Annotated in this window: 188 protein-coding genes, 7 tRNA genes, 3 rRNA genes, 8 pseudogenes and 1 riboswitch (2 of these 207 cut by a window edge); of the genes and pseudogenes, 129 read left to right on the top strand and 77 right to left on the bottom strand. The window is 37.9% G+C overall.

Annotation, left to right across the window (positions count from 1 at the left end; translation table 11 throughout):
* On the bottom strand, nucleotides 1-2,865 hold the 5' portion of the coding sequence (mfd, locus tag DBO93_RS13755; protein ID WP_108456845.1) for a transcription-repair coupling factor. Its footprint begins 645 nt before the window's first position; the window shows 2,865 of its 3,510 coding nt (coding positions 1-2,865); its start codon is at nucleotides 2,863-2,865; its stop codon lies off the left edge, out of view.
* A gap of 332 nt (nucleotides 2,866-3,197) precedes the next feature.
* Between mfd and DBO93_RS13750 the strand changes: the two are divergent.
* From DBO93_RS13750 to DBO93_RS13740, 3 genes and pseudogenes are all read left to right on the top strand, one after another.
* A pseudogene (locus tag DBO93_RS13750) lies at nucleotides 3,198-3,644 on the top strand (DUF1456 family protein); the annotation flags it as partial.
* 293 nt (nucleotides 3,645-3,937) lie between these two features.
* Nucleotides 3,938-4,387, top strand: coding sequence for a hypothetical protein (locus tag DBO93_RS13745; protein ID WP_239058997.1), 450 nt, complete (start codon nucleotides 3,938-3,940; stop codon nucleotides 4,385-4,387).
* Between the two features lie 174 nt (nucleotides 4,388-4,561).
* The gene (locus DBO93_RS13740) at nucleotides 4,562-5,548 is read left to right on the top strand and encodes a putative sulfate exporter family transporter (RefSeq protein ID WP_108456843.1); all 987 of its coding nucleotides are present in this window, start codon (nucleotides 4,562-4,564) and stop codon (nucleotides 5,546-5,548) included.
* 82 nt (nucleotides 5,549-5,630) lie between these two features.
* Here DBO93_RS13740 and DBO93_RS13735 read toward each other — a convergent pair whose 3' ends face one another.
* Nucleotides 5,631-6,497, bottom strand: coding sequence for a PA4780 family RIO1-like protein kinase (locus DBO93_RS13735; protein ID WP_108456842.1), 867 nt, complete (start codon nucleotides 6,495-6,497; stop codon nucleotides 5,631-5,633).
* 142 nt (nucleotides 6,498-6,639) lie between these two features.
* On the opposite strand from DBO93_RS13735, the gene DBO93_RS13730 reads away from it, so the two are divergent.
* Nucleotides 6,640-7,575, top strand: a complete 936-nt coding sequence (locus tag DBO93_RS13730; RefSeq protein WP_108456841.1) for a glyoxylate/hydroxypyruvate reductase A — start codon at nucleotides 6,640-6,642, stop codon at nucleotides 7,573-7,575.
* An 87-nt stretch (nucleotides 7,576-7,662) separates the two neighbouring features.
* On the opposite strand, the gene DBO93_RS13725 is transcribed toward DBO93_RS13730, so the two are convergent.
* The 4 genes from DBO93_RS13725 to DBO93_RS13710 form a co-directional block, all read right to left on the bottom strand.
* The gene (locus DBO93_RS13725) at nucleotides 7,663-8,298 is read right to left on the bottom strand and encodes a class GN sortase (RefSeq protein WP_108456840.1); all 636 of its coding nucleotides are present in this window, start codon (nucleotides 8,296-8,298) and stop codon (nucleotides 7,663-7,665) included.
* Between the two features lies 1 nt (nucleotide 8,299).
* Entirely contained in the window at nucleotides 8,300-10,435 is a 2,136-nt protein-coding gene (locus DBO93_RS13720; protein ID WP_108456839.1) for a marine proteobacterial sortase target protein, read from the bottom strand.
* A gap of 271 nt (nucleotides 10,436-10,706) precedes the next feature.
* A complete protein-coding gene (locus tag DBO93_RS13715) occupies nucleotides 10,707-11,891 on the bottom strand; it encodes a serine hydrolase domain-containing protein (protein WP_108456838.1) in 1,185 nt (394 codons plus the stop codon).
* Nucleotides 11,892-12,036: 145 nt separating this feature from the next.
* Nucleotides 12,037-12,852 (bottom strand): mechanosensitive ion channel family protein, encoded by an 816-nt coding sequence (locus DBO93_RS13710; RefSeq protein ID WP_108456837.1) that lies wholly within the window; start codon nucleotides 12,850-12,852, stop codon nucleotides 12,037-12,039.
* 408 nt (nucleotides 12,853-13,260) lie between these two features.
* On the opposite strand from DBO93_RS13710, the gene DBO93_RS13705 reads away from it, so the two are divergent.
* Both DBO93_RS13705 and DBO93_RS13700 read left to right on the top strand, forming a co-directional pair.
* Nucleotides 13,261-13,977, top strand: a complete 717-nt coding sequence (locus tag DBO93_RS13705; RefSeq protein ID WP_108456836.1) for an SIMPL domain-containing protein — start codon at nucleotides 13,261-13,263, stop codon at nucleotides 13,975-13,977.
* A 197-nt stretch (nucleotides 13,978-14,174) separates the two neighbouring features.
* On the top strand, nucleotides 14,175-14,957 hold the full coding sequence (locus tag DBO93_RS13700; RefSeq protein WP_108456835.1) for a 3-hydroxybutyrate dehydrogenase: 783 nt from the start codon (nucleotides 14,175-14,177) through the stop codon (nucleotides 14,955-14,957).
* Between the two features lie 126 nt (nucleotides 14,958-15,083).
* Here the strand turns inward: DBO93_RS13700 and DBO93_RS13695 are convergent, their stop codons facing one another.
* The gene (locus DBO93_RS13695; RefSeq protein ID WP_108456834.1) at nucleotides 15,084-16,049 is read right to left on the bottom strand and encodes an alpha/beta hydrolase; all 966 of its coding nucleotides are present in this window, start codon (nucleotides 16,047-16,049) and stop codon (nucleotides 15,084-15,086) included.
* Between the two features lies 1 nt (nucleotide 16,050).
* Entirely contained in the window at nucleotides 16,051-17,232 is a 1,182-nt protein-coding gene (locus tag DBO93_RS13690) for an MFS transporter (protein WP_108456833.1), read from the bottom strand.
* A 163-nt stretch (nucleotides 17,233-17,395) separates the two neighbouring features.
* On the opposite strand from DBO93_RS13690, the gene DBO93_RS13685 reads away from it, so the two are divergent.
* Both DBO93_RS13685 and DBO93_RS13680 read left to right on the top strand, forming a co-directional pair.
* A complete protein-coding gene (locus DBO93_RS13685) occupies nucleotides 17,396-20,884 on the top strand; it encodes a PAS domain-containing hybrid sensor histidine kinase/response regulator (protein WP_108456832.1) in 3,489 nt (1,162 codons plus the stop codon).
* A 184-nt stretch (nucleotides 20,885-21,068) separates the two neighbouring features.
* Nucleotides 21,069-22,352, top strand: a complete 1,284-nt coding sequence (locus DBO93_RS13680) for a diguanylate cyclase (RefSeq protein ID WP_162533793.1) — start codon at nucleotides 21,069-21,071, stop codon at nucleotides 22,350-22,352.
* A 255-nt stretch (nucleotides 22,353-22,607) separates the two neighbouring features.
* On the opposite strand, the gene DBO93_RS13675 is transcribed toward DBO93_RS13680, so the two are convergent.
* The 3 genes from DBO93_RS13675 to DBO93_RS13665 all read right to left on the bottom strand — a co-directional run bounded on the left by DBO93_RS13675 (nucleotide 22,608) and on the right by DBO93_RS13665 (nucleotide 26,842).
* Nucleotides 22,608-23,276, bottom strand: a complete 669-nt coding sequence (locus tag DBO93_RS13675) for a response regulator transcription factor (protein WP_108456830.1) — start codon at nucleotides 23,274-23,276, stop codon at nucleotides 22,608-22,610.
* Nucleotides 23,277-23,431: 155 nt separating this feature from the next.
* Nucleotides 23,432-25,705, bottom strand: a complete 2,274-nt coding sequence (locus tag DBO93_RS13670; RefSeq protein ID WP_108456829.1) for a TonB-dependent receptor — start codon at nucleotides 25,703-25,705, stop codon at nucleotides 23,432-23,434.
* 216 nt (nucleotides 25,706-25,921) lie between these two features.
* Entirely contained in the window at nucleotides 25,922-26,842 is a 921-nt protein-coding gene (locus tag DBO93_RS13665; protein ID WP_108456828.1) for a PHB depolymerase family esterase, read from the bottom strand.
* Between the two features lie 250 nt (nucleotides 26,843-27,092).
* Here DBO93_RS13665 and DBO93_RS13660 point away from each other — a divergent pair, with 250 nt between their 5' ends.
* The 8 genes from DBO93_RS13660 to DBO93_RS13630 all read left to right on the top strand — a co-directional run bounded on the left by DBO93_RS13660 (nucleotide 27,093) and on the right by DBO93_RS13630 (nucleotide 33,984).
* Nucleotides 27,093-27,437, top strand: a complete 345-nt coding sequence (locus DBO93_RS13660) for a hypothetical protein (RefSeq protein WP_108456827.1) — start codon at nucleotides 27,093-27,095, stop codon at nucleotides 27,435-27,437.
* Nucleotides 27,438-27,740: 303 nt separating this feature from the next.
* Nucleotides 27,741-28,271 carry a sigma-70 family RNA polymerase sigma factor gene (locus tag DBO93_RS13655; RefSeq protein WP_108456826.1) on the top strand — a complete coding sequence of 177 codons (531 nt, stop codon included), beginning with the start codon at nucleotides 27,741-27,743 and terminating at the stop codon, nucleotides 28,269-28,271.
* The gene (locus DBO93_RS13650; RefSeq protein ID WP_239058996.1) at nucleotides 28,268-28,846 is read left to right on the top strand and encodes an anti-sigma factor; all 579 of its coding nucleotides are present in this window, start codon (nucleotides 28,268-28,270) and stop codon (nucleotides 28,844-28,846) included. Before DBO93_RS13655 ends, DBO93_RS13650 begins: the two co-directional genes overlap by 4 nt.
* Nucleotides 28,830-28,982 carry a hypothetical protein gene (locus tag DBO93_RS19010; protein ID WP_239058995.1) on the top strand — a complete coding sequence of 51 codons (153 nt, stop codon included), beginning with the start codon at nucleotides 28,830-28,832 and terminating at the stop codon, nucleotides 28,980-28,982. The genes DBO93_RS13650 and DBO93_RS19010 overlap by 17 nt, the downstream gene beginning before the upstream one ends.
* Before the next feature lie 483 nt (nucleotides 28,983-29,465).
* Nucleotides 29,466-31,058 (top strand): DUF4331 domain-containing protein, encoded by a 1,593-nt coding sequence (locus tag DBO93_RS13645; protein WP_108456825.1) that lies wholly within the window; start codon nucleotides 29,466-29,468, stop codon nucleotides 31,056-31,058.
* 8 nt (nucleotides 31,059-31,066) lie between these two features.
* Complete coding sequence (locus DBO93_RS13640; protein ID WP_310733281.1) at nucleotides 31,067-31,612, top strand: Ig-like domain-containing protein; 546 nt, start codon at nucleotides 31,067-31,069, stop codon at nucleotides 31,610-31,612.
* A 36-nt stretch (nucleotides 31,613-31,648) separates the two neighbouring features.
* Nucleotides 31,649-32,818, top strand: coding sequence for a tetratricopeptide repeat protein (locus DBO93_RS13635; protein WP_239058994.1), 1,170 nt, complete (start codon nucleotides 31,649-31,651; stop codon nucleotides 32,816-32,818).
* 56 nt (nucleotides 32,819-32,874) lie between these two features.
* Nucleotides 32,875-33,984, top strand: a complete 1,110-nt coding sequence (locus tag DBO93_RS13630) for a HupE/UreJ family protein (protein ID WP_204100624.1) — start codon at nucleotides 32,875-32,877, stop codon at nucleotides 33,982-33,984.
* Nucleotides 33,985-34,183: 199 nt separating this feature from the next.
* On the opposite strand, the gene fur is transcribed toward DBO93_RS13630, so the two are convergent.
* Nucleotides 34,184-34,627 (bottom strand): ferric iron uptake transcriptional regulator, encoded by a 444-nt coding sequence (gene fur / locus DBO93_RS13625; RefSeq protein WP_108456822.1) that lies wholly within the window; start codon nucleotides 34,625-34,627, stop codon nucleotides 34,184-34,186.
* A gap of 211 nt (nucleotides 34,628-34,838) precedes the next feature.
* On the opposite strand from fur, the gene DBO93_RS13620 reads away from it, so the two are divergent.
* On the top strand, nucleotides 34,839-35,297 hold the full coding sequence (locus tag DBO93_RS13620) for a DUF4442 domain-containing protein (RefSeq protein ID WP_108456821.1): 459 nt from the start codon (nucleotides 34,839-34,841) through the stop codon (nucleotides 35,295-35,297).
* A 146-nt stretch (nucleotides 35,298-35,443) separates the two neighbouring features.
* Here the strand turns inward: DBO93_RS13620 and hflX are convergent, their stop codons facing one another.
* The 8 genes from hflX to DBO93_RS13580 all read right to left on the bottom strand — a co-directional run bounded on the left by hflX (nucleotide 35,444) and on the right by DBO93_RS13580 (nucleotide 42,667).
* Nucleotides 35,444-36,832, bottom strand: a complete 1,389-nt coding sequence (gene hflX, locus DBO93_RS13615) for a GTPase HflX (RefSeq protein ID WP_108456820.1) — start codon at nucleotides 36,830-36,832, stop codon at nucleotides 35,444-35,446.
* Between the two features lie 488 nt (nucleotides 36,833-37,320).
* Nucleotides 37,321-38,151, bottom strand: a complete 831-nt coding sequence (locus DBO93_RS13610; RefSeq protein WP_108456819.1) for a transporter substrate-binding domain-containing protein — start codon at nucleotides 38,149-38,151, stop codon at nucleotides 37,321-37,323.
* A 403-nt stretch (nucleotides 38,152-38,554) separates the two neighbouring features.
* Nucleotides 38,555-39,355, bottom strand: coding sequence for a hypothetical protein (locus DBO93_RS13605; RefSeq protein WP_162533792.1), 801 nt, complete (start codon nucleotides 39,353-39,355; stop codon nucleotides 38,555-38,557).
* Nucleotides 39,356-39,544: 189 nt separating this feature from the next.
* Nucleotides 39,545-40,309, bottom strand: a complete 765-nt coding sequence (locus DBO93_RS13600) for a transporter substrate-binding domain-containing protein (RefSeq protein WP_108456817.1) — start codon at nucleotides 40,307-40,309, stop codon at nucleotides 39,545-39,547.
* Between the two features lie 332 nt (nucleotides 40,310-40,641).
* On the bottom strand, nucleotides 40,642-41,169 hold the full coding sequence (gene fldA, locus DBO93_RS13595; protein ID WP_108456816.1) for a flavodoxin FldA: 528 nt from the start codon (nucleotides 41,167-41,169) through the stop codon (nucleotides 40,642-40,644).
* Between the two features lie 21 nt (nucleotides 41,170-41,190).
* Complete coding sequence (ybfE, locus tag DBO93_RS13590; protein ID WP_108456815.1) at nucleotides 41,191-41,478, bottom strand: LexA regulated protein; 288 nt, start codon at nucleotides 41,476-41,478, stop codon at nucleotides 41,191-41,193.
* Nucleotides 41,479-41,490: 12 nt separating this feature from the next.
* Nucleotides 41,491-41,712 carry a DUF2788 domain-containing protein gene (locus tag DBO93_RS13585; RefSeq protein ID WP_108456814.1) on the bottom strand — a complete coding sequence of 74 codons (222 nt, stop codon included), beginning with the start codon at nucleotides 41,710-41,712 and terminating at the stop codon, nucleotides 41,491-41,493.
* Between the two features lie 187 nt (nucleotides 41,713-41,899).
* A complete protein-coding gene (locus DBO93_RS13580) occupies nucleotides 41,900-42,667 on the bottom strand; it encodes an alpha/beta fold hydrolase (protein WP_108456813.1) in 768 nt (255 codons plus the stop codon).
* A 264-nt stretch (nucleotides 42,668-42,931) separates the two neighbouring features.
* Here DBO93_RS13580 and seqA point away from each other — a divergent pair, with 264 nt between their 5' ends.
* From seqA to DBO93_RS13565, 3 genes are all read left to right on the top strand, one after another.
* On the top strand, nucleotides 42,932-43,483 hold the full coding sequence (gene seqA / locus DBO93_RS13575; RefSeq protein WP_108456812.1) for a replication initiation negative regulator SeqA: 552 nt from the start codon (nucleotides 42,932-42,934) through the stop codon (nucleotides 43,481-43,483).
* Nucleotides 43,484-43,604: 121 nt separating this feature from the next.
* Nucleotides 43,605-45,251: a phosphoglucomutase (alpha-D-glucose-1,6-bisphosphate-dependent) gene (pgm, locus tag DBO93_RS13570; protein WP_108456811.1), complete on the top strand. Its 1,647-nt coding sequence runs from the start codon at nucleotides 43,605-43,607 to the stop codon at nucleotides 45,249-45,251.
* A 168-nt stretch (nucleotides 45,252-45,419) separates the two neighbouring features.
* Nucleotides 45,420-45,929, top strand: a complete 510-nt coding sequence (locus tag DBO93_RS13565) for a regulatory protein RecX (RefSeq protein ID WP_239058993.1) — start codon at nucleotides 45,420-45,422, stop codon at nucleotides 45,927-45,929.
* A 96-nt stretch (nucleotides 45,930-46,025) separates the two neighbouring features.
* On the opposite strand, the gene DBO93_RS13560 is transcribed toward DBO93_RS13565, so the two are convergent.
* A complete protein-coding gene (locus tag DBO93_RS13560; RefSeq protein WP_108456810.1) occupies nucleotides 46,026-46,928 on the bottom strand; it encodes a LysR substrate-binding domain-containing protein in 903 nt (300 codons plus the stop codon).
* 114 nt (nucleotides 46,929-47,042) lie between these two features.
* On the opposite strand from DBO93_RS13560, the gene DBO93_RS13555 reads away from it, so the two are divergent.
* The 7 genes and pseudogenes from DBO93_RS13555 (at nucleotide 47,043) to DBO93_RS13525 (ending at nucleotide 56,406) form a co-directional block, all read left to right on the top strand.
* The gene (locus tag DBO93_RS13555; protein WP_108456809.1) at nucleotides 47,043-48,296 is read left to right on the top strand and encodes a D-amino acid dehydrogenase; all 1,254 of its coding nucleotides are present in this window, start codon (nucleotides 47,043-47,045) and stop codon (nucleotides 48,294-48,296) included.
* Between the two features lie 233 nt (nucleotides 48,297-48,529).
* A complete protein-coding gene (gene astE / locus DBO93_RS13550; RefSeq protein WP_275403652.1) occupies nucleotides 48,530-49,639 on the top strand; it encodes a succinylglutamate desuccinylase in 1,110 nt (369 codons plus the stop codon).
* A gap of 395 nt (nucleotides 49,640-50,034) precedes the next feature.
* Nucleotides 50,035-51,219 (top strand): thiamine pyrophosphate-dependent dehydrogenase E1 component subunit alpha, encoded by a 1,185-nt coding sequence (locus tag DBO93_RS13545; protein ID WP_108456808.1) that lies wholly within the window; start codon nucleotides 50,035-50,037, stop codon nucleotides 51,217-51,219.
* A complete protein-coding gene (locus DBO93_RS13540) occupies nucleotides 51,219-52,196 on the top strand; it encodes a transketolase C-terminal domain-containing protein (protein WP_108456807.1) in 978 nt (325 codons plus the stop codon). The genes DBO93_RS13545 and DBO93_RS13540 overlap by 1 nt, the downstream gene beginning before the upstream one ends.
* 11 nt (nucleotides 52,197-52,207) lie before the next feature.
* Nucleotides 52,208-53,785 (top strand): dihydrolipoyllysine-residue acetyltransferase, encoded by a 1,578-nt coding sequence (locus tag DBO93_RS13535; RefSeq protein WP_108456806.1) that lies wholly within the window; start codon nucleotides 52,208-52,210, stop codon nucleotides 53,783-53,785.
* 410 nt (nucleotides 53,786-54,195) lie between these two features.
* Nucleotides 54,196-56,036: pseudogene (locus DBO93_RS13530) on the top strand (protein kinase).
* The gene (locus DBO93_RS13525; RefSeq protein ID WP_108456805.1) at nucleotides 56,029-56,406 is read left to right on the top strand and encodes a VOC family protein; all 378 of its coding nucleotides are present in this window, start codon (nucleotides 56,029-56,031) and stop codon (nucleotides 56,404-56,406) included. The pseudogene DBO93_RS13530 and the gene DBO93_RS13525 overlap by 8 nt, the downstream one beginning before the upstream one ends.
* Before the next feature lie 70 nt (nucleotides 56,407-56,476).
* On the opposite strand, the gene DBO93_RS13520 is transcribed toward DBO93_RS13525, so the two are convergent.
* From DBO93_RS13520 to cmoA, 7 genes and pseudogenes are all read right to left on the bottom strand, one after another.
* Entirely contained in the window at nucleotides 56,477-56,878 is a 402-nt protein-coding gene (locus DBO93_RS13520; RefSeq protein ID WP_108456804.1) for a hemerythrin family protein, read from the bottom strand.
* A 59-nt stretch (nucleotides 56,879-56,937) separates the two neighbouring features.
* Nucleotides 56,938-57,987, bottom strand: a complete 1,050-nt coding sequence (locus DBO93_RS13515; protein WP_108456803.1) for a hypothetical protein — start codon at nucleotides 57,985-57,987, stop codon at nucleotides 56,938-56,940.
* Nucleotides 57,988-58,024: 37 nt separating this feature from the next.
* Nucleotides 58,025-59,005 (bottom strand): hypothetical protein, encoded by a 981-nt coding sequence (locus DBO93_RS13510; protein WP_108456802.1) that lies wholly within the window; start codon nucleotides 59,003-59,005, stop codon nucleotides 58,025-58,027.
* A gap of 79 nt (nucleotides 59,006-59,084) precedes the next feature.
* Nucleotides 59,085-59,192, bottom strand: a pseudogene (locus DBO93_RS18715) (patatin-like phospholipase family protein); the annotation flags it as partial.
* Nucleotides 59,193-59,265: 73 nt separating this feature from the next.
* Nucleotides 59,266-60,612: an anti-phage deoxyguanosine triphosphatase gene (locus DBO93_RS13505; RefSeq protein WP_108456801.1), complete on the bottom strand. Its 1,347-nt coding sequence runs from the start codon at nucleotides 60,610-60,612 to the stop codon at nucleotides 59,266-59,268.
* Nucleotides 60,613-60,907: 295 nt separating this feature from the next.
* Nucleotides 60,908-61,873 (bottom strand): tRNA 5-methoxyuridine(34)/uridine 5-oxyacetic acid(34) synthase CmoB, encoded by a 966-nt coding sequence (gene cmoB / locus DBO93_RS13500; RefSeq protein ID WP_108456800.1) that lies wholly within the window; start codon nucleotides 61,871-61,873, stop codon nucleotides 60,908-60,910.
* 4 nt (nucleotides 61,874-61,877) lie between these two features.
* Complete coding sequence (cmoA, locus tag DBO93_RS13495) at nucleotides 61,878-62,612, bottom strand: carboxy-S-adenosyl-L-methionine synthase CmoA (RefSeq protein ID WP_108456799.1); 735 nt, start codon at nucleotides 62,610-62,612, stop codon at nucleotides 61,878-61,880.
* Between the two features lie 217 nt (nucleotides 62,613-62,829).
* On the opposite strand from cmoA, the gene DBO93_RS13490 reads away from it, so the two are divergent.
* The 23 genes and pseudogenes from DBO93_RS13490 (at nucleotide 62,830) to DBO93_RS13380 (ending at nucleotide 86,057) form a co-directional block, all read left to right on the top strand.
* The gene (locus tag DBO93_RS13490) at nucleotides 62,830-65,616 is read left to right on the top strand and encodes a transporter substrate-binding domain-containing protein (protein WP_108456798.1); all 2,787 of its coding nucleotides are present in this window, start codon (nucleotides 62,830-62,832) and stop codon (nucleotides 65,614-65,616) included.
* A gap of 198 nt (nucleotides 65,617-65,814) precedes the next feature.
* Nucleotides 65,815-67,599 carry an aspartate--tRNA ligase gene (aspS, locus tag DBO93_RS13485; protein ID WP_108456797.1) on the top strand — a complete coding sequence of 595 codons (1,785 nt, stop codon included), beginning with the start codon at nucleotides 65,815-65,817 and terminating at the stop codon, nucleotides 67,597-67,599.
* 137 nt (nucleotides 67,600-67,736) lie between these two features.
* A pseudogene (gene ruvC, locus DBO93_RS13480) lies at nucleotides 67,737-68,263 on the top strand (crossover junction endodeoxyribonuclease RuvC).
* Nucleotides 68,264-68,385: 122 nt separating this feature from the next.
* A complete protein-coding gene (gene ruvA, locus DBO93_RS13475; protein ID WP_108456796.1) occupies nucleotides 68,386-69,003 on the top strand; it encodes a Holliday junction branch migration protein RuvA in 618 nt (205 codons plus the stop codon).
* A gap of 83 nt (nucleotides 69,004-69,086) precedes the next feature.
* A complete protein-coding gene (gene ruvB / locus DBO93_RS13470; RefSeq protein ID WP_108456795.1) occupies nucleotides 69,087-70,091 on the top strand; it encodes a Holliday junction branch migration DNA helicase RuvB in 1,005 nt (334 codons plus the stop codon).
* 613 nt (nucleotides 70,092-70,704) lie between these two features.
* Complete coding sequence (gene ybgC / locus DBO93_RS13465; RefSeq protein WP_108456794.1) at nucleotides 70,705-71,115, top strand: tol-pal system-associated acyl-CoA thioesterase; 411 nt, start codon at nucleotides 70,705-70,707, stop codon at nucleotides 71,113-71,115.
* A complete protein-coding gene (gene tolQ, locus DBO93_RS13460; protein ID WP_108456793.1) occupies nucleotides 71,105-71,788 on the top strand; it encodes a protein TolQ in 684 nt (227 codons plus the stop codon). The genes ybgC and tolQ overlap by 11 nt, the downstream gene beginning before the upstream one ends.
* A 14-nt stretch (nucleotides 71,789-71,802) precedes the next feature.
* Nucleotides 71,803-72,231, top strand: coding sequence for a protein TolR (gene tolR, locus DBO93_RS13455; protein WP_108456792.1), 429 nt, complete (start codon nucleotides 71,803-71,805; stop codon nucleotides 72,229-72,231).
* Nucleotides 72,231-73,127, top strand: coding sequence for a cell envelope integrity protein TolA (tolA, locus tag DBO93_RS13450; protein ID WP_108456791.1), 897 nt, complete (start codon nucleotides 72,231-72,233; stop codon nucleotides 73,125-73,127). The genes tolR and tolA overlap by 1 nt, the downstream gene beginning before the upstream one ends.
* A gap of 33 nt (nucleotides 73,128-73,160) precedes the next feature.
* Complete coding sequence (tolB, locus tag DBO93_RS13445; protein ID WP_108456790.1) at nucleotides 73,161-74,507, top strand: Tol-Pal system beta propeller repeat protein TolB; 1,347 nt, start codon at nucleotides 73,161-73,163, stop codon at nucleotides 74,505-74,507.
* 44 nt (nucleotides 74,508-74,551) lie between these two features.
* Entirely contained in the window at nucleotides 74,552-75,106 is a 555-nt protein-coding gene (pal, locus tag DBO93_RS13440) for a peptidoglycan-associated lipoprotein Pal (protein WP_108456789.1), read from the top strand.
* Between the two features lie 12 nt (nucleotides 75,107-75,118).
* Nucleotides 75,119-75,907 (top strand): tol-pal system protein YbgF, encoded by a 789-nt coding sequence (gene ybgF / locus DBO93_RS13435; protein ID WP_108456788.1) that lies wholly within the window; start codon nucleotides 75,119-75,121, stop codon nucleotides 75,905-75,907.
* A 147-nt stretch (nucleotides 75,908-76,054) separates the two neighbouring features.
* Nucleotides 76,055-76,130, top strand: a tRNA-Lys gene (locus tag DBO93_RS13430).
* A 45-nt stretch (nucleotides 76,131-76,175) separates the two neighbouring features.
* Nucleotides 76,176-76,251 (top strand) — tRNA-Lys (locus tag DBO93_RS13425).
* 82 nt (nucleotides 76,252-76,333) lie between these two features.
* Nucleotides 76,334-76,409, top strand: a tRNA-Lys gene (locus tag DBO93_RS13420).
* 201 nt (nucleotides 76,410-76,610) lie between these two features.
* Nucleotides 76,611-77,657, top strand: coding sequence for a quinolinate synthase NadA (gene nadA, locus DBO93_RS13415; protein WP_108456787.1), 1,047 nt, complete (start codon nucleotides 76,611-76,613; stop codon nucleotides 77,655-77,657).
* 330 nt (nucleotides 77,658-77,987) lie between these two features.
* A tRNA-Ser gene (locus tag DBO93_RS13410) sits at nucleotides 77,988-78,075 on the top strand.
* A gap of 764 nt (nucleotides 78,076-78,839) precedes the next feature.
* A 16S ribosomal RNA gene (locus DBO93_RS13405) occupies nucleotides 78,840-80,383 on the top strand.
* Nucleotides 80,384-80,486: 103 nt separating this feature from the next.
* Nucleotides 80,487-80,562: transfer RNA gene (locus tag DBO93_RS13400), tRNA-Ala, on the top strand.
* 33 nt (nucleotides 80,563-80,595) lie between these two features.
* Nucleotides 80,596-80,672 (top strand) — tRNA-Ile (locus DBO93_RS13395).
* Nucleotides 80,673-81,080: 408 nt separating this feature from the next.
* A 23S ribosomal RNA gene (locus DBO93_RS13390) occupies nucleotides 81,081-83,973 on the top strand.
* Between the two features lie 205 nt (nucleotides 83,974-84,178).
* Nucleotides 84,179-84,293: ribosomal RNA gene (gene rrf / locus DBO93_RS13385) — 5S ribosomal RNA — on the top strand.
* The 16S, 23S and 5S rRNA genes sit together here with 2 tRNA genes alongside, the layout of an rRNA operon.
* Before the next feature lie 762 nt (nucleotides 84,294-85,055).
* Nucleotides 85,056-86,057, top strand: coding sequence for a GGDEF domain-containing protein (locus DBO93_RS13380; protein WP_108456786.1), 1,002 nt, complete (start codon nucleotides 85,056-85,058; stop codon nucleotides 86,055-86,057).
* 403 nt (nucleotides 86,058-86,460) lie between these two features.
* On the opposite strand, the gene DBO93_RS13375 is transcribed toward DBO93_RS13380, so the two are convergent.
* On the bottom strand, nucleotides 86,461-86,850 hold the full coding sequence (locus DBO93_RS13375) for a ribosome recycling factor family protein (protein WP_108456785.1): 390 nt from the start codon (nucleotides 86,848-86,850) through the stop codon (nucleotides 86,461-86,463).
* A 55-nt stretch (nucleotides 86,851-86,905) separates the two neighbouring features.
* Nucleotides 86,906-87,670, bottom strand: coding sequence for a hypothetical protein (locus tag DBO93_RS13370; RefSeq protein ID WP_108456784.1), 765 nt, complete (start codon nucleotides 87,668-87,670; stop codon nucleotides 86,906-86,908).
* Nucleotides 87,671-87,933: 263 nt separating this feature from the next.
* Here DBO93_RS13370 and cysB point away from each other — a divergent pair, with 263 nt between their 5' ends.
* Entirely contained in the window at nucleotides 87,934-88,908 is a 975-nt protein-coding gene (gene cysB / locus DBO93_RS13365) for an HTH-type transcriptional regulator CysB (RefSeq protein ID WP_108457850.1), read from the top strand.
* A 161-nt stretch (nucleotides 88,909-89,069) separates the two neighbouring features.
* Here cysB and DBO93_RS13360 read toward each other — a convergent pair whose 3' ends face one another.
* The 3 genes from DBO93_RS13360 to pabB all read right to left on the bottom strand — a co-directional run bounded on the left by DBO93_RS13360 (nucleotide 89,070) and on the right by pabB (nucleotide 92,789).
* Nucleotides 89,070-90,446, bottom strand: coding sequence for an L-serine ammonia-lyase (locus DBO93_RS13360; RefSeq protein WP_108456783.1), 1,377 nt, complete (start codon nucleotides 90,444-90,446; stop codon nucleotides 89,070-89,072).
* Nucleotides 90,447-90,619: 173 nt separating this feature from the next.
* A complete protein-coding gene (locus tag DBO93_RS13355) occupies nucleotides 90,620-91,198 on the bottom strand; it encodes a CoA pyrophosphatase (RefSeq protein WP_108456782.1) in 579 nt (192 codons plus the stop codon).
* Between the two features lie 97 nt (nucleotides 91,199-91,295).
* A complete protein-coding gene (gene pabB / locus DBO93_RS13350; RefSeq protein ID WP_108457849.1) occupies nucleotides 91,296-92,789 on the bottom strand; it encodes an aminodeoxychorismate synthase component I in 1,494 nt (497 codons plus the stop codon).
* A gap of 174 nt (nucleotides 92,790-92,963) precedes the next feature.
* Here pabB and DBO93_RS13345 point away from each other — a divergent pair, with 174 nt between their 5' ends.
* The 3 genes from DBO93_RS13345 (at nucleotide 92,964) to DBO93_RS13335 (ending at nucleotide 97,447) form a co-directional block, all read left to right on the top strand.
* Nucleotides 92,964-94,490 carry a fumarate hydratase gene (locus tag DBO93_RS13345; protein ID WP_108456781.1) on the top strand — a complete coding sequence of 509 codons (1,527 nt, stop codon included), beginning with the start codon at nucleotides 92,964-92,966 and terminating at the stop codon, nucleotides 94,488-94,490.
* A gap of 194 nt (nucleotides 94,491-94,684) precedes the next feature.
* Nucleotides 94,685-96,133, top strand: coding sequence for a DNA recombination protein RmuC (locus DBO93_RS13340; RefSeq protein WP_108456780.1), 1,449 nt, complete (start codon nucleotides 94,685-94,687; stop codon nucleotides 96,131-96,133).
* 123 nt (nucleotides 96,134-96,256) lie between these two features.
* On the top strand, nucleotides 96,257-97,447 hold the full coding sequence (locus DBO93_RS13335; RefSeq protein ID WP_239058992.1) for a GGDEF domain-containing protein: 1,191 nt from the start codon (nucleotides 96,257-96,259) through the stop codon (nucleotides 97,445-97,447).
* A gap of 264 nt (nucleotides 97,448-97,711) precedes the next feature.
* On the opposite strand, the gene DBO93_RS13330 is transcribed toward DBO93_RS13335, so the two are convergent.
* From DBO93_RS13330 to DBO93_RS13320, 3 genes are all read right to left on the bottom strand, one after another.
* A complete protein-coding gene (locus DBO93_RS13330) occupies nucleotides 97,712-99,049 on the bottom strand; it encodes a sodium-dependent transporter (RefSeq protein ID WP_108456778.1) in 1,338 nt (445 codons plus the stop codon).
* Between the two features lie 347 nt (nucleotides 99,050-99,396).
* Nucleotides 99,397-100,665: a glutamate-5-semialdehyde dehydrogenase gene (locus DBO93_RS13325; protein WP_239058991.1), complete on the bottom strand. Its 1,269-nt coding sequence runs from the start codon at nucleotides 100,663-100,665 to the stop codon at nucleotides 99,397-99,399.
* A gap of 244 nt (nucleotides 100,666-100,909) precedes the next feature.
* Complete coding sequence (locus tag DBO93_RS13320; protein WP_108456777.1) at nucleotides 100,910-101,689, bottom strand: pyrroline-5-carboxylate reductase; 780 nt, start codon at nucleotides 101,687-101,689, stop codon at nucleotides 100,910-100,912.
* A 389-nt stretch (nucleotides 101,690-102,078) separates the two neighbouring features.
* On the opposite strand from DBO93_RS13320, the gene proB reads away from it, so the two are divergent.
* Nucleotides 102,079-103,254, top strand: coding sequence for a glutamate 5-kinase (proB, locus tag DBO93_RS13315; protein ID WP_108456776.1), 1,176 nt, complete (start codon nucleotides 102,079-102,081; stop codon nucleotides 103,252-103,254).
* Between the two features lie 200 nt (nucleotides 103,255-103,454).
* On the opposite strand, the gene DBO93_RS13310 is transcribed toward proB, so the two are convergent.
* Nucleotides 103,455-104,384, bottom strand: a complete 930-nt coding sequence (locus DBO93_RS13310; protein WP_108456775.1) for a LysR family transcriptional regulator — start codon at nucleotides 104,382-104,384, stop codon at nucleotides 103,455-103,457.
* A 109-nt stretch (nucleotides 104,385-104,493) separates the two neighbouring features.
* Here DBO93_RS13310 and DBO93_RS13305 point away from each other — a divergent pair, with 109 nt between their 5' ends.
* The 7 genes from DBO93_RS13305 to DBO93_RS13275 all read left to right on the top strand — a co-directional run bounded on the left by DBO93_RS13305 (nucleotide 104,494) and on the right by DBO93_RS13275 (nucleotide 112,913).
* Entirely contained in the window at nucleotides 104,494-105,966 is a 1,473-nt protein-coding gene (locus DBO93_RS13305) for an NAD-dependent succinate-semialdehyde dehydrogenase (RefSeq protein ID WP_108456774.1), read from the top strand.
* Between the two features lie 66 nt (nucleotides 105,967-106,032).
* Nucleotides 106,033-107,316, top strand: coding sequence for a 4-aminobutyrate--2-oxoglutarate transaminase (gabT, locus tag DBO93_RS13300; protein WP_108456773.1), 1,284 nt, complete (start codon nucleotides 106,033-106,035; stop codon nucleotides 107,314-107,316).
* A 514-nt stretch (nucleotides 107,317-107,830) separates the two neighbouring features.
* Entirely contained in the window at nucleotides 107,831-108,646 is an 816-nt protein-coding gene (locus DBO93_RS13295) for a gamma-glutamyl-gamma-aminobutyrate hydrolase family protein (protein WP_108456772.1), read from the top strand.
* The gene (locus DBO93_RS13290; RefSeq protein WP_108456771.1) at nucleotides 108,646-110,004 is read left to right on the top strand and encodes a glutamine synthetase family protein; all 1,359 of its coding nucleotides are present in this window, start codon (nucleotides 108,646-108,648) and stop codon (nucleotides 110,002-110,004) included. The genes DBO93_RS13295 and DBO93_RS13290 overlap by 1 nt, the downstream gene beginning before the upstream one ends.
* 11 nt (nucleotides 110,005-110,015) lie before the next feature.
* Nucleotides 110,016-111,371: an aspartate aminotransferase family protein gene (locus DBO93_RS13285; RefSeq protein ID WP_108456770.1), complete on the top strand. Its 1,356-nt coding sequence runs from the start codon at nucleotides 110,016-110,018 to the stop codon at nucleotides 111,369-111,371.
* Nucleotides 111,372-111,469: 98 nt separating this feature from the next.
* Nucleotides 111,470-112,318, top strand: coding sequence for a hypothetical protein (locus tag DBO93_RS13280; RefSeq protein ID WP_162533791.1), 849 nt, complete (start codon nucleotides 111,470-111,472; stop codon nucleotides 112,316-112,318).
* 175 nt (nucleotides 112,319-112,493) lie between these two features.
* A complete protein-coding gene (locus DBO93_RS13275; RefSeq protein WP_108456768.1) occupies nucleotides 112,494-112,913 on the top strand; it encodes a thioesterase family protein in 420 nt (139 codons plus the stop codon).
* A 16-nt stretch (nucleotides 112,914-112,929) separates the two neighbouring features.
* On the opposite strand, the gene DBO93_RS13270 is transcribed toward DBO93_RS13275, so the two are convergent.
* Entirely contained in the window at nucleotides 112,930-113,847 is a 918-nt protein-coding gene (locus DBO93_RS13270; RefSeq protein WP_108456767.1) for a LysR family transcriptional regulator, read from the bottom strand.
* A 149-nt stretch (nucleotides 113,848-113,996) separates the two neighbouring features.
* On the opposite strand from DBO93_RS13270, the gene DBO93_RS19200 reads away from it, so the two are divergent.
* The 6 genes from DBO93_RS19200 (at nucleotide 113,997) to DBO93_RS13245 (ending at nucleotide 120,722) form a co-directional block, all read left to right on the top strand.
* The gene (locus tag DBO93_RS19200) at nucleotides 113,997-114,620 is read left to right on the top strand and encodes an aminotransferase class III-fold pyridoxal phosphate-dependent enzyme (protein ID WP_343215932.1); all 624 of its coding nucleotides are present in this window, start codon (nucleotides 113,997-113,999) and stop codon (nucleotides 114,618-114,620) included.
* Nucleotides 114,566-115,354, top strand: coding sequence for an aminotransferase class III-fold pyridoxal phosphate-dependent enzyme (locus tag DBO93_RS19195; protein WP_343215931.1), 789 nt, complete (start codon nucleotides 114,566-114,568; stop codon nucleotides 115,352-115,354). Before DBO93_RS19200 ends, DBO93_RS19195 begins: the two co-directional genes overlap by 55 nt.
* Nucleotides 115,355-115,485: 131 nt before the next feature.
* Nucleotides 115,486-116,976 (top strand): CoA-acylating methylmalonate-semialdehyde dehydrogenase, encoded by a 1,491-nt coding sequence (locus DBO93_RS13260; protein ID WP_108456766.1) that lies wholly within the window; start codon nucleotides 115,486-115,488, stop codon nucleotides 116,974-116,976.
* Between the two features lie 30 nt (nucleotides 116,977-117,006).
* Nucleotides 117,007-117,699 carry a hypothetical protein gene (locus DBO93_RS13255; protein ID WP_108456765.1) on the top strand — a complete coding sequence of 231 codons (693 nt, stop codon included), beginning with the start codon at nucleotides 117,007-117,009 and terminating at the stop codon, nucleotides 117,697-117,699.
* A gap of 2 nt (nucleotides 117,700-117,701) precedes the next feature.
* Nucleotides 117,702-119,258: an aldehyde dehydrogenase family protein gene (locus tag DBO93_RS13250; protein ID WP_239058990.1), complete on the top strand. Its 1,557-nt coding sequence runs from the start codon at nucleotides 117,702-117,704 to the stop codon at nucleotides 119,256-119,258.
* Nucleotides 119,259-119,315: 57 nt separating this feature from the next.
* Nucleotides 119,316-120,722: an FAD-dependent oxidoreductase gene (locus tag DBO93_RS13245; RefSeq protein ID WP_239058989.1), complete on the top strand. Its 1,407-nt coding sequence runs from the start codon at nucleotides 119,316-119,318 to the stop codon at nucleotides 120,720-120,722.
* A gap of 217 nt (nucleotides 120,723-120,939) precedes the next feature.
* Here DBO93_RS13245 and DBO93_RS13240 read toward each other — a convergent pair whose 3' ends face one another.
* A complete protein-coding gene (locus DBO93_RS13240) occupies nucleotides 120,940-122,232 on the bottom strand; it encodes an FAD-binding oxidoreductase (protein ID WP_108456763.1) in 1,293 nt (430 codons plus the stop codon).
* Nucleotides 122,233-122,513: 281 nt separating this feature from the next.
* Here DBO93_RS13240 and DBO93_RS13235 point away from each other — a divergent pair, with 281 nt between their 5' ends.
* The 11 genes from DBO93_RS13235 to DBO93_RS13185 all read left to right on the top strand — a co-directional run bounded on the left by DBO93_RS13235 (nucleotide 122,514) and on the right by DBO93_RS13185 (nucleotide 132,856).
* On the top strand, nucleotides 122,514-122,927 hold the full coding sequence (locus DBO93_RS13235; protein ID WP_108456762.1) for a hypothetical protein: 414 nt from the start codon (nucleotides 122,514-122,516) through the stop codon (nucleotides 122,925-122,927).
* Between the two features lie 204 nt (nucleotides 122,928-123,131).
* Nucleotides 123,132-124,319, top strand: coding sequence for a porin (locus DBO93_RS13230; protein ID WP_108456761.1), 1,188 nt, complete (start codon nucleotides 123,132-123,134; stop codon nucleotides 124,317-124,319).
* Between the two features lie 11 nt (nucleotides 124,320-124,330).
* A complete protein-coding gene (locus tag DBO93_RS13225) occupies nucleotides 124,331-124,879 on the top strand; it encodes a cytochrome c (protein WP_108456760.1) in 549 nt (182 codons plus the stop codon).
* Between the two features lie 333 nt (nucleotides 124,880-125,212).
* The gene (locus DBO93_RS13220; protein WP_108456759.1) at nucleotides 125,213-125,455 is read left to right on the top strand and encodes a cation transporter; all 243 of its coding nucleotides are present in this window, start codon (nucleotides 125,213-125,215) and stop codon (nucleotides 125,453-125,455) included.
* Between the two features lie 69 nt (nucleotides 125,456-125,524).
* Nucleotides 125,525-125,896 carry a hypothetical protein gene (locus tag DBO93_RS13215; protein ID WP_108456758.1) on the top strand — a complete coding sequence of 124 codons (372 nt, stop codon included), beginning with the start codon at nucleotides 125,525-125,527 and terminating at the stop codon, nucleotides 125,894-125,896.
* Between the two features lie 35 nt (nucleotides 125,897-125,931).
* On the top strand, nucleotides 125,932-126,282 hold the full coding sequence (locus DBO93_RS13210) for a hypothetical protein (protein ID WP_081152361.1): 351 nt from the start codon (nucleotides 125,932-125,934) through the stop codon (nucleotides 126,280-126,282).
* 77 nt (nucleotides 126,283-126,359) lie between these two features.
* A complete protein-coding gene (locus DBO93_RS13205; RefSeq protein WP_081154515.1) occupies nucleotides 126,360-126,656 on the top strand; it encodes a YHS domain-containing protein in 297 nt (98 codons plus the stop codon).
* A complete protein-coding gene (locus tag DBO93_RS13200) occupies nucleotides 126,646-126,906 on the top strand; it encodes a DUF5676 family membrane protein (RefSeq protein ID WP_081152362.1) in 261 nt (86 codons plus the stop codon). The genes DBO93_RS13205 and DBO93_RS13200 overlap by 11 nt, the downstream gene beginning before the upstream one ends.
* A 121-nt stretch (nucleotides 126,907-127,027) precedes the next feature.
* On the top strand, nucleotides 127,028-128,338 hold the full coding sequence (locus DBO93_RS13195) for a TolC family protein (RefSeq protein WP_108456757.1): 1,311 nt from the start codon (nucleotides 127,028-127,030) through the stop codon (nucleotides 128,336-128,338).
* Nucleotides 128,331-129,680, top strand: a complete 1,350-nt coding sequence (locus DBO93_RS13190) for an efflux RND transporter periplasmic adaptor subunit (protein WP_108456756.1) — start codon at nucleotides 128,331-128,333, stop codon at nucleotides 129,678-129,680. The genes DBO93_RS13195 and DBO93_RS13190 overlap by 8 nt, the downstream gene beginning before the upstream one ends.
* Before the next feature lie 2 nt (nucleotides 129,681-129,682).
* Entirely contained in the window at nucleotides 129,683-132,856 is a 3,174-nt protein-coding gene (locus tag DBO93_RS13185; protein WP_108456755.1) for a CusA/CzcA family heavy metal efflux RND transporter, read from the top strand.
* Nucleotides 132,857-133,294: 438 nt separating this feature from the next.
* Here DBO93_RS13185 and DBO93_RS13180 read toward each other — a convergent pair whose 3' ends face one another.
* Nucleotides 133,295-133,843, bottom strand: coding sequence for a helix-turn-helix domain-containing protein (locus tag DBO93_RS13180; protein ID WP_108456754.1), 549 nt, complete (start codon nucleotides 133,841-133,843; stop codon nucleotides 133,295-133,297).
* 171 nt (nucleotides 133,844-134,014) lie between these two features.
* On the opposite strand from DBO93_RS13180, the gene DBO93_RS13175 reads away from it, so the two are divergent.
* Nucleotides 134,015-135,307 carry an FAD-binding oxidoreductase gene (locus DBO93_RS13175; protein WP_108456753.1) on the top strand — a complete coding sequence of 431 codons (1,293 nt, stop codon included), beginning with the start codon at nucleotides 134,015-134,017 and terminating at the stop codon, nucleotides 135,305-135,307.
* A 178-nt stretch (nucleotides 135,308-135,485) separates the two neighbouring features.
* Here DBO93_RS13175 and DBO93_RS13170 read toward each other — a convergent pair whose 3' ends face one another.
* Complete coding sequence (locus tag DBO93_RS13170; protein WP_108456752.1) at nucleotides 135,486-136,280, bottom strand: ion transporter; 795 nt, start codon at nucleotides 136,278-136,280, stop codon at nucleotides 135,486-135,488.
* A 326-nt stretch (nucleotides 136,281-136,606) separates the two neighbouring features.
* Here DBO93_RS13170 and DBO93_RS13165 point away from each other — a divergent pair, with 326 nt between their 5' ends.
* Both DBO93_RS13165 and DBO93_RS13160 read left to right on the top strand, forming a co-directional pair.
* Entirely contained in the window at nucleotides 136,607-139,483 is a 2,877-nt protein-coding gene (locus tag DBO93_RS13165) for a response regulator (RefSeq protein ID WP_162533790.1), read from the top strand.
* Nucleotides 139,484-139,809: 326 nt separating this feature from the next.
* Nucleotides 139,810-142,668 carry a response regulator gene (locus DBO93_RS13160; protein WP_108456750.1) on the top strand — a complete coding sequence of 953 codons (2,859 nt, stop codon included), beginning with the start codon at nucleotides 139,810-139,812 and terminating at the stop codon, nucleotides 142,666-142,668.
* 206 nt (nucleotides 142,669-142,874) lie between these two features.
* Here DBO93_RS13160 and DBO93_RS13155 read toward each other — a convergent pair whose 3' ends face one another.
* The 3 genes from DBO93_RS13155 to DBO93_RS13145 all read right to left on the bottom strand — a co-directional run bounded on the left by DBO93_RS13155 (nucleotide 142,875) and on the right by DBO93_RS13145 (nucleotide 144,468).
* Nucleotides 142,875-143,435, bottom strand: coding sequence for a DUF1697 domain-containing protein (locus tag DBO93_RS13155; protein ID WP_162533789.1), 561 nt, complete (start codon nucleotides 143,433-143,435; stop codon nucleotides 142,875-142,877).
* A gap of 70 nt (nucleotides 143,436-143,505) precedes the next feature.
* Nucleotides 143,506-143,823, bottom strand: coding sequence for a DUF962 domain-containing protein (locus tag DBO93_RS13150; protein WP_108456748.1), 318 nt, complete (start codon nucleotides 143,821-143,823; stop codon nucleotides 143,506-143,508).
* 9 nt (nucleotides 143,824-143,832) lie between these two features.
* Nucleotides 143,833-144,468, bottom strand: a complete 636-nt coding sequence (locus DBO93_RS13145) for a LysE family translocator (RefSeq protein WP_108456747.1) — start codon at nucleotides 144,466-144,468, stop codon at nucleotides 143,833-143,835.
* A 322-nt stretch (nucleotides 144,469-144,790) separates the two neighbouring features.
* Here DBO93_RS13145 and DBO93_RS13140 point away from each other — a divergent pair, with 322 nt between their 5' ends.
* The 4 genes from DBO93_RS13140 to DBO93_RS18790 all read left to right on the top strand — a co-directional run bounded on the left by DBO93_RS13140 (nucleotide 144,791) and on the right by DBO93_RS18790 (nucleotide 146,641).
* On the top strand, nucleotides 144,791-144,982 hold the full coding sequence (locus DBO93_RS13140) for a DUF3185 family protein (RefSeq protein WP_108456746.1): 192 nt from the start codon (nucleotides 144,791-144,793) through the stop codon (nucleotides 144,980-144,982).
* A 43-nt stretch (nucleotides 144,983-145,025) separates the two neighbouring features.
* Nucleotides 145,026-145,379, top strand: coding sequence for a hypothetical protein (locus DBO93_RS13135; RefSeq protein WP_108456745.1), 354 nt, complete (start codon nucleotides 145,026-145,028; stop codon nucleotides 145,377-145,379).
* 208 nt (nucleotides 145,380-145,587) lie between these two features.
* A complete protein-coding gene (gene rhlP, locus DBO93_RS13130) occupies nucleotides 145,588-146,430 on the top strand; it encodes a rhombotarget lipoprotein (RefSeq protein ID WP_108456744.1) in 843 nt (280 codons plus the stop codon).
* Nucleotides 146,431-146,464: 34 nt separating this feature from the next.
* On the top strand, nucleotides 146,465-146,641 hold the full coding sequence (locus tag DBO93_RS18790) for a hypothetical protein (protein WP_182254210.1): 177 nt from the start codon (nucleotides 146,465-146,467) through the stop codon (nucleotides 146,639-146,641).
* Nucleotides 146,642-146,948: 307 nt separating this feature from the next.
* Here DBO93_RS18790 and secF (DBO93_RS13125) read toward each other — a convergent pair.
* The 3 genes and pseudogenes from secF (DBO93_RS13125) to DBO93_RS13115 form a co-directional block, all read right to left on the bottom strand.
* Nucleotides 146,949-147,868, bottom strand: a pseudogene (gene secF, locus DBO93_RS13125) (protein translocase subunit SecF).
* Nucleotides 147,865-149,790, bottom strand: coding sequence for a protein translocase subunit SecD (gene secD / locus DBO93_RS13120; protein WP_108456743.1), 1,926 nt, complete (start codon nucleotides 149,788-149,790; stop codon nucleotides 147,865-147,867). Before secD (DBO93_RS13120) ends, secF (DBO93_RS13125) begins: the two are co-directional and overlap by 4 nt.
* A 238-nt stretch (nucleotides 149,791-150,028) precedes the next feature.
* A complete protein-coding gene (locus DBO93_RS13115) occupies nucleotides 150,029-150,421 on the bottom strand; it encodes a hypothetical protein (RefSeq protein WP_162533788.1) in 393 nt (130 codons plus the stop codon).
* A gap of 266 nt (nucleotides 150,422-150,687) precedes the next feature.
* Here DBO93_RS13115 and DBO93_RS13110 point away from each other — a divergent pair, with 266 nt between their 5' ends.
* From DBO93_RS13110 to metH, 3 genes and pseudogenes are all read left to right on the top strand, one after another.
* The gene (locus DBO93_RS13110; protein ID WP_108456741.1) at nucleotides 150,688-151,281 is read left to right on the top strand and encodes an HD domain-containing protein; all 594 of its coding nucleotides are present in this window, start codon (nucleotides 150,688-150,690) and stop codon (nucleotides 151,279-151,281) included.
* Between the two features lie 579 nt (nucleotides 151,282-151,860).
* A pseudogene (metA, locus tag DBO93_RS13105) lies at nucleotides 151,861-152,812 on the top strand (homoserine O-succinyltransferase).
* 31 nt (nucleotides 152,813-152,843) lie between these two features.
* The gene (metH, locus tag DBO93_RS13100; protein WP_239059211.1) at nucleotides 152,844-156,533 is read left to right on the top strand and encodes a methionine synthase; all 3,690 of its coding nucleotides are present in this window, start codon (nucleotides 152,844-152,846) and stop codon (nucleotides 156,531-156,533) included.
* A gap of 99 nt (nucleotides 156,534-156,632) precedes the next feature.
* Here metH and radA read toward each other — a convergent pair.
* Nucleotides 156,633-158,020: pseudogene (radA, locus tag DBO93_RS13095) on the bottom strand (DNA repair protein RadA).
* 361 nt (nucleotides 158,021-158,381) lie between these two features.
* Here radA and DBO93_RS13090 point away from each other — a divergent pair.
* The 3 genes from DBO93_RS13090 (at nucleotide 158,382) to DBO93_RS13080 (ending at nucleotide 163,623) form a co-directional block, all read left to right on the top strand.
* On the top strand, nucleotides 158,382-160,829 hold the full coding sequence (locus DBO93_RS13090; RefSeq protein WP_108456739.1) for a PilZ domain-containing protein: 2,448 nt from the start codon (nucleotides 158,382-158,384) through the stop codon (nucleotides 160,827-160,829).
* Between the two features lie 317 nt (nucleotides 160,830-161,146).
* A complete protein-coding gene (locus DBO93_RS13085; protein ID WP_108456738.1) occupies nucleotides 161,147-161,521 on the top strand; it encodes a hypothetical protein in 375 nt (124 codons plus the stop codon).
* Nucleotides 161,522-161,619: 98 nt separating this feature from the next.
* Entirely contained in the window at nucleotides 161,620-163,623 is a 2,004-nt protein-coding gene (locus DBO93_RS13080; RefSeq protein ID WP_108456737.1) for a TonB-dependent receptor, read from the top strand.
* Nucleotides 163,624-163,795: 172 nt separating this feature from the next.
* Here DBO93_RS13080 and serB read toward each other — a convergent pair whose 3' ends face one another.
* On the bottom strand, nucleotides 163,796-164,830 hold the full coding sequence (gene serB, locus DBO93_RS13075; RefSeq protein ID WP_239058987.1) for a phosphoserine phosphatase SerB: 1,035 nt from the start codon (nucleotides 164,828-164,830) through the stop codon (nucleotides 163,796-163,798).
* A gap of 107 nt (nucleotides 164,831-164,937) precedes the next feature.
* Between serB and DBO93_RS13070 the strand changes: the two genes are divergently transcribed.
* Nucleotides 164,938-165,540: an AhpA/YtjB family protein gene (locus DBO93_RS13070; RefSeq protein WP_108456736.1), complete on the top strand. Its 603-nt coding sequence runs from the start codon at nucleotides 164,938-164,940 to the stop codon at nucleotides 165,538-165,540.
* 28 nt (nucleotides 165,541-165,568) lie between these two features.
* Here the strand turns inward: DBO93_RS13070 and DBO93_RS13065 are convergent, their stop codons facing one another.
* From DBO93_RS13065 to prfC, 4 genes are all read right to left on the bottom strand, one after another.
* Nucleotides 165,569-166,375: a TatD family hydrolase gene (locus tag DBO93_RS13065; protein ID WP_239058986.1), complete on the bottom strand. Its 807-nt coding sequence runs from the start codon at nucleotides 166,373-166,375 to the stop codon at nucleotides 165,569-165,571.
* 52 nt (nucleotides 166,376-166,427) lie between these two features.
* Nucleotides 166,428-167,543 carry an HDOD domain-containing protein gene (locus tag DBO93_RS13060; RefSeq protein ID WP_108456735.1) on the bottom strand — a complete coding sequence of 372 codons (1,116 nt, stop codon included), beginning with the start codon at nucleotides 167,541-167,543 and terminating at the stop codon, nucleotides 166,428-166,430.
* 26 nt (nucleotides 167,544-167,569) lie between these two features.
* Nucleotides 167,570-169,309 carry an arginine--tRNA ligase gene (gene argS / locus DBO93_RS13055; protein ID WP_108456734.1) on the bottom strand — a complete coding sequence of 580 codons (1,740 nt, stop codon included), beginning with the start codon at nucleotides 169,307-169,309 and terminating at the stop codon, nucleotides 167,570-167,572.
* A gap of 144 nt (nucleotides 169,310-169,453) precedes the next feature.
* Nucleotides 169,454-171,034, bottom strand: coding sequence for a peptide chain release factor 3 (gene prfC / locus DBO93_RS13050; RefSeq protein WP_108456733.1), 1,581 nt, complete (start codon nucleotides 171,032-171,034; stop codon nucleotides 169,454-169,456).
* 499 nt (nucleotides 171,035-171,533) lie between these two features.
* Between prfC and napF the strand changes: the two genes are divergently transcribed.
* The 6 genes from napF to DBO93_RS13020 are packed head-to-tail and all read left to right on the top strand — an operon-like array spanning nucleotide 171,534 to nucleotide 176,121.
* Entirely contained in the window at nucleotides 171,534-172,037 is a 504-nt protein-coding gene (gene napF, locus DBO93_RS13045; RefSeq protein WP_108456732.1) for a ferredoxin-type protein NapF, read from the top strand.
* Entirely contained in the window at nucleotides 172,030-172,203 is a 174-nt protein-coding gene (locus DBO93_RS13040) for a TIGR02808 family protein (protein ID WP_108456731.1), read from the top strand. The genes napF and DBO93_RS13040 overlap by 8 nt, the downstream gene beginning before the upstream one ends.
* 12 nt (nucleotides 172,204-172,215) lie before the next feature.
* The gene (locus DBO93_RS13035; RefSeq protein WP_108456730.1) at nucleotides 172,216-172,518 is read left to right on the top strand and encodes a chaperone NapD; all 303 of its coding nucleotides are present in this window, start codon (nucleotides 172,216-172,218) and stop codon (nucleotides 172,516-172,518) included.
* Entirely contained in the window at nucleotides 172,515-175,004 is a 2,490-nt protein-coding gene (gene napA, locus DBO93_RS13030; RefSeq protein WP_108456729.1) for a nitrate reductase catalytic subunit NapA, read from the top strand. The genes DBO93_RS13035 and napA overlap by 4 nt, the downstream gene beginning before the upstream one ends.
* Nucleotides 175,005-175,060: 56 nt before the next feature.
* Nucleotides 175,061-175,519 (top strand): nitrate reductase cytochrome c-type subunit, encoded by a 459-nt coding sequence (locus DBO93_RS13025; RefSeq protein ID WP_108456728.1) that lies wholly within the window; start codon nucleotides 175,061-175,063, stop codon nucleotides 175,517-175,519.
* A gap of 26 nt (nucleotides 175,520-175,545) precedes the next feature.
* Nucleotides 175,546-176,121, top strand: coding sequence for a cytochrome c3 family protein (locus tag DBO93_RS13020; RefSeq protein WP_108456727.1), 576 nt, complete (start codon nucleotides 175,546-175,548; stop codon nucleotides 176,119-176,121).
* 108 nt (nucleotides 176,122-176,229) lie between these two features.
* Here DBO93_RS13020 and rimI read toward each other — a convergent pair whose 3' ends face one another.
* The 4 genes from rimI to aceK all read right to left on the bottom strand — a co-directional run bounded on the left by rimI (nucleotide 176,230) and on the right by aceK (nucleotide 179,241).
* Nucleotides 176,230-176,691, bottom strand: coding sequence for a ribosomal protein S18-alanine N-acetyltransferase (gene rimI, locus DBO93_RS13015; protein WP_108456726.1), 462 nt, complete (start codon nucleotides 176,689-176,691; stop codon nucleotides 176,230-176,232).
* Entirely contained in the window at nucleotides 176,688-177,158 is a 471-nt protein-coding gene (locus DBO93_RS13010) for a hypothetical protein (RefSeq protein ID WP_108456725.1), read from the bottom strand. The genes rimI and DBO93_RS13010 overlap by 4 nt, the downstream gene beginning before the upstream one ends.
* A 147-nt stretch (nucleotides 177,159-177,305) precedes the next feature.
* A tRNA-Trp gene (locus DBO93_RS13005) sits at nucleotides 177,306-177,382 on the bottom strand.
* A 128-nt stretch (nucleotides 177,383-177,510) separates the two neighbouring features.
* Nucleotides 177,511-179,241, bottom strand: coding sequence for a bifunctional isocitrate dehydrogenase kinase/phosphatase (aceK, locus tag DBO93_RS13000; RefSeq protein ID WP_310733245.1), 1,731 nt, complete (start codon nucleotides 179,239-179,241; stop codon nucleotides 177,511-177,513).
* A gap of 223 nt (nucleotides 179,242-179,464) precedes the next feature.
* On the opposite strand from aceK, the gene queA reads away from it, so the two are divergent.
* The 5 genes from queA (at nucleotide 179,465) to secF (DBO93_RS12975) (ending at nucleotide 185,146) form a co-directional block, all read left to right on the top strand.
* Complete coding sequence (queA, locus tag DBO93_RS12995) at nucleotides 179,465-180,523, top strand: tRNA preQ1(34) S-adenosylmethionine ribosyltransferase-isomerase QueA (protein WP_108456723.1); 1,059 nt, start codon at nucleotides 179,465-179,467, stop codon at nucleotides 180,521-180,523.
* 111 nt (nucleotides 180,524-180,634) lie between these two features.
* Nucleotides 180,635-181,777 (top strand): tRNA guanosine(34) transglycosylase Tgt, encoded by a 1,143-nt coding sequence (gene tgt / locus DBO93_RS12990; protein WP_108457844.1) that lies wholly within the window; start codon nucleotides 180,635-180,637, stop codon nucleotides 181,775-181,777.
* A gap of 55 nt (nucleotides 181,778-181,832) precedes the next feature.
* Nucleotides 181,833-182,168 carry a preprotein translocase subunit YajC gene (gene yajC / locus DBO93_RS12985; protein WP_108456722.1) on the top strand — a complete coding sequence of 112 codons (336 nt, stop codon included), beginning with the start codon at nucleotides 181,833-181,835 and terminating at the stop codon, nucleotides 182,166-182,168.
* 170 nt (nucleotides 182,169-182,338) lie between these two features.
* On the top strand, nucleotides 182,339-184,186 hold the full coding sequence (gene secD, locus DBO93_RS12980; protein WP_108456721.1) for a protein translocase subunit SecD: 1,848 nt from the start codon (nucleotides 182,339-182,341) through the stop codon (nucleotides 184,184-184,186).
* 12 nt (nucleotides 184,187-184,198) lie between these two features.
* Complete coding sequence (secF, locus tag DBO93_RS12975; protein WP_108456720.1) at nucleotides 184,199-185,146, top strand: protein translocase subunit SecF; 948 nt, start codon at nucleotides 184,199-184,201, stop codon at nucleotides 185,144-185,146.
* A 77-nt stretch (nucleotides 185,147-185,223) separates the two neighbouring features.
* On the opposite strand, the gene bfr (DBO93_RS12970) is transcribed toward secF (DBO93_RS12975), so the two are convergent.
* The 3 genes from bfr (DBO93_RS12970) to DBO93_RS12960 all read right to left on the bottom strand — a co-directional run bounded on the left by bfr (DBO93_RS12970) (nucleotide 185,224) and on the right by DBO93_RS12960 (nucleotide 186,537).
* Entirely contained in the window at nucleotides 185,224-185,691 is a 468-nt protein-coding gene (gene bfr / locus DBO93_RS12970) for a bacterioferritin (protein ID WP_108456719.1), read from the bottom strand.
* A gap of 36 nt (nucleotides 185,692-185,727) precedes the next feature.
* On the bottom strand, nucleotides 185,728-186,192 hold the full coding sequence (gene bfr / locus DBO93_RS12965; protein ID WP_108456718.1) for a bacterioferritin: 465 nt from the start codon (nucleotides 186,190-186,192) through the stop codon (nucleotides 185,728-185,730).
* A 150-nt stretch (nucleotides 186,193-186,342) separates the two neighbouring features.
* Nucleotides 186,343-186,537, bottom strand: a complete 195-nt coding sequence (locus DBO93_RS12960) for a bacterioferritin-associated ferredoxin (RefSeq protein ID WP_081154530.1) — start codon at nucleotides 186,535-186,537, stop codon at nucleotides 186,343-186,345.
* A gap of 270 nt (nucleotides 186,538-186,807) precedes the next feature.
* Between DBO93_RS12960 and DBO93_RS12955 the strand changes: the two genes are divergently transcribed.
* The 3 genes from DBO93_RS12955 (at nucleotide 186,808) to arsJ (ending at nucleotide 189,521) form a co-directional block, all read left to right on the top strand.
* Nucleotides 186,808-187,158 carry a metalloregulator ArsR/SmtB family transcription factor gene (locus DBO93_RS12955; RefSeq protein WP_108456717.1) on the top strand — a complete coding sequence of 117 codons (351 nt, stop codon included), beginning with the start codon at nucleotides 186,808-186,810 and terminating at the stop codon, nucleotides 187,156-187,158.
* A 79-nt stretch (nucleotides 187,159-187,237) separates the two neighbouring features.
* Nucleotides 187,238-188,245 (top strand): ArsJ-associated glyceraldehyde-3-phosphate dehydrogenase, encoded by a 1,008-nt coding sequence (locus tag DBO93_RS12950; RefSeq protein ID WP_108456716.1) that lies wholly within the window; start codon nucleotides 187,238-187,240, stop codon nucleotides 188,243-188,245.
* A 55-nt stretch (nucleotides 188,246-188,300) separates the two neighbouring features.
* Nucleotides 188,301-189,521 carry an organoarsenical effux MFS transporter ArsJ gene (gene arsJ / locus DBO93_RS12945; protein WP_108456715.1) on the top strand — a complete coding sequence of 407 codons (1,221 nt, stop codon included), beginning with the start codon at nucleotides 188,301-188,303 and terminating at the stop codon, nucleotides 189,519-189,521.
* Between the two features lie 35 nt (nucleotides 189,522-189,556).
* On the opposite strand, the gene DBO93_RS12940 is transcribed toward arsJ, so the two are convergent.
* From DBO93_RS12940 to DBO93_RS12930, 3 genes are all read right to left on the bottom strand, one after another.
* Entirely contained in the window at nucleotides 189,557-190,198 is a 642-nt protein-coding gene (locus tag DBO93_RS12940; RefSeq protein WP_108456714.1) for a sulfotransferase, read from the bottom strand.
* A 150-nt stretch (nucleotides 190,199-190,348) separates the two neighbouring features.
* Complete coding sequence (can, locus tag DBO93_RS12935) at nucleotides 190,349-190,951, bottom strand: carbonate dehydratase (RefSeq protein ID WP_108456713.1); 603 nt, start codon at nucleotides 190,949-190,951, stop codon at nucleotides 190,349-190,351.
* A 452-nt stretch (nucleotides 190,952-191,403) separates the two neighbouring features.
* Complete coding sequence (locus DBO93_RS12930) at nucleotides 191,404-191,571, bottom strand: DUF2897 family protein (protein WP_108456712.1); 168 nt, start codon at nucleotides 191,569-191,571, stop codon at nucleotides 191,404-191,406.
* Nucleotides 191,572-191,774: 203 nt separating this feature from the next.
* On the opposite strand from DBO93_RS12930, the gene DBO93_RS19125 reads away from it, so the two are divergent.
* Nucleotides 191,775-192,938, top strand: a complete 1,164-nt coding sequence (locus DBO93_RS19125; protein ID WP_108456711.1) for a methyl-accepting chemotaxis protein — start codon at nucleotides 191,775-191,777, stop codon at nucleotides 192,936-192,938.
* Between the two features lie 188 nt (nucleotides 192,939-193,126).
* Here the strand turns inward: DBO93_RS19125 and DBO93_RS12920 are convergent, their stop codons facing one another.
* The 5 genes from DBO93_RS12920 to DBO93_RS12900 form a co-directional block, all read right to left on the bottom strand.
* The gene (locus tag DBO93_RS12920) at nucleotides 193,127-194,035 is read right to left on the bottom strand and encodes a cobalamin-binding protein (protein WP_108456710.1); all 909 of its coding nucleotides are present in this window, start codon (nucleotides 194,033-194,035) and stop codon (nucleotides 193,127-193,129) included.
* Nucleotides 194,036-194,068: 33 nt separating this feature from the next.
* The gene (gene cobO / locus DBO93_RS12915) at nucleotides 194,069-194,674 is read right to left on the bottom strand and encodes a cob(I)yrinic acid a,c-diamide adenosyltransferase (RefSeq protein ID WP_108456709.1); all 606 of its coding nucleotides are present in this window, start codon (nucleotides 194,672-194,674) and stop codon (nucleotides 194,069-194,071) included.
* Between the two features lie 5 nt (nucleotides 194,675-194,679).
* Nucleotides 194,680-195,681, bottom strand: a complete 1,002-nt coding sequence (locus tag DBO93_RS12910) for an iron ABC transporter permease (RefSeq protein WP_239059209.1) — start codon at nucleotides 195,679-195,681, stop codon at nucleotides 194,680-194,682.
* Nucleotides 195,682-195,683: 2 nt separating this feature from the next.
* Complete coding sequence (locus tag DBO93_RS12905) at nucleotides 195,684-196,526, bottom strand: ABC transporter ATP-binding protein (RefSeq protein ID WP_108456708.1); 843 nt, start codon at nucleotides 196,524-196,526, stop codon at nucleotides 195,684-195,686.
* Nucleotides 196,527-196,733: 207 nt separating this feature from the next.
* Nucleotides 196,734-196,876, bottom strand: a riboswitch (cobalamin riboswitch).
* Nucleotides 196,877-197,011: 135 nt separating this feature from the next.
* On the bottom strand, nucleotides 197,012-199,078 hold the full coding sequence (locus DBO93_RS12900) for a M13-type metalloendopeptidase (protein ID WP_108456707.1): 2,067 nt from the start codon (nucleotides 199,076-199,078) through the stop codon (nucleotides 197,012-197,014).
* Between the two features lie 393 nt (nucleotides 199,079-199,471).
* Here DBO93_RS12900 and DBO93_RS12895 point away from each other — a divergent pair, with 393 nt between their 5' ends.
* The 3 genes from DBO93_RS12895 to lolE are packed head-to-tail and all read left to right on the top strand — an operon-like array spanning nucleotide 199,472 to nucleotide 202,757.
* Complete coding sequence (locus DBO93_RS12895; RefSeq protein WP_108457842.1) at nucleotides 199,472-200,692, top strand: lipoprotein-releasing ABC transporter permease subunit; 1,221 nt, start codon at nucleotides 199,472-199,474, stop codon at nucleotides 200,690-200,692.
* Nucleotides 200,685-201,491 carry a lipoprotein-releasing ABC transporter ATP-binding protein LolD gene (gene lolD, locus DBO93_RS12890; protein WP_239058985.1) on the top strand — a complete coding sequence of 269 codons (807 nt, stop codon included), beginning with the start codon at nucleotides 200,685-200,687 and terminating at the stop codon, nucleotides 201,489-201,491. The genes DBO93_RS12895 and lolD overlap by 8 nt, the downstream gene beginning before the upstream one ends.
* Complete coding sequence (gene lolE, locus DBO93_RS12885; RefSeq protein ID WP_108456706.1) at nucleotides 201,492-202,757, top strand: lipoprotein-releasing ABC transporter permease subunit LolE; 1,266 nt, start codon at nucleotides 201,492-201,494, stop codon at nucleotides 202,755-202,757.
* A gap of 128 nt (nucleotides 202,758-202,885) precedes the next feature.
* Here the strand turns inward: lolE and DBO93_RS12880 are convergent, their stop codons facing one another.
* Complete coding sequence (locus tag DBO93_RS12880) at nucleotides 202,886-203,401, bottom strand: DUF2062 domain-containing protein (protein ID WP_108456705.1); 516 nt, start codon at nucleotides 203,399-203,401, stop codon at nucleotides 202,886-202,888.
* Nucleotides 203,402-203,420: 19 nt separating this feature from the next.
* Here DBO93_RS12880 and DBO93_RS12875 point away from each other — a divergent pair, with 19 nt between their 5' ends.
* From DBO93_RS12875 to DBO93_RS12840, 8 genes are all read left to right on the top strand, one after another.
* Nucleotides 203,421-205,913 carry a DNA internalization-related competence protein ComEC/Rec2 gene (locus DBO93_RS12875; protein WP_108456704.1) on the top strand — a complete coding sequence of 831 codons (2,493 nt, stop codon included), beginning with the start codon at nucleotides 203,421-203,423 and terminating at the stop codon, nucleotides 205,911-205,913.
* Between the two features lie 166 nt (nucleotides 205,914-206,079).
* Nucleotides 206,080-207,843, top strand: coding sequence for a lipid A export permease/ATP-binding protein MsbA (gene msbA / locus DBO93_RS12870; RefSeq protein WP_108456703.1), 1,764 nt, complete (start codon nucleotides 206,080-206,082; stop codon nucleotides 207,841-207,843).
* Between the two features lie 38 nt (nucleotides 207,844-207,881).
* Entirely contained in the window at nucleotides 207,882-208,934 is a 1,053-nt protein-coding gene (gene lpxK / locus DBO93_RS12865) for a tetraacyldisaccharide 4'-kinase (protein WP_108456702.1), read from the top strand.
* Between the two features lie 133 nt (nucleotides 208,935-209,067).
* On the top strand, nucleotides 209,068-209,250 hold the full coding sequence (locus DBO93_RS12860; protein WP_108456701.1) for a Trm112 family protein: 183 nt from the start codon (nucleotides 209,068-209,070) through the stop codon (nucleotides 209,248-209,250).
* A gap of 56 nt (nucleotides 209,251-209,306) precedes the next feature.
* Entirely contained in the window at nucleotides 209,307-210,077 is a 771-nt protein-coding gene (gene kdsB / locus DBO93_RS12855; RefSeq protein ID WP_108456700.1) for a 3-deoxy-manno-octulosonate cytidylyltransferase, read from the top strand.
* 151 nt (nucleotides 210,078-210,228) lie between these two features.
* Nucleotides 210,229-211,014: an AzlC family ABC transporter permease gene (locus tag DBO93_RS12850; protein WP_239058984.1), complete on the top strand. Its 786-nt coding sequence runs from the start codon at nucleotides 210,229-210,231 to the stop codon at nucleotides 211,012-211,014.
* Complete coding sequence (locus tag DBO93_RS12845; RefSeq protein WP_108456699.1) at nucleotides 211,011-211,328, top strand: AzlD domain-containing protein; 318 nt, start codon at nucleotides 211,011-211,013, stop codon at nucleotides 211,326-211,328. The genes DBO93_RS12850 and DBO93_RS12845 overlap by 4 nt, the downstream gene beginning before the upstream one ends.
* 81 nt (nucleotides 211,329-211,409) lie before the next feature.
* Nucleotides 211,410-212,918, top strand: coding sequence for a hypothetical protein (locus tag DBO93_RS12840; protein WP_204100623.1), 1,509 nt, complete (start codon nucleotides 211,410-211,412; stop codon nucleotides 212,916-212,918).
* Between the two features lie 132 nt (nucleotides 212,919-213,050).
* Here the strand turns inward: DBO93_RS12840 and DBO93_RS12835 are convergent, their stop codons facing one another.
* A complete protein-coding gene (locus DBO93_RS12835; RefSeq protein WP_108456698.1) occupies nucleotides 213,051-214,154 on the bottom strand; it encodes a 1-acyl-sn-glycerol-3-phosphate acyltransferase in 1,104 nt (367 codons plus the stop codon).
* Between the two features lie 432 nt (nucleotides 214,155-214,586).
* On the opposite strand from DBO93_RS12835, the gene raiA reads away from it, so the two are divergent.
* The 3 genes from raiA to nudC all read left to right on the top strand — a co-directional run bounded on the left by raiA (nucleotide 214,587) and on the right by nudC (nucleotide 216,638).
* Nucleotides 214,587-214,943: a ribosome-associated translation inhibitor RaiA gene (gene raiA / locus DBO93_RS12830; RefSeq protein ID WP_108456697.1), complete on the top strand. Its 357-nt coding sequence runs from the start codon at nucleotides 214,587-214,589 to the stop codon at nucleotides 214,941-214,943.
* 154 nt (nucleotides 214,944-215,097) lie between these two features.
* Entirely contained in the window at nucleotides 215,098-215,511 is a 414-nt protein-coding gene (gene arfB / locus DBO93_RS12825; RefSeq protein ID WP_108456696.1) for an alternative ribosome rescue aminoacyl-tRNA hydrolase ArfB, read from the top strand.
* 116 nt (nucleotides 215,512-215,627) lie between these two features.
* A complete protein-coding gene (gene nudC, locus DBO93_RS12820; RefSeq protein ID WP_108456695.1) occupies nucleotides 215,628-216,638 on the top strand; it encodes an NAD(+) diphosphatase in 1,011 nt (336 codons plus the stop codon).
* Between the two features lie 144 nt (nucleotides 216,639-216,782).
* Here the strand turns inward: nudC and DBO93_RS12815 are convergent, their stop codons facing one another.
* The 3 genes from DBO93_RS12815 to DBO93_RS12805 all read right to left on the bottom strand — a co-directional run bounded on the left by DBO93_RS12815 (nucleotide 216,783) and on the right by DBO93_RS12805 (nucleotide 219,207).
* The gene (locus DBO93_RS12815) at nucleotides 216,783-217,568 is read right to left on the bottom strand and encodes a peptidylprolyl isomerase (RefSeq protein ID WP_108456694.1); all 786 of its coding nucleotides are present in this window, start codon (nucleotides 217,566-217,568) and stop codon (nucleotides 216,783-216,785) included.
* 213 nt (nucleotides 217,569-217,781) lie between these two features.
* A complete protein-coding gene (lepB, locus tag DBO93_RS12810; protein ID WP_108456693.1) occupies nucleotides 217,782-218,459 on the bottom strand; it encodes a signal peptidase I in 678 nt (225 codons plus the stop codon).
* A 202-nt stretch (nucleotides 218,460-218,661) separates the two neighbouring features.
* On the bottom strand, nucleotides 218,662-219,207 hold the full coding sequence (locus DBO93_RS12805) for a hypothetical protein (protein ID WP_108457838.1): 546 nt from the start codon (nucleotides 219,205-219,207) through the stop codon (nucleotides 218,662-218,664).
* A 258-nt stretch (nucleotides 219,208-219,465) separates the two neighbouring features.
* Between DBO93_RS12805 and DBO93_RS12800 the strand changes: the two genes are divergently transcribed.
* The 6 genes from DBO93_RS12800 to DBO93_RS12775 all read left to right on the top strand — a co-directional run bounded on the left by DBO93_RS12800 (nucleotide 219,466) and on the right by DBO93_RS12775 (nucleotide 224,222).
* Nucleotides 219,466-219,981: an RNA methyltransferase gene (locus DBO93_RS12800; protein ID WP_108456692.1), complete on the top strand. Its 516-nt coding sequence runs from the start codon at nucleotides 219,466-219,468 to the stop codon at nucleotides 219,979-219,981.
* A gap of 255 nt (nucleotides 219,982-220,236) precedes the next feature.
* Complete coding sequence (locus DBO93_RS12795) at nucleotides 220,237-220,446, top strand: cold-shock protein (protein WP_077287100.1); 210 nt, start codon at nucleotides 220,237-220,239, stop codon at nucleotides 220,444-220,446.
* A gap of 101 nt (nucleotides 220,447-220,547) precedes the next feature.
* Entirely contained in the window at nucleotides 220,548-221,720 is a 1,173-nt protein-coding gene (gene zapE / locus DBO93_RS12790) for a cell division protein ZapE (RefSeq protein ID WP_108456691.1), read from the top strand.
* Between the two features lie 208 nt (nucleotides 221,721-221,928).
* The gene (locus DBO93_RS12785) at nucleotides 221,929-222,732 is read left to right on the top strand and encodes a DUF2884 family protein (RefSeq protein WP_108456690.1); all 804 of its coding nucleotides are present in this window, start codon (nucleotides 221,929-221,931) and stop codon (nucleotides 222,730-222,732) included.
* Nucleotides 222,733-222,913: 181 nt separating this feature from the next.
* Complete coding sequence (locus DBO93_RS12780; protein WP_108456689.1) at nucleotides 222,914-223,684, top strand: tRNA-uridine aminocarboxypropyltransferase; 771 nt, start codon at nucleotides 222,914-222,916, stop codon at nucleotides 223,682-223,684.
* 100 nt (nucleotides 223,685-223,784) lie between these two features.
* A complete protein-coding gene (locus tag DBO93_RS12775) occupies nucleotides 223,785-224,222 on the top strand; it encodes a DUF3010 family protein (RefSeq protein ID WP_108456688.1) in 438 nt (145 codons plus the stop codon).
* An 81-nt stretch (nucleotides 224,223-224,303) separates the two neighbouring features.
* On the opposite strand, the gene DBO93_RS12770 is transcribed toward DBO93_RS12775, so the two are convergent.
* A complete protein-coding gene (locus tag DBO93_RS12770) occupies nucleotides 224,304-226,451 on the bottom strand; it encodes a M3 family metallopeptidase (RefSeq protein ID WP_108456687.1) in 2,148 nt (715 codons plus the stop codon).
* Nucleotides 226,452-226,780: 329 nt separating this feature from the next.
* Between DBO93_RS12770 and DBO93_RS12765 the strand changes: the two genes are divergently transcribed.
* The gene (locus DBO93_RS12765; RefSeq protein WP_162533787.1) at nucleotides 226,781-227,935 is read left to right on the top strand and encodes a hypothetical protein; all 1,155 of its coding nucleotides are present in this window, start codon (nucleotides 226,781-226,783) and stop codon (nucleotides 227,933-227,935) included.
* Between the two features lie 67 nt (nucleotides 227,936-228,002).
* Here the strand turns inward: DBO93_RS12765 and DBO93_RS12760 are convergent, their stop codons facing one another.
* The 3 genes and pseudogenes from DBO93_RS12760 to DBO93_RS12750 all read right to left on the bottom strand — a co-directional run.
* Nucleotides 228,003-228,473, bottom strand: coding sequence for a TlpA disulfide reductase family protein (locus DBO93_RS12760; protein WP_108456685.1), 471 nt, complete (start codon nucleotides 228,471-228,473; stop codon nucleotides 228,003-228,005).
* Between the two features lie 164 nt (nucleotides 228,474-228,637).
* On the bottom strand, nucleotides 228,638-230,239 hold the full coding sequence (locus DBO93_RS12755; RefSeq protein WP_108456684.1) for a choline dehydrogenase: 1,602 nt from the start codon (nucleotides 230,237-230,239) through the stop codon (nucleotides 228,638-228,640).
* 174 nt (nucleotides 230,240-230,413) lie between these two features.
* A pseudogene (locus DBO93_RS12750) lies at nucleotides 230,414-230,686 on the bottom strand (Zn-dependent hydrolase); it runs 1,385 nt beyond the window's last position.

The raw sequence follows: 230,686 nt of genomic DNA, 5'->3' as shown, positions 1-230,686 counted from the left end.
TGCGATAGCTTCAAGGCGTTTTTTCGCATCTTTAGTCATGCTTTTTTCATGTGGCGTTAATAAATAAGCATAAGCTTGATGGTGTGAGCGACCAACGCGTCCGCGTAATTGATGCAATTGTGCTAAACCGAGATGATCAGCACGATCCATAATGATCGTGTTAGCACTCGGAATATCAATACCGGTTTCTATAATCGTGGTACAAACTAAAACGTTATATCGTTGGTGGTAAAAGTCGCTCATGACACGTTCAAGTTCGCGTTCGCGCATTTGTCCATGGGCGGTTATTATTTTTGCTTCGGGTAGCAGTATTTGTATGTCGGCAGCTGTTTTATCTATAGTGTCGACATTGTTATGTAAGAAATAAACCTGTCCACCACGTAAAACTTCACGCAGTATTGACTCGCGAATTAAGGCGTCGTCGCGTTGTCGAACAAAGGTTTTTACCGCTAAGCGTTTGGCTGGTGGTGTCGCTATAATGGATAAGTCGCGCATACCGCCCATTGCCATGTTTAACGTACGCGGAATAGGTGTTGCGGTTAAGGTTAAAATATCGACGTTTGCACGCAGTTGTTTTATCTTTTCTTTTTGTTTAACCCCAAATCTATGTTCTTCATCAACAACTAGTAAGCCTAAGTCTTTATATTTGATGCTGTTTTGCAAAAGTTTATGGGTGCCAATTAAGATATCGATTTGGCCAGATTCAACGTCTTTGATCACCACATTTTGTTCTTTGGTGGTTTTAAAGCGCGATAACACTTCTATGCTAATTGGCCAATTAGCGAACCGATCACGGAAACTTTCGTAATGTTGCTGAGCGAGCAGGGTAGTTGGCACTAATATCGCCACTTGTTTACCGTCATTTACGGCAACAAATGCTGCGCGCATTGCCACTTCGGTTTTACCAAAGCCCACATCACCACAAACTAATCTGTCCATTGCTTTTGGCGATAACATGTCGCTGATCACAGCATTGATGGCTTGTTCTTGATCAAAGGTTTCTTCAAAGCCAAAACTATCAGCAAAGGCGCGATAATCATCTTTATCACGTTTGAAGCTGTAGCCATGATTACTAGCGCGTTTAGCGTAAATATCTAACAATTCAGCGGCAACATCACGTACTTTTTCAGCCGCTTTTTGTTTGGCTTTGCTCCAAGTGTCGTTACCCAATTTATGCAAAGGTGCGTGTTCGGCGTCTGCGCCCGAGTAGCGACTAATTAAATGCAGTGAAGCAACAGGGACATATAATTTGGCTTCTTTGGCGTAACTTAGTACTAAAAATTCTGTAGTAATGCCGCTATTTTCTATGGTTTGTAATCCCATATAGCGGCCAATACCGTGGTCAATATGAACCACCGGTTGCCCAATACTAAGCTCAGCCAAGTTTTTAAATATGGCGTCGTTTTGAATTTCTTGTTGTTTGTTTCGACGACGAGTTTGGCGTACACGATCGCCAAGTAACTCAGCTTCTGTGATTAAAGCGATGGTATTTTTTTTCGCACTGCCTTTAGCTTGAAAAATAAAACCAGCACTTAAAGCGTTCACAGTTATACCCAATGGCGCATCACTGTTAACAAATTCTTCAATCGTACTAAAGATATTTGGCTTTATTTTATTTCGCTCTAGTAACTCTAAAACACTTTCACGTCGACCTTGGCTTTCCGCGACAAATAGCAGTTTATTCGGGGTTTCTTTGCTGGCGATAAAGCCATTAAGCAGTTCAAAAGGCTGTTTTAATTTATGATCTATGGTTAAGTCAGGTAGTGAATGAACATCAAACTGTATTTGAGATGCTTTTACTTCTTCTTCATTAATCTCAGGCTTTAAGTTGATGCGATCAAAGGGTTTTAAAGCACTGTAGAGTTCTTCACTGTTTAAAAAGAGCTGTTCAGGCGGCAATAATGGTCGGGTTGGATCATAACGGCGATCTTCATAACGATAATTAATATCGGTCCAATAATGGCTCAGAGATTTGTCAATATCGCCACTGATAATAACCAAGGTGTTTTCGGCGAGATAATCACATAAGGTGTTGGTTTGCTCAAAAAATAACGGTAAATAATATTCGATGCCCGCTGGCATAATACCATTACTAACTTGATGATAAATAGATTCTTTATCTATGGTACTGGTAAATTGTTCGCGATATTGGCTGCGAAACAAATTAGTACCATCCGTGTCGGTTGGAAATTCATGTGCGGGTAATAAGTTTATACCATCAACTTTATCGCTAGATCGCTGGTTTTCTGGGTCGAATAAACGAATTTCGTCAATTTCGTCATCAAAAAAATCTAACCTGAATGGCGTGTTACTGCCCATCGGAAATATATCGAGAATAGCGCCACGGGCAGAGAACTCACCGTGCTCCATTACTTGTTCAACGCATCGGTAACCACTAGCTTCTAAGCTTTGCCTTAGCTGATGTAAATCTTTTTTATCACCTTTTTTGATGATTAAACTATTCGCTTCAATATATTGCTTGGGCGCTAATCGTTGTATTAAGGTGGAAATAGGCACAATAACAATACCTTTATCCATGCGTGATAATTGATATAAAGTCGCTAAACGTTGAGAAATAATATCTTGATGCGGTGAAAAAGTATCATAGGGTAATGTCTCCCAGTCAGGAAATAAGCATATAGGTAGCTTGGCTTGTCGATTTAAACTGGCAAGTTCTTGCTCTAAACGCAGTGCAGAAGGAGTGTCATGAGTTAATAGAAGTATAGGTTGCTGTGTTGATAAAGCGCCATGAAATATAGCAACAGTGGCACTACTACCCGGTAGATTTTGCCAAACTTTTTTATCGGCACTTTTTCCACGACTTTTAGCTAATACTGGATTGAAAAGACTAACATTTTTACTCATAACTGCTCGTAATTTAATTGCGTTGAAAATGATGGAATAGGAAACATATATCTAAACGATGATTTTAACTAAAACATTATTGCTGGGCATTTAAAATGTGTTTTAGACTAAAGTTCTTCATATCTTAACATGAGTTTTAGGTGAACTTTAACCGCTAAATTTAATGCTTTAACGCTTTTACTTGAAATTGCGCATGCAGGTAAAGATCTGGTTATTTAAAGCGTGTATAATAGCGCGTAATTGAATCACTATATGTTACTGACCGTTAATAAATTTATTACGTGAAGCAGTAACAACTACCAGCGAAACTCGTTGGAATTTGGAGAATTTTTTTGACTAATAACGATGTTTTACGCCGTCTCAGGTACACCTTTAATTTTAACGATCAAAAGGTTATGGCTATTTTTGCTGCCGGCGACTTAACCGTAACGCGCGAGCAAATCAGTAACTGGTTAAAAAAAGAAGAAGATCCGGCTTATGTCAATTGTCCGGACACTACATTTGCTGCATTTTTAAATGGTTTTATTAATGAACGTCGCGGTAAAAAAGAAGGCGAACCTGCAAAAGCTGAAAAGCGCTTAAACAATAATATTATTCTCACCAAGCTTAAAATTGCTTTCAACCTTAAAGCAGAAGACATTATTGATATTTTGGCGTTAGCAAACTATCGGTTAAATAAGCCAGAGTTAAGTGCCTTTTCTCGCAAGCCAGATCATAAAAATTACCGTGAATGTAAAGACCAAGTTTTACGTAACCTTATGCAAGGCATCGATAAAAAGTTTCATGTGCAACGCCGTGCTAAAGAGCAAGTAAGTAAGCCAGTTGTTGAAGAGATTAAAGATAAACTGGAAACAGTTTTAGCCGATAAAAACTACAATTCAGCTAAAGCAAATGCCAGTAAAATTTATGTTAACCCTAATAAAACACAAGTTGAGCGTAAGCCTAGCGAGCGTAAAGTATTAAAGCTTAAGCCGAAAGATATATGGGGTGAATAGAAAGAGTTAATACTAACTTCTTACTAAAAGCAGACAATTAATAGATTCTAAATTACTATAAAAATAAGGAACTAAATATGTCAGATAACTCACAGATTTCAGAAAAACCCCCGTTACCTCATTGGTTTAAAGTGGCGGCTATTTTAGCATTAGTTTGGAACTTACTCGGTGTGATGGCTTTTGTGGGTCATATAATGATGACACCAGAAATGATCGCTGAGTTACCCATGGCAGAACAAGCACTTTATAGCTCAGTACCATTATGGGCAACCATTGCTTTTACTATTGCGGTTTTTGCTGGTGCTTTAGGTAGTGTCGCTTTATTAATGAAAAAGCGCATATGCTATCACTTGTTTATGGTTTCATTAATTGCGGTGATTGTGCAAATGTATCATTCATTTTTCATGAGTAATTCTTTTGAAGTGTATGGAGCTGGCGGTACTGTCATGCCTATTATGGTCATTGTTATTGCCTTGCTTTTAGTACGTTTTTCGGCAAAAGGTAAAGACAATAACTGGTTTACTTAACCTTGTTGTTACTTTTAATATCGATATAGTGTTGATATAAAAGCCTGCATTTGCAGGCTTTTTAGTTTCAATTGCTTTTAGTCACTTTTAGTCTTCGTAAATAGTTAATATAACCATCGTTGGTGATACACTTTAGCTATTGTTTTACAAAAAAATTCACCGGTTAAATGAACAATGCTAATCAATATTAAAGCTAAAATACTAGGTGTCGCTTTATGCTCAATTATCGCTATTATCGCCACTATTATTGCCACGCGTTATCAAGCACCGATTATACTTTTTGCGTTGCTACTGGGCTTGAGCCTACATTCATTTTATAACCATTCAACTATCCAAGCCGGTGTTAACTTTTGCTCACGAGAACTGCTGCGTTTGTGTGTGGGTTTACTCGGCGTTCGCATTGCTTTTGCTGATATTGTTTCACTGGGTATTACACCGCCATTGATTGTGATGGTGAGTATGGTGTTGACGATAATTTTTGGCGTTTTATTTGCCCGTATCTTAGGTTTATCGAAAGTATTTGGCGTGTTGTCTGGCGGCGCCGTTGCTGTTTGCGGTGTATCGGCGGCAGCGGCTATTTCTACGGTCTTGCCAAACGATAAATCACAAGAGAAGTACTTTGCCTTTACCGTGATAGGTATTACCACCTTTAGTACATTATCTATGATTTTTTATCCTATTGTGGCAAGTTACTTGGGATTTTCAGATGAGTTGGCTGGGGTTTTTATTGGCGGCGCTATTCATGATGTAGCGCAAGTTGTTGGTGCAGGCTACAGTATTTCACCTGAAGCAGGCGATGTAGCAACTTATATAAAATTGCTGAGAGTCGCATTATTAATGCCGATTGTGATGATGGTGTTTTTTGTTTTTAAAGAAAAAAACAGTAAAATGTCAGGTGGTGTTAGTGCCTTTATTCCTGGCTTTTTGATTATGTTTTTCGTACTGGCATTTTTAAAAAATGTTGACGTATTACCACCATGGTTAATTGATATTATTCGAAGCCTATCGAGTTACTTATTAGTTATTGCTATTGCAGCAATTGGTGTTAAAACATCTTTAAAACAAGTGCTGTCTGTTGGGTGGCGGCCGGTCGCATTAATGGCGAGCGAAACCCTCTTTTTGGCTGGTTTGATTATTATGGGAATTATGTTTTTTTACTAGCAAGCCTTACTTAAAAAGATAAGTAATGTGCATATGAGCAGTGGCGTCATATGCACAAAACTATAGAGCAGGGTGTACTTATTTAATATTCACTATCAACCGCATTTGCATCACTAATGCGTTCTATTCTTGCTTCTTCTTCTTCAAATGCCGCTTTAATTTCTTCTAAAACCGTATCAACATCGGCTGCATCAGTATCTTCTTCAAAAAAGCCTGTTAGGTTTGTTTCTGGTGTTAGTTCGCCGGATTCAAATAATGCCCACATTTCTTGGCCATATTTACTTTGTTTTAAGGCGGGACTAAATTGACCGTAATAGTTGGTCATATTCGTAACATCACGCATTAACATGGCTTTAGCATTATTATTGGCAGAGGCGTCAACAGCTTGTGGCAGATCAATAATTACTGGACCGTAATCATCAACCAAAACATTAAACTCTGATAAATCACCATGGATGATACCTGCACAAAGCATTAACTTAACGTAATGCATAACAAGGGTGTGATCTTCCTCTGCTTGCTCTGCTGGCATAACTACGTCATTTAAGCGTGGAGCTACATCGCCGTCGTCAGTCGTAACAAGTTCCATCAATAATACGCCATCGAAACAACCAAAAGGTTGTGGCACGCGAACACCGGCTTCTGCTAGTTGGTATAGCGCGTCAACCTCAGCATTTTGCCAAGCTGACTCTTGTTGGTCTCGACCGTACTTAGATCCTTTCTCCATCGCTCTAGCACGACGGCTATTACGACTTTTTCTACCTTCTTGATATTGCGCTGCTTTTTTAAAACTGCGCTTAATGGCTTCTTTGTAAACTTTCGCGCAGCGAATGTCATCGCCGCAACGCACCATATAAACAGTGGCTTCTTTTCCACTCATTAATTGGCTTATTACTTCGTCTATTAGGCCATCATTAACAAGTGGCTGTATTCGTTTAGGTACTTTCATAGCGCCGTTATACCTTAGTTGGGCGTGGGAAGATAGAACAAAATTATAACTTTTTACTTATCAATAGATTAAAACATTGTCTGGTTTAAGTATTATCTTACGGTAGTATAATAAAATCTATTTTACATGAACGCAAAGCCATATGATCCCATTTATAAATCAATTACCCAAACATGAAGAAATTATCTGGCTAGCGGCACTTAATCAGCGACTACCTAACGAGCATGTTGTGGCGTTTTCTGAGATTAAGCCGGTAGAAAAAAAACAGGTAAAGCTAGCTATTGTTGCTAATCCTAAACCAGAGCTACTGGCAGAATTTGAAAACTTAACGTGGGTGCACAGTGTTTGGGCTGGCGTTGAACATTTAATGAAGTCATTAACAGATTCACCGATTGAAGTAGTGCGATTAATTGATCCTATGCTAAGCAGTGCCATGTCTGAAGCCGTATTAGCGTGGAGTTTATATTTGCACCGAGACATGCCGCGTTATGCTAAGCAACAAAAAGATAAGCACTGGCTACAGCATGCTCTTATACCTGCAAGTGAACGACGTATTGGTATTCTTGGTTTAGGAGAATTAGGTCAAGCATGTGCAAAGCAGCTGAAAATAAATGGTTTTAAGGTTATGGGTTGGAGCCGAACAGCTAAAAATATAGCCAATGTTAGCTGTTATAGTGGAGAGAGTGGATTAGTAGAAATGGCAGCGCAAAGTGATATTTTAGTGTGCTTATTACCGTTAACCCCCGCAACAAAATGGATTGTTAATAAAGATTTATTAGCTAAGTTACCTCAAGGCAGTGCGATTATTAACTTTGCCCGTGGTGGTATTATTAATACCGACGATTTACTCGATGCTTTAAGCTCTGGCCATATTAACCATGCGGTACTTGATGTTTTTGAACATGAGCCACTCAACGCTGATAGCGCACTTTGGCAACACCCAGACATCACCATTTTACCACACATATCTGCGCCAACAAATCTCAATAGTGCTTGTGATATTGTCGCTCAAAATATTATCAGTTTTCGCGAAACTGGGCAGGTGCCTAAAGCAGTGAGTAAAGTTAATGGTTATTGAATTTGAAAAACTGTTAAATGCTTAGAGGTCATCTACCCGTAAAATATAGCGATCAAATGTTAAAGTTTTTACTTACTTCAATTGCTATCACAAAGGGGGTGCGGTAATTACATAACGTTCATCGGCGCTATTAGTAATACCTTTGAAAGGGTAGCATGTGATCAACACTAAACTTCTCTCATCAGCAACTAATGGAAATTGGCCGATAGTAGCATCAACTATATCAATACTTTCTACTTGATAGTGTTGCATTTTTCCTCGGGCATCGACCAAAGAAACTATATCTTTTATGGCAATATCCTCTAAAAATGCAAAGTGACTATCTCGGTGACCTGCAACAACAAAAGGCTTTATGGCCGCAGGCTGATTAAACGGCGCAACAGCGCCAGCCGAAAACGCTAACGTGGTAGGGTCACCGCCATTTAATACCACAATACTCTTATCTATACGCTGAAAAACCAGTTCGGCAATTGGAAATGTATCAGCCCAAGGCCAAGGTTTAATGGCTATTGGCTTACTTAGGCTATGTGGGTTGGTATTATCTTGTCCACGTATTTTCTGTTGTGCCATTATTGATATTGATTGCTGCCAACTATGTTTAATTAATTGTTGTGACAACCACGCTTTAGCTGGCAACCAACTCGCTTGTACACACAAAAAACCACCTACAATTAATAAAGCTGCAGCCGCTAATTTTCTAACGGTTTTAGTGAGGTTAGCCATGCTATTTAGACCACATGCGCAGTATCAATGGTGCTAACAGCATTAATAACAAACCGAACAGTAGTTGTTGATGCCAACCCAGTGCTGTTCTAGGCATTGCTACCATTAAATTTTCATGTGCTTTTGCTAACGAATTCATTTGTCGTTTGGCATTGTTTTCGTTATTTTTAGCGGTTAATGGCAACAACTCTGCTGGTTTCTCAACCGCAATAAAGCTGGTATAAGGTGATAATGTCTGGTGAGCAATTGAGGTTGAAATTACCTGTGATTTCACTTGGTGTTTATCAGCTCCAGTGACTAAGCTATCTAGCAAACTTTCAATTTTTCTCCGCGCCCAGAGTGTTGATATACCTCGCGATGAATGACTATCATCAATAATTACTTGCTGATACCAAGGGCTTTCAGCACTATCTCCCATGACTTGTATTCTCGTAATAGGCAGCTTTGATTTTATTGCTATTTGCAACGGCTCTCCTATGTATAAATCAGCAATTCTTTTAGGGTAAACATCCACTGCTTGGTGAACTTGGTTATCAAACATTAAGTCAATATTGGTGATCGCCGGATGGTTGATTTTGCTCATCAGAGCAGACATTTGCGATTGAACTTCATTATTATTTTTAATAAAGACATAACTGCCTCGGCCGAACTGCGCCGCTTTTTTCATAAAATAGCCATTGGGTGCAGCGCCAATTCCAACGGTAAATAAACGAAAGTTCCGTTGAGCACCATCAAGTAACTGCATCAATTCAAACTCATTAGCCACAGCGCCATCAGTAATAAAAATGACTTGTCGAATGGCCTTTACTGTTTGCTGCTGAGCTTTTGCCATGACGAGTGCTTGACTAAGAGGGCGATACATTTCAGTGCCACCATCTGCTTGCAAATTGTTGATAAATTGCTGTGCTTGGCCAATATTGCGTGGTGAAGCCATATTTGTGTCTGGAAATAATAATTTAACGCTGTCGTCGAAAGCGATAATGTTGAAGCTATCTTTGGTATTTAATTTTAAAATTGCTTCTTGCAAGCTAGCCTTAGCTTGCACCATAGAGCTTCCTTGCATAGAGCCTGAGGTATCAATAATAAAAATAATGTCACGGGCTAAGGTTGTTGTTTGATCAACTGGCGGTGGGAAAAAGGTTAATAACGTAAAGTATTCACTACCAACCTGTTCAGTAAAGCTAATGACTTGTGGTTTTTGATTTGGTTGAAGCTGCCAATTGAGTTCAAAGTCGCTATTTGCGATGGCTTGTTCCTCAGTTAGAGTGATCAGGTGTGAAGCTTGATCGCCAGTTAACGCTTTAGTTTTTATGTTATGGCTATTACTGGTTATTGTTGCAACGCTAGCACCGGCATTAAGTACTATATTTATTGATGCTTTGCTGTTCGCGAGTACTCTCGCCTGTGAAGGTATAAATTCTGTGTGTTGTTGCGCAGGAGACTTTTGGTAGTTCTCGCTCTGATAACGAGCGGTCATGGCAAACGGTAGTTTCAAGCTTAACTGGTTTAGGTTAAAGGTTACCGGCATGATGAAATCTAATGTTACCACCACCGTTGATTGTGCAGGAATATTAGCTATGTTGTTGGTAAATAAGTTGGGTCGTTGTTGTTGCACCAAACTCGCTTTTTTTCCGCGTTTCTTCGCTCGTTCATAAACGGCTTTAGCTGCTTTTTTCTCCATTATTTGACCAATAATTTCTTTATCAGCCACTTTTACTTTTAAGTGTTTAATCGCGGCATTTTCCGGTAACGGAAATTGATATTTACCCTCTAACTCAATGTTATAAGGGTTTATAAATACTTGCTTTATTTGTGCATAAGCGACCAAACCATTAACTTCAATATTAAGCGTAATATCTAAGGGCAAGGCTATATGCTTACTGTTGTCGGGATGAGTGAATATTAATTGCGGCCCTTGAATTAAGCTGCTTTCACTTGATGAGGTTGATTGGGAGTTAAGTTCTGCATCAAAAGTATTAGCGCGTGTTAATGGCACAATAGCCACAATAAGTGTTGCTAAAAATGCAAATAATAAAAGGTACTTAAACCACTTCCTGCGCTGTTTTTTACGCTTTTGCTGATAAAAATATGAATCTTGATAATCGACAAATATTAATTTTTTATTTGAGTTAAACATGCGTTGCTCCAAAGTGCTGTTGATATAAGCTATTTCAACAAAACAAAAGGTGCAGTGGGCGTTAACAATAAGACAATGTGGTGAGCAATTGTGGCAACATTATGGCGATTTTTGTGCAGTATGATTAAGCAACATACTAGTTTTTATTCACGATGAGTAAAAGCCTTATGTTACTGAAAATATAGTTAGATTAAAGTAGCAGCAATGAGCTACTTATTTAAAGCACCATAGTTGCTCACAATAGTTGCTGACATTAAGCCAATAAATAAAATTAGCTTTTATTATTGCTAAGGTATAACTCATGAGCTTGTATCCAAAATTGGCTGGATATTTTATTGATAACGTTTGATTCTGCGTTGATTAAAATGGCAAAACCTATATCCAGTGTTGGTGAGTAACCTATGTCAGCACGATAACCAGCAACCCAACCTGAGTGGTAAATGATTGGGTGACCTTCAAACTGATAAATACGCCAGCCATAACCGTAGTGGGCATCGCTCAGGTGTTCACGCCAATATCGACGACGTAAATCTTTTTTGGTTCTAATACGGGGTATAGTGAGTTCTGTGAGCAGCGCAGGCGAAAGCACTTCGGGGTTATTACCTAAATTGGCGATTAGCCATTTAGCTAAATCAGTAATACTTGCGTTTACACCTGCTGCTGGCGCAACCTTGTAGTAGTCAGGCTCAACATCTACCGTACGCCATATATAGCGTCTAATGTCTTTTCCCGCGCGTGTTTTCTGCCCAGTTTTTACCCTTTTTCTTAAAATATGAGGTTTAGCGGTATTGTTCTGCGTTAAAAATACGTCTATGCCTACAGAAGCATTGTCCATTTTTAAAGGGGAAAAAATTCGTTCTTGCAACAAGCTAGCATAACTTTTTTTGGTCACTGCCTCTATTGCAGGTTGTAAAAAGCCGTAAGCAATATTTTGATAACCGTAACACTTAGCAGGTCGACAAATAGGGGTGACGCGGTCAAAACGGCTAATTATTTTTGCCATATTCCAGTTTTCATGCAATAAGTTATCGTAAGCATTAGGCATTAAACCGCTGGAATGGCTGAGCAAGTGTTTTAATTGAATTTTGTCTGCGGCACCTTTAGTAGCCAAAGCAAAATTAGGCAAAAACTTTGTGATGGGATCAGACAAATTGAGTTTTTTTTCTTGCGCTAACATAATGGCAATTGTTGCAGCAAAAGGTTTTGATACAGAGGCTAGGCGAAAAACGGTGTTGTTATCCACCTTGCTTTTATTAGTCTTGTCGGTATAACCAAAATTTTCCATCACAATGATTTTGTTGTTTCTAACAACGGTATAAGCCGCCCCTGGAATACTTTGTTTTATTAACTCATTAGCAATGCTTTTTGATAACTTTTCATTAAAGCTATCAAGTTGAGCGGCATTAACAGTGAATGTAGATAAGATAGAAAAAAGCGTGATAAAGCGAAAAAGCATGTAAACAACCGATTTTGAAAAACGCTTAAGTCTAACCAGTTAATTTGTAAATAAAAAGTAAAATCAACGTTTATGTAGGGTTTAACTTGCTTTAAACCCTAAAGTAGCAGGTTTAAAGCTTGATATTTAATAGCGCTAAATTTGTTTATTTATGTTGCTTAGCACTAAACCAAAAATTCATAAAGTCAGCGGTGAGTTTGTTTTCAATTTCCATTACTCGCTCGGTTGGGCAAAAAATGGTGAAAATAATTTGAGTGTCACCAAGATCAGATGTAGCAACTTCAATATGTGGCTCTGGCCCTGCAATCTTTATATCTAATCTATGCTCAATAACTTGGTTATATCGTTCAGCAACATCACTAAAATCTGCACAATAGCCGTTGGCTTTAACCTTCATAGCATCAATAAAATCAAACGGATTTACGCTGCCATCTCGGGTCAGGGTGAAGTGATGCACAGCATAACGTTTAAGGAAGTTTAAGTTTTTAATCGGGGTGGTTATCAATTGATTATTCGGTAAATAAAGAGTTTTACCGGTAAACTGATAATTACTGATATTGACTTCTAGTAACGTTAAATTAATCCAGTCAATTGAGTTTACCTCACCACAATAGTTGCCCACTTGGATCCAATCACCAACCCGAAATGGACGATTAGAAACCACATAAATAAAACCGATAAAACATTGAATAAATTCCCTTGTTGCTAATACGATAGCAACAACAAAAGCAGCAATTGAAAAGGCAAACTTTTGAATTTCAACCGACCAAATATTAAATAAGACAACAATTAGCGCAAAGTTAAAAATATTATTTAAAAAATTGACGGTAAAACGTTTGTCTATTTTCTTCTTTTTAGCACGACTTTTTATAAAGCGAGTAACGACTAATTTGACGGTGATAATTACGATAGCTAATACAAGGGTAACTAAGGATTTGTTTTCTAAAAGAGTTTGGAGCATGAGTTGCCTATAAATTACTACAATAACGACTTTATTTGGCGCTAAAAAGGGGCACGATAATGGATTTAAAGCGACAAATCGAGGGAAATATTATTTTAATTTCAGATTGCTTATATTCACTTGTAAAATCAATATTACATTCGTTCAGCTACTATTCAGTTAACGTGTATTAAGCTGTGTTCTCGTTACAATTATTAACTAATAATTTAATCACCTAGCCGTTAAATTTGTGACATAGTACTTAAGCTCAGCTATGGAGCTATAGCTGGCTGTGGTGATTGAAATAACACAAATATCGCAGATTTTAATAGCATTGTTATGCTGTTACTCACTTTAATGGTTCACTAGTGGAGCCATTAACCTGTTGTATAAAGATGTAATATAAATTGATTTTAAAAAGGACATTATATGAAATTATTTACTTGTATTTTATTGCTTAGCTTTTCCGCTTTTACTTTTGCCAATAATAGTTTGCCGACTCATCGTCATATTTCGGTAACAGGCTCGGCTGAATTAATGGCAATGCCAGATATTGCCGTTATACATTTAAATGTTGAAAGCGAACAAATAACCAGTTTGGATGCAAAAAAAGAAGTAGATCAGCGGGTGAATAACTTACTGGATGGTTTAGCTGATTTTGGTGTTGATGAAGACAGCGTCTCGGCTTCAAATATTTCAACGGAAATACGTCGAACCTATAGCCGTGGTGAACAAGATAAAATTGAGGGTTATATTGCACGCAGAACATTAAAAGTAACATTAAACGATATTGATAAACTGAATGCCTTTATGGATTTTGCTTTATCAGTAAAAATTAATGCGATTAGAAGTATTGAATTAAAATCCTCTGATGAAAAGAAATTACAACAAGAAGTAAATGCACTTGCTGTTAATAGTGCAAAAAGCAAAGGTAAATCGTTAGCGAACGCTTTTGATGCTGAGTTAGGTGCAATATATAGTATTAATGCTAGTTCAAATCAAAGTCATCATAGATATGGTGCTAATAACGAAGCTTATAAAATGAGATCGAGTATGGCAGATAGCGCGGCAAAACCTGGGCGTTATTTACAAGAAAATATTGTTTTTTCAGCAACAATTGATGTGGTTTTTGATTTAGAACTTTAGAGTAGAGATTTGCAGTAATAAAGCTAAATCAAGACCTATCAAACCATTCCTATCAATCATTCCTGTCAAACCATAATAAGCGCGCGTTAATATTTTCCCTTTGTCATGCATGGTACTAAGGGACCAATTATTAACGCGCTAAAGTAAGGTAACCTTGAGCATAAATTTATATAACTGATATATAATAAGGAAACCTTATGCTTAACCAAAAAGTAGCCCTAATTACGGGCTCAACAAGCGGTATTGGCCTAGCAACAGCCCATGTACTTGCCGCGCAGGGAATTAACCTTGTTTTACACGGATTAATGCCAACCCATGAAGGCGAAGAACTAGCGAGTGAATTTTCCGTTCAATATGGTATCAATGCCATTTTTGACAATGCTGATTTAATGAATGTTCAGAGCATCGAACGTTTAATAAAAAACGCTATTGAGCAAATGGGCAGTGTTGATATTTTAATTAATAATGCCGGTATACAGCATACCGAATCAGCTGAAAATTTTCCGTTAGAAAAATGGAATGCTATTCTTGCGATTAACTTATCTGCGGCATTTCATGCCATTCAATACTCACTGCCAAAAATGAAACAAAACGGCTGGGGCAGAATTATTAATGTTGCTTCTGTGCATGGTTTAGTTGGGTCAGTAAATAAGTCTGCGTATTGTGCTGCGAAACATGGCTTAGTGGGCTTAACAAAAGTGCTCGCTTTAGAGTGCGCAGAGCAAGGCATTACCGTCAATGCTATTTGCCCTGGCTGGGTTGATACCCCGCTAATTAACGATCAAATTTCAGCGATCGCCAAAAAGCAAAATATTCCCTTTGATGATGCTAAATACCAACTTGTTACGGCTAAGCAACCCTTGCCAGAAATGATGGCACCAGAGCAAATCGGTGAGTTTATTTTGTTTTTGTGTAGTGACAGTGCCAGAAGTATCACAGGCTCTGCCTTGCCTATGGATGGTGCGTGGACAGCGCAGTAATTATTTTATCAAGCTAAAATTTAAAATAAAAAAAAGGGCTACCTTGCATAACAAGGAGCCCATAGGAAGTTAGTTAATTATTTACTAGTCGTAGCTTCTGTTTAGTTAATTCATTCAAACAAAAGGTTACTCAGCCTTAATAAATTTTTCAATCATCATATAGGTTTGATGGTATTGCTCAGGCACTAGTTTTGACAACAACATATAAGCATGTATTAATTCGTCAAATTGGTAATGTTCAACACAGACACCTGCTTGTTGTGCTTTTTCGGCATACAAGGCCCCTTCATCTCGCAACGGATCACAACCTGCCGTTATCACTAAGGTTTTAGGCATTTTAATATCAAAATCACCTAGTAAAGGCGATGCTTGTTTGATTAAGGCGGCTGTGGCTTCGTTGGTGTTTACATCGATATTGTCGATATTGAAATACTGCTGAAAATACCAACGTATTTTATCGGATTCAAGTAAAAAACCTTCGCCATTTTCAACAATTGATGGGCTACTCATGGAGTAATCAACACTTGGGTACATTAGTATTTGTTTATCAATATTAATATCAGGATTATTTATATTGTTAGTGACCAAGCTGGTGCAAATTGCGCCACCCGCACTATCACCTGCAATATAAAGTGTAGCGCTAAATCGATAATCTTTTAATAAGTTTTGGTAGTTTTCCAATAGATACTGACAGTCTTCTATACCAGCAGGATAAGGGTGCTCAGGTGCTAAACGATAATCTATACAAATAACTATCGCATTAGCGGCAATAGCAAGTTCTCGGCTAATGGGGTCGTATAAATCAATGCTACCGCACATGTGACCACCGCCATGAAAATGCAATAAAACAGGTAAAGGTTGCTCTGGATTAGGATGATAAATGCGTACTGCAACTTGATGTTCAGCGACCATAATAAATGTATTTTTTATCAAGGAGATTTCAGGGCCTGGGATCATATAAGCGCTTAAGTTCTCCAAGTTCTGCCTGATAATACTAGGCTCAAAAGCGGCACCCGATGCTTTTGCTTGCTCAAGACCTTCGTTAACCTGCTTGAGTAATGGAGCTAAATTTTTTGATACAGTACCTCGCATATTAACTTCCTACTTTTATATTTTTTTGTTGGCCAGATTCTGGTAAAAAATAGCTACCAATAAACAAGGTAGAACTGAGTGCAGTGATTAAAATAAACGACCAAGTAAAATCACCTTGGTTAACATCAACTAAACTGCCGAATATCCATAAAATAAGTGTCGAAATTATATAGCTAATTGAGTAAAACATACTAAATACGATGGTGATACGCGGCGAAGTCATTTTGGGTAATTCGTGTGGAATAGACACTAATGCAGTCACGGGTAAGAAGATAAAAAAACCTAATACCATGGCTGCAAAGGTTTGTAGCCAATAAATGTCACTAAATGAAAATATGCCGGTACTGATAATAACAACAAAACCAGACCAACGAATAACTGGGATGCGTAAAGGTATTTTCTTGGCATAAATAATACCAAATATAGTCCCAATAATACCAAAACCAATGACCCATTTACTTTGCACTATGCCCGCCTTAGGGTAAAAAGTGAACAAGCAAATGTAGAACGCTAGAATACCAGAGTACGCTAAGCCATAAATCCAATTGAAGCGGTCTTTCAAACCTTCTTTGTAGCTGTAAACTGCGGGTAAATCATTGATATTTTGAGTTGATGTATCTGGTTCTTCAAATTTAACTAAAAGCCAAAGCAGGGCAACAATTAAGCTGATAACTGAGAACAAGGCTAAGCTGTTTTGCCATCCCCCGGTTAGATCATTAATCGTACCCATTTGCCACAATATAACTGCGGTACCAATATTAAAGGCTACGGCGTTAATACCATTAATAGTAGAGCGTTCTTCCGCTTTAAAAAATTGTAAAACGATAGGGTTAAAATATACCACCATAAATGCGCCACCAAGGCCCATCAAAAAGCGGCTTAATAACAATAATTCGTAATTTGGTGCATATGGCGTGAGTAGACCTATCGTGATGAGTAAGCTGGAAACAAAAAACGCATATTTAATGCCTAGTTTTATCGCTATCCAAGCCGCAATGAAAGTGCCAACAATCTTAGCTAGGGTCACTGCACCACTGATAAAGCTTGCTGAAGCTAGGCTATGTACGTCAAGCGAAAGCATAATACTTTGCATACTCGCGGTGCCGCCAACCCAAGCCATGGCAAATAATACATAACTAAAGAAAACAATAGCTTCGACTAAATATTTGTTAGTAATTTTCATCTATGATAACTTTTATACAAAACAACAATGAATAGCTAGGTTACCTGAGGATGTTGGGGAAATAAGTACTACCTTAGTGCACTATAACTCAATAGCACAAATGATATGCTAGCACTACATGCCTCTATGCTAGGTATAGCATCTTTAAAACAAAGGAATAAATTTGTTAGCTTGGCTTTCTATTGATACATGGTTAATCACCGTTCTTTCTATTGGTTATTTATGCCTACTTTTTTTGGTGGCTTATAAAGGTCAGAATCAATCATCTGAACAATGGCGCTGTAAACCCTGGGTTTATAGTTTTTCATTAGCGGTAAGTTGTACATCGTGGGCTTTTTACGGCACGGTAGGGCAAGCAGCTACCACAGGTGCTTGGCTTGCACCTTTGTATATTGGCACTATCATGTGTTTGGTATTTGCATGGCCAATGTTGATGAAAATGCTGAACATTATCAAGCGACAAAACTTAACCTCAATTGCTGATTTTATTGCCTTTCGATACGACCGTTCGCCAAAAATCGCCATTACCGTTGCCTTGATCGCTTTGATTGGTACTGTGCCCTATATTGCGTTGCAATTACGCGCCATTAGTACCAGCTTTGATTTACTCACTGGCACGTTTCAATCCGGTATTAGTACCGCATTTGTCGTTACTATTGTTTTAATTGTTTTTAGTATTTTTTTTGGTACTCGACAAATTGCTGCAAGTAAGCAGAATCAAGGCTTAGTATTAGCGATTGCTTTTAGTTCTGTGGTTAAATTGTTGGCGCTAACGGCCGTGGGAATTTTTGCGACGTTTTTTGTTTTTGATGGTTTTGCCGATCTCGCTGCCCAGCAACAAACTAAGCAACTATTTACTGAGACAAACTCTGTTTATTTGAGTGTTGCTCATGCACTTCTGGGCGCCATTACTATTTTCGTTCTGCCGCAGCAATTTCATATGATGATGATTGAAAACCATCATCCACAAGAGTTAAAAACGGCTCGCTGGTTATTTCCATTGTATTTTATTTTAATTAATATTTTTGTTTTACCCATTGCCATTGCCGGCTTGATTACTTTTCCTGGCGGCAGTGTAGACGCCGATACCTATGTATTAACGCTGCCATTGTTTTTTCAACAAGCGTGGTTAGGTGTTGTGGTATATATTGGCGGATTAGCGGCAGCAACGAGTATGGTCATTGTGTCGGCTATTGTTTTGAGCACAATGATTTCAACCGAAGTAATAACACCCTTAACGTTGAAATTTAAATATTTTAGCAAGGAAGGCGCACCGCAGTTTTCAGGCTTATTATTAAAACAACGCCGCCTTACTATTACCGCAATTTTGTTATTCGCTTTTGCTTTTGAACGTAGCATTAATCAGCAAAGTCATTTAGCCAGTATTGGCTTGCTCTCCTTCGTTTTACTTTCGCAATTTGCCCCCGCAATTATCGGCGCTTTATATTGGCGAAAAGCCAATGGTAAAGGGGCATTGACAGGATTAATTGTTGGTAGTGTTATGTGGCTTTTTACCTTATTACTACCGATTATTGCGCCCAACTTATCTTGGGTACAAAATGGCGTGTTTGGTATCAGTTGGTTAAAGCCTACTGCATTGTTTGGTGTCGACTTTTTAGACTTAACCAGCCATGGAGTTTTCTATAGTTTAATCAGTAATATTGTCTGCTTTGTGGTTGTTTCACTGCTAACACATCGCAGTGTTGGTGAAAAACTACAAGCCGATATTTTTATCTCTAAAAGTCAGCGAAAATATGAACGAAACTTAAGCACGGAAGATCTCTACAGCTTATTAATGCGCTTTATTGATAAAAGCTCAGCAGATGAGTTTTTGAAAATTGCAAAGTCAAATCAAAGCAATCAAAACAGTCTTGATGTTGAACCCATCAATTTAATTGAATATACGCGGCTGCAGCTTTCAGGTGTTTTAGGCTCGGCCTCTACAAGAATGGTAATGAAGGCGGCGTCAACCTCCGAGAGAATGCCGCTTGAAGACGTGGTTAGTATTGTCGATGAAGCGAATGAAATGTTTCGTTTTAATCGTGAGCTTTTACAGTCAGGTGTTGAAAATATTGAGCAGGGTATCAGTGTTGTCGATGCAGATATGAGGTTAGTGGCATGGAATCAGCGGTATATTCAATTACTTGATTACCCAGATGGCTTTGTTCAAGCCGGTTTACCTGTTGAAACTTTATTGAGACATAACATTGCAAGAGGTATTATTTCTGGAGCTAATAATATTGATCAGATGATAACTAAGCGAATCGCCCATATGAAAAACGGCGATAGTCATCTTTTTCAACGTAAAATGCCTAACGGTATTGTCTTAGAAATTAGAGGGCAGTCGATGCCTGCCGGTGGCTTCGTCAGTACCTTTTCTGATATTACTGCTCATATTGAAGCCGAGAAAGCCTTACAAAAAGCTAACGAAAACCTCGAAAAACGTGTTGAAAGTCGTACCCAAGAACTGCAAAAAGCGAAGTCTGAAGCCGAAGCGGCTTATAGTAGTAAAAGTCGATTTTTAGCCGCGGCGAGCCACGATTTAATGCAGCCTTTTAATGCCTTGTCTTTATTTACTTCAATGTTAAAAAATAAAGTACAAGGTGAAGAATTAACCGCACTTGCTGAGCACATTGATGACTCCCTTAATGTTGTTGAAGCCTTATTGTCAGACTTAGTTGAAATTTCTCGATTAGACAGCAGTTCTGAAAAAATTGATAAAAGCCATTTCGCTTTAGATGACTTACTCAGCCCATTAAAGAATGAATTTACAGCATTATCAGAGCAAGCCAACATTAGGTTTTCTTATCAATTTAGTCAATGTGTTGTGCACTCAGATAAACGCATGTTAAGAAGGGTGATACAAAACTTTTTATCCAATGCGGTACATTACTGTAATGACAAACAAGGGATAAAGTCGGGCATCAGTAACCGAATTTTACTCGGCATTCGAAGAACAAAAACCATGATACGTGTAGAGGTATGGGATAACGGGCCGGGTATTGCATTGGCGCAACAAAAAGCTATATTTCGTGAGTTTGAGCGTTTAGAACAAAACCGAGAAATACCAGGGCTAGGATTAGGTTTAGCCATTTCAGAACGTATAGCTAATTTACTTGGATTAAAAATTTCAGTCAAATCTCAACTTGGCAAAGGTACATGTTTTAGTATTGAAATCCCTAGAGCCAATGCAAATGAAGCAGCGTTAGTAAACGCCAACGCCAGTAAAAAAAGCAATAAAAACCTCGACACTATTTCTGAAGCATCAGCACAAAAACCATTTAATAACATTGTTGTGTTATTGGTAGATAATGACCAATTAATGTTAACGGCTATGGCCAAACAACTTATCGATTGGGGCTGCAGTGTATTAACGGCTTTTGATGAGGAGTCATGCCAACAAAAGTTAGCTAATGGTGAGATAAAGCCCGATATTATTATTGCCGATTATCATCTGGATCATGGTAATAATGGCGTTGAATTAGTACGAAAAATGCTACAAACACAAGAATGGCAATTGCCAGTGATCATTTGTTCTGCTGATCCGTCAGAAATTGTTAGACAACACACAAGCGATGCTGAGTGCTTATTTTTACGTAAACCGGTTAAATCTTTAGCGCTAAAACGTATGATGAAGCAACTTCTTAACTAGTCCAATAACTTGCATATACAAAGCAACTCACTTAATCTTTTAATAATAGAGTCTATTTTTAAAAAATATACAGCGTTTTTCCCTAGCATGGTAAATGTTTTACCATTTAAAAGTGTTGAGAGATTTACTGATAACCTTTAATTGAGATCGAATTTTCGCTTATGCTAATAAAGGATATATGTTGATGGGTGCTTCCCATATATTGCAACTTTCTTACATGCTAACTGAAGCGTTATTTGTTGGTATAATCATTGTTACTCTGTTTAGCATGCGCCATAAATTTGGTATTGCGCTTCTGTATATAACGTTAGGCACATTCCAATACCTACAAGCGGTACTTGCATCGTTTCTATATTTCGAAATTTTTCCTGGTTTATTTGTCAGCCCAGGTTCCGCAGTACTTTTTAATGCCAGCTTATTCGCCGTGCTTTTGATCTACATTAGAGAAGATGTTGCTGAAGCTCGAAAACTAATATACGGACTAGTTTTTGCGAATATCACTTTAACAATATTTTTGCTGATAATTGGTAGCCATATACAAGGGTTGCCAAGTGAGCAAGTATCCCATATTCCATTACAAGTTTTTAATTTTACACCTCGAATACTCATCGCTGGAACGCTAACATTAACAGCAGATGTTTTATTGATCATTATCATTTACGAGCTATTTTCAAGACATATCAGCAATTTATTTTTAAGAATTTACAGTGCTATGGCAGTAGTGCTAATTTTTGATACGCTCGTTTTTACCACTGGCTCAGGTATTATTTCTCAACAAGATCAATATCTAACGTTTTTGATTTCAGCAATGATTGGTAAGTTACTTTTTGGACTTTTTTATTCGATAATGTTGATCTTTTATCTAAAATACTTTGGCAAAAGAGAATATGTTTCTCATGGTAAAGACTCCGAAATTAAAGATATTTTTACCTTTCTAACTTATCGTCAAAAATACGAATTGTTATGTAAAGAAATTCATAAAGATCACCTCACCGGGCTTTATAACAGAGGTTTTTTAAATGAAAGCTTACCGCGAGAGTTAGATAAAGCAAAAGCTAATGGTGATAAAACCGCTTTGCTGATGATAGATGTCGATAATTTCAAATCAATTAATGATGTTTTTGGTCACCAAGAAGGCGATAGAATACTCGTATTTTTGGCGACGGTTATTACTCAGTCTATTAGAGAAATGGATTTAGCGTGTCGATATGGTGGTGAAGAATTCTCTTTGATTTTACCTAGAACTCATATTAATTCTGCTGTGCAATTAGCTGAAAGGATCAGAGATAAATTAGCGCTTTTATCCGACTCGCATAAGCCAGCGTTAGCGCGAAAAATCACGCTAACTATTGGTGTTGCCGTAGCACCAGAACAAGCTGATAATGCTGAAGACTTGGTCTTTATCGCTGATAAACGACTTTATATAGGTAAGAAACGTGGCAGAAATTGTATCGTGTCAACGGGTTAGTTATTCATAGGCTAGGTTAACTAAATGCTTAGAGGTTAATGTGGTCAGCATACCAAGAAACTAACCATTGAAACCAGTATATTTAATACTAACACTCGTTGTTTGCAAGAGAAGCAACTTAACGCTTTTGAGAGGTAAGTATGAGAGTTATTTTTTAAGGTTATTACCTATTGAGCATGATTTAATTTTGTAGTCAGCAAGTCAGCCAAAACCATAAATCAAATCATTTTATTTAATTTGAGCACGTGTTTACCTTTAAGACACGTTTAAGTGTTGCGAAGGGCTCAACATTAATTGTTGATAAGCCAGACCCGCTAGTGTGCGATTATTCACTTCTAATTTTAACAAGATAGCAGAAACATGCTTTTTGACTGTGGTTTCTTTAATATCGAGATCATAAGCGATTTGTTTATTTAATTGGCCATCAGCTATTTGAGTTAGCACTATGTATTGTTGTGGTGTCAGTTGGCTTAACTGTTTAGCGAGTTTTTGATGAGAGAGGTCGATTTGCTGGTCAGCATTAAACTCGATATGTTCTGGTAGCCAAATTCCACCGTCTAATACGGTATCAATGGCTTTTGCTATGGTAGCTAAGTCAGCCGATTTTGGAATAAAAGCCGCAGCACCAAAGTTAATCGCTTTTTGCATGGTTTCAGAGTTGTCGTCTGACGATACCATGATCACCACAATATCAGGAAAGTGGTTTTGTAATTGCGTTAAACCTGTAAAACCGTCGTTTCCTGGCATATGTAAATCAAGAAAAACAATTTCTAAACTGTCATTTTCGTTAACGGCTTTAAGTAAGTCGTGAAAATTATCAACTTCAAGGGTTTCATCATCTTCTATGCACTCCACAATCGCTTGTTTTAAAGCGGTGCGAAATAAGGGATGATCGTCAGCGATGATTACTTTTGCTTGGGTCATTACAGCAGCCTTTATGTGATTAAAAGTACGAGTACAACGTAATATTTTCGAACAACAAAACGAGCATATTAAGAACTTACAATTATAGAAAGTTTATTATCAAAAAAAGAGCCGGTAAAAACCAGCTCTTTTTAATATTTGATGATAAAGGCTTTTTAGAAGCTATAACCAATAGTTAATGAAATGGTTTCAGGGTCACCGTAATAACCAATCAATGTAGTATCACCACCTAAACCTGGGGCATAGCTGCCATCAGTATTTTGCTCACCTAAGAAGGCATAGTTACCTACTAAGTACTCTTCATCGGTAATATTTTTCCAATGTAGCGCTGCGGTCCAATCACCGTCATTGCTATACCAGTTAATACCGAAGTTAAGTAGGCCGTAACCATCTTGTGTTAGTAAGTTATCAGTAACGTTTAAATCGTAATCACTACGGTAATAGTAGTTACCATTCACTACAAAAGCCCCTGCAGATGTTTCAATATCATAAGAAAAGCCAAGATTAGCCGTAGTTTCAGGGGTATTAGTAATAGTAAAACTATCGCTAATATCTATCTTGTTAAGGTCTGTATCGAATGATATTACTTCTGAAAATGATGAGTCAATTAAACCGACATTAGCAAATAAATTTAAGCTATCAGTTGCAGCATATTCAATCTCTAGCTCTAAACCCGATGCGGTAGATTTACCAATATTACCTAAACGTTGGCTTAACGCACTATTGTCTTCTGAAGGTAAAACAGTAACGAATTGTCTGTCTTTATGATCAAGGTAGAAAGCTGTGGCATTCACCCTTAAATTATCATTCCACTCACTTTTAACACCGACTTCAAATGAGTCAACAACTTCTGGATTTACAGCTGGCTCTGCTCCTTCTGCTCTAGGGTTAAATGTGCCTGATTTAAAGCCTTGTGAGTAGCTAGCATAGAACATCATGTCATTTGAGTATTGATACTCAGCACCAACACGTGGAGTAAAACGCGACCAATCTTCTTTGTCATTTAGTACTTCAGGGAAGGTAACATCGCCACGTACATAACCCGGTATCCAACCACTTTCAGGATAAACAGTTTCAAATGCTAGACCATTATTAACGTTAGCTGTTTTTTCTTCTGTGGTATAACGTGCACCTAAAGTCATCGATAATTTATCAGTAAGGTTGTAAGAGCCTTGTGCATAAACCGCATAGCTTTCACTGTTGTTACAACCGCTAACTTCACGAGTTAACCCGGGTAAACCTAAAGATTGGCCAAAATTTTCTAAGATTGCATCAAAGTGACCACAAGACTCACCATCAAAGTAGTATAAGCCTGAAACAAAAGTTAAATTGTCTGAGTCATAGTTAAGTTGAAATTCTTGACTGAACTGTTCATCGTCATAAATCGCGGGTACATCAAAAATACGCTCTGCGGTATTATCAAAATCAATATTTGTTTTCGAGTAGTTTTCGCGGCTGGCTGTAACTGACTTAACTGACCAAGTGTCGTTGATAAAATATTCTGCCGTTAAACTGAAACCTTCAGACTCAACACTATTCCACGTAGGCATACTGGTGTAAGAATCATAAACGCTGTCAGGTACTGGTGCATCAGTGACTATGCTCGGCAGTAAACGGTAACCGCCTTTAGCATTTGAGTCATCTGTTGTTTTGTCATAGTTAAAGCGGAAAAATAAATCGTCATTAGGTTCGAATTCGACAGTAATTCGACCAGCAAAAACATCTTTGTTGTAATTTTCTAGGTCTTGATTTGGTAAGTCAGATTGTAAAAACTCACCGTAACCATCTCGCGTTAAATTAGCTAAGGCAAAACCAACGTAAAGTTTGTCGTCTATTACGGGAATTTTACCTGCCACTTTATAATCTTGACGACCATAGTTGCCAAAAGTTGCTTTAAGATCTAGCTCTAGATCACCAGACATTTTTTTAGTGACATATTTAATTGCGCCACCGATAGTGTTTTTACCGTATAAACTACCTTGTGGACCACGCAAAACTTCAATACGTTCTACATCAAGAATATCTAATACAGCGCCTTGTGGGCGAGCTATATAAACATCATCAACATAAATACCAACACCAGGTTCATAACCCCATAATGGATCATCTTGACCAACACCACGAATAAAAGCGGTTAATGTTGAGTTAGTACCACGACTCGCTTGTAAGGTAGTGTTTGGAGAAAACTGCTGAACTTCAGACATCACACTGACGCCACTTTGAGCTAACTGTTCAGCACCAACAGAAGTTACCGCTACAGGTACAGATTGTAAGCTTTCTAAGCTTTTACGCGCCGTTACTTCAATACGCTCTAACGTTGGATCATTTTTTATCTGTTCATCTGTTTCTGCCGCCATGATGTTTTGGCTAGTCAGTGCTGCTGAAATTGTTATGGCTAAAACGCTGAGCCTGGTGTTAAAACGTTTCATGGTGTTTCCCCGTATTATTAAATCTTATAAACCGCTAGTTAGAGCACTTTATTGTTTTTTATTAGTGTGGATAAAACTCTATAGTAAATTTGTCAGAAGTTAATTTGTACTATAGTAGTATGTCGTATTTTTTTAATGTAACTCACTGTAAATAAAGACTATATATTTAATTTTATTTATTTCTACATGTCTTTTATTAGTGATATTTACCTTGATTTAGATTTTCCAAGCGGCAATTAAGTATTGTACTGTGCTAAAGGGCGCGCTAATGACAAATGGCGCTTCAATGCCTCCGTCGGTTTTTTCTGGGGCGACAGTTATGCCATGACCCATGTTTTCAATTTCAATGAGTTCGACATTAGTTTGTTTGTTTTTTCCCTGCCACTGACTTACTTGATAGCCCTGATATTTTGAAATGATAGGTTGTTGTACAGACTCTGTTAATTGTGCCCAGTGTATAGCCAGATGTTGTGAATTTTTCGGGTTGACCACTGCGTCGGTATCACCGGTAAATATCGACAATGCCGGCCAATGTGGTTGTATTTTGTTTAGCTGTTTAATCAAGGTTGTTAATTGCTCAGTCGTTTGAGAAGGACCACTGCGCATACAAGCTATAGCAGTTATCAAATTATCTGCACAAGGGTAGGGTATACCAGCAACAATAGCGCCCGCGGTGAATAGCTCCGGGTAATTTACCACCATTGAACTCGCCATAGCACCACCGGCAGATAAACCTATAATATAAATGTTGCTAAAGTTTTGCTTGGCATTGACGGTGCTAATCATGTTTTTAATCGACAGACTTTCACCTTGGTTTTTTTCAATATCTTGTGTCGAAAACCAATTAAAGCAGCCTTTAATATTATTGTTTTGGCTTTGTTGTGGAATAAGTAACGAAAACTTTTTCTTTTTTGCTAAAGCCATTAAACCTGTTTGCTCAGCAAGAGTTTCACCTTGTTGAACACAGCCATGTAATAAAACAATCAAATTTTTATTCGTTTTTGCACCTTGAAAGTAACTTGCGCTCAACTCGCCAGGGTTATTTCCAAACTCAATTAATGCTGATGATATAGCAAAACTATTGGCGCTGAAAATTGCTATTGTAATGATGATAATCATTGATAAAAATTTATACATGATATGTTTCCATAGTTAAGCGTTATAAATATAAGTTAAAAATTTAAGGTATTAAAAAGGCAATTTAACCCTGTTATCATGGCGCATAAAATAAAGTTATAGAATGCTACTTTAGTTCCACAGTATTTGTTAAATGATTATTTTAAAAGATAAAACTAGTGATTTTATTATGATCAGCGAAACGTTAAGCTGTGAGAGTAAATTACAGTGGAATTTATTGCTTGGCTATTATCATTAAAAGGCAAATGTCATGACATTTAAAACTTTGGCGCAACGTATATTTTTTCTTCAGCCTTTATTAAATCTTATTTTTATCGCTGGTATTATTTCAATCATTATTCTATTTATTTATGGCTCAATTGAAAATCAAAATACTTATGCTTTACCTTTTTTATTATTCGCTGTTTGGAGTTTGTTGCTCAGTGCATTAATCGGGGTGTTGGTTCAAACACCCAGTAGTGAAAAAATAGCGAAAGGTTGGTTTTCTGGTTTAAAAAATAGGCTGGGTAGAGCTTTATTTTCTCTGGTGCTATTACTTTTTATATTAATAAGTTTGGCGTTGTTGTACGCGACAATTAAATTATTGAACTTGTAAAATATAATGTTAACGCTCAGCAATAGAGTATTTTTTAATTATAATTAAATAATATAAAGTTAGCTTTATCAATGATTAACGTTTTAAAAAAGCTACCTACAAGCAAAGAGAATTCAATTGAAAAGTGCTAGGGTGTAGTAACAAGCTTTAAATACATGCTGTACTTTAACCTTAGTGATTTGTAGTTATGATAGCATTGTATTCTTAATAGACTGTACATTCAGCAGTAGGTAAATGGTGGTTGCTTAGTATACTATCTCAGCATCTTAATAAATTAATCCTTCATAAAAAGAGCTATAAAAAATGGAACATGAACAACACCTAGCCTTACTTGGGGCCATCGCCCAAGGTGATAAAAAGGCGTTTTCAGCACTGTATCAATCAACCAGTAAACAGCTTTATGCGGTTAGTTTGAAAATGCTAGCCCGCAAAGAATTAGCCGAAGAAGCATTGCAAGAAGCTTATGTACGTATTTGGCATAATGCCTCAGAATATCGTATAGGAAAGGGCACGGTCCTTACTTGGATGATCAGTATTGTGAGATACAGATCATTAGATATTTTACGTTACAACAATATTAGAAAAGAAGACATATTAGACGAAAATATTAACCTTGATATTGAAGCCCCTGAACAAGTCACTGACTCAGAACAATTGCTATTAGATAAGTGTTTACAACAACTTGATTTGCAACAACGACAAGCAATTTATTTAGCTTATTTTAATGGATGCTCACATAAAGAGGTGATGAAGCACTTAAACAACCCATTGGGCACCATTAAAAGCTGGATAAGACGTGGTCTTACAAGTTTACAAAGTTGTTTAACGTCATGAATTATCAATCAGAAAACCTCAAAAATGCTCTGGCTGCAGAGTATGTGCTAGGCACGTTACGTGGGCCTGCTCGTCAACGCTTTCAAAAATTGATGATGCAATATCCACCGATCAGTGATGCAACCTCAACTTGGGAGCAACACTTGAATGCCTTAGGACAAAAAATTCCACCTGTAATACCTGACGATTCAGTCTGGCAACGCATTGAGCAGCAACTTGGTTTTTCAGTTGAGCAAACAACAAGTGCTGAACAAGCACAAAGTAATGTTGTACCCATGACAAAAGCTAAACCTAAAGTATGGCAAAGCATTGCTGGATTAGCGTCTGCTGCGGCATTAATTCTTGCTGTTCTATTGGTGAATGTTGATACAAGCGTGCCTGACGCTCAGCAATTAGCCTTGGTTAACAACGAACAAACTGAATTATTATGGGCATTAGAAATTGGTGCTGATACCATTGATATTCAAACCACTAAAAGCTTAGTCGCAAAAGCTAATGCCGATTATGAACTGTGGATAGTGGCGGCCGATGGTAGACCGCCAATTTCGTTAGGGCCTATTGCCAAAAACGGGTAAATTAACCTTAAGTAAACCTGAGTTGTTTGATCAAATTGAAATCGCCGCTTTAGCGGTGAGCTTGGAGCCGTTAGGTGGCTCACCAAATGGTTCACCAACGACAGTGTTGTATACCTCTAAATTGGTTACCCTTTAGTCAAACTCATTAATAACTGACTTAAAATAACCAGTAGCATATAAAAAGCGAAACGAGAGTTTCGCTTTTTTTTCCTCCAAATAAAACTTCTTACTTTATATTCAATAGTAGCGGTATAGCTAAATCACAAAAATTTAAACAATTAACATTTTTATAGCCTACGCTTTAGTCAGTTAATGAAGATTAACCATGCCAGCAAAAAAACGTTGGTTTATATCAAAAAACATTAGAAAGGATACTAAAGGTTTTTACACTTCAATTGCATAATCATGTAATTATTAAATTTTTTTCGATTTAATTTAAATAAAAAATATTTATATAAAAGCATTAATTAACAGATACTTAAGTTTTTATACTTGGATTTAAAAATATAATTGCAAATTAAATGATTTTTTTTGAATCCAATACTGATTTTCAACCGTTTAACTATATGAGCTTTCAAGAAAGTAACCATTAAGAAGTATAAAATTAAAAGGAAACGTCATGAAAAAATTTAAAATAACGCTTATAGCCTCAGTAATAATGAGTGCAACTTTGTCTCAAGCTGTTTCAGCATCAAGTCATCGTGAAGCACCAAATCTTACGCGTATGCCAACAGTAGATTCCACAGATTTTTACGCATTCAATAGTTATGAAGAAGGTCGTGGCGATTACGTCACGTTAATTGCAAATTACATTCCTCTGCAAGACGCTTACGGTGGACCAAACTATTTCGCTATGGATCCAGCAGCATCTTATGATATTCATATCGATAACGACGGTGATGCAGTAGAAGATATCACCTTTAGTTTCAATTTTAGCCAAATGTTAGGTAACAATAATGCAGGTATCGCCTTAATGGTAGGTCCTGAAGGTGCAAAAAAATCAGTTGGTGTACCGCTTAAAAATGTTGGTGGCATTAGCATGGCGGATCAATCTGCGGCTAACTTCTCTGAGAGTTATACGGTTAAAATGACTTCTGGACCTATGGGAGAAGGCACTGCCGTTGATGTTACTAATACCACTTCTGGCGGAGCAAGTTTTTCTAAGCCTTTAGATTACATTGGTAATAAAACATTCAGCAATGAAGCGCAGTACATGGCTTATGCAAACAGCCATATTTATACAGCGGCAATCCCAGGTTGTGATGCACCGGCAAAAGTTTTTGTTGGTCAACGTAAAGATGCTTTTACCGTTAACTTAGGTAAAGTATTTGATTTAGTTAATTTCGTTCCTGTTGAAGGCGATAGTGCTCCGGGTGCAGGCGATGCCGCTGGTTTCCCAGGTGGTATTACACAATCTGCTATGAATGATGATTTAGCCGATAAAAATGTGACCAGTATTGCTATTGAAGTACCTACCGCTTGTTTAACAGGTGACGGTAATGGTGTTATTGGTAGCTGGACTTCTGCAAGTTTACCGCAAGCTAGAATTTTAAACCCAAATGCTAGTTTCGATAATACTGAAGTTAATGGCGGAGCAATGACACAAGTTTCACGTCTTGGTTCTCCTTTAGTAAACGAGCTAGTGATAGGTATTGCGGATAAAGATAAATTTTCAACGTCTCACCCGAGTAATGATGGACAGTTTGCTGATTATGTTACGCATCCTACATTACCTGAGTTGCTGAATATTTTATTCAAAGATGCGGTGAATACTACGCTTGGTGCCAACATAGAAACCTTAGCGCCAACTAACTTCCCACGTGTTGATTTAGTTACTGCATTCTTGACGGGTTTTCCTGGTGTGAATCAAATGTCGACAGTTACTGCCTCTGAAATGTTGCGTTTAAACACTGGTATTGCCGCTGTTTCTGCTGATATGCAGTCATCATTTGGTGTTGCTGGTGACGATTTAGCTGGTTTCCCAAATGGCCGTCGTCCAGGTGATGATGTGGTTGATATCGCACTTCGTGTTGTGATGGGTCGTTTATGTTACCCAATTCCGGTTAATGGCACTGATACTGATTTAGGTTTATGTGCGCCTGAAGATGCAAGTGTTGGTAATGTATCTTTTACTGATGGAGCTCCTAGTAATGCATCTATGATAGGAACAAGTTTTCCATACTTAGCTATGCCTTTACCAGGTTCTGAATAAGGAACACTATGATGAATTATCGTAAACACAATACAGCATTGAAAACCAATGCACGTCGTCCACTTAAGTTGTTAGCCCTGAGTTTGGGCGCCACATTAGTGCTTGCCGGCTGTAACGATGGCTACAAAGAAAAAGCTGAGGAACCTAACGCCGCACCTACAACTATAACGGTTGATTTGATTACGCAAACAGAAACACCTATCACTGATATGTTAAGTGCTTCTGATGCCGATGGCGATGGCTTAAGCTTTAGCTTAGATCAACAGGCAATGTTAGGAGTGGTAACTGTTGCAGGTAACGGTGGCTTTACTTACCAGCCTAATGATGAAGTTACAGGTAGTGATAGCTTCACCTTTTCGGTAACTGATGGCGTAAATGCTCCCGTTACTGGTACGGTTAACATTACTATTGAAGCACTTGAAGTGTCTTTTGCTGCTTATAGTCGCGCAGCCTTTAATCAGCAATCAACGGATAAGCCACTATCGACAAATGGTCGTGCGTTTATTCAAGATGTTGAAGATCCAACAGCATACGACGACTTACTTCCACAGTAATATCGAGCTTGACTGCGCCAAGGAAGGCGCCCTTTTATGGATGATAATATGCCAATACAAAATTATATAGCTTATCGCATTAAAACGCTGAACAAACGCTTCAAAAATAATGTCATGAAGTTATTGTTAAAACGCTACAAAAGTTTATTGATATTGGCTTTTATTTCCATTGTAAATCCTGCATATTCAAACAGCTACATTCCCAAATCAGATCAAAGTATTGTTGCTCGTTGGACAGTACCTAAACCCGCAGAACAACCTAAAGTTTTTATCGCTCAGTTGATCAGTGATGCAAGTAAACCTGGTTTAGCAAGCCGATATTATGGTCGAGCCAGTGCATTGCTTAAGCCTTTAATCGCTGCAGAGCCAAATGATATAGAACTACAGTATTATTCAGCCAATGTATTACAGCATTATCATCAATTTGATCAAGCTCAGCAATTACTCAGCCAAATACTACTAAAAAAACCTGATCATGTTAGTGCATGGTTAATGAAAGCTAATATTCATATGGTGCAAGGTGATTTAGCCGCAGCCAAACGAGCTTGCTTACAAGTGTTAGGGCAGGGTAGCCTTTTTATTAGCAGTGTATGTGTATTGGAAATTAATGCTGAACAAGGGCAAGTTGCACAGAGTTATAAGCAGTTAAATCAACTAGTCGATGTTGCTGGAGAAATTCCGCGAGAACAAGCTATCTGGTTGAATCAAATTTTAGCTGACTTGGCTCAACGCCAACATTTACCCGAACAAGCCATTAAGCATTTGTCGGGTTACCCGCTAGCGCAAATGCCAGTCAGTTATTTAGCCTTGTGGGCAGATATTCATTTAGAACAACAACATGAAAAAATTGTATTAGATAACCTTGGGCCTATTGTGCTGGCCAGCGACAGTTTTGACGATGCGTTATTATTACGACTTGCTTTAGCAGAACAAAGTCTTAATTTGCCGCTTGATTCAGTTCTTAACTCAAACCATAATGCGGAAAGCAAAGCATGGCAACAGCGACTAACACAACGCATTGAAATACGCCTGCAGCGCAATGATACAGCACATGCTGCCGATATTGCCCGATATTATTTAGATATTTCACCCGATGCGAGTAAGGCGTTACATTGGGCAAAAATTAATTGGCAACAGGCTAAATTAGGCCCTGATAAACAGATACTTGAGCGGGCTAAAGCAGCACAGACATCCTTGGAAATATAACCCAGGTATTACCTTTACAACTTCTCAATCCAATAATTAGAATAGTGAGTTCAAATATGTCGCAGTGGTTAAAAATATGCTTTGTTGTACTTTCACTTATATTGACCCATTCGGTCGCCGCTCACCAATTAAGCACCAGTTACATTATTGCCGAAATGGACGACACAGGTCGCATTAATGGCGAATGGCAATTGAGCTTAACAGATTTAGAATTAGCCGTGGGCTTAGATTTAAATGCGAACGGTGAGTTAACTTGGGGTGAAGTAAAAAATCGCCAAGCTGAAATAGCCGGTTACTTAGCAGAGCATTTACTACTCAGTCGAAACAACCTTTTATGTAATCTTAGTTTTAACGCTGTAGAGCGGTTACAAGATCATGCTAACGAAGCCTTCGCTGTAACTGACTTTTCAGGTCAATGTGCGATCAGCGGACCACTCACTGTAAAATACAAGGCAATATTTGCCTTAGACAGTAGCCATGAAATGTTATTGAATATTGGTGATGGCAACAATATGCACAGTTTTGTTTTAGACGATAACACTCAAGAGGTCACCTTAGATTTAAAAGAAGGTAGCTGGCAGACAACGTTCACACAGTTCGTTTATCAAGGAATGATCCATATTTGGATAGGCATAGATCATATTCTATTCCTGTTGGCGCTATTGTTACCGGCGGTATTACAGCGTAAAGACAATCAATGGCAAGCGATAACAAGTGTTAAAACTATTTTAACGAATACCGTTTGGATTATCAGTGCGTTTACATTGGCACACTCTCTAACATTAACCGCTACCGCATTAGGTTGGTTAACGCCGAGTAGTCGCTGGGTGGAATTAGGCATAGCTATTTCTGTTTTATTTGCGGCATTAAATAATATTTGGCCGATTGTTTTACGTTTAGCTTGGTTAACTTTTGCTTTTGGTTTGTTACATGGAATGGGCTTTGCTGGGGTACTTGGTGAGCTCGGTTTGCCGGCAGATCAACAACTGCTAAGTATTTTAGCTTTTAATTTAGGCGTGGAAATTGGGCAATTAGCGATACTTGCGATATTGTTGCCAGTGTTGATTTTATTGCGTAACACCAAGCTCTATAGTAAAGGCATTATGCCCGTTGGCTCATTGTTAATTGCGATGATGGCAGTGCAATGGAGTATCGAGCGTTGGTGAGTTTAGCTCTGACTAAACTTATAAAATTTTAACATAATAAAAGTAAGCTGATGTAGTGTCAGCTCAACGAGTAAACTCAGTAATCGTTACTCGAGAGTAATATAAAAATTAAATTCACATGTGTAACTGTTTTAGATGTGAAAAAAAGCTCTAGTTAATTAAATAACTAGGGCTTTTTTCATATAAGGTATTTGTAACTTTAGAACTGTGCTTTACGGTAAGCTTCGCAAGCTTCCTCATCTTCACATTCGCCATACAAGTATAAACTGTGGTTGGTGAGTTTTACTTTATGTAACTTGGCAACATCTTCTTGGCGTTGTTCAATAACATCGTCTTCAAACTCAATAACTTTACCGCAGTTTAAACAAACCAAATGGTCATGGTGTTTCTTATGACTAAGTTCAAATACAGACTTACCACCTTCAAAATGGTGACGAGTTACAATCCCTGCATCATCAAATTGGTTTAACACGCGATATACTGTCGCTAAGCCAATTTCTTCATTATGCTCAAGCAAAATTTTATATACATCTTCAGCGCTGATGTGTTGGTTATTTGGATTTTGTAAAATGCCCAAAATTTTAATGCGCGGCAGAGTAATTTTTAGTCCGGCTCTTTTTAGTTCTTCATTTTGTTCAGGCATTAATTTTAATCTCTACATCAGCGTTCAATTTATGGAAAATTATAGGGGGTTATGCGCTAGGTTGAAAGAGCTAGTTGTAAATGATTGTCTATTTTACTGGTTTTATTGGCCTAACACGTCATAATACTTTTTCTGGTCTGACGAGTGTGATGTTATAAACCATACGGTTTATATGGGTACTTAGACAATAACAGCTTTTCAAGGAAGTAATATGTTTAAAAAAGCTTGGCAAATGAAATTACTTTTAAATATTTGGCCGCCTTTCCTATTTACAGGAATTCGGGTTTTAGAGGTTTCTGACGATTTTCGTAAAGCTAAAGTGCGCTTAAAACTCAACATGTTTAATAAAAATGCTGTTGGCGTACATTTTGGAGGATCACTATATGCCATGACAGATCCTTTTTGTATGTTATTGGTTATGTCACGCTTAGGTAAAGATTATGTTGTTTGGGATAAGTCAGCTGATATTGACTACATTAAACCAGGTAAGGGCACAGTGACTGCCGAATTTATCATTACCGATGCGTTTATTGAAGATATTTTGGCGCATACAGCTCAAGGTGAGAAGTACCTGCCTGAAATTCCCGTTTACGTTAAAGACGCGCAAGGTGAACTTGTCGCTAAATTGAATAGAACATTGTATATTCGCAGAAAGAAAACAGCACAATAACCACTGCTATATTTTTAATAGGCTTAGGCTAAAATAAGTTGATTAGGAGGGAACAGAGTCACAATTGACTTATGTGCCCCTCTTTATATCGTATAAGTCTTTACTAGGCATTATGCTGCAATTAAAGACCTCAAAGTCGTTACAAACTACTTATCATCTTCTAAACTTAACATGCGTTTTTTTAACCGGTCTAAATCTATAGCTTTTGAGCGCACGGTGAGCTTAATATGGCTATATTCATATTCTTCTTTGGTAACACTCATGCTTGATCTAATCTCGCCTATAATACCTTTAGCGGTATAGGGAATAATGATTTCATCTTCAATCATCTCTTCCTGTGCTGTATTAACAATATATTGATGTAACTTACTAATATCAGCTGGATTGCGAGTAGATGTCATCATGGCATCAGGAAATTCTTCCATTAAAGCTTGTTTTTGTTCTGCGCTTAGTTGATCAGATTTATTCAGTACCAATAATTTCTTACTATCTTCAACGCCTACTTCTTCAAGTACTTCATGCACCACATCAAGCTGCGAACGAAAACCAGGATCTGAAGCATCAACTACATACAACAATAATGATGCATCATGCGCTTCGGCTAGGGTTGAATGAAAAGACGCGACCAAGTCGTGCGGTAGTTTTTTGATAAAACCTACGGTATCTGACACGAGTATTCTAGGTTGAACCGTTGGGTACAACGCACGAACAGTAGTATCAAGTGTAGCGAATAGTTTGTTTTCACCTTCGACATCACTGCCTGTAATCGCTCGCATCATTGATGACTTACCCGCATTGGTATAACCAACTAGCGCGACACAAAAAAGCTCTGAACGTTGGGTGCGTCGGCCTTTCATTTCATGTTGAACGCTGACTAATTCGCGCTTAAGGTCTGCAAGTTGATCACGAACAGCTCGGCGGTTTAGCTCAAGGTTCGTTTCGCCTGCACCTTTACCCATTTGACGATCTCTATCGCCAGACGATGTTTCACGAAGGCGCGGTGCGACATAATTAAGCCGAGCAATTTCCACTTGTAATTTCGCCGTTTTGGTACGAGCATGGCGACTAAATATTTCAATAATAATACCGGTTCGATCAAATACCTCTACGCCCAATTGGTTCTCTACATTACGGAGTTGGGATGGGCTTAAATCGCAATCAAATACCACGACATCAGCACAGGCAAACGGCAGGTTTTCTGACGGAATATCTGAAGGCATAGCTGTAAGTAGTGTTTCATCGACTACTTCTTTTGGTACGTCATTAGATAAGTCATCTGCTGCTTCAATTTCTTCAACTTCACCTTTGTTACCGGTAAGGTGCGCTATTTCAGCAAGCTTACCTAAACCAAGTACATTAACTTTATTCGTTGAACTCAATTTTTGCGACTGTGTGCCAACAACCTTAAACCCTAAAGTTGTTACTAAACGCGCCAGTTCTGCCAGTGACTCTGTTGCTTCATCACCTTTAAACTGCGGTGTGCAAATCGAGATGAGTAATGCGTGATTGAGTGATGCTTTTGCTGTTAGTTGCATAATTTTTTATATAAGTGCACTTGACGTGCAAACCTAAATTTTTGTCTAAAGTAAGTTCATCCTACGCTGTTATAGATAAGCTTTATAGGGTAATCGCGGACTAAATGTAGAGTTTATTTTAGTTAATGGTAAATCGTCGATATATTGGGCTGGCAGGCAACTCAGGATGAATGTTATTTAAGTCGAAAATGCTGCAATATTATTGAAATTGATAAAGCTTGTGGTAAAGGAAAAGATTAATTTTTTCTGCGTTACTACATTTAATAGTATCGCTTTAAAATTATATTTGGATGATGTGCTTTTGATCATCATAAAGTGACAACAAAACAAAACAAAACAAAACAAGGCTATATTGCTTGAGCATTTAATGACAGTAGCTTTATTTTTAAGTGTCGTTTAAGTGTCGTTTAAGTGTCGTTTAAGTTCGTTTGACCGCGATATAAATCGATTAAATATCGCGAGTTTAAATCTGGAATAATTAGCCGTAGTTAATTTTCAGCTGACAAGGCGGTATCTGCAGTTTGCTGACATACCCGTTTAGGAAATACACGTGACTTTAGATGCTTTTGAATTGACTTATCTCTTGCGCCAGAGTTAATGAACGCCAATAACTGTTGGTTAATGTTATCTCTGGTTTGGGTTAAATTTTCATTGATAATAAAACCAACTTCATCACTCATAACAGGTATGGGTGATTGATAAAATTCGTTTTGACAAAACTCCGAGTCAAACATAACACCTCGTGCGTTTTCCTCACTCATAATAGCAAAATCACAGCGCCCTTTACTTAACATGCTGACAATCGATTTTTGGCTACTTGAATCAACACGCACTAACTTGCCATCATTAAAGTATGGCTGTAAAAAAGGGTAACTAAATGCATGTCTTGTGCAAATTAGCGCACCATTATGAGCGTTAAGTGAAAATTGCTCTTGGAACTTCTTTGTTGAGTAGATGTAACTAACATGAGGCATGATGGTATTCGAATATATAAATTTTTTCGGATTTTCTAACCAAATGGCGCTACCAAAAAACACGTCTGCCTCTTTAGACATCACCAGTTTTTCATTACGTGCTCTACTGGAGTCAATGTACTTAACATTAAACGCATCACTATCATCAAAGCTTTCAAAAAAATCTACCACAACACCCCGATAACTAGACTTCTCATGATCGAAATAAATATAAGGAGAAGAGCCTGGAGCATTAATGACAAACCTTAAGTTATCATTTGCAGGCAGAGCCAATGAGGTCAATGTGCTTGCTAAGCTAAAAAAAACCAGCATTAAAGATAATATAAATTGGTATGTGTACTTCATAAAATCAAATTAACCTACACTTCCTTGATGTTATTTTAATTGAATAAACTCTAAAACAATAAATAAGCTTTTGTAAAAAATTAAGAGTAAAAAAAATTATTGGGCAGCTAAAGTCTCATTATCGTTTATTTTATTATAATGATAAATATTGTAATTACTATAATGTAAACATAGTACTTAAGTACTAAATATTCGTTTTATTCTTTTTAGGATTGGCTCTAGGGAGGAGTATTTGATGCTACTTGCGTAGCAATAAATGCTTATTGAAAGTTAAGCTGTAAAAGTAAACAGGTTATAAAAAAGTCACTTTTATGATTGAAAACATTGAATGCAAAGGGCAGTAAACAGAGAGTTGCTATATTTACTGCCTTTTTACGTATGACTAAAATAGTCTATTCTTTTACTAGCCGGCTTTATAATCTTGTAATGTTACCGTCGCATCGTGCAAGCTGTCTTGATTCACTTGTATTATGCCGCGCTTAGGGCGATCTAAGTCAATGATGATAAAGACCACCAGAACAATTAACGTGAACAATAAAATAGTAGGGAAGGCAGGGCGCTTTTTCCCTAAGCCACTGTTATAACCCAACATACCACCCACAGTAACAAAGACACCAAATAATAGAAATAACACTGGCTCAGGTACATGCAGCCTCAACATTGCCGTGCGTTTATTTTCAATTTGAATCATTGACGATAAAGATTGATAAAAGCCATTTGCAATTAACAGTGACTTTGGATTAACCAGTTCTTTTTGTGCCAATTCAATAAGATTTGCTTGAGATTTATTGACCTTTTTATTGATGTTGCTTCGCTGTTCAGGGTTTGATAAATCAACTTGGCTTAATGAAATACGTAGCGTTAAATAGACTTCTAATTCACTAAAAACCGCTTCTCTAATTTCTATTGGTAGTAGTTTTGCTTGCATTGCTACTCGGTTAATCGCACCAGCTTCTTCAATAACAGCACTACTGCGAGCGTCATAACGGTGTAATGACATATTAAATGTAAAACCTAATAACAAAGCAAGTAAACCAATAATGCCAGTTTGTATCGCCGTAGATTGGGTTTTCATCTCGGCGTTTTCTACATCTTTATTTCGTCGACCTAAGGTATAGGCGATTTGGTTAATAATAAGCATCAAAATAAACAGTGTGATGATAATTATAAGGCTATTTTTGTCGTACATTAATTCTTGGCTCACTAATAGAGTCTCAGTGCTAGGAAAGTAATTTAGCAAGAGTGGGTTAAGGTGATTAATTGGTCAAGGGATATTTTAAACCAAATTGAAATACAGTACAGCACTGTTCAGTAATTAAGGCGCAATGTTTTTATATGTGGTTATTATAAAATTCATTAGTTATTTGTACTCATGTTAAATCTGAGTTTTAGATTAGTATTCAGCTTGAGGTAAATCGTATTTAGCTTTTATTTTTAATCGCAGAGGTGCAATGTCATCAAAGGCTTGTTGGTAGCTTTGAATAATAAAATCAGGGGTATTTATATTAAATGCTAAATAATTACCTGTTTTGTTGACCTGCCAAACTTGTTCGTAGGCGTTAGCATTGAACTTGTTTTCTTTCATTAAATGATCAAAAGCATGGATAGAGGCGATCACCATATCTACCCGACCAGACTCCATCAACACATAAGCTTGCTTTAACGTTGCCACACTGGCGATATTAGCTTTGGGAAAGTTAATCTGGTGTAACGAAATCTCTGATATATCACCTCTAACCGCTGCTACAGAATGTGCAAAAACGTCTTTTTCGCTAGAAAAATTAAATCTATTCGATTTTTTAGTAATCAGTACTTGAGTCGAGTGGAAAATAGGTCCTACCCATTTAAATAAGTTTTCACGAGGTTTAGTTTTGGACATGGTAAATATTGCGGTATTGTTTTTCTCCAAGGTAAATTGATAACCGCGTGTCCATGGAACAAGCTGTATTTCTGGTTCATTAATATTTAAGTGTTTCCACATGGCTTTTACAGTATCAACAGAAATACCTTCAAGTTTATTGTTTATTAAAAAATTAGCAGGCGGATAAATTTCAGTATAAAAGGTGATTTGCTCAATTTTAGAAGGCGTTTGATTTGCTTTTAATTGAGGAAGCATTAAAAAAAATAACAAAATTGATTTTAAAATAAATTTTTTCATTATTAGGCAGCAAAGCAAATTATCGATAAGCCATAATAACAATTTTTTTGGTATTATTTAAGGCTAAGTTTAATAAATTAGTCGATGAAATAAATTTATGCTTTGAGGTCAATAACCTAATATTTATTGACCTGCAGATTCAAGGCATAATCAATTACATTTAATGCTTATAAAGTATAATTAAAGTGCATTGCTTCATGTTGTGAGCTAATTTAATTAAGAGTAATAAAACATGTTGAGTATGTTGCCGCCCGATTTTTCAATATATTAGAGACAAAAAAACCAGCTAATTGCTGGTCTCTTTAATGATATGCTAGCTTTTACTTTAAAAGTTAATCTTCTAGCTCAGCTAAACAAAGTTCATCATAAATTTGCTTAACCCATGTATCAACTCGCTCTTCAGTTAATTCTGGCTGGCGGTCTTCATCAATACATAAACCGATGAATGTACTTTCGTCAGTTAACGCTTTAGAGGCTTCAAATTCATAGCCTTCAGTTGACCAGTTACCAACGACGATTGCACCTTTAGACTCAACAATATCACGCAATGGTTCCATCGCATCACAGAAGTATTCAGCGTAATCTTCTTGATCACCTAATCCAAAAATAGCCACTAACTTATCAGTGAAATCTATTTCTTCTAATTCTGGTAAGAAGTCATCCCAGTCGCACTGGTTTTCACCGTAGTACCAAGTAGGGATACCTAAGATTAATAAATCGAACTCAGCTATTTCTTCTTTAGTACTTTTGGCGATATCTTTAACATCGACAAGTTTTTTGCCCAATTTCTTTTGGATCATTTTGCCTACGGCTTCGGTGTTACCTGTATCACTTCCGAAAAATAAACCTACAATTGCCATCAATCTAACCTTTTATATCTACTAAACTTTAATATCGTTGGCATCAAGCGATTGAACTAATAAGACTTCTATTAACTCACTTCGACTAATACCCTTATCTTTTGCTAAAACGTCTAAGCGTTCAAATACATCTTGATGTAGTTTGAACTCTACTCGCTTTAGACCATTGTTCTTATCGCGCTTAACCTGATTACGTTTGTTTATCTTTACTTGCACGCTGCGCGAATGTGGGTTCGTTTTTGGACGCCCCGGACGCTTTTCATCGCTAAATAAATCAATGGTTGTTAAATCTGCTACTTCTTTTGCCATTTTATTACTTACTTACCCAACGCCTTGGCTTTCCCAAACAAACTGAATGATACCTTTAGCGATAAATCCGGCACATCCTAAAAATAATACAAAATAAACAACTAACTTGCCCATTTTAGGGACATCGTTTTTTTTCATTACATCATGGATTGTTAACCCAATGAAAATAAAGATAAAAGCATAAAATAAATTCAGCCCTATGGCTTCAACTAATTCAAAGTTTTCTGCTATCATAATCAACCCTAGAATTTTCAGGCGGCACTATAGCATATCAGTGCTTTTAAACACATTAAAATTGTTAGTTTGGCCGCTAGACTTTAGATGGAATTTTATAACCTTAAAGTCTATGAGACCAACTGAGTCAATAATACATTGCTCAAGTAATAGTAAATTTGAGACTTTAAAAAGCGTGCTATATCAATTAGCTTGCTAAAAACCCTTCAACACTTCGGTTAAAAGCGGTTGTTTTCTCAGCATGCAACCAATGCCCTGCACCTTGAATAACTCGAGCACGACTTTGAGGAAACAAACGCAAAATCTCATCACGATGCTCGGGTAATATATAGTCAGAGTTTGCGCCTTTAATGAATAGGGTGGCGCCTTGATAGCTGTTATTTCCTTGATAGGTTTTCATTATTTCTGGGTAATTGGTCGCTATATTTTCAACATTACATTTAAAGGCAAGTTGACCGTTTTCAGTACTTAAATTTCTTAATAAAAATTGTCTAACGCTAAGCTCTTCAACGTATGATGAAAGCTCTTTGTCAGCGTCTTTACGTTGTTTAATAATCGTAAAGTCGAGAGATTGTAAACCGGCTATTATTTTATTGTGATGCGGAGGGTATTCTACTGGCGCTATGTCAGCGACAATCAATTTTTCAACTAACTGAGGAAATGTTAAAGCCAGTTCCATGGCGATTTTTCCGCCCATAGAATGCCCCAGCACAACCGCGCTTTTTATAGCGAGGTGCTCCATAAGAGCAACAATGTCTTGAGCCATGGTTGGATAATCCATCACACTATCGTGAAATGAATCACCATGATTTCTCACATCAACACTCGTTACTCGAAAATTTTCAGCTAACGCTTTTGCTACCATTCCTAAGTTTTCAAGGCGACCAAATAAGCCATGAATGAGAATGATGTCCTTACCGCTGCCCAATTGCTGATAATTTAAAAGCTTCGCCATTGTTGTATTTGCCCAGTGTTATTCAGTTGGGATAATTGTCCTTGTTTTAGGATTTTGATGCAACGAAAAACCAAGTTAAAGTGGTTTTATGAACCACCACGCGAAACTAAAGATGTTTATTTAAGCGTGTGAAATAGAATGTGATATTGATATAAGCGTTCTTTTTTGAAAATAATGTCATCATTTGCTGATCCACTATAGAGACTTCTTATCAACGTAAGTATAATCTTGCCGCGATCTATAATAATTATCCTAGGGTCATCAATGAAAAACATCGAAATAGATGAAGAGCTTTATCAGCACATTGCCTCAAATACTCAATATATTGGCGAAAGTGCCTCGTCGATATTACGTCGTCTTATGAAATTACCAAATGAACATGACGTTGAGAATAAAATAACAGTGGAAGTAGACACTATTGAAAAGAACGAAGTTGAAGTTGCTCAAACACAAGCAACAAGTGTTACACCAGACAATAATGGCTCGGTATTTAACTATATTAATAGAGAAGAATTAGCGATGCAACGTGGCGCCGTTGGTCGATTTTTATTGATTTTAGCGGCTTTATATCGAGTACATAATCAGCAGTTTTCTACTGTCTGCAATATTAGAGGCCGCGACCGATTATATTTTGCAGCCAGCGAAGCTGAACTTGCGGCAAGTGGCAGTAGCACTAAACCACGTCAGATACCTGATAGCCCTTTTTGGGTGATAACAAATTCAAATACTACGCGTAAAAAGATGATGTTAACCGAAGTAAGCCGAGCATTGGGCTATGATGAACAAGACGTAGAGAATATTCGCGATTTACTTTAGCTTTTTTTTCGTTACATAGGTTACATAGGTTACTGTAAGTTACTTAAGTTACTTAGATTATATCAGTGACAATTGAGTAGCAGGCTTAAAGCAAACTTTAATATGAATACAAGGAGTTGAAATGACAGTTCATCAGCATGCAGGAAAACCTGTAAGACCAGAAGATCGAATTAATATTGGTCGTTTAGTAAGTGATTATTTTTTACTGAAGCCCAATGTAACTATTGCTGAGCAAAAAGTGACCTTTGGTACTTCTGGACATCGAGGTAACGCCAGTAAGTTAAGCTTCAATGAACAGCATATTGAAGCTATTTGTCAGGCGGTGGCTGAATATCGTCAAGCAAAAGGATTTAAAGGGCCACTTTATTTGGGTAAAGATACCCACGCCTTATCTGAGCCTGCATTTGCTTCTGCAATTTCAGTATTGATTGCAAATAATGTTCCTGTAGTTATTCAAAGTGATGACGGCTTTACGCCAACGCCTGTTATTTCTCGTCTTATAATTGTTCATAATAAAACTCACACTTCTCAGGCTGATGGCTTGATCATAACGCCATCGCACAACCCTCCAACTGATGGCGGTATTAAATATAACCCACCTCATGGTGGTCCTGCAGAAGGCGAAATAACGAAAGTTATCGAGCAACGTGCGAACGAAATTATTAGTCATAAATTAGTTGATGTTAAACGCCTTGATTATACCCAAGCACTACAATCTTCTTTGTTAAATCGTGAAGACTTTATCAACTTTTACGTCGATCAGTTAAGTCAGGTTGTTGATATGGAAGCGATTGCTAAAGCAGGTGTTCATATCGGTGTTGACCCATTAGGTGGTTCAGGTATTCATTACTGGCCAGTAATTGCAAAGAAATATGGTCTAAATCTAGCAGTAGTTAACCCAGTTGTTGATGCTAGCTTTGCTTTTATGCCGTTAGATAAAGATGGCAAAATACGCATGGATTGTTCATCGCCTTATGCTATGTCGGGTTTAATTGCTCTAAAAGATAAGTTTGATGTTGCTGTCGGTAACGACCCTGATTTTGACCGTCATGGTATTGTGACTAAAACAGGCGGTTTAATGAACCCAAATCATTATTTAGCGGTATCAATCCACTATTTAATGACCCACAGAAATTGGTCTAAAACCTGTAAAATAGGTAAAACGCTGGTTTCAAGTTCATTAATTGATCGTGTGGCTAAGCTCATTGAACGACCGCTTTCTGAAGTGCCCGTTGGCTTTAAATGGTTTGTTGATGGCTTACACAACTCAAGTTATGCCTTTGGTGGTGAAGAAAGTGCCGGTGCAACATTTTTAGCAAAAGATGGCAGTTGTTGGACAACCGATAAAGACGGCTTTGTCATGGCCTTATTAGCCGCTGAAATGCTAGCTGTAACGGGTAAAGACCCTTATCAGCTATATCAAGTTTTAGCTGAGCAATTAGGCGAACCGTGTTACGGACGTGTTGAAGCTGTTGCTAATTTACAGCAAAAGCAGGTACTAACTTCGCTGACAGCTGAAGCTATTACTACAGACATGCTCGCAGGTGAAAAAATCACCCAAGTACTATCGCACGCTCCTGGTAACAATGCGGCTATTGGTGGTATTAAAGTCTGTACAGAAAACGGTTGGTTTGCAGCACGTCCTTCTGGTACAGAAGATATATATAAAATATACGCAGAAAGCTTTATTGATGACGCACATTTACAGCTGATTATAAGTGATGCACAAAAGCTTGTGAGTGCGGCATTTTTTGCTGCAGGTTTATAGTTTAAGTTTATAAAATATTGTTGAAATGATCGAAGATAAGGTGCTAGTTGGCACCTTTTTTTGTTTTAATAAACCTGCTTAGTGCCTACCTTATTGATATTGGTGAACTCTATACAAGGCGCTGTTTTTTCAAAAGTTAACAATTATTTAGCGTTAGGGTCTTACATTATGATTTATAAAAAAAAGCAAAGTACCAAGCCACAAGTTATTTCTTATGAGCGGGTAAAATCATATATGCAATGGATGATTGAGCGCTATGGTGACTATTCAGCTAAAACTATGCTACAAAAAGCCAACCTATTGTTTAAAGACGATAAACAGTTCAACGAGCCTGCGTTGGAATATCTTATTGAGCGAGATATTATTAATGATCTACGATATGCAAAGCGATTAACCGCGAGCTTATCGGAAAAAAATATTGGTGCGAATAAAATTAAAGAAAAACTTTATACAAAAGGTTTTTCTTTCGTGGTGATTAATGAGTGTGTAAGTGCAATTGAAACAACAGACGAAGACTATTTTGAGAAAGCACTTATATTAAAAGTAAGAAAATTTGGTGTCGAACCGATTGAGGATCTAAAGCTGAAACAAAAAGCATTAAGGCACTTGATCACTAAAGGTTTTTCATATGAAATTGCCAATAAGGTCATTAGTTATTCAGATGATGACTGTAACTGAAAACGGTAAATTTTAATTAAAACTGCTGTAGAGTGCTTTCTGTGAGAACACTTTTATCAATACATTCAGGTTGTCATAGACAGCTTCACGTAAATACTAATTTTGTGTTAACAACCAAGCTTTAAAGCATTCAATCACGGAAGATGAGCGATGTTGAATAATGTAATAACCGGCATTAGCATTTATGGGGTGAAATGGTGAGGTTAGCCGAGCTTGTTTAAAGTCTTCCTCCACTAAAGCATATCTTGCAAGTGCTACACCTAACCCAGCCTCAGCGGCAGCCATTGCCATGTCAGTACGGTTGAAAAAGTGCCCTTGATTACTCTGTGTTTTTATTGCCATTTTTTCAAACCAATACTGCCATTCCTCATGTTTTTTGGCGTTTTTCCACGGCATAGCATCGTGTAATAAAGTGACTGATTGCCATATCTGCTGTTGATTTTCTGTCGAGTTATTTTGCCAATCGAAACGCTGAAAATAACTTGGACTCATTACAGGAATAAGTTGCTCGTTTAGCAATAGCTGGGCGTGTTGATTATGGTAAGGTGATTGTCCGTAATCTATGGTTAAATCAAAATTACTATCTTGGTGATCAACTAAAGCTCCTTCCGCATAAGTTTGAATACTAATGTTTGGGTACAGGTTGTAAAATTTCTTAAGGCGAGGGATTAACCATTTGTAGGCGAAAGAGGGGGTTAGTTTTAATTTTATCTCACCGTCAGGAGATTGTCCTTGTCGTAACTCATCAATAACTTTTTCGATATCGGCAAAATTGTGCTGAACAACTTGATAGAGTTTCTTGCCATCGGTTGTCAAGCTAATGCCTCTGGAATGCCTGAAAAATAACTTAAGAGAAAGTTGACTTTCTAATAAATTAATCTGTTGGCTGATTGCACCGGTAGTGATGTGTAATTGATTAGCTGTTTTAGTAAAACTACCTAGCCGCGCAGCAACCTCAAAGGTTACTAAGCCGGAAAATATATTGCCTTTCAATGCCATCTTTATTAATGCCTTTAGAATTTCTAAACACAGATGTTAATAAATATCGTTTGATAAAGACATAATTTTTTTGCATTGTAATGTTATATTTTTGCATAAAATGGCGTTGTTTTCATGAAGGTTTTGGTTTTAGGATCTGGCGTGGTTGGATTAACATCAGCATGGTATTTAGCTCAAGCTGGCCATCAAGTAACGGTTATTGATAGACAAGCGCAAAGTGGAGAAGAAACCAGTTTTGCCAACGCGGGACAAATATCTTATGGCTATTCCTCGCCTTGGGCTGCGCCTGGCGTGCCGCTAAAAGCGATGAAGTGGTTAACTCAAAAACATTCGCCACTTATTATCAAACCTAGCATTTCACCAGAGTTGTATCACTGGACGATGGCACTGTTAAAAAATTGCAGTGAAAAAAACTATCAAGTTAACAAAAGAAGAATGCTAAATATTTCAAATTATAGCCGACAATGTTTGAGCGATTTACGAGACAATTATGACATTAAGTATGAAGGACGTCAGCAAGGCACGTTACAAGTTTTTAGAAATCAGTCACAAGTCGACGCCATTGAAAAAGATATGCAATTATTATCAGCGAGTAATATAGGCTTTAAGTTACTCAATGTTGAAGAATGCGTTGAAAAAGAACCGGGGTTAGCGTTAGTAAAAAATAAAATAGTTGCTGGTTTACATTTACCTGATGATGAAACAGGTGATTGTTATAAATTCTGTCAGCAATTAACAGACATGGCTCTAAAAGTTGGTGTTCAATTTAAATTTAGTGTGCACGTGAATGAATTGGTTCAGCAGGACGATAAAATTATCGCAGCTAATACCTCTATGGGTAAAATGACGGCTGATGCTTTCGTTGTTGCCTTAGGGAGTTATTCAGCACAGCTTCTAAAGAAGGTGGATATTGACTTACCTGTATATCCAGTGAAAGGTTATTCACTTACGCTTCCTTTGGTTAATGATGATTTTGCACCTGTGTCAACGGTCATGGATGAAAGTTACAAGGTTGCACTTACACGTTTTAATGATCGTATTAGAGTCGCGGGTACTGCTGAACTCGCAGGCTTTAACTTAGATTTATCGGCAAAAAGAAAAGCAACTATCGCTATGGTTGTACAAGACTTATTTCCTAAAGCTGGTGATATCAGTAAAGCTGAATTTTGGACTGGACTTCGCCCAATGACACCAGACGGTACGCCTATTATCGGTAAAACAAAAATATCTAATTTATATACGAATACAGGACATGGTACGTTAGGTTGGACAATGGCTTGCGGATCCGGAAAGTTATTAGCTGATATTGTCTCGGGTTTAGAAACTGATATTGATACTAAGGGGTTAGATTCATTTCGTTATTTATAATCGACAAACTAATAAGTAAAAGCATGTTCCAGTTTGATTTTTATAAGTTAGATAAAAGCTATTTAAGCATAAATGAATAATCATTCATAAAACTGACTAACATAGCATTTAAGGACGTCAACGGTTAAATCTTGTATAATGTGTCGCAATAATTAATGAGTATTACATAAGTTATATTGTGCTATTCATACAAATTCGATTTAAACATTTTAAAATACAATAGGTGAAACCGCGTGAGTGATTTTTCAAGTTCAGCCAGAGTCTTCGCATCAACATTACAAAAAAGTGGTGATTTCTTATCAATGACGCGTGCCAATGAGTGGTCCTTACCCGGTGGTGGTTTTAGTTTTGAAGTAACACATCAAGCATCAAAAACTAGCAGTTTAGTAACCGTATTAGAAACGGGATTAATTACTTTTGAACCCATTGACCGTGCTAGCAATCATGATATTGTTTTATCAAGTGCGGTGCACGGTAATGAAACAGCGCCTATTGAGATTTGTAGCGATATTATCGGCCAATTGATCCGCGGTGAATTACCATTAGCAGAGCGTGTTTTATTTATTTTTGGTAATCCGGCATCAATGAATATTGCTGAGCGCTTTGTTGAAGAAAATATGAATCGTTTATTTTCTGGTGGTCATTCGCAAGACCAAGGGCAAGGTGCGGGATTAATTAATAAAGAACGTCACCGTGCATTGTTATTAGAAAATACCGTCAGAAACTTTTTCGAAGCCGGTAAAGCATTACCTTGTGCTAATGGCGGTGAACGCGCTAGAAGTCATTATGACCTTCATACTGCTATTCGTGGTTCAAAATGTGATAAGTTTGCCGTTTATCCTTTCTTACATGGCGCGCCGCGTAAAACTAGTCAGTTACAATTTCTTCATGCTTGTGGTGTTAGCACTGTATTATTGTCGCATTCACCTACCACAACCTTTAGTTACTTTTCCTCGAATGAGTTTGGCGCTGATGCTTTTACGGTTGAATTAGGCAAAGTACGCCCATTTGGTGAGAACGATATGAGCCAATTTGTACAAGTGCGTGAAACACTAACAAAATTTGTTTCAGGTCAAGACCTTGAATTAACGTCTTATCAAGCCAGTGACTTTAACCTCTATGAAATATCACAAATAATTGATCGTCATCATGAAGACTTTTCATTAACTTTTGCTGATGATGTTGAAAACTTTACTGACTTTCCACAAGGGCATGTACTTGCCATTGACGGAGGTAAGGAAATTAAAACCCAGCAAGCGGGTGAAGCTATTATATTTCCTAATGCCAATGTTGCGATAGGGCAACGCGCTTTATTAACAGTAACGCCAACAACTCTCGGCTAAATCGACTTGGTGCTTGGGTTATGTATGGACAAATAGCCTAAGCCTATAAGGGCTTAGGTGCACAATTACTCAGGTTATATTTTGAACTTTTCCTTTTTGTCCAAAGCCTTATTGTAAGTTGATCAACATATTAGCCATTTTGGTATAATGGCTAAGGGTATAACTGTAAAGATTTATGCTCGCTGCCTGTTAAATTTATATACTCACTTTTATCACTAAACTTGTTTTTCAGTTTACGTAAAGGTAAAGTGCTTGCGATTATTACAACCAACAATTCATAACAATGATATTAATATTCATCTTGCGCTGAAAGCTTCTATACTTTCAATAATTAAAGCAAAGTTGAAATAGGTAATATCACCTTGCACCCAAGGTTAATAAAAAAAGAGAAGGCTATGAACACTGACATATATAGCGAAAGCCCGGTCGTACATGAACCCGCTTTTATTGATGGTCATTCAGTTGAAATTCCAATCCTTAAAATATTGAAACAAGATGGCAGCATATATGAAAATGCTGCTATGCCTAAAATTGATCAAGCACTTGCCACTAAAACTTATAAAACGCTCGCTTTTCACCGTGTTTTAGATGAGCGAATGGTAGCAGCACAACGCCAAGGTCGTATCAGTTTTTATATGGCAGCACTCGGTGAAGAAGCCGCTAGTGTTGGTGGTGCTGCAGGCCTGAAAGATCAAGATATGATCATGGCGCAGTATCGTGAACAAGGAGCATTAATGTTTCGAGGTTTTAGCCTTGAAAACTTTATGAATCAAATGTTCAGTAATGAAAAAGATTTAGGTAAAGGTCGTCAAATGCCAATTCATTACGGTAGTAATGCATTGAACTATATGACGATTTCATCACCATTAGGCACGCAAATACCACAAGCTGCTGGTTATGCTTATGGCCAAAAGTTGCAAGGTTTAGACGCCGTAACTATTTGTTATTTCGGTGAAGGCGCCGCCTCTGAAGGTGATTTTCATGCCGGTTTAAACATGGCAGCTGTACATCAAGCTCCTGTTATATTTTTCTGTCGTAACAATGGCTACGCTATTTCAACACCATCAGATGAACAATATGTCGGTAATGGTATTGCTTCTCGTGGTGTTGGTTACGGTATGAAAACCTTACGTATTGATGGAAATGATATTTTAGCGGTTATTGCCGCTGTTCAATTATCCCGTGAATATGCCATAAAAGAAGGTAAGCCGGTATTAATTGAAGCCATGTCTTATCGTTTAGGTGCGCATTCTACGTCGGACGACCCTTCAGGTTATAGAACACGTGAAGAAGAAGCTAAGTGGCAAGAGCATGATCCTATTCTTCGTATGAAAAACTGGATGCTAGCTCAAGGTTGGTGGGACGAAGCACAAGAAACTGCGCTATTTGAAAAGTTACGTGATGAAGTATTAGCGGCGGTTAAAGTTGCTGAAAAAATTGATAAACCGCCTGTAGAAGATTTAATTACGGATGTTTATGACAAAGTACCACCTTTATTACAAAGTCAATTTGATGAACTTAAAAGTCATATCAAAAAACACCCTAAAGCTTACCCGTTTACTGCAGGGAGAATTAAGTAATGGCGCAAATGAATTTATTACAAGCGATTAATAACGCGCTTGATACCGTCATGACAGAAAATGATCGTGCGGTTTGTTTTGGTGAAGATGTAGGTCACTTTGGTGGTGTGTTTCGAGCAACCAGTGGTTTACAAGAGAAATTTGGCAAAAGCCGTTGTTTTAATACGCCTTTAGTTGAGCAGGGAGTTATTGGTTTTGCTAATGGCCTAGCCGCACAAGGCAGTACCGCTATTGCTGAAATTCAATTTGCTGATTATATTTTTCCAGCCTTTGATCAAATTGTAAATGAGTCAGCAAAATTTCGTTACCGCAGTGGTAATGAATTCAATGTTGGTAAATTAACTATTCGTACACCATACGGTGGTGGTATTGCTGGTGGTTTGTATCATAGCCAATCACCTGAAGCTTATTTTGCTCATACACCTGGTCTAAAAGTGGTTGTGCCGCGTAACCCTTATCAAGCCAAAGGTTTGTTATTAGCGTCAATTCGCGATGATAATCCGGTAATATTTTTTGAGCCAAAACGTTTATACCGTGCATCAGTTGGCGAAGTGCCAGAAGAAGATTACGAATTACCTTTAGGTAAAGCAGAAGTTGTACAACAAGGAACTGATATCACATTATTAGCCTGGGGTGCACAAGTTGAGATCGTTGAAAAAGCTGCTGCATTAGCTGCTGCTGATGGTATTTCATGTGAAATTATTGATTTACGAACAATTTTACCTTGGGATATTGAAACAGTAGCAAACTCTGTGACAAAAACAGGTCGCTTTGTCGTTAGCCAAGAAGCGCCATTAACTGCTGGTTTTGCTAGTGAAATTGCTGCCACTATTCAACAAGAATGTTTCTTAAACTTAGAAGCGCCAATTGCACGAGTTTGTGGCATGGATACACCTTATCCATTAGCACTTGAGAAAGAATACGCTGCTGATCATTTAAAGATCTATGAAGCAATCAAAAACAGTATGACTTACTAGGATTTATTAGCATGAGCATTGATTTTATATTGCCAGATATTGGCGAAGGTATCGTTGAATGTGAACTGGTTGAATGGCTAGTAGCAGAAGGCGATGTAATTGCAGAAGATCAGCCCGTGGCTGATGTGATGACAGATAAAGCCTTAGTTCAAATTCCAGCTATGCATTCTGGAGTAGTAGACAAGCTTTACTACGCAAAGGGTGAAATAGCGAAAGTACATCAACCTTTATTTGCAATGACACCAGAAGGCAGCGCACAAAGCGAAAGTGTTGCTGAGCCGATAGTTGCTGAAGCCACTGCTGAAATTCCTGCTGTACCAGCTGCTGCCGTTACAGGAACACAAGTTGAAGACTTTATTTTACCTGATATTGGTGAAGGTATTGTTGAATGTGAGCTGGTTGAATGGTTAGTCGCTGAAGGTGATTTGATTGAAGAAGATCAACCAATAGCTGACGTAATGACTGATAAAGCTTTGGTACAAATTCCGGCAATGCATAAAGGTAAAGTGGTTAAACTTTATTACGCTAAAGGTGAAATTGCCAAAGTACATGCGCCATTATTTGCCATTGAAATTGCCGCAACTGGACAAGCACCTGTTGCTGCTGCGTCTGTTGTAACAGAAGCGCCAAAAGCCGCTACTGCTCAGGTTGAGACTAAAGCACCTGTTGTCGCAGCTCAAACGGTATCAACAAAAGTAGTTAATGCAAAAGCCCTAGCTAGTCCTGCGGTTCGCCGTGTTGCTCGTGAGTTAAATGTTAATATCCACCAAGTACCGGGCAGTGGTAAAAAAGGTCGAGTATATAAAGACGATGTTGTCGCCTTTAATCAAGCGCCTGTAGCATCTGCGAACACTAACGCTGCACCTGTCGCTAATGTTGCTGGCGTTACACGTGTTGAACCTATACGCGGTATAAAAGCGGTAATGGCAAAAGCGATGGTTAATTCTGTATCGACTATTCCTCACTTTACTTATTGTGAAGAAATCGATATGACTAATTTGATCAAATTGCGTGGTGACTTAAAAGAAGTTTATGCCAAACAAGATATCAAATTAACTATGATGCCATTCTTTATGAAAGCTATGTCATTAGCATTAAAGCAATTCCCATTAGTGAATTCGCAAGTTAATGAAGATTGTACTGAGTTAACCTATTTTGACGATCACAATATTGGTATGGCGGTTGACTCAAAAGTAGGCTTGTTAGTACCTAATGTTAAACAAGTACAAACAAAATCTATTCTAGATTTAGCTGCAGATATTACCCGTTTAACCAATGATGCGCGTTCAGGACGAGTGCCTGCGGCTGATTTGAAAGGCGGAACTATCACCATCTCAAATATCGGTGCTATTGGTGGTACGGTGGCAACACCAATTATCAATAAGCCTGAGTCTGCTATTGTTGCGTTAGGTAAGTTACAAAAACTACCTCGCTTTAATGACAAAGGTGAAGTGGAAGCACGTTCAATTATGCAAGTCAGTTGGTCTGGCGATCACCGTACAATAGACGGTGGCACTATTGCTCGTTTTTGTAACTTGTGGAAGTCATTCCTTGAAGAGCCAAGCAACATGCTAGTACATATGTCTTAGTTTTTATAAGATATATGAAATTTGAAAGCCTGCATCATGCAGGCTTTTTTATGTGCAGTTTATTTTAGTCACATATTGGGCTATTGAATGTGCCAAAACTTATCAAGACTAGTTAAGGTGCCAGATAATAAAAACCCTAACTCAATGAGATAAAATTGAATTAGGGTGAAAGTACTGCGCTAAATAAGTTAACAAATGCAACGAGGGAGCAAATGTTAACCCATAAAGGTTAGCAAACTTTTGTGGCGTATTTATGACAGAGCTTTTGCAAAGACATAAAAAAGATATCTTCAGCTAAAGGTAACAACTCGAACTTTATCGGTTTTTTTAAATAGGCTAAGATAAGTGAAAGAAATAAAGTACAACTTCGATGATTTATTCATCCCGATATTTGTAATGAAGGACGTTTAGTGGCGGAAAAAAAACTACAGCATTTTTATATTGCTGAAGATCAGTCGATTTATTTACTAAATCACGAAGATGCAACCAAGTTAAAACAATGGGTTGAGCTCTGTCGTCAGCAATTAACGCTATTGGGCTATCAAAATATCGCTTTGATTGGTAAAGGAGCATACGGCTTTGTTTTTGGCGGTGAAGACGAGCAGGGCCAGTCACAAGTATTTAAGTTTTCTCGAATTAACTTACCACAACATGTACAAGATCGCTTAGCAGAAGAAGCTGATATTCAGCGCCAGCTTTCTCATGAACGCATTCCAAAAATTATTGGTTATTACAAAATAAAACGTCAATCCATTGTTCATATGGAGCGGGCTCCAGGCATAGATCTAGAGCAACTTTCTTATCAAAAAGGGCCATTGCCAAGTGAGCTTGTGGTTAACATTGCGATACAGCTGGCTCAAATTCTAATTTATTTACGGGATATCAACGAACATGAATTAGGCCGTCCCTACGTACATGGCGATATAAAACCCTCCAATGTGGTTTTTGACCCTCAAACTGAGAAAGTTTACCTCGTTGATTGGGGATCTGCTGTACCTGCCCAACTTGATATTAATGGTCAATCAACCGCCAATAATATAATGGATCTAATGAGCAGCGATTTACAAAACAGTAATGCCCGCTTAGGCGATGTTTATTTTATTGGCGATGAGCAAATTAGCGGCGAAATGTCATCTCCTCGCTTTGACGAGCAAGGCCTTGCGGCAACCTTATATGCGCTAGCTTCTGGTCAGTCGTGCCGTTATGGCAGTGCAGTGATCACGCCATCATCGCTAGGCTTACCTAAGTTACTGGCACAAATACTCACAGGCATGTTAAGTAAAGATAGGCGAACTCGCAATAAAGCGGGGATTACTTTTTTAAACATTTGCCGTTATTAAAGAACACCGTTATGGCCGAACCCCCTTTGCCTGTTGAAATTAATCCCTTAGTACCGGTTTGGTGTAAAGGTTTCCATAAAGATATGGATACTGTGGTTTATGGCTCTCGTAAATCTTTTTTGCGTGAATCTTCTGATCTCGATGAGTTGAGTGAAATAGATGATGTGCAATTAGAAAAGTATTATAAAAACTATCTAATGGGAATGGGTGATGCCGAAAAAGCTTTTATTGCCGCAGTAAGTCGTTTAGCTAATTTTCCCGTAGTCGGTGGTTTAGCCGTTCGTTGGGAAAAAAATGGGGTACATATTGACTCAAATCTATCGCTTTTTGATCCGAGTTTAAAAACTTCTTTTCAAAGCGCAGTTAATAATATGGTGCGTCTTGCACAAGGGATATTTAGGGTAGGGGTATTTAAAAGCTGTTTATTCAACGCTAGAAATACTTTACATATTGAACGAATTACAGAAGAAGACCCCTTTCAAGCTAAGCCAAACCAAGCCATTAGTTATGATGTTAGTGATGTTGCTGTTATTGATGATATCACTCGATTACATTCATATTTTGAAGACGGCGTAGATCCAGACGAATACTTATATTTGCCCGAAGAAATTATGACTGTCTTAGCGCGCTTAAATCAAATTCATCATACCGGCTGTATTATTTTTGAAGTACTACCTCGGCATTTGAAAATTCACAGTTATTTAATGTTGCTTAATCATGATAAAGAAGTCGAATTTCAGCAGTGCTTAATTGAAATTTTACAATTACTACCAACCATTACCGGTAGTGGTATTTCAGGCTTCATGAAACTACCTTACAAAGATACCCGATTTTTTGAACATATAAATTGCTTACCCGATAAATACTATCCAAGAAACCCAAAACAAAAACGGAGTGTTAATAATGAGTGATAATGAAATAGGCACAATGGCATGGCTTGATTTATCAGTCAGTAATGCGACGGAAGTAAAGTCGTTTTATGAAGATGTTGTCGGTTGGAAAAGCGAAAGTGTTGCTATGGGGGATTATGATGATTATGTCATGCTTGAGCCTATCAACAGTGGCGCTGTTGCTGGTGTTTGTCATGCGCAAGGGGTCAATAAAGACTTACCACCGGCTTGGTTACCTTATTTTTTAGTTGCTGATATCGAAGCTTCTATTAAAGCTGTTGAAGCTAAGGGCGGTAGTTTAGTAACAGAAATAAAATCAATGGGCAGTGATAAATATGCAGTTATTAAAGATCCTGCGGGTGCGGCTTGTGCCATTTATCAAAAAATATAGTGATGTTATTTCTACATTGCTACCAAGACATATTTAAATAAAAGTAAATTCTTTATTTTTAACCATGGTTCTATGGTTGATTTTGTAGGAAGTATTTTTTATCTTCTACTTGAATGTGGTGAATGAGCCAGTCAGTGAGAGAGTAAATAAGTTCACAAGCATTATCTTTAAACTCATTTAATAGGATGATCCTGTCTAACTCTTCAATAAAATGTTTATGCTGTAACTCATGTAACATACAGTCATTTTTATTCAGCGTATAAAAATATTCTTCTTCGGTTTTAAAGTGCACCTTTATATAGTCATAAAAATCGATAAATAAAGCCCAAGTTTGACTTTCTGCTTGCTGACTATTCACAGAGTTTGCCAATTTATTCATATGACTAACTAATTTTTGGTGTTGTTTGTCAATGATTTCTATACCCACTTCAAAAGTGGCTTTATCCCAAATGACTAAATGCTCTTTTGCCATATCATCCCTAAATTATTTGCAATCCTAACTTTAAATGTCTCACATTACGCCAGTTATTGCTAATCAATACTTTTGAAGTTTGTGACATCAGACGATGTTATTAATTTTGAAAAATCATCAGCCAAATAGGCTGACTCGGATAACACGGTTTGCCAATATTTTATTCTTGTTGCAGCATCTAAATTGGTGAAATCATCACGGTCGGGTATTTTTGCATAAGGTAAGCGAGCAATAAACTCTTGAGAAGGTACTAGCATGACCGTATTTGTGTAATATTGGCTATTCACCTTACGTGCTAAGTTTTTATCAAACCACCCGGCTTTAGGGGTTGGTGAAAAATGTGGATAAAGCGTCAGCCCCTTTGCTGGTTTAATATCTACATCAAAATGATAATCAATAATCCCACCATCTCGATACATGCCTTTTGGTGAGCCAATAATATCTTTTATACCCTCCATAATTAAAGGTATAGAGCCTGATGCCAGTAAGCTATCAGTTAAGTTGTCATTAGTTAATGCTTGGTGTTGAGTATTAAAATTAAAACTATCGCTAATGGTTAATTGGCTTTTGGGGTGATGATAAACATAACGTTGATACTGTTTAGCTAATAAGCCTCGGTTGACTTGGTTCATTGCCATGCTAGACATTAAGCCTAAAAGTAAGGGTACCTTTTGCTCTAAAGTCGTTAAACCACGACACTTTGCGACAATAAAGTGTGCCTTAAAGATTGGGTTGTTGATAATTTCATTACTGCCATTAGCACCTAAAACCGCTTCAAGTAATGTTTTAGCCTTGGCAGTAATTTCACTTTTATTCGCTTTAGCAGAGTAAGTCGTTTCTGAATATAAAGTTGCTAGTCGCGTTATCGCACTAACGGGATCTTGTTGGCTCAACGCTGCAAAGCGAAAAGCCCCAGCGGAAGAGCCTACTAAGTTTAATTCTTCACGACGATCTTTAAAATACTCACCAAAAAGGTATTTATCTAAACCAAATAAGCTAAACCATTTAGGCCCGCCGCTAGCACCAAGCATAGTCGTAAACAATTCTTGCTTAAAGCCTTGTTCTTGTATTAGTTTTTTGGCCGCTGGGCCTGCGTAAATGTCTAACATAAGTGTTTTGTAAAATACTATATAGTAAGTATCATTCCTAGTTGTGTGGTCGAGTGTTCCAAGCTTCAACAATTCCATCTGAAGATATTGTTACTATGTCATTACCGTCTTGAAGGGCAACATCAAGTACTGTTGATCCAAAGGAACGTGAACGAATACTCCCTTTTTGAATTTGCTTTCCCGTTTTTAAGTCCCATACGGCTAACTGGCTCTTGGGAGTAGAGTTGAATAATGTCTTTCCGTGATTTATAAAAACGCCCTTCCTGAAGTATCTGAATCGTTCAATATAATTAAGTGTTGAAATTACAGTCGAATTATTTAGATCGATTACTTGATGTGTATTCAAAGCATCGGAGTAAAAAAAATGCGTTGATCTATTATCTAATACTAAGCTAGTAATTCTTGTATTGGCCTTGAAGCTAGATAAAATCTCGCCAGTTACAGTATTAAAATATTCTATACTACCGTCAACGCTTGCTGTGAGAGCATATTCTCCAATATCACTTAGCTCTATGAAATTCACATTGGAACTATGTAATTGAAAAATAGATTTTGTTTTAAGTTTTAAATCAACTTTAACAATACTGCCTTCATTCATGCCAATATAAAATTGTTCACCATTTTCGTTGAATTTTAAAGACGTTATTTTTGACAATGGGGAAAATCCAGCTATCTCCCAAGTACTAACAATTTCTTTTGTCCATATATTAAAAATAGTGACTTTATTTTTACTTGCGATCGCGGCGAACTTTTTGTTTATTGACAGAGAAATATAATATTGATGCTCTTCAAAGTGGGTCAGGTTCCAATTATTAATTAATTTATTTGTTTTGACTGACCAAACAGATAATTCATCGGGACTAAGCAGAGCAACTATTGTAGCATCATTGGAAATATCAGCCGCGATTAATGACGGGACGGGGTATTGGAAACTTGAAATGGCTTCTAATTGATCAATTTCTCTACTGCAACTTGATACCGCAACTACACAGATGATTAAGGTGGCGATTGTTTTCAAGTTTAATCTAAAATTTTTAATCAAGTTAATTACTACTATAAGTTGTCATACATATCGGTGTTTAGCTTTACAAACGTAACCATTTAGGCCCGCCGCTAGCACCTAATATGGTAGTGAAAAGTTCTTGTTTAAAACCGTGTTCTTTAATTGTTTTTAAGGCGTTTTCGCCACAATAAATATCTAGCATATTAGCCATAGTTAGATAAAGTCTCTATTGATTGAAATAATGTCGGCACCGACAGCAATTTTTCTTTGTTAAATTAATAGTCGTGTTTGCCGAAACCGGTTTGTCCGATGGGTAAAAATAAAGTCTGATAAAGCCTAGTGGCATATTCATCGGTCATCCCCGCGACATAGTCAGCGATCACTCGGTGCTGATTTTGATTGTTTTCTTTGGCTTTTTGCCAACGCAATACCGTACTTTTAGGCAGTAAACGCTCTGGATCAGAAGATAGGGCTTCAAACAGCTCCATAACGATTTGTTGACCACGATATTCTAATTGCTGAATAGAGGTTTGCTTAATGACAAACTGATAAACAAAGTCTTTGAAAATTTGAAGCGTTTGGGCAGCAATCAAAGGGTGCACGGCATTAAAGCGTAATAACGGTTCTTGAAAGTCACAGCCTTTGGTTTCATTAATATCGACTAATTCAATCGCCGTTATTAAGTAATTAACTAAACCACCAATGGCTTCTTTTTGTATAAAGCGTTGACTGCTAAATAAGTTGTCCGCTAAACTTTTACTGTAATCATGCAGCCATTCATCGTCAATTTTGCTTAATTTTTGAATGACATTTTTTTCAAAATCTTGCTGATTCACAACACCGGTAACAATGGCATCTTCTAAGTCATGAATGCCATAGGCGATATCATCAGCAAGCTCCATCATAGAGCAGTCTAAAGATTTATATATCGTTTTACTGTGGTTGTTACTCTTCGTTTTAAACTGCTGAAAAAGTGCTTTATCATGCTGACATAACGGTGATAATACCCAGTTAATCATCTCGATATCATCAAGGTATAAACCTTTTGGCGGATGCCATTTTGACGCTTCTAATTGACGAAACGATGCCGGTAATGCTTGGGGAATATCTTGCTGTAAATGACCCAGTGTTTGCGGGTACTTTATTAAACCTAACAATGTTCTGCGTGTTAAGTTCATGCCAAAATGTTCACTAAAGGGCTCTAAATGCGCAACAATTCGAAAAGTTTGTCCATTGCCTTCAAAACCACCATGATCTCGCATCATATAATGTAAGGCAACTTCTCCGCCATGACCAAATGGAGGGTGACCGATATCATGGGCTAAACATAAAGACTCAATTAAGCTATCGTCATTAGGAATAAGTTCTGCGCTTTGCTTTGGATATTTACTGCGAATTTGGGCAATAATACCACTGCCAATTTGAGCTGCTTCTAAAGAGTGGGTAAGCCGAGTGCGATGAAAATCACTTTGACCACTGCCCATAACTTGAGTTTTTGATTGTAAGCGTCGAAAGGCAGCAGAATGAAGAATACGTGCTCGGTCACGTTGGAATGGGCTGCGATGGTCTTGATGTCTTTTCGCTACTCGCTCTAACCGTCGTTCTAACCAAGGATTTTCCATGATACCTCTATTCAAAGTGAATTAAACTGCGATACAAATAGTATATTATTCTTTAAAGGAAGGTAATACCAAATCGATTAACTTCAACCTTGTTGAATGTTTGCCAAGAGTTATAGCCAACTTTTAATCTTCTTAGGGGGAATTTAATTAAATAAGTAGTACCGGAGAAGATAAAAAGGGGTTGAGAAATATTTACTAACGTTTGCAGGAACACTTTCTTCTCCCTGTTCATTATTTAAAAATTTTACAGGGAGGTGAGAGTGATAAAGGTTAGCGGTAGCGACAAATTTTTTCGCTATTTATTAGCAATAAATATTGCACGTTTAGGTGCTGGGTAGCCTTCAATAGTTTTACTATTATCATTTGGATCAAGAAAATCTTGCAATGACTCGGTATCTATCCAGTCGGTTTTTCGTTGTTCGTCAAGTGCAGTAATATCAATATTAACGACACGAATGTTTTTGAAACCACAACGTTCAAGCCATGCACACATTGCATCACAACTGGGCAAAAACCAAACATTTCGCATTTTTGCATAGCGTTCACCAGGCACTAATACGGTATTTTCATCACCATCAACAACTAAAGTTTCTAGTACTAGCTCACCACCTTTGACTAACTGTGCTTTAAGCTGGTAAATAAAATCAATGGGTGAGCGACGGTGATACAAAACACCCATAGCAAAGACGGTGTCAAAAGCGTTCAGTTCAGGCAACTGTTCAACTCCTAAGGGTAATAGGTTAACGTTATCATCCTGAACAAAGTGCTGAATAGCTTGAAATTGCGATAAAAACAGTTGTGTTGGGTCAATACCAACAACAAATTCTGCACCTGCTCCTCTCATACGCCACAAATGATAACCACTGCCACAGCCAATATCTAACACATAACGATTACGTAAATCACTAATATGCGGTGCTAAGCGATCCCATTTAAAGTCGGAACGCCATTCAGTATCAATGTGCAGGCCATGTATATGATAAGGACCTTTGCGCCATGGTTTAAATTTTTTCAGTAAATTCTCAAGACGTTTATATTCGCCGTCATTTATATCAGCGCGCTCACCTGCTTGTACTGTGGTACTGATATTGATAGTTGACGGTGATGTTTTGGGGAGAGCTGTTATGGTTTTTTGCCATTGAGCAAATTCACCATGTAAATGTTGCTCACGCCAATTCGTGAGTTGAGCAGGTAAAGTATTGAGCCAATGGCTTAATCGATTGCTGGCTATTTTTTGATAAAAGCTATTAAATGAAATCATTGGTTTATTTTATCGCGATTAAAGAAAAGAAGTTAAAACATTGAAACCAAGGAGAACTGTGGTTAAATCCGGCGTCTTTCAAACGTTTTAAGTGTGTATCTAAATTATCAGTGAGCATAACATTTTCAAGAGCTGTGCGTTTTTGGGCAATTTCTAACTCGCTGTAACCATTGGCACGCTTAAAGTCATGGTGTAAATCAATAAGTAACTCGTTGCAAACATTGTCTGTATGCGCAATTTTTTCAGATAACAGCAGTAAACCACCGGGGTTAAGTCCTTGTGCTATTTTATTTAACAATAACTGGCGTTGTTCTGGCGCAATGAACTGTAAGGTGAAATTAAGTACCACCATAGAAGCATTTTTAATCTCAATATTAAGAATATTATCTTCTAGTATTTCTACCGGGGTTTCACCTTTAAAAGCGCTGACATGCATTTTACAGCGTTCAACCATGGCGCTAGAGCTGTCAATGCCAATGATTTTGCAGTTTTTGGCCGTTATTCCCTTACGCATAGCTAATGTAGCTGCGCCTAGCGAACAGCCAAGATCATAGACTTGACTGTTATCGGTAACATAACGCTGACTTAGTCGACCTATGGTATCGATAATAGTACTATAACCAGGCACCGAACGGCTTATCATGTCTGGAAAAACTTCAACGACTTGCGCGTCAAATGCAAAGTCTTTGATTTTACTTTGTTTATTAGAAAAAATTAAATCGGTATCAGATACTTGCATGATGCTCAAACTATAATAATGTTAGGTGATATAAAGGCGTATTTTACCTGATATTTTCAACGATAAACAAGGTTATGTATTATTATGTTTTACATGGCCATAAATCGTATATTTACTGCCATATGATAAGCAGTAATAATAAAATCATTAATGAGAATTTAATTTGGCTTTAAGATATTTAACACAATGTTTAATAGGCATAACATTAATAGTTGCCATGTTAGCTTTACCCGTTTATGCGCAAAATACTAAACAAACGTATCGTATTGCCATTAATAAAACATCTTACCCTTTTCACTTTATTAATGAAGAGGGTAAAGCTGATGGCATGATGGTGGATCTGTGGCGGTTATGGGGTGAAAAACAAGCGGTTGAGCTTGAGTTTGTGCCACTTAATTGGCAACAGACCATTCAGCAGGTGGCAAATGGGGTAGTCGATATTCATGCGGGTCTAACTAAAAACCCAGCGAGAGCCGAATTACTTGATTTTACTTCTGTTTTATTACGACAAAATAGACACCTTTTCCTTCATCGCTCGATTGCAGAAATTAAAAGCATTCTAGATCTTAAACCCTATGCTATAGGTGTTGTTGACGGCTCAAGTCATGAGTTTTCACTTAAAAATAAATACCCTAATTTAACTGTAAAGTCCTTTGCCAATCGTAATGATTTATACCAAGCGGCGTTAACGGGTGAAATACTGATTATGGCGGGCGTTGAAAAGTTATCAAAAAACTTTTCAGACTATGCTTTGCTCAGCCAGAAATTTCCAGCTTTCGCAAGGATCTCTTATGAGACTGGTGAGTATGGTGCTGGCGTTGCTAAGGGACAAAAACCATTACTTGAGTTTATTCAACAAGGCATGGACAAAATCTCCCCGAAAGAAAAAGCAGCTATTAAATCAAAATGGTTAATTGTCGATAGTTCAGAGAATGTTATTACGCTTTCATATTCAAATAACCAAATGCCATTTTCAGGTACTTCTCGTGCGGGTAACGCTCAAGGATTTTTTATTGAATTATGGCAAATGTGGGCAGAATATAGCGGCCTAGATATTGAGTTTGTATTGGGGAATTCAACTGAGTTTAATCAAACCAACATTAATATGGCAGACATTCATATAACAAGCGTTACTAATGAGAAAAGCATAACAGACAGCACATTAGGCCCTGTTATCTATAGCATTAACTACGGATTATTTTTTGCGAATGATATTGATAAGGTGCTCCATATATCTGAAATTGAAAATAAGAATATTGGTGTAATACATACGCCAAGTTTTGTTAAAAATATTCAGGATAAAGTTTCAAATAGCTCAGTAATTATTTTTGACGATTATCAGTCAATGTTTGCTGCGGCAGAAAAGGGTGAGCTTGATGTTATAGCAGGGCAAGTTGACATAGTTGAGAATTATTTAATTGAATATAAGTTACAGTCTATTTTTTTAAAGTTTTATGGTTATGTTTTCAAGCGTGATGTTAATGCTACTTTAAATAAAACTGACCTTAAATTAAGCGAACTCATATTGGAAGGTTTTGAGAACTTGCCTTTGCAAGATTTAGTCACTTTAGAAAAAAAATGGCACTTAGATGAATCTTCCGGTTACTTTAATCGTCAATTATCAATTTTAACATTATCTGAGCAAGAAGCTTTATGGGTAAAAAACCATAATGTCGTTAAATTTGGTATCACAAGAAATTGGATTCCTGTCGAGTTTATTGATAAATTTGATGAAGTTAAAGGTATAAACCCAGACATATTTGACCTGCTAACTAAGCGGCTTAATTTAAAAATAGATTATGTTGTTCATGAAAATTTTAATGAGCTTTATCAGGCGCTTATTGCCGGAGAAATTGATGTTATCGGCAGTGTGGTTGCCACTCAAGAACGTAAAAAACAAGTGTTATTTACTGATTCGTATTGGAGTATGCCTTGGGTTATTTTACATCCACGTGAACTTGGTACACAGTTGAGATTAGAAGACTTTAACGGCAAAACCTTAGCTATTGCTAAAGGGTACTATTTAATTTCTATTATTAGGAAACAATTCCCACTGATTGCATTAAGGTTGGTTGATGACAATGAAGAGGGATTATTAGCTATTCAAAAGGGCATTGTTGACGGCTTTATTGACAGCTTATCGTCAGGGACTGAACTGCTTAAAAGAGAAAGTTTAGTGAGTTTGTCTATGTCTATACTTGAAGAAGTTGATAAAAATGGCAACCATCTAGCAGTTAACCAGTCGCTTCCTGTATTAGCCAGTATATTAAATAAGGCTGTTTTAAGCCTTTCAGATCTTGATAGTCAACAGGTTTACGAAAAATGGTTTGATATTAATATTGAAACCGGCCTAGATAAAAATGTTGTATTGCGTTTGGCCCTACAAGTGGGCGCTCTAATTTTTATCATTATTATTGTTATTATGGTGTGGAATCGTCGTTTATATCAAGAAATCAAAAATAGAAAAAAATTAGAGCAAAAAATGGAATACATGGCTACTCATGATGATCTCACTGGCCTTGCTAATCGTGTGTTATTAAAAGATAGGCTAAATAAAGCCATTACTTTTCATCAACGGCAAAAGTTATTGGTTGCCGTATTGTTTATCGATCTAGATGGCTTTAAAGATATTAACGATACTTACGGACACGATATTGGCGATGAATTATTAATTGAGATAGCGAATCGTTTAAAAGGTTGTGTACGCGAGTCTGATACCGTTGTGCGTTTTGGCGGTGATGAGTTTGTATTACTACTAACAGGGCTGCATAATCAAAACGAAGCAGGGTATGTTGCTGACAAAGTATTGAAGATTATCCAACAACCGATTCAATTACCTGAAGTAAACGCATATATTGGCTGTAGTATTGGTATTGCAATGTATCCAGACGATGGTGACTCTGATAACGAATTGTTAAAAGTTGCAGATTCATTAATGTATGACGTTAAAGCAGCAGGCAAAAATCATTACGCTTTTAATCGTAAAAGCGATACGAAAGTTTAATTCATTATATAACTCATATTATTGCAGGAATGTCGGGTGACTTTGCCCCGCATTGCTTTATAATGTCGGCAATTTTTTATCATAATAAGTTTTAGGTGTTTGCCAACACTTATGGCTTATCTAGCTTTTTGCCATTGAATTAAGTAAGTGAACGATTACTTATTTCAATGACTATTATTTAATTTTCAAGGTAAATACATGCGTAGTCTTTATTGTGGTGAGGTTAATGAATCTCATGTGGGTCAGGAAGTCACTCTTTGTGGTTGGGTTAATCGTCGTCGTGATTTAGGTGCAGTAATTTTCTTAGATTTACGCGACCGTGAAGGCATAGTGCAAGTTGTTTATGATCCTGACTTTCCTGATGTTCTAGAAAAAGCCAACACCTTGCGCAATGAATTTTGTGTTCAAGTTAAAGGTAAAGTACGTGCTCGTCCTGACGGCCAAGTAAATAAAGATATGGCTACGGGTGCGATTGAAGTATTAGGCTTAGAGCTTACTATTTTAAACAAGTCTGCGCCGTTACCTTTAGATTCAAACCAGAAGAACTCTGAAGAGCAACGTTTAAAATATCGTTACCTTGACTTACGTCGTCCAGAAATGACCGAACGTATGCGTTTTCGCGCTAAAGTCACTTCAGCTGTGCGTTCATCATTAGAGTCTCAAGGATTCTTGGATATTGAAACGCCAATTTTAACCGCTGCCACTCCTGAAGGTGCACGTGATTACTTGGTGCCAAGCCGCACACACAAAGGTCAATTTTTTGCTCTACCGCAATCACCACAGTTATTTAAACAATTGTTGATGATGTCAGGTATGGAGCGTTACTACCAAATAGTTAAATGTTTCCGTGATGAAGATTTACGTGCTGATCGCCAACCCGAGTTCACTCAAATTGATATTGAAACTTCTTTTATGAGCTCTGATCAAGTAATGGAAGTTACTGAAACCATGATCCGCGGGTTATTCCAAGAACTACTTAATGTAGATCTTGGCGAGTTCCCACGTATGGCTTATTCTGAGGCGATGACGCGATTTGGTTCAGATAAGCCAGATCTTCGTAATCCACTCGAAATTGTAGATGTTGCTGACATTTTAAAAGATGTTGAATTTAAAGTGTTTTCTGGACCAGCTAACGACGAGAAAGGTCGAGTAGCGGTTATTTGTGTACCAGGCGGCGCCGCTAAATTCTCTCGTAAAGGTATTGACGAATTGACTAAATTTGTTGGCATTTACGGCGCTAAGGGCATGCCATGGTTGAAAGTCAATGATCGTGACGCTGGCCTTGAAGGTTTGCAGTCGCCGATCTTGAAATTTTTAACTGAAGACGCAGTAAACACTTTATTAGAGCGTACTAATGCTAAAACTGGCGATATTATTTTCTTCGGTTCAGATACTTATAATGTAGTAACAGAGTCACTTGGTGCACTACGCCTTAAAATTGGTGAAGATCTTGAATTATTGCAAGGCGAGTGGAAGCCACTTTGGGTAGTAGATTTCCCTATGTTTGAAGAAGCTGATGGTCATATGCATGCAATTCATCACCCGTTTACCGCTCCGACTAACTTAACCGCTGCTGAACTAGAAGCTAACCCGGTTGGCGCGTTGTCAGATGCTTACGACATGGTGTTAAATGGCTGTGAATTAGGTGGTGGCTCTGTCCGTATCCATAATCAAGACATGCAAGCGGCTGTATTTCGTATTTTGGGTATTAGTGATGAAGAAGCCCAAGAGAAGTTTGGCTTCTTACTCGAAGCATTACAATACGGTGCTCCACCACATGCAGGCTTAGCATTTGGTTTAGACCGTTTAGTCATGTTGATGACAGGTGCAAGTTCGATTCGTGATGTAATGGCATTCCCGAAAACAACGACCGCTGCTTGTCCATTAACTAATGCACCTGGCTTTGCCAACCCTACTCAGTTAAAAGAATTAGGCATTGCTTGTTTGGAAAAAGAAACTGATACTGGCGAAAAAGCAGAATAACTTTCGTTTCAGAATTTTTAGTATTGATTTAACGGTTAATATTAAAAAATAATTAGAACGCACGAATGAATGCTACTTAGGCTTTATTCGTGCGTTTTTTTTCAACCACACTTAACTGATTATTAAAGGTACTTTTAGTGAGTATTATTTTAGGCATAGATCCTGGATCACGTTTAACTGGCTATGGTGTTATTAAACAGCAGGGACGAAATTTCATCTATTTAGGTAGCGGTTGCATTAAAGCAACTGCTTCAGGTGAAGATTTAGGCATGCGCTTGCAAACCATTTTTGCTGGCGTAAGTGAGATTATCCTACAATTTCAGCCGGATATGTTTGCTATTGAACAAGTTTTTATGGCGAAGAATCCTGACTCAGCATTAAAGCTAGGTCAAGCTCGGGGGCGGCTATTGTTGCGGCAACTAATAATGGCTTAACAATAGCGGAGTATTCGGCTAGACAAATAAAGCAATCAGTTGTGGGTACTGGAGCGGCAGATAAAACTCAAGTACAACATATGGTTAAAACTATATTGAAATTACCAGGCACACCCCAAGCTGATGCAGCAGACGCATTAGCCGTTGCACTTTGTCATGCACACAGTCATGACTCGATCAGTAAACTTTCAGGTCAAGCCAGTAAAACAGTTAGAGGACGCTTACGTTAAAGGTGATGGCGTTAGCTAATCGGAAAAAATTTAGTGTGAAATAAATAACGCCTTAAACTTTACTGTATAAATATCTAGTGGTATGGTGGCGACATAGATCATTTCTCGTTAAAGGTTAATCCGTGATTGGACGTTTACGTGGCACATTAATAGAAAAAATGGCCCCTGAAATTTTAATAGAATGCCATGGAGTTGGCTACGAAGTTACTATGCCCATGACTAGCATTTATGCACTAGGCGAAATTAATCAAGAAGCCACCCTGTATACCCACTTTGTTGTTCGTGAAGATGCGCAGTTACTTTATGGCTTCGCTAATAAAGTTGAGCGTAAGCTATTTCGATTGCTGATTAAAGTTAATGGTGTTGGCCCTAAATTAGGCTTAGCTATTTTATCAGGCATGTCTGCCGACCAATTTGTGAGTTGTGTAATACATGACGATTTAACCACTATTGTAAAAATTCCCGGTGTTGGCAAAAAAACAGCAGAACGTTTGTTGATTGAAATGCGTGATAGGCTTAAAGATTGGCAAACTAACAGTAGCGATGCACTTGCTCATATGATGCCAACAGATGTTAATCAAGCCAATACTTTTGTTAGTGATAATAAAGGCGATGCTATTAACGCATTAGTGTCTTTAGGGTATAGTCAACAGCAAGCTGATAAAGCGGTTAAGTCAGTGTATGAAGCAACTAAAACTAGCGAAGATTTGATCCGCAATGCTTTAAAAGCAATGTTATAAACAAGGCTAAGTGCATTAGGTTGAAGACAAATTTATCAAGTGTGGTGCTTAGTGCGCTAATTAACATTTCCAAAGAGTAATACATGATAGAAGCAGATCGATTAATTGAACCAATAGCAAGCCGTGAAGATGAAACGGTTGATCGCGCTATTCGACCTAAAATGCTGTCAGACTATACCGGGCAACAACACGTAAAGTCGCAAATGGAAATTTTCATTGCTGCGGCCTTGAAAAGAGAAGAGCCGCTTGATCATTTATTAATTTTTGGTCCTCCAGGTTTAGGTAAAACAACGCTAGCCAATATTGTTGCAAATGAAATGGGCGTAAGTATCCGGACAACTTCAGGTCCCGTGCTGGAAAAAGCCGGAGACTTGGCTGCATTACTGACGAATCTTGAAGAAAACGATGTCTTGTTTATTGATGAAATTCATCGTTTAAGTCCAGTAGTTGAAGAAATTTTGTACCCTGCAATGGAAGATTATCAATTAGATATTATGATAGGCGAGGGACCCGCAGCACGTTCAATTAAACTTGATTTGCCCCCATTTACTTTAATAGGTGCTACAACTCGAGCAGGCGCACTCACTTCGCCGTTACGCGACCGATTTGGCATAGTTCAACGGCTAGAATTCTATAATACTCAAGAACTAACAGAAATTGTCATGCGCTCAGCACATTTCTTAAACTTAGATATCGCGCAGGCAGGCGCTTTTGAAGTTGCAAGGCGCTCTCGTGGTACACCACGTATTGCTAATCGTTTATTGCGCAGAGTTAGAGATTACGCGGATGTAAAAACTGATGGCATAGTAAGTAAAGCAACAGCAGCTAGTGCCTTAGATATGTTAGAAGTAGATAATGAGGGCTTTGATCTAATGGACAGAAAACTATTAGAAGCAATTATTGATAAATTTGCTGGTGGTCCGGTAGGGCTCGATAACATTGCCGCAGCCATTGGTGAAGAACGTGAAACTATTGAAGATGTATTAGAGCCTTTTCTTATTCAACAAGGTTTCTTACAACGAACACCCCGAGGCAGAATTGCCACAAGTAGAGCTTATTTGCATTTTGGTTTAGATTTTCCAAGCTAACATTTGTTTATATTACTTATTAAAGGCACCTTTGGGTGCCTTTTGTTTTTTAGCTGTTCAGGATACTTAAGTTATAGCTATTGTGATAGTTAACGTAAAAATCCAACCGTATTTATCACTTATCAATAAATTCTTTTCATTGAAATTTAGGCAAAAAAAAGCCCACATATATAATATGTGGGCCAACTTATAATGTAAGTTGATAGAAGGAAATGGGGTTCCTATAAAATATCAGAGAGAAAGGTAACAACACCTATTCAAAACATTTAAGGGTGACAGGAATACTTGTTAGTAAACAATATTCATGTCTGAGTCCAGAAAACAAGCGTATTATATTGTTATGTACTCTATTGAACAAACGAAAAATAATTATATTTATCATTAGAAAAACTAATGTGAAAAAATTTAAAATATACCGCGCTAAATCTATAAGTACCTTAAGAGCAGGGCACTGCTCGCTAAAGTATTCTGATTAAGTAAAATTCAACCATAATTTACTCTGATTTTTACTTAAATTATTACAAAGAATTTATCTTAGCCCTTGTTCCACGTGAGCTTTATCTATTATGATAAGCATCTAAAATTTTATCGCTAGCTAACTTGAATAAATTACATGTCATTACTTAATTTTCAACACAAGGTTCGTGTTTATTATGAAGATACCGATGCCGGTGGTATTGTCTATTACGCTAACTATTTGAAATTCCTTGAACGCGCAAGAACAGAGTGGTTACGCGAGCTTGGTATTAATCAATCAATATTTTTAGAACAAAACATCGGCTTTGTGGTCACAAAGGTTGCGATGGAAAATAAGGCGTCTGCAAAACTCGACGATTTATTAACAATTACGAGCACAATAAGCCGTTTAAAGTCTGCTAGTTTGATTTTTTCGCAACAAATTGTGAATCAGAATCAGATAACGTTATGTACGGCTGAAATTAAAGTAGCCTGTGTTAACCTATCTATCGCTAAACCTTGTATTATCCCCAACAGCATATTAGGAGCATTAAAACGTGTCAGCTGAGATTTCATTTTTTGATTTATTTTTAGAAGCTAGTTTATTAGTTCAACTGGTAATGTTGACCTTATTAGGCTTTTCAATAGCCTCATGGACCATGATATTTCAACGTCGTAAAGTGTTAATAGCAGCAAGAACTCAATTACAAGACTTTGAAGATAAGTTTTGGAGTGGAGCTGATTTAAGTAAGCTTTATAGCGAAGTTTCTGCAAAAGAACATATTGATGGCATTGAAAATCTTTTTGTTTCAGGTTTCCGAGAGTTTGCACGTTTACGAAAATCACATGCTTACGCACCACAAGTTATTGTTGATGGTACTCATCGAGCAATGCGTGTTGCATTATCAAGAGAAGTCGACAGTTTAGAAACTCACTTACCTTTCATGGCAACCGTTGGTTCTATAAGTCCTTATATTGGCTTATTTGGTACCGTATGGGGGATCATGAATTCATTTATTGCTTTAGGTGCTGTTGAACAAGCAACACTTGCAATGGTTGCACCCGGAATTGCTGAGGCACTCATCGCAACGGCAATGGGTTTGTTTGCAGCTATTCCTGCGGTTATGGCATTTAACCGATTTAGCCATAACGTTGAAAAACTTGAAAATAGCTACGGTAATTTTATGGAAGAGTTTGCAAGTATTTTACAACGTCAAACAGCGACAGAGCAACACGGCTAAGGTAGGTATTAACTATGTATAATCGAGTTAGGCGCCGCAAGGTTGCTGAGATAAATGTAGTACCTTATATTGATGTAATGTTAGTGTTGCTGATTATTTTTATGGTAACCGCACCATTAATAACACAAGGCGTTAAAGTAGATTTGCCGCAAGCTGATGCAGAGCCATTAAGCAAAGATATGAAGCCACCTTTAGTTGCATCAGTTGATGCAAAAGGTAATTATTATTTAGCTGTTGGTACCAGTAAAAATGAACCAATGTCGGCACAAGAGGTTGCAACTTTAGTTGCTGCTCATTTAAAAACCGCACCTGACACACCTGTTGTTGTTAATGGTGATGGTGCTGTTTCCTATGATGCCGTGATCCAATTAATGGTTTTATTGCAAAAAGTAGCAGGTGTACCTTCGGTTGGTTTAATGACTGATAGTCCGGAGAGTAAGTAGTGTCACTGAAGGATTCTACCCCGTTAGCGTTAAGTGTTGCGATTCATGTAGGGCTTGCTGTGGTGTTGCTCTGGGGCGATTTTTCAACGCCACCTAAACCAACACCAAGCGCGGTACAAATTGAACCTATTCAAGCGGTACTTGTTGAAAAAAGTACCGTTGATGCACAAATAAATAAGTTAAAAAAGCAAGACGCTGATAAAGCACGCAAGCTTAAAGAACTTGAAGACAGTATTGCCGCGGCTAAAACAAAAAAATTGAACGAAGAAAAACGCATTAAAACGCTTGAGCGTGAAAGAAAGAAAAAAGCACAAGAGAAAAAAGCGACCGATATTGCGGCTAAAAAAGCTAAAGCAAATGCGGCCGATAAACTTCGTAAACAAAAAATACTTGAAAAACAACAAGCTGATGAAGCTGCCGCAAAAGCTAAAGCGGAACGTATAAAAGAAGAAAAAGCTGCTAAAAAAGCGGACGATTTACGTAAAAAGAAAGCAGCGGAACAAAAGCGTAAAGAACAAGAAGCACGTGAGCGTGCGGCTCAGCAAGAGTTAATTGAGCAACAAATGGCTGAAGAAATGGCAAGTCGTCAACAAGCAAGACGCCAACAAATGATGACTGAAATTGGCCGATTTACCGCATTAATAACACAAACGATTAAACGCAATTTAATTACAGATCGTAGTACTATGGAAGGTAAGTCTTGTAAATTAACTATAAGTCTTGCACCATCAGGCTTTGTTACTAATGTAGTTACAGGTCAGGGTGATAGAAGAGTTTGTGAAGCGGCAAAAACAGCTGTTTATAAAGCAGGTACTTTACCCGTATCTAAAGACCCTGAAATATTTCGAGAAATGAGAACAATCAGTTTAACTGTAGCACCTGACAAATTTAATTAAGCTTTTGTATAAATTAGGAAAATAACCAACTCTATGAAAAAAGTAACTTTATTTTTACTATTCTTTGCTTCTTTGTTATCAAAACAAGCCTTAGCAACCCTAGAAATTGTTATCACAGAAGGTATAGATAGCGCTCGACCAATTGCTGTTGTGCCATTCAAATGGACAGGTGTTGGTGTAATGCCAGAGCGTTTATCAAAAGTGATCAGTGATGATTTACTGCGCAGCGGTAAGTTTAATCCCATTAACGAGTCTCGTTTTCCACAAGCCCCTAATGATGATAGTCAAATTGATTATGCTGCATGGGCAAGCGAGGGCGTTGAAGCTGTTGTCATTGGTGAGGTTAGTGAAACCTCAATAGGTCGTTATAAAATTAAATATCAGCTTGTTGACGTTATTCGTGGACAAGTGACTGGCGGCGAAACTCAAATGTTAAGTAACGGCGAGTTAGTTGGCACCTCTGATCATATACTTGATGAAAGCACGGTAGAAGTCGGAGCCGACCAATTTCGTCGCTATGCTCACCGTATTAGTGATGTTGTTTATGAAAAACTGACAGGGACACGCGGCGCATTTTTAACAAAAATTGCCTACGTTATTGTTCGTGATGAAGGTGAATACCCATATCAGTTAGTGGTTGCTGATTATGATGGTTTTAACGAACATGTTTTATTAAGCTCTAGAGAACCTTTAATGTCACCTGCTTGGCATCCAAGTGGTAACCAATTAGCTTATGTAACGTTTGAAAACAGACAAGCACAAATTCATATTATTGACATATACTCTGGACAACGTAATTTAATCAGTTCGTTTGAAGGTATTAACAGTGCTCCAAAATGGTCACCTGATGGTAAAAGTTTAGCAATGGTATTATCCAAAGATGGTAATCCAGAACTTTATGTTATGAATGTTGCAACTAAAAAATTGCGTCGCATAACGCGTCATCGTGCTATTGATACAGAACCAAGCTGGACACCAGATGGTAATTCATTAATATTTAGTTCAGAACGTGGTGGAAAAGCGCAGTTATATCGCGTAAATTTAGTCGATGGCAAAGTTAGAAGGCTAACATTTGACGGCGAAATGAATCTAGGTGGCTCATTAACACCAGACGGTCGACAATTAGTGATGGTAAATCGCACACGCGGCAAGTATCATCTAGCCAAACAAGAATTTGATTCTGGGATTTTCCAAGTGTTAACATCAACACGCTTAGATGAGTCCCCTAGTATTTCACCTAACGGTGGTATGATTATTTATAGTACTTTACACAATAACCGTCAGGTACTAAGTTTAGTTTCCGTAGATGGAAGGTTTAAGGCAAGATTGCCAGCACTTAATGGCGAAGTGAAGTCACCTTCATGGTCACCATTTTTATAATAAATATTAATAACTTTAATTTATAAATAATAAGGACACATAAAATGCGCTTTAATAAAACAGTAAAAGCCTTAGCAGTTGTTTTACCTATCATGGCTTTATCAGCTTGTAGTTCGTCTGACACAGCTAGTGAAGATGCTAGTGCAATGCAGAATAACCAAGCTGCTATGGCAGAACAAAAAGCTCGTGACGATGCAGAGCGTGTAAAAGTTGAAGCAATGCAACGTGCTGACGCTATTGAAGCTAAAAAACGTCAAGAAATTGAAAAGCTTCGTTCAGAACATATCGTTTACTTTGATTTTGATAAATCTTCAGTAAGTGGTGACTTTGCTGCGATTCTTGAAGCGCATGCAAAATTTCTTAACGAAAACTCTAATGTAAATGTATTAATTGAAGGCCATGCAGATGAGCGCGGTACACCTGAATACAACATTGCATTAGGCGAGCGTCGTGCAAAATCGATTGAAACGTTTTTAGAAAACATGGGCGTTTCAGCTTCACAACTTAGTACAGTTAGCTACGGTGAAGAAAAGCCAATGGTTAAAGATCGTAGCGAAGGCGCGTTTGCTAAAAACCGTCGTGCAGTATTGGTCTATTAATCAGGTAATTAAATGAAACCCAATAGTATTCTATTCGGGATGTCGTTTGCTGTTGCTGCCAATTTGGCAGTAGCAGCTGAACCTGCTCCTGTTATTGAAATTAACGCAGGCACGTCCACTAGTGGTGCCAAATCAAGCTTAAGTGATCAGCTTGTTAGTCTTGAGCGTAAGCTTGATGCCCGTAACCGTGCGCAAGTCAATGTACAAAGACAGCTTGATGAGTTACAAAATGAAGTTAATGAACTACGTGGCATTACAGAGTTACACACCTATCAGTTAAGTCAGGTACTTGATCGTCAACGTGAGTTGTATCAAGAGCTTGATCGTCGAGTCTCTGAAGCGTTAAAGCCCGCGAATCAAATACCGGCAACAATTAGTGCAGCTTCAACTGGTTCTGGCCAGGCAAATTACAGTAATAATTTAACTGAAAATGAAGCCTATGATCGCGCTGTGAATATGGTCTTAAAAGATAAACGTTATGAACAAGCTATTCCAGAGTTTGAAGCGTTCAATCAAAGGTACCCTAACTCAAGTTATGCAGCCAATGCACATTATTGGTTAGGTCAACTATTGTTTAATAAAGGCGAATTAGGCAAAGCACGTCAAGAATTTGATGTTGTCGTGAATAATTATCCTGATTCTAGTAAACGTAGTGACGCAATGTTGAAGCTTGCAATGGTTGAACAAAAAGAAAATAACCAAGATAAAGCGATTGCGGTATATAAGAAACTCATGGCAGAGTATCCAAATTCTAGTGCAGCAAAACTTGCACAACCAAGATTAAAAAACTTAAAACCATAATTATTGCTGATAACTTGCACGCTTTGCTGACTTTTTGTTCGAACAAACAATAAAGTTGGAAAAAGGGGAAGATTGTTGTTGCACTTAAAAAAATTATGAGTATTATATGCCCCGCGTTGACCAAGTAGGACAACGCAAAACAAATACCGGTCGTTAGCTCAGTTGGTAGAGCAGTTGGCTTTTAACCAATTTGTCGAAGGTTCAAATCCTTCACGACCGACCACTTTTACCAATGAAGTGTTTGGGTATTTGTTTTTGAAGTATATATCGGTCGTTAGCTCAGTTGGTAGAGCAGTTGGCTTTTAACCAATTTGTCGAAGGTTCAAATCCTTCACGACCGACCACTTTTCTTAATATGTTATTAAGTATAAGTGATAAAGAAATTCGCAGCTTGCAATTTCGTTCTAAAAATTAAAAGTAGTTTATCGGTCGTTAGCTCAGTTGGTAGAGCAGTTGGCTTTTAACCAATTTGTCGAAGGTTCAAATCCTTCACGACCGACCACTTTTAATCATCATATTTATCTACAATACCTCCAAGTATTCGAACACCACTCTAATTTAATATTACTCAATAATATTTAACCTCACTGAATCATTATTACTTAGCTTAATCAGATCTACTCTTAGGCATATTCATAGTACACTTTTATTCTTCTATACCTTATAATTCTCACGTTTTTTAAGGTACTCATTGAGAATACATATGACCCAAGCAAATTTAGCCGTTGACTTTGACTTTCAATTTCCGAAAAAGCCTACTCCTTTAAGTGATGTAGAGCGTGAAGAGTATAAAGCACGTATCAAGATATTATTGAAAGAAAAAAACGCTGTGCTTGTCGCGCATTACTATACTGATCCTGAAATTCAAGCATTAGCAGAAGAAACAGGTGGTTGTGTTGCTGACTCATTAGAAATGGCAAGATTTGGTAACCACCATCCCGCAGATACACTTATCGTCGCTGGTGTTCGCTTTATGGGAGAGACAGCTAAAGTACTTACGCCTGAAAAGACAGTAGTAATGCCAACATTGGAGGCTACGTGTTCGCTTGACTTAGGCTGTCCAATTGAAGAGTTTAATGCTTTTTGTGATCAACACCCAGACCGAACTGTTGTTGTTTATGCTAATACATCTACTGCTGTTAAAGCCCGAGCTGATTGGATAGTAACATCGTCATGTGCTTTAGAAATTGTTGAACACCTTGATGACTTAGGTGAGAAAATAATTTGGGGCCCAGATCGTCACCTAGGCGCATATATTGAGAAGCAAACTGGTGCTGATATGCTAATGTGGCAAGGAGCATGTATTGTTCATGACGAGTTTAAAACCAAAGCTCTAATAGACATGAAGGCGCTTCATCCAGATGCCGCTGTACTTGTCCACCCCGAGTCACCTGCAGAGATAATTGATCTTGCTGACTCAGTAGGTTCTACCAGCCAATTAATTAAAGCGGCGCAAGAACTCCCAAATAAAAAATTCATTGTGGCTACTGATCGCGGCATTTTTTACAAAATGCAGCAGTTATGTCCTGATAAAGAGTTTTTTGAAGCACCTACCGCAGGTGAAGGCGCTACTTGTAAAAGTTGTGCACATTGTCCTTGGATGGCAATGAATGGTTTGAAGGAAATTGAACAAGCATTATTAAACCCTGAAGGTCGAGAGGTGTTTGTTGATATGAAACTGCGTACAGGTGCACTGAAATCACTTGATCGCATGTTGAACTTTAATGCTGAGTTGAATAAGAATAAGTAAACTTAATACCGGTTGTGTGTTAAATAAGCAACTGCTTGTATTTTGGTTAAATTAAGTTGCGTTATGAAGTTTATTTTCCTAACATAGCCCAGCTCAGTACATAGAGCTCAGTACATAGAGCTCAGTACATAGAGCTCAGTACATAGAGCTCAGTACATAGAGCTCAGTACATAGAGCTCAGTACATAGAGCTCAGTACATAGAAAGATATATGGTGAGGTGTCCGAATGGCCGCCAAGTTGAGTTAACACGCCTAGCGTGTTCAGCGGCTAAATTCCCAGACCGTGCAGATAGCACGTAAAAATATCAATGTTTATGTTTTATGTTTTTTGGTGAGGTGTCCGAGTGGCCGAAGGAGCACGCCTGGAAAGTGTGTAAGGCGCAAGCCTTCGAGGGTTCGAATCCCTCCCTCACCGCCATATAAGAAGCAATGTCTATATTGCCAAGCAAAGCCGCTAGTTATCTAGCGGCTTTTTTTGTGACTAGATACTTTAGTAGAACTTCTTAATTATAATGGTTTTAGCGCAATTCAATGTACTTTATGATGCATATTCAATCATCTTGTATAATTAAAAAGCAAACAAACACATTTTAGAAATTAAATGCACTTTAGGTGTTGACGTGAGGTCAAAAATCTCTAAAATGCGCTCCAGTTCCAAGGGGTCACCCCAACGAACTGTTTTAATAAGTTATCTAGCGCGGTTTAGGCTGAATTGGTTAACTTAACGTTTTAAAGAGAGGTTTTGAAAGTTTTAAAAACTTTTAAAATAAATTCAAATAAAACGTTGACATTAAAACTGAGTTGCGTAGAATGCGCATCTCGCTTCAGGCAAGGCCTGCAGCAACGAAGCAAAGCGAATGAGATTTTGTTTCGGTTAGTTTTTTACTTCGAGTATCAACTAACGTTCTTTAACAATTAGTTATCATGCAATTTGTGTGGACACTCACATTAACGTTGATTTTACATAGTTACCTATTTCTTCGGAAAGAACGTAACAAAAAAACAGCTTAATATGATGTCACACAAAAAATAAGTATCATTTAGGTCTTCGGATTTAAATATACGTTTTATGTAGTTACTTTCTTCTTTAGTCGGATAGAGAGTGACACGACAGAATTCATTGAGCAGATGTCTTTTCTTGGTTAACTTCGGTTAGTTAAGGTGAGCATCACAAACGATTTTTAATTGAAGAGTTTGATCATGGCTCAGATTGAACGCTGGCGGCAGGCTTAACACATGCAAGTCGAGCGGAAACGAGAATAGCTTGCTATTCGGCGTCGAGCGGCGGACGGGTGAGTAATGCTTGGGAATATGCCTTTGAGTGGGGGACAACAGTTGGAAACGACTGCTAATACCGCATAACGTCTACGGACCAAAGGGGGGACGCTTCGGCACCTCTCGCTCATTGATTAGCCCAAGTGAGATTAGCTAGTTGGTAAGGTAATGGCTTACCAAGGCGACGATCTCTAGCTGGTTTGAGAGGATGATCAGCCACACTGGGACTGAGACACGGCCCAGACTCCTACGGGAGGCAGCAGTGGGGAATATTGCACAATGGGCGAAAGCCTGATGCAGCCATGCCGCGTGTGTGAAGAAGGCCTTCGGGTTGTAAAGCACTTTCAGCGAGGAGGAAAGGTTAGTAGTTAATAACTGCTAGCTGTGACGTTACTCGCAGAAGAAGCACCGGCTAACTTCGTGCCAGCAGCCGCGGTAATACGAGGGGTGCAAGCGTTAATCGGAATTACTGGGCGTAAAGCGTGCGTAGGTGGTTTGTTAAGCAAGATGTGAAAGCCCTGGGCTCAACCTGGGAACTGCATTTTGAACTGGCAAGCTAGAGTTTTGTAGAGGGTAGTGGAATTTCCAGTGTAGCGGTGAAATGCGTAGAGATTGGAAGGAACATCAGTGGCGAAGGCGGCTACCTGGACAAAGACTGACACTGAGGCACGAAAGCGTGGGGAGCAAACAGGATTAGATACCCTGGTAGTCCACGCCGTAAACGATGTCAACTAGCCGTCTGTAGACTTGATCTGTGGGTGGCGTAGCTAACGCGCTAAGTTGACCGCCTGGGGAGTACGGCCGCAAGGTTAAAACTCAAATGAATTGACGGGGGCCCGCACAAGCGGTGGAGCATGTGGTTTAATTCGATGCAACGCGAAGAACCTTACCATCCCTTGACATCCAGAGAAGAGACTAGAGATAGACTTGTGCCTTCGGGAACTCTGTGACAGGTGCTGCATGGCTGTCGTCAGCTCGTGTTGTGAAATGTTGGGTTAAGTCCCGCAACGAGCGCAACCCCTATCCTTATTTGCCAGCGCGTAGTGGCGGGAACTCTAAGGAGACTGCCGGTGATAAACCGGAGGAAGGTGGGGACGACGTCAAGTCATCATGGCCCTTACGGGATGGGCTACACACGTGCTACAATGGCAAGTACAGAGGGCAGCAATACCGCGAGGTGGAGCGAATCCCACAAAGCTTGTCGTAGTCCGGATTGGAGTCTGCAACTCGACTCCATGAAGTCGGAATCGCTAGTAATCGTAGATCAGAATGCTACGGTGAATACGTTCCCGGGCCTTGTACACACCGCCCGTCACACCATGGGAGTGGGTTGCAAAAGAAGTGGCTAGTTTAACCCTTCGGGGAGGACGGTCACCACTTTGTGATTCATGACTGGGGTGAAGTCGTAACAAGGTAACCCTAGGGGAACCTGGGGTTGGATCACCTCCTTATCTTGAAGTAAAGCAGCTTAATGGAAACCTCGGTTTCAGAGTGTCTACACAAATTACATGATAACAAATTAGAAGAAGAAAACGTAAAACCCTAGCATAATAAGGGGCTATAGCTCAGCTGGGAGAGCGCCTGCCTTGCACGCAGGAGGTCAGCAGTTCGATCCTGCTTAGCTCCACCACTTATTATGTAGTATCGATTTTTGATGCGATGCAGGTCTGTAGCTCAGCTGGTTAGAGCGCACCCCTGATAAGGGTGAGGTCGGCAGTTCAAGTCTGCCCAGACCTACCAATTCTTCTTCATAAAGAAAGAGACCAAACTTAAACTATCTCAAGTTGATAAGTTAAGTTTGGTTTTTTAAACCAAGATTTATACCGAATGCGCGTATGAATTTAGTTCTTTAACAATCTGGAAAGCTGATATAAATACCGGTATTTATATGACAAACACGGTGTCGCGCTGTTGTTTGTAAATTATAAATACCAAGCTGTTATTAACGGGAATATCGCCTGTTAATGATGGTGATTACGGTTCCTCCTCGGAAACGTAATCAACCCGGTAGTAAATTTACTTTTACGAGTTAAATTTATTACCACTCTTATTCAAGACACACTTTGTGTGCGTGAAAATGTCAGACTTTACAATTGAGCGGGTTTTGTCACCTGCTTGTACCAAATAGGAAACTACTTGGGGTTGTATGGTTAAGTGACTAAGCGTATGTGGTGGATGCCTTGGCAGTTAGAGGCGATGAAGGACGTGTTAATCTGCGAAAAGCTTTGGTGAGGTGATAAAAACCGTTATAGCCAAAGATGTCCGAATGGGGAAACCCACCCAAGGTAACTTGGGTATCATTAAGTGAATACATAGCTTAATGAGGCGAACCGGGAGAACTGAAACATCTAAGTACCCCGAGGAAAAGAAATCAACCGAGATTTCGTTAGTAGCGGCGAGCGAACGCGAATTAGCCCTTAAGTGGTTTGTAAGTTAGTGGAATCTACTGGAAAGTAGAGCGATACAGGGTGATAGCCCCGTACACGAAAATAAACTTATCATGAAATCGAGTAGGTCGGCACACGTGAAACGTTGACTGAACATGGGGGGACCATCCTCCAAGGCTAAATACTCCTAACTGACCGATAGTGAACCAGTACCGTGAGGGAAAGGCGAAAAGAACCCCTGTGAGGGGAGTGAAATAGAACCTGAAACCGCATACGTACAAGCAGTGAGAGCCGGATTTAGTCCGGTGATTGCGTACCTTTTGTATAATGGGTCAGCGACTTATATTCTGTAGCAAGGTTAACCGAATAGGGGAGCCGTAGCGAAAGCGAGTGTTAACTGCGCGTTTAGTTGCAGGGTATAGACCCGAAACCCGGCGATCTACCCATGGGCAGGTTGAAGGTTGAGTAACATCAACTGGAGGACCGAACACACGTATGTTGAAAAATGCGGTGATGACTTGTGGGTCGGAGTGAAAGGCTAATCAAGCCGGGAGATAGCTGGTTCTCCCCGAAATCTATTTAGGTAGAGCCTCGCACGAACACCATTGGGGGTAGAGCACTGTTAAGGCTAGGGGGTCATCCCGACTTACCAACCCTTTGCAAACTCCGAATACCAATGAGTGATATGCGGGAGACACACTACGGGTGCTAACGTCCGTTGTGAAGAGGGAAACAACCCAGACCGCCAGCTAAGGTCCCAAAGTACTAGTTAAGTGGGAAACGATGTGGAAAGGCATAGACAGCTAGGAGGTTGGCTTAGAAGCAGCCATCCTTTAAAGAAAGCGTAATAGCTCACTAGTCGAGTCGGTCTGCGCGGAAGATGTAACGGGGCTAAACTAGTCACCGAAGCTGCGGATTTGTTCTTAGGAACAAGTGGTAGGGGAGCGTTCTGTAAGCCGTTGAAGGTGAGTTGTAAAGCTTGCTGGAGGTATCAGAAGTGCGAATGCTGACATGAGTAACGATAAGGGGAGTGAAAAACTCCCCCGCCGAAAGACCAAGGTTTCCTGTCCCATGTTAATCAGGGCAGGGTAAGTCGGCCCCTAAGGCGAGGCGGAAACGCGTAGTCGATGGGAAACAGATTAATATTTCTGTACTTCTATATATTGCGAAGGAGGGACGGAGTAGGCTAGGTGAGCACGGCGTTGGTAGTCCGTGTGAAAGTATGTAGGCGGTTGTCTTAGGTAAATCCGGGACTTCATTCAACGCTGAGATACGAGACGAGACTCTACGGAGTTGAAGTCATTGATGCCATGCTTCCAGGAAAAGCTTCTAAGCTTCAGATATATAGGAACCGTACCCCAAACCGACACAGGTGGTTAGGTAGAGAATACTAAGGCGCTTGAGAGAACTCGGGTGAAGGAACTAGGCAAAATAGTACCGTAACTTCGGGAGAAGGTACGCTCTCTCGTGTGAATCCCTTGCGGAGTAAGCACAGGAGAGTCGAAGTAACCAGGTGGCTGGAACTGTTTATTAAAAACACAGCACTGTGCAAAATCGAAAGATGACGTATACGGTGTGACGCCTGCCCGGTGCCGGAAGGTTAATTGATTGGGTTATCTTCGGAGAAGCTCATGATCGAAGCCCCGGTAAACGGCGGCCGTAACTATAACGGTCCTAAGGTAGCGAAATTCCTTGTCGGGTAAGTTCCGACCTGCACGAATGGCGTAATCATGGCCACACTGTCTCCACCCGAGACTCAGTGAAATTGAAATTGCGGTTAAGATGCCGTATACCCGCGGCTAGACGGAAAGACCCCGTGAACCTTTACTATAGCTTGACAGTGAACATTGCTCCTACATGTGTAGGATAGGTGGGAGGCTTTGAAACCGTGTCGCCAGATGCGGTGGAGCCAACCTTGAAATACCACCCTTGTATGCGTGATGTTCTAACCTAGGGCCCTTATCGGGCTTGGGGACACTGTCTGGTGGGTAGTTTGACTGGGGCGGTCTCCTCCTAAAGAGTAACGGAGGAGCACGAAGGTTGGCTAAGTACGGTCGGACATCGTACGGTTAGTGCAATGGCATAAGCCAGCTTAACTGCGAGACAGACACGTCGAGCAGGTACGAAAGTAGGTCATAGTGATCCGGTGGTTCTGTATGGAAGGGCCATCGCTCAACGGATAAAAGGTACTCCGGGGATAACAGGCTGATACCGCCCAAGAGTTCATATCGACGGCGGTGTTTGGCACCTCGATGTCGGCTCATCACATCCTGGGGCTGAAGTCGGTCCCAAGGGTATGGCTGTTCGCCATTTAAAGTGGTACGCGAGCTGGGTTTAGAACGTCGTGAGACAGTTCGGTCCCTATCTGCCGTGGGCGTTTGAGAATTGAAGAGGGCTGCTCCTAGTACGAGAGGACCGGAGTGGACGAACCGCTGGTGTTCGGGTTGTTATGCCAATAGCATTGCCCGGTAGCTACGTTCGGAACTGATAACCGCTGAAAGCATCTAAGCGGGAAGCAGGCTTTGAGATGAGTTCTCACTGGAGCTTTAAGCTCCCTAAAGGGTCGTTGGAGACTACAACGTTGATAGGTTGGGTGTGGAAGTGCTGCGAGGCATTGAGCTAACCAATACTAATTACCCGTGAGGCTTAACCATACAACACCCAAGTGGTTTTGTTGTATGAAGTTTGACAAAAAGTGTAGGAATACACACATCACGCATGACAATTGTGTGAATAAGAGAAGCGTCGTTCTTTGGCATCCATGCCAACACGACATTAGTGCATCCGTGCACGTCAAAACGTATTTATTATCATTGAGACACGTCTTAATGAACGGCTTTCAAGATTGTACCCTTTTTGTCTAGCGACAATAGCGACATGGCCCCACCTGATCCCATTCCGAACTCAGAAGTGAAACGTGTTAGCGCCGATGGTAGTGTGGGAGTTCCCATGTGAGAGTAGGACATTGCTAGGCTTCTATTTAGAAGAGCCCGTTACGAAAGTGACGGGCTTTTTGCTGTCTGGTGTTTTAAAAAATACAGTGATGAAAGTATTGTGACAACAGTAGTGTGACTTATATAAGTTAAGCCCATGTGAGGTCTTTCCTGCACATCCATGTGCTCAAGACATTAGTATCTCGTATACGTCAGTAAGACACTGCTAGGCTTCTATTTAGAAGAGCCCGATTCGAAAGAGTCGGGCTTTTTGCTGTCTGGAATTTATAAACTAAAACTCGTGCATGAAACGTATTAGCGCCGGTGATCAATAACGTATTTGGGCCTATACTAGAGTACCCTTTACTGTCTGTATCTGTGGCGATAGCTTGTTCATAAAGCCTATTTTGATAGTGTCCTTTCAAATATTTGATAATAGCACCATAGCTTGTCTTATTATCTATCTCATAGAAGATTTGTAGGGGGCAATCCAATGACTTAACATCAACTATTCTTTTTAAATTTATATTTTAAAAACTAAAACAAGGTTTGTGCCAGCAAATTTACGTTGGGTACTATGCGAGTATTTGTAGTTATAAAAAGTTAGCTATAGCTAATGTATTATTGATAAATCAGTTTCAAAATTTAGTTAATAGTTGCTGATGTTGAAATTTCGTATTTTATTACTTGTTGTACGATATTAATTTAGATATTGTTAGCTATGTTAGTAACACATTCTTTACGGTTAATATGTGTTGTTAAAAATAATAATAATAAAATATATCGACTCTTAAGGAGCGCTTGTGCTTATTAAAGATAGTTTTGATGAGGCACTGAAGATCAGTGAATCAACTAACGAATTTTTATCTCATTATCAAATACCACCCAGTCCAGTAAATTACTCTGTTATATATCTACACGCTAGTAAGCGTAATGATAAACTAAGCGCAGAGCTTGAAAGGCATGTTCAGACCTTCCAGGGAGTTGACTTAACATTTATTGAAGGTTTATTTGAAAAATATATTTCTAACTCTCACGCTATCGATAAGCAAATACTCGACCCTATAGAGAAGTCATTAACGGCAACGCTTGAAAAGATCAATTTGCAAGTCGACAGCGATAAAACAGTAGCTTCAAATCTTAAAAAAGCTGAGAAAGCACTTACTAAACATGAATACCATAAATCTATGCAAAATATTGTTTCTTTTTTAATGAACAATATAACTGCTTCTCAACAGCAGCATAGTGATCTTTCACTTGAATTGACAAGAGCTTGTGGCGAAGTAAGCTTTTTAAAAGCAAAACTTGAAGCCGCACGTCATGAAGCTATTGTCGATTCCTTAACTGGTTTATATAACCGCCGTGGCTGTGATATTAAATTAAAAGAATTAGATATTGATCAAGTTCACTCGTCGTTGGCAATTGATATCGACCACTTTAAAAATGTGAATGATCAGTTTGGACATTTTATTGGCGACAAAGTTATTCAACGTATTGCAAAGGTTATTAAATCTACAATTTCAGATCAAGATATTGCGGTTCGGTTTGGTGGTGAAGAGTTTATCGTTGTTATGGTCAATAAAACCATGTCACAGGCGCATGAAGTAGCAGAGAAAATAAGACTAGCAATATCACAATTAAAGTTAATGCAGCGTGACTCTAAAGCTTATTTACCTAAAATTTCTGTTTCGATTGGTATTGCTCAACGACAAGATGAATTAAATTGGACCGATGTATTTGAACAAGCTGATACTGCTTTGTACCAAGCTAAAAACAATGGTAGGAATAGAAGCGTGTGTTTATAAATATATTATATATTTGTTAAATTTAGCCCGTTATATTTACCTGTAAAATGACAGTGGAACGTCAATAACTTATTCGATGAACATTACTAACTTCCCCGCACACATATAAAACACTGTTTAAACTTCTAATACTTAACCTCTCTATAATTACAGCCTATAAAGCTTACCTTTATCTGTGTTGAACAGTACAAAGCTTTTTATTTAACATGACGAGGAGTATGCGTTGGTGTTAGAACATTTTAGTTGGCTAATTTATAAATTCAGATACAAACAGTTATTGTCATCTCTACATAGCTTTTGTTAAAGCTGCTATTAGAAGGATGATAATTTTGTAGTCAAAGGGATTGGTCGCTTTATCGTTTTGCTTTTAATTAAAAAGTTACAGTGCAAGTCAGGTGAAAACTTATAGCGTACTATCACCAAATTCTAAAATATCTATTACTTTTCTAGCTTCAGCAATAGTGCAGTCAGTGCGTTGCATTAACTCTGAAATGGTAATGCCGGGTTTCTTTTGAGCAATAGCTAACAGCATATCTAAACCTAAGTTTTTACGTTGTTTTGATATATGTACTGCTACCCATTGCCAACTAACTTCTTCACTTTGCTCAATGAGATAAACCGTTTGTTCAAGTTGCTCGAATGTCGCTTTTAATTGCCAATTTCGAGAACGACCAATACGGTTAAGCTCACAACCTTGCGCTCTAATCAATGATTTAAGGGCATAGGCTTTTAATACACGTCGTAAAAAAGACGGCAAAGTTATGTAGGGAATATTATTTTTAGGTGTTTTCATTATTATCTAAAAGCAAAAAACCAACATTGTTGTTGGTTTTATTTAGGTGTATTGATTACCATTTTTTCTTTGGTTGAAATAATAAATCTAAATCATCTTCTTCAGATTTTGCCTTTTTAGCGGCATCTTTGGCATTAGTGTTTTTTAAAGCAGAGGTTATCTCTTCAAGTACACTTGAAATTTCTTGTCTTTTAATTGTGCAATATTCAGTTTGGATAGGGTTATCAGCGATTGTTTGTAATGCTTTCTCCAAGTACTGTCTCGAAGAGCCTAACATTTCTTTTTGGTAAGCGATCATGCCACGTTTTTGCAATGTTTCTACACCAATTTTAAGTTGCATTGCTGATAACTTATTATCTTCTTGGGTAAAGGTTTGTGGATCTAAATTTCCTTTAGACTGTTCAGACTTTAATGTTAGACGTAATTTCTTTATGCATTGTAATACGCCAACAAGTTGCTGTTCACTGTCAGGTAAAGTAAAACTTTGCTCACTTGCTGCTTCACTGGTATTTGTCTTACTGGCACTAACTCTTGTTTCCATTTCTTTAATACGCGTAAGTAGTTGTTTATTTTCTGGCAATATTGCTGCCATTGCTTTTGTCGCATTAAGACTTCGAGTATTAAGTATCGTTACTAAGTTAGGGTTGTTTGGCAAGTTTGCAATGCTAAGAAGTAACTCTTCTGTTTCATCTATAATGGCTTTTTGTTTCGCTGCTTTTCCACGTTGTTCTTGCTCAATTTTTTCTTTATGCTGCTGTATTGCACTCACTACCACGACAATGATAATTAAAGCGATAATTAAAGCGATGATAATGCCCATGTTTAATACTCTATTTTATAAAAAATATAAATTCTAATACGGCAGTTTACAAAAATTGTTAGGTGAAGCAAAGCACAAAGCGTTTTCTTTTTTTTATTTTAACTTATTGGCCTGTTCGTTATATTTTCCTGACTCATTTCAAGGCACAAATTAATGCATAAATGGGCGATTAGCAGATTATTTCCTCAAAATTTCAAAATAATATGGAATAAATGTGCAATTAAGTATATATTTTTCGTCTAAGAAAACTCTGAATGATAATTATGAAGCTGCAACAACTCCGTTATATCGTCGAAGTACTCAATAATAACTTAAATGTTTCTGCCACGGCGGAAAGTCTTTTTACCTCACAACCAGGTATTAGCAAGCAAGTAAGAATGCTTGAAGACGAACTCGGCATTCAAATTTTTGGTCGAAGTGGTAAACACCTTACCCATGTTACATCTGCGGGTAATGAGGTCATTAACATCGCGACTGAAATTTTATCTAAAGTTGAAGCAATTAAAGCTGTTGCCCGTGAACATACTCAGCCTGATGAAGGTAAGCTTCGTATAGCTACTACACATACGCAAGCACGATATGCTTTGCCTGAAGTTATTCAAGGCTTCATGAAGAAGTATTCAAAAGTTTCATTACACATGTATCAAGGTACACCAGCCCAAATTAGCGATGCCTCAAGTAAGGGCGATGCTGATTTTGCGATAGCGACAGAATCTTTGCATTTGTATAACGATTTAGTGATGTTGCCTTGTTATCGTTGGAATCGCAGTATTATTGTTAAAGCGGATCATCCATTAGCGTCTAAGCAAAATATTACTATTGAAGATATTGCTCAATACTCTTTGGTGACTTATGTTTTCGGTTTTACTGGACGATCTGAGTTAGACATTGCTTTTAACCAAGTCGGGGTTGAACCTAAAATAGCTTTTACTGCGACTGATGCCGATGTTATTAAAACTTATGTTCGATTAGGTGTTGGTGTTGGTGTTATTGCTACTATGGCAATGGATCCTAAATTAGACAATGATTTAGTAACGATAGACGCTAGCCATCTATTTAGTCCGAGTATGACCAAAATTGGCTTTAGACGTGGCACCTTCTTACGTGGTTATATGTTTGACTTTATAGAACGTTTTGCACCGCATTTAAATCGTGATTTAGTCACTAAAGCTATATTGTTGAAGAACAATGCTGAAATTGATGAGATGTTTGCCAATATTAAGTTACCTATGCGTTAATTTTGATGTGTTTATAAAAGTATAGATAACAAAAAACCGTATGATTAATACGGTTTTTTTAGTTTTAATTAACGGTACAACCCAGTTTTATAATATTTTTATGGCTATTATAAAAACTGAAGATTGAACCGAAAGTCTTGGCATATTTTCAGAGTAATAGGTTAACACTCAGTAATATTAACCGCTAAGCCACCACGCGAGGTTTCTTTATATTTCGTTTTCATATCGTTGCCTGTATCCCACATAGTTTTGATAACTTTGTCTAATGATACCTTTTGTTTACCTGTACCCCTAAGCGCTAAACGTGATGCGTTAATAGCCTTTACTGACCCCATTGCATTACGCTCAATACAAGGAACTTGCACTAAACCACCTACAGGGTCACAAGTTAGGCCTAAATTGTGTTCCATTCCTATTTCTGCCGCGTTTTCTACTTGTTCAGGTGTACCGCCCATAATTTCAGTTAACGCCCCAGCGGCCATTGAACATGCTACACCTACTTCTGCTTGGCAGCCGCCTTCAGCGCCTGAAATGGTGGCATTGGTTTTGTATAAAATACCAATTGCTGCAGCGGTTAATAGGTAGCGAATACAGTCTTGTTCATCAACTGGCTTTATGAACTTGTCGTAGTAAGACAAAACCGCAGGAAGGATCCCCGCCGCGCCATTTGTAGGTGCTGTAACTACTCGGCTACCGGCAGCGTTTTCTTCGTTTACCGCTAAGGCAAATAAATTAACCCAATCCATGGCTGAAAGTGGATCTGTATTTTTTTCAACGCACAGTGCTCTATGTAAAGCAGGTGCTCTGCGGACGACTTTTAATCCACCAGGTAATATACCTTCGGTTACTATACCTCGAGAGATACTAGCCTTCATGGCATCCCAAATTTCTATTAGTCCTGAACGTATACTTGCCTCATCTTTTAAGCACTTTTCGTTTTCCATCATGATAGTGCTAATACTCAAGCCCTTTTCATTAGCTAGTTGTAACAGTTCGTCAGCACTTGAGAAACGATGTGGTCGATCAATATTGGCATGGGTTGATAAAGCTTTATCTTTTTCTTTCTCAAAATCACAGTCTTTAACAATAAAACCACCGCCAATGGAATAATAGGTTTCTTCGAAAATAACAATGTCATTGCTATAAGCAAAAAATGTCATGGCGTTAGCGTGTGCTGGTAAGGTTTTTCTTCGATGATAAATAATGGCATTTGCTTTAGGGAACGAGATCAAATGCTCCATATTCAAGTTTATTTTTTCGCTTGCTACAACATCAGCTAATATAGACTCAATAGAGTCTACTGGAATTGTTTCAGGGCTTTGTCCTGTTAACCCTAAAATCACGGCTTTACCTGTACCGTGACCAATACCTGTTTGGCCTAGTGAGCCAAACAACTCACATTTTACCCGATCTGTTTTATCTAACTTATTGTCTGCTATAAGATTTTCAACAAATAACTTTGCTGCTTTCATTGGACCAACGGTATGAGAACTGGACGGGCCAATTCCGATTGAAAACATATCAAATACACTAATCATAAGAAAACCTGAATAAATACTGTTAAATACAGTGATAAGTAAAATTTTGTTCGGTTATTGTAGCTGAAAGCTTTCAGCATTCAAAACAAAATGTATATTAGTTGTAGTGTATTATAGCTAAGATTTTTTATTAAACTGTAAAAGAAACGACACGAATGAAAACAATACTAATGTTAATTGTTATTATCTAGTAGCGTACTCAAATCATGCAGCATAGCAGCCGTAGCACCCCAAATATTATATTGATTATAGGGCATAAAGTGTACTTTGTGATGTTCGCCATGATGATAAACAGGCAGCTGAATATGGTGTTGGCGTTGCAAGAAGTGGGATAAAGGTACGTGAAATACTTCAGATACTTCATTTTCGTCAATTTGATAGCGCTTGTGATTAGATACCATAGCGACAATGGGGGTTATTTCATAACCAGAAATGGTTTGGTAAGGCTTAAGTTGGCCGATAACTTCAATACATGAAGCATGTAGACCTATTTCTTCTTGTGTTTCTCGCAATGCAGTGGCTGTAAAGTTTGCATCAAATTTTTCAACTTTTCCGCCCGGAAAACTAATTTGTCCCGGGTGGTGAGTTAAGTGGCTTGCCCGTTTAGTTAACACAACTTCTAGCTGGTTATTATTACTTAAAATGGGGATCAAGACCGCGGCACTTTTTAATTGTTGCGGATAGCGAAATTTATGTACTGATATAGGTAAAACCTGCATTTGAAAGCGTTGAATAAATTCTTCTTTAGTCATACAAATTTAATCACTTTAGTCATGCTGCGTTATACATGCTGCGTTATAAAAGGTATTGGTACGGGAGGTTTTCGTGCAAAACAACCGAGTCACCAATTCAAGAAAGGTTGAGTTTACTTAATACCGGTAAAATTTTATTCACTTTATCGTAAGTTTCTTGATACTCGCTGTCAACGTTTGAATCGATCACTACACCGCCACCGGCCCAGCAGTGTATTTGTTGTTTGTGACAAACCAAGGTACGAATGGTAATACTCGTATCCATATTACCGCAAGCAGACAAGTATCCAATAGAGCCACAATAAACGCTGCGTTGGTGGGGTTCTAATTCTTCAATGATATCCATTGATCTAATTTTGGGTGCACCTGTAATAGAGCCACCTGGAAACGCAGCACGAAGTAAATCACTGCTATCGTGTATCGGATTTATTTCTCCTTCTACTGTACTCACTAAATGATGTACTGCAGGGAAGCTTTCAATAGCAAATAACGCTGGTACTTTTACTGTGCCAGGCACACAAACTCGGCTTATGTCGTTACGCAATAAATCAACAATCATCAGGTTTTCTGCTTTGTCCTTACTTGCTTGCTTCAGTTCATCAGCATTAGCTTGATCTAACGTGGCATTATCGCTGCGAGGACGTGTACCTTTAATCGGTTTACTTTGTACTTTTTTATCAATTAATTGCAAGAAACGCTCAGGTGAAATACTTAAAATTGCATTATTATCAAAGCGTAAAAATGCGGAAAAGGGCGCTTTGTTTTCGTGTCGAAGGGCGCAATATGCTTGAAACTCATTGCCGGTGTATTGGGCTGTGAAACGCTGTGCTAAATTGATTTGATAACAATCACCAGAAAGTAAATAGTTTTGAACTTGCTGAAATTTATCGTGATACTGCTCTTGACTCATATTTGATTGCCAAGGCGTTGTAAGCTTGAAATTACTTTGCTTTAAATTTTTATTTACTAAAGAGGCAGCGTTGTCCTGGGTACTTTGTTGGTGTGTTTGTTTTATTGCTAAGTTAAAAAACTGGGTGATTTCGGCTCTTTGATTATCGAGACATAACAACCAAACTTGCTGTAATTTTCGGTCAAAAATTAAGGCTTGATGATAAATACCAACTGCCATTTCAGGTATATCAATATCTTTATTATTTTGTTGTTGTATTACTTCGAAACGTTTGCCTAGATCGTATGAGAAATAACCAACAGCCCCGCCTTTAAATGGCAGTTCTTGGGGTGTTAAAATTATATTTTCAAAACTGACTTGTTGTTCACGCTTTAATAGTAATAGTGGGTCTTCTTCACTGTGATATTGGCTATTGTCTTGAATGTTTTTGACGGTGGTGATTTTGCCATTGGTGGTCAATGTTATCGTAGGTTGCCAAACTAAAATGTCATAACGGCTATCAATGTGCTGACTTTCACACGAATCTAACCACATTGCCCAAGGTTGTTCGGCAATTGCAGAAAACAGAGATTGGCTACAAAACGCTAATTCATGGGTAAATAATTTAGCTGTTAATGAACTTGATAGTTGTTTTACTGAATTAGTTGGCAAAGTATTCTCACACAATTTATGTTTAGTCATTATACCTAATGCCATTACCATTGGCTTAATGACCATGTTTAAATCACTTCAGGGTTATATGATGTAATTTATTAGACTATTTGATACTGGTAGCTATTTAACAAGCAAGGTATGATATCGGCAAATTTATAACTTTCAACTCTTCTCTCGCCCAATTAACAAAAAGAGACCGTTATGGCTATTATTAAACAACAAGATTTAATCGAAAGTGTTGCAGATGCATTGCAATATATTTCTTATTACCATCCGTTAGACTTTATTCAAGCGCTTGAAAAGGCTTATCATAAAGAAGAAAGTCAGGCAGCTAAAGATGCCATTGCGCAAATTTTAATTAACTCTCGTATGTCAGCTCATGGTAAACGACCTATATGTCAAGATACCGGCATTGTTACCTGCTTTGTAAAAGTAGGGATGGCTGTACAGTGGGATAACACCGACATGACAGTGCAACAAATGGTCGATGAAGGTACTCGTCGAGCTTATCTTAATCCTGATAATCCACTACGTGCATCAATTGTTTCTGACCCTGCTGGCAAACGAATTAACACTAAAGATAATACTCCTGCCGTTGTTCATATTGAAATGGTACCAGGTGACCAAATCGATGTAATGATAGCGGCTAAAGGCGGCGGTAGCGAAAATAAAGCTAAAATGGCGATGTTAAACCCAAGTGACTCTATTGCAGACTGGGTTGTTAAAACCTTACCTACAATGGGCGCGGGTTGGTGTCCACCGGGTATGTTAGGTATAGGTATTGGTGGTACGGCCGAAAAAGCAGGTGTTTTAGCTAAAGAAAGCTTGATGGAACCGGTAAATATTCAAGAGCTTATCGACCGTGGTCCTGAAAATGCAGAAGAAGAATTGCGTTTAGAAATTTATGACCGCGTAAATAAACTAGGTATCGGTGCTCAAGGTCTTGGCGGTTTAACAACCGTTGTTGATATTAAAATTATGTCAGTGCCAACGCATGCGGCATCAAAACCTGTTGTTATGATCCCAAACTGTGCGGCAACTCGCCATGTACATTTTCACCTTGATGGCTCAGGTCCTGCAGACTTAAAACCACCTAAATTAGAAGACTGGCCTGAAATTACTTGGGAAGTAGGCGAAAATGTTCGTCGTGTTAATGTTGATGAACTATCAAAAGCTGATATTGGTGAATGGAAAACCGGTGAAACAGTATTGCTTAGCGGTACAATTTTAACTGGCCGTGACGCTGCTCATAAACGTATTCAAGAAATGTTAGCAGCTGGCGAAAAGTTACCAGTTGATTTTACTGATAAATTTATTTATTACGTTGGCCCAGTTGATGCCATCGGTGATGAAGCTGTAGGGCCAGCAGGTCCTACAACGGCAACACGTATGGATAAATTCACAGAAATGATGCTTTCTGAAACTGGCTTACTTGGCACCATAGGTAAAGCTGAACGTGGCCCAGAAACTGTCGAGTGTATTAAAAACCACAAATCGGTTTATTTAATGGCCGTTGGCGGAGCTGCTTATTTGGTTTCTAAAGCGATAAAGAAAGCAAGAGTTGTCGCTTTTGAAGACATGGGAATGGAAGCCATTTATGAATTTGTTGTTGAAGATATGCCGGTAACGGTTGCTGTTGATAGCTTAGGTGAGTCAGCACATGTAACAGGCCCAGCAATTTGGCAAGCAAAAATTGAAGAGCTTGATAGCAAGTTAAAAGCTAAGTAACTTTTAATTTAGCTATTTAGTATAGATAAAACGCTCATTATGGGCGTTTTTTTATATCGCTTATTTATAACAATAACTGAAATAAAGTTAGCTAAACTATTTCAGTGCCTACACGGCGTAAAGTAAATAACTATTAACCTTATCAATAAAGTATGCTTTAATAACTGTTCATACTTACAGTGTTTGGCAATGTAATGAATTCAATAGTTAATTCTCCCTGGTTAGCCTTAGAAAACTTCCCTACCTTAATTTTAGTTGCGCTAGTGTTACTGTTAAGCGTAGTCATTATTGTGTTGTTTTTGTTTAAAAAAATAAAAACTAACCACAATTCATTTGAAGCTCAGCAGCAACTTTTGCAACAACTGATAGAAAAAGTAAACTTAAGCTACGAAGTTAATGCCAGTAATCAACAGCAATTGCAGCAACAATTAAACTTTAATCATCAGCAATTAGCTACTCAGCAAAGTGAACTAAAAACCTACTTTGAGCAGCAAATTTCGGATTTTAAATTAAAGTTATTACGTCAACATGGTGAGCAAGGCGAAAAACAAGCACAACAATTGTACAGCCATAATGAACAGCTTAAAAAAACGTTATATGAACATCATGTTACGTTTAGCAATAATCAACGTAATGCCACAGAGCAGCTCACGACGCAACTAACCGCCACATCTAAGCTAGGTCGAGAAGAAATGGCTAAATCGCTGCATTTGTCTAGTGAACAAATGGCGAAACGAATTGATGATTTAACCGTATCAACAGATAATCGATTAAAAGATATTAGTGGTCAGGTAGAGAAGCGCTTAGCGGATGGCTTTGAAAAGACCACCAAAACATTTAACGATATTCTCCAACGTTTAGCTTTAATTGATGATGCACAGAAAAAAATCACCGAGCTTTCTTCCAATGTGGTGAGTTTACAGGAAGTGTTGTCAGACAAACGTTCGCGTGGCGCCTTTGGTGAAGTACAACTAAATGCTTTAATTCGAAATGTGTTACCTGAACAACATTTTGCGCTACAGCACACCTTATCAAATGGTAAAATTGCTGATTGTATTTTATTTCTACCTAAGCCTACAGGTAATGTTGTTGTAGACTCTAAATTCCCACTCGAAAGTTATAAAAAAATGGCTGACAATACCTTAGGTGAATTTGAGCGTAAAGCTGCAGAACGACAATTTAAGCTAGATATTAAAAAACATATCAATGATATTAGTGATAAATACTTAATTGAAAAAGAAACTGCCGATGGTGCGGTAATGTTTATTCCTGCGGAAGCTATTTTCGCAGAGATACATGCCCACCACAGCGATCTCGTTGACTATGCTAACAAAAAGCGCGTTTGGTTAGCTTCGCCAACCACTTTAATGGCTATTTTAACCACGGCGCGTTCGGTATTAAAAGATGAAGCCACCCGTAAACAAATTCATGTGATTCAAGCGCATTTGTCTCATCTTTCTGCTGATTTTTCACGTTTTAAAGACCGTTTTGCTAATTTAGCAAAACACATAGATCAGGCCGCAAGTGACGTAAAACAAATTCATACTTCGGCAGATAAAATTAGTAGTCGTTTTGAAAAAATAGAGCAGGTAGAATTAAAACAAGAAGAAAAAGAACAGAGTGTTGGAATATCCGCCGATTAAAAGCCTAAGATCGAAATGGCCTTTATAGCGATTAACCAAAACTCATTTTTTATTATAAATTTTGTTGCTGGTTTTGCAGCATAAAAAAGTCAGCTTTGTCGACTTTGTATTTTGGAGTTTCGCTTGATTCAGTTTTTCAGCGGTTTTAGAAGCAGCATTATTAGTTTCATTGTCTTTTTTGTTATTTTCATGTTTGTCAGTGAATTTCAACGTTATTGGTTTGTGAAAATAAACCTTATTGAACAAGTGCTTTATGGCGTGTTTGCCATTAGTATTTTACTCGCTAGCTATTTTAATCGCAGCCGACTCGCGTTAGCCGCTATCACACTTTTACTCTTTTATATTACGCTTGAGCAATCGCTACCTTGGCAGTCATGGGTGTTTTCTCATGGACAATGGTTAGTGCTTTCTGGCGCAGGCGTGCTGTCGATGTTAAGTGTTGTTAAAGACCGAGGGTTGTTGTCAATTCATGGTTTCTATCGTTGTATTCTTATTATATGTGTTGGCCTTATTAGTTTCGTTTGGTTAGATACCGCGGATATATTAATTATAAAATTAACCCATATCGAGCACTTTAAACCTTGGTTAAAGTATCTCACGGTAGAGTTACCTTTAATGCTGTTCTCTTTCTTATTACTCTGGCGCTTTATAAAAGAAAAAAGCTTAGTAACGACAGCATTGTTAACCAGCTTTTGTATTTGGCTTGGGCAATATTATCAGTTAGTGACATTACCTTGGAGTGTGTTATTAACCTTAATGTTAATGCATTACCTTTTTGCCATAGTGGTTGACTCATATTTCTTAGCTTATCGAGATGAATTAACCACTTTGCCGTCGCGCCGAGCACTTAATCAATTGTCTTTGTCGTTAGGGCGAAAGTACACGCTTGCCATGCTAGACATAGATCACTTTAAAAAGTTTAACGATACCTACGGTCATGATATTGGCGATCAAGTGTTGAAGTTGGTGGCGAGTAAGTTGGCTCAAGTAAAAGGCTCTGGGAAGGTTTTTCGCTATGGTGGTGAAGAATTTACTATTGTTTTTCCGGGTAAGAATATTGAACAATCTCTCCCTGCTTTAGAGGCTGTTAGGCAAGCGGTGGAAGATTATAAAATAGTTATTCGTCAAGAACAGCGTAAAACTAAAGAGGCACGATCTCATAAGAAAAGCAGCCAAGTTAAAACCGTTAGTGTCACTATATCGATAGGACTTGCCGCAAGAGCATCAAAGTTAACTTTTGAGCAAACGTTGAAGTTAGCAGATCAAGCACTCTATCGAGCGAAAAAATCTGGTCGTAATAATGTGAGTGAATAAATTTTTAAATAACTAAAACCGTTAAGGTTTCATTTGTGAAGTAGCATTGATTGTTACTCCTTCTGATAACTCAATATGCTGCAATGTAGCCAAAATATTTTTTATATAGAGTAGTATTCGTCATAAAAAAGCCCAGGATAATATCATTATCGTGGGCTTATTCGTTATCATGCAAACATGCAGGCGTTTAAGTGGTTAACTAGAAAATAATTTATGGAGCTTAATTGTTTTTAATAAGCTTTAACTGAGTTAATTAATCGGTTGCTAGTTTAAAATTGCCACATTAATAAAAACAATAGTTAGCAAGAGAGGGCAAACAAAACGTAAATAATTTCCCCATATTGGTAACCATTTTCTACCTTCTTGCAAAGATACATCTCGTAGTTTATTGCCACGCTTCCATAACCAACCGACAACAATAAAGTAAAATAGACAGCTAAGTGGTTGTAAAATAGTCGTGAGCAAGCGAATAACCAAGCCAAAAAGACTATCGAAAAATGCAATTAATGTCATGCTCGCGGCTAATACAATAGCAGATACTAACCAAGTCGCTTTGTGGCGTGTAAACTTTTTATCTTCAACAAGATAAGCGACAGGCACTTCCGTTGAGGAGATGGTTGAGGTAAGTGCAGCAATTGATAATAACGAGAAAAAACTAATCGACACTAGCATGCCAATATTGCCCATTGAATTGAAAAGCTCGGGTAATATATTGAATATTAGCTGACCTTCGCCAATTAACTTATCGCCTTGAAATACTTGTTGTCCAGCAGCTTCTGCAACATAAAGAGCCGGAATAATTAATAATCCGGCCATAAATGCAATAAAAGTATCGAGCGCGGTGATTGAAATGGCGAGTTTGCCAATATCACGATCTTTTTTCATGTAAGAGCCGTAAATCATCATGCCCCCTACACCGATAGAAAGCGAGAAGAAGGCTTGTCCCATTGCCGATATAATTAATTTGGGGTTTGTTACTTGAGTAAAGTCAGGAATTAAATAGGTTCTTAAGCCTTTTTCTGCACCGGGTTGTTGCAATATATAAATGATTAACGACACCAACATTATTAATAAAACAGGCATTAATCGTGCTGACCATTTCTCGATGCCGGCGTTAACGCCTTGATGAATAATGGCAGCACCAAGTAAAATAAATATTGGTGTAAACATTAAATTGCGCAGGGTACTTGAGGTAGCTAACCATTGTGACGTTTCATGATAACCCAGTAATTCTGCCATAGGTGATATTGCATGCGAGAGCATCCAACCAGCAACAATAGTGTAGAAGCTAAGCATCATGATTGCACCGCACAAACCAATCAAACCAGCATATTTACCAAGATTAGGAACGGTATTTTTACAGGCATCTTCCAATGCAGAAACAGGATTTTTTTGTGCTTGGTTACCAATATATACTTCAGCATATAATGCAGGAAATGCTAACAATATGGTGACAATAAGGTAAACAAACAAAAATGCACCACCGCCATTATTTGCTGCTTGGGTTGGAAAACCCCAAATGTTACCTAATCCAATTGCTGAGCCTGCCGCGGCTAGAACGAAACCTATTCGCGAATGAAATGAATCTCTAATATTACTCATAAATGATAATTATTATTGTGGTTAATGCTTTGGTTTGAGCTTACCTAGTTCACACTCGTTAGCAAAGGGTTTTTAACGATTAGTTGTCTTTGATCTTATATATTATGTAAATCATTTAGGAATTGATGGGTTTTTCAGGGAAAAGTGGAATTAGAAATGAATACGGGTTAATCATTAACTTGGTTGAAGTAATGATTAACCCGTATATTTTATGATTTGTTTTAAATATTACACTGAGCATTTAAACTGGTTAAGTGTTGATTAAAATTAACGGAAAACGCAGTGAGTTATCACCAACGTCCGTTTCCGTTTTATATCTTTATTTCAATCATAATATCAGTAATAGGTTAAGGGCGAATTTGTCCTTGGCCTGCTACACGATATTTAAATATTGTTAATTGCTCTAAACCTACTGGGCCACGTGCATGTATTTTACCTGTAGCTATACCTATTTCAGCGCCCATGCCAAACTCTCCACCATCGGCAAACTGGGTTGATGCATTATGCATGACTACCGCTGAATCAACAGCGCGCATAAATACTTCGGCTGTATCTGCGTTTTCAGTAATAATGGCATCGGTATGTTTTGAAGAATGATCGTCAATAAAATTAAGCGCTTCTTCTAAGCCTGATACCACTTTTACCGATAAAATAGCATCTAGATATTCAGTGTCCCAGTCAGCGTCATTAGCTGCGATAATTCGTTCATCACATGCTTGTGCCGTTTTATCACCTCTAATTTCACAATCTTTTAAGGTGTTAACAAGTTGGGGTAAAAACTCAGCAGCTATTGCTTGGTCTACAACCAGACTTTCAGTCGCACCACAGACACCTGTTCTGCGTAGTTTAGCATTATTAACGACACTCAATGCTTTGGTTAAATCAGCATCTTTATCGATATATATGTGGTTGTTGCCATCTAAATGTAACAGTGTTGGTACTTGAGCTTCATTTCGAACGAGCTCAACGAGTCCGCGACCACCGCGAGGAATAACTAAATCTACATATTCTGCACAGCGCAATAATGCAGCAACGGCAGAGCGATCATCGGTATCAACCAGTTGTATACATGTTGCTGGTAAATTAGCAGCTCGCAGGCCTGTCGCCATACAATCTACAATTATACGGGTAGAGTTAAGGCTTTCAGAGCCACCGCGTAAAATAACACTATTACCTGACTTCAAACATAAAGCACCTGCGTCGGCGCCAACATTAGGACGTGATTCGTAAATCATGCCAATAACACCAATCGGGGTTGATACACGGGTAATTTTAAGGCCATTAGGGCGGTCAAATTCGGCTAAAGAGCGGCCAACTGGATCTGGTAATTTTGCGATATCTTCTAAAGCAACAGCCATTGCTTCAATTCTTTCAGGTGTGAGCTTTAATCGATCAACAAAAGACTCGGCTTTACCTGCTTGCAATACACTTAAAACATCTAGTGCATTCGCTTCTAATAATGCTGGCGTATTTTGGCGAAGGGCATCTGCTGCAACGGTTAACGCTTGGTTTTTTTGTTCAGTGGTTGCACTTGCAAGCACTTTTGCCGCTAACTTTGCTTGCTTACCAAGGTTTATGACCATCGTTTCAATATCGGTATTTTTGCTGTTTGACATAAATGATTTTCCTGTTTCTTTTTTCGATTATTTGTAAACTGTTTGGTCAAATTCAATCTGTTTGAATTAGATTAACTTTTGTTGTTTGATGAATAATATTTATACTAAATAAATATTAAAAACAATAGTAAAAGTCCAGTCTACATAAATTAACAGTATGGCTTATTGGCATACTATTTAGAATATTATAATAATGGTTGGTTTTTTAAACACGTGACCATACAAACGTGATATTTATCAATCGCTAACGTAAGGCAACAGCGCGTTCGTATGCCGCTACAACTGTCGATTCCATTAGTGTATTTAACGTAGAGTCTTTCATGAGTGCTTGTAAACCTGCTTCGGTTGTACCATTTTTACTGATTACCGAGTCTCGCAAACTTGTTACATTTTTATCACTGCTCATTGCTAGTTCAATGGAACCACCTAAAGTGTTAAGGACTAATGCTTTTGCTGCTTGAGGTGAAAAGCCTAAGTTCATTGCAGACTCTATCCAACAACGTGCTAGCTCGAAAGCATAACCAGGCCCGCTTCCTGCAACGGCTGTTACTCGGTCTAATTCGTCTTCGCTATTAGTTAAATGCGTATATCCAATCGCATCAGCTAAAAGTTTTGCTGTTTCTATCTGGATGTTACTGCAGCTTGAATTGGCATAAAGTGCGCTGACGCCGCGGCCAATTTGTGCCGGTAAATTTGGCATCATGCGAATTATAGCGTGTTCACCAATCAGTTGTTCTATAGAGGCAACTGAGTAACCAGCGGCAATAGAAATAACACAAGCATTATTTGAAAAATAGGGTCGGTAAGCCGGCAGTACTTGTGCGATAAGTTGCGGTTTAATTGCAATAACAATGATATCGAAACGTTGCCCAGCAAGCTCTTCAATGGTTTGTGTAACTTTAACACCACTAGGTGCTTTGACTAATGAAGGATTAATGATAGTGATTTTGTGATCTGTAGAGGTTGCCCAGCGAGTCAGTAATGAACCGCCCATTTTTCCACAACCAATCATAAGTAAAGACATAAATCTCCTATTGTTTATAGTGTACTTTTTATACCGTGCAAATCATTTGCAGCGGCTAAAGGTAAACTTTATTGAAACCTTAAAAATCCAAATTTTAAAGCGATGGTTTTAAGTTCAATTGAAAAAAAAGGGTAATTAGTATATGATCTCTTCACTCATTTGTCGATTGCTGTCAATTAATAACATTTATTTTTCAAGACTTCTGCAAGTTTTTTGCTTGTTTTTGTTCTGAATTTTAGCGGTTAAATTGAACTTATTGTAAATAACTTAGTTATTATTCGACATGAGATTTAGAGAAAATTTCCAGAAAATAATTGTAGCTCCTTCAACATAGTATTGTTATCGCTAGCGCAGTTATTTATTTTAATTAATCAAAGTACGGAGTCATTTTGCCCACATTAGAGCAACCAAAATCAGAAAAAACACCTCGAAACAAACCTCGCATAGTCATTAAAGTCGGCTCGAGCCTTTTAGCAAATGTTAAAAATTTAACCCCGAGCTTTGCTTTTATGCATGGCTTACTAAGCGATATATCTACGCTACGAGACCAAGGCTACGAAGTAGTACTCACGTCTTCTGGCTCGGTAGCCCTAGGTCTTAACACGATCGGCTGCGCAATTGAAAACGCTAGTGTTCAAGACAAACAAGCCGCTGCTGCTTGTGGACAACCTATTTTAATGCATGCTTACAAGCAAATAGCATTGGAGTATGGTTTTGATATTGCTCAAGTTCTGGTTACCCTCGATGATCTGGAAAACAGACGTCGATTCCTCAATATTAAAAATACGGTTCATCGTTTAATCAAACAAGGCGTTATGCCAATTGTTAATGAAAACGATACCGTTACCACCGAAGAAATTCGTGTTGGCGACAACGATAGACTTGCCGCTAAAGTCGCGCAGATGATCGGTGCAGAGCATTTATTTATTCTAACGTGTATCGATGGCGTTTATGACCGCGACCCTTCAGAAGAAGGTGCTATTTTCGTTGAGTCTATCGAAGATGTTAGTAGTTATATGGAAGCTGCAAGTGGTACAAGTTCTTTAGGAACAGGTGGTATGCTAACAAAACTGCAAGCGGCCAACATGGCTCAGAATGCAGGTTGTACTACCATTATTTCTAGAGGAACCATGGAAAGACCTGTAACAGGCGTGTTAAACGGTGAGCGTAAACATACTAAATGTATTGCTCATTCATCGCCATCTTCTGCCTGGAACATTTGGTTGACTGACCGTCTTCAAATGGCGGGTAGTTTAGTTATTAAGCAGGAAGTAGCAGACGCATTATTTGGTGGTGATGAAGGGTTTTCATGTCACGATGTTGTCTCTATTCATGGCAACTTTGAACGCGCTGATGTATTGCACATTTATGATGAAAAAGGCGAAGAAGTCGCTCGTGGATTGTGTAACTTTTCGTCGGATGAAACAGCCATTATTTCTAGCCGTCCAGATGAAACTGTTAAAAGCATACTCGGTTATACCGCATCGCAACGTTTGATCAATAGTGAAAATTTAGTTGTTTTAGGTGATCATCACCTTTCTTGGGATGAACCTGTTCAAAGTTAATAACTAATCACGTTGACGTAAGCTAAATCAATTAGGGCCTCTATTAAATAAGGATTGTTATATTTCCTTATTCAACAGCGGCCCTAATTTTTTGTTCAAATAAAAATTTACACCCTTAATTGAATAGGTTTTTTAAGGTATTCAATTAATATTGAATGAAGAATTGATATAATCGACTTTGGGTAATGCCAATCTCAGTTTTAGCTTGCCAAATTAAACGCTGTATTAAAGGCAGAGCGCAATAATTCCACTTTGGTCGGTTCTCTCGGTGTTTTCTTATTTACTAGTGATAAATTAAATTGATATGTCCGTGTACTTGGTTGAATAATGCGCATATCACCAGCATTTAATTCTTGTTGAATATATCTTTGTGGCATAAAGCCAATATATTTTCCTGATAGGATCATCGCTTTTCGGGTATCAAATTGATAAGCCCTCGCTGATAAATTCAGCTGTTGTAATTGTTCCCTTCCGTCAATATCTATATCAATTCCAGGGTGAATAGCCGCAGTAGTCGCTAAATCATGATGACTTATTTGCGTATCAACTTTATTAAAAAACGGATGCTTTTTCCCACAACACAAGAAAATAGGCTCGCTAGATAAAGGTATATAATCTAATCCTTCTATTTGTTGATACCCCGGAAATATAGCAATATGGGCTTTATCTCGGAGTAATAGTTTTTCAATATTCGAAATTGAATCACCGTCTAATACAATATGCAGGTTAGGGGAGCTGTTCGATACTGATTCAATTACTTGTGCGAGTTTTCTTTGTCTATTTTTATCCAATAAATCGGCACATAAAATAACCAACTCACCACTCAGTTCTTTACCTAAAGTGCCCACTAACAATGAAAAGTCGTTGAGTGAATCTAATAGCGAGATCACGGCTCGATAAACTAGCTGACCATCTTCAGTGAGTGAAAATCCGCCTCTACCGCGTAAACAAAGTTTTAGTTTCATTCGCGTTTCTAAATTCGACATATGAACACTAATAGTAGAACGAGTTATACCTAATGCTTTTTCTGCCGCTGAAAATCCCCCATGTTCAACTACAGAAGTAAATATACGCAGTAATCGTAAATCATATTCAGTTACTGGCTTTGGAATGATTGAACTTATCGACATGTGCCACCATAATGTTTGGTAAGGTTAAAACTAAACGTTTAATGTTTTGTATTTAACAAGGGTTTGAATTGTTATTCAATAGATAAAATAGATTTAATTGGAGCTTAATATGCAAAATCATCCAGAACTTGGTTTAAAAGATAGTCAGTTAGTTAAAAACTTTTCTTACATTAATGGCAGTTGGCATAGCAGTGAAACTCAAATCACTGTTACTAATCCCGTCGACGGTAGTGAAGTTGCGACAATAAGTAATGCTGGTGTTATTGAAACCGAATTAGCCGTTAATGCCGCTAAAGGTGCATTAAAATCATGGTCATCAAAATCGGCTAATGAACGTGCTAGTTTAATGCGTAACTGGTTTAACTTGATGATGCAACATCAAGATGATTTAGGTCGCATATTAACCCTAGAACAAGGCAAACCACTTGCTGAAGCTAAAGGTGAAATTGCTTACGGTGCTGCATTTATTGAATGGTTTGCTGAAGAAGGTAAGCGCGTATATGGCGATACTATTCCTGGACCATCAAGTGACAAGCGAGTTTTGGTAATTAAACAACCTGTCGGTGTTGTAGCTTCTATTACTCCATGGAACTTTCCAAATGCCATGATCGCAAGAAAAGCAGCTGCGGCATTAGCTGCAGGTTGTACATTTGTGGTACGCCCGGCAACACAAACACCACTTTCAGCACTGGCAATGGCCGAACTCGCTGAGCGTGCGGGCATTCCTGCTGGCGTATTTAATGTTGTTGTTGGTGACGATGCCAGTGGCATGGGCAAAGTATTAACACAACATCCAGATGTAGCTAAGTTTACCTTTACTGGCTCTACACCAGTAGGTAAAACTTTACTTAAGCAATGTGCTACCACAGTAAAAAAAGTATCAATGGAATTGGGTGGAAATGCACCTTTTATTGTTTTTGCTGACGCTGACATTGATGCTGCTGTGCAAGGCGCATTAGCTTCAAAATATCGCAATGCAGGTCAAACATGTGTATGTACTAATCGCATTTTTGTTCAAAGTTCAGTACTTGCAGAATTCACTGAGAAATTCACTGCTGAGGTTAAAGCTTTAGCGTTAGGTAATGGCTTGAATGAGGGGGTCAATATTGGCCCAATGATATCTAATAAAGCCGTGAATGATGTAACAAAACTCGTTAATGACTCCATTGCTGCAGGCGCAAAAGTTGTTATTGGTGGCAAGCAAGACCCTGCCGGTGAAAACTTTTACCAGCCTACTATTTTAAGCAATGTAACTAATGATATGCCGATTGCACAAAATGAAATTTTTGGCCCTGTTTCTCCTATTATCTCGTTTGAAACAGAGGACGAAGTTATTGCTATGGCCAATGACACTGAATTTGGCTTAGCGGCCTATTTTTATTCTCGTGATATTGGCACAATTTGGCGTGTAGGTGAAAGCTTAGAGTACGGCATGATTGGTATCAACGAAGGCATTATCTCTAATGCTGCAGCGCCATTTGGTGGCATGAAACAGTCGGGTAGTGGTCGTGAAGGCTCTAAATATGGCTTAGATGACTATTTAGAAATTAAATATTTATGTATGGGCGGTTTAGATAAATAACCGTCTTTAACTATATTGAGCTATGCATTTAGCACACTATCAAAATAACAGAGTTAGGTAAGTACAATGACAAATGAAAAATTACAAGCGAGAAAAACCCAAGTTATTGCTCGCGGTCAAGGCAATGTTTATCCAGTCTATGTAGACCATGCAAAAAATGCAGAAATATGGGACGTTGAAGGTAAGCGTTATATTGACTTTGGCGCAGGTATTGCTGTTTCTAACACGGGTCATAGCCACCCCAAAATTATTGAAGCCGTTAAAGCACAAGTTGATAAGTTTAGTCACACTTGTGTGATGGTAAATCCATATGAAGTTGCCGTAGAGTTAGCTGAAAAATTAACTGCTATAGCACCTGGCCCATCAGCGAAAAAAGCAATTTTTGTCTCTACTGGTGCTGAAGCCGTTGAGAACTGTGTAAAAATCGCTCGTGCTCATACTGGGCGTCGTGGTGTTATTGCTTTTAATGGTGGTTTCCATGGTCGTACTAATTTAACTATGGCGTTAACAGGTAAAATTTCTCCTTATAAACACTTATTTGGTCCATTCCCAGGTGATATTTTTCATGCACCTTTTCCTATGGATTGCCATGATGTGTCGGTGAAAAGCTCTCTTAAAGCACTTGAAAACTTATTCAAAGTCGATATTGCACCAAGTGATGTAGCGGCTATTATTATTGAGCCAGTACAAGGTGAGGGTGGCTTTTATGCTGCACCTACTGAGTTTTTAGTCGCTTTACGTAAAATTTGTGACGAGCACGGTATTGTACTCATTGCTGATGAAATACAAACAGGCTTTGGTCGTACGGGTAAAATGTTCAATATTGAATATTCAGGTGTTGAACCTGATCTTATCACCATGGCGAAAGGTATTGCCGGTGGTTTTCCTATTGCCGCCGTTGTTGGCAAAAGTGAAATCATGGATGCACCTTTACCTGGTGGCCTTGGTGGTACTTACGGCGGATCTCCAGTGGCATGTGCAGCGGCATTAGCCGTTTTAGAGATTATTGAAGAAGAAAATCTTGTTCAACGTTCAAATGAAATTGGTGCATTGTTTAATGCAAACCTTACTCAGTTACAAGGCCAATATCCTGAGCTAATATTAGATGTTCGAAACAAAGGCTCTATGATAGCCATCGAGTTAGTTCAAAACGGTGATGCCGAGCAACCTAATACGGCATTAACACAAGCCATTATTGCGAATGCTGCAAACTATGGCTTGGTATTATTAGCTTGTGGTTTTTATGGCAATGTTATTCGTTTTTTACCCGCGTTAACGATTAGCGATGAAATCGTTGAAGAAGGCCTAGCAAGCTTTGTTCGCCTATTTGAAGACCTTGCTAGTAAGTAACTTGCCAGTGTAATTTCAAGTTTGATAAATAGCGCATGAAATCTTAATTCCCCCCATTATTAAGGTTTTATGTGCTTATTTATTAAGTCATTATTTCGCATTACCTTTATATAAAAACATTTTCTGTGACTAAAAATCAGCAGGTTTAATTCGCTTTAGCTATTCATAATATGATGCATAGTTAGCTTGTGTCTTATAACCAATAGCTAGTTTTTAGTTGTCAAATATCAAGATAAAGTATCTAGGTTTATATTTTTAACTACATGAAAATATTATGTTTAAATGCATTTTATGTAGCATATATACTTTTTAGAACAACCAGTAACCACATTGTTTAGTGAATATTTTTCTGCGAATAATACAGATAAATTAATGAATGAATCTGGCTTGAATCGATCTGCTCAAAAGTTTGCGAGAGTTAAAGTTTTTTTAAATTATGAAATTTATTAGGCGTTCAATATTTTAGTGTGCTACTGTTCGTTATAACGAACAGTAGTAATTAGCAAAGGAATTTATGAGCGAAATTAACTTACCCGTAGTTGGCATATTATGTGACCATGAACATGTTGGGCCGCATCCTTTTCATATGTCGGGAAATAAATACATTCAAGCGGTTATTCAGGCCGCTAATTGTGTGCCTATTCTGATTCCTGCCATTGCCAGTCAAACAAATTTTCTCCAGTTATTAAACTTAGTCGATGGCATATTATTGCCTGGTGGCTATTCCATGGTCGATCCCTTGAACTATCAAGAGGCGGCAGCACCAAATGAAACCAAACTAGATATTGCTCGAGACCAAACCAGTTTTGGCCTAATTAAACAAGCTGTTGCATCAGGCGTACCTATATTTGGTATTTGTCGAGGCTTTCAAGAAATGAATGTCGCTTTTGGCGGCTCTTTACATCAAAAGCTTCATGATCATGATGTTTTTCAAGAGCACCGAGAGAATAAAAATCTTTCATTAGATGACCAATACGAAGATAGCCATAAAGTCATGGTAACGCCATCGGGTCAACTATCAAAAATCGTTGTTGCCAACGAAATGAATGTCAACTCCTTACATACCCAAGGTGTGGATAGGTTAGCTGATAATTTAGCAGTAGAAGCGGTAAGTGAAGATGGTTTATGCGAAGCGTTTTCTGTTATCGATGCTAAAGCATTTTCAATGGCGGTGCAGTGGCACCCTGAATGGAAAGTTATGCAAAATAGCAAAAATGCTAAGCTCTTTGCTGCTTTTGGACGTGCTTGCAAAGTAAGGCAGTCTTTAAAAGTTAATCAGCAAGTTGCTCTACAAGTTAATCAGCAAAAAAAATGTATAGAGGTTTTATAATGGACAAAATTAAACAATGGCTCGCTGAACATAATGTTAAATACGTGCAATGTGTGATCACTGATCACACTGGCATTGCACGTGGAAAAATATACCCAGTACAAAAATTTATTGAAGAAGGCGGTAGTCGTTTAGGTGAAACTATTTTATTAATGTCAGCGACTGGCGATTTAGCTGCTGACGAGTTTTTATATACTTTAGCTGATCCTCGCGATATTGATATGCTGCTAGAGCCAGATGAAAATGCTTGCTATATGGTGCCTTGGGCTAAAGAACCCACCGCAATGATCATTCATAATTGTATTGATCAAAAAACCTTAAAGCCAGTAGAACAATCTCCTCGTGATTTACTGAAAAAAGTCATGAAACTTTATGACGACCAAGGTTGGAAAGCCGTAGTCGCTCCTGAAATGGAGTTGTATTTTACACTGTCGAGTACGGATTCAAGCCAACCATTAACCACTCCTTTAGGTAACTCAGGTCGTTCAGAGGCAGGCAGACAGTCATTTGGTATTGATGCCATTACCGAATTTGAACCTGTAATGACTGATATCTATGAATGGTCAGCGCAACAAAACTTAGCTATTGATGTAGTTGTTCATGAAGAGGGCAAGGCTCAATTTGAATTTAATTTTGATCATGGCGATCCGTTATCTTTAGCTGATCAAGTTATTGTTTTTAAGCGCACGGTAAAAGCTGCAGCTAACAAGCATGGTATGACAGCTACTTTTATGGCGAAACCAATTACAGGGCAACCTGGCAGCGCTATGCATATTCATCAAAGCATTGTAGAAAAATCTACCGGTAAAAATATATTTGCCGGCTCTTGTGAACAAAGTACTGAATTTAGCCAAAACTTTATGCATTATTTAGGCGGACTGCAGACCTTTATTCCTCAACTTATGCTGATGTTTGCTCCAAACATTAATTCGTACCGACGTTTTTTAGCGGATTCTGCCACGCCAGTTAATTTAGAATGGGGTATTGAAAACCGCACGGTTGGTTTACGTATCCCTGATGCACCAGATCATGCCAAGCGCGTTGAAAACAGAATCCCAGGCGCTGATGCCAATCCTTACCTTGCCATTGCAGCAACACTGATTTGTGGATATATCGGTATGATGGAAAAAATATCGCCCGCTGATGAAGTAACAGGTAAGGCCAACAACACCATCAATAAAAATTTACCGATTAATATCGAAGCAGCCATGCAGCAAATGGAGCAAAGCGACAAAATTAAACATTATTTAGGTGAAAGTTTTGTGACGGGCTTTATTGCAACAAGACGTGCCGATTATGACAATTATAAAAGTGTGATCTCCTCATGGGAACGCCATTATTTACTCACTACAGTTTAGGTTGAAATTTTATGACATCAAAGATACAAGCATTAGATAACCAACATCATATTCACCCATTTAGCGATAGCAAAGAATTGCATGAAATTAATCCTCGCGAAATAACACATGCAGAAGGTGTTTATATTTATGATGATAAAGGTAATAAATTACTTGATGCTATGGCGGGTCTTTGGTGCGTTAATATCGGTTATGGTCGTCAAGAGTTAGTCGACGTTGCAACAAAGCAAATGTCAGCATTGCCTTATTACAATTTGTTTTTTAAAACAACCCATGCACCTGCTGCAAAGTTAGCAGCAAAAATTGCCTCATTAGCGCCTGAACATATGAATAAAGTGTTTTTTACTGGCTCTGGTTCAGAAGCTAACGATACGGTTTTTAGAATGGCGCGTCGTTACTGGGACTTAAAAGGTAAGCCAAGTAAAAAGCAATTTATCAGTCGACAGAATGCTTATCATGGTTCAACCGTTGTCGGTGCAAGCCTAGGTGGAATGGGTTATATGCATGAGCAAGGTGATTTACCTATTGCTGGTATTTCTCATGTCGATCAACCGTACTTTTTTAAAGAAGGTGGAACGCTAACCCCTGAGGCGTTTGGCATTAAAGCCGCACAAAGCCTTGAGACAAAAATTTTAGAAATTGGAGAGGACAATGTCGCCGCATTCATTGCCGAACCGTTCCAAGGCGCTGGTGGCGTTATTATACCTCCAACTAGCTACTGGCCTGAAATTAAAAGAATTTTAGCTAAATATGATATTTTGTTAGTGGTTGATGAAGTTATATCTGGCTTTGGCCGCACCGGTGAATGGTTTGCCAGTCAGTATTATGATTTAAAACCTGATCTTATGCCTATTGCCAAAGGGCTTTCGTCTGGTTACTTACCTATTGGCGGTGTTATTGTTGGTGATAAAGTGGCTGAAACGCTAATAGAAAAAGGTGGTGACTTTAATCATGGCTTTACTTATTCCGGTCATCCAGTTGCCGCTGCTGTAGCGCTGAAAAATATCGAATTATTAGAATCTGAAGGGATTGTAGAACGTGTAAAAAATGAAACGGCACCTTATCTTCAAAAGCGTTGGAAAGAACTGGCTGCACATCCTATTGTGGGTGAAACTCGCGGTTTAGGCATGGTTGCAGGTCTTGAGTTAGTTAAAGATAAAAATAGCCATGAGCGTATAGCGCCTGACAGTAAAGCTGGCGGCATGTGTCGTGACTTTTCAATGGCTAATGGTTTAATCATGCGTCCATGTGGAGATACTATGATTATTTCGCCTCCTTTAGTCATTACTAAAGCAGAGATCGATGAATTAATAGAAAAGGCGTTTAAAACCTTAGATGAAACAGCTAAATATTATCATCTAATGTAGATAATGAGTTTAATTAGGCCACTGTTCAAGTGGCTTAATTGTTTTATTAGTGTAGTAAATATAATTAAAAAAAGAAGAAGATTATGCCAGAGCTATCGATGAATCAAACCCTTATGAAACATTTTCACTCTTGGGGCTATCAGGGTTTTAAATATCTTATTTATACTTTGCTAGCGTTTAATGTTTACTTATTTTTCAGTGAAGAATGGCTAGCGAGTAAAGTGATTTTTGCCTCAGGAGTGAACCTTGATTCGGTAATTAAAGCTTTTTCATCGACAATTGATACTGCCGCTTGGCTGGTTTTATTATTGTTGTTTGAATTAGAAACTTCTGTGATTGACGATGAACATTTAAAAGGGAAAGTTAAGTGGTCATTACATGGTATTCGTGCATTTTGTTATTTATTTATCATTTACTCACTCTACGGTTATATGACTAAAATTGGCTTAATTGGTCAGTTTACTGCACATAAAGTTTCTGATCTTTGTACTTTAGCCGGCGATTGGAAATTTATGGAAACCCTTAACGTTTATAATGAATTTACTAAAGAAACGTGTAAAAGCTTATCAACCGTTGGGGCAGAATTCTTTTCTCATGAAAAATATAAAATAATAACAAACTCGAAAAATTTATCAGATGTTAATGCGCTAGCTTGGGTTGATGTTATTAATGCGTCTGCATGGGTATCAGTTGTATTAATGCTCGAAGTTGATGTACATACCCAATTAGGCAATATATCGAGTAAATGGTGGGGTAAATACAATAAATTTATTAAAGCTACTGTCTATAGCATATTACTTCTTGCAGCCGTATATTGGGGTGTAACGGGTAATTTCCTTGAATTTTGGGATGCTTTTTTATGGATTGTGGCTTTTGTTTTGATTGAAATGAATATGTTCGAGTGGCAAGCAGAAATAGCTGATCGTAAAAGCCATCAAGGACAGTAAATCAGTTTAATTCGCTGCAGTACTATGCGGTATTTCATTAACATGCGAATAGTTTGCCTTTAAAGCAGATTAAATATTTACCATTTTCATCTATGGGTATATTATTTCGAACAAGCATTAAAAATATTTGATGCTTGGTCGCTTTCCGGTTGATTTTAAGTAAGTAGGGTTAGGTATGTTTTACGAAATAATAAAGCCTCGTGTTGGTGAAACAGACGCGCTTGGACACATTAATAATACAGTTATTCCGCAATGGTTTGAAGGTGCCCGAAATCCTATATTTAGACTTTTCAGCCCTGAATTTAATTTAAGCCTCAGCCAATGGGGATTAATTTTAGCAAAAAGTACCATTGAGTTTCATTTGCCACTGCTGTTTGATTACGATGTTGAAATCAAAACCTACATAACTCGTATTGGTACAAGCTCTCTCGATGTGCACCAAGAAGCGTGGCAAAATGGCGTTAAACATGTTTCAGGTACTGCGGTGATGGTTCACTATGATTTTATCACTCGTGAAACACGACCTATTTCAGATAAATTTAAACAAAAATTACATATGCATTTTAGTCATTCGGTATCAGAAAGTTTTTATTAGCCGATAAAATATTGAATTAGGTTTGAGCTAACTCCTCTAAATAAGCTTCTAAAATCAAATGGCTCCGTGCTCCTTTACTCGTGATAGCAGAGAATTTAGTATTAAATTTTCTGTTATGCGCCTCAATTGCTCGTAATTTATCTTTTCCAACCCATCGTTGAGCGAAATGCGTGGGTAAAAAACCTATAAATCGCCCCGTTAAAATTAAAAAAGCAATGCCTTCTCGATCTGTTGAGGTTGCGGTTGCGTGTAGCTTTTTTTGCTGTTGCTTTATCTCTACCGACTGTGGGTAATTAGGTACAACGGCGTCATATTCAATTAAAGTACTGTCGCTTATTTGATATAAGTCTTGATGAAATAAAGGGTGCTTCTCGCTGCAATAAAGTAGCGACTCTTCTTTATATAAAGATAAGTAATTCAAACCGGGTAAGGTTCTAAAGTTAGGAACAACACCAACATGTAATTGGCCATTTAAAATAGCGGCTTCAATATTGTTTGGCGGCATCATTCTTATATTAATAATAATGTCTGGTGCGCGATGTTTTAATGCGCTTAAAGCTCTGGTAATTCGCATTTGTTCAATAGAGACTAAGTTATCGGTAATACCAATGTTCAGTTCACCAACCAACTCAGTGTTTATCGCATTCATTTCAGCTCTAAAGTTTTCAATACTGCCCAACAATTGTAGTGCCGATTGATATACTTGTTCACCTTGTTCGGTAATAGAAAAACCAGAACGTCCTCTATGGCAAAGCTTCATATTTAACAGAGACTCTAGCTCGGTTATTGCTAGGCTTATTGCCGGTCTACTGATGTTAAGATCTACTTCTGCCGCGGAGAAACCACCTGACTCAATAACCACTTTATATATTCTTAAAAGCCTAATATGAGCATCACCTAATTGCTTAGGTAAAATGTTTTTATTCATCTTCATTTAAATAATGCCTTAGTAAAATTATTAGGTAAGTAAATAGTTAACTTAAGTTTTTAAAGTATGGATTTAATAACCTATTAAATCATTGATAATGAGCACATGCAATTAAACATGCACTTTGTAAACGTTATCAAGCGTTAGGCGGAAAGATGAATAAAAACACTAATACAAAAGCTAATTCAACAACAAACCACGGGTTAACTCAAGCGCAGTTAGACGCCCATTGGATGCCTTTTACGGCCAATCGAGAATTTAAAAAAGATCCCCGTATTATCGTTTCAGCAGAAGGTAATTATTACACTGATGCTGATGGTAGAAAGATATTTGATGGACTCTCTGGGCTTTGGACTTGTGGTGCAGGGCATAGCCGTCCAGAAATCACCGAAGCTATTAGTCAGCAAGCTAAGACGCTAGATTATTCGCCTGCATTTCAATTTGGTCATCCTAAGTCATTTGAATTAGCACATCGTATTACCGAATTGATGCCGGCAGATTTAAATCGAGTATTTTTTACTGGTTCTGGCTCAGAGTCTGTAGAAACGGCGCTTAAAATTGCTCGTGGTTACTGGCGTAAAAAAGGCATGGCAAGTAAAACTCGATTTATTGGTCGCTCAAAAGGCTACCACGGAGTTAACTTTGGCGGTATTAGTGTGGGGGGATTGGTCCTAATCGTGCAATCTATGGCCAAGGTATTGAAGCATCACACTTATCGCATACCATGTTGCCAGAAAATAAATTTTGCCAAGGTATGCCTGACACTGGTGCTGATTTAGCGAATGAATTAGAAGAAATGCTCGCTGTTTATGACGCCTCAAATGTTGCTGCTGTTATTGTGGAGCCTCTGGCTGGTTCAGCTGGCGTAATACCGCCGCCTAAAGGTTATTTAAAACGCTTAAGGGACATATGTACCAAGCATAATGTCTTACTGATTTTTGATGAAGTGATCACCGCATTTGGCCGTATGGGTTCAAATACGGGAGCGGCTGAGTTTGGCGTAACACCTGATATTATGACCGTAGCAAAGCAGTTAACCAATGGCGTAATCCCTATGGGTGCGGTTATTTCTAAACAAGAAATCTATGATACATTTATGGAAACTGGCGGACCTGAGTATATGCTTGAACTTCCTCATGGCTATACTTACTCAGCACACCCGGTTGCTTGTGCGGCTGCGCTGGCTTCGTTAGACGTTTTGGCTCAAGAAAACTTACCAGAACGCGTTAAGTCAATCGCGCCATATTTTCAGGAAGTGCTACACAGTTTGAAAAGCTGTAAGCATGTTGTCGATATTCGCAACTATGGCTTAGCAGGCGGAATTACTATTGCTCATGCACCTGGGGAGCCAGCAAAAAGACCACACCAAATAGCCATGAAAATGTGGCAGAAAGGTTTTTATGTGCGTTATGGCGGAGACACCATACAGCTTGGCTTACCCTTTACCTCTACTTTGGCAGAAATTAGCAGCTTAATAAATGCACTAGGTGAAACCTTGAACGAAATCGATTGATTTGTAATGACTTCGCGTTGTAAACGCTGCTTACAAACTAACTTCTATTAAACAAAACTGTATAAAACAGATTTTTATTTTTAAACATTTTACTTTTAAGTGAAGTGAACTACAGCATTAAAGGACAAAAAATGACAACTATCGGCCACCTAATTAACGGCGAAATGACTCACGACAATTCGCGCACACAAGATGTTTTTAACCCCGCAACAGGTAAAGCAGAAAAGAAAGTAGAGCTTGCCTCAAAAGCAACCGTAGAAAAAGCGATTGCCGCCGCACAAGAGGCTTATCCGGCTTGGCGAAATACACCGGCGATTAAACGTGCACGCGTGATGTTTAAATTTAAAGAATTATTAGAGAAAAATGCAGATAAAATTTGTCAATTAATCGGTCAAGAGCATGGCAAAATATCACATGATGCTGCTGGCGAATTACAACGCGGTATCGAAAATGTTGAATTTGCTTGTGGCGCGCCAGAACTATTAAAAGGTGAGCACAGTAAAAACGTAGGACCTAATATTGACTCATGGAGTGAATTTCAACCACTAGGTGTTGTGGCGGGTATAACGCCTTTTAATTTTCCTGCAATGGTGCCTATGTGGATGTTTCCGCTAGCAATTGTTTGCGGTAATACCTTTATTTTGAAACCTTCAGAACGTGATCCTAGCTCAACGTTATACATTGCTTCTTTATTAAAAGAAGCGGGTTTACCTGATGGCGTAATGAATGTAATCAACGGTGATAAAGAAGCCGTTGATACTCTGTTAACTGACCAGCGTGTTAAAGCGGTTAGCTTTGTAGGCTCAACACCTATCGCAGAATATATTTATGCAACAGCCAGTGCAAATGGTAAACGTTGTCAAGCACTTGGTGGAGCAAAAAATCATGCTATCGTTATGCCTGATGCCGATATGGATAATGCCGTAAATCAATTGGTTGGCGCAGCATTTGGCTCATCTGGCGAACGTTGTATGGCGTTGTCGGTAGCCGTAGCTGTAGGCGATGAAGCAGGCAACGCATTGATTGAAAAAATGCAACAAGCTATGCAAAACTTAAGTGTTGGTGAATACTCTAACGCTAACAATGATTTTGGTCCCGTGATCACCAAAGCGCATCAAGAAAAAGTAGTTGGTTATATTTCAAGTGCCGCAGAGCAAGGTGCTACATTGGTGGTTGATGGCCGCAAACCAACGGTTAAAGGTTATGAAAATGGCTTTTTTGTTGGTGCTACGTTAATTGATAACGTAACCGCGAGCATGGAAAGTTACAAAGCTGAGATTTTTGGTCCTGTTTTACAAGTTATTCGGGTTAAAACTATGGAAGAAGCCATGCAGTTAATTAACGACCATGAATATGGCAATGGTACGTGCATATTTACCCGAGACGGCGAAGCGGCACGTTACTTCTCTGATCATATTGAAGTGGGTATGGTCGGCATTAATGTACCATTACCGGTACCAGTTGCTTACCATAGTTTTGGTGGTTGGAAGCGCAGCTTATTTGGTGACTTACATGCCTACGGCCCAGATGGCGTGAGATTTTACACCAAGCGAAAAACGATTACGCAACGCTGGCCATCAAGTGGTGTTCGTGAAGGCGTAAGCTTTGCATTTCCTAGCTAATATTTGATAAAAATAGACCGAGCACGAACAATGACCTTAGATCACACGATTATACGATTATCTCATAACCCAGAAGGGTTTAAAGATAATGCCGATGATTTAACTGCTGACATGTTTGAATCAGATTTACCTATTCAACATAGTCATGATTATTTCGCCGATGATGAAACAGGCTTATATGTTGGTGTTTGGGATACCACTGAAATGATTGAAGCTGCGGCGCCTTATGCTATGGATGAATTCATGGTCGTTATTGAAGGCGCAGCAGTGATAAGAAATAATACCACCAACACTAGTGAAACCATTTTAGCGGGTGAGAGTTTTATTATACCCAGAGAATACGATTGCCAGTGGCAGCAAACAGGTTATTTACGCAAATTTTATGTTATTGCTGATAAATCTCTAACTGATGAAAACTCAAAGCCTACAGCTAAGGGTATTGTTAAATTTCCAACAAAAACAGATTTAGGAAATAACGTATATTATAAAAGTGCTGATCAGCAATTTGTTGCCGGGGCATTTAAAGGTAATATCGCTGAATCGCCAATAACAACAATATCGACACGCCGTTTTATCTATTTAAAGTCAGGATATTTGACATTAAGAGATACTCATTTAACCGAATATCACTTTAAAGCAGGGGATGCTTTTCTGCTGACAGGAACCCAAGTTTTTTGCCGTGCGAGTGAAGAAATATCACATCATTATGTGGAGCTATCTTAAATATGAACAGTTCAATATCTAATTATATTAATAAAATAACAAAAAAATATCCTTTAATTGGTCAACTCCATGATGGTGGTTCAATGCAAAACAAACATTTTATTAATGGTAAATTTCAATGTGCTGAATCTACTGAAACATTTACCGTTATTAATCCAGCTAATGAGCAAGTTCTCGCTCACTTATCTGCAGGTAATAAAACTGATATCAATAACGCCGTAGCCGCCGCCAAAAATGCTTTTTATCAAGGGCCCTGGCCGAATATGAAAGGCAGTGAAAGAGCGGTTTATCTCCGGAAAATGGCAGCCATAATTACTCGCCGTTTAACCGAATTATCAGACTTAGAAGTGCTCGACAACGGTAAGCCTTTTCCTGAAGCAAAATGGGATATAGAAGACACCGCAGGTACTTTTGAGTTTTACGCGAATCTTGCAGACTCATTTGATGAGCACTCAAGTAAAGAAATTAGTTTACCTGAACCGGGTTTTACATCCCGAGCGACTAAAGAACCTTTAGGTGTTGTTGGTGCAATAATTCCATGGAATTTCCCAATGTTAATGGCGGCATGGAAAGTAGCTCCAGCTTTAGCCGCTGGTTGTACTGTGGTATTAAAACCTTCTGAAGTTACGCCCTTAACTGCGCTAGCTTTGGGTGAAATTGCCCAAGAAGCAGGCCTGCCAGATGGTGTGTTAAATATTGTTACGGGCTTAGGTCAACCCGCAGGGCAGGCTTTAGCAGAGCACCCTGATATTGATAAATTAGCGTTTACAGGCTCTGTGCCTACAGGGTCGAAAATTATGGCTTTGGCGGCCAAAGATATTAAAAATATCAGCCTTGAACTCGGTGGTAAATCACCTTTAGTGATTTTTGAAGATACCGATATCGATAAAGCCGTAGAGTGGATCATGTTTGGTATATTCTGGAATCAGGGCCAAGTATGTTCAGCAACGTCTCGAGTACTGGTGTCAGAAAATATTTATCCAGCACTAATGAAACGCTTAATTGAAGAAACTAAAAAAATAACCATTGGTGCTGGCGATATCCATGGCGTGCTTTTAGGTCCGTTGGTGAATGCAGCGCAATATGAAAAAGTTAAAGCGGCTATTGCTCGTGGAGTTCAAGAAGGCGCAACATTAGCTTATGGTGGCATAAAGCCAGCGCATTTTGATAAAGGCTACTTTTTAACGCCCGCTATTTTTACCGATGTTGATGAAGACAGCTGGATTTGGCAAGAAGAAATATTTGGTCCTGTGGTTTGTATTAAAGCCTTTAAAACAGAACAGGAAGCTATAGCATTAGCTAATAACTCTCGATTTGGGCTTGCGGCGGCGGTTATGTCAAAAGACCAAGCTCGTTGCGACCGTGTTGCTAAAGCATTTAAGGCAGGTATTGTTTGGGTTAATTGTTCACAGCCGACCTTTGTTGAAGCCCCTTGGGGTGGTTATAAACAATCAGGTATTGGCCGAGAGCTAGGCGAGTGGGGCTTTAATAATTACCTTGAAACAAAGCAAATAACCCAATTTACCAGTGATGAACCTTGGGGTTGGTACGTAAAGTAAAATTAATGAGTTTTTGGTATCCAAAAATAAAATGTATAACAAGTAAGTGAGATTAAAATGCAGCATCTTGACGCGTTGAAAAATTCAACATATCGACCTATATGGTTTGATCTTGCTCAACAGCCTGAAACACTCGCACCGCTAACCACAAACAGCGAATGTGAATTACTCATCGTTGGTGGAGGTTTCACAGGCTTATGGGCAGCATTGCAAGCAAAAGAGCGTAACCCTGAAGCTGACATAATACTCATTGATAAAACCTTTATTGGTAATGGCGCATCTGGCAGAAATGGCGGCTTTTTAAATTCAAGCCTAGCGCACGGTGAAACTAATACCGACCACCACTTTCCAGGTGAAGCTGAAAAACTTTATCAACTAGGCCAAGAGAACATTACAGAACTGCTAGCAACACTTGAACGCTATGGTATTGATGCTGACTACGAAGCCGTTGGCGAAACTGAAGTTGCCACTAATCAAGGCGCTGTAGAGGCTATTCGCAAATATTATAACGTTGAAAAGTCTGAAGGTGATGATGTGGTTTGGTTAAACCAAAACGACATGCAAGCACAGGTTAATTCACCTACATATTTAGCTGGATTATGGCGTCGTGGCGATCAAAACGGTACCGTAAATCCATTAAAAATTTGCTGGGGTATCAAGCAGGTTTTACTTGATCTGGGCGTGAAAATATATGAACAAACGGATCTAATTGATGTTCAGCCATCAGGTAAAAATCACATGATGGCGCAGTGTGAAAACGGCAATATAAAAAGCGAAAAAGTGTTAATGGCAACTAATGCATTTACCAGTTGTATTGGTAAAATTCGCCGTAGTGTGATCCCCGTTTGGGATTATCAATTAGCGACTGAGCCACTAACACAAGCGCAGTTAGATACAATTGGTTGGCACAAAACTCGCCATGCTATTGGTAATCATGCCAATATGTTCCATTATTATAGAATGACTAAAGACAATCGCATTACATGGGGCGGTGGTGGAGCTGTACGTTATTACTTTAATCGTGGAATAAGTGACAATTATGCCGATATTCCTGAGCGTTTCGAGCAGCTTTCTAAAGAATTCTTTGAAACCTTTCCACAACTTGCTGGTGTTAAATTTAGCCATCGATGGAGTGGCATAATTGCAACATCTTCGCGTTTTTGTATGGTGCCAGGTGTAACACATAATGGACGACTGTCATGGGCAGTGGGTTATACTGGCTTAGGTGTTGGTGCCTCGCGTTTTGGCGCGCGCGTGGCTATTGAGTTACTAGGCTATCAACCCAGTGATGTAATAAAAATGCAGTTTGTTCGTAAGTGGACATTACCTTGGGTACCTGAGCCATTGCGATGGATTGGTGTGCGTTTAACTCAGCAAGCACTTATTAAGGCAGACAAAAATAATGGTAAACGTGGTCTATGGTTAAAACTTTTAGATGCACTTAACCTAGGCTTTACCTGTTAAAAGTAATGTTTAAGCCTGAATACCAAGTTGATTAGTTAACTGTTCATTGTTCATTATTTATTATCAATGTTAATGGTGAAAATGAATAACTACCGCGTTATAAAATTAATCAATACAATCACGACTGATTAAACTTTATGTCTTGTATTTATCTATAAAAAAAACGGCTCCTATAAGGAGCCGTTTTTAGTGTTAAACAGTGATGTATTAATCAACATTAAATACCTAATTTATCTCTTAAACCGTAATACCAAGCACCCATCATGGTCATTGGTACTCGCATAGCTCTGCCGCCAATAAATGGGTAATGAGGCAAACCAGTAAATACTTCAAAACGAGATTGTTCACCTGATATGGCTTCAGCCAATATTTTACCCGCTAAATGCGAGGTGTTTACGCCATGGCCACTATAGCCTTGCGCATAGTAAATATTATTTCCTATTTTACCAAGTTGCGGTAAACGGCTAACGGTTAAGAGAAAGTCGCCGCCCCAAGCATAATCGATTTTATAATCTTTCATTGCCGGGAATATTTTTTCCATATGGGGTTTTAAGAAGCGTTTGATACTGGCAGGATCGCCACCACCATAAGTAACGCCACCACCGAAAAGTAAACGATTATCAGCGGTCATTCGGTAATAATCTAATTTGTAGTTCACATCTTCAACACAATATTGCGAAGGAATAAGCGATTTAGCCAGTGCTTCAGGTAACACTTCAGTGGTGACTATTTGTGTACCACAAGGCATCGATTTTCTTGCTAATTTGGGCTCAAGGTTACCCATGTAAGCATTACCAGCCAATACGAGTAGGTTTGCTTTAACATGGCCTTTTTCGGTACTAACAATAACTTTTTCGTTACCATCTTCACTAATGTTTTTAATTTCGATAACTTTCGATTGTTCAAATATTTCACCACCAATAGAAACTAATGCTGCAGCTTCTCCTAGTGCTAATTTAAGAGGGTGAATATGACCACAATGCTCATCAACCAAACCGCCAATGTAGGCATCAGTATTAACAATTTTACTGACATCAGCTTTGCCAACCATAGATAGCTTTTTATTACCAAAACGCTCCCATAGGGCTTTTTTACTTTCAAGCTCTTTAAGTTGTTTCTCGGTAAAAGCAGCAAAAAATCCACCGTGCTTATAGTCTGCATCAATATTATATTTTTTGATTAAACCACGAATACAATCAGCGCCTTCAAATGCCATGTTACCCATAGCATTTGCGGTATCTAGACCATAATGTTTTTCAATATGGTCGATATCTCGGCTAAAACTATTCACTAACTGGCCGCCATTTCGACCAGAGGCGCCAAAGCCTATATTAGCTGCTTCTAACAATACCACCTTGTAACCTTTCTCTTGCAAAGCAATAGCGGTTGATAAACCACTATAACCGCCACCAACCACACAAACATCAGCCGTAACCTCTCCTTCTAATGTCGGGTAAGTTACGGTTCTATTTGCTGTAGCAGCATAATAAGAGTCAGGGTAAGTTGTCATTGTTCAGTCCTAAAATAATGTATTTATGATTATAGTGTCTATAAAATAACACGTGTGTAGCAAATAACAAACAGTCAGTCGGTTTTTTAGGCCTAAAAGCTGATTTAATAAAAAACAGGTATATCCAGACGTTATTATTTGGCTATTTATCTAATTAATCGGTTATTAAGTTGATTTCAAAATGAAGTCGTACTTCATTACCAGAAACTTGATCAGGATCAAGGTTATAGATATTACAAGGTTTATACTTTAGGAGTATTTAAAGGAAACTTATTATTCTCATGAAAAATCGATTGAATTGGCTATTAGTAATAATGATATATTTGTCTGTTAATGGACAAGTATTTGCTAAGGCTGTTCATGTCTGTACCGAAATGGCGTATACCGCTTCTGTATTATCATCCGCTAACACAACGATTAATATTCATGAACATCATCAGCCAATTGAGCCAAGAAAAGATAATCACCAAATAAATGAAGTGCATAATACCGCTAAGCCTAAAGCAATGGATAATTGCCATTGCGTAGATTGCGATTGTGTACAAAACATTACAGGACAAGCAAATTCATCATTGTTGCAAGATAACAGTTTTGCAAATTTCTTCCCTGTCATTTCAATAAATGTGGTTAAGTTAAATAGAAACTTTATATCTTTGCCATATACCAACCCTTATAAACCTCCGATTACAATCTAACACGGGATCAGTGTGCCTTTTTTTCAAGGTAGCTGAACTTGTATTCTATTAGACGTTTAGTGCAATAATTTGTCAAAGTGATTTACATAGCCTAACAAATTAGAACTTCCCCCTGTGCTTTTCGCCACTCATTTAAAAACATTTAATTATACTATTTGGCGTAGAGGAGCTCCTCTGCCCGCCATAAAATACTAAGGCCATATCATGAAAAATGGACTTCTCCAATCGGTTGTAGCAGCAACCTCAATGTCATTAATGACAACTGTTAATGCGCAAGAAAATTCTACTTTAGATATTGGTCGTTTCGCTATTGCAGGTTATGGCGATGTGACTTATATCAACCAATCGAACATGAAAGATGAAACAGGAAACGATATTCAAAATAATGTAGTTGCACGTTTTGTTCCCATATTTTTGTTTCAACTTTCTGAAAAAATTCATATTGAGGCGGAACTAGAGTTCAGTACTAATGCTGAAGGCGAAACCGAAACTGAACTTGAATACGCCAACATGCATTACTTTTTTAATGACAATACCATCATTACCGCGGGTAAATTCTTATTACCCTTCGGTCAGTTTGGTGTGAATTTACACCCAAGTTGGATCAATAAAGCGGCGAGCAACCCAGGTCTTTATGGTGGTCACGGTGGTAATGGTTCGTTAGGTGGAATTACAAGTATTTTGGGAGACACGGGTATAAATATCGCTAATACATGGAATCTAGGTGATGCAGGGAGAATTTTTACTGATTTTTATACGGTCAGTGGTCCAAGGCAAGAAGCCGGAGATCATGGCGGTGGAGTAGAAATGTCAGCTAAAAATGGCGACAACAATAACACCATGGCATTTGGTGGGCGTATCGCTTATGCATTTTTACCTGAATGGGAAGTAGGTGTTTCTTATTACTCAGGTAAATATAGTAATGACGGCGACTTAAATTACGATGCTTATAATATCGATTTTAACTGGGTGGGTAGTTATGCCAGTGTTCGAGGTGAAATTTTTGGTTCTAGCGCCGAAACAGAAGGTGAGGATGAACCCATTGAAGTTGATGAGCATGGAGAGGAATGGGTAAAAGATTTTGATAAAAGTGGCTGGTATATCCAAGGTACTTGGCAAGCACGCGAGCTAGGTAATGCCTGGTTAAATCCAGTTGAGTTTGTTGTGCGCTATTCAGATATTAAGTCAGATTTTGACGGCAGCATTGGCCATGATTTTGAAGAAGACGCAGGTAAGATGGGCAGTCGTATTTATTATGGTGTCAATTATTGGTTAGAACCAAGTGCTGTATTGAAGTTGGGAGCAGAAAGTACATCAATAGATAATGAAGGTGCAGGTCACGGCGGCATAGTTGATGATCGTGTGTTTTTACAGTTAGCGTTTGGCTTTTAAGGAGATTTACCATGAAAATATTAATATTATTATTGACCATATTTACCTTAACCATCAGTGCATTTTCAGTCCAAGCACAGCATGTCAGCGATCCCTCGTTAGTAGCCGAAGGAGCTAAAGTCTACAGTGAAAATTGTGCTCGTTGCCATAATGCACGTCCTGCAGAAGAGTACACAAAAAAAGAGTGGTCTGTTGTTATTCCTCATATGCGTGCAAAAGCACATATGACAGGTAAGGAAGCATTGGCGGTAGAAGCTTTCTTAGCAAGCACTTTAACTGCTGATGTGCGCAATATAGCAAGCCATGAAAACACGAATTCACCTAAGAAAACTGGTGATGAATTAGTCACTCAATTCGGTTGTCAGGGCTGTCATCAACTTAGAGGAGAGGGAGGTAAATTAGGTCCTGCTTTAGACAATGTTGTTGCAGATAAAGGTGAGGCATTTGTGCTTAAGAAGTTAATGGATCCTAAGTTTAATAATGCGGCTTCGGCTATGCCTAAATATCCAATGAATAAGGAAGATATCGCGGCCATTATTGAGTTCTTAAAGCAAGAATAAAGCAGCAGGTATAGAGGTGGTTTTGTCGTCATTAAATTAATCACTGTTTATCTTTTCAGGTAAATAGAATGCCTCTACTCGTTAATGTTTAAGTCTCAGACCTGATATTTGTCAAAAATGATGTTTTTACAAATAGTCACTTGACCTGTGTTTAACACATAGGTGTAAGTTAAGTGTAGGTTTTATAGTTCTTTATTTTCATATTAAGCATCAGCACTTATGTAATGAGAGCAATAGGATCAGTAAGCGCTATGAAGTCAACTTATACCAAACATATGAATTGTCACCTCGTTGTAGATAAGAATGAAAGTGACGCGCACTAAGGAGATAACCATGAATAGATCAACCGCTAGTATTGCCAATAAAAACATCCAAGAGTTAACCATTGAAGGAGCTTGCTGTGCAAGTTGTGTCAATAAGATTGAAACAGCATTAAAAGATATTAACGGCGTAAACAGCGCTGAAATGAATTTTGCCTTACGTTCTGTAGTTGTAAACGGAGATGTCGGCTCTGCTGTTCTGATTAATGCCATTGAAAGAATAGGTTACAGGGCTAGAACCGCAGCAAGGAGCTAGAAATGAATAAATTAGTCGGTAGAAATACCAGTATAAATCCCCAAAATTTGATTGATAAAGGAGGCTGTTATGTCTGATTTAGACCATAGAGTTGGCGTTAGAGAAATTAACTTAGTAGTAAGAAACCTAAGACTTACCAAGGTAACAGAAGAAAATATCGATGGGCTAATTGCGGCAATAGATCAAATGTTCGGCTTAGATGAAGTCTCTTTCAATCGCAAAGAGCAGAGCATTCATTTAGCTTACGATGCAACCAATTTAGACCTTGATGGCATTGAAAATGTTATTAGAAATCATGGGGCGGATATTCACAATGATTGGTGGACCCGCACAAAAGACAGCTATTACAAATTTTGTGATCAAAACGTCAAGGATAATTTCACTCATGTACCTTGGAGTTGTCATAAATCGCCACCAAATTCGAGCAAAAGAAAACGTTAATATCGCGTTAAAAACAACTTAATTAGGAATTACTTATGTTAACGAAAATATCCAAAATAATTGCACTTGTCATTTTTACTGTAGTGCTTACAGGCTGTGCAAATAGCGATTTGTCACATCGGTATCTCATGCGTGGCCAAGTAGTGTCAGCAACACCAGACAATATTGTTGTTTGCGTTGGTTTTGATGACGGTGCAAAAGTAGGGCAAATTTTGGAAACGTATCGATTTACCCTGAACGATGACAACGATGACGGTGCCGATTTTTTTCAAAAAGTGGAAAAAGGGCAAGTGAAAATAGAAGAAATTATGAATGAACACTTCGCTAAAGTATCGGTTGTAAAAGGTACGGTTAAGAAATTCGATATGGTGCAGTTAAAAAAATAGGAACTTCTCGCTTGCGTGATGTTGGCAAGCTAGGCATCACGCTTTTTTTAAATTAGTTAACTGTTAAGGAGGCAGCAATGGAAAGTCTATTTTCATTTTTATTATTTGCCGGGATATTTTATCTCATGATGCGCTTTGGATGTGGAGCTCATATGACCCATGGACACCATGATAAAAAATCCGCCAAAAATAGTTTTATAGATCCTGTTTGTGGGCATGAAGTTGAAGAGGATAAAGGATATGGCAAACTCGAAGAAGGGCATTTATATCGTTTTTGTTCAAGAGAATGTTTAGATAGGTTTGACCGTGAACCAGGAAAATTTATTGATAAGCAACATGCAATAACACCGAAGGATAATGAACATGAAACATAAAATATCACTGGTTGCATTTGGCCATGCAACAAGCCTATTTCTTGCCATTAGTTTTACTTTATGTGTCATTTTTGGCTTGTTGTTTCCTCAACAAGCCATGTACCCCGTATGGTTACAACTGTTACCAGGTTTTGAATGGATAAGCTGGAAAAGCTTCTTTTTAGGGATAGTAGAAAGCTATTTTTATGGTTGGTTTATTGCCCTTGTTTGGGGGCCGATATATAACGTCGCGGGTAGTAAAAGTAGGTAGTTTAAGCTTTTTATTTACCGCTAAAATATTTTGTAATTTTTAATTTAGGAATGCGTATGTGCCCTATTACAGAATCATGAATCATTAATTTATATAGGGTATTTCAAGAAGGATGAAAAATATGCGAATGATAAACACCTTACTGATAACATTATTTTTATTATCAGCTGAACAATTGTCTGCCAAACAAGTAAACATGCATTCTGCCTCAGAATATGACGTATTAACTGAGCAAAATGCAATTGCGCTTGCGCTAGCAAACAATCCTAACCTTGCACAAATCAAGGCCCGATATGAGGCGATGAAAAGCATACCTTCACAGGTTGGTACTTTACCAGATCCAATACTAACCCTAGGGGCTATGAATTTTCCAACGGACAGTTTTGACAGATCACAAGAAGGGATGACCCAATTACAAATAGGCGTATCACAGGCTTTTCCTTTTCCAGGTAAGTTAAGCTTGAAAGAAGATATCGCTGAATTTGAAGCCAAAGCCGCTTATTATGATGTTGCTGAAATGCGTTTACTATTAACGAAGAATGTCAGTAATAAATGGTGGCAGCTGTTTTATTTAGACAGAGCAATAGAGACGGTTGATAAAAATCAAGCATTGCTAAAGCAATTTATCGAAGTGGCGAAAACAAAATACACAACAGGCAAAGGACTACAACAAGATGTCTTATTGTCCCAATTAGAATTATCAAAGCTAATAAACCATAAAATTCAAATAGTGGCTTTAAAAGCAACCCAGATAATTCAATTAAATATTTTAATGGATATAACGCCACGTTCACCTATTACCCTGGCAAATAAATTAAGTTTCAATCAACCGCATTTATTGGCCGAAGAACAACTCTATCAATTAGCCATAAGGTCTCGGCCATTACTTCAAAAGCACAAACAATTAATATCAGCGGCTAATTCTCGGCTTGATTTAGCTGAGCGAGACTATTATCCCGATTTTAATATTGGTGTTACATATGGTGATCGCATAGGCCAAAACTCACAACCGATGGGCGGCGATAGAGCGGATTTATTTTCTATTAAACTCGGTATTAAAATTCCCTTATTTGCCAGCACTAAACAGTCATATAGGGTAAAACAAAGAATCAGCGAACAGTTTAAATCCAAATATGCTTATCTCGATGAAAGCAACCAGGTAAAGGCTGATATCGCTAGATATATCACAGATTATCGTCGCTCTGAACAGCAACGTTCTTTATTTGAAACAGGCATTTTACCACAAGCACGACAAACCGTTCAGTCCATGTTAGTCGGTTATCAAGTCAGTGAAGTGGATTTTTTAAACCTAGTCGGCAGCCAAGTAACTTTATTTAATTATGAGCTACAGTTTTGGCAATCAGTCTCTCAAAGTAATCAAGCATTAGCATCGATACAAGCCTCTATTGGCAAGGAATATATATATGAATAAATCCACGTTGTTCACCGCCATTATTATGTTGGTTATTGGCTTAGGAATAGGCTATTTTTTATCTGATCAAGGAGAGGGGCCTGCTAACACGCTAGCAGATAACATTTCCGTACCGAAAAATAATGAAAATCCCCTATTTTATCGAAATGCTATGAATCCATCGGTTACTTCACCTGTACCAGCAAAAGATGCCATGGGAATGGATTATACGCCAGTCTATGCTGTCGAAACTGATCAAAAAGCGATATTGGGAACGGTTAAAATAGATCCCGTGGTAGTTCAAAATATTGGGGTTCGCACCGGTATTGCAAAAAAAGAGTCAATGAGCCGCACTATTCGTGCTGTTGGTCGGGTTGATTTTGATGAACAAAAAATGGCACGTTTACATCCAAAAGTTGAAGGTTGGATTGAAGACTTAAACGTCGATAAAACAGGTGAGACGGTAAAGGAGGGAGATGTTTTAGTGAGTATTTATTCGCCAAAATTAGTATCAACTCAGCAAGAATATTTATTGGCGTTGAACAGCCTAAAATCACTCGAAAATAGTCCTTTTGAAGATGTTGCTCGAGGTGCTAAAGACATGGTTGCCAGCGCCCGAGAGCGCTTAAAGTTACTTGATGTGCCAGAGCATCAAATTGTTGAACTTGAAAAAAGTAGAAAAATTAAAAAACAACTACACATCCATACACCTGTAGATGGCACTGTGACTCGCATTGGTTCTAGGCAGGGGCAATATGTAACGCCTAAAACTGAGCTATATATGGTGGTAGATTTAAGCCAAGTATGGGTTTATGCCGATGTATATGAATATGAGTTACCCTGGATTAAGGTCGGCGATGAAGTCGAAATGACCTTAGTCAGTGTGCCAGGAAAAATATTTTCAGGTCGTTTAGGTTATATCTATCCTTATGCCGAAGCAAAAACGCGTACCACAAAAGTTAGAATTATTTTTGATAATCCAGAACAGTTACTTAGACCAGATATGTTTGCTGAGATAACCATACATTCAGACGTCAATGAAGCTGCCATTGTCATTCCTTCACAAGCCGTAATTCGCTCGGGTGAGCGTTCTCAAGTTTTTGTGGTAACTGAACCCGGTCGATTTGAACCAAGAATAGTTACATTAGGCATAGAGTCAAATGGCAAGGTTGCCGTGCTCTCTGGTTTGATTGAGGGGGAAGAAGTCGTGACTTCTGCGCAATTTATGGTTGATTCAGAATCAAAGCTACGTGAAGCCACGGAAAAAATGATGCTACAGCTACAAAACAAAAAATCTAGTAATAATAAAATGCCTCCAATGGACATGAAAAACTCTGTTGAAATGAAAGTTAAGGAGCAATAACAATGATTGAAGCCATTATTTCAGCCTCCTTAAAAGACCGTTTTATGGTCATTTTAGCGGCGTTAATTATTACTTTAGTGGGTTTGTTTGCTTATAAGAACACCCCGTTAGATGCGATACCTGATTTGTCTGATGTGCAGGTGATTGTTTTTACTAAGTTCCCAGGGCAATCACCGCAAGTTGTTGAAGATCAGGTCACTTATCCATTAACTACTTCAATGCTTGCTGTGCCAAAAACGAAAGTAGTGCGAGGTTATTCTTTTTTTGGTATGTCATTTGTTTATATTATTTTTGAAGATAATACTGACATGTATTGGGCAAGATCGAGGGTATTAGAGTCTTTAAATTACGTGAGTGGTCGATTACCACAAGGTATTACTCCCACTTTAGGGCCTGATGCAACGGGTGTTGGTTGGGTTTATGAATATGCTTTAGTTGATAAAACTGGCAAACATGACTTAGCACAATTACGTTCAATACAAGACTGGTACTTACGCTATCCCTTGCAGACAGTTGATGGCGTTGCTGAAGTGGCCTCTATGGGCGGTTTTGTTAAGCAATACCAAGTTGAAGTCGACCCGAATGCACTCGTGCGTTACAACATACCGTTAAACAAAGTAAAAATGGCAATTAAAGCGTCAAATAAAGATGTTGGTGGTCGCTTAATTGAGATGGCTGAAACAGAATATATGGTACGAAGTAAAGGCTATATTAAATCTATTGACGATCTCAATGCTATTCCTGTATCCGTAAGCCAAGATGGTACGCCCGTGAGATTAAAAGATGTTGCTCATGTTCACATAGGTCCGGAGTTACGACGTGGAGTGATCGATCTTAATGGCGAAGGTGAAGTGGCGGGTGGTGTTGTCATCATGCGCTTTGGTGAGAATGCCTTAGCTACTATTCAGGCGGTGCGTGCCAAACTTGAGGAGCTTAAAGCGGGTCTACCTGAAGGTGTGGAAATAGTGCCTGTATATGACAGAGGTGACTTAATAGAACGCGCTGTTGATAGTTTAAATACCTCATTGTTACAAGAACTTGTTATTGTCAGCTTAGTGGTAATTTTATTTTTATTGCATGCTCGCTCGGCTTTTGTTGCCATCATCACTCTGCCCTTAGGCATATTAATGGCATTTATTGTTATGCGATTTCAAGGCTTAAATGCCAATATTATGTCATTAGGTGGTATTGCTATCACGATTGGAACAATGGTCGATGGTGCTATCGTTATGGTAGAAAATGCCCATACCTGTTTAGCAAAAGCACGTGAAGAAAAAGGGCAGGATCTTACTAATGATGAACGTTGGAAAGTCATAGGTGATAGTAGCCGAGAAGTCGGGCCGGCATTATTTTTCTCTCTATTGGTGATAACGGTATCTTTTCTTCCTATTTTTACTATGCAAGCCCAAGAAGGTCGTCTATTTAGCCCATTAGCTTTTACGGCAACTTACGCAATGGCAGCATCAGCGATACTGGCGGTAACATTAGTACCCGTGATGATGGGATATTTTCTGCGTGGTAATATTATGCCAGAGCATAAAAATCCAGTAAATCGTCTACTCCATAAACTACACAAGCCCACATTAACATTCTTGATGAAGTTTCGAGGCCTCACAATGGTCATGGCTGTTTCATTGCTTGCAGTGACTTACTATCCTTATTCACAACTAGGTAGTGAATTTATGCCGCCATTGGATGAAGGCGATATTCTCTATATGCCAACGTTATTTCCTGGTATCTCTATCACTAAAGCGAAAGAATTTTTACAACAAAGCGATAAAATATTAAAAACCTTTCCTGAAGTTCATCATGTTTTTGGTAAAGTGGGTCGTGCTGAGTCAGCTACAGATGCAGCACCCTTATCTATGATTGAAACAACTATTCGATTGAAACCCAAAGAGGAATGGCCAGATCCCACAAAAACAACAGCTAACATTATGGCTGAAATGGATAAAGCGATAAACTTTCCTGGTGTAGCAAACGCATGGACCATGCCGATTAAAACGCGTATTGATATGCTCTCAACGGGCATAAAAACACCCATAGGAATTAAAGTCTCTGGACCTGATTTAGTTGTTTTACAGAAAATATCGCAAGATATAGAACAAGCCATGAAAGGCTTACCTGAAACAACCTCTGCTTTTGGTGACAGAACCATTGGTGGCTATTATTTAGATTTTGATGTCGACCGTGAAAAAGCAGCACGTTATGGTTTAACCGTAGGTGCAGTACAAGATGTAATTCAAAGTGCCATTGGCGGCATGAATATAACTGAAACGGTTGAGGGGTTAGAGCGATATCCGGTTAATTTACGTTATCCCAGAGAGCTAAGAGATGATTTAGAGTCGCTTAAACGCGTGCTTATTTCAACACCAACAGGCACTCAAATACCTATGGCTATGGTTGCCGACGTGGTGTATCGACGTGGTGCGCCCGTTATTAAAAGTGAGGATGCTCGTCCTAACGCATGGATTTATGTCGATATTTCAAGTTCTGATATTGGCGGATTTGTGCGTGATGCTAAAAAAGTATTGGCAGAGCAAGTAGTTATTCCTTCAGGCTATACCGTAACTTGGTCCGGACAGTTTGAATATATGGAGCGTGCAGCGCAACGTTTAAGTATTGTTGCACCCGCTACTTTGTTCATCATATTTTTACTCTTGTATTTAAATTTTCGTAATGTCATTGAACCTCTGGTGGTGATGATGTCGATGCCATTTGCCTTAGTGGGGGGAATTTGGTTGGTATATCTCAACAATTATAATATGTCGGTTGGTGTCGCTGTTGGTTTTATTGCTTTAGCGGGTATGGCAGCAGAAATTGGTGTACTGGTGTTAAGCTTTATTGATACTGAGATCGCTAAGCGTCGTGCAGATGCGAGTGAACCTTTATCAGTGATTGAAATTAAAGATGCCGTATTGTCTGCAACCTCTAAGCGAGTAAGGCCTGTTGCTATGACGGCAATTTCTACGATGGCAGGGTTAATTCCTATAATGCTTAGCTCTTCAACTGGCTCTGATGTAACTCACCGAATTGCTGCGCCTATGCTTGGCGGTATGTTAACTGTATTGATACTAAATTTACTGGTTTTACCTGTACTTTATAGTTTTATTTTACAGTTTCAAGAAGCCGCAAAGAAGAAGAGTGATCAAGCTATAGCGCTAACATCAAGTTAATTCTATCAAAAAACGCCTTAGTGATATTTCATGTTGCTAAAGCGTTTTGTTATTAATTAATAGGTACATATGACGGATATGAGGCACCGAGTTGCTTAGCTAAACTTGGTCTAACGATGTTAAATCGCATCAAGCTATTTACCTGTTACTTTATTTTCACCTTAATATATTTGGTGAGTCTTGAAAAAGTCTAAAATAAAGTCGCGATAACAATTAATTCTGTTATTTGGCTTGATGTGCCATTGTTCTTGAATTATCTATCAGCAATTAGATTCAATACACCGCATGACCTTTAAATCATCTAGAGACAATTGAAAATGCTAAGCAGGAAGAAGGGAATTAAGGTTAGATAAAATGACGAAAGGGATTAAGTAAGCCATGAAAAATTAAATACCTTAATTAATGGGGGTTAAGGATATTTCAACTTTATTAACATAATTAAAAATTAGCCGGAGTGGTTGCGCTAACAATTTTACATACGCCAGAAAAGATATTTCTAAATCTATGGGGTTTATTATTATCGAAATAATAACTGTCGTTAGCATTTAAAATAAATACATCGGTGCCAACGGTAAGCTCAATTTTGCCTTCTAAAATATAACCGGCTTCTTCCGCGTCGTTTTGCAGCATTTCAGTACCGGTATCAGCATTTTCAGGATAGCTTTCTACTAGAAAAGTCATTTGCCTGTTAGGAAAAGATTTACCGACTAAATGCATATGCACATCGCCTGAGCCAATATCGATTAATTCATCAGAGGTATAAACTACTTGTTGAATTTCTGCTTCGTTACTTTCTTCTGTAAAGAACTCAACTAACGAAATAGGTATGCCGTTTAACACTTTTTGAAGCGAGCTAATAGATGGGCTTACGCTATTTTTTTCAATCATTGAAATTGTACTATTGGTAACACCTGCTCTTTTTGCAAGCTCACGTTGCGATATATTTCTTATTAATCTAATAGACTTAAGTTTTTTGCCTACATCCATTTAATTTCCTCTAGGGGTAAAACTATTATGTTAGCTCAATTTTTTGAATTATATAACGATCGCTTGGCTTAAGTCATTAATTGAGTTAGTCTGTTTGTTATATTTTACGGGGTGTTCTTATTTATGAGCACTAGTTTTGTAACATTAATTTATTATTAAAAGAATAAAACAATGACTAAAGTTCATACATCTAATCATGCTGATTCTTATTACTTTTCAACATTAAAATATCAACAAAGCTATCCTATGCTCCATGAAAGTATTGAGGCTGATGTGTGCATTGTTGGTGGCGGCTTTAGTGGTATTTCAAGTGCGATAGAGTTAGCTGAACGTGGTTATAACGTTGTTTTATTAGAGGCGTATAAAGTTGGCTGGGGCGCTTCGGGTCGCAACGGTGGACAAATGATTCGTGGTATTGGTCATGATATTGAGGGCTTTAGAAAAACCATAGGTCAAAAAGGTATTGATGCTATTACACAGTTAGGCTTCGACGCTAATCAAATTGTGATTGATAGAATCAATAAGTACCAGATAGATTGTGATTTAACCATGGGTTATTGCGACCTCGCAACGCGTGATAAACATATGAAAATGCTTGAAAAAGAAGTTGAGCATCTAAGACAATATGAATATTCACATGAAATTAAATTACTAGATAAAACGGCACTTAAAAAGCAGGTTATAGGCTCTGACGCATACGTCGGTGGCTTAATTGATATGGGAAGTGGTCATTTACACCCATTGAACCTTTGTCGTGGAGAAGCTAAGGCAGCAAGTGATCTTGGGGTAAAAATATTTGAAGGTACTAAAGTAGAAAAATACACGCCCGGCGAAACCATCGTTATAAAAACAACTAACGGAGAAGTAAGAGCTAAAAAATTAATTCTTGCTGGTAATGCTTATTTAGGTGAACTTGCCCCTAAAATAGCGCATAAAATATTACCTGCAGGGAGTTATATCATAGCGACCGAACCATTAAGTGAGTCAGTATATAAATCACTTTTACCTAATAATCACGCAGTTTGCGACCAAAAAATAGAACTAGACTACTTTAGATTATCAGCCGATAAACGCTTATTGTTTGGTGGTCTTTGTAATTATTCAGCACGAGATCCGAAAAATATTGCCGCGACATTAACCCCAAAAATGTTATCAGTTTTTCCTGAGTTAGCAGACGTTAATATCGATTTTCAATGGGGTGGCATGATAGGAATTGGCGCTAATCGCCTGCCACAAATTGGCCGTTTAGATCATAATATTTATTATGCGCAGGCGTATTCAGGGCATGGCGTAAACATTACTCATGTAGCAGGAAAAATACTGGCAGAAGCCATAAGTGGAGAGTCTTCATTAATCAAGCATTTCGAAAAAGTAAAGCATTTTACTTTTCCAGGTGGTAAACATTTGCGATCGCCATTACTCGCGATGGGCATGATGTATCACAAGCTACTCGATAAATTTTAAGTAACTTTCATTTAATGATTTAGATAAGTCGTTATGATGAAAATACTATTACCTCATACCTCATACCTATTACCTCATACCTTAAAGCCAATAAATTACCAAGGTGTTGGCTAATAAGGTTGCAGTAAGTGCTTTTACTACAAGCACTTACTGACCATGTTGATAGGTGGATATAACTTTATTTATTTTTGTCATTTAATTGTAAAACAAGGTTTTTAAGTTCAAGAATTTCTTGTTGTAATTCACTCAATGTTGGCTCTGTTTTATTTTTTTCGCGCGAGCGTTCTTCTTCCATCACATTTACCACAATACCAATCACCATATTCAAAAAGGCAAATGCGGTAAAAAAGATAAAAGTCATGTAGTAAATCCAGCTATAAGGATAAACTTCCATCGTTTCATACTGAATATCGGTCCAATCTTCGAAGGTCATTACTCGAAACAGCGTGAGCATTGAAATAGCGATGTCACTCCACAACTTGGGGTTTATAGTATTAAATAGGAAACTGCCAATTGCGGCGTATATATAAAAAATAATAAACATCAGCAATAAAACATAGCCCAATTGTGGCATGGCTTTTATCAAAGAGTTTATCAATATTCGAAGCTCTGGAACCACCGACACCATTCGCAATACCCGAAACACTCGCACCAATCGTGCAAGTAAGGCCATTTCAGAGTCGTTAATGGGTATAAGGCTTATAACGACAACTAAGGTGTCGAACACATTCCATGCCGACTTGAAAAAGTGTCGTTTGTTTTCTTCTGTTAGAAACCGTAAAGATATTTCAAATAAGAAAAAAAGCGTGATAAACGTGTCTAGAACTGAGGTGACGGAAATAGCGGTATTTGAAAGCGGGAAGGTTTTTGCGCCAATTTCAAGTGCAGAAATTATGATCACACATATAACACTTAATTCGAAAAATTTATTGTTTCTTAACTTAGTAAAAGCAGCTTTAGTATTTTGATACATTGAGGTAATTTAATTCAGTTAGGTTTGGATAGCTTAGATGGTGAATTATAAACTTTTTGTGGTAAAATTAGCTAAGTTTTTAACAAAACTATCGTAACTATTTATGTATAAAACTAAAGCTACATTTTGTTACATATTGTGGCCTTAAACCAATCTACAAGCCAATCAATAAACCATTAGAAGTTAGCGTTGTTAGTGCAATATTAAAATGCTATAACTAAGTAACATAAAAAAAATATCAATTGAAAATAATAGATTATAGCCAAATGAGCAAAAAAAACACTTCAGTTGATAATATCAAAAAGACACGTTTAAAGGTGTTATGGATGGCGATATCTCACCGAACGGTGTTATTCAAATTACTCATTTTACTCTCCAGTTTATTTATTAATATTTCGGCTCACAGCTACAATAAAAATTCATTTCAATATTTTGGTAAAAATTTTGGACAAGAATTGTCTGTAATTGAAGACATGGATGATCAAAATAAAGCGTTAGAACTCATCATTACACTTTGCGAAGATGAGTCTCTACCAACATTAGAAAAACTTTCTGCTTTAGCCAGTAAAAGTCGAACCTTGCATAAATTAGGTCAGCTTGAAAACGCAATTAAAGTAGCACAGCAAGAGCAAGAACTTGCTCATGAATTTGAGTTAAATCGATTAGAAGCAGATGCTTATAAAAGGATAGGGGTTTATGCTTATTATAATGGCAAAAATCGATTGGCATTGCACTCTTATCAACAAGCACTTAACTATTATCTCACCCTTGATGAACCTATTGCTCAAGCAAACTTATACAATAATATCGCGCTAGTTTATGGCCGAGCTTCTCAACCTGTGCGAGAGTTAGCGATATATCAAAAAATTCAGCCCATTTATCAGCAGTATGGCAGCGAAAAAGATAATATTGACGTCTTAACGAATATCGCAAATTTACATTTACGCTTAAAAAGATTCGATACGTCGATATCTATGTATCATGACATTATTGAAAAATTATTAAAAACCTCAGATAAAATCGGAGTAGCGAAAGCTTACAGTGATTTAGGCTCGTCTTATAAAAATGCTGGTGACTACCAAAAAGCCGAGCACTACATGACATTAGCACTGAGTTTACATAGAAAAAATAAAGATGATTATAATGCGGCATCCACATTGCATAATTTAGCTGAACTCAACAATTACCTTCATAATATTGATAAAGCTATAGTTTTTGCAGAGGAAAGTATTCGTCTTAGTAATGCTCAAGGACATACCAACGCTTATGTTGGCGCTAAATACAGTTTGGCTCTCGCCTACTTTTATCAAGGTAAGTATGACTTAGCATTACAAAACGTCGAAGAATCTACTAAGGTTATCAACAAAATTGATTATAAAGAGCAACTAAAATTTAACTTATCTTTACAAGCATTGATTTATGCAGCACAACATAAAAACTTTGAAGCCGTTGCTAGCCACCGAACTTTTTTACAAACACAGCTTGAGTTGGCAAACAGTCAACTGAACACGCAATTAGCGCTTTTTGATTCTGAGCAGTTAAAGCAACAAGTTGAGCAATTAAAGCAACAAAAACTTTTACAGAAACTTGAGGTAGAGGGTTCTTTACAATCAAGAATTATTATTATCATTGTTGTTGTCGCAAGCTTCGTTATCGCCTTTTTAATTGCTAGACGAGAAATAGAAAACCGTTCAAAAAATGCACTTGAAACCAAAGTTAAACAAAGAACGACAGAACTCGAATACTTAATGCAAGAATTGCAAAACGCTAATAATATTAAAAGTCAGTTTTTAGCGAATATGAGTCACGAAATAAGAACACCTTTAACTACGGTTATTGGTCAAGCTGAAGCTATTATTAGTGGCGATGTAGAAGAAGCCTATATCAGTAAAGAGGTTAAAATAATTCTCGGTAATAGCTTACATTTATTAGAGCTTACCAATAATATTTTAGACTTGAGTAAAATAGAAGCTAATAAAATTGAGCTTGAAATACAAAGTCAAAACTTGCACGACATTTTGCAAGAACTCGCCAATATGTTTTGTTTACAAGCAAATTCTAAAGGTTTAACGTTTGACATTGTGCATCGTTTGCCTGAACCATTTTTAATCGATATTGATGGCTTTCGTGTTAAACAAATTTTGATCAATCTATGTGCTAATGCCATTAAGTTTACGCCCAAAGGGCATATAGAGTTGAATATTAGCCAAAGTGAAACACACTTGATGTTTAAAATTACCGATAGCGGCATCGGTATGAGTAGTTCACAATTACAGCACTTGTTTGAAAGCTTTACCCAAGGAGATAGCAGCATAAATAGGCGCTTTGGCGGTACAGGGCTAGGGTTATGTTTATCAGATCAATTAGCGAAAATTATGGGCGGGAAAATTGAAGTAGAAAGTGAGTTAAATCAAGGCAGTGTTTTTGCCTTTAGTTTGCCTTGTAAAGCCCACTTTAATAAACAGCTTATTGAAAACAAGATATCGATAATTGACACACAGGTGAACATTGATTGTCATCATCAAGAGTTGCCTCAGCAATTAAAAGGCACAATTTTACTTGCTGATGATCATAATGATAATCGCCGACTTATTGCTAGATTATTGAGCTCAATTGGTTTAAATGTGATCACAGCTCGTAACGGCTACGAAACCATTGCGTTATTCAAACAACATCAACCAGCATTGGTATTAATGGATATTCAAATGCCTGAAATGGACGGTATTGAAGCGTTTAAAATTTTACGGCAAAAAGGTTTTCAAACCCCTATTATTGCATTAACGGCCAATGCCATGTCGCATGAAATAGCACATTATTTATCGTTGGGCTTTAATGGTCATTTATCTAAGCCTATTGAGCGAAATATATTTATCCCTACCATTGCCAAATATTACGATGGCAGTATCACACAAGAAAAAGCGAATGAGAGTTTTCAAAATGTTGATATGTCCGATTTAGTCAAAGAGTTTAAATCTAACTTAGTGTTAGAGCAGCAAGATTTAGTGCTACATATTAACAATAAAGATTATGAAAAACTTTCGAATTTATCACATCGTATTGCTGGCGCAGCGCAAATGTTTGGTTTTGCTGATTTATCTCAATATGCCATCAAGTTAGAAACGGCGATCAAAAATAACCACAGTATCGATGTGAATGAATACACCCAAAAGTTACTCAACGAAATAGACCAAGTTTTGTGGTAAATGCAAAGTAAATAAGTCAGGTATTGATTCGACGTTAGCCAGCTAAAATAGTCTCTAGATTACTCTATCCTCTCTCAGTAAAATACTCACCACTTAGTGCTTCCCCAAGCTGATCAAAACTGTAAACAAAGTTGCAGGTAACAGATTTACATTTGGATTAACCCTTAATTCAAAGGAGACTAATAAATAGGCTTTGGGCGGTTTAACGCCAGCGCTAAATAGGCTAAGGCCAATTTGTATACAGCGTTGTTAGTAGAATCGTAAAATGCTATAACTTACATGTAATTCATTTGATAATAAAAATAAAGTATTTAAAGGTGTCATAGATGACGGTTTCCAATAGCAGGGTATTAGCTACTTCATTGTTTTTATTTGTAAACTTTCTCATCAGTTTTACCGCTCACAGTCAGAAGCAAAACTCACTCCCTCAGATAGAAGAAAAATTCACTCAGCAACTAACAGAAATTGAGGACATGGCTGATCAAAATGAAGCTTTGAAATTAATAACTGTCTTGAGCGAAGATGCCTCGTTGCCAATACTTCAAAAACTGACGGTATTAGCAAGCAAAAGTAGAGTGCTTCATCAATTAGGTCAACTAGAAAATGCGATTGTTGTCGCTCAAAAAGAGCAAGCATTAGCTAATAAATTCCACTTTAATCAAATTGAAGCAGACGCTTATAAAAGAATAGGTGTTTATTCCTATTACAATGGCAACAATGAACTGGCCCTTCACGCTTATCAGCAGGCACTTAATTATTACCTGACAATTGATGAGCCAATTGCTCAAGCCAATTTACACAACAATATTGCCTTAGTACACGCAGTAACCAGTGAATTTGAAAAAGCGTTACTCAGCTACCAAAAAGCGGAAAAAATATATCAAGAGTTTGGTAGTGAAATAGATAAAATTGACATTAAATTTAATATTGCGGGCTTTCATTTAGAGTTAAAACGTTTTGATATTGCTATAGCCATGTATCACGACGTTATTGAAAGACGCGCTAAAATTGCTGATTTAAGCGGCCTTGTTATGGCGTATGGTGATATTGGTACCTCGTACAAGTATCAAGGAGACTATAAAAAGGCCGAGCATTATATGCTTTTGTCGCTTAATTCTGCTCGTGAAAATAAAGATGATTTCTATGTGGCGTCGGTCTTACATAACTTAGCCGAACTTCAAAACGATCTACAAAATATTGACAAAGCAACAGCCTATGCAAAGGAAAGTATTCGCCTAAGTATTGAGCAAGGCCATGATAACGCTTATTCAGGGGCATTATACAGCCTAGCTAAAGCAAATTTTTATCAAGGAAAGTATCAATTAGCAATGGACCTTGTAGAGCAGTCAAATACCATTGCAGTAAAACGAAAAAACAGAGACCAGATACAATATAACCTTTCATTACAAGCGTTAATATATGCTGCGCAACATCAAAACTATAAAGCAATTACTAGCCAGTATGACTTTTTAAAAGCACAATTTGAATTATCGAATAGCGAACTTAATTCTAAATTAGCCTTGTTTAACTCCAAACAGTTAAAGCAGGAAGTTAAACAACTTAAGCAACAAAAGCGTTTACAAGAGCTTGAAACTGAGCGCTCATCACAAGCACGTACCATCATTATAATTGCCATTATTGCTACGCTATTAATAGGTTTTTTAATTACCCATCGCATCATTGAACGTCGCTCGAAAAATGCACTCGAAATAAAGGTAAAACAACGCACCACAGAGCTTGAGTACTTAATGAAAGAGTTACAAAATGCTAATAATATTAAAAGCCAGTTTTTAGCAAATATGAGTCATGAAATCAGAACACCGTTAACCACGGTTATTGGCCAAGCTGAAGCTATTATTAATGGTGATGTTGAAGAGTTTTATATAAATAAAGAGGTTGAAATAATTCTTGGCAATAGTTTACATCTATTAGAGCTTACGAATAATATTCTCGATTTAAGTAAAATTGAAGCGAATAAAATTGAGTTAGAAATACAAAGTCAAAACTTACACAACATATTACAAGAACTCGCCAATATGTTTTGTTTGCAGGCGAAATCTAAAGGCTTAACATTTGACATAGTACATTGCTTACCTAAACCATTTTTAATCAATATTGATGGCTTTCGTGTTAAACAAATTTTGATCAACTTATGTGCCAATGCGATTAAATTTACGCAACAAGGACATGTAGAGTTAAATATTAGCCAAAGTGAAACACACTTAATATTTAAAATCACCGATAGTGGTATTGGTATGAGTAGCTCACAATTGCAAAACTTATTTGAAAGCTTCACCCAAGGTGATAGTAGTATTAATCGACGTTTTGGTGGTACCGGATTAGGTTTATGTTTATCAGACCAGTTAGCTAAAATTATGGGAGGGAAAATTGAAGTTGAGAGTGAATTAAACCAAGGCAGTGTTTTCGCTTTTAGTCTACCTTGCCAAGCAACAATGTCTGAACATTGTAATGAAATAAAAGTATCGTCTGATGAAACAACTAAAGCGATAAACGAGCAACAATTAAAAGGTACAATTTTACTCGCTGAAGATCATAATGACAATCGTCGACTTATTGCTCGCTTACTTACTTCGATAGGCTTAGACGTTATTACCGCACGTAATGGTTATGAAGCCATCACGCTATTTAAACAGCATCAACCATCGTTGGTATTGATGGATATTCAAATGCCTGAAATGGACGGTATTGAAGCGTTTAAAATTTTACGGCAAAAAGGCTTTCAAACCCCTATTATTGCATTAACGGCCAATGCCATGTCGCATGAAATAGCGCATTATTTATCGTTGGGCTTTAATGGTCATTTATCTAAACCGATTGAGCGAAATATCTTTATTCCCACCATTGCCAAATATTACGACGGTAATATCACGCAGGAAAAAGCCGATGAAAGCTTTAACAGTGTTGATATGTCAGATTTAGTAACAGAATTTAAATCTAACCTGGTGTTAGAACAGCAAGACTTAGTTTTACATATAAACAATCATGACAACGATAAGCTTTCGAAATTAGCGCATCGTATTGCTGGTGCTGCGCAAATGTTTGGTTTTGCCAATTTATCTGAATATGCCATCAATTTAGAAATAGCGATTAATCATAATGATACGGCGAGTATTAATAATTACACTCAAAAATTACTCAACGAAATAGACCAAGTATTATGGTAAATATTTAAGTTAACTTATAGATACTGGAACACTGTATCTAAAGACGTATTGAAAAATAAGCTATTTTAAATGACAGTTTGAAAGCTGGGGATATTTATCTTTTTCATTTTAGCGATAATTTTTTGAGAAAATACTTATAAAACTGAAGACGTTTTAGTTCACTAGGCACTGGCTTTTATTGCGGTGAACTTGTTATCAATAAAACCTTAGTTGATATTATCTTTAGTGAGTGTAATAAGCTTATCAACAGTTTTTAAATTTCGCGATGTCGCCTGAACATTTAAATGCTTTTCAATATTACTCAGAGTCAATTTTGAGCGGCCATACCCTTCTTCACAATGTAAATAAAGTACCTTGCCAATAAGATCCATTTGTTCACTTGCTTTAATGTAAGGCGATAATACTGTTATCGACTTGGTTGGGATCTCGGATAAAAAACATAACAGCACTTTACTGCCATCTGAAATAGGGTCGATATCTTTAAAAGGTAAGTTTAAGCGTGCACTTTGCAAATCATCGGGTGTTAAAACAATAACCGGCACCTCAAAATGATATTGCTTAGCAATAAGCTGGCTTATACTTTTAGCCAGTTGCGAGCATTCATTTATGCCATCGCCTTTATAGTTAAAGATTAAGTTTCCACTTTGGATATAGCTCTGTACGTTTTCAAACGATAATTTTTGATAAAGCGCACGCAAGTCCGCCATTTTTATGATTTTTTGACCCGCAACATTAATGCCGCGTAATAATGAAATATAAGTACTCAAAGGGATATTCTCATCAGTTAAGGTTCAATCATTAAACGCTGAGTTATTTTGGAGTATGTCCAGCGCAGTGCTAAAATTTTAGTTTACCGAGTAACATATCTTTATACATAACCCAGTCACCTAGCAGGCTATAAATAGGGTAGGTAAATGTCGCGGGTCTATTTTTCTCAAAAAAGAAGTGTCCAAGCCAGGCAAATCCATAACCCAATAAGGGTAAAGTCCAGAGTAATACCCAAGCAGAGCTTAATAAAATATAACTAAGCATCAGTATAATTAAGCTGGAGCCGATAAAGTGTAACCTTCTACAAATAATATTTTGATGCTGGCTTAAGTAAAAAGGATAAAACGATTTAAAGTCAGTGTATTGTTTTGCGGTTGTATCAGACATTCTCATTACCTAATTTATTTTACTGGTTAGCACTTTTAAGCCTATTAATATCATAGCGCCGCCAAGCACGCGATCGATCCAATGACCTAATCGCTGAAATTTTTCATTTACACTGGGTCTAGAAAGTAAAACTACGACAGCAGAAAACCACAGTAGTTGTAATATCATCATCCAAACACCGTAAATAACCAAATGTAATAGTGGTAAATCTGGCGATAACACCACGGTGAACAATGCAACAAAATAGATGGGCGCTTTTGGATTTAACGCATTACATAAAAAACCTTTAACAATAGCCTTAACATTTGAATGCTTTGCAATTGCTTGCTTTAGCTTAGCATCTTCTGTCTTACCCAAAGGTTTTGCTCTTAAGCCTTGTATACCTAAATAAATTAAATAACACCCGCCAATAAGTTTTATTAGCCATAATGCTGTTGCTGAATTAGCAATAACCGCCGCTAAACCTAAGGCAGAATAAATAATATGAACCGATAAGCCTAAGGCGATACCAATACTCACCATAAAGCCAGATTGCTTACCATTAGAGAGTGTTTGTTGTGACACCAATACAAAGTCTGGTCCAGGAGATGCCGCGGCCAACAAGTGAATTGAGGTAATAATGAGTAAACCTTGCATTAAATCCATAGTAATCCTTAGCAACTTTCTAACATAACGATTAAAAAAATAGCTTGTCGATAATGTCTGTTATTTAAACCTTTAAAATAACATAAACTCAAATGCTTAAAGGTTTTTTTAATAAAAAAAGTACTTAGCTAAATTTAGCGTGTAGTGAATATTTGGAAAAAACTAAGTCATTGAAGTTATTATGTAAGCGCTGTATATTTATTTTAATAACAATACACCAATGGTGTTTTAGTGTTGTTAAAAATTTAAAGTATTGTCGTCAGGTTATATTTTTATAACACAAGTTGGCTTAACTATAACTTTATACAATTTAGGAGTGAAAATGAATAATAAAATTATTGGTATAGTACTTATTATTGTCGGTGTAGCTTTAGCATTATGGGGCTATAACATTTATGATTCTGCAACTTCTCAAGTTACCCGAGTCGTTAGCGGAGATACACCCATTGAAGCTTGGGGTGGTATGGTTGGTGGTGTTATTGCTGCGTTAATTGGTATCACTAAGCTAAAATAAAATAAAAAGATAAAAATTTCATCTTAAAAAAGGAGAAAAATAGATGAGTGAAGTAGTGATAAACGAAGGACCATCAACCGAGGGCACAGCTAAAATAGTTTATATACTGTATATGGTTGGGATCTTTTTTGGTATCACAGGCATTATTGGTGTAGTCATGGCTTATATCAATAAATCTGATGCACCAGAGTGGCTTAAATCACATTATCAATTTCAAATTAGAACATTCTGGATAGGTGCTTTGTATATTATTCTAGGCTCAATTCTATCTATAATACTTGTCGGCTGGCTGGTACTTTTATTTTGGGTTATTTGGCTTATTGTACGATGTGTAAAAGGGATGAAATCACTAGATGCAAAAACAGCACACCCTGATCCTACCGGTTGGCTTTTCTAATTATGTAACGCATAAGGATAGATATTGTAATGCCGATATCTATCCTTTTTAACATTAATATCTGCTTACTTTATCTTGATCTAAGCTGCCGATTAAAAGCGCTACTCCTATCTGTTAATGCGTTGAGTTTTTTAATTTATTTGGCGTGTTAGGATAAATCATCATTAAATCAGTTCAATTTTATTCATAACAATAAAAAGGGATGTCGATGAAAACTAGAATTTTTATCATACTGCTAAGCGCTTTATTCTTAGCGTCATGTAGTTCTCTGATGAGCAACAACACGGGGAAGAAAACACAATCAAGTAGCTTGATGGACTTTCTCTACCCTAACCATGCAAGTCGAGCTGAACATCAACCAGAAATTCCAGTGTTAACACTGCCCGTAAAAGTGGGTTTAGCTTTTGTGCCTTCTAAAAACTGGCAAAGAGATGGTATTCATAATAAAGATCAAATAGAGCTACTTGAAAAAGTGAAAAAATCATTTCTCAATTATGATTATATTGATCGTATTGAAATAATACCAAGCACTTACCTTAATGGCGGAGAAGGTTTTACAACTTTAGAACAAGTAGGCCGACTTTATGATGTCGATGTTATGGCGTTGGTATCATATGACCAAGTAACTCAGTCACTTGAAAACAACGCAGCGCTTTTATATTGGACAATTGTCGGAATGTATATAATTCCGGGTAATGAAAATTCGGTTCAAACCTTTGTTGATACCGCTGTTTTTGATATTAAAAGTAAAAAAATGTTATTTAGAGCCCCAGGTATAAATAAGCTTGAAAAAAGAACTACCGCAATAGGGGTTGATGACACGTTAATTCAAAAATCACTCGAAGGATTTAGCTTGGCTGTTTCAGATATGACGATTACTTTAGATGCTGAACTTTCGACATTTAAAACACGAGTGAAAGAAGAAAAAATTGCTAAAGTAGAGCATCGAGAAGGCTATAGTGGAGGTGCAGCAAGTTATTATTGGTTGTTTTTCATAATACTGATTTTAGGTAGAAAAGCCTGCTGTAAGCAATCAAATCCAATAAAGTAAAGCTACGCTATATTTCACTGAGAGATAATCTAAAATGAAAACAGAAAAAGATGAAGTTAAAGAAGAGATTAAAGCAAAGTGGCGGTATTGGAAGAGTATAAAAAGCAAAAAAACCAAAGCATTACTAATACTCCTATTTATTGGTTTAATCTGGCTGAAAATATTTACCACCGTACTAACCTTTGATTGGTTAGCGAGTTTTTTTAATTAAGATTAATACTTCAGCTCAGGGTTAACTTTAGCTGTTATTTGTTATTTGTTATTTGTTATTTGTTATTTGTTATTTATTTTACTGTCATCGTAGATTTAAAATTTTTACATTGTAAAACGACATACTCAAACTTAAGACCTAATGGGTGACTGGTTTATTGTAGTGAAGCAATTAAATCCTTTAGGTCTTAACTCTTGGACCTTAATTCTTAGGCCTTAATTCTTAGGTCTTAACTCTTGGTGTTTAACATTTTGGCATTACTCGTTATTCATGAATGGTATAACGAGTAACCTCTGTGCATACTACATTAAGGCAAGGTACAAATTTCTTGCGCTTGTTTATGGTAATGGTCAGGGCTTAAACCTAACAATTGCGGAATGGTTGCCGATATAGCAATTGATGAATACGTACCGACTAAAATACCGCTAAATAATGCAATAGCAAACCCCTGTAAAGACTCTCCAGCAAACAAGCCTATCGCTAGAATCGTAGCAAGCGTGGTACCTGAGGTGATTAAAGTTCGCACCAAGGTTGATTTAATTGCATGGTTAATTGTGCTATCAATATCACTATCCTTGTTTCTTATCATGATTTCTCTGACTTTATCCCCAACGATTATGGAGTCATTTAGTGAGTAGCCAATAATGGCTAATAAACTCGCTAAAATGGTTAAATCAAAGGAGATATTAAACCAAGCGAATATACCTAGTACCACTATCACATCATGTACAAGAGCAACTACCGAGCCAGCAGCCAGTCGCCATTCAAATCTTAGCGACAAGTACACTAAAATTACTATTGCCGCCGTGAGTAAGGCTAAGCCCCTTGGTTGATAAGTTCATCGCCGACTTGGCTGCCAATATACATTGCATCTTGTGGTGTTATAGATAAGCCGCTTTGCTGAGTAAACTCAGTTAACCAAGTGCTATTTTGTTGACCACTGTTGCTGTCTGATTGTCGAACACTCCAATGTGTGCCGTTGTCAGCTGATGATAATTGAAAGTCTTGTGATAGATAATTGCCCAGCAACAGCTGCATGTTTGCTTGCTCAAACGATTGCTCTGTTGAAAATTCAGTTAAGTAACCTCCTGTAAAATCTAAGCCAAGGTTTAAGCCTTTTGTAAATAACCCTAATAATGAGATAGTAATAAGGGCTGCTGCAAAATAGAAACTAGCAAAACGAAATTTACTGATACGCGATGTTGATTTTATGTTTGTGTTATTCATGAGTTAGCTCCTGAATTGATAAGGGATTTCGCTTTGGTTTTAGTGGCTACTTTTGAAGTTGACTCAGATAAGGACTTAGCGTTTACGTTATCGTCTAATGTAATCCCCAGTAATTTATTTTTATTGTCTCGAATGACCATATTGGTTAATGTTTTTGCGACAAATACGCCAGTAAACATACTGGTGAGTATTCCAAGACATAAAATAATAGCAAAACCTTTAACCGGTCCGTAACCTATAGTGTACAAAATAATACCGGTGATCATGGTGGTAATGTTGGCGTCTAAAATAGTCGCAAAGGCACTTTTATAGCCAACTTCAATGGCTGATAGCGCTTTACGTCCTCGTCTTAACTCTTCTTTAATTCGCTCAAAAATAAGTACATTGGCATCAACCGCCATACCAACCGTTAAAACTAAGCCTGCAATACCTGGTAAGGTTAAAACAGCGCCAGGTAATAAAGACATGAGCCCTAATAAACTGATTAAATTTAGCGCTAAAGCAACATTAGCAATTAGCCCTAAAGTGCGGTACCAAACCGCCATAAACAATAATGTAAATGCAATGCCAATACTCAACGCTTTAATGCCATTATCAATATTGTCAGCGCCAAGTGTTGCTTCAATATTGCGCTGCATTACGATAGTAACAGGAGCATTTAAAGAGCCAGCACGTAATAATAGCGACAATTCTTGTGCTGCTTGTGGGCTCGACATATGGGTAATACTAAACTGCGCGCCTAAATGTTGTGAGATATTCGCAACATTAATGATTTTACTCTTTTTAACTATTTCATTATCACTGTTACGGTGAAACTCAGAGAATAAAGTCACCATAGGTTTACCAATATTATCTTTCGAAAAGGTCGACATTTTTTTACCGCCAACGCTATCCAAAGTCAGGTTTACCGAGGGCATACCCATTTCATCTTGTCCGGCACGGGCATTTTTAATACTACTGCCTGAAAACACTACTTTACTATTTAAGTTGAATTTACGACCGCTGCTATCTGTCATTTGTATCATGCCAGCCGTATTTGAATCATCAGCGAGTTGATAAAAGTCCAGTGTTGCGGTAGCACCAATAATACGTTTAGCCTCTTCCGGGTTATGCACACCGGGTAGTTCTATACGTATTCTATTTTTCCCTTGTTGTTGGGTTATTGCTTCAGTGATCCCTAATTCTTCAATACGCCCACGCATAGTTTTTAGAGTTTGCTTCATGGTAGCTTGTCTAAAGTTTACTTGCTCTTGAGGCGAGTAAAGTAGCGATATATGCGTATTACTTATGTTTTTAGTGCTTAACTCAGGTGAATGTTTAGTTATATCACTCAGCAGTAATTCAAGCTTACTTTTCATGGCAGAAGGGAAGCTAACTTCAAGAGAATAATTATTAACTTGAGCTACATTAACGCCTCGTATACGTTTTTCTATACTTTGGGTTTTTAGATCTGTGCCAAGCCCTTTCATGTGTTCAAATAAAGCTCTCTCGGTATCAACATCAAGTACAAATAAAACCCCGCCACTAAGATCTAACCCTAGTTTTATAGGTTCCATATTCATGGCCTTAAACCAAGATGGACCCTCGTTTGATACTGTACTACTGATGACATATTTACCGGCAAATGCTGTATTTAATAATTCTTTAGCGGCTTGTTCGTCTGACTTATTTTCTAGCGTAATTATTGTGCCCGTTGCATTCGTTATTATTTTTTCTGATGCCAGGTTATTGTTAAGCAACAGTGTGTTTAATTGCTCTGGTGTCGTTTGTTCAATATTGCTGTTATTACTGATTAACTGAATATTTGTTTTATCAGGGTATAAATTTGGTAGGGCATTAATAATCATAAATATTAGCGTGATAAAAATAACCATATTTCGCCAGCTAATATTTTTTATGCTGGACTTGTTGCGTGTGTTCATTTTGAAATCTCGATTAATCCCAATTTGATTAATTAATTGATCTACTTTTTAACGTTAAACATTAAAAGTGAGCAAATCATTAATCAACTTGGTGTAACACTGTATTAAAAACGCAGCTATACGCAGAATGCATTCAATAAGTGCCTGATGGCTTAGCATCAGTTATTTAAAAGTAAAATAGTCGATTTTTGTGCAGGCAATAAAACTAATCGTTATTGCTTTGCTGAAGTTAAATGAACTAGCTGTGGTAGGTGGTTTTTGCGCTGTATAAAAAATTACCGTCTTTCCAGCCGGAAATACGTGATGATTTTGCGTGATGATTTAATTGTTCAAACCAGTTAATTAAGTTTGGGGGTGGCGCTAAATTTTTAAACTCTCGAGCACTACTCTCAGTTTTAAAAAACTCAATCACTAAGACATAAATTGGCGCTGTTTGTGCCTCAATTGAAAAAGTAGCAGGACTAAAAGTATTAATTCTAGGTAAGTTAAATAAATGTTGTGGCTGATGGCTGTCTAAATCGACACTAACCTGTTGTTCATTTTGAGCCGTGTTGACATGCTGTGGAGTTGGCTCTTGTGAGTATTTTGAGATCGATAATGCACTAGCATTTTGAGCTAGCAAAAATAACATAAAAAATATTGTTATAAAACGCCACATACCGAAAAGTTTAATTGCTGAGAATAACCTAGATATTAGGACATTAATTTATTTTTCAATAGCGCAAGGCAGATAATTAAATAAATATATAGCGACTTTTTATACTTCAGATGGAGTCTAAGAATGTTTAACTATTTTAAAGTAAACTCAATAGGTTAAAAGGTTGTTGTTAGACCTAACCGTCCCCATATCATTTACGTGGTTATAAACACCGTAAAAGCTTTTCATAAGGAGTAATAATGCAAGATTTAGAGCAACAATTAAATTTTATATTAGAGTTAGACCGTCTTAAAGCTGTGTACCGACAAGTGACAGTGAAATCAGATGACAACAGACGTGAGAATAGTGCTGAGCATAGTTGGCACATAGCGTTGATGGCGCAAACACTAAATGGTTATGCATCAGAGCCGGTAAATGTAGCGCGAGTTACCATTATGCTACTTATTCATGACATCGTTGAAATTGATGCAGGCGACACGTTTGCATTTGCAAAACAATCAGAGCTTGATGCGCAGGAAGCAAAAGAGTTAGCCGCTGCAAAACGTATCTTTGGTTTATTGCCTGAGCAACAATATCAAGAAACGTTAAATCTTTGGTTAGAGTTTGAAGAAGCAGAAACCAACGATGCTAAATTTGCTAAAGCAATGGACCGAGTTTTACCTTTATTACAAAATATGAAAAATAATGGGGGTAGCTGGGCGAAACATAATGTGAGTAAATCTGAAGTCATCGCGCGTAATAATTTATTAGATGGTTTAGCACCTAAACTATGGACATATGTTACTGAACAAATAGATTTGGCAGTAGAAAATGGTTGGCTACGCAACGCTTAACGTTTTTCTCAACAAACTTTTTCATCAATAAATTTTTCTAAAATAAACATTTTCTATAATAAATGTAGGGGCTTGCTACTTTTCTTAGTACCAAGCTCCTACATGCTATTTTATTTGTAGCGCCTGCTCAGCGCTAAAACACTTAAGTACCCGTATTTTTAATGCCAATTAAAGACTAATCATCACTTTTGTGGTCATTTTTTTTTGTATAACTGATCGATAAAATATTCGTTTTGTACGGAAAGTCTACGCTTTTAGTGACCTTACCTCTGCTCTTCACGCTGTTTTCAAATCCTTTTAAGCAAGTTAACTAGATCAAACGTGAAACTAGTAGATTAATAAGTTATATCTATTTTTAGACGTCTATACGTTTAGAGGTTGACATAGCTAGAAATCCAAGTCACATTACACTGAGATAAAAATAGTAAATAAAAAGGCTGTTTATCAGCGTTATTTTATACTGAGACTAAGTTGATTCATTACCTGCACACTTTATTGATTAAAATGAAAAGTAGAGGCTGAATAAGTCAACTTGGTATTAACACAGATATATCGATTTTCCGACATTAGGTTAGTGCTATGCCCATAAAAATCCCCAATGAATTACCTGCTTTAACGATTTTAGACAAAGAAAATATTTTCGTTATGTCTGAACGTCGTGCAGCTGATCAAGAAATTCGTCCTATGGAAGTGGCGATTCTTAACCTAATGCCAAATAAAATTGAAACTGAAGTGCAAATCTTGCGCATGCTGGCGAATACACCACTGCAAATAAATGTCGAGTTCGTTCGAATTCATGCAAACGAATCTAAAAATACGCCACAAGCGCATTTAGATAATTTTTACCGTTTATTCGATGATATTAAACACAAACAATACGATGGTTTACTTATTACAGGTGCGCCGCTAGCGTTATTAGATTATCAACAAGTTACTTTTTGGGATAAAATTTGTGAGGTGTTTGACTGGGCAGAGCAAAATGTTACTTCAACCATGTTTTCTTGTTGGGGCCGCCCATGCTGCGCTTTATCATCATTATGGTTTAAAGCGACATTTGCGAAAGCAAAAACTATCTGGCGTATATCGCCACCACTGTTTAAAGCCAGATGAGCAACTAACCCGCGGTTTCGATGAGACATTTAGTGTGCCGCACTCACGTTATGGTTTCATTGACAAATCTGATTATCAGTCTCTTGAAGATATTGAAATATTAGCAGAATCTGACGTTGCAGGGGTGTATTTAGCCGCGAGTAAAAATAAGCAGCAAGTCTATTTAACCGGTCACCCAGAATATGATGCAAGTACATTGAGTGAAGAGTATTTTCGAGATATTGCGGCCGGGGGCAAGGTTTCAATACCTGACAATTATTTTACCGATGATGACCCAGAAAAAGAGGCGGCAAACATGTGGCGCAGCCATGGCAGTTTACTGTACACAAACTGGCTAAATTATTACGTTTACCAAATTACGCCGTATCAATTAGATGCGAACCATATTAAAGCCATTCACCCAGGGAAATCTCGTGTCTAAGCAATCATACTCTCAATCAAAAACCCCAGTAGTGCAATCTGCTTCTTATGGCCTTTTACAAGCTCAGTTAGACCAGCGTATTTTAATTTTAGATGGCGCTATGGGCACCATGATCCAAGCGTATAAGTTTGAAGAGCAAGACTATCGCGGCGAACAGTTTTCCGACTGGCATAGCGATGTTAAAGGTAACAACGACATGTTGGTGCTGACGCAGCCAGACGTTATTAAAGCGATTCACCGTGAATATTTAGTCGCTGGCGCAGATATTCTTGAAACCAATACTTTTAATGCCACCACTATCGCCATGGCAGATTACGACATGGAAGATTACAGTGCCGCTATTAACTTAGCCGCGGCACAGATAGCGCGTGAAGTTGCAGATGAATTTACCGCGAAAAATCCGGGTAAACCACGTTTTGTTGCCGGTGTTTTAGGGCCAACAAACCGTACCTGTTCAATATCTCCTGATGTAAACGATCCTGCGTATCGTAATGTAACTTTTGATCAGTTAAAAGATGCCTATATTGAATCTACTAACGCCTTGCTTGATGGCGGCAGTGACATTATTTTAATTGAAACGATATTCGATACCTTGAATGCTAAAGCGGCTATATTCGCCGTTGAAACGGTTTTTGAAAGTCGTGGTGAGCGTTTTCCTGTGATGATTTCCGGCACGATTACCGATGCCTCAGGGCGTACGTTATCAGGCCAAACAACTGAGGCATTTTACAACTCGTTACGCCATGCTAAGCCAATTTCAGTGGGTTTAAACTGTGCGTTAGGCCCAGTTGAATTACGCCAATATGTTGCAGAGTTAAGCCGCATTTCAGACGTGGCCGTATCTGCTCACCCCAATGCTGGTTTACCGAATGCTTTTGGTGGCTATGATTTTAGCGTTGAAGAAATGGATAAGCATATTGAAGAGTGGGGAACATCTGGCTTTTTAAATATTATTGGTGGCTGTTGTGGTACCACGCCAGATCATATTAAAGGTATGGCAGATGCGGTTGCTAATATTGCTCCGCGAGAAATAAAGCCGAAAGAAATTGCTTGTCGCTTATCAGGTCTAGAAGCGCTTACCATCAAAGAAGATAGCTTATTTGTTAACGTAGGTGAGCGTACTAATGTAACAGGCTCAGCTGTTTTTAAACGCCTAATAACCGATGAAAACTACGATCAAGCCATTGCGGTGGCTTTGCAGCAAGTTGAAAACGGTGCGCAAATTATTGATATCAACATGGATGAAGGCATGTTGGACTCGCAAGCGGCAATGGTGCGATTTTTAAACTTAATTGCCGGTGAGCCAGATATTGCTAAGGTGCCAATTATGCTCGATTCTTCTAAATGGGATATTTTAGAAGCGGGCTTAAAATGTATTCAAGGTAAAGGTGTTGTTAACTCTATTAGTTTAAAAGAGGGCGAAGACAACTTTCGCGAACAAGCTGAATTGTTACGTCGCTACGGCGCTGCGGTTATTATTATGGCGTTTGATGAAAAAGGCCAAGCCGACACTCGCGAGCGTAAGTATGAAATTTGTAAGCGCGCCTATCAAATTCTGGTGCATGAAATTGGATTTCCAGCCGAAGATATAATTTTCGATCCTAATATTTTTGCTGTTGCCACCGGTATTGAAGAGCATAACAACTATGCGCGCGATTTCATTGAAGCGGTAGGTGATATTAAGCAAAACTTACCACACGCCATGATTTCTGGTGGTGTGTCTAATGTTTCGTTTTCATTCCGTGGTAATAATCCGGTGCGTGAAGCGATTCATGCGGTGTTTCTCTACCATGCGATAAAAAATGGTATGGATATGGGTATAGTTAACGCAGGTCAGTTAGCTATTTATTCAGACATTCCTGATAACCTGCGTTTGGCGGTTGAAGATGTCATTCAAAACTCAGATGATGGCGCTACTGAGCGATTACTCGATATCGCACAAGAATATCGTGGTCAAGCCGGCAGTCAAAGTAGTAAAGCGGATTTAACATGGCGTGAATTAGAAGTTAATAAACGCTTAGAATATTCACTGGTTAAAGGTATCAACGAGTTTATTATTGAAGATACTGAAGCGGCTAGATTAGTCGCTAAACGACCTTTAGATGTTATTGAAGGGCCGTTAATGGACGGCATGAATGTTGTTGGTGATTTATTTGGTGCTGGCGAAATGTTTTTACCACAAGTGGTAAAGTCAGCGCGAGTAATGAAGCAAGCAGTAGCGCATTTAAACCCCTTTATCGAAGCGGAAAAAACCGAGATTAAATCTAACGGTAAAATATTATTAGCAACGGTAAAAGGCGATGTGCATGACATTGGGAAAAATATTGTTGGCGTAGTGTTGCAGTGTAATAACTACGAAATTATCGACTTAGGCGTTATGGTGTCATGTGACGATATTTTACGCGTAGCTCGCGAAGAAAAAGTCGATATTATTGGTTTGTCAGGATTAATTACTCCGTCATTAGATGAAATGGTACATGTTGCTAAAGAAATGAAGCGACTAGACTTCAACCTACCATTATTGATTGGCGGTGCTACTACCTCTAAAGCACATACAGCGGTAAAAATTGAGCCGCAATATCAGCATCCTGTTGTGTATGTTCCTAATGCTTCACGTTCAGTTTCTGTGGTAAGTACGTTACTTTCTGATGAAAATAGAGCCGCCTTTGTAGAACGCCAAAATGCGGAATACGTTAAAGTGCGCGAGCGTCATTATAAAAAAGGCCCACGTTCGAGTTTAATTTCTTTAAAAGACGCCCGTGCTAATGCTGTGCCTATTAGTTTTGATAACTACACACCAAAAGTGCCTAATAAACTAGGCGTAACTGTACTTGATAATATCGACCTAAATATTGTTAGACATTATATCGATTGGACGCCGTTTTTTATGACTTGGCAGTTATCGGGTAAATACCCGTTAATTCTTAAGCATGAAGTGGTAGGCGAAGAAGCCACTAAGTTATTTAATGATGCCAACGCTATGTTGGATGATGTGATCAACAATAAAAAATTAACTGCAAAAGCGGTTTTTGGTTTATTTCCAGCGAATCGTGAGCAAGATGATTTACAGCTTTATACCGATGACTCACGCACCGAACCATTAATGAAATTGCATCAATTACGTCAACAAAGTAAAAAGCCTAGCGGCCAATATAATCGTTGTTTAGCCGATTATGTTGCTGATAAAGCCTCAGGTGTTGACGACTACATTGGCGCTTTCGCGGTTTCTGCAGGTTTTGGTGTTGAAGCGTTAGTAAAAGCTTTCGATGCAGATCACGATGACTACAACAGCATTTTAATTAAAGCGGTTGCAGACAGACTTGCAGAGGCAAGTGCCGAGTATTTACACGAACAAATTCGTAAAGATTATTGGGGCTATGCACCAGAAGAAAATTTAGCAAATGATGACCTAATTCGTGAAAAATACCAAGGTATTAGACCTGCACCTGGTTATCCTGCTTGCCCAGAACACACAGAAAAGGGCTTGTTGTGGGAGTTACTTAAGGTTGATGAAAATATTGGTATGGAATTAACCTCAAGCTTTGCCATGTGGCCGGGCGCTGCGGTAAGTGGCTGGTATTTTGCTCATCCAGAGTCTAAATACTTCGCGGTTGCCAAGTTAGCACAAGACCAAGTAGAAAGTTACGCCGCCCGTAAAGAAATGACCATGCCTCAAGCTGAACGTTGGCTGTCGGCTAATTTAGATTACGAGCCATCGTAAGTCATATTTCATAACGTATGATGTAGATAGTTTGGTGCAATAAAGCTCTGCGATATAAACATAAAAGTGACATAACTTAATCGGCTATGTCACTTTTTATTATTTAATCAGTTCAATTAACTCATGAATAGTTTTAACCGGAGTAATTTTAGCCCCTAAACCTTCCATTGATTTATGATAATTTCTGAACGGAATAAATATTTCGGTAAAACCATGTTGTGCGGCTTCTTTTACGCGCGGCACACCACTGTCTATCGGGCGCACATCACCATTTAAACTTAACTCGCCCATAATGCACGTGGAACGTGGAATAACAAATTCATTCAAGCTACTAAGCAGAGCCGTAACCAGCGCAAGATCGATACAAGTTTCTGACTCGTCTATTTTTAAGCCGCCAATAATGTTGAAAAAAGTATCATGATAAATTTTGGTTTTGGTGTGTTTACGTAAAATTCCGGTAAGCATTTTTATGCGATTCATATTCAGGCCAACACAAACACGCTGTGGAAATTCAGCTTCGGTTTCTGTGGTTAAGCATTGAATCTCTAGTAATAAGTTTCTGTTACCTTTCCGGATACAAGTAATAGCTGAGCCCGGTGACTCAGTACTAGAACCGGATAAAAATATTTCACTCGGGTTATCAACGCTGAGCATACCGCGTTCACACATTTTAAAAATGCCTACGGTGTCAATATCACCAAAACGGTTTTTATTCGCTCTTAAGGTACGTATTTGACCGTCGTTGGTGTCAATGTGCAATAGTGCATCAACAATGTGTACTAAAGTTTGTGGGCCTGCAATTTCGTTGTTTTTATTGACGTGGGCGATTAAAAACATGGTGACGTTATTTTGTTTACAGTATTGCGTTAACGCCTGTGCTGCACTTTTTACTTGTGAGGGGAGCCTGGGCTGCCATTGGCATTATCGGTAACTACTGCTTGAATAGAGTCAATAACCGCAAACTTGATTTTCTTTTGCTCTAGTTCTTCAATAATCGCTTCAACACTGGTTTCAGACAATAAATACAATTCGTCAGGATTATAATCAAGCTTTAAGCGTTGCACCCTGTTTTTAAACTGCGACAACGACTCTTCCGCGGTACAATAAAGTGAGGGCATTAATTGTGACATGCGAGCAACTAAATCGGACAGTAGGGTGGTTTTACCTGCGCCCGGGTCGCCTGAAATAATGTTGACTGAGCCAGTGGTAACGCCGCCGCATAATACACGGTCGAGCTCACCGATACCGGTTAATTGTTTTTCAGCTTCCGTGGTTTCTACGTCGTTTATTTTTTTACTGCCACCACCTGTGCCACCAGCGTAACCGCCAGATGATGTGCGACTTTTAGTCGCACTTTTACTCTGGTTAGGAGATATTTTCATTTCAGCTAGTGTATTCCAAGCACCACAGCGGCACTGGCCTTGCCAACGTGGATAGTTCATACCGCAATCGGTACAAACGAATTCTATTTTTGCTAACTTTGCCATTTGGCTGCCTATTTCTTAAATTACTTGCTAACTCACTAACATTAGTCAAAATTATGACAATTGAGTTAATAAATCAATAATGCCCTTATTGAGGTCGGTATTATCTTTATTTTTAACTCTATGATTAATGATTTAAAGGATTTTGTTGTATTTTTTGGTGCTAAACTAATATTTATTGTTTTTCTGTCTCTATAATAATTTAACAGGTATGGTTATTGCTTTAAACTTTAAAACAGTTAAATATAAACGGGTTACTTTTCAATATTGTGCATAGTGTGTGGTGTTAACTTATAACAAGCCACATATACTAGAACAATGTTTGATGAGTATTTTTCTTTATTGTAAAGATATTGAAGCGTAAATGAATAAAGATTTTTCAAAATTTCAAAATATTATTAATGAATTTAGTGGCCAAGTCTTAAATAGTGACTTTGAAGCTAGGTTTAATGCTGTCACAAAAGATACCCCTAAAACTGAACGTTTTTTATTAAAAATGGAATTAAAGCGCCTAGCTGCTCCATGTAGCCGCTTAATTGATTTAAGAGGATATGTTGATGGCGAATGTAAAACATTTGAGCATGAAGATAGAATTCACTTTTTAGATAACGTCGCCAGTTCGGTTTTTACAGAAGCATTTTCTCGTTACGGCGCGTATACCGTTGGAGTATACGAAGAAGTGATGAATACAGAAAATAACTTTCGAGTTATTTATCAAAAAGAAAAAACCAAAGCACCTAAAAGCCAGTCTGTAGACACCAATAAAATATTTGAAAAATCTCAATTTCCAGCACAGTTTCACCGTTTTGGTGCATACTATGATCGAGCCGAAGAGCGGATGAACTTTGTTATTCCGATCAAGGTTTCTGTTGATAAACAGCGAGTATTTGAATGCTTAACGTCTGATATCAGTGTGCATGGTTGCAAGTTCAAGCTTAACGATTTAAGTACTATCGAAGTAGGGCAACAAATAACGCTGCGCTTTACTGGCTTAGAAGAACAGTATCAACTCACCGATGATAGCGACATTATCTACGAAGTTAAAGACTTAACTCTTTTAGATAACATGCAGTTGGTTGGCGCAAAAAGAATCACTAATGACTCGTTAGAGACAGAAAATCTCACGAAATATTTAATTAACTTTATTCGGACGAATAAGCGCCGATACAAAATTAATTTAGATAATACGATTCGCGCCTTACAAACACGAAGTTTTGAACAGTTTGTTTTACCAAAGTCGAATGAACTGCCAATTTTTATAGAAAAAAACACTAATATGCTAACGCCAAAATATGCGTTAACTTGTAATAACAATCAAGATTTGTATCAATACTGGCAAGACGAAAAACGCTACTCAACGCTTTATTGCTTACTTTCTGCTGAACGTATCGTTAGGCTTAAAAAACTAGCTACGACAAAGAAATCGTTATTGGTCTTTAGTTTTATTCACCGCAGCCAAGGTAAATTGTACTTTTATACTGCAGATGAAATCCAGCTAAGTGAAGACCCAGAGTTTATGCAGCAATTTTTAGGTTTTGCCTCTTCTAAAGAGCACTTTTTGGTGACTCAATTAAGTTTATTGGATGTAGAGCCTGAACGAGCAGAATCGCACTTTACTTTAGCTAATAGTATTACTAAGCAAAACGAATATTTAAATGCCCCAGTATCTGAAGATATTAAAGCATTAATAGATAAAACGCCTTATATCGTGGTGTTAAGCGATGTTACGCATGCTGATAGCACGAAGGCTTATCAGTCGCTATCTTATGAAGGAATTAACACTGTAAAATTAAAAAGATTTGGCCATAAACGTTTAAGTAAACCTTTTAGTGTTGATGAAGTTGGTATTAATTATAGAAATAAGCGACAAGAGTTAAGGTTTACCTATAAAACTCCCGCGAATATCACCATAGAAGGTGATGTTTTTCAGGGCGAATCAATCGATTTTTCAACTTCTGGTTTGAAGATTGAATTAGATAAAAGTACTCATTTAATTGTGGGTGATATTGTTTCTTTAGCGCTGCCTAAAATGCAAAAAATAACCTCAACCTTTGATTTGACCAGCTTACCTTATGAAGTAATGCGGGTTAATCGTGCTAAAACCATTGTTAATTTACGGGTTTTTGTCGAGAAACATCAGCACATTGGTCGAAAATTCTTTAAAGCGTTAATTGATAAGAACCGTGATAAGTTAACTTCAGATGAATATGCTATGGCCAGTCCAGGTTTAGCTAAGGCATTAAGAAATATCTACAGTGCCAGTTCGAATATTCCTGCGCTAGTGTTACAAACAAGTGGTAGTCGATATAAGTCAGACGTTATAGCAAGTGGCGATGCAAGCGGCAAGTTAATGGCTGAAATGGCGCAACTAAGTGACCGAAAGTCTTATTACAACTTATACCCAATACTTGGTCATGCAGACTTTATGTCTAGTGTTACCGCTAAATTTAAGAAGATGCAACACAGCGATACAGCCAGTGTAAAAGTTCTTTATATTGCGATTGACCCGAGTATCGATGCCGTAGAAAAGGCAGTAAAAATAAAGCTTTCTAGCGAGTTAACTACTGAAGCATTAAAGCAGGCATTTATTCATCAAGCATTGAAAAAAGGACAGTTTTTTTGTGTGATGATAAAACTATCACGTGCTGCCGAGCCAGATATGAGCCACCTTCACCCTGAGCTAAGCTACATTAGTGGTTATGCGATTCATCGTGGTAAACAAATAGAGCAAGAAATCTGGAGCGTTACAGGTATTGCGCAGGTTTTTGATATTACCCAAGAAGTGGTGCTTCGTTATCGTTTAATGCGTTAAAAATAAAGTAATGGCATTTAGCATTTGAATAACTCAAATAACTTAGTCAGCTGAAGATAAAGCGCTATAGTGTTAATTATATTTAATAAATTATTTTTTTAGCTTCATTAGCTTAACCAATAAATAACAATAGCGTAAAGTTAGTGACTTTCGACTGCTACCATGCAATTACGGCTTTACAAGTAAACATAAGTAACTATTTTTCATACAATATATAGTTAAAATTTTAAAGACAACAAGTATAAACTTATCTAGCAATATTCACATATCAAGAAAAAACTCTTATAATGTAACTTCGATTGCATTTAGAGTTTTTTATGTTCAAAGCAGCTTCAAGAGTCTTAGTTATAGCGGTTATGCTTATTGCCTTTATCGGGCAAGCAATCGCTTTTAATAGCGCTATGTCTTGCGAAACATTAGAGAGCTCTTTTTCTAGCAACTTAATTGAGCAAGTAAAGTATAACGAGTCAGTGACCAGTGCTACTGGTAGCTCAGAAGACTGCTGTGGTATTAAATGTTGTGATCTCGATTGTACCTGTGTTGCTAATGCATGCTCGTCATTCATGAATGTTGGTACTGAAGTCGAGGCAATTAAGGCGACTACTTTAAATGAAGTTGCTGGCCTGCAACGATTAGAACAACCCAAAATTTTTTCTACTTTGCTCTATCGCCCTCCTATTTTTATCTCGTAAATACCTAAACCCCAAAAAAAACTATATACAACTTATAAATCTTTAAGTTAATTCACATTATTGTGCTGATTAACTACCAAGCAATGCCAGAGGTAAAAATGTTTAAAAAGTCATTAATAACGCCATTAGCAATACTGTTAATACCGGCGTTTACCTACGCCAATGAAAATAACGATGAACATAAAAATGAACACGATGAAAAGCCAGCACATCATGAGCATAGTGAAAGTCAGGTTGAGCGTATTCAAGTTAGCGCTTCTCGTTTAGGTCGTATAGTTACCGAGTCGGCAACACGTACCGAGATTATTAACGGTGAAGAAATACAAGAAAAAGCACTTATGCGCCCAGGTAATATCTCTATGTTAGTGGCTGAAACAGGTGGTGTTAGAGTACAAACCACCTCGCCAGCATTAGGTAGTGCTAACATTAGGCTACAAGGGTTATATGGTCGTTACACGCAACTCTTAAGTGATGGTTTACCTTTATATGGCGGCCAAACCGCTTCAATTGGCTTATTACAAATTCCGCCAACAGACCTTGCCAATGTTGAAATAATTAAAGGCTCTGCTTCTTCACTTTATGGTGGCTCGGCACTTGGTGGGGTAATAAACCTGATCTCCCGAACGCCTTCGAGTGAGTATGAAGGTGAAGTATTAGTGAATGCTACCTCAAAAAACGGTCAAGATATTACCTCGTACTTTGCATCACCTTTGACGAACAACTTAAGCGCATCGGTAACTGCTGGAGTTCATCATCAAGAAGAACAAGATTTAGATGACGATGGCTGGATCGATCTAGCTGGTTATGAAAGGGGGAGTGTTCGCCCTCGGTTTTATTGGCAAGACGACAGCGGGGCAAACTTATACCTTACATTGGGGGCAATGAAAGAGCAGAGAACTGGGGGCACTTTAGGTGACGCTACGGTTAGCGATGGTAATCAGTTCCCGTTAACACAAAATACCTTGAGAACTGATATTGGCTTTATCTATGATCAACCATTAGGTGAGGTTTTAAATTTAAATTGGCGTGGCTCAGCAACGAATCAAGATCATGAACATCAATTTGGTGCTGTTCTAGAAGACGATAGCCACGAAAGTTACTTAATAGAGACTAGCTTGTCAGGGTATTCTGATAAAACGGCGTGGCTAGTTGGCTTAGCGCTTCAATCTGAAAAGTTCGCCTCTGACACTTTTCCTGAATTTGATTATTCTTATCAAGCACCTGGATTATTTTCACAACTTGACTATGAAGCAAGTGATGTTGTTTCAATGTCGCTTAGCGCACGTACTGATTGGCACAGTGAATATGGTACGCAAGTTAGCCCACGTATTTCAGTGTTATACAACCCAGATAATTGGACGTTCAGAGGCGCATATGGACAGGGGTTTTTCGCGCCTAGTCCATTTATTGAAGACCTAGATGAAACGGGTTTATCTCGCCTTGAGCCGCTAGAAAACCTTGAAGAAGAGCGAGCGTCTACCGCTTCGATAGATATTAGCTATGTGTTGAACAACGTAGAAACTAGCTTGACGTTATTTTCTTCAACTATAGATAATGTTACTGAATTAGACGTTATCGGCGCGGTTGATCAATCTTCAGGTAAACAAGTTCGAATCGTCAATGCCATCGGAGAAAGTGAAATAAACGGTGCTGAATTATTACTGCGCTATCGCTGGCGAGATATTAAGTTTACCGGTAGCTATTTATATACTGACGCCACAAAAGAAAGTGCTTCTAGTTCCAATCGCGTACCTTTAGCATTAACGCCTCAGCACTCTGCAGGTCTTGTGGTTATGTGGGAAGAGCACGGTAGCCATTTACTCGGATTCGAAGCTTACTATACTGGTACACAGCACCTTGAGAACAATCCGTATCGAGAGCGAAGCGAATCTTATTGGCATTTAGGTTTGTTAGGCCAAATAACCGTAGGGCAAGTTAGCTTTTTTGTTAATGCTGAAAACTTGTTAAATGTTAGACAAACTAAGCAAGATCCTTTGCTTTTACCTGAGCAAGCACCTAGTGGTAGATGGACAACTGATATTTGGTCAAGAAACGATGGTTTTACCGTTAATGCTGGCTTTCGTTTTCAGTTTGGCGGTTAATTAACACTTGAGTGGCTAACTTTTTAGTTCTTCAGTCATGTAGTTGAGGGATTAAATGACTTAAAGATTATAATTTGTCGGATTAAAGCTTGAAGGAATAAAGTTTGAAGGAATAGTGTTGTGAGATAGTAAAATTTGGAGGCAGTTACAGCAAGTAGCTACCTCCATTTTATTATTTAAGCCAATGCAATAAACAATCTAGGCCAGACTTAGTGATACATGCATCTGCTTGCGCCAGTACTAAAGGTTTGGCATGAAAGGCGACACCTAAATGGGCCGCTGCCATCATAACTAAATCGTTTGCACCATCGCCCATGGCAACGGTTTGGGATGGCGCAATAGCAAAGTCGTTTTTCAGCTGCAGTAAGCAATCTGCTTTAGCTTGTGCGTCAATCACAGCACCTAAAACCTTTCCGGTTAGCTTGTTATTCTGTATTTCTAATACGTTAGCAACCGCAGCATCAAGTGATAACATGTTTTTTAAATGGTCTGCAAAATAGGTAAAACCACCAGAAGCAATAGCGACACGCCATTGATGTTTTTTTAAAGCAGTTACTAGGGTTTCTAAACCTTCCATTAGCGGAATGTTATGCGCAACTTGCGCCAATATGTCTTCAGATGAATGTTGAAGTTTAGCAACGCGTTGATGCAAACTTTGGCTAAAATCTAACTCACCTTGCATAGCGAGTTCAGTAACGGCTGCCACTTCTTCACCAACACCGGCTAATGCCGCTATTTCATCAATACATTCAATTTTTATCGTGGTTGAATCCATATCCATTACCAACAAACCCGGTGTTGTTAGTGTTGGAGCGTTTACTAAAAGTGCTGATTCAATTCTTTCAGTAATATTAAAGCTAGATAAGCGATTTCGTGCTTGTTTTATATCAATGACCTTGACACTAAATCGATAACTTGTTGCGTTATTTCGTTGATTAACCGCATGCAAACCAACTAAGCTTATTTCACATGTGTTTAGTAAACTGGCTAAAGTGGCTATTTTAATATCTGCAAAAACAACCAGTTCGATGGCGTCTGATAAATTAGTTTCTGCAGCTGTTTGCGTTGTATCGCTTAAAGCAAAAGTTTGTTGGGCTTTATCAAACTGAATTGCTATTTCGTTGGTGATTGAGTCAGCAGGTAACCATTGTGCTAAATTTAACTGTTGTATATCGTGTAAAGGAATAATTTTATGTTGAATTGTCACGGAAATACCTTATTTGAAAAACACGCTTTTAAACGATTATCCTAGTATAAAATGTTTAAATTTAGTTCTATACTGTATTTATAAAAATGTAGGAAGCAATTCGTTTGATGAAGCAAATAGAACAGCCTTTATACCCTAAATTATCGTCGATTTATAATAAAATATTGCAATTAGCTATAGCGATTTTGTTGATTGTACTTTTGATGGATTTTTGGGTTAGTAGTCGTGACAGTCAACAAATGCACATTCAAGCGCATGCCAATAAAGTGGGTAAACTTTACTTGGCACAAGCGGCAACAAGTGCAATGCCTTATTTAGCGCAAAACCCCAACAATTTACAACAATATGCCGACTCTTTAGTGCAGCAACCTTTAGTTAAAAGCGTTCATATTTACAGTATTACTGGCCAAGTAATGGCAAATTCAGAACAAGCAGAGTCTATTAATGATTTGTTTGGTATTAGCATCAGGCAAATAAATAAAACAGATAATGTATTTCCTTTTGTGCAGGAACTTCGCAGTGACAAATTACACGGGTATATAAGGTTATCGCTTCATCGGTCAATGCTGGTTGATGACTTGGCCAATAATAGCCGTTCTCAATTCGATATAATGCGCATATTGATGATAGTGGCGGGTGTTATTGGCTTTCTCTTAACGCGTGGTTTAAATCGTTTTAGCCGACAAGGTTACCGACCGCCAACTAAATAATTCAGCTAACAGCTTAACTTAACTTAATTCAGCTTAGCTTAGGTAGAATAGTCGTGATATTTTCTTGCAGTGCATGGGCAAGATCTTCAGTTGATTCATGGCGTATTTTATTAAGTGCTTGAAAAACATTAGTAAGTTGTAACGGTGAATTATCTTCGCCTTGAAAACCATATAATGGCATTGAAGGCGCATCGGTTTCTAATACCAAGCTTGTTATCGGTAAGCGCTTAACTGCTTTAATGGTTTTCTCAGCTCTTGGGTAAGTAATAGTCCCCCCTATGCCTAATTTAAAACCTAGATCTATGTACTGGCATGCTTGCTGATAACTGCCTGAAAATGCGTGGATAATTCCACCTTGAGGTGTTTTTTTCTCTCTCAGTATGCGGGTTATATCTTGATGTGTTCTGCGATGATGAACAATGATAGGTAAGCTGAACGATTTTGCTAAATCAATTTGGTGCTCAAAAACTTGAATTTGTAATGCTAAATTATTTTGTTCTTTATCAATGACACCGTCAATTCCTGCCTCGCCAATAGCCACTATATCTTCGATATTATTTTTCACTAAGTGGGTTAAATCACTCAAACTATGTTCGGTTAAATCATTAAGAAACCATGGGTGAATACCTAAACAAGCATGCAGTGATAATTTTTCGTTACTGTGTGTTTTAGCCAGAGTAAGTACTTTTTGCCAATTTTTAGGGCCAATACTGGGTATAACGATATTGTGAATTTGTGCTTGATGACATTGGTTAAGTAAACTGGGTAAGTTGGTATTAAAGTTATCAAAGTCAAGATGACAATGGCTGTCGGTAAAGCTCAAGGTATGTGTCATCTTAACTCCCGTGGTATTTATCAATGCCATGTTTAAACTACTAAAAATCAGGCTAAATTAATTTATTCGCCCGTTGGGTGAGTACATCAATAACCTTGGTTAATTTATAATGTTTAATAAATTCAGTGTTCGGTATTTGCTGATGAACAAGCACATTGGCAAGGTAAACTGCTTGCGCTACGCCGAAAGATTTTTGTAATAGCTTTTCAGGTCGGTGATGTAAAATAATGGCTTCTATTATGTGATAGGAAAAACCCCACATATGTAATAAATAACCACCGACATGACAGTGATCACTCGCAAAAACTTTATTTTCTAAATCGATATTATTGTCACCGTTCACTCGGTGTAAAATGAATAAATCGGTGGATTTTTCATTAATTTCAAATAATACAACTTTACCAATGTCGTGTAATAAGCCCGCAATCATAGTGTCTTGTTTTAATTCTGGCTTGACCATTGAAGCTGCAAGTTTTGCTGTGGCTAAGCAATGCAATTGCTCATCTTGTATTGAAAATCCTTTAATTTTTGGCGCATAAGAGAATAGTTCAGCAGTCATTACAATACAGCATAGAGTGTCAATGCCCATTTTGGTGATGGCATCTGCAATATTCATCATCGGCTTTGAGCCGGTCGCAAAAGTATTATTAGAGAACTGGAGCACTTTGGCTGTTAGTGCAGGGTCTTGTTGTATAATTTGAGCAATTTTTTGTGAGTCTGTATTACTGTCTTTTAAGATAGCATTTAGCTGCATATAAACTTTGGGCGGGCTAGGTAGCGTTTTTATATTAGCAACGGTTTTTACAATAATATCTTGAGTGATAGCTTTATTATTATTCGCCAAATTAGCGATGGTGCTAACAATAGTTTTACATTCTATAGGCTGAGCAAAAGAGTAATGCGCATTATGTTGCGTGTGTTGTTCATTATCGCTAATTAAAATTCGAACAATGGTTGGGAATTTTTTTGCGATCATTTCAAAAATCGTGTTGCCATCATTTTTGTCAACAATGGCAGCACATATTACAACCGTAAACTTGTGCTTTGAAAGTGCTGAAATTGCAGCGTTTAAGCCATTTACATGGGCAAACTTAGCTCGAGACTTGATAAGATCTTGTTTAAGCTCGAGCAGCTGGTTCTCAGTGTTATCAATGAGTAATATTTTCATTTACAGCATATTGTCCCGTAGAAATGTTACATGCGTTCCATAACGTCGATACCTAAAATATCTAATCCTTGCTTTAGGGTATTTGCAATAATGTAGCTTAGGGCTAGCCTTGATTGTTTAACGTCATCAGCAATGTCATCTTTCAATATTGGGCAAGCTTCGTAAAAGCTCATATAAAGACTCGCAAGTTCATACAAGTAATTACACAACAGGTTTGGTGTACATTCGCTAATGACAGAATCTATAACGTTTTCTAACTGCAACAATTTAAGTGCTAGCGCTTTTTCTTGTGGCTCAATAATAACAATGGCTGGTAAGTCATCGTTTGCTGAGAAATCAGCCTTAGTGAAAATACTTTTAATACGCGAATAAGCATATTGTAAGTAGGGTGCTGTAGCGCCTTCAAAACTGAGCATGGTTTTCCAGTTGAAAATATAATCGCTGGTACGGTTTTTTGATAGATCAGCAAACTTAACCGCGCCAATACCCACTTTTTCAGCAATTTCAGTTAAATGGTCTTCACTATAATCTGGATTTTTTTCAGCGATAACCACTTTTGCTCTAATAACGGCTTCATCGAGTAATTCGGCGAGTTTAATGGTGCCACCGGTACGGGTTTTAAAAGGCTTGCCATCATCTCCCATCATCATGCCAAATGGACAATGGTCATAACCTACATGCTCGGGTAAGAAACCTGCTTTGCGGGCAACGATTTCAACTTGCTTAAAATGCAACGCTTGGCGAGCGTCAGTAAAAATAATAATTCGGTCTGCTTTTAACTCACCAACACGGTAGCGACACGCTGATAAATCGGTCGTTGCATATAAGTAACCGCCACCCGATTTTTGCACAATAAATACCGAAGGGTCGCCGTCTTTATTAGCCATTTCGTTAATAAAAACAACTTTAGCGCCTTGATCTTCAACGGCTATTTTTTGTGCCATTAATTCATCGATAACATTTGATAAATCATCGTTGTAAGCACTTTCACCCATAATGTCTTTACGTGCTAACGTGACATTAAGTTTTTTATAAATGTCTTCACTGTGGCTAATTGAGATATCAATAAACTGCTGCCATAGTGTTGCGCAATGTGCGTCGCCACTTTGCAGTTTTACGACATAATCACGGGCGCGATCAGCAAAGCCGTCTTCGTTATCAAAACGAATTTTTGCTTCACGATAGAAATTTTCTAAATCAGAAAGAGCAGTTTCAGCAACTTCATCTGACGCTAATTTATCGCTTAAATGAGCGAGTAGCATACCAAACTGCGTGCCCCAATCACCCATGTGGTTTTGACGAATAACATGTTCACCACGAAACTCAAGCGCACGCACTACAGCGTCACCAATAATGGTGGAACGTAAATGACCTACGTGCATTTCTTTAGCGAGATTTGGAGCAGAATAATCAACCACAACGTTTTGCGGTTTTTCTGACTGGTTTACACCTAAATTTTTATCGTTCGATACTGTGTTTAACTGCGTTGCTAACCAGTTTTTGTCTAAATGAATATTAATAAACCCTGGGCCTGCTAATTCAATTTTTTCAGCAATACCCGTTAAGTCGAGTGCTTCAACCACTTTGGTTGCTAATTCACGAGGATTGGTTTTTAATTTTTTAGCTGCACCCATAACACCATTGGCTTGGTAATCACCAAAATTTGCTCGGTTAGATAAACTTATCGCAGGATTTGTGCCTTCAGGTAAACCTGCAACTGTCATTGCTGCACTAACTCTTTCACTTAGGATGTTACTAATATTCATTTTAATTAACTCTTATTCTATTAAGACTCAAGTGAATGGCATTAACTTGAGTGAATAAGCCTAATGTTATTCACTAGGCTTATGGATAAATTACGTGATTGACTTTTACTTGTCATCAATTGCTTTAAATTAATCTGCAGGAGATTAATGTTCGCGTGTTTTATGAAACACAATATCGGGATGACGTTCTTGCGCTAGGCTTAAGTTCACCATAGTTGGGGCGATGTAAGTTAAGTTATTACCGCCATCCAATGCTAGGTTGTCATAAGCTTTCTTTTCAAATTGCTCTAACGTACGTTCATTATCACAAGTACACCAACGCGCTGTTGCTACGCTAATTGGCTCATAAATAGCATCAACCTTGTATTCAGTTTTTAAACGTTGAACGACGACTTCAAATTGTAGAACACCAACCGCGCCAACGATCATATCGTTCGAGTTGAAAGGTCTAAATACCTGCACAGCGCCTTCTTCAGACAACTGGATAAGACCTTTTTGTAATTGCTTAGCTTTAAGCGGGTCACGCAAACGAATTCGGCGGAACATTTCAGGGGCAAAGTTTGGAATACCGCTAAACTTCATATCTTCACCGGCGGTAAAGGTATCACCAATTTGAATACTGCCATGGTTATGTAAACCAATAATATCGCCAGCATAAGCTTGCTCAACATTAGAGCGGTCACCAGCCATAAAGGTTACTGCGTCAGCAATTCTTACGTCTTTGCCGATGCGTACTTGTTTCATTTTCATGCCTTTTTCATATTTGCCTGAACAAATACGCATGAAAGCAATACGGTCACGATGTTTTGGATCCATATTGGCTTGAATTTTAAAAACAAAACCTGAGAACTTTTCTTCTTCAGCAGTAACAATACGAGTGTCGGTTTCGCGCGGCAATGGTTTTGGTGCCCAGCGAGTTAAGCCGTCGAGCATATGGTCAACACCAAAGTTACCTAATGCAGTACCAAAAAACACCGGTGTAAGTTCACCCTTTAAAAATTCTTCAAGATTAAACTCATGTGACGCGCCAGCAACAAGCTCTAGCTCTTCTCGTAAATCATCAGCGTAGTTACCAATAACTTTATCTAATTCTGGGTTATCGATACCTTTAATAACACGCTTTTCTTGAATAGTGTGACCTTGGCCTGTTTGATATAAAAATATTTCATCGGTTAAAATGTTATATACACCCTTAAACTCTTTACCCATGCCAATTGGCCAAGTAATAGGGGCACATTTTATTTTTAGTACGTCTTCAACTTCATCCATGACTTCCATTGGGTCGCGAACATCACGGTCCATTTTATTCATGAAGGTAATTATAGGGGTGTCACGCAGACGAGTAACTTCCATTAATTTAATGGTACGTGCTTCTACACCCTTAGCAACGTCGATAACCATCAAACAAGAGTCAACTGCGGTTAGCGTACGGTAGGTATCTTCTGAGAAATCTTCATGACCCGGTGTATCGAGTAAATTAACTAAACAGTTTTTATAGGGAAATTGCATTACAGAAGTGGTTATTGAAATACCACGTTCTTTTTCCATCTCCATCCAGTCAGATTTCGCATGTTGTCCCGACTTTTTACCTTTTACCGTACCGGCTTTTTGTAAAGCTTGACCAAAAAGTAAAACCTTTTCAGTGATCGTCGTTTTACCCGCATCAGGATGAGAAATAATAGCGAAGGTGCGTCGAAGGTCGACTTCCTGCTGTTGTACAGACATGCAAATTACCTGTTTTAAAAGTGGATGAATAGAATTTAACTAAAATTTTAAAGCGCAACATTATAGCGAAAACAAGTGCGAAGGGCAGTAACAATATCTTGTATTTTAATTTTAATTTCAATTTTTTACCACGATAGTTAAATGTTCCTACCAGGAAGTGCTTAACTTAAACAATAACCTCGGATATTTCAGCTAATGACACATTTTAAAGTTAGAGTGGATAAGTCGTTATTATGTACAAAACACTTCAAAATTATTTAAATGCACATAGCTAAAATGAAAATAACTTCGCATGGCTAATCACTAATTTCATCTTGGCGTTATTCATTTTTACCTTATTCAAGGTTTTATCTATTAAGTACAAGAGAAACTTGATTTACATCAAGTAACGCAATGATTAAATGCAGTATCGTCAGTTAATAATGTTTTTATGTGATCTATGTCAGTTAATTAACTTGGAAAAATGTAGTTGTTTTACTTTTTCAAGTGGAGGGGATTTATGGTTGATTTAAGCCGTCGTAACTTTATGCGAGCCAAGCATGTTTCTACACCGCCAGCGATTAGATTACCTTGGACCGTAGACGAAAAGTTATTTACTCAAGGCTGCACACAATGTGGCGATTGCATGGATGCTTGTGAGGAAAATATTATTGTTAAAGGTGATGGTGGTTTTCCTGAAATAAATTTTTCTGCTGGCGAATGTACCTTTTGTCAACAATGTGTGAAGGCCTGTAAAGAACCATTATTCAAACCTTTGGACGCTGTCCCTTGGCAGTTAACTATTGAAATTGAAGCAAGTTGTTTAGCTAAAAATCAGGTGCACTGCCAAGTTTGTCAAGACAGTTGTGAGTCTGATGCTATCTCATTTAAATACCTGCATGCTAGCGTACCTCAACCTGAAATTACACTTTTAGATTGTACAGGGTGTGGGGCTTGTGTCGCTATTTGTCCGGAATCGGCAATCAAGCTTTCAACAACATTATTGGGAGCAGAACATGAGTGATTTAGAGCAGTTGATATGGAATATTTTAGGTTATACCTCAATGCCACTGATATTTATTTTTGGCTTTATCGCCACAGCCTTAGTCGCGGTTATTATTTTAAAAATATTTGGCGCTAAGCCTGCAGCCGTGCTTGAGCATTCAGTTGAAGTAAACAAAAAAGTATAAGAGGGCAAAAATATGATTAACCTTTTAGAAGAAAGCCCAGTAAATATTGCCGGAGTTATGTTTATGGCTTACCCAGACAACGCGGCTAAAGTTGCTGATGATTTACAAGCATTTCCCGGTGCTGAGATACATGCAAAAGGAGAAAATGGCAGTTTAGTTTTCACTGTAGAGGGCCTTGAGGGAGAAAAAAATCCAGCAAAACGCATCATAGATACCATTACAGATATGAGCAATGTATCTGGGGTTATATCTTCATCACTAATATTTCATCATAACGATGCCGGATTACCACAGCACCAGGGGAAAGCATTATGACCTTGACTCGACGTGACTTTATTAAAGCTAATGCGATTGCAGCCACCGCTGTTGCCGCTGGGGTTTCGGTTCCTTTGTCAGCGACTAATTTGATCACACAATCGTCAAAAAGTACGATTAAGTGGGACAAAGCACCTTGTCGTTTTTGTGGCACAGGTTGCAGCGTTTTAGTCGGTACTCAACATGGCAAAGTAGTGGCAACACAGGGCGATCCAGAAGCAGAAGTTAATAAAGGCTTAAACTGTATAAAGGGCTATTTTTTATCGAAAATTATGTACGGTAAAGACCGATTAACTCAGCCATTATTAAGAATGACCGACGGTGAATACGATAAAGAAGGCGACTTTACACCGGTAAGCTGGGACAAAGCCTTTGATGTTATGGCTGATAAATTTAAAGCCGCGATTAAGAAAAAGGGCCCAACCTCGGTCGGTATGTTTGGCTCAGGGCAATGGACAGTTTGGGAGGGTTATGCTGCTTCTAAGTTGATGAAAGCGGGCTTCTTAACTAATAATATAGACCCAAATGCTCGACATTGTATGGCCTCAGCTGTTGGTGGTTTTATGCGTACCTTTGGTATCGATGAGCCTATGGGATGTTACGACGATTTGGAACATGCTGATGCCTTTGTGTTGTGGGGCTCAAATATGGCGGAAATGCACCCCATTTTATGGTCAAGACTCACCGATCGTCGTTTAAGTGCGTCGCACGTTAAAGTTAATGTGTTATCAACCTATAAACACCGTAGTTTTGAACTTGCCGATAATGGCATGATTTTCACTCCACAAACAGATTTGGCTATTTTAAACTTTATTGCTAACTACATTATTCAAAATAATGCCGTTAATAAAGACTTCATGAAAAAGCACGTCAATGTGCGTGAAGGGGTAACTGATATCGGCTATGGTTTACGCCCAACGCATCCTTTAGAAAAAGCGGCAAAAAATGCCGGCAGTGGTGAATCAAAACCGATGACATTTGAAGCTTACGCTAAGTTTGTCAGCACTTATACGGTGGAATCAGTATCAAAACTTTCTGGCGTGCCAGAGGCTAATTTAATTGAAATGGCGAAGTTGTACGCTGATCCAAAAGTGAAAGTTACCTCATTTTGGACCATGGGATTCAATCAACATACCCGTGGAGTTTGGGCTAATAATTTAATGTACAACGTGCATTTGTTAACCGGTAAAATTTCTGAACCTGGTAATAGCCCGTTCTCATTAACCGGACAGCCCTCAGCTTGTGGCACTGCACGTGAAGTTGGAACATTCTCTCATCGTTTACCGGCTGATTTACAAGTTGCAAACCCTAAACACAGAGCGATAGCTGAGAAAATTTGGCAGTTGCCAGAAGGGACTATTCCATCTAAACCTGGTTATCATGCGGTATTGCAAAATCGGATGTTAAAAGACGCTGAACTCAATGCTTATTGGGTGATGTGTAATAACAATATGCAAGCGGCGCCGAACATTAATGAAGAGGCAATTCCTGGTTATCGTAATCCAGAAAACTTTATTGTCGTGTCAGACCCTTATCCCACCGTTACGGCACAAGCTGCTGATCTTATTTTACCGACGGCGATGTGGGTAGAAAAAGAGGGCGCGTACGGTAATGCCGAACGTAGAACACAATTTTGGCATCAACAGGTGAATGCGCCAGGCGATGCGCGATCAGATCTCTGGCAGTTAGTGGAGTTTTCTAAACGTTTTAAAGTAGAAGAAGTGTGGCCAGAAGCCTTGATTGCAAAACAACCTGAACTTCGCGGTAAAACGCTATACGACGTGTTATACGCTAATGGAAAAGTGGATAAATTCCCGATGAGTGAATCAAAAGGCGATACAAACTTTGAAGGTGATGCTTTTGGTTTTTATATTCAAAAAGGTTTATTTGAAGAATATGCTGAATTTGGGCGTGGTCATGGTCACGATTTAGCGCCGTTTGACCGATATCACGAAGAACGTGGTTTACGGTGGCCAGTGGTTAACGGTAAAGAAACACAATGGCGTTTTAGAGAAGGCCATGATCCTTACGTAGAAAAAGGCAGTGAAGTGCAGTTTTATGGTCACAAAGATAATAAAGCGGTAATTTTTGCATTGCCTTACGAGCCACCTGCAGAATCGCCCGATGAAGAATATGACTTATGGTTGAGCACTGGGCGTGTGCTGGAACATTGGCATTCAGGGTCCATGACATCACGAGTGCCAGAGCTACATAAAGCTTTTCCTGATGCGGTGATTTTTATGCACCCAGATGATGCCAGAGAGCGTAGTTTGCGCCGCGGCGATAAAGTGTTGATGGCGTCTCGTCGAGGTGAAGTTGAATCTCGAATTGAAACCAGAGGCCGAAACCGACCTCCAAAAGGTTTGGTGTTTATGCCGTGGTTTGACGCTAAACAATTAGTCAATAAAGTCACCTTAGATGCAACCGACCCGCTGTCAAAGCAAACTGATTATAAAAAATGTGCGGTTAAAGTGACTAAAGTTTAATGTGGAAAAGTTAGCACATCGATAAATTTATTATCGATGTGTGTGGGGAGAGAGAAATGAAATTATTAACTTTGTGTGTTGCTGCTGTTGTTTTGGCAATAACGTTTACTGCCATAGCCCAAGAAACAGTTAATACTGGCGGTTTAGCTACCATTCGCGGGGCGGCAACTATTGATGAAACTCGCCCAGCAGAAAAACTAAAGCGGGTGATTAAAGATAAAAATCCAATTGCACGTAACTATGTTCATCAACCACCGGTAATACCTCACCAAGTGCGAGGTTATCGCGTTGATTTAAATAGTAATAAATGCTTGAACTGCCATAGTTGGAAATATGCCGCAGAAACCGGTGCAACGAAAATTAGCTTAACGCATTATGAAACACGCGATGGAAAAACGTTATCGGATGTTTCGCCTCGTCGTTATTTTTGCCTGCAATGTCATGTTACTCAAGCTGATGCAGCGCCTTTGGTTGATAATACCTTTGAGCCTGTTGAATCTTTGGGAAATGAGTAATTGGCTATTTTGCACAGGAGGTTAACATGCTAAAAAATGTGTGGATGTTTTTAAAGTCACCTAATAGTGCTGCATTATGGTTTATTTTAGTGATTGGTTTTGCCGGTGGCGTAATATTTTGGGGTGGTTTTAACACCGCTTTAGAAGTAACTAACACAGAGGAGTTCTGTATTAGTTGTCATGAAATGCAAGACAATGTGTATGAGGAATATCGTGAAACTATTCATTATGCCAATCGTTCAGGTGTTCGGGCTACGTGCCCTGATTGTCATGTACCTAAAAAATGGACAGATAAGATAGTACGTAAAATTGCTGCTAGTAAAGAGGTTTGGGGTATGTTGACGGGCGTGATTGATACCCGTGAAAAATTTGTAGATCATCGACGTTCTATGGCAGAGCGTGAGTGGAAACGAATGAAAGAAAATGACTCTTTAGAATGCCGTAATTGCCATAACTTTGAGTACATGGACTTTTCTGAACAAGGTAATCGTAGTGTCAAAATGCACTCTGACGCGCTTGCATCAGGTGAAAAAACTTGTATTGACTGCCACAAAGGTATTGCTCACCAATTACCTGATATGCAAGGGGTTGAAAACTGGTAATTATGTCTGTGTAAAGTTCAGGAGGAGGTCATAAAAAAATAAACCCTTAGGTTTATTTTTTTATAAATTACTTAGCTATTTAAAAGAATGTTAGCAGGTAGTGTCTGATTAGAGTTTCTTTGACATCACAATTGCATCTTCATAGCCAAACCCGCTGTTACTAGGGTAATAGCCCGTTCGTCGCGATATTTCTGTAAATCCTTGGTTGATATATAACATTTGTGCACTAATGTTTTTTGCTCGCACTTCAAGAAAAATAGTTGTGGTTGCTAGTTGTTTACAGTGTTTAAAAAATTGTAGTAATAGTGCTTTACCATAGCTTTTGCCTTGTAGCTCTGGATTAACACAAATATCCATTAGTGTAGACTCGCCTGCAACATGCTCTGCAACATAAAATCCGACAATAACATGGTCAACAATCAAGTATTCGCCAAAATACCGGCCATCAATACAACTGCGAAAAGTTTTCTCGCTCCATGGGTGTGGATGACAGGCAATTTCAATTACCATAAGTTGCTCTACTTCTTCCTGCGTTACAGGTTTGAATGTTGTATTAACTGCTTGTGTCATGTTGAGCTCAGATGTCCTAGTGATTGCCATAAAGATTTTTTTAATGCGGGCGAGTTAGCAAGGATTGTTAACTCAGGTGTTATCAAACAATTATGCTTAAATTCAATTTCTGTATTTTTGCTGAATTGCCAATTAATAATGCCAATATCTATTTGATCATTAACAAGGGATAAATCAGCACTGCTTGCACCTAAACAACTAATAATATCTTTAAATAATTGCTGCTTAAGTAAGGCATCTAGATCGATAGCCACTTTGTTGTTTAGTTCTTGATTTTGGCTGACGTTAGATTGTTGTGCTGTCTTTGATGTTTTATCAGAATAACTAGTTTCGCTAACTTCAGCGGAATTTTGTTGAGAGGCAGTAACAGTTGACGATATTGAGTTTTGTTTGGATAACTCACGTCGTTGCCAAACAGTAATCCCCATGGCTTGTAATAAATTAAACTGTCTTTTGTTAATGCTCATATCATTTTAGCTATGGTTAAAGTCAGGGTTATCATGACAGAATTTTCAAATAGGAAAAACTAGAATTTGTAAAAAGCTTAAAAGGGAAATAAAACGATAAGATATTGGAGAGTATTAAATAGGATAAATTAATACTCGAAAGAAAAATGGCAGGGGTGGAGAGATTCGAACTCCCAACCGTCGGTTTTGGAGACCGCTGTTCTACCAATTGGAACTACACCCCTGCAACGGATTCGAATTATACTGATGCGAAGCCAAAGGTAAAGAGCAATTTCAAAATAAATGACTGTTCGGCTAAATAAACAGCATATTTACCTGTTTTCATCCATCACCAATGGCATTTGTTTGTTTATTAGCCAGCCTGCCAATAACAAAAACGAGATTTTTCTGGATATGGGTAAACATCGGCAAATACACCTTTAGCTACTTTAGCTTGGCAATCTTGCCAGTATTGAGCGTCTAAAAGGTTGGCATGATGACCTAAGAAAGCTTGTCGGTAGCGGTTATTTGCTAAAGCAAAGGTTGCTATCTCTTCTGGAAATACATCGCCAGGGGCTACCGAGTACCAAGGTTCGGCGGCATAAATTTGCTCTTCGGTAACGGGTTCTGGTTTTACACGAAAGTTAACTTCGTTCATGTAGGTTATTTCATCATAATCGTAAAAAATAACGCGCCCATGTCGGGTAACGCCAAAGTTTTTCAATAACATGTCACCTGGAAATATATCAGCAGCAATCAGTTGCTTAATCGCTTTGCCATAGCCGTACATAGCACTGTCAATTTGTGCGTCAGTAGCTTTGGCTAAATATAGATTAAGCGGGGTCATTTTACGTTCTATGTACATATGTTTAATGATCACTAAATCATCTTCATATCGCAGTAATGATGGAGCAACCGTATTTAATTCTTGTAAAAGTTCTTCTGAGAAACGCTCTTTAGGGAAAGCGACTTCAGAATATTCCATCGTATCGGCCATTCTACCTACTCGGTCATGCAGTTTAACTAAGCGATATTTACCTTTTACATCGTCTCGACTCATATTTTTACTGGGTGAGAACTTATCTTTAATAATTTTAAAAACATAAGGGTAAGAGGGCAGCATAAATACTGACATCACCATACCTTTAATACCTGGAGCTAATTCAAGCTTATCGTCACTGTTATCGAGGTGATTTAAAAAATCACGATAAAATTGAGTTTTGCCTTGCTTGTGAAAGCCAATGGCAGAATATAAGTCAGCACTGGTTTTGTGTGGGATCAAACGACTTAAAAACTCGACTAATGCTCGAGGGTGCTGACAATTAACAAAAAAGTAGGCTCGGGCAAAACCAAATACAACCGCCATATGCTCACCTTCGGTGATTAAGGCGTCGATAAAAAGTCCTTCTTTTTCGGTATTTAATAAAGAAATAATGAAGGGGGTTTCGCCTGCGGGTGAAATTACTCGACCGATAATATAGGCGCCTTTATTTCGATAAAAAACGGAATCCAAAATATCAAATTGTAAATCTGAAAGCTTATAGTGTGTTTTATCCGCTTGTTTACGAAACTTAGCAATGAGGGTATTAATATCTTTTTTCAGATGTGTAAAAGGTACAGAAAAATTTCTACTTTGCATGATGTTACTGATGGTTTTAAATAAGCCATGTTCAGCAGGGAAGTAGCTAGTATAAATAGATGGAGTAGGTAATGCATCTAATCGGGTCGCGGTTGACTGCACAAAAATATAGGCATTGTGATAATACTCACGTTCAAATAAATGGCAGAAAATAGAATTATAAAAGCTTTCGGCTAATTCAGGCTGTGGGTGCTTACTGAGTAATTCGATATAGCAACCTTTTACTAATTTCCATAGCTGGTCATCAAGTTCGGCAATAGCAAAGCCTTCTTTGAGGGTCGCTAAAGTTTCATCAATACGTTGATCGTAAAAATCAGTGCGCTCTTTTGCCGCTAATTGTATGTCACGCCAGCGATGTTGCTCAAAACGCTGTTTTGCTGTTTGCGTTATTTCACTATAGAGGTATATATGACGTTCAAAACCGTTGATGATTGTTTTTGCAATGGCGAAAGCTAGATTTTTCATGAGCATATCTACGTTAGTTGTTTGATTTCAGCATACGTTAAAATGAGCCATTTAGGTGATTATTTTTCACCTATAGTCGCTATTTATTATCGTGATAGCACTGGGTTACTGCAGCTGCTTTTAGTACAGTCGCTAAGGCTGAGTTTTACAAGTTAATGCTTGCTATTCGTGCCATGCAGCACTAAAATTACGCGTTTTTTACCTATAAACTAGTTTATTACTCATGCGCGTTGCTGATTTTTCATTTGATTTACCCGAAGAGCTTATCGCTCGATACCCTAAAGCCAATCGTTCAGCTAGCCGTTTAATGACCTTAAACGGTAATGATGGTGTACTTAATGATGAAACGTTTATCGATCTCATTAATCATGTTAATGCCGGTGATCTATTAGTCTTTAATAATACTCGGGTTATTCCAGCAAGAATGTTTGGGCAAAAAGCCAGTGGCGGAAAATTAGAAGTTTTAGTAGAACGTTTATTAGATGAACATAGAGTTTTAGCGCATATTCGCTGTAGTAAATCACCAAAACCGGGTAGTGAAATATTACTAGAAGGTAAAATAAAAGCGACAATGGTCGCGCGACATGATGCGCTTTTTGAGCTTGAGTTTCAGGGTGAACAATCAGTGTTATCAATATTAGATGAAGTTGGCCACATGCCATTACCCCCTTATATTGATCGACCAGATGAAGATAGTGATCGTGAGCGTTATCAAACCGTTTATAACGAAAAACCCGGTGCGGTAGCAGCCCCAACGGCAGGCTTGCACTTTGATGATGCACTTATGGCACAACTAAAAGCTAAAGGTGTTGATTTTGCTTTTGTTACTTTACATGTTGGCGCTGGCACATTCCAACCCGTTAAAGTTGATGTAGTAGCTGACCATATAATGCATGCAGAATACGTTGAAGTACCCTCAAGTGTTGTTACCCAAATTGAACAAACTAAAATGAATGGCGACAGAGTGATTGCTGTTGGTACAACGTCAGTTCGTTCATTAGAAAGTGCTGCTAAAGTTGCTAAAGAGCAAGGTAAGTCTCTTAGTGAGTTTTACGGTGACACCGATATTTTTATTACCCCAGGTTATGAATTTCAAGTGGTTGATGCCCTTATTACTAACTTTCATTTATCTGAATCAACCTTATTAATGTTAGTGAGCGCTTTTGCTGGCTATGAAAATATTATGGCGGCTTATCAACATGCCGTTGATCAGCAGTATCGATTTTTCAGTTATGGCGATGCCATGTTATTAACTAAGAAAGATCAAAAAATTAATCAATAAAACTAAAAAATTGTTAGCTAAATGGCTAGCAACTTAAACGAAAAAGCTGCTAGCCTGTTTCGCTAGTGGGCGAAGGATAAAAATATGACAGATAAGAAAGCAAAAACGCCAATGAAGTATGAATTACTGACAACCGACGGTAAGGCGCGACGTGGTCGTTTAACCTTCGACCGCGGTACAGTTGAAACCCCAGCATTTATGCCGGTAGGAACATACGGCACAGTAAAAGGCATGAAAACTGAAGAAGTTGCAGATACGGGAGCAGAGATCTTGTTAGGCAACACCTTTCATTTAATGTTACGCCCTGGTACTGAAATTATTGAGCAACATGGCGGTTTACATGGTTTTATGAATTGGGATAAACCTATTCTAACGGACTCGGGTGGTTTTCAAGTATTTAGCTTAGGAAAAATGCGTAAAATTACCGAAGAAGGTGTAAAGTTTAGCTCGCCAGTAAATGGTGAGAAAATTATGCTAACGCCTGAGCGTTCAATGGAAGTACAGCGTAGCTTAGATTCAGATATTGTTATGATATTTGATGAATGTACGCCTTATCCTGCTAGCCATGAAGAATCTAAAGTATCAATGGAGCTTTCATTGCGTTGGGCACAACGTTCAAAAGATGCCCATGAAGGTAATCAAAATGCTTTATTTGGTATAGTACAAGGCGGCATGTATGAAGACCTTCGTGAAGTATCAGTTAATGGTTTAACCAGTATTGGCTTTGACGGCTATGCTATTGGTGGTTTATCAGTAGGCGAGCCGAAAGAAGATATGATCCGAATTTTAGATCACACTGCGCCCTTGATACCGGAAAATAAACCCCGATATCTTATGGGAGTTGGCAAACCTGAAGATTTAGTTGAAGGTGTACGCCGCGGTATTGATATGTTTGATTGTGTTATGCCAACACGTAATGCTCGTAACGGACATTTATTTGTTACCAATGGCGTGATTAAAATTAGAAACGCCCGTCACAAAACAGATCCTGGACCATTAGATGCTGAATGTGATTGTTATACTTGTAAAAATTACTCGCGTGCTTATTTACATCATTTAGACAAATGTAATGAGATTTTAGGTTCGCAATTAAATACAATGCATAATTTACGTTTTTACCAACGTGTTATGCAAGGATTGCGTAACGCCATAGAGCAAGGCAAACTAGAAGAGTTTGTTGCTGAGTTTTATGCATTACGTGATTTACCTGTACCACCTTTAGCTGGCTCATTAGCAAATAATGAAGCCGAGTAAAACTTAATCAATTCACCATTTAAAATTTATTTAGAAACAATAACAAGAGGTATTTATGAGTTTATTTATTAGTCAAGCCCACGCTGCTGCTGCACCTGCTCAAGGCGCTGATGGTATGTCAATGTTGATCATGTTGGCTGTATTTGGTTTAGTGTTTTATTTTATGATTTACCGCCCACAAGCAAAGCGAGTGAAAGAGCACAAAAACTTGATGTCTGAATTATCGAAAGGTGATGAAGTACTTACGCAAGGTGGCATTGTTGGTAAAATTGTTAAAGTTTCTGACGAAAAAGATTTTATCGTTGTTAGTATTGCCGAAGGTACTGAAGTGACAGTGCAAAAAGGTGCTATTAATGCGGTATTACCTAAAGGTACAATGAAGTCTCTATAAGAGGTTTTATTGGCTTTTTTGCTAAAGTTTTCTAAGGGTGCTCATTGATAGTTTTCAATTGAGTGCCTTTGTATATTTATGGCTATAGCGATTATAAAATTATAATAAACTTTCACGCTTACATTTTTCTTAATGTGGTGACGTGATTCAAAAGAAAATAGGGTGATATTGTGTTAAACAAATATCCATTATGGAAAACATTGATGGTGCTACTTATAGTTGCTATTGGTGCTTTGTATGCGTCTCCAAACCTTTATGGTGAAGATCCTGCTGTACAAATTTCTGGCTTGCGCGGTATAGAAACTAACGCGGCAACGTTGGACGTAGTTAAGTCAAAATTAGATGAAAGTAAAATTTCCTACGCGAGCATCGTGATGGAAGGCGGCCAAATTTTGGCACGTTTTAGCGACACGGAGCAACAATTACGCGCGCGCGATTTACTTGACGAAACAATTGGTGATGAGTATTCAGTAGCCTTAAACTTAACACCTGCAACGCCAGAATGGTTAGCAAGTCTTGGCGGTACGCCAATGAAGTTAGGTTTAGATTTAAGTGGTGGTGTTAGCTTCCTGATGGAAGTAAACATGAAAGAAGCCATTAACAAGGCCCAAGAAAGTTTAGTTGATGATTTTCGTACTGCTTTACGTGGCGAAAAAATTCGCTATCGTTCAGTTAAAAAAGTTGATGACGCTATCGCCGTGCAATTTCGTAATCTTGAAGATTTAGATAATGCAGAAACTTTCTTAGAAAAACAAAACCAAAGTTTATTATTTATTAGTGATGAAGACAGCTTAACGTTATCGGCTAAAATGACCGAACAAAAGCTAAAAGAAACACGTGAATATGCTTTGCAGCAAAACATAACGATTATACGTAATCGTGTTAACGAACTTGGTGTTGCTGAGCCTTTAGTTCAACGTCAAGGTCAAAAGCACATTGTAATTGAATTACCTGGTGTTCAAGATACCGCGAAAGCTAAAGAAATATTAAACGCTACGGCGACTATTGAATTTCGTTTAGTTGATACTGAAGGTGATTTAGGTGCTGCACTTAATGGACGAGTTCCAGGAAGCTCTCAGCTTCTTAAAGAGCGTAATGGCCAACCTGTTCTTCTTAAAAAGCGTGTTATGTTAACGGGTGATCACATTGTTGATGCTGGTTCTAGCTTCGATGAATACAGTCGTCCACAAGTTAATATTACCTTGGATTCTGCTGGCGGTAGTAAAATGTCGAACGGCACCAAAAATAGTATTGGTAAGCCAATGGCTACCGTATTTATTGAATATAAACCTACCGATCGTCTTGACTCTGAAGGCAACACAGTTTTTGAAAAAGTTGAAGAAGTGATCAGTGTTGCAACTATTCAAGCCCGTTTAGGTAAAACCTTCCGTATTACTGGTGCTGGTAGTCAAGCAGAAGCGCACAACTTAGCGCTACTACTTAGAGCTGGTGCCTTAATCGCGCCGATTCAAATTGTTGAAGAACGTACAGTTGGCCCAACATTAGGTGCTGAAAACGTTCAACTAGGTTTCCAAGCTATTATGATGGGCTTTGGCTTAGTTTTCTTGTTTATGCTGATTTATTACCGTGCCTTTGGTGTTGTTGCTAATTTAGCGTTAGGCGCGAACTTAATCTTAATCATTGGTGTTATGTCGATGATCCCAGGTGCGACATTAACTTTACCGGGTATGGCAGGTATTGTATTAACCGTTGGTATGGCCGTTGATGCAAACGTACTTATATTTGAACGTATTCGTGAAGAAATGCGCGAAGGTAAGTCTGTGCAACAATCAATCCATCAAGGTTATGATGCTGCATTCTCAACGATTATTGATGCCAACATTACTACGTTGATTGCTGCACTGATTTTATTCGCTGTGGGTACCGGACCGATTAAAGGTTTCGCTGTAACATTATCGATTGGTATTATTACGTCAATGTTTACCGCTGTTATTGGTACTCGTACGATTGTTAACGCTGTTTGGGGTGGTAAACGTCTCGACAAATTGTCAATATAAGGCTTCATTATTATGCAAATTTTACAATTAAAAGAGACTGTTGCCTTTATGCGCTACCGAAAGGTAGCGGTGATATTTAGTCTTATCCTGATGGCTGCTTCTGTTTTCTCATTGGCGACCAATAAACTTAATTTCGGTCTCGATTTTACCGGTGGTACGCTCATCGAAGTTGGTTTTGAACAGTCCGCTGATTTAACCAAAATACGCGGTATTATGGACTCAAGCGGTTTTGATGACGCTGTTGTTCAATTGTACGGTTCAAGTCGTGATGTGGTTATACGCCTAGCAACTCGTGAAGATGTTAAAGCAGAAATGCTAGGTAACCAGGTACTTGATATTTTACAAGCAGGTACTGGGCAAACTATTGACATGCGTCGTATAGAGTTTGTTGGTGCAAGTGTTGGTGATGAACTGGCAGAGCAGGGTGGCTTAGCTATGCTAACTGCACTTATCTGTATATTGGTTTATGTCGCGTTTCGATTTGAATGGCGCTTTGCTTTAGGTTCTGTTATCGCGCTTTTTCACGATGTATTACTCACCTTAGGCTTGTTTTCGGTGTTACAACTTGAATTCGACTTAACGGTACTTGCGGCAATATTAGCGGTTATAGGTTACTCACTAAACGATACTATTGTGGTCTCGGACCGGATTCGAGAAAACTTCAGAAAAGTGCGTGAAGGTACGCCAGAAGATGTGATCAATATATCGTTAACACAAACCTTATCACGAACTATTATTACCTCAATTACTACGCTATTAGTACTTGCTGCATTATTCTTTAAAGGCGGCGCATTAATTCATGGTTTTGCCACAGCATTACTTTTAGGTGTTTTTGTCGGTACTTATTCATCTGTTTATGTTGCTAGTTCGGTAGCCTTGGCATTAGGTATTTCAAAAGAAGACTTAATCCCTGAAGTTATTGAAAAAGAAGGCGCAGATCAAGAAGAAATGAGACCTTAACAATCGTTTAACGATTTTTAAGCTACAAAAAAAGGCTCGCATTATGCGAGCCTTTTTTATGCTATTCAAAACTACTATTATAGTTGAGACTGAATATAATTTTCTAAACCTATGGTTTTAATCAGCCCTAGTTGTTGCTCTAGCCAGAAGGCGTGATCAACTTCGGTATCATCAAGTAACTTTTCAAGTATCTCACGTGTTACGTAATCTTTTTCTTGTTCACATAGAGCGATGGCAGTTCTTAGTGCCTTAGCTACGTCATATTCAACGTCTAAATCACTTTGTAGCATTTCAGGTACGGTTTTACCTATATTCAAGCCTGCACGAGTTTGCATATCAGGCATACCTTCCAAAAATAGAATACGTTGAATTAGCATAGATGCATGAAGCTTTTCATCGTCAAACTCATGATCAATGCGTTCGAATAGTTTAGTGATGCCCCAATCTTCATACATACGAGAATGTATAAAGTATTGATCCATTGCTGCAAGTTCGTATGCAAGCAGACCATTTAACGCTGAAATTATTTGCGTATTACCTTTCATTTTAACTTTCCTTCTAATTAATTGTCAGACGTTTAATTACAGCTGTGCTTGTATGAATTTTTCAATACCCATAGCGTCTATTTGGTATTGTTGGGTTTCCAGCCAATCGAGGTGTTCTTCTTCATCATTTAATATGCCATCTAACATTTCACGGCTCACGTAATCATGTTCTTGTTCACAAACTGTGATGGCATTTCGTACGATGGCAATTTGTGCTATTTGGAAGCCAGTATCACATTTGATCATTTCTTGAGTGTGTTCACCGATAGCTAGTGGAGCTAATTGTTGTAAATTAGGTAAGCCTTCGAGAAATAAAATACGCTCAATAACTTTGTCAGCTTGCTTCATATCGAGGATCGATTTTTTATAGCATTTACTGTTTAAGGCATTGATACCCCAGTTTTTATACATGCGGGCGTGAAGAAAGTATTGATTAATTGATGTAAGTTCGCTGGTAAGCACTTTGTTTAGTATTGCCAGGACAGTTGCATTGCCTTTCATGAGAGCCTCAAATTTAAATGGATTAAATATTGGCTATTAGTATAGAAAGAATTACAGAAAATGCAAAGGTTATATTGTAAAAAGCTTTAAAAAACAGTGGTTTGATAATGTTAATCGTTATCAATTGCAGTCAGGTTTTTAGCAGGGTTGTTAGCCAACTTCTTTAAATAAGCTTTCATCCATGATGGTATTATCAATGATGTTTTGCGCCACTTTAACGCAAGTGCCACATTGTGAACCTAACGGTAAGTGTTGTTTTAGCTCACGAATAGATCCGACACCGGATTCAGTGACTAATTGTTTAATTTGATGATCTGTAATGCCCTTGCAAATACAAACAAACATAATAAAATTTCGCTCAAGATTGATAACGCGATTGATAATAGTTCTTATTTGGATTCCTTTCAACAACTAATTTGATCTTTTTACTCGATCATTGATAAATATATAATTTATTTAACAATTTTTTTAAGGTTAAATTTTGATCACTAACAATCATCTTATCCTACAAGCATAATAAAATAGTTATATAATAAAAATATTATATAACTATTTTATTATGCTATTGATTGAGCTAAAATAATGGCCAATGTAAATTAAGACCAGACAGAACAAATGAACCCTACTGAGTTTTATAAAAATTTAGCTGACGACATACGACTTAAAAGTATTTTGTTAATTGCTAAGGAAGATGAGTTGTGTGTTTGTGAATTAATGACAGCACTTGGTGAAACAAGCCAGCCTAAAATATCGAGACATTTAGCCGTACTAAAAAGCTCTGGTTTATTATTAACCCGTAAACAAAAGCAATGGATATTTTATGCTATTAATCCGGAGCTAGTCGATTGGGCTCAAGAAGTTATTACCTTAACGTTAAATGAAAATATAGAATTTATAAGTCAAAATTTAGCAACATTACATCTTATGGGTGACAGGCCAACACGCATGGCTAATTGTTGTGAATAACTTTTGATTTTGGCTTATATCGACAGATGCAATAACAGTTTTAATTTTTACACATCGTAATTATGACAGGAAATTTATCATGACAATTAAAATAGGTATTAATGGCTTTGGCCGAATGGGACGTTTATCGATGCGCGTGGCGTATGAGTGGGATGATGTTGAAATTATTAAAATTAACGATCCTGCAGGCAATGCAGAAACTTTAGCTCATTTACTTAACTTTGACTCGGTTCATGGCATTTGGCAGCATCAAGCTCATGGTGTTGATCAATCTATCGTAATTAATGATCATGTTATTGCTTGTAGTCAAAATAAAAATATAAGCGATACCGATTGGTCAGACTGTGATGTTGTTATCGAAGCCTCAGGTGTTATGAAAACTAAAGCTTTGCTGCAAGCTTATCTTGAGCAAGGCGTAAAACGTGTCGTTGTTACTGCACCAGTTAAAGAAGAGGGCATTTTAAATATTGTGATGGGAGTAAATGATGACCAATATGATGCCAATAATCATCAAATAGTAACAGCTGCTTCATGTACTACTAATTGCCTTGCCCCTGTAGTAAAAGTTATTCATGAAAATATAGGTATTAAGCATGGGTCGATGACCACCATTCATGATATTACCAATACCCAAACTATTTTAGACGCACCCCACAAAGACTTACGCCGAGCACGTGCTTGTGGTATTAGCTTGATCCCAACAACCACAGGTTCTGCAACCGCTATTACGCACATTTTCCCTGAACTAAAAGGGAAATTAAATGGTCATGCCGTACGCGTACCTTTAGCTAATGCGTCACTGACTGATTGTGTTTTTGAGCTTGAACGTGCCACAACAGAAGCAGAAGTGAATGATTTTTTGCAGACTGCAGCGAATGGAGAGTTAAAAAACATTTTGGGTTTCGAACAAAGACCCTTGGTGTCAGTTGATTATAAAACTGATCCTCGCTCGTGTATTATCGATGCGCCTTCAACTATGGTCATTAATGGTACACAAGTGAAACTTTATGTCTGGTATGACAATGAATGGGGCTACGCAAACCGCACCGCAGAGATTGCTCGAATGGTTGGCCGTTCTGATCGGTAACGTGAATTTTCTTAGCAAATAAAGGATCGATTTGAAGATCAGGAATAATTGATAAATGAAGGCATTAAGCGGCGTATCAGAACAACTGAAACAGTATTTTATTATAACTGGAAATTATTGGGCATTCACGTTAACCGATGGCGCCCTGCGTATGTTGGTTGTGTTGTATTTTCATCAGCTAGGTTATAGCCCGCTTAATATTGCCTTTTTATTTTTGTTTTATGAAGTTTTTGGCATTGTCACAAATTTGGTCGGTGGATGGCTTGGCGCACGAATCGGGTTAAACAAAACCATGAACATTGGTTTAGGGCTGCAAATAGTTGCTTTAGCAATGCTCACTGTGCCAACTGAGCTATTAACGATATTTTATGTTATGGCTGCACAAGCGTTATCAGGTATTGCTAAAGACCTAAACAAAATGAGTGCTAAGAGTGCGATTAAATTATTAGTGCCAGGGGAGCAAAACACAAAATTATATCAATGGGTGGCATTATTAACAGGGTCTAAAAACACCTTAAAAGGAATCGGTTTTTTTATTGGCGGCGTGTTATTAAGCTACTTTGGTTTTACTGGCGCAATTACGATTATGACCGTACTACTTTGTATGGTTTGGCTTTTCAGTATATTTGCTTTAAAAGCTGATCTTGGTAAAGCAAAGCATAAACCAAAATTTAAAGATATATTCTCTAAAAGTCGTGCTATTAATTTACTATCAGCTGCGAGGTTATTTTTATTCGCCGCTCGTGACGTTTGGTTCGTTATTGCTTTGCCCGTTTTTTTAGCCGCAGAGTTTGGTTGGTCACATAGCTGGGTAGGTGGTTTTATTGCCGCTTGGATAGTGCTTTATGGTTTTATGCAGGCAATTGCACCTTGGTTAACAAAAAAGAAAGCGGGTAACATTCAAACACCTAAGGATGCAGCCAAATGGGGTGCTATTTTAATGATTATTCCATTTGTGATGGCAGTAGCATTACAAATGGATTTATCAGCAAAAATCATTGTTATTGGGGGCTTAATGGCATTCGCGGTGTTATTTGCTATTAACTCCTCATTGCATAGTTATTTAATTGTTGAGATGGCAGACAAAGACGGTGTTTCACTTGATGTTGGCTTTTATTACATGGCTAATGCCTGTGGCAGGTTACTTGGTACTGTGTTGTCAGGTTGGATCTTTCAACTCTATGGCCTAGGGGCCTGCTTAACGATATCTGCGATATTTATTGCCTTAGCGGTTCTCTTTGCTGCACTGATCCGTGTTGAAAATCTGTGTAACTAAATAATTCAACGTTAAATAAACATAAGGTTAGCCAGTTACTTTGGTAATAAATAAGCCAGTTTTGTTACCCTACCTTTATTTGTCGAATCGACTTTTAAATCGCTTTTTATATCTTTCCAGGCGGTAACCTTACCGCCAACATTCAACTTTTTAAAGTCCGTATCAGTCGGTTTTTTTTCATCTAATGCTAAAAATTTCAACAGTTGTTCGTAGCTGGTATGCTGACTAATATCGATTGATAAAAAATCAGTATATCTGCCTTCAAAGTATGATTCTGCTTGCGCTTTATGTTGTTGATAGCACTGTGCTAAAAATTCATCATTACTGATGTTATCTGCGTTGTAAGGTGAAAATGTTGATTTATAGCAGCGTTTAATAATGGGATTAAAACCGCCATCTTCACGAATAAGGTTAATATGCATACGAGCAAGCAATTGCTTAATTGAGGGCAGCCATTTATCTAAAGTTCTAGCTAAATAGATAAATTTTGCATTTGGGTAGGCAATGTCTAATGCTTGATAGTCACAAAAAATCGGCGTATCAGCAATAACTTGAGCTTCGGTAAAACTACGATCGGTATAAGCCGTATGAGCAACATAAAAGCCAAGCTCGAGCATAGCAACACAAACACTTGTTGTGCCGGTTCTAGGTAAGCCAATAATAAATATTTTTTGCATGTTATTGGCTTACTAGTAAATTAATAGGGTGTAGTTTTAAAAGTTAAGGTTATTTTAACTAATGACATGTTAAATGAATCACTTTTCATTGAAAGTTTTTCATCAACTAAAGTCAAAGCCCTATAACGCTATAACACGATAGGGCGATACTTATTTGTTACCATCAACCGAGACGTTTAAGTCTTTTAAAATACCGTCTTTTAGATTATATACAAAGCCATGCACAGTAACATCTTGATTAATTGCCCACGCATTTTTTAGAATTGTGGTGTTACATACATTAGCCACTTGTTCAATTACGTTTAATTCACAAAGTAGTGTTAATTGCTCTTCTTTGTCTTTAACAGCATCTAGGCGTTCTTTATGGAAACGGTAAACATCTTTAATGTGATGTAACCAATTATCAATAAGACCATAGCTTTTATCTTCTAATGAAGCCATGACGCCACCGCAACCATAATGGCCACAAACAATAATATGATTTATTTTTAACACATCAACAGCAAACTGAATAACTGACAAACAGTTTAAATCGGTATGAATAACTTGATTGGCAATATTACGGTGCACAAATACTTCGCCCGGTAACATGCCCAGTAATTCATTGGCTGGAACTCTTGAATCAGAACAACCTATCCATAAGTAATCAGGATTTTGTTGTTCTGATAAGTTTTTGAAAAATTCAGGGTTATCTTTTTTAATGTTATCTGACCATTGCTGATTATTGTCAAATAGGTGTTGTATTGAGCTCATGATGGAATCAACTGAAGAAAATATAAGGTGATTTTAAGTTGTTAGGCTCACAAGTAAAGAAAAAACTGGTCTAAGCTTTGCAAATACTAGTCTAAGCTTTGAAAATATAGTGCGTTTGCGTACCTAAAGTATTTATTTTGCACTTGCGATAACTCGCTATCAAAGAAAAATTTTCATGGAATTGGATAAGTATAAGACATCCTATTTTTCACACCATATTTAGTTAAAATCGAAAAGTATACCTGCTTAACTGGAAATCAATGTGGAAAAAATGTGTAAATAAAGATGGAGATATAGATGAGTGTAACGCACAGGAGTGGCCAAAACGTTTGATGATAGGGTATTTAAAAAATACAGTATTAGACCTACAGGGCCCGATTTAAAAATTTAACTTTCATTTAATACAGGCCAGCTAGAGAAATTAATTACTTTACCTCAAGGTGAGTTTACAACTACTTTTGCTCTTCATCTTTTTGTAGCTGCTCATCTTTACGAATGTCTACTTTGTGCTGTTGTTCTTTTGATAATTCAAACTTACGCGCAGATTGTTTTATTAGTAATAGTCCGGCTATTACTGAACCAACAGCGATAACAATAATAAATATAGTGGTAATACTCATGGCTTTATCCCCAAAGGAAAGTTTCTCTCATTTCAAGTTTCATGCGATTGCTTATTTATGTTCAAATAAAAAACCAATAGCTAAATAGTACAATAGCATGTAATTTATTTGTAAGCTCGAACAGGTGAACAAGAACATTTAACTTCAGTACCTATAAAAATTAAGTTCACTAAGTTACTACTACACAATATTCGGAAATAAAGATGTCAAATTTTCTCAGTATTAAATTACTCATGCCTATTTTGTTCATTGGAATTATAAGTATTATCGCGTTTTATCTAACCGGTGAACTTAGCCACAATGCAACTATCGCGTTTTTAATGGTCATGGTCGTTACACAAATCATTGTGGGCTATATATATTCGCAAAAAAAACTCACGCAAAGACTTGTGAATTTACAACATTATATTGATCAAGTGGCAAGCATTGATGAAGCACCAAGTATACATATTAAAGATGATAATGAGGATGATTTAGCTAGTGTTACCAATGAGTTAACAAAGTTCATTGCTAACTTAGCTGATGTTATTAACGAAATTAGATCTGAATCAGACGCATTGAAACAAGGCTCTGCATCGTTGACTGCACAAATGCATGGCTCAGTGGGGGCTGTGGATGAGTCAGTAAATCAAATTGAACAAATGGCGAGATCTATAGACCAAGTGGCCTCAACGTCGACAACACTCTCAGACAGTGCGACTCAGGTAAGTGAAACAACGAGTCAAGTGTTAGCCATTTTAAAGCAAGGTACGCATGCTTCAACTACCAGCAAAAATACCATTGAAGATTTTGACAAAGAAGTAACAATAATGGCGTCTGATTTAGCTTTATTACAAGAAGAATGCTCTCGCATTGGTTCGGTACTAGAGGTTATTCGAGGCATTGCTGATCAAACGAATTTACTGGCATTAAATGCAGCGATTGAAGCGGCTAGAGCCGGCGAGCAGGGAAGAGGATTTGCCGTTGTTGCCGACGAAGTGCGTGCGTTAGCGCATAGAACACAAGAATCTACTGTTGAAATTCACGCCATGGTTGAAGGCTTGCAAGAAAAATCAACCAATGCCGTAAACGCTATTGACCGTGGTCAAGGGCTATCGCGCGATAGCTTAATACATTCAGCTGAAGTGGCCGATGCATTAAGTAAAATAGGACAAGTATTCTTTGAAGTTGACACCTTAACATCTCAAATTGCGCAAGGAACAACCGAACAACAACAGGCGACGGCCTCAATAAATGAGAACATGTCGATGGTGGTAAAATTAAGCCGCGAGCTTAATAGTAATCTACTCGCCGTAACTGAGCTTGCCGAAATGCAACAACATACCGCAGACGAGGTCGATACAACATTAAATCGAGTTTGTGTTTAATCTAGTGCTTGAGTTGAATTGAATTAAGTTGAGCTACCTAAAGTAAACTCAAAACCATATAGAGTGAATAAAAAAGAGGTAACATATTGGACAAATATGTTACCTCTTATTTTTCATCTTTAACAAGAAATTTCATTTTAGGCTTATTTTTAGCCCACTCTTGGTTTATTTGAGGCCAAATAACCAGCCTAGTTTTTGCTGACTTTATTATCGGTATTTTGTTGGTAATAGGTTCTACTTTTATCTGCTTGCTGACATAAGTCGGTTAGGGCGTGTAAACTACGCGTGGTCATACGATGCGCAATGTCGGCATCTAATATGATAATTTGTTGGTGCTTTACTGCCGGTAGTATTGGCCATTGTTGCCAGTTATATCCATCTACACCAGCTTGTTTTTTTGAAAGTGGCTGAATAATAACATCGATATTGGCTTGTAATACTTTTTCAATATTTACTTGTGGATAGCCAGTTTCTGCTGTTTCAAACGGATTGTTGATGCTACAAATATCTAAAAATTGTTGTGGCCAACTACCTTTCGCAATCGTGGTTAATGGTCTTGACCACACCTCATAAAATCCGGTTAAGGGCTTTTCATTACCATATTTTTTTTTGATGTCGGCTAAATCAGCTAAAAATTTAGTCGCAACTTGTTCAGCTTGTTTGCTATGCCCAGTGAGTTTGCCAAATAAGCGCAGTTCTTTAGCAACGTCATTAAAGCTATCGGGTTGCGAATAAACCACATTGAAGCCCAGTTGCTTTATACGAGCTAAATCGTCACTGGGGTTACCACTTTTCCATGCAATGATTAAATCCGGTTGTAATTCAATCACTCGCTCCAATTGAATACGCATTGAACTGCCAATTCTAGGAATTTTTTTCGCAGCCAATGGGTAATTTGCATATTCAGTGCTTGCTATAATTTGTTCACCTGCACCAATATCAAATAGCATTTCAACAATGTGCGGAGAGAGCGCTATTATTTTGGGTTTAGATGTTTCAATAACCGATATAAGTTTATCATCGACATTATTTGCTTGTGCTCTTGTCGTAGACAATACAGCGATAATTGCTAAACAGAAAAACTGCGTTAATTTCATAAATAATCCATTGTAATGCTTTAACCAGTTCAACTACCAGTCAATACCTTTTTGTGCTTTTATGCCATTATCAAAAGCATGTTTAAGTGGTTGGACTTCACTAACCGTATCTGCAAGCTCAATAATACTTCGATGACATGCACGTCCGGTAATGATGACATGTTGCATAGCGGGACGATTAACAATAGCTTCAATAACTTCGTCTAAATCTAAATACTTGTAGGATAACATGTAGGTAAGTTCATCAAGTAAAACGACATCGACACTGTCATCTTGTAATAATCGTTTTGCTTCGTGCCAAACTTTTACTGCCGCAGCAATATCTTTAGATTTATCTTGGGTGTCCCAAGTAAAGCCTGTCGCCATTACATGAAATTCGACACCATTATTTTCTAATAAATTACGTTCACCACAAGCCCAGTCTCCTTTAATAAACTGTAATGCTGCGGCCTTATAACCATGACCAACAGCACGTGCTAATGTGCCAAATCCAGAGGTTGACTTGCCTTTACCATTGCCGGTAATAACAATTAATAAGCCACGTTCTTCTTGAGCTGAATCAATACGAGCATCAACTTTTTCTTTAATACGTTGCATGCGAGCTTGGTGTTTTTGAGTTTTATCTGTTTCTGTAGTCATGTAAGTTATCCTGTTTTACGCGTGCGATACATAATCGCTAAAAAGAAAATACTGCCGATGGCGGAGGTAATAATACCAATGGGAATTTCAACATTACTAAACGCACTGCGTGCTGCAACATCAACCCATACTAAAAAGCAACCACCGACTAAGGCAGAACCAATAATAAGCGGCATAGTGGTAACGCCAACTAATTGCCTAACAATGTGTGGGATCATTAAGCCCACAAAACCGATACCACCACAATAAGCAACAATGGTAGCGGTAACTGCGGCACATAAAGCTAATAATATTAAACGTAGTTTATCAATGTTAACACCAAGACTTGCAGCGCTTTCATCGCCAAGTAGTAGGGCATCTATTTGTCGGTGTAAGGCAAAAATAGTCAATAAAGTGAGTAATACCATGGCGCCAATTAAATAAAAGTGAAACATTTCAACACGTGCCAAACTGCCCATTAACCAAAAAATAACACGATTGGTAGCAAAGGGATCGCCAAGGTAAAGAATAAAATGACTGATAGAACCCAGCATAAAGGAAACCGCTACACCTGTGAGTAATAAGTGATTCATATTGCGTAGTAAAGTCGCTATACCAAAAACGATCACCACGGAAAATAACGCGCCAAGAAAAGCGGCTAACGGTAGCGCTAGCGATTGTTGATCACCTAAGGTGAATGTCGCTATGGTAGCCCCTAAACCTGCGCCAGAAATAATGCCAAATAAATAAGGGTCGGCAAGTGGATTACGTGTCACATTTTGCAAAATTGCACCAGCGCAAGCTAAACCCATTCCGGCAACTAATCCTACTAAAACTCGAGGAATACGTATTTGCCAAATGACCATGTCGTGCATAGGTGAGGCACATTCATACATCACACATTGAAATATATCAGCCCGAGTAATAGTCGCTGGACCGTAAGTAATCGATACAATAACGGTTAAAATAGTAAAAACTATTAGCGCAGAAAAAACCCAAGTGTTTTTGCCTTTAAGCGCACGAATAATACTCAAGATAATTCGCCTTCATTGTTATGTAAAATGCTTGGCTTAAGAGTCGGTTGTTTATCTGTTGCAATATCGGTTGCGGGATAAAAGTAAACCCTAGGCACATCATAATGTTGAGTATCGTCTCGATAACAAGGTAGTCCAAAAACTTTGGTAAGTAATTCAGGTTTTAACACTTGGTCGACACTATTATCGCTGACTAGGTTGCCCTTATCTAACAAAAGTAATCTATTGCAATAATGAGCGGCAAGATTGAGGTCATGAATAGTCATAATAACGGTAATATTTAACGCTTTAACCAGTTGTAATATTTGGTGCTGATAGAAAATATCTAAGTGATTAGTGGGCTCATCAAGTACTAATATTTTTGCTTTTTGGACTAGAGCTTTAGCAATTAATACCCGTTGTTGTTCACCCCCAGATAAGGTGTTGAAAAATTTAGCTTGGCTGCATGCCAAACCTACCTTTTCTAATGCGAGCATAATGTTTTCTTTATCTGCATCGTTGTCGCGAGCAAATAAGGTTTTATATGGTAGTAAACCCATTCTTACCACATCGTAAACTTTTAAATCAAATATAGGGGGAGCGTTTTGTACGACTAGAGCAAATGTTTGCGCTAACTCATTAGGTTTATATTGGCTTAGTGCTTTATTTTTTAGTTTAATGCTGCCGTGCCAATTTTTATAATGATTGAGTAAGCACTTTAATAGCGTGGTTTTCCCCGCGCCATTAGGACCGATAATACCGATAATATCGCCGCGGTTAACGTCAAACGAAATGTTATTGAGGATTATGTATTTATCAACAGACCAAGATACAGATTCGACACTGAGTAAAGTTGGCATTAAAGGCTGCCCAGTTTATGGCTAACTAGAAGGATATTGTTTTTAACAAGGTAAAAGCAGTATATTTTCATTATTGCCTAAAAGTGATAACAAGCTGATGAATTCAAAAGCTAATATATTGAATAACGTAATTAAGGTGAGGCAATAGGAAACAAATGTCTTGTAGACAGTGTAACTCACGTGTATTCCCGCACGGTGTCATTAGTTTTATATAAAAATGTTGATATTAGGTGTCCTGACTTATAACTATTAAAATCAAGTTATTTACAGTTGCGGGTACAGTCACGGCTTTAACCGTGTTCCCTATAAATTAGCCAAAATTACGATAAAAGATGAGGCTAAAAATATCGTTTATAAGTGTCGATTTTACGGTTAACTACACTGCTTTACAATGAAAACCTTGTACTGACGGTAGAGACTGTTATTAGCAAGCATAAAAAAGGAGCCGAAGCTCCTTATGGTTTTGTAGTACTAACTTTTAGATACTACCAAATTTTAACGCGCTTCTCAGGGGCAATATACATAGCATCACCTTTTTTTACGTCAAATGCGCGATAAAACTCAGGCATATTTGACAGTGAGCCTAAAGCACGAAATTCTGCAGGTGAATGTGGGTCGGTTGCCACGCGATTACGTAATGATTTTTCAACCATTTTTCCACGCCATACTTGCGCATAGCCCATAAAGAAACGTTGCTCACCAGTTAAGCCATCAATTACCGGCGCTTCTTTACCATTTAATGACGCTTTGTAAGCTTTATAAGCGATGGTAACACCAGATAAATCACCAATGTTTTCGCCTAAAGTAAGTTCGCCGTTCACGTTTAAATCATCAAATACCGCATAATCACTGTATTGGGCAACTAAGTTATCAGTGCGTACTTTAAAGGCGGCTAAATCTTCTTCAGTCCACCAATTACGCATGTTACCGTCACCATCGTATTTACTACCTTGGTCGTCAAAACCGTGGCCCATTTCATGACCGATAACCGCGCCAATACCGCCATAGTTTACAGCGTCGTCTGCGGCCAAGTTAAAAAATGGTGGTTGTAAAATTGCAGCAGGGAATACGATTTCATTTTTAGTTGGGTTGTAATATGCATTAACTGTTTGCGGTGTCATGCCCCATTCTTGACGATCAATTGGGCCGCCTAATTTAGCAAGCTTTTTGTTATGTGATACAGTGCCTGAGCGCATTTTGTTGCCAACGAGGTCATCACTTTTAATGACAAGCGCAGAATAATCTTCCCATTTATCAGGGTAACCTATTTTTGGATCAAAACTCGCTAACTTAACATGTGCTGCTTTTTTAGTCGCTTCTGACATCCACTCAAGATCATCAATACTTGCGCCATAAGCACCACGTAAGTTTTCCACTAATATTGTCATGCGGGTTTTTGCTTCAGGTTTAAAGTGACGGCCAACATAAACCTTACCGATAACTTCACCTAAGTTACCATTAACCACTGAAACACCACGTTTCCACATTGGGCGTTGTTCTTCACGACCACTTAATTGCTTTGAATAAAAGTCAAAGTTTTCATCGCCTAAAGCGGTAGTGAGCGAGTCAGAAAAATTGCTAAGCGTATGGAAAGTTAAATAAGTTTGCCAATCAGCTAATGAGGTTGCTGCGAAAGTTTCACCAAAACCTGTAACAAATGAAGGTTGGTTAATAATAAGGTCTTTCTGAGCTGGAACACCTTGTGCTTCAAGGTAAGCTGTCCAATTGAATGCATCGGTAACTGTGTTTAAATCGCTAACATTAAATTTATTATAACGTTTAGTGCTGTCTCTAGATTCAACTTTAGTCCAGTGAAAACCTGCTAATTTAGTTTCGATGGCCATGATAGTTTGGGCTGCAGCTTTACCGTTTTCTAAACCGGCTAAGTTAAACATATTTTCAATGTGCGCAACGTAACCTGAGCGTAATTTTTCAAAACGCTCCGTGTCGTTAAAGTAGTAATCTCTGTCGGGTAACCCTAAACCACTTTGCCAAACATGTGTGGCGTAACGAGTTGAGTCTTTAGCGTCCACATTGATGTAAAAAGCTAATGGACTACCTACACCAATTTTTTGATATTCACCAAAGAATGTAGCAAGCTCATTTTTATCTTGTAAATTATTAATGCGGTAAAATATGGCTTGAACAGGTTTAGTGCCTAGAGTATCACGCGTTTCTGAGTCCATGAATGAACGGAATAAATCGGCAACTTTTTGCTCGTCGCTACCCATTGTTAAGTTTTTAGTTGCAGCTAACTCTTCGATAATTGCTTTAACGTTGTCGTCTGCTTCATCGCGTAAGTCGTAAAACGAACCAATTGATGTTTTATCACCTGGAATTTCGTTGTTGTTTAGCCATGCGCCATTAACATATTGGTAAAAATTGTCTTGTGGACGAACAGATAGATCCATATTGGCTTTATCTATACCTGATGCTAATGCTGTTTTTTGTATTACTGGTGCTTCAACGGCAGCTTTTGTCTCAGTGGCTTCATTACAACCTGCAATGAACAGTAAAGAAGTGCAAACAGCACTTGTTATTATTTTCTTCATTCAATACTCACAATTTGATTTATGTAGAATGCTCAGAGCGTTGCAGAGCTTTTTTGTAAAGCAAAAGATATTAAAGGCTATTAAGCTGATTTACTAGATTAAAGTCATTTTTTTTAACATTTTGTTAACCTAAACTGTAGTTTTAAATTTACAGATAATATAGATAACCTGATTAAGCGACTAAATTTGTATAATTATTTGTGATTAGCTGGTTTTAATTAGATTTTGTTTGTTTTGTCTAATTATAACAGCGGATATTTGCCTTTTTTGTCACTACACTTCTTTAGGTGGGAGAAAGTTAATAAAGTCAGAAGATATATCTTGATGAGCTGTGGTATTATTTTACGCTCAATAATCTTGGTGTTATTACCATTATCAATAAAGAAAGAGTTCATGTTTCAGCCAGTTAGTGTTTATATCGGCTTAAAATATAGCCGTAGCAGTCATGGAAAAGGTTTTGTCTCCTTTATCACCTTTTTTTCTATTATCGGTATTGTGCTTGGTGTTGCTTCTTTGATCACGGTTGTCTCGGTTATGGATGGCCTTGAGCGTGAGCAAAAACGGCGCGTATTGGGGTTGGTGCCTCATGTTTTAATGTCTGCGCAGCAGACTCATATAAATAATTGGCGTGATCTACAGCGCGACATTCTGGCGTTACCTGACGTTACACAAGTTACGCCTTTTCAGGAAAGTGAAGCCTTAATTCAATCTAAAACTGCCCTGCAAGGTGTTCTAGTTCATGGCATTATGCCTGAGTTTGAACAACATAATATTATCAATACGGCCATGGAATATGGCGAACTTTCCCATTTAGACACTCAACCATTTAGCATTGTTTTAGGGCAAGCTTTAGCGCGAAAGTTAAATGTTGGCTTAGGCGATGTTGTGCGTTTAACCTTACCTAATAAAACTTTATTCACCCCGATGGGTCGTGTGCCCGTGCATCGCACGTTTACTATTGTAGGTATTTTTAATGTTGGCTCCCAAGTTGATGAGGACATGGTTTATATTGAAATTAAAGATGGTGCAAAGTTACATCGAAACAAAGGTGATGGCGTTAATCAATTAAGGTTGTATTTAGATGATGCGTTTAATGCTCAGCAAGTAATTTCGCAGTTATCAATTAAATACCCAAACTTTCAATTTGTCAGCTGGCAAGAGAGCCAAGGTGCATTGTTTGCCGCCGTGAGTATGGAGAAAAATATGATGTGGCTAATGCTGAGTTTAATTGTTGCGGTTGCGGCTTTTAATATTGTTTCAGCATTAGTGATGGTGGTCATTGATAAACAAGGTGAAATCAGTATTTTACAAACGCTAGGTTTGGACCGAAGCGGTATCGTTAAAATTTTTATCACCCAAGGATTAACCAATGGCATTTTGGGCGTTATTTTGGGCGTTACACTTGGGGTAATAATAACGCTGAATTTAAACGCTATATTTGGTTTACTCGGCGTTAATTTATTAGGGGCAGGGCAACAATTACCAATTGCTCTTGATCCAGTAAACATCCTAGTTATTGTCGTTTCTGCACTAGCCATGAGCTTTGTAGCAACGCTTTATCCTGCCTATCGTGCAGCGCAAACCCAGCCTGCAGAGGTACTTAGAAATGAATAGTAAATTGAACAATACAATGGACAATGACTTGAATAACAATATCAACACAGACAGCGGTGAATCCAAAGTAAAAGCTGAACTTGCATTGGGTTTAGAGTGTCGACAGCTAAGTAAATTTTATCAACAAGGACCTGTTACCACGCAGGTATTATCGAAGCTCGACTTAGCGGTTAAAGCGGGTGAGTTAGTTGCTATTGTTGGTAGCTCTGGCTGTGGTAAAAGTACCTTTTTGCATTTAGCTGGCGCTTTAGATACGCCAAGTGCTGGTGAAGTGTTTATTAATGGTGTCAATATTCATCAATTAACTGAAAAGCAACGAGCGAAATTTCGTAATCAACATATCGGTTTTATTTATCAATTTCATCATTTAATGATGGAGTTTACCGCAGAAGAAAATGTGGCTATGCCATTGTTGATTCGTGGCGATAAACCTAAAAATGCCTTGGCTCAGGCTAAAGCTATGCTTGAGCAAGTTGGGTTATCACATCGTGGCCATCATCGTCCGTCTGAACTTTCCGGTGGCGAACGTCAGCGCGTTGCGATTGCTCGCGCTTTAGTTACTAAGCCATCACTTGTCTTGGCCGATGAACCAACCGGTAATTTAGACTTTGACACCGCTGAACAAATATATCAGTTGTTGCAAGAGTTAAACCGCACTGTAAATACCAGCTTTGTTATTGTGACTCATGATTTAACTTTGGCGGCCAAAATGGATCGACAGCTAAAATTAGATCATGGGCACCTAAAACCGCTTGAAATTGCTAACGACATTATTAAACCAAAAGATGGAGAAGCTTAAGTGCTAAAACCATTAAGTGTCTTTATTGGCTTACGGTATGTTCGAAGTCGTCATAGTAAAGGGTTTTCATCATTTATATCTGCCTCTTCTACTATCGGTATTGCCATCGGTGTAATGGTGCTGATTGTTGTGCTTTCAGCTATGAACGGTTTTGAACGGGCGTTAGCAACACACTTATTATCTATTGTGCCGCATGCTGAGGTGCTAGCTGTAAATAAGCCTATCAACAAATGGCCAGAAAATGTTGCCCTTATTCAGCAAAACCCCAATGTGATTGCAGCAGCACCGTTTATTAAAACGCAGGGCATGATGCAAAAATCTGCGGCACTTAAAGGTGTTGAGATACGTGGCGTTGACGTGATGTTAGAACAGCAAGTTTCAGCCATTGCTCGTTATATGGTTGCAGGTGATTGGCAAAATTTAACGCTTGAAAATGGTGTTGTCATTGGCGCGGGGATTGCACGTAAACTTTCGGCAAAAGTGGGTGATAACGTTCAGCTTTTACTGCCACCGGTAAGCTCGCAGGATATGCAAGTTAGTCCTAATAAACAATTTCCTGTACCCATAACTCAGCAGGCAACTATTGTCGGTATCTTTAAATTTGGCGGTACTATTGATGATACGCAAGTATTTATTAATTTAGCGAAAGCGATCGAGTTAGTCGGCTATCAACCTGATGAAGTACAAGGCATTCGTCTAAAAGTAGACGATGTTTTTTCTGCGCCACAAATTGTTCGCGACGTGGCGTATAATTTTGATTTTTATGTTTATATGCTGGATTGGACCCGCAGCCATGGTCATTTATTTAATGATATTCAGTTGGTGCGCTTAGTGATGTTTATTGTTTTAGTATTAGTAATTGCCGTAGCGAGTTTTAACATAGTTTCGACATTAATTATGGCGGTGAATGAGAAGAAATCAGACATTGCGATATTAAAAACTATGGGAGCTAAATCGAGCACCATTATGACTAGCTTTATGTTTCAAGGCCTAATGAATGGTATTGTTGGTTGTGCTCTTGGCGCCAGTTTAGGGATATTAATTTCTTTAAATTTAACGGATATTATTCGTGCAATTGAAGCCGCACTTTCGGTTGAGTTTTTAACATCTGATGTTTATTTTATTGATTTTTTACCCACTTTATTACGTCAGCAAGATGTTATTAATACGGTTATCACCGCCTTGGTAATGAGTCTGTTAGCGACAATTTATCCTGCATGGCGGGCAACTAAAGTTGAACCTGCACAAGTGCTAGGACAGGCATAAAATTAATCTATTGAATTGCTCATCGTTAAAATAAAAATAGCGACGTAGATAAAACAAAAAAATCAGACGAAAGTCTGATTTTTTTATGTTAATAAAGATAAGTGTTTTTGATCTAAACTAAAATGTTTTTAACGTCTTCGCAATTGACGCTTTTTCCATTCTTTTGCCACTGAATAGCGCCAAATGGTATTTATTGATAAATAGCCTAAAATAGAAAATATAATTCCAAGTACAGCACAACCGACAATAAATGCAGGGCCGATAGTTGAAATACTCTCAACTAACCATTGCCAACTCGCCTCGAAAGCAAATTTTCTGGTTGGCACACCAATGATCCATGTACCGACGACATAGCAAAAATAAAAAATTGCAGGCATAGTCAATGGGTTAGTGATCCAACAAAGGGCAATGGATAAAGGTAGATTTGCATGTACTATAATTGCAAAGCCAGCCGCTAAAACCATTTGAAATGGCACTGGCATAAAGGCAAAAAATAACCCTATAGCAAATGCTTTGCTGACTGAACGGCGGTTTAGGTACCACAAATTGGCATTATGCAATAACGCACCGAAAATTTTCAAATGTTTATTATTTTTGATTTTCTGATGATCTGGCATTAAACGTTGAATCAGTTTTTTCGGCATAGAATTTACTTAACTTTACATGGCTAAATGGACATTAATCACTATGGAATGGTGGCTACTTACATTTTTTATCAGTGCTATTTTGTCATTATTCTTACCCTTAGTGCCAGAGTTTTCTTTGTTACTCGCCATTTTGCTATTGTCATTACTGTTTGTCTTTACACCTAAATTTAGAATAATCACTGTTTCAGTCGCTGCTATAGTATGGATCTTACTGGCTGGATATCAATATAAGCATGCCTTAAGTATAAATGATATTGATCTTGCTACCTTACATAAGCAAGTGCATTTGATCCAAGGCGAAGTGAGTAATATTGTCCATGTTAAATCGGGGAGCAGTCGTTTCAATTTTCGAGTTAGTCATTGGCAGGGGCAACCGCTAAAAAAAGCTTTTTTGATTCGCTTAACTTGGAAATCAGCAGAAAAGCCTTTACAACAAGGGCAAAGGTGGCAGTTAGCCGTAAAAATAAAGCCTTCACATGGTTTGGCAAATATTGGCGGCTTTAATTACCAAGTGTGGCTTAGGCAACAGCAAATAATTGCGACAGGTTATGTTAAAGCAGATAAAAAATCGCCAATAGCATTAACGCTGAAAAAAAGTAACATACTTCTTTATGCGCAAACAAGTTGGCGCCAAACGTTATATCAAAAATTAAAGGTCGCACTCGATGATGAGCCTCTTGGTGGACTCATTTTAGCCTTAGGCTTTGGCGAGCGTGGAAAGTTAACCTCTGCACATTGGCAGGTTTTATCTGCAACGGCTACTCAACATCTTATTGCCATTTCTGGCTTACATATTGGCATAGTCGCCATAGCAAGTTTGATTTTTATCCGTGCAGTTATTCGGCTTTTACCGTTGAATTTACTTTTACCAAAATCTTGGCAATTGAACTTAATGCAATTGAATTTAAGTTATGTTGCCGTGTTTTGTAGTTGTTTTATGGCCTGGTATTACGCTTATTTAGCGGGGTTTTCTATTCCCACCCTGCGTGCATTAGTGATGTTGTTATTATTTTGGTCAGTTAAATTTTTGAATATAAAGCTTTCTCTGCTGCGTTGGTTTTTACTCGCCATTGTTATTATTTTATTGAATTGGCCACTGAGTTTAATAAGTGCTAGCTTTTGGCTGTCAATCTCAGCATTAGTTATTATTTTTTCAACATTTTCACGTTTTTCCATGCGTGGTCCGTCAGCAGAAGACACTTCAATACTAACGGTTGATGTGGTCTCTGAAACGCCGCTAAAAAAACAATGGTACAACGCAAAGGTCCGTGTGTGGCTCTGGATAAAAACACTTGTTGTATTGCAGTTTGCGTTAACGCTAGCCATGTTGCCACTTGCCGCCACGTTAAGTTATCAACTGCCACTTGCCGCTTTTTTTGCTAATATTATTGCTGTCCCTTTGATGAGTGTTAGTGTTATACCTTTAACGCTTCTGGCGGTTGTTGCCTCGCCATTTAGTGATGTCTTATCGCATTTTTTTGCTGATGTCGCGTTATTATGTTTGTCGTTTGTTTGGCAGTGGTTGAGTTATTTAGCTAATGCTAAGTGGGCAATGGTCGCTATTTCGTATCAGCAAATTCAATTTATGATGATACTTTTCGCTTTCATCGCCCTAACGCTATTTTTTCGACTCAGTAAAGGCAAATTTATTGCAGGATTAAGTTTGTTGATGCTCGCAATTTATATTGATTTTTTGAGTGTTCGAGAAGATAAATCATGGCAGGTTTCGGTGCTAGACGTAGGTCATGGTCTCGCCATTGTTATTGAAAAAAATAATCATGTTTTTATCTACGATACGGGTGCAAGCTATCCCAGTGGTTTTAATATGGCCGACGCAGCAATATTGCCCTATTTAGCACATCAGGGTTATCAATCCATTGACGGCGTTATTATTAGCCATAATGATAATGATCATGCCGGTGGTTTACGTCATTTAAGAGCTAAAATCCCCATTGAGCGTGTTATTGCAAATGACAGTAAACTCAATCCCGACAGTGGATGTTTATCAGGCCAAAATTTTAGCTGGCAAGGATTAGAGTTTGAAGTGCTATCGCCCATGCAAGCCCATGGAGATAAAAATGATGATTCATGTGTGGTTATTATAAGTGATGGTATTCATCGTGTTTTATTACCAGGCGACATTTCGGTAAAACAAGAGCGGCGGTTATTAAGGGTTGCGAGTATCCGTAATAAGCTGAACAGTGATTTACTAATTGTGCCACACCATGGTTCTAAATCATCGTCTAGTCGCCAGTTTTTAACGGCTGTTTCGCCACATTATGCTGTATTCAGTGCTGGTTATTTAAATCGTTGGCATATGCCAACAGATAAAATATCGGCGCGTTATAACGCTTTTAATATCACCACCTTTAATACGGCTGAGTTGGGCATGGTGACATTTAAATTCAGTCCAAAACATACTCAAAAGCAAGCTACAAAGGCCGTTGAAAAACATATCGAGGTAAGCAATTATCGTCAGGATATGCGTCCATATTGGTTTGTAAACTAACCCGTAAATAAGTATTTTATACCGTAAATATTCGATTTTTATTCCCTATAAAAGTTTATCGGTTGGTTGATTGGCAAAATAGCGCTAAAATACGCAGATAAGTTAATATTTCTAATTAAAGTAATCCCTTAGGGATCAGATTTTTGATAACGCATTGAGAGCATGAATGTCGACAAAACCACCACAAGAAACTACTGAAGATACTACGCGAAAAAACTTCAAGCGCCTATTGGGCTATGCCAAAGCTTATAAAGCGGCTGCGGTTGTATCCATTCTAGGTATGCTAGGTTATGCCGCTATCGACAGTTTCGTGTTCTCACAATTGCAGCCTTTAATTGATAAGGGCTTAGACGGTCAAGATACTGAGTTTATGAAGTGGGCGCCTTATGTCATCGTAGTGATGTTTATTTTACGTGGTATTTGTCACTTTGCGGGTAACTATACCTTAGCTTGGTTGGGTAACAATGTTGTCGCTAATATTCGTCAGGAATTATTTGAACATGTAATGTCTATGCCGGTTGCTTATCATGATAAAGAATCAACGGGGAGCTTGATTTCAAAATTAACCTTTGATACCGAACAAGTCCTTAGTGCTGTTTCTAAAGCCTTATTAACCTTGGTTCAGCAAGGTGCTTTTGTAATAGGTTTACTGATTGTTATGTTTTATAACAGTTGGCAGTTAGCGTCGATATTCTTACTTATTACGCCAGTTATTGCTGGCATAGTAACCGTGGTTTCAGGTCGCTTTCGTAAAATAAGCAAAGGCATTCAAAATGCCATGGGTGAAGTAACAACAGCGGCTGAGCAAACTTTTAATGGCCATAAAGTGGTTCTAACCTTTGATGGCCAACAACGAGAGTTCGATCGTTTCTCTAAAATTAATAAACATAATCGTCAACAGCGGATGAAAATGGTAGCAACTCAGGCGGCTAGCGTACCTATTATACAAATTATTGCCTCGTTTGCTTTAGCGTTTGTTTTGTATGTTGCCAATTTAGATTCAATGCGCGCCAATATCTCGGCCGGTGTTTTTATGACGGTACTGATGTGTATGGTAACGCTACTTCGTCCTTTAAAACTTTTGACTACAGTGAATAGTGAATTTCAAAAAGGGATGGCGGCTTGTGTGAGCATTTTTGGCGTGCTTGATCAAAAAACAGAACATGACACGGGCACTATTTCTCTAGAGCGAGCAAAAGGCACTCTAGCGTTTGAACACGTAAATTTCTTTTATAACGCTGAAAAAGAAAAACAAGCACTTACCGATTTAAGCTTTACGGCAAATGTGGGTGAAACCGTCGCTTTAGTTGGGCGTTCTGGTAGCGGTAAATCAACGGCAAGTTCATTATTGTTACGATTTTATAATGCAACATCAGGCAAAGTATTAATTGATGGCCAAGATATTAAAGATTACAAGCTGAAAGATTTACGTAAGCAGTTTGCTTATGTTTCTCAACAAGTTGTACTTTTTAATGATTCTATTGCCAACAATATCGCTTACGGAAAACCCCAAGCAACCCGCGAAGAAATTGAAGATGCCGCGCGTAAGGCTCATGTCATGGAGTTTGTTGATGCTTTACCTGAAGGGCTTGATACAAATATTGGTGATAATGGCGCTATGCTTTCAGGTGGACAGCGTCAACGTGTGGCTATAGCGCGAGCATTGCTGTGTGATGCGCCATTTTTAATTTTAGATGAAGCAACTAGCGCGTTAGATACTGAATCTGAGCGTCATATTCAAGATGCTTTGAGTATATTGCAACAAAATCGCACCTGTATTGTTATTGCCCATCGTTTATCGACTATAGAAAGTGCCGATAAAATTATTGTGATGGAGCAAGGTCAAATTAAAGAGCAGGGTGATCACAAAACATTATTAGCGCTAGATGGTGCTTATGCCCAGTTACATAAATTTCAATTTGGTGCTTAGTAAGCAATGTATTACTTGAATAACAGCGGCCAAAAATTATGCGTTTAATCGAAAAGGTATGGTTTCAGGGCCATTCGGCAAAATGGTTATTGGTGCCTTTGTTGTTTCCATTAACTATCATATTTACAGTCATAAGTTTTTTGCGTCGACTCGCTTATCAAGTCGGGTTAATAAAGCGGGTTAACTTGTCGGTGCCGATTGTTGTCGTTGGTAATATTGGTATTGGTGGTAATGGTAAAACACCTGCTACTTTATATTTAGTTGAAAAGCTGAGCGAAAAAGGCGTAAAGGTTGGAGTAGTAAGCCGTGGTTATGGCTCAAAAGCGCCACATTATCCTTACCAAGTTGATATTAAAAGTAATGCAGAGCAAGCAGGTGATGAGCCGCTATTAATATTTAAACGTAGTGGTATTCCTGTGGTCATTGGCGCTGATAGAGTTCAAGCATGTCAGCGTTTAATTGAGTTAGGTTGTGAATTAATTATTGCTGATGATGGTTTACAGCACTATCGGTTAGCTCGAGATTTTGAGTTTGTTGTCGTGGATGGTAAACGTTTATTTGGTAATGGATTATTATTACCTGCAGGGCCATTACGAGAAACAGTCAATAGAATAAAAAATGCAAACTGTGTCATTGTTAATGGCGAAAGTTCATGGCCGAGCAAGGATAACTCTTTATCAATACCGGTATTAACGATGCAGTTAAAGGCTAAACAGGTTGTTAATGTCAAAACTGGTGCTGTATTAGCACTAGATTGCTTTTTAACTTCACATTTGGCAAACGATAAGCACATTAATGCAATAGCAGGTATCGGAGATCCTCAGCGTTTTTTTAATAGCCTTGAACATCTTGGGTTTGCGTTGGCGTTAGTTAAAGGCTTTGTTGATCATCAAGATTTTTCAGCACAAGATTTACAGCAATTTCCCGCTGATATACCGTTATTGATGACTGAAAAAGATGCAGTAAAATGTGCCGGGTTTGCTCAAGATAATTATTGGTACTTACCCGTTGATGCTGATTTTTCAAATAATTTGGATAGCAATTTAATAACGAAGGTTGTCAATACAATTGCAGCCCTTGTTAAAAAATAATGTAATTTAAGTTACCAGAATAAAACTGTTTAAAAAGCTATAGATTTGAATTTTAGCCCTGATGGTAAGTATTCACTAAATTTTACGTTTGATAAAAAATTATCAAGCAATATGACACTTAAGAGAGAGAATAATGGCATTTGATACTAAATTAATGGAAATCCTTGCGTGCCCAGTATGTAAAGGAAAGTTAGATTACAATAAAGAACAACAAACGTTAATTTGTAAATTTGACCGTTTAGCTTATGCAATCGAAAAAGATATTCCAGTGTTACTGGAAAGTGAAGCTCGTCGCATTAATGCTGATGATGCATAGATTTTAACTAAAATTAGTAACATCATTTTTATAAAAATAAAGCTAATGAGGTTTTTATGTCGTTTGTGGTAGTCATCCCTGCAAGATTTGAGTCATCACGTTTACCGGGTAAAGTACTCGCTGATATTGCGGGTAAGCCAATGATCCAATGGGTTGTTGAAAAAGCGTTAGCCAGTGGCGCTGAGCAAGTTATTGTAGCAACAGATAACGATGAGGTTGCTCGTGTCGTTAAAAGCTTTGGTGGCGAAGTATGTAAAACGCGTGCTGACCATCAGTCGGGAACCGAGCGTCTTGCAGAAGTAATGCAAACCTATCAGTTTTCTGACCAGCAAGTTATTGTGAATGTGCAAGGTGACGAGCCGTTTATTCCAGTTGAAAACATTGCTCAAGTGGCTAGTAACTTATCAAGTCAACACCAAGCGCGTATGGCAACATTAGCAATGAAAATTGATAATGTCGAAGAAGCATTAAACCCTAATGCGGTTAAAGTATTATGCGATAAAAATGGTTATGCTTTGTATTTTAGTCGAGCGACTATCCCTTATGATCGCGAACGTTTTTTAAATAATGAAAACATTGATGCTATTGGCGACTATTACTTACGTCATATTGGTATTTATGCTTATCGTGCCGGTTTTATTAAAGATTATGTGCAATGGCCTGCAAGCCAATTAGAGCAAGTTGAATCTTTAGAGCAACTTCGGGTACTTTGGCAAGGTGAAAAAATTCACGTTGCCGTTGCAAACACTCGTTTAGAGGTTGAAGGCGTTGATACCCCAGAAGACCTTGAAAAAGCACGGGCGTATGCCATAGGTTTAAAGCACTAGAAAGCACTAGAAAGTATGCTGAAAGAGGCTAATAAGCCTCTTTTTTTATCGCTCACTTTGTTTTGTTTAGCACGAGTAATGCGAAATTAAACATTTAAACGTAAGTTTAGAATTTTTAGATTAGTAAGCTACATTTCAAGGTTTAAACCAAATGGCACTGAGCAAAAAAAAAGCACGCTGGTTAATGGCGAGAAAAGGCTTTTTAGATATGTTACCCCTCAACTTAGCTGTTTTACCGTGGGGAATTCTTTGCGGCTCTTTGGCTATTCAACGTGATTTTTCAGCCCTCGAAGCTATCTTGATGCCATTGATCGTTTTTGCTGGCTCTGCGCAATTAGTGGCGATTGAGTTAATCGCAAACAATGCTTCCTTAGCGACTATTTTGTTTACCACTTTTATTATTAGCTCACGACATTTTTTATATGGTTTAGCATTAAGAGATAAATTACACATTTTACCCACCAAATGGCGTTACGGGTTGGGGTTTTTATTAACCGATGAATTATTTGCTTTGTCGAGTCATAGTAAATCTTTTGTTGGCCAGTTGAGGTTGATTTATGCCGTAGTTGCTGGAGGTAGCTTCTATGTGTTTTGGTTGTTATGGAATATAACAGGCGTTATTGCAGGTAGTTATTTACCTGATTTAACCAACTTAGGTCTAGACTTCGCCATAGCTGTAACTTTTATTGCGCTAGTTATTCCTACGATTATCAATCTACCTATTTTGGTTAGTGTGATTGTAGCTGCATTTTTATCTGTGGTGTTTAAGTTAATGCAGTTTGAATTAGATTTAGTGGCCGCGGCATTAATTGCCATGTATTGCGGTTATATTACCGACCGATTTCTGCAGAAGCGTAAAAGCGCAGATATGACTAAGGTTCAAGACAATGACGACAATCAAGACAATATAAAGCCGTCTGCTAAGGATAGTGTATGACATTAATAACTATTCTTTTGATGGCAGTGATCACGTTTACTACGCGCTATCTCTTTATTCATCCTCGCTTGCCAGTACGCTTAGGAGCAAAAATGGCGAAGTTGTTAAGTTTTAGTGCCCCAGCGGTATTAACCGCTATTTGGGTGCCTATTATTTTTATTCAGCAGGGCGAGTTAAGTGTTTCGCTACAGAATCCGTATCTCATTGCGGCTACCTTCGCCGTTGGCACCGCAGCCAAAACTAAAAGTATTTATCTCACCATGTTTATTGGGTTAATAACCTTTGTTCTAAGTCGGTATATGTTAAACCTGTAGCTTCTTGGTAAGTTCATTGAGTCAGTTGACTTAATATTAAGGGTATTTAAAGCTAAAAAAGCACAGGTTATCGATTAAAGCTTGTCAGTTGATATTGATAAATTTTATGATAGTACACGTCTTTTATCTGAGAGTATTACTATCAATATTGCTATGAATTTAACCAAATCATTAACAGCTATCGCCATTGTCAGTGCGCTGACACTTTCACAACCTAGTGTTGTTCATGCAGCAGACACTACAACTAAGACAGAGTCGCCATCTAGTTGGTTAAACTTGAGTGCTAAAGAGCTAAAAGCGGTAGAACGCTATGCAACCGAATATAAAGACTATATTTATAAAGCACCAACAGAACTAACCTTTGTTACAGAGACTGTTAAACGAGTTAAAAAACAAGGTTTTAAAAAATTTACTGAGAAAAGTAAATTAAAGCCAGGTGCACGTTTTTACGATGTTAACCGTGACCGTACTATTACATTGATGGTCATTGGCAATAAGCCATTAGAACAAGGCACACGTATTGTGGGCGCGCATATTGATGCGCCACGTCTGGAACTTAAAGGGCGACCACTATTTGAAAAAGAAAAATTTGCCATGTTTCAAACTTATATTCATGGCGGTATTAAAACCTATCAATGGGTTAATATTCCATTAGCTTTAGTCGGTAGAGTGGATAAAAAAGATGGTACAACGGTCAATATCTCAGTTGGTTTTGATGAAAATGATCCTATCTTTTTAGTGACTGATCTGGCACCGCATGTTGACTCACCTAACCGTAAACGCACCAGTCGTGATGTTATTGGCAAAGAAGAACTTGATATTATTGTGGCTGCTAAACCCGAGCTAGATAAAAAAATCAAAGATCAGGTTAGTGACTATTTAAAATCAGAATACAATATTTCAGTGGAAGATTTAGTTTCTGCCGAGTTGGCTTTAGTTCCTGCGACTAAACCACGTGATGTTGGTTTTGATCGCAGTATGATTGCTGCCTACGGCCAAGATGATAAAGCGTCATCAATCGCTGCAGTTAAAGCAATAACAGAGCAAAAAATTCCTGAGTATACGTCGATTGCTTATTTAGTTGATAATGAAGAAGTTGGTAACATTAACAACACTGGGGCAAGTTCAACTTATTTAGTCGACTTAATGAGTAGCTTATTGCATAACCAAAAAGGTGATAGCTATAACGATTACCAATTGCGTAAAGTGTTACGTAATACCAAAGTTATTTCTGCTGACGTCAACCCTGGTGTTAACCCAACATGGTCAAGTGTATGGGAGCTAGGTAATGCCCCAAGGTTGGGGAATGGCGTTAACTTAAAGCTTTATGGTGGCGGATTTAATGCTAATTCTGAATATATGGCATGGACACGAAACTATTTAGATAATGCTGATATTAAATGGCAAACATCGACTTACAAAGGTAAGGCTTCTGGCGGTACGATTGGCAGTGATTTATCTAACGATAATATGGAAGTGATTGATTTTGGTATTCCTATTTTATCAATTCACTCGCCTTATGCGGTTGGATCAAAAGTTGACTTATATTCACTATATAAAGCTATGTCAGCGTTTTACCAAGAAAAGTAAATACAAGTTTACTTAACTCTTGTGATGGTTATAGCGTGTGATTCATAAAAGCAAAAGCCGTATTTTATTAATACGGCTTTTTTGTCGGTAAAATTAACGCGCTTTGAGCAGTGAGTTAAGCAGTAATTGTGTTTATGGTTGTAAGTGCTGCTTTGCTGCCACCGGGTTAGCATACATAGTTAATAACCATTGCTGTTGCTCTAACGTAAGGTTTTCCATGCGCTTATTCAGGAGGGCTAAGACGGTATTATTGGTTTCTAGATGATTAAGTTTTGCGTGTGCCACTAGGTTAGTGTCGTACAATTTATAGTGACTAATAATAGCTTTATCAATAGCAGCAGCTATGGCTTTACTATCAGCATACTCGCCTTGAATAGGTTGACAAAACTCAATGTGAACTCTACCTTTTTGTCCGGTTAAGCCTTGTGTAATGCTTTTTAAGTCTTCACCTTCCTGCTTTTTATAACAGCCTGTTGCTTCTTTTTCTGCAAGTTCAATAGCTTTGTCGGTATCACAGGGATCAAACTCATAAGAGATGGATACAGGGACTATGTTAATTTCAGATAGATAATCGGCGATTGGTGTTTGTTTGTCTTTATTTAGCAATAACATAGAGATTAAAGCTGAATTTGTTTTATCTATACCGTCTTTGGCACGGCCTTCACGTTGAGCAATCCAAATGTTTTGCTGACGATTAGCAACCGTATCATGAATATACGCAGACAACTGTTTTGATGCATTGAGCATGGCACGTTTATTTTCTGCACTACGTTTAACGATAAAGCTTTTATTAATACGCATTAAATCAGCAACCCAGGGCTGATCTAATAAATTATCACCAACTGCAGCTTCAACGGTACTGATACCACTTTTATAGAGAGCTAAATTCACCAATGCAACATCTAAAACAATATCGCGATGATTACTAATAAATAGCGCAGGTTTGGTGTTGTCAAAGTTATCCATGCCGCTATAACTAAAACCAGCGGTACTTTTCTTGATCAAATGATGTAAATACTTCGCCACTTCGATTTGAATTTGATCTATATTGTGAAATTTTTGCGCGCGAATTTTTAACGACCACTTTACTATTGTGCGAGCAAATGAGGGACAAGCTTGATATAAGCGGGGCATTTTTAAACTAGCAATTGAAGCTTGTAAGCCTTTTTCGTTAATTAATTTTTCGATTACGTCAACTACCTCATCATCACGATAAGGGCGAATATCATCAAACATTCAAAAATCTCTTTTAAGGTCGAAAACAAATATTATATGAGTAATGATTATAACCGAATCATATTGAAATATGTGCTTTTTGTTTGATCGTTTAGTATTTATCTTTATTTATTTCATATACAAAAAAGACAATAAGTATTCGGCTTTTTCCAATCAAATAATATACAGATTTTATTAAATCAGTCAGTGGAGTGTTATTACAATAATTAGGTTTTTATTCAAATAACTCCCCCTGCGATAGGCGAAGATAGGCAAATAGTGATGCTATTAGATTTAATTGAAACTTAAACCGTATATATGAGACTAAAGATAACTTGCTCTCGGCATTCTAACGTTTATTAAAATTAATTAGAAAATAAACGGTAATTAACTTGCGTTTTTAACATTTTGACCCAAGTATTATTAATGAGTAGATAATAAAAAGGAACAAATATGAAAATAAATCTTTCGGGTCACCATGTTGACGTTTCAGATTCAATTAAAGAACATATCAATGAAAAGTTTTCAAAAATAGAGACACACTTCCCAACCTTAATTTCACTCGATGTAATTTTATCGCACGAACATAACCAACATAATGTAGAACTGCGAACAACCTATGAAGGTGGTCGAATTTCCGCTTCATCAAGCGATAGTGTTATGTATCCAGCTATTGCGGCAGCAGCGAAAAAATTAGATGCCGCATTAAAACACCGTAAAGGTTTGTTAAAAGCTAACCTACATAGTAAGCCCGTAAGCACAGCACCAGAAATTGCTCATGAAAAAGTTCAAGAAATGAGTCTAAATTAACCAATAAAGAACGTTAATTTATTTTAGGAGGCACCCGCCTCCTTTTTTTATGCTTACAAATTTAATGATTACCGGACTAAGCGGCTATTGAGTTTGGCATCATCATAAAATACCTTTAATATGTGCACTATCAAAATAGAATTTTAGGGGTTATATGCTAGAAATTTCCAACAATGTCACTATTGCTGATTGGGAAATTGAACTTACCGGGATAAGAGCTACTGGCAACGGTGGTCAAAGAGTCAATAAGGTTGAAACAGCAATCCATTTACGTTTTGATATTAAGCGTTCTTCACTCCCTGCCATTTACAAAGCTAGATTGTTAAAACTTTCAGACAGTCGCGTATCGAGTGACGGCATTATCATCATTAAAGCACAGTCTTTTAGAACGCAATCGATGAATAAAGACGATGCATTAAAGCGGTTAAAAGAATTAATTAGCACGGCCATGATAGTGAAAAAAGCTAGGCGGCCTACCAAGCCAACTAAAGGCTCTAACCTCAGACGTTTAGACTCTAAAAAGAAGGCTAGTTCGAATAAACTATTGCGTGCAAAAATTGATCACTAAGTGTTTTTATTAACTTATATCAACACACTTTTTATAAAATTAAGCCTTGCTGGCAAGCTTTAATCACCTTTATATGAAATATCCTGTAATTAAATAATAAAAATTAGGAAAGTAATATGGGAACTGAATTAACGTTTTGTCAGATGCCACTTGACCGCGCATCAACGTTAAGAAAAAATCAACAATGGTTAGATGAAAAGTTAAACGCCAATGACAGCCGTTTCTATTTTTATTGGCGTGGAAAATATCTGTATCTTGATGAGAAAATTTTTGTATTTAACAGAGAAGGTTCGATTGATAAACTATTGAATGTGTTAAATACTTCAGAATTCAATAAAATAATAACGGAAAACGCGCTAACTTTTTTAGGTACTGATAACAATGTAGCTATATTCGTTTGTGACCTGTCATCAATGCATGATGTTGATTTAAAGAAGTGGTTGGAAAAACTAGATTTAATTAACATGAAATTCATTGATTTTAGGAATTCGTTGTCATTACTAAATCAGCAACAAGGCGCTATATTAAGTTATGCAAAAGCGCTAATACATTGGCAGAGAAGTGCGAATTTTTGTGGCTCTTGTGGTGGCAAAACGAAGGCTATGGATGGTGGTCATCGAATGGTTTGTACAAACGATAGTTGTCAAAAAGAACATTTTCCGCGCACTGACCCTGTGGTTATTATGCTTGTTGAATATCAACCTAAATCTGGCCCTGCCGTTTGTTTATTAGCTGAACATCACAGAATTCCAGATAAAGTTTTTTCAACACTTGCTGGCTTTGTAGATCCAGGTGAGTCTTTGCAAGAAGCCGTTATAAGAGAAGTTTACGAAGAGGCGGGTGTTGATGTTGCTTCTGTTAGCTTTATTGATTCACAACCTTGGCCATTTCCCAACTCTTTAATGATAGGATTTTTTGCTCAAGCACAGGGAATGGATTTATGTCTAGAGGAAGAAGAGTTGCGCAGTGCAAGTTGGTTTACTGCTCAACAGTTATTAGACTTTAATGAGTGGGGAGATGAAGGTGATGCACCTAAGCTACCAAGGAAAGAGTCTATATCGCGATTATTAATTGATTTATGGTGTGAGAAGCAATTGAGTGTTACTGCTGATGTAATCGGTAAATAAAGAATAGGGCTAGTAGCGTGTTTACATTACTACTAACCCTAAATTTTTCGATATTTTATTATCAATATTTTACTATCGATATTTTACTATAGATAATAAAATATAAAGATAAGCTTTAACTTTTAAGACCTGTCATTAAATCCGCTATTTAAAACGTCTTCTTAATGTTAGTAAACTGGCAAACAGTAAACTAAACCAAGCAAATGAACCACCGCCACTGCTTGAATTTGTTGGTTCAGTTACTACTGGTGGAGTGGTGGTTGGTGGAGTTAATGAAGTGTTCTCTACAGCGGCTAGGCTGTCGGCGGTATTAACGGTAGCATCGAATATAGTTACTGTTTCGATAGTTACAAAGTTTTCAACACCTGGAACAAAACTACTATCAGAACACTGTGCAGCATTATAATCAGGCATAGGAATATCACTGCAAAGAAATAAGTCAGCCATATTATCGATATTATCCATACCTTCAATAATTTCACCGAAAACAGTAAAACCACCATTTTGCGTATCTAATGATGCCGCGCCACCGCTATTATCAGATAAGTTAACAAACCACTGACTTGTTGCGCTATTTTCGTCGTTAGCAACTTTAGCCATAGCGATAGTGCCACGAACATTAGAGTAGACAGGCTCGTTTATCACGGCACTGTTTGTTGCTATAGGGTTAAGCGGAAAATCGCCAGTAAACTCAAAACCACCGGCTTGCATTACAAACTCAGGTACTAAACGATGAACAACAGTGTTGTTGTAGTCTCCGTCATTAATATATTTTAAAAAATTGGCAACCGTTTCAGGTGTTGTTTCATCATGAAGATTAACCTTGAAGTTACCTTGTGATGTTGTAAATTCAACAACGGTAGCAAAGCTTGAGGCGCTAGAAAAAATAAGTGCTGCTATTGATGTTTTTGAAAATGTTGAGAGGTTCATAAAGTAATTACTTATTGTTTGTCAGGTCAGAAGTTAATGAATAGTAATGGGCTTTAAAGAAAACAACAAGCTTATATATGTTAACTTTTATTGTTCGTCACTCTATTGCTGAAACAAGTTGATGTGTGGGAGTTTCGCTATAATATGTGAAGTTTATTATAGCGAAATCATACTTAAGAGGAGCCCTTCATTGAAGTACTAAATAGCGTTGAATTAAATCGATTTAAAAAATCTACTTGAGCGAGGTAGGAAGTAATTATCATAATTTAATGAAAAAACGACCGTATTTGATCTACCTATAATCTCGTCTCTTGGTACTAGACCTATTACACGTGAATCAGCGCTGTTGTCTCGATTATCACCCATCACTAGATAATAACCATCTGGAATCGTTAGTGGTTTAAAGCTCGCAAGTTTATTACTGTTACCTTGCCCCAGCTTTACCTGAGTTCTTATTAAATGATTATTACCGGCAATACTTTCTTGGCTTATGGCAAAGCCAGAATGTTCAGACTTAAGTTTGTAATTCGCCGAGTGTTGGTTAATAAATAATTGGTTTTTATGCATTGATACTGTATCGCCAGGAACACCAATAACACGTTTAACAAGGCGCTTATCTGCCACTTTTGATTCGAAAATAATAATATCATTAGCTATGGGGTCAGCAAGTTTGAACAGTGAATGTTGGCTAAATGGTAATCTTAAATCATAAGCCATTTTATTAACTAAAATACGGTCGCCTTCAACAATGGTTGGTTTCATTGAGCCTGTTGGAACGTCATTCCAGTCGGCTACTGCACTGCGAAATACTAGCATTAAGCTTACAAATAGTATTAATGATGTGTTCTCTTTAAATACTCGATATATACTTTTTTTTATGTTTTTTTTCATAACAAGCCTCTGAAGTGATAGGTGAAATTAATAAATATTATTAATATTTTCTTAATAATAAAAAAATAACGACTTGGCTTTTGACCGAGTCGTTATTTTAAAGTTCCTAAAATGAGGCCGTGCTAGGACTGTTAAATGTAATTAATTATGTCAGTCTGCAAAGTGTAATTGCCTGCTTTAAGTTAGGGTTTATTTATTAACACTATTCGTCACTGTATCCCCAAGGCGCAGGTGGTGGTGTTACAGGTGCGGTTAGATCAAAGTCAACGCGAAACTCTCGCCCTTGTCGAATCAGTCTATAAGTAAATTTATCAGGGTAGATATACATCTGCCAAGTATTGCCTGCTGATTGCGGAATCCCGGTACTAACAAATAATTGTTTTGAGTATTCATCAGCGGGAAATGATTGTGCTTGATCCCAGCCTGCATCTGTTGTGTGACCGCCATACATAGTACTTTCATCATGACTACCATCACGATGACGATGATCATGCTTTAATGATAAACCTGAACCTGTTTTGGTGATAATCCAAGTTCGCGAGGCATCGTCACCAACATGAAAAGGTATTTCGAGTTTATCTTCTGAGCATTTTCGAACGTGCATGATTAAATCTTTGTTAGCAAAACTATCACCGCTCGCGTTATCAATAGTTACTTGGCCTTGATAGGCTTTATCACAGTGAGCCTTAATACTATTAAAAAAACTATCATGGGTTTCTATCGAGACTAACGGTGCTTCAGTTGCCATAGCAACATTAACAAAGGAGATGATACTAGTGGAAAATATGAGTGCTAATATGTTTGTTTTAGTTTTCATTTTATAAACCTAAATTGATTAATCTTTAAAACTTGCTTACCAAATGCTATCAGATAACTTATATAGATAGTTGAAAAATTTTAGCAGCTATAATGTTGACTTCAAATTTTTAAAAATTCCCTTGTAGTATTAACGTCGTCAGCGCAAAATTGCGAAAAATTATGCTGCAAAATATAAAGTGAAGGATAGATGAAATTAAAGACTGAACAGGTTGTTATTGGTTTAACTGACCCGAAAAGCCCGACCAATGTTGGTGCGGTAATGCGTGCTGCTGGATGCTATCAAGCAGATGAAGTGCGTTACACCGGTGTTAGATATGCCCGCGCAGCAAAATTTCATACCGATACAAAAGATGCATTAAAAAATATTCCATTAAATGCTGTTGATTCATTAATTCATGATATACCTTCCGATTTACGCATTGTTTGTGTCGATTTAGTGGAAGGAGCGATACCGTTACCTGAGTTTGAACACCCAGAAAAGGCACTCTACATTTTTGGCCCTGAAGATGGCACCATAGCTCAGGAGGTTATTAACGTTGCTGACGCTGTAGTGTATGTGCCAACAATAGGCTGTATGAACTTAGCCGCGAGCGTTAATGTTTTACTTTATGACCGTTTAGCAAAGTCGAAGCATTTAGTGGCTAATGACGATCTAATTAAACGCAGTCGAGACACTAATAATACGGTTTTCGTGAAAACCTAGTAAGTTGTAGCTAGAAGATTTAATCATCTATTTAAAATATTATTTATCAGTATTTGATACTTTTATTCTAAACAGGTTGACTATTGCTAGAAACTAGATACAATACGTCCAGCTAGAAAGTAAGACCTATATTTATGTACAAAGTTTCGCAGTTATATTAGTAAGTAGCTCGTCCTGTTTAATAAGTAATAGCAACACTCTCTGCAACATCGCCTTATTTTTGAGGCATCAATTACGAATAAATAGGATAATAAAATGTCTAATACAACTACTGGTACAGTAAAATGGTTTAACGAGTCTAAAGGCTTTGGTTTCATCGAGCAAGAGTCTGGTCCAGACGTTTTCGCACATTTCTCTGCAATCTCTGGCGACGGTTTTAAAACTCTTGCTGAAGGCCAAAAAGTACAGTTTACTGTTACTCAAGGTCAAAAAGGTCCTCAAGCTGAGAACATCGTAGCACTTTAATTAATATTTCTTAGCTGGTTATACTAGCTAAAATATTAACAGTGTTAAAAAGAGGGGAGACATTAGTCTGCCCTTTTTTGTGTCTGTAAATAAATAAAACTATGTCAGTGCTTGAGCAATACCAGCAACTAATAAAACACAAAAAGCTTACACCCGATACCGAGCAGTATAAAGCAGCCGTTGCTTTAGATAACCTTTCAAAAAAATTAACACACCCACCAAAAAAAATATCAGTAATTACCACAGTAAAAAATTTATTTACCAAGTGTGAACCTATTCAAGGCATCTACTTTCATGGTCGTGTAGGTCGCGGAAAAACCATGTTAATGGATTTATTTTATCAGCAACTTAGCATAACTCGTAAAAGGCGTATTCATTTCCATCATTTTATGGAAAGTGTTCATCAGCTTTTAAGCGAACATAGTGGTAAAGATAATCCATTGGCAGTTATTGCAAATATTTGGACTACTGAGGTTGATGTACTCTGCTTTGATGAATTTTTTGTCAATGATATTGGTGATGCTATGTTATTAGCGGGTTTACTTAGTGCCATGTTATCAAACGGTATTACTTTAGTGGTAACGTCAAACTGTCCACCAGAGCAGCTCTATAAAAATGGCTTACAACGTGAACGTTTTTTGCCGACAATTGATATTATTAATCACTACTGTCAGGTTATATCAATCGACGGACCTGATGATCATCGATTATTAAAAACAGATATCAATAACTTTATATATCGAGATTTTAATATAGGGGGTGACACTGAAAGTCACTTTTTAACAAATCATTTTAAAGCGTTAGTCGTAGGTAACGTTCGTTATAATGATAATATTTTTATTAATAATAGGGCTATAGCCTTTAGGGCGAGCAGTGATAATACTATTTGGTTTGATTTCATGGCGCTGTGTTCAAGCCCTCGAAGCCAAAGAGACTATATCAAGCTAGCAGATCGTTTTACCAATGTACTTATCAGTAATGTGCCACAATTTAGTGGCGAATTAATCCCTGCTGTATTTTCTGGTGTTGAAGATGGTTATCAACGAAGTGGTGTAGTAATGGGGCAATTAAGAGGCTTGGATGATGAGGCTCGTCGTTTTATCGCGCTTGTCGATGAATTTTATGACCGAGGTGTTCGCTTAATTGTTACTGCAGATGTTGATATTGCTGAACTTTATCAAGGTACACAACTTAATTTTGAATTCGCCCGCTGTCGCTCACGCCTTTTTGAAATGCAACGATTAAGTTATATAAATACCACCTCTTACTCCTAAAATGTTAGTTGTTAAATTAACCATAAAGTTAATAATCTCGCCAAGTTATCGTTTAATCTATTTATCTTTAAATTAATATGTTTTTCTTACTTGTTGATATTAAAGGTATTTTAATCTTGGCATCAGACTTGTAAATAAACTGGTTAACTGGCGGTTTTTATTTCATTCAAGCCGCTATTGAAACGTTTAATTATAAAGGAAGATTAAGATGAAAACATTGATTGCAACAGCACTAATGATGGCAAGTACTTTAACTTATGCGCACGATAATTCTTTTTCGAGTGAAGCATGTAATGTTGACTTAAATGGTGGCATTAATATCAGTGATACAGAAATCGTATTTTCTAAAAATAAATCGTCACTTTATACCATTGCAAACAATGATACATTGCTGATCAAAGGTAAGGAAGTTACGTTAACATCTCATCAAAAATCATTGCTACGTGACTATTCAAGCCATATTCGTGATGTTGTACCTGAAGTCAAAAGCATCGCCTTAGACGCTATAGATTTAGCCATTGACGGCGTTAATCTCGCTTTTAACGAATTATTAGGCGAAGGCAATAACGTCAGTTCTGATCTCACTACACAATTAATCAGTATTCGTGGCGAAGTTAACGCTGAATTTAATAACCAAAATAGTTTCTATATTGATGAAGAGGGCTTTTCAGGGAAAGATTTTTTTGGTGATGATTTTGAGCAAAGAATTGAATCTGCGGTAGAAAGTACGATCAAAAACTCTTTAGGGACTTTAATGATTGCAGTGGGCCAAGAAATACTGTTTTCAGGTGGAGATATGGACGCCTTTGAAACTAAAATGGATAATTTTGGTGAACTCATTGGCAACGAAATGGAAACTCGAAGTGAGAGCATAGAAAAACGAGGTGAAGCGCTATGTCAGTCGATCATTGTGATTGATGAAATGGAAGAGCAATTAAGAAATAGTATTAATGAAATTGCTGATTATGATTTTATTACCGCGAGTATAAAAACAAGCCATAATGAGATCTAAACTATTGTTTATCATTACTTAACCATTTTTAGTTTTACATTGTGTTAAAGATAGATACCGCATAAATATTAGATGGATACAAAACAGTTAAAGCGTAACCGGGTTTAGGTTACGCTTTTTTATTGCCAATAAAGTAGGTGCACGTTAAAGTAGCGCCCTCAATAGCCCTGATATATATTTTATGCACGCTGTACAGCAACTCCACCAATATCGTAAAAGCTTAAGCACAACTACCTATAAGTCGAGAGGTCAGCGCGTTATTCGCTGTGAACTGTGCCGTTTAGCAAAGCCTTTTTGTATTTGCGCTTTAGCACCAAAGGTTAGCTCACAAGCCGGATTTTTGATGTTGATGTACGATACTGAAGTATTAAAACCGAGTAATACCGGAAAGTTAATCGCAGATTTGATACCAGACAGCTTTGCCTTTCTTTGGTCAAGAACCCAAGTAAACCCCGATATTATTAGTTTATTAAATGATCCTATGTGGCAACCTATGGTCGTTTTTCCAAAAGCTTATGCGGGTGAAGAACGTGAAATTTTCGATAATGAAATTACAGTCACATCAGGAAAACGACCGTTATTTATTATGCTGGATGGTAGTTGGCGAGAAGCTAAAAAAATGTTTCGCCGCAGTCCTTATTTACAAAACTTGCCTGTAGTGTCATTTACTCCAAAAACGCCGGAGGACTCGACAGAGCTTAGCTCACGTTATCAAATTCGTTTGGCGGCTAATAATACAGAATTAGCGACAGCTGAAGTCGCTGCACAGGTTTTATCTCTAGCAGGAGAGCAAACTAATGCTGATTTACTCGATCTTTGGTTTGATGTTTTTAGTTATCAATATCAACGCGGTGTTTGCCAAATAAATAAAGCTAATCCAAATGCTGTGGCAGATTACACAGCGTTTGCCAAACTTAATGGCATCACTTTGGCTAAAGATATAACGAACTAAAGCAGTTTATTCTAAAAGCTTAATTTTAAATGCATGAAAACACTGCAGCTAAAGCAAAACTATTTTATAATAATGCACATTATTGAAACGAGGTTAATTTATGAAAATATGTGGTGTTGAATTAAAAGGTAACGATGCAATTATTTGTATCATGTCGCGGGAAAGTGGGTTGTACGACATACCAAAAACGCGCGTACAAAAAATTAGTCTTGTTGATGCTGGTGATGCAGAGCAAGTACAATACTTTCAGTTTGCTTTTGCCAAACTGATGGAAGATTATAAAGTTGATAAAGTGGTTATTAGAGGCCGAGCTTTAAAAGGCAAGTTTTCGGGTGGTCCAGTTGGCTTTAAATTAGAAGCAGCCATTCAATTGATAAAAGATTTACCTGTAGAAATATTGGCGGGTACTTTTATCAAAAAAGCATTAACACGCAGCCAAGTAGATATCGACTTTCGTGATACAGGTTTAAAGCAATATCAAGAAAGTGCGTTTGAAACAGTATTTGCTTTTTTTGAAGGCAGTATGTATTTACAATAAATACAAATGTTATAAACAGTTAATAAAAAGGGTCGCTATTTAGCGACCCTTTTTTCGTTTAGTTAACAGTTAAATTTTATCTTATTTACTTGTTAAACCTCGACGTTCTAGTAAAGGCTCTACTTTTGGATCTTGGCCTCTGAATCGACGATACATAATAGTTGGATCGTCAGTTCCACCACTTTCCAATACATGTTTACGGTATAACTCAGCAGTTTTTTGATCGAATATGCCATTTTCTTTAAAGGCTAACCAAGTATCAGCATCATAGATGTTTGACCAAATATAACCGTAATATCCAGCTGAATAACCACCAGAAAATATGTGAGAGTAATAACCTGTTTTATATCTAGGCGCGATTTGTTCAATCAGGCCAATTTCTTTTAATACCTTTTGCTCAAAAGCATTAGCATCTTGTAGCTCAGCTGTTTCTAATGAGTGCCAGCTCATATCAAGTAATGCAGCTGATAAGTACTCAGTGGTGCCAAAACCTTGATTGAACTTGCCAGAAGCTTGAATTTTTTCAACCAATGCTTGAGGAATAACTTCACCTGTTTGATAGTGTTTAGCAAAGTTTGCTAATACTTCAGGCTCAGTCATCCAGTTTTCCATGACTTGAGAAGGGTATTCAACATAGTCTCTAGGCAATGCAGTACCGGTTTGTGAGCGATAATAGCCATCTGATAATAAACCTTGAATCGCATGACCAAATTCATGGAATAAGGTTGATGCTTGATCAAAGGTTAGTAACGTAGGTTTGTCGCCAACAGGACGAGGATAGTTTAAGACATTATAAATAATAGGCGTAACATCTTCACCGTTCATACGATATTGCTTACGGAAGCTGCTCATCCAGGCACCGCCACGTTTGCTTTCACGAACGTAGTGATCTGTCATAAATACACCAATGTAACTTTCGTCACGATCGTACACTTCAAATGTACGAACTTCTGGATGATATTTAGGTAAGTCGTCGCGCTCTTTAAAAGTAACACCCCAAAGTTTTTCTGCGGTAAAGAAAACACCTTGTAGAGTCGCTTCTAGTGAAAAATAAGGTTTGGTTTCTGACGCGTCAATATCAAAGCGTTCTTTACGAATTTTTTCAGAGTAATACCACCAATCCCATGCAGCTACTTTGAAGTTGCCACCTTGTGCATCAATCATTTTTTGAATATCAGCCGTTTCTTCTTTTGCACGCTCAAGAGCAGCAGGCCATACTTTATTCAATAATTCGAAAACATTTTCTGGTGTTTTTGCCGTGGCATTTTCAAGCACAAAGTGTGCGTGAGTTTTATAGCCTAACAACTGTGCTTTTTGAAAACGAAGGCTCGCCATCTCGCTGGCAATAGCTTGGTTGTTATTGGCATTGTCGTTATTACCACGCATGGTATAACCTTTATAGATGGTTTCACGCAGTTTACGGTTGCTTGAGTAGGTTAAAAATGGATTTTTACTTGGGCGATGCGTGGTGAATACCCATTTACCTTCATGTCCGCGAGTTGTTGCTGTTTCACTTGCCGCCGCAATAATATCATCAGGTAAACCTGCTAAATCAGCTTTGTTGTCAATGACCATTTCAAAGCCGTTAGTTTCCGCAAGCAAGTTCTCTCCAAACTTTAAACTTAAACCACTAAGCTTTTCATTTAAATCACGCAGTGTGAGCTTGTCAGCATCGTTTAGGTTGGCACCACCTCTAACGAAGCTTTTATAGGTTTTTTCTAATAAAAGCTTTTGTTCTGTACGTAAATTGAATTTATCTTGATTGTTATAAACGTCTTTTACGCGCATGAATAGTGCGTCGTTAAGTGCAATGTCATCACCTAAAGCAGAAAGCTTTGGTGATATCTCTTTTGCAATAGCGCGCATTTCATCGTCTGACATTGAGCCTATTAGGCCATAAAAAGTGTTACTGACTTTATTTAAAAAATCACCTGACTTTTCCATTGCTACAATAGTATTTTCAAAAGTAGGGCGTGATTTCACTCTTGTTATTGCATCTACTTCTAGTTTATTTTGTGCAATGCCATGATAAAAAGCAGGTAAGTAGTGACTTTTTTTGATTTTATCAAATGGAGGAATACCATGAGGTGTATCATATTCAGAAAAAAATGGATTGCTTGCAGTTATGTCTACTTGTTCTACTTCAACAACGTTAGAAGTATCTATGTTTTGTTGGCAACCGGCTAAAGCGATAGCAATTGCCAATGGCGCTAGATAACGAATTTTCATTAAATGACCTTTATTAGTTTATGCCCAAGGGCTGATAAGGTTAATTCAAGGTGATAACTCACCAAGAAGTTGCACTGATTCTATGTTGCACAAGTGTTATGTACAAGAGCATGACTTAAAAATTCGATGAGTGGCTCGGTATGGGCGTTAAAACTCTGTCATATATAATATAAAACCGTTTTTAAATGACATTTAATTCATTGTATATTTCAGCGGTTAAAAATCACTCGACAAAATGTAGTTTAATTTGTAATATTAATTACGATGACTTTCGTATATTGAGTGGAATAATCATATCAAACGCTATATTTGTGCATAAGGATTTGAAAATGAATTATATAAAATGGTTTTTAACTTTTGCTATCGTACTATCCTTAGGTTGCTCGAGTGTTAAGGATAATAAAGTAAAACAAGCAAGGGTTAGCTTAAATAGTGATCTATTCTCACTGAATAACTTAGCACTCTCTGAAGATAGCTTATATGCACTTACTGAACGTCAGCAACAAACCTTTTTAAAGTTTCATCAACAAAAAATTGCTCAAGGTTATTTGCCACATGAAAGTGTAAGGCTATTCTTAGAAAATAAATTATCTCAATTTACCTATTATGGGCAAACTTATACTGCCAGTGAAGCTATGGCTAAAAATAGCGGTAACTGTATGAGCCTAGCAATATTAACCACTGCATTTTCTAGATTGGCTGGTGTTGAAATAGACTATCGAAAAATGAACTCACTACCCATTTATGAAAAGCATGGTAATGTGCTTTTGTCTTCAAGCCATGTCCAATCTTTACTATACGATCCTAGCTTTATCGCAGAAGAAGATTACTATTACATTTACCGTCCTGCTATTGTGATCGACTATTTTCCACAAGAAAGTAATATTCGTTCAAAAACTGTTAATTCAAATGAGTTTTTAGCCATGTATTACATAAATAAAGGGGCTGAATTTTATATTCAAAAAGACTTCGATAACGCATTTATTTATGCCGAGCATGCTTACATGTTGGATGAGAGTAATGTCTCATCAATAAATTTACTTGCTTTGTTACATAAGAAAAAAGGTGATATTGAAAGTGCAGAACGTTTGTATTTAGCCGCGATGGCAAGTGATGATGTCAATATTAGTGTGTTAGATAATTATGTTACTTTATTGAAACAGCAGGGTAGGTCAAAAGACGCTAAAGAGGTTAAATCTCAAATAGAAAATATTTACGATCCTAATCCATATCACTGGTTAGAAAAAGCTCAGTTTGCAAATTATAACAAAGACTATAGCGATGCAGAACGATATTACCGCAAAGTGATTAAGCTAGCGCCTTATGTCAAACAAGCGTATTTTGAACTGCACGAAGTTTATCTAGTACAAGGTAAGGTGCAATATGCAATTTCAACCTTAGAAGCATCATTACCTTGGTTACATGAGCCGAAACAAAAACGAAAATATAAAAAGCAATTATATCAGCTCACTGTCGCTATTTAGCTTGCAATAAGGGGGCAGACATACAACCTCCCTTATTGCGTTTTCCATCCAAAACTCATATCACTTGTTATTCATCGAGTTTTTTAACTATCTCTTTAACCGCCAGTTCAAGTCGCGGGTCGGTGATATCAGAGCTGGTATATTTGAATATCACTTGATTATTCTTATTGATAAAGTAGGTTGTAGGTGTGCCTCTTACGCCATAAAGCTTTGCAACTTCATCACCATTAACGGCGGTTGGAAATTTATAGCCCCGAGCAGCTAATTCATCTTGAGGAAGCGTACCTTCGTCTTCATTAAAACTAATAGCTACAAGTTTAACGCCTTGTTGTTGATACTTTTTCTCAAGTTCGACCAACTTAGGTTGAAGCACCTTACAGTAAGGACACCAAGTCGCCCAAAAATGAAGTATTGTTGCTTGCCCTTCAAATTGCGCTGAAGAAATACGCTCTCCTGATTGAGTTTTAAGATCCCAAGCTGGCGCTTGTGGGCAACAGGAGTTTCCTCTGCACTGGCACTTATCGAAAGTAAGCTCAATACTATAAAAGTGCCAGGGATTATTTTTTTACATAAGGTTTTTAGATAAATCAATTGCGTTGCTCAGTAAATTAAATATTGTCTATATAAATTGACCTTGCAAAGTCGATTATGGTTTCAAAAAATTTATTATATTTTAATCTCTTCTTTGTACTTTATTTTATTTTAGCTTCGTTCAGCTAAAATCATATCTGCTGCTTTAGCTGCAATCATCATCGTTGGTGCGTTGGTATTGCCGCTAATAAGTGTTGGCATTATTGAAGCATCGACAACCCTTAATTGTTTAATGCCATGAACCTTTAATTGCTCGTCGACTACTGATAATTCATCTTGGCCCATTTTGCAGGTGCCAACAGGGTGGTAGATGGTATTACACTTTTCTTTGAGAAACTGATGGATTTCTTGCTCTGAATTACAGTTTTCATCTGGAAAAATAAAATTAACATGAGTGGATGATAACGGGGGCGTAGATAATATCTTTTTAGCAATTCTAACCCCTTTGATCATGGTATCAATATCATCTTGATGGTCTAGCATATTCAATTGAATACGCGGATGTTGTGTTATTTTATTGCTGTTAAGCGTTACTGTGCCACGACTTTTTGGTCTAAGTAAACAAACATGTAACGATATACCATAGGTACAAAGTAACTTATGATTTCTGCCGTGATCGTCCATTGCAGCAGGTACAAAATGCAACTGTAAATCAGGTTCAGTGACAGTGGGATCTGATTTTATAAAACCACCAGTTTCAGCAATCACTGTGGTTAATAAGCCTTCGCGTTTTGTAATGAACTTCCAGGCTTCTTTTGCCCCCCACCAGATCGCTTTTGGTCGGTAGGCCAATAACTCAGTTCTTTTATGCTGAGCTACGTTAAGCACATCAACATGATCCTGTAAATTTTTTCCTACACCCTCTAATGAGTGTACAACTTCAATGTTATGTTTTTCTAATTCAGCTTTTGGCCCGATACCTGAAAGCATCAATAATTGGGGGGAATTTATTGTCCCCGCACTAACAATGACTTCGTGTTTAGCGATTAATTGCTTAACTTTGCCCTGATGTTTATAGATTACTCCCGTGGCAATGTTGTTATTAACGATCACTTTTTCAACTTGGGTTTGCGTAATAACGGTTAAGTTACTGCGGTGCAAATTAGGCGTTAAAAAGGCTTTTGCAGCACTATGTCTTAATCCCTCTTTTTGAGTAACTTGATAATAGCCAACACCTTCTTGCGATGGTCCATTGAAATCGACATTTTCAGGGTAGCCGGCTGCCACTGCAGATTGAATGAAATCTTCATTAATTGCGGGTTTAGAGACTGAGTCAGCAACATTTAAAGCGCCGCCGACACCATGAAACTCGTCAGCACCACGCTCTTGGTTTTCAAGGGCTTTAAAGTAGGGCAGAACATCGTTAAAGCTCCAACCTGTGTTACCTAAGCTTTGCCAATGATCATAATCTTGTTGTTGCCCTCTGACATAAAGCATAGCGTTGATTGAGCTACTGCCACCCAAGGTTTTACCACGCGGGGTGAAAATTTCTCTATTAATTAACGTTTTTTCTTGGTGGGAGTTAAATTGCCAATTTAGGGTATGACTTTGCAATAGCGCTATAATACCTATAGGTAAGTGGATTAACCAATTTTTATCAGCTTTACCGGCTTCTAACAGGCAAACACTGTGTTCACCACTTGCAGATAATTTATCAGCTAAAACACAACCAGCTGAACCAGCCCCAATGATTATAAAATCAAACGTTTCCAAACTACCACCTACATCAGCTTAAGCTAATTAATTATTATGAGTAACACATCAGACCACTATGATATAAAATAATTATATATTCAAGTAGCGTTATATTCACTCAAAAAAAAAGCTGAACGTCTGTTCAGCCTTTTTAAGAAATGATGTAAAGCACTCAATAATAGTAACGAGAGGCTATTTTAATCCAAGGACCTTTTTACCTTGTTTAAAAGTAATATCAACAGGGATTTTTGCTGTTTCTAAACTCGCTAAATCAGTGGCTAAACTGGCGTTGATAACGCCACTCTTTGCGACCAATTTATCAACCCTTGATAATCTCCGTTACCTTGTAACATTAAAATTAATTCAGAGAGTGAGTCAATCGCAGCGGTCATCTTCTCTACATTCACGCGATATAAACCTTGTTCATTGCGGGTGAATGCTTCATGTTCTGCAAAGTAGTTAAAT

The organism is Colwellia sp. Arc7-D, from assembly GCF_003061515.1.
In the GTDB taxonomy this organism is placed as follows: domain Bacteria; phylum Pseudomonadota; class Gammaproteobacteria; order Enterobacterales; family Alteromonadaceae; genus Cognaticolwellia.
The sequence above is the reverse complement of the archived record's forward strand: the minus strand, read 5'-3'. Positions and strand labels throughout refer to the sequence as shown.

Coding starts and splice junctions, on each gene's coding strand:
- DBO93_RS13360 (WP_108456783.1), bottom strand. CDS start 90,446: ATGATTAGTGTATTTGATATGTTTTCAATCGGAATTGGCCCGTCCAGT.
- DBO93_RS12770 (WP_108456687.1), bottom strand. CDS start 226,451: ATGAAAATTCGTTATCTAGCGCCATTGGCAATTGCTATCGCTTTAGCC.
- DBO93_RS12900 (WP_108456707.1), bottom strand. CDS start 199,078: ATGAAGAAAATAATAACAAGTGCTGTTTGCACTTCTTTACTGTTCATT.
- DBO93_RS13115 (WP_162533788.1), bottom strand. CDS start 150,421: ATGTTATTTTTGCTAGCTCAAAATGCTAGTGCATTATCGATCTCAAAA.
- DBO93_RS13715 (WP_108456838.1), bottom strand. CDS start 11,891: ATGCTTTTTCGCTTTATCACGCTTTTTTCTATCTTATCTACATTCACT.
- msbA (WP_108456703.1), top strand. CDS start 206,080: ATGTCGACAAAACCACCACAAGAAACTACTGAAGATACTACGCGAAAA.
- tolB (WP_108456790.1), top strand. CDS start 73,161: ATGAAAAAAGTAACTTTATTTTTACTATTCTTTGCTTCTTTGTTATCA.
- DBO93_RS13310 (WP_108456775.1), bottom strand. CDS start 104,384: ATGTCGATAAGTTCAATCATTCCAAAGCCAGTAACTGAATATGATTTA.
- lolD (WP_239058985.1), top strand. CDS start 200,685: ATGAATAGTAAATTGAACAATACAATGGACAATGACTTGAATAACAAT.
- napA (WP_108456729.1), top strand. CDS start 172,515: ATGACCTTGACTCGACGTGACTTTATTAAAGCTAATGCGATTGCAGCC.
- DBO93_RS13280 (WP_162533791.1), top strand. CDS start 111,470: ATGAATCAAACCCTTATGAAACATTTTCACTCTTGGGGCTATCAGGGT.
- DBO93_RS13215 (WP_108456758.1), top strand. CDS start 125,525: ATGTCTGATTTAGACCATAGAGTTGGCGTTAGAGAAATTAACTTAGTA.
- DBO93_RS13010 (WP_108456725.1), bottom strand. CDS start 177,158: ATGAGCATTAACAAAAGACAGTTTAATTTATTACAAGCCATGGGGATT.
- DBO93_RS13270 (WP_108456767.1), bottom strand. CDS start 113,847: ATGAAGATGAATAAAAACATTTTACCTAAGCAATTAGGTGATGCTCAT.
- DBO93_RS12860 (WP_108456701.1), top strand. CDS start 209,068: ATGGCATTTGATACTAAATTAATGGAAATCCTTGCGTGCCCAGTATGT.
- DBO93_RS13725 (WP_108456840.1), bottom strand. CDS start 8,298: ATGGCTAACCTCACTAAAACCGTTAGAAAATTAGCGGCTGCAGCTTTA.
- DBO93_RS13135 (WP_108456745.1), top strand. CDS start 145,026: ATGAGTGAAGTAGTGATAAACGAAGGACCATCAACCGAGGGCACAGCT.
- DBO93_RS13185 (WP_108456755.1), top strand. CDS start 129,683: ATGATTGAAGCCATTATTTCAGCCTCCTTAAAAGACCGTTTTATGGTC.
- nudC (WP_108456695.1), top strand. CDS start 215,628: ATGGGAACTGAATTAACGTTTTGTCAGATGCCACTTGACCGCGCATCA.
- ybgC (WP_108456794.1), top strand. CDS start 70,705: ATGTCATTACTTAATTTTCAACACAAGGTTCGTGTTTATTATGAAGAT.
- ybfE (WP_108456815.1), bottom strand. CDS start 41,478: ATGGCAAAAGAAGTAGCAGATTTAACAACCATTGATTTATTTAGCGAT.
- aceK (WP_310733245.1), bottom strand. CDS start 179,241: ATGAAAAATCTAGCTTTCGCCATTGCAAAAACAATCATCAACGGTTTT.
- yajC (WP_108456722.1), top strand. CDS start 181,833: ATGAGTTTATTTATTAGTCAAGCCCACGCTGCTGCTGCACCTGCTCAA.
- arsJ (WP_108456715.1), top strand. CDS start 188,301: ATGAAGGCATTAAGCGGCGTATCAGAACAACTGAAACAGTATTTTATT.
- DBO93_RS13250 (WP_239058990.1), top strand. CDS start 117,702: ATGAACAGTTCAATATCTAATTATATTAATAAAATAACAAAAAAATAT.
- DBO93_RS12850 (WP_239058984.1), top strand. CDS start 210,229: ATGGCACTGAGCAAAAAAAAAGCACGCTGGTTAATGGCGAGAAAAGGC.
- DBO93_RS13505 (WP_108456801.1), bottom strand. CDS start 60,612: ATGGAAAATCCTTGGTTAGAACGACGGTTAGAGCGAGTAGCGAAAAGA.
- DBO93_RS13020 (WP_108456727.1), top strand. CDS start 175,546: ATGCTAAAAAATGTGTGGATGTTTTTAAAGTCACCTAATAGTGCTGCA.
- DBO93_RS13160 (WP_108456750.1), top strand. CDS start 139,810: ATGACGGTTTCCAATAGCAGGGTATTAGCTACTTCATTGTTTTTATTT.
- DBO93_RS12780 (WP_108456689.1), top strand. CDS start 222,914: ATGCACGCTGTACAGCAACTCCACCAATATCGTAAAAGCTTAAGCACA.
- DBO93_RS13675 (WP_108456830.1), bottom strand. CDS start 23,276: ATGACCCAAGCAAAAGTAATCATCGCTGACGATCATCCCTTATTTCGC.
- DBO93_RS13200 (WP_081152362.1), top strand. CDS start 126,646: ATGAAACATAAAATATCACTGGTTGCATTTGGCCATGCAACAAGCCTA.
- pgm (WP_108456811.1), top strand. CDS start 43,605: ATGACAGTTCATCAGCATGCAGGAAAACCTGTAAGACCAGAAGATCGA.
- DBO93_RS13560 (WP_108456810.1), bottom strand. CDS start 46,928: ATGGCATTGAAAGGCAATATATTTTCCGGCTTAGTAACCTTTGAGGTT.
- DBO93_RS13540 (WP_108456807.1), top strand. CDS start 51,219: ATGGCGCAAATGAATTTATTACAAGCGATTAATAACGCGCTTGATACC.
- DBO93_RS18790 (WP_182254210.1), top strand. CDS start 146,465: ATGAAAACAGAAAAAGATGAAGTTAAAGAAGAGATTAAAGCAAAGTGG.
- DBO93_RS13225 (WP_108456760.1), top strand. CDS start 124,331: ATGAAAATATTAATATTATTATTGACCATATTTACCTTAACCATCAGT.
- DBO93_RS13520 (WP_108456804.1), bottom strand. CDS start 56,878: ATGGCAAAAGAGCATTTAGTCATTTGGGATAAAGCCACTTTTGAAGTG.
- DBO93_RS12800 (WP_108456692.1), top strand. CDS start 219,466: ATGAAATTAAAGACTGAACAGGTTGTTATTGGTTTAACTGACCCGAAA.
- DBO93_RS13150 (WP_108456748.1), bottom strand. CDS start 143,823: ATGTCTGATACAACCGCAAAACAATACACTGACTTTAAATCGTTTTAT.
- DBO93_RS13690 (WP_108456833.1), bottom strand. CDS start 17,232: ATGAAAATTACTAACAAATATTTAGTCGAAGCTATTGTTTTCTTTAGT.
- DBO93_RS13535 (WP_108456806.1), top strand. CDS start 52,208: ATGAGCATTGATTTTATATTGCCAGATATTGGCGAAGGTATCGTTGAA.
- DBO93_RS12775 (WP_108456688.1), top strand. CDS start 223,785: ATGAAAATATGTGGTGTTGAATTAAAAGGTAACGATGCAATTATTTGT.
- DBO93_RS13740 (WP_108456843.1), top strand. CDS start 4,562: ATGCTAATCAATATTAAAGCTAAAATACTAGGTGTCGCTTTATGCTCA.
- DBO93_RS13090 (WP_108456739.1), top strand. CDS start 158,382: ATGAATAAAGATTTTTCAAAATTTCAAAATATTATTAATGAATTTAGT.
- DBO93_RS13720 (WP_108456839.1), bottom strand. CDS start 10,435: ATGTTTAACTCAAATAAAAAATTAATATTTGTCGATTATCAAGATTCA.
- pabB (WP_108457849.1), bottom strand. CDS start 92,789: ATGACTAAACATAAATTGTGTGAGAATACTTTGCCAACTAATTCAGTA.
- DBO93_RS13305 (WP_108456774.1), top strand. CDS start 104,494: ATGCAAAATCATCCAGAACTTGGTTTAAAAGATAGTCAGTTAGTTAAA.
- DBO93_RS13230 (WP_108456761.1), top strand. CDS start 123,132: ATGAAAAATGGACTTCTCCAATCGGTTGTAGCAGCAACCTCAATGTCA.
- pal (WP_108456789.1), top strand. CDS start 74,552: ATGCGCTTTAATAAAACAGTAAAAGCCTTAGCAGTTGTTTTACCTATC.
- DBO93_RS13110 (WP_108456741.1), top strand. CDS start 150,688: ATGCAAGATTTAGAGCAACAATTAAATTTTATATTAGAGTTAGACCGT.
- DBO93_RS12960 (WP_081154530.1), bottom strand. CDS start 186,537: ATGTTTGTTTGTATTTGCAAGGGCATTACAGATCATCAAATTAAACAA.
- DBO93_RS12845 (WP_108456699.1), top strand. CDS start 211,011: ATGACATTAATAACTATTCTTTTGATGGCAGTGATCACGTTTACTACG.
- DBO93_RS13545 (WP_108456808.1), top strand. CDS start 50,035: ATGAACACTGACATATATAGCGAAAGCCCGGTCGTACATGAACCCGCT.
- DBO93_RS13165 (WP_162533790.1), top strand. CDS start 136,607: ATGGCGATATCTCACCGAACGGTGTTATTCAAATTACTCATTTTACTC.
- DBO93_RS12835 (WP_108456698.1), bottom strand. CDS start 214,154: ATGTTTGATGATATTCGCCCTTATCGTGATGATGAGGTAGTTGACGTA.
- DBO93_RS12805 (WP_108457838.1), bottom strand. CDS start 219,207: ATGGCAACTGAAGCACCGTTAGTCTCGATAGAAACCCATGATAGTTTT.
- DBO93_RS13320 (WP_108456777.1), bottom strand. CDS start 101,689: ATGTCTTTACTTATGATTGGTTGTGGAAAAATGGGCGGTTCATTACTG.
- lepB (WP_108456693.1), bottom strand. CDS start 218,459: ATGAAAAAAAACATAAAAAAAAGTATATATCGAGTATTTAAAGAGAAC.
- DBO93_RS13490 (WP_108456798.1), top strand. CDS start 62,830: ATGTTAGCTTTACCCGTTTATGCGCAAAATACTAAACAAACGTATCGT.
- bfr (WP_108456719.1), bottom strand. CDS start 185,691: ATGAAAGGTAATACGCAAATAATTTCAGCGTTAAATGGTCTGCTTGCA.
- DBO93_RS12880 (WP_108456705.1), bottom strand. CDS start 203,401: ATGCCGAAAAAACTGATTCAACGTTTAATGCCAGATCATCAGAAAATC.
- DBO93_RS12815 (WP_108456694.1), bottom strand. CDS start 217,568: ATGAACCTCTCAACATTTTCAAAAACATCAATAGCAGCACTTATTTTT.
- DBO93_RS13175 (WP_108456753.1), top strand. CDS start 134,015: ATGACTAAAGTTCATACATCTAATCATGCTGATTCTTATTACTTTTCA.
- DBO93_RS13190 (WP_108456756.1), top strand. CDS start 128,331: ATGAATAAATCCACGTTGTTCACCGCCATTATTATGTTGGTTATTGGC.
- DBO93_RS13650 (WP_239058996.1), top strand. CDS start 28,268: ATGAATTATCAATCAGAAAACCTCAAAAATGCTCTGGCTGCAGAGTAT.
- DBO93_RS13080 (WP_108456737.1), top strand. CDS start 161,620: ATGTTTAAAAAGTCATTAATAACGCCATTAGCAATACTGTTAATACCG.
- DBO93_RS13065 (WP_239058986.1), bottom strand. CDS start 166,375: ATGACACATACCTTGAGCTTTACCGACAGCCATTGTCATCTTGACTTT.
- DBO93_RS12895 (WP_108457842.1), top strand. CDS start 199,472: ATGTTTCAGCCAGTTAGTGTTTATATCGGCTTAAAATATAGCCGTAGC.
- DBO93_RS13610 (WP_108456819.1), bottom strand. CDS start 38,151: ATGAAGTACACATACCAATTTATATTATCTTTAATGCTGGTTTTTTTT.
- DBO93_RS13170 (WP_108456752.1), bottom strand. CDS start 136,280: ATGTATCAAAATACTAAAGCTGCTTTTACTAAGTTAAGAAACAATAAA.
- DBO93_RS13670 (WP_108456829.1), bottom strand. CDS start 25,705: ATGAAACGTTTTAACACCAGGCTCAGCGTTTTAGCCATAACAATTTCA.
- DBO93_RS12955 (WP_108456717.1), top strand. CDS start 186,808: ATGAACCCTACTGAGTTTTATAAAAATTTAGCTGACGACATACGACTT.
- nadA (WP_108456787.1), top strand. CDS start 76,611: ATGACCCAAGCAAATTTAGCCGTTGACTTTGACTTTCAATTTCCGAAA.
- seqA (WP_108456812.1), top strand. CDS start 42,932: ATGAAAAACATCGAAATAGATGAAGAGCTTTATCAGCACATTGCCTCA.
- DBO93_RS13665 (WP_108456828.1), bottom strand. CDS start 26,842: ATGTATAAATTTTTATCAATGATTATCATCATTACAATAGCAATTTTC.
- cobO (WP_108456709.1), bottom strand. CDS start 194,674: ATGACTACAGAAACAGATAAAACTCAAAAACACCAAGCTCGCATGCAA.
- DBO93_RS19200 (WP_343215932.1), top strand. CDS start 113,997: ATGAATAAAAACACTAATACAAAAGCTAATTCAACAACAAACCACGGG.
- rimI (WP_108456726.1), bottom strand. CDS start 176,691: ATGACACAAGCAGTTAATACAACATTCAAACCTGTAACGCAGGAAGAA.
- DBO93_RS13140 (WP_108456746.1), top strand. CDS start 144,791: ATGAATAATAAAATTATTGGTATAGTACTTATTATTGTCGGTGTAGCT.
- DBO93_RS13375 (WP_108456785.1), bottom strand. CDS start 86,850: ATGAAAACACCTAAAAATAATATTCCCTACATAACTTTGCCGTCTTTT.
- DBO93_RS13235 (WP_108456762.1), top strand. CDS start 122,514: ATGAAAAATCGATTGAATTGGCTATTAGTAATAATGATATATTTGTCT.
- DBO93_RS13630 (WP_204100624.1), top strand. CDS start 32,875: ATGTCGCAGTGGTTAAAAATATGCTTTGTTGTACTTTCACTTATATTG.
- DBO93_RS13730 (WP_108456841.1), top strand. CDS start 6,640: ATGATCCCATTTATAAATCAATTACCCAAACATGAAGAAATTATCTGG.
- DBO93_RS13640 (WP_310733281.1), top strand. CDS start 31,067: ATGATGAATTATCGTAAACACAATACAGCATTGAAAACCAATGCACGT.
- prfC (WP_108456733.1), bottom strand. CDS start 171,034: ATGTCTGTACAACAGCAGGAAGTCGACCTTCGACGCACCTTCGCTATT.
- DBO93_RS13620 (WP_108456821.1), top strand. CDS start 34,839: ATGTTTAAAAAAGCTTGGCAAATGAAATTACTTTTAAATATTTGGCCG.
- DBO93_RS13340 (WP_108456780.1), top strand. CDS start 94,685: ATGAATTCAATAGTTAATTCTCCCTGGTTAGCCTTAGAAAACTTCCCT.
- gabT (WP_108456773.1), top strand. CDS start 106,033: ATGACAAATGAAAAATTACAAGCGAGAAAAACCCAAGTTATTGCTCGC.
- DBO93_RS13600 (WP_108456817.1), bottom strand. CDS start 40,309: ATGAAAAAATTTATTTTAAAATCAATTTTGTTATTTTTTTTAATGCTT.
- tgt (WP_108457844.1), top strand. CDS start 180,635: ATGAAGTATGAATTACTGACAACCGACGGTAAGGCGCGACGTGGTCGT.
- DBO93_RS12920 (WP_108456710.1), bottom strand. CDS start 194,035: ATGAAATTAACGCAGTTTTTCTGTTTAGCAATTATCGCTGTATTGTCT.
- DBO93_RS13680 (WP_162533793.1), top strand. CDS start 21,069: ATGGGTGCTTCCCATATATTGCAACTTTCTTACATGCTAACTGAAGCG.
- DBO93_RS13245 (WP_239058989.1), top strand. CDS start 119,316: ATGCAGCATCTTGACGCGTTGAAAAATTCAACATATCGACCTATATGG.
- DBO93_RS13745 (WP_239058997.1), top strand. CDS start 3,938: ATGTCAGATAACTCACAGATTTCAGAAAAACCCCCGTTACCTCATTGG.
- cmoB (WP_108456800.1), bottom strand. CDS start 61,873: ATGATTTCATTTAATAGCTTTTATCAAAAAATAGCCAGCAATCGATTA.
- bfr (WP_108456718.1), bottom strand. CDS start 186,192: ATGAAAGGCAATGCAACTGTCCTGGCAATACTAAACAAAGTGCTTACC.
- rhlP (WP_108456744.1), top strand. CDS start 145,588: ATGAAAACTAGAATTTTTATCATACTGCTAAGCGCTTTATTCTTAGCG.
- fldA (WP_108456816.1), bottom strand. CDS start 41,169: ATGGCAATTGTAGGTTTATTTTTCGGAAGTGATACAGGTAACACCGAA.
- DBO93_RS12795 (WP_077287100.1), top strand. CDS start 220,237: ATGTCTAATACAACTACTGGTACAGTAAAATGGTTTAACGAGTCTAAA.
- DBO93_RS13655 (WP_108456826.1), top strand. CDS start 27,741: ATGGAACATGAACAACACCTAGCCTTACTTGGGGCCATCGCCCAAGGT.
- DBO93_RS13295 (WP_108456772.1), top strand. CDS start 107,831: ATGAGCGAAATTAACTTACCCGTAGTTGGCATATTATGTGACCATGAA.
- DBO93_RS12950 (WP_108456716.1), top strand. CDS start 187,238: ATGACAATTAAAATAGGTATTAATGGCTTTGGCCGAATGGGACGTTTA.
- DBO93_RS13205 (WP_081154515.1), top strand. CDS start 126,360: ATGGAAAGTCTATTTTCATTTTTATTATTTGCCGGGATATTTTATCTC.
- DBO93_RS12765 (WP_162533787.1), top strand. CDS start 226,781: ATGAATTATATAAAATGGTTTTTAACTTTTGCTATCGTACTATCCTTA.
- DBO93_RS12930 (WP_108456712.1), bottom strand. CDS start 191,571: ATGAGTATTACCACTATATTTATTATTGTTATCGCTGTTGGTTCAGTA.
- DBO93_RS13705 (WP_108456836.1), top strand. CDS start 13,261: ATGAAATTATTTACTTGTATTTTATTGCTTAGCTTTTCCGCTTTTACT.
- DBO93_RS13290 (WP_108456771.1), top strand. CDS start 108,646: ATGGACAAAATTAAACAATGGCTCGCTGAACATAATGTTAAATACGTG.
- DBO93_RS13710 (WP_108456837.1), bottom strand. CDS start 12,852: ATGCTCCAAACTCTTTTAGAAAACAAATCCTTAGTTACCCTTGTATTA.
- aspS (WP_108456797.1), top strand. CDS start 65,815: ATGCGTAGTCTTTATTGTGGTGAGGTTAATGAATCTCATGTGGGTCAG.
- DBO93_RS13255 (WP_108456765.1), top strand. CDS start 117,007: ATGACCTTAGATCACACGATTATACGATTATCTCATAACCCAGAAGGG.
- DBO93_RS13180 (WP_108456754.1), bottom strand. CDS start 133,843: ATGGATGTAGGCAAAAAACTTAAGTCTATTAGATTAATAAGAAATATA.
- argS (WP_108456734.1), bottom strand. CDS start 169,309: ATGAATATTAGTAACATCCTAAGTGAAAGAGTTAGTGCAGCAATGACA.
- DBO93_RS13645 (WP_108456825.1), top strand. CDS start 29,466: ATGAAAAAATTTAAAATAACGCTTATAGCCTCAGTAATAATGAGTGCA.
- raiA (WP_108456697.1), top strand. CDS start 214,587: ATGAAAATAAATCTTTCGGGTCACCATGTTGACGTTTCAGATTCAATT.
- DBO93_RS13070 (WP_108456736.1), top strand. CDS start 164,938: ATGAAGCAAATAGAACAGCCTTTATACCCTAAATTATCGTCGATTTAT.
- hflX (WP_108456820.1), bottom strand. CDS start 36,832: ATGCAACTAACAGCAAAAGCATCACTCAATCACGCATTACTCATCTCG.
- DBO93_RS13555 (WP_108456809.1), top strand. CDS start 47,043: ATGAAGGTTTTGGTTTTAGGATCTGGCGTGGTTGGATTAACATCAGCA.
- can (WP_108456713.1), bottom strand. CDS start 190,951: ATGAGCTCAATACAACACCTATTTGACAATAATCAGCAATGGTCAGAT.
- cmoA (WP_108456799.1), bottom strand. CDS start 62,612: ATGCAAGTATCTGATACCGATTTAATTTTTTCTAATAAACAAAGTAAA.
- DBO93_RS13580 (WP_108456813.1), bottom strand. CDS start 42,667: ATGGCGAAGCTTTTAAATTATCAGCAATTGGGCAGCGGTAAGGACATC.
- DBO93_RS13325 (WP_239058991.1), bottom strand. CDS start 100,665: ATGTCAAACAGCAAAAATACCGATATTGAAACGATGGTCATAAACCTT.
- DBO93_RS13700 (WP_108456835.1), top strand. CDS start 14,175: ATGCTTAACCAAAAAGTAGCCCTAATTACGGGCTCAACAAGCGGTATT.
- kdsB (WP_108456700.1), top strand. CDS start 209,307: ATGTCGTTTGTGGTAGTCATCCCTGCAAGATTTGAGTCATCACGTTTA.
- DBO93_RS12905 (WP_108456708.1), bottom strand. CDS start 196,526: ATGCCAACTTTACTCAGTGTCGAATCTGTATCTTGGTCTGTTGATAAA.
- DBO93_RS13330 (WP_108456778.1), bottom strand. CDS start 99,049: ATGAGTAATATTAGAGATTCATTTCATTCGCGAATAGGTTTCGTTCTA.
- arfB (WP_108456696.1), top strand. CDS start 215,098: ATGCTAGAAATTTCCAACAATGTCACTATTGCTGATTGGGAAATTGAA.
- DBO93_RS13220 (WP_108456759.1), top strand. CDS start 125,213: ATGAATAGATCAACCGCTAGTATTGCCAATAAAAACATCCAAGAGTTA.
- DBO93_RS13210 (WP_081152361.1), top strand. CDS start 125,932: ATGTTAACGAAAATATCCAAAATAATTGCACTTGTCATTTTTACTGTA.
- DBO93_RS13735 (WP_108456842.1), bottom strand. CDS start 6,497: ATGAAAGTACCTAAACGAATACAGCCACTTGTTAATGATGGCCTAATA.
- DBO93_RS13525 (WP_108456805.1), top strand. CDS start 56,029: ATGAGTGATAATGAAATAGGCACAATGGCATGGCTTGATTTATCAGTC.
- secF (WP_108456720.1), top strand. CDS start 184,199: ATGCAAATTTTACAATTAAAAGAGACTGTTGCCTTTATGCGCTACCGA.
- secD (WP_108456743.1), bottom strand. CDS start 149,790: ATGAACACACGCAACAAGTCCAGCATAAAAAATATTAGCTGGCGAAAT.
- DBO93_RS13145 (WP_108456747.1), bottom strand. CDS start 144,468: ATGGATTTAATGCAAGGTTTACTCATTATTACCTCAATTCACTTGTTG.
- DBO93_RS13025 (WP_108456728.1), top strand. CDS start 175,061: ATGAAATTATTAACTTTGTGTGTTGCTGCTGTTGTTTTGGCAATAACG.
- tolR (WP_108456792.1), top strand. CDS start 71,803: ATGTATAATCGAGTTAGGCGCCGCAAGGTTGCTGAGATAAATGTAGTA.
- DBO93_RS13085 (WP_108456738.1), top strand. CDS start 161,147: ATGTTCAAAGCAGCTTCAAGAGTCTTAGTTATAGCGGTTATGCTTATT.
- DBO93_RS19195 (WP_343215931.1), top strand. CDS start 114,566: ATGTTGCCAGAAAATAAATTTTGCCAAGGTATGCCTGACACTGGTGCT.
- DBO93_RS13660 (WP_108456827.1), top strand. CDS start 27,093: ATGACATTTAAAACTTTGGCGCAACGTATATTTTTTCTTCAGCCTTTA.
- napF (WP_108456732.1), top strand. CDS start 171,534: ATGGTTGATTTAAGCCGTCGTAACTTTATGCGAGCCAAGCATGTTTCT.
- DBO93_RS13035 (WP_108456730.1), top strand. CDS start 172,216: ATGATTAACCTTTTAGAAGAAAGCCCAGTAAATATTGCCGGAGTTATG.
- lpxK (WP_108456702.1), top strand. CDS start 207,882: ATGCGTTTAATCGAAAAGGTATGGTTTCAGGGCCATTCGGCAAAATGG.
- DBO93_RS12940 (WP_108456714.1), bottom strand. CDS start 190,198: ATGCAAAAAATATTTATTATTGGCTTACCTAGAACCGGCACAACAAGT.
- DBO93_RS12875 (WP_108456704.1), top strand. CDS start 203,421: ATGGCTAAATGGACATTAATCACTATGGAATGGTGGCTACTTACATTT.
- DBO93_RS13355 (WP_108456782.1), bottom strand. CDS start 91,198: ATGACTAAAGAAGAATTTATTCAACGCTTTCAAATGCAGGTTTTACCT.
- fur (WP_108456822.1), bottom strand. CDS start 34,627: ATGCCTGAACAAAATGAAGAACTAAAAAGAGCCGGACTAAAAATTACT.
- DBO93_RS13060 (WP_108456735.1), bottom strand. CDS start 167,543: ATGAAAATATTACTCATTGATAACACTGAGAACCAGCTGCTCGAGCTT.
- DBO93_RS13635 (WP_239058994.1), top strand. CDS start 31,649: ATGGATGATAATATGCCAATACAAAATTATATAGCTTATCGCATTAAA.
- DBO93_RS13285 (WP_108456770.1), top strand. CDS start 110,016: ATGACATCAAAGATACAAGCATTAGATAACCAACATCATATTCACCCA.
- DBO93_RS12785 (WP_108456690.1), top strand. CDS start 221,929: ATGAAAACATTGATTGCAACAGCACTAATGATGGCAAGTACTTTAACT.
- DBO93_RS13195 (WP_108456757.1), top strand. CDS start 127,028: ATGCGAATGATAAACACCTTACTGATAACATTATTTTTATTATCAGCT.
- DBO93_RS13260 (WP_108456766.1), top strand. CDS start 115,486: ATGACAACTATCGGCCACCTAATTAACGGCGAAATGACTCACGACAAT.
- DBO93_RS13585 (WP_108456814.1), bottom strand. CDS start 41,712: ATGATAGCAGAAAACTTTGAATTAGTTGAAGCCATAGGGCTGAATTTA.
- ybgF (WP_108456788.1), top strand. CDS start 75,119: ATGAAACCCAATAGTATTCTATTCGGGATGTCGTTTGCTGTTGCTGCC.
- ruvB (WP_108456795.1), top strand. CDS start 69,087: ATGATAGAAGCAGATCGATTAATTGAACCAATAGCAAGCCGTGAAGAT.
- DBO93_RS19125 (WP_108456711.1), top strand. CDS start 191,775: ATGTCAAATTTTCTCAGTATTAAATTACTCATGCCTATTTTGTTCATT.
- cysB (WP_108457850.1), top strand. CDS start 87,934: ATGAAGCTGCAACAACTCCGTTATATCGTCGAAGTACTCAATAATAAC.
- zapE (WP_108456691.1), top strand. CDS start 220,548: ATGTCAGTGCTTGAGCAATACCAGCAACTAATAAAACACAAAAAGCTT.
- DBO93_RS13695 (WP_108456834.1), bottom strand. CDS start 16,049: ATGCGAGGTACTGTATCAAAAAATTTAGCTCCATTACTCAAGCAGGTT.
- DBO93_RS13565 (WP_239058993.1), top strand. CDS start 45,420: ATGATTTATAAAAAAAAGCAAAGTACCAAGCCACAAGTTATTTCTTAT.
- DBO93_RS13370 (WP_108456784.1), bottom strand. CDS start 87,670: ATGGGCATTATCATCGCTTTAATTATCGCTTTAATTATCATTGTCGTG.
- DBO93_RS13515 (WP_108456803.1), bottom strand. CDS start 57,987: ATGTTAGACATTTACGCAGGCCCAGCGGCCAAAAAACTAATACAAGAA.
- DBO93_RS13275 (WP_108456768.1), top strand. CDS start 112,494: ATGTTTTACGAAATAATAAAGCCTCGTGTTGGTGAAACAGACGCGCTT.
- DBO93_RS13345 (WP_108456781.1), top strand. CDS start 92,964: ATGGCTATTATTAAACAACAAGATTTAATCGAAAGTGTTGCAGATGCA.
- queA (WP_108456723.1), top strand. CDS start 179,465: ATGCGCGTTGCTGATTTTTCATTTGATTTACCCGAAGAGCTTATCGCT.
- DBO93_RS13240 (WP_108456763.1), bottom strand. CDS start 122,232: ATGACAACTTACCCTGACTCTTATTATGCTGCTACAGCAAATAGAACC.
- DBO93_RS13040 (WP_108456731.1), top strand. CDS start 172,030: ATGAGTGATTTAGAGCAGTTGATATGGAATATTTTAGGTTATACCTCA.